Below are 230,686 nucleotides of genomic sequence, written 5' to 3'. Positions count from 1 at the left end.
CCTGCTTTCTTTGCCTGGCTCAATGACTTGGCCAAAATTTCATTTCCAGATCTGCCTTTAATCATATTGGCAGTCAAAAAGTCTTGGACTTTATTACCATCTTTTAATCCGTTCACTAAAAAGTCAGGCGCTGATGTTTCTTCTGGTTTTAATACATACGCCAATTCTTGACAATCAGTATTTAAACGCAGATATGTAATTCCGAAATCGCAGTGAACCAAGTCCCCTGGTAAAATCACTGTATCCTCTGGTCTACCTGAGAAAGAGTACAAGTGACTTACCAATTCCTCTTTACTTCGCTGTACATCTATGGTTGGGTGAAACCACGTTTCTAAACCTAAATCTGTCACTTTTTGGCGCATCCACCATTCAACGTCAGAAGTTGTTGTTATTCCCGGAGTTATTACTTTCTCTGAGAATGCTTCGGCTATGATATCATGTGTAATATCTACCAATTGATCATAAATAACCATTTCTCGTTCTGATCTCGTTTCGATCCAGCGAACTGCCAATTGCTCAGCAGAAGTTACTTTTGATATATACTTTTTAGGCAGGTTAGTCATGAATTCATCATAGTCGGTTTTATCCAAACCATCTGCAATGTTGTGGTCTTTTGAAAAATTAAGTCCGATTTTCTTCGGATTTCTTTCTGATATCAATTGCATTAACCGTGCCCATTGATTAGGTTCTTTTTCCTTATCCCAAGCAGAAATAATGTTTTTACCAACATTATAGCGGGCAACAGCTAACTTCTCTATCGTATTTTTTGCCTTGTCTCTATAAAACAATAGGATAGTTCTTCTACGGGCATTCAACCACGTAGCCGGAAGCATAGTCTTCATTACAGGATCTTCATTGTATTCTCTAGAAATGACCACCCACATATCTAAACCTGAAGCATCCATAAGCTCTGGTAGCAGATTATTAAAGCGATCATCTAAGATTTCATCGATTACCTGTGCTCTTTCTTTTTCGTTGAGGATTTGTTGGGCGTTCAACACATAGCCCTGAATACAAATAAATAGGATAACTAGTTGTTTGGTCATTAGATCTTGGTTTTTCTAATGATGAAAATAGCTGAATTATTTATGCCTTCAAAATTTGTTGAAGCGTTTTAGCACGCTGCACTTTTCCGCTTTCAGTACGCTGAAACTGTTTTATAATCAAAATAGCTTTCGGCTTCTCAAATTTTTTGAAATCGGTAATGGAATCCATTATTTCCTGAATTTTTTGTTTAGTCGTATTTTCTACGACAATTACTACTTTTTGACCTAATTCCTCATCTGGAACTCCCGTTACAAAGAAGGGTGTATCAATATACTTGGAAATTACTTTCTCTATATGCTCGGGATGTAATTTTACTCCACCAGAATTTATAACATTGTCAATTCTCCCTAGCCATTTAAACTCACTATTTGACACCAATTCAATAACATCATTGGTTCTAACGATTTCATCTGTAATTTTTGGTGCGTTAATTACCAAACAACCTCTATCATCTTTTGAAATTTCAATATCTGGCAAGGTAGAAAAAGGGAGGTCATTTTCAGCACCAACGGTTAAAGGTTTTACAGCAATGTGGGTTATAGTTTCCGTCATGCCATAGGTTTCAAAACTAGCATTGGGAACAGAAAGCAACTCTTTTCTCAACGTAGTAGAAATAGGCGCACCCCCTATTATCGATTTTTTAATCAGATGTAATTTAGGCAACGAGTGTGCAACTTGCATAGGCACCATTGCTCCAAAATCGAAAGATCTAGAGGTCTCTTCTAACGGACTGGAAGTTGGAGGCACAAAATATATATCTAAACCTAGCACCATGGCTCTTACCAACATCATCTTACCCGCAATATAGGTAGCCGGAAGGCACAATAAGACAGAAGATTTAGTAGTTAAATTAAAATAGCTACCTGTTGCCAGAGCACTATTAATCATGTGCTCTTTCTTTAAGGAAATAGTCTTTGGTTGACCCGTTGAACCAGAAGTTTTTACGAATAATGTTTGCGAATCATCGATCCAATCTAAAAGGAATTCACCTATATGTTTTTCAAATTCTTCACCTTCCTTAATTAGGCTATAACTTACTTCTGTTAAATCATCAAAAGAAATTGTTCTACCATGAATGGAAAAATCTTGGTGCAAAGAAAGTTTATTCATTACATTAATTATCTAGCTTCAAAAACTCTTCTTCAGATAATACTTTCCCCGTTAGTTTCTCTTTCCAATTGGTCCACCCATACTTTTTAGAAAAAACTAAAAGTAAGATAGGAAATACAACGAATACAGGAACAAGCATATCCCAACCAAGTACAGGTTCTGAAATATCTCTATATAGAGAATCTACACTAAACGCTGTCCAATCTGCAGTTACTAAAAGTGCTGCGGTTAAGTTGTTAGCGGCATGGAAACCTAACGCCAATTCTAAACCCTGGTCCATTAGTGTAATGATGCCCAAAAAGAGCCCTGTTCCTATGTAAAAAATTAATATGCCATAACCCAATTTATCCACTTCAGGGTTCATTATATGAAGTAAACCAAAAAGCAGCGATGTAAACACAAGCGGGAACCATCTATTCTTAGTAAGTATGCCCAACCCCTGCATCATATACCCCCTCATTAAATACTCTTCCATACTGGTTTGTAATGGAATCATAGCTATAGCAATGACTGCTAAAATTAAAAAAGGTACCAATTGAAAGTTATATTCATAATCTTCAGGCGCAAAATAAATATCAATAAAAATAAAAAGCACAGAAATTGACGCCCACAAGAAGAAAGAAAAAGTAACTCTTTTCCAATCTATTTTAGGTCTCGAAGTGGTCAAGGCCGTAAGCGATTGTTGATGTAAAAATTTAACCACCAGAAAAACAGCAATAAGTCCGAAAACAAAAGTTAAGAGCATAAAAAACAAAAAAGTATTAGACCCCAATACCTCAGACATTTTTCCTATGCTGCCACTCATCATTGCAGACATACCACCTTCTTTCAAAGCCAAGGCCGCCAACAAAGGAAATGACCCTAGAAATTGCCAAACACCCACAATTACCAATATTCCAATCAAGTATCTCCAATTATCAATTAGACCTTTATACGCCTGTTCTATATACATAAACTATCCATTAAATTTGAATTCCAATCTTTAGAGCTGTTATAAAACAAACCTCCATTTTGTACCTCTAAAGGGCTATCAATATTATTTGTAAACAAAGCCCCAGTTCCCAGACCTTGTGGCATTTTATTATTTAATGTTGCCGTCCATTGTGCTATAGCGTTCAAGCCGATATTGCTTTCCAATGCACTGGTAACCCACCACCCTATATGATTCTTTTCGGCAATTTCGATCCAGTCATTGCTTCCAGCAAAACCACCTACTAAACTTGGTTTCAAAATTATATATTGTGGTTGTATAGTTTGTAGCAACTCTTGCTTCTTTGTTACATCTACCACCCCAATTAATTCCTCGTCTAGCGCAATTGGCAATGGTGTAGCTTCACAGAGTTTATGCATCTCTTTCCATTGCCCCTGTTTTATAGGTTGTTCTATGGAATGTAAATCAAGTTTGGCTAAAATCTCCAATTTGGACAACGCTTCTTTTGGAGAAAAAGCACCATTAGCATCTACACGAAGTTCAATTTCTTCTTTAGAATATCGCTCCCTTATAGATTTAAGTAGCGCAATTTCAGTATCAAAATCTATAGCACCAATTTTCATTTTTATACACGAAAAGCCATCTTTTAACTTTTGCTCTATTTGCTGATGCATAAAATCTTTATCGCCCATCCAAACCAAACCGTTAATAGAAATTGGTTTTTGGGCGTCTAAAAAAGAAGAGTCAAAAAGTTGAAAGGGATTATTTGACCGAAGTGATAAAAAAGCCTGTTCTACCCCAAATTGAATACTAGGAAAATTTTGCAAATGTTTCAATAACTCCGTTTCTCCTAAATGAATGTTTTCTGTAACCCAACTACATTTTTCTTCGTATTCAGGTACATCATCAAAACTTAGTCCTCTAAATAGTCCGCACTCACCAATCCCCCATTTTCCATTTTCCTCTAAAATTAGAAACCAAGTCTCTTTTGTTCGCAGAATACCTCTAGAGGTTCCACTAGGATTTTTAAAATTGAGAATATACTTTTTAAAAGATGCTTTCATATAATCCTCCAAATTTAGCTATATTTTCACTTTAATACCGATGGATTTAAAAGAATGGAAAATAAGGTAATTTGGATTACAGGCGCATCTTCAGGAATTGGAGAAGCATTATCATATCAATTGAATGCGAAAGGTGCAAAAGTCATTATTTCGGCAAGACGTGAAGAAGCACTTTTAAGCGTAAAGAAAAACTGTAAATTACCAGAGAATGTAACCGTACTCCCGCTAGATTTAACCAATTTTGAATCCCTAGGAAACATCACCGAAAAAGCTTTTTCTTTATTCGGAAAAGTTGATGTTTTAATCAATAATGGCGGACTCAGCCAGCGTTCTTTGATCATTGAAACTAATTTTGACGTCTACCAACAAATGATTAATGTTAATTACTTGGGTACTGTTAAACTAACAAAACATGTACTACCGCACTTTATAGCTCAAAAAAGTGGTCATTTTGTAACTGTTACGAGTTTAATGGGTAAATTTTCCTCTCCGTATCGTTCAGGGTATTGCGGAGCAAAACATGCCTTACACGGTTTCTTTGACGCACTACGAATGGAACATGAAAAGGACAATATAGATGTATCTATTATTTGCCCAGGATTTATACAGACCAATGTTGCAAAAAATGCTTTAACCGGAAACGGAACAGCCTTACAACAAGAAGACAATGCCACAGAAAACGGAATGCCAGTTGAGAAATGTGCCCGTGAAATTATATCGGCAATTAGAAAAAAACGTTTTGAAACATACATAGGTGGAAAAGAAAAATTTGGAATTTATCTGAAACGATTTTTCCCAAAACTATTCCATAAGGTTGTATTGAAAAGTAAAGTGAGATAACTTATTTAAAATTAAACCAAAAACGAACTCCGTCTTGCGTCTTATCAGTATTTAAAGAAGTTTGAAGCTGATTAGCCAATCTATTCATTAAGCGAATACCCATAGATGAATTCGCTCGTTCTTCGGTATCCTCCGGCAAACCAATACCATTATCGGTATATTCAAAGAAACCTTCTTGACCTACCATTTTACGTAGATGAATATAAATTTTGCCATTACTATCATCATCTGGAAAAGCATACTTAAACGAGTTAGAAACCAACTCATTCAATATAAGTCCGAACGGAATAGCTCTGTCAATATCTAGCTCAACACCTTCGGCATCAATTGTAATATTAATATTATGACCACCTTTTTTATAGACCGACTGAATACTATTGATCAAGCTTTCAATATACCCCTGCATTTCAATTACAGACAAATCATCATTCTGATATAACTTCTGATGTATAAGAGCCATAGCCTTCACCCTACTCTTACCTTCTTCAAGGGCGGCAATTGCTGCCTTGCTCCTGGTGTTTTTAGTTTGTAGGCTCAACAAACTAGAAACCATTTGTAAGTTATTCTTAACCCTGTGGTGTATCTCTTTTAACAGCGAATCTTTCTCAACTAAAGAATTCTCAATTATAAATTTTTGCTCGGCTATTAGACGTTGATTTTTAATACTCTTTAGGTAAGCATATACCAAACCTGCAAAACCAATAAGTGTAAATATCAACGACACGAATACCAAACTAATTTTATCATCCCTAGCCTTAATATCTTTTCTTGATTCCTCTAATTGTGCCTTTTGCTGCTCCATGGTTTTTCTAGAATTTTCTAGATCTTGGGCAACGACTGAAGTCAATTGTTGGTTTTTGATATTGGATGCTAAAGCATCGATAGAATCTCTAATTCTTATATTCTTTTTAAGGTAAACCGTAGAATTTTTAAAATCGCCTGTTTTAAAATAATAATCGGCATAGATTCTATTTCGTTTCAGAATATTTTCCGATTTAATAGGGTTTATGTTATCGCTAAGATAATCGGTAGCTTTAGCGTAGTCATCTAATTTCAAATAACACTCTGCTAGTGCCAGCGTATTTTCAATAATATCGGATGAAAATTTACCCTTATTGTATTTTTTAATAATTTCTCTGCTCTCTTCTAAAAAAGGTATGGCTTTCTCATATTCGGCCATCTGTACATGACATTTACCAATATTACCAATAATAACCCCATTCAAAATTCTACCATCGGCAATTTCCTTATCGGAATGTTGATTGGTAACATCACTTAAAAAAACCTTAATAAGTCCTTCAGCCTTTTTAAAATAACTAAGTGCTGTAGGTGTTGACTTATCTAATCTTAAATAATTACCTATTGTATTATTGTAAATAGCCTGTCCATAATAGTCATTATCTTTAAGCACCTTTTTCTCCTCCGTCATATAATCTCGCATCGCCTTTCTATATTGACCAAGACTAGCATAGATATCATAAAAAGCAACGTTATCGGTCAAACCCAGTTCACGCTTTACCCTTCTAATTTCAATTTGCTTATCGTACAGTTCAAGCATTGCATAATTCTTATCCAGAATTTGGAGAATAGTTTGCTTTGATTCTACATCTAATTTTTGCAGATCATCATAAATAGATCTAGCAATTGCCAAACTCTTTTCATAGTTGCCCAAATCAAAATAAATTTGAGATTCTATGAGCTGATAATTTCTAATGGAAACAGAGTCTTTTGTTTTTTCAGAACTGTTTAAATACACTTTTACAGTATCTAACCAATCATAAGGCGAATTCTGATTGTAACGATTGGGAGTATTAAAAAAGAAGAAAGAACGTAATTCTCCGTTCTCTAAATCTTGAAACTGCCTGTAGTAATCTTCATTTTGAGCCGTTACACTATCTTGTGCATTTATGCCACACGTTAGCACACTAAAAAATATAGTGCATAATATTCTCAAAATAGAAGGTTTTTTCATATCTCAATCAAAGTGGAATCAAACATAAAACTAATACCTGATTCTACTAAATTTTTGTTGTGAGCCATTGTTAAATCATCATTAACTAACAATAGTCCCCAAAAAGCGTGTTCTACGTACTTTTATCTAAATCATTAAAAATTGCATGTAATACTTGTTGTTTAATCCAAATAGGTCCAAAACAATGTGCAATCATTAATAAATCAAAATTATGAATTAGCCCATACCGTATTGCATTATTTGTTGTGTAACCCCAAATATTTGTTGTGAAATGAATGTATGCCATCTAACAATGCATTTTATCGATCAAAACAGACACTTTACCGATGATAATACTACTTTTATCTGGGGTAATTCCAAAAAAAAACACCTTAAAAAAGGTGTTTGAAACTTTTTATTTACGGATTATGAGTTCATAGCAGAGATAATGAATTCTTTAAAATCTTTAGAAATTGGTATCAAGGTATTATTGATCATAATATCTTTAGAATTTATGGCGTCTATATGATCCACATTAACTATGTAAGATTTATGCGCTCTATAGAATTTATTCTGCGGAAGTTTCTCTAAATAATCTTTTAACGGAGATCTCACCAAAAACTTCTTATCAACGGTATTCACTTCTAAATATACATTATCCGCTTTTATAAACTGAATATCACCAAATTGAATTCTGTAATATAAATGTTGTTTCTTAACAAATATGGAGTCCTTTAAAATTGAATTGGACATTGCGACATCTTCAGTATTACCACCACCGTTTGATTGCGCTTCATTACTTGCATTCTGCTTACCATAAATGAAATTTGATAATGCAATTTCTATGGATGTATAAAGATCTTGTTGCTCAAATGGCTTTACCAAATAACCGTTAGGTTTTACCGTCTTAGCATTTTCAACCGTTGCACGATCAGAGTTAGATGTCACAAAAATGAATGGAATATCATAATTCTCCCTAATATGTTTACCTAGGTCTATACCGGTTTTATCTGAGGCTAAAATGATATCAATAAGAACTAAGTCTACCTGCTGGGTTTTCAATACCTCTACAGCTTGCTCGTAAACAATTACATTATCAACTATTTCATATCCTATTTCCTCTAACATTGATTGCATATCATCAGCGATGATTACATTATCCTCAACAATAAGAATTTTTATGGGTTGTTCCAAGACTTAAAATGGTTTGTGGGTTATACTCAAAATTACAAAAAATAATAATAACTAATAAAAAACAATATAGCTATAAAAAAGGTACTTAAGGCTAATTTCTTAAGCTCTGGATCAAGATCCGCAGCCTTATTTGTTAGTGCTACTTTTCTTAAATGAACCAGTACAGGTATATAGCCTACAAGACTTACATAACGTAGCTGTGACGCATTTGTTGTAAGAAGAAAACAAAACAAACACAAAAAAGAAAGTACAAGTATCGTATAATGATAATTTTTTGCACGAGACAATCCCATTTTTACAGCCAACGTATTCTTGCCAACAGCAGCATCTGATTTAATGTCTCTCATGTTATTGAGATTTAGCACCCCAACACTTAAAAGACCTATCGCGATAGACGGTAAAACCGAAATTAGGCTTATGAATTTTACATACAAAAACATAGAACCCAATACACTTACCAACCCAAAAAATATAAATACGAAAACATCACCTAGACCTTGATAACCATAAGCCGATTTACCTACGGTATATTTAATAGCCGCCCATATGGCGAAAGATCCCAACATTAAAAATAAGATAGGGTATAAAATTTCCTTTAAGCCAAAAGAGGTAATAATCAGTGAAACGATCAAAACAGCATTGATTATAATACTGATGTAAATACCTTTTTTTAATTCTGCCGCAGATAGCAGACCACTTTGCAAAGCACGCTTTGGTCCTATTCTATCATCACCGTCAGTACCTTTTACTCCGTCACCATAGTCGTTCGCAAAATTTGAAGTAACCTGTAAACCGATTGTAGTGCATAATGCCAAGGCAAAAATGGTTATATTGGTTACACCATAGTACGCAGCCAAAGCAGTACCTACTATTATACCCGAAATTGATAAAGGAAGCGTTCTAAGTCTTGCTGCGTTGAGCCAAGCTTTAACTTTAGTCACTAAAATGGATCTTCTATTTGTATTCTTTTTCCATCTTGATAAGAAGCCACAAATGCATCATTAAAACCAAGGTCAACCAACTGTTTTCTAAAAGATTGTGCCTCTTCCAATGTTTCAAAATTCCCTAATGAATAAGAATAAAAAGGATTGGTCTTTACAAATAGCGTATTGGTCAATGCTTCTGATGCCAAGGTAACATTATTGTCTACGAATGATTTTACTTGTACAGAATAGATTTTTTCTTTTTGCAAGAACTCTTTTGCTAGATAGAACTCTTTTACAAGACTTAACTCTTCATTTTGTTCTTTTAAGTTCTCTAAACGAGTTCTATAGGCATCAACACTATCGATTGAGGTTAGAACCAAATCGCTATTATTATTTCTATTAAAACCACCAGAACTAGAGATACCTGCAGTAAAAGAAGTGAAAGCAAGCCCCCCAATCAAGAAAAGACCGGTAATACCAGCCAAAATATTACGCTGAATCTTACTCTTTTTTAACTCTTTATTCTTAAATTTTATTTGATCCAATAATCGCTCATTAATAATTTGAGCTTTATCTACATCTTTATGTAATTCTAGTAAATCACTTTCTTCTATAAAAGGCATATACAAGGGAAATTTTATGCTTAAAACTTAAATGTAAGTTAAAAATTGTTAATAACTTTTCATTTACTACAAAAATAAAATTAAAAGTAAGTTATCACAATAAACTAGACCATTATTTAAGTTATTTCGTTGAAAATCAATTATCTAAGATTTTTCCTACATTTAAACAGTTAATCATCTGATAATGTGATACCGTCAGATTCAATTTTTATCTTCCTTTCTTTGTAAAGTGTACCGAGCCCTTTTTTAAAAGTCTTCTTGCTCATTTGAAAGACATCTCTAATTTCTTCTGGTGCAGATTTGTCATGCAAACCTAAAAATCCGCCATTTTCAACTAATACTTCATAGATTTTTTTGGCAGCTGGCTCTAAGACTTTTGCTCCAAGAGGCTGTAGCGAAATATCTAATTTATTATCCTTTCTGATCGTTTTTACACAACCCGGTATTACATCGCCAATATTAATGGGCTTAAAGACTTCATTAAAATAAACCAAACCTTTATGTCTTTCATTTACTATAACTTCCCAACCTAGGTCCGTTTGCCTTGTAACCACAAGATCTACCTGCTCCCATTCTTTTAAATCTATGGTATCATTACTAAGAAATTTATCAAGTTTATTTGATGCCACCAATCTACCTGAACGCTCATCTAAATAACAATGTACCACGTACCATTGACCTTCTTTCATTTTTACACGCTGCTCTCTAAAAGGGACCAATAGGTGTTTTTCCAATCCCCATTGCAAAAAAGCTCCAATTTCATTGACTTCCGCTACTTGCAACAGTCGAAACTCACCCAACATAATATCTGGTTCAAGGGTTGTTGCAACCGGTCTTTCATCATAATCCAAATAACAGAACACTTTTATTTTCTGCCCTATTTCGTACCCTGCAGGTACATATTTGTTCGGTAACAATACATCATTGCCCTCTTCATCTCCCAAAAAGAGACCTACACTTGTATCTCTTAAAATTTCAAGATTGTTAATACGTCCTAATTCTATCATGCTGCAAAATTACATTTTAAATATTTAAACACCGGACCAAAAAAAAGACCGTTACCAAAAAGATAACGGTCTCTAAATTATATAACATCTGACTATTTATCGTAAACAGATGCTTTATTGAAATGCTGACAAAGCTTGTAATAGATAACAGCTCTATGCTTATTTCTGTTAGAAGAACCGTATTTCTCCATAACTGTAGCGATAGCATCATCTAATTTAGAATCATCTGCAAGACCTAATTTTTTGATCAAATAGTTATTCTTAACAGTATCTAATTCTTTTTGGTCGCTACCAGATACTTTAGAAGCATCAATATTGTAAATAGAAGGTCCTAAACCTACAGTTACTTTTTTAAGCAAGTCCATATCTGCATCTTCACCAAATTTATCTTTGATATCCGCAGCGTACTTTTCAATTAAATCGTCTCTTTTACTCATGTTAATTGTGTTATAATTAATGGTTAATACTCCACTAAGATATGAAACGAAAATAATCAATCAAAATTTTATCGTTTATTAATGTAGGTGTAGTAATTTCCAGTAATTGAGGACGAACCGATTCATTAAAAAATCCGTTTATTTCTTCTTTAAGTTCTTGAGAAGATTTAGCCGTTCTATAATCAAAACCGAACATGTTACATAAGTGTTCTGCAGAAAGGGAATGACGAGTTTCAAAATAGGTTTCAAAAACATTAGAATCATCTTTACCCGGAAGAATTCTAAAAATACCACCACCGTTATTGTTCACTACTATTATTCTAAAATCATTTTTTACATAATTGTTCCACAAAGCATTACTATCATAGAAAAAACTAAGATCACCCGTAATTAGCAATGTTGGCGTACTATTAACCCAAGATGCGCCAACCGCTGTTGATGTACTGCCATCAATACCGCTTGTTCCTCTATTACAGAATACCTTTAGAGTAGAATTCACCTCAAATAGCTGTGTATATCTAATAGTAGAGCTATTTGCCAACTGTAGCATGTAATTATCCGGTATTGATTGAAGCAACTGATCAAAAGCTGAAAAATCAGAGAAAGGAATCTTGTTAAGGTATGCATCTCTTTTCAATACATACCCTTGTTTTACCTTATTCCAGTTTACAAAGTAATCGCTATTTACCTTATGGGGCGAAACATACATTGCATCAAAAAAGCGATTCACGGGCATTTTAAGATGCTCATTTAAGCAGAAAAAAGTATTGTTTGCCGTATGCCCACCAATATGCCAGTGATGGTTTGGTTTATGATTTCTTAAAAAAGCCTTTACTTTTTTAGAAACGATTAATCCGCCAAAAGTAATCAGCACATCGGGTTTTAATTTTTCAAATAATGCATCATTATCCAATTGCATTTCTATAGGAGCAATTAAGGAATCTATACTATTGAAAAAATTAGGGTGATGTATGTTAGAAGTTGTTTCCGTCAAAACCAAAACACTAGGGTCATTTGCCAAATACTCTAAAACCTTCTTATCTATAACATTCGGAGTATTTACACCTACCAATACCATTTTTTTGGTAGCTGTATTCCATATATTCCGGTGTTCTTCTAAATCAATACTGGTAACTACCTCAACAGGTATATCATTAATTTCTGGAGATATAGTTGGTTCAGACAGTGTTTCGTACAACGGTTCTTCAAAGGGAGCATTTATATGAACCGGACTGTTGGCTGTCAAAGCCATTTCAATAGCCCTATTTAATTCTTGATCATTATAAATCTGCACCTCATTTTGAACATCTTCTACGGATTTTTCAGAGATCCATTCTGGCTTATACTGTAAAACTTTAGAGGTCGCATGGCGAACATCTTGTTTTAGATTTGCCGAATAGCCAATATGATTTTGAAACACATTGCGTTGATCAATAGTTTGCCCATCCCCTATTCCCAATTTATACTCGGGTCTATCTGCAGAAATAACAATTAAGGGAATATTGCTATAAAAAGCCTCTGCTACAGCAGGGTAATAATTTAAAAGTGCACTCCCAGAGGTGCATAAAACTACTACAGGCTCTTGTAATTGTTGTGCCATACCAAGTGCAAAGAATGCGGCACTACGTTCATCTACAATACTAAAACACTTGAAAAACGGGTTCTCGGCAAACGCAATTGTTAACGGTGCATTTCTAGAGCCGGGTGATATTATTATATTGGAAATATTCTTTGCCTGGCAATGAAGAACAATAGATTGTGCGGTAGGTATAGCGGAGTATTTCATGTAGTTCAAAAATACGACCAATGCAGGTTATTACCCAATAGTTTGATCTCTATTTATCACCTAAAACCCTAAGCATTGTGTTGCTTTTCAAAGCGGTTTCCTGCCATTCACTTTCCGGACTTGATTCACCAGTAATTCCTCCGCCCACATAAATAGCAACTTTATCTTTAAGTAGCTGCATACAACGTAGATTTACAAAAAGCTCAGAAGTTTTCATGACACTTCGGTAAGCACTATTTTCTTGATTCTTCCTGTTTCTGTTTCTTGCTAATTCAGACTTAATATTAAGCTCTCCTAGAAAACCAGTATAGAAAGAACGATCATACATTTCATTGTTCAGAATAAAATCTTTTGCCTCGAGCAAAGGCGTACCACATACCGCAGGTGTTGGATGCAATGCCTTTAAAACCGATCCGAATTTATTGGGAGCAAAAGTCCCTTTCATTTCGGTGCGAAGGTGCCAAAGTTGACCTGCTCTTACCGATTCTCTTTGAGAACTTTTTATCGATACCACCTCATCTTTCAAAGCATCTAAAATATAATCGGTTACCAATTGCTGTTCATGCAATTCTTTTTCCGACCAATTGGGTTCCTCTAAATCGATAAAGCTTTTGGTACCTGCCAAAGACATTGTGGTAAACTGAGAACCATTAGTTTTTACAAGTATCTCGGGAGTTGCACCCATCCACGCCCCGACTTTTGGGTGATACCATAAATAACAGAACGCCTTTTGATATGCGTTCAATAATCTTTTATAAATTTCAAGATCATTCTCGTGGTTCGTTACTTCAATTTTACGGGATAGTACAACCTTATTAAAACGACCTTCATTGATTTGACCTATAGCCTTCGTGATTATATCGAGGTACCGAGGTTTATCGTGTGATTCATCAATTATTATACTATCCGTATTTACCCCTTCTCCATCGAAAGAATCAAAAGTCCCCTTCAAAACAGTGTCCATTTTCAATAAAATGGCATTGGAGTTTAAATCGAAAGGGGCAAAAACAAAGCCACTTTCGGTAAAATCTTGTACTATATGAACCTCATCTGTCTGTTGAAATACCCCAATAAGCTCCGTTGTATTTGGCTTTCTATATAACACAAAAGGCTGCTGCTCTTTCAAGCACATTGCAGCACGATCAAAAAGTTCTTGTGCCATACTAGCTCTTAGGTAATGCTATGGTTGTTAATTTACAAAGGGATATCAATTGATCTGCCTCATTAGTGATTTTAATCTCCCAAAGTTGTGTGGTTCGCCCTTTGTGTAAAATGGTAGCTTTGGCATACACAAAACCATCTTTAACGCTCTTTACATGGTTGGCTGAAATTTCCAACCCTCTAACAAAATATTTATTGCCGTCTAAAAAAATATAAGATGCAGCACTACCAACACTTTCTGCCAATGCTACAGAGGCACCACCATGCAAAACACCATCAGGCTGATGAACTTTAGGCGAAACAGGCATTTTAGCCAATAAAAAATCTTCCCCTACATCGATATATTCAATATCCAAGGTTTCCATTAAGGTATTCTTAGAAGTTTCGTTACAAATCTTTAGAATTTTTTCTTTGTAGTCGTTCATCCTTTTTTTTGTAAAATTAAGCATTACATTACCAACAGAAAAGCTGAATACAATTGTGCATCTTATGAACCAACAGATAAAAAAGGTCTCTTACGAAACTACCAATACCTACGAGACTTTAAATGAATTAAGTAGCAAAACGAAATATGTTTGGATAGTTTTTCATGGCATAGGTTTTTTAAGTCGGTTTTTTCTGAAATATTTTAACGAATTACCAAAGGATCAAAACTATATTATTGCCCCTCAAGCTCCTTCGAAATATTATTTAAAAAATGAATATAAACATGTAGGAGCCAGTTGGTTGACCAAAGAAAATACTGCTTTAGAAACATCAAATCTTTTCAATTACCTTGATGCCGTACTTGGAAACGAAAATTTACCATCTACTTGTAAAATTATTTTTTTTGGATTCTCTCAAGGAGTATCTGTAGCTACTAGATACTTGTCACACTCTAAAATACAATGTTCAAAATTGATTCTGTATGCGGGCGGTTTACCAAATGAATTGCAAAAAACAGATTTTAACTTTTTAAAGAGGGACACTGAAATCATTTCTATAATTGGAGATAAAGATGAATATCTTAGTCCAGAACGACTATTAAAAGAAAGCGAAAAACTTAATTCGTTATTCGAAGAAAATTTGCGTCACATTAGTTTTAACGGTGCACACGAAGTAAAAAAAGAAATAATAAACCAACTTGTATAATGAGCAGTCAAATAATTTTAGAAAATGAAAGGGTCAAATTAAGTCCGCTTACTTTGCAAAATTTCGAATCATTGATTCCTGTTGCATCACAAGAAAATCTAGTTCAATATTCTCCATCGGACATAGCTACACCAAACGGCTTAAAAAACTATGTTGAAATAGCCATACAGCAGGTAAAAGCTGGCACTAGCATTCCTTTTATTATATATGACAAACAAAATAAAGCGTTTGCAGGATGCACCCGTTATATGAATATGAACCACAGAAACAAAGTACTGCACATAGGCTCTACATGGATCGGTCGTGAGTTTCAAGGCACGGGACTAAACACTCAAATGAAAAATTTAATGCTAGACTATGCCTTTACGACCTTAGATTTTGAAAAAGTAGAATTTAGAGTAGATGAGCGAAATATCGCCTCTAGAAAGGCTGTAGAAAAATTAGGATGCACTTTAGAGGGCATTTTACGTAAAGATGTCTACTTATTAAATGGTTTTAAAAGAAATACGTGCTGTTATGGATTACTACGCGATGAATGGTTAAAGAATAGCGAATAACATTATTCTTCGTCAGTTTTTAATTGTGGTGGATAGTAAGATATTTTTCTTGTGGTATACGTATTATCTGGTGTCACTATTTGCTTTACCCAATTACCTACCTCAGAATTGTCATACTGATAAATGTATTCTTTTTTTATGATTCCGGCTCCCCTTTTAGCGGTTTCAGCAACCAACATGCCTTTTTGATCGTACTCATATGTAGTTCTAGTTGTTGGTACAAATTTCTTGGCAGACGTATCATATTCAAATTCCTGCTGAGCCATTAATTTTCCGTCTAAGCTATATACCTCTTCAAAAGCAAAATTTTCTTCGCCATTTAAATACTCCTTGGTCAAAACTACATTTTGTGCAGGTTTATTCTTTGGCTTTAGAGTAGAAGTACGAATAGATTTTATCGGTAGGTCGTTTAACAAATAGGTTACCGTATTTTCCCCTTTAAATTTTTTATGTTCGACTTGGGTAACATCGGTACCATCGTTATTGGTTCTTTTGATGCTAATGATATCACCAAACTCATCATAGTAATAGATATATTCATCGATAAACTGTTTGTCATATGAGAATATACGTTCTTGAATTTTTATATTATCCGTTGAGTCTATTTCATAAAAGTGTGCTATAGATGTACTGGCATCAAACGTGTTGTTTCTGTACGATTCAGAACGCTTTTCCAAAAGCTCTCCTTTACTATACTTATAATAAACCACATCATAATCTTGTTCATTATACCTGGTAACCGACTTTGTCAGCAAACCGTTTTTATTAAAGTCGTATTCTTCTTTACCATAGTCGGTACTCACCAAACATTTTTTTACATCGCCCATTAAATCAAAATCTTCAACGGTAAGAATTTGTATCTCCTGTCCTTGTATTGTTCCTAGAACCGAAATGAAAACAGTAAAAAATGTTTGAAAGTAATTTCTAATCATACTGTAAAATTAGTTTAATAATACTTGGTTCAAAATAAATTACCGTAAAAGTAAAAAGGGACGGTAAATACCGTCCCTTTTATATATCAAGTTAAAGTTATATTATTTAACCTCTTCGAAGTCTACGTCTTCAACATTATCACCTTCAGAAGCACCGCTGTCTGCAGTTGGCTCTCCTTGAGGAGCACCGGCACCTTGGGCATCAGCTTGCGCTTTGTACATTTCTTCAGATGCTACTTTCCAAGCTTCGTTGATCTTATCTAAAGCTGGTGTAATAACCGCTATGTCTTTCGTCTCGTAAGCAGCTTTCAATTCTGTTAAAGCCTCTTCAATTGGTTTTTTCTTATCATCAGATAATTTATCACCAAATTCCTCTAACTGCTTCTCGGTCTGGAAAATCATACCATCAGCTTCATTAAGCTTATCGGCAGTTTCTTTCGCTTTCTTATCAGACTCGGCATTTGCTTCAGCTTCAGCTTTCATCTTTTTGATTTCCTCTTCGGTTAAACCAGAAGAAGCTTCAATACGAATATCTTGAGATTTACCTGTAGCCTTATCAGTCGCAGATACCTTAATGATACCGTTAGCATCAATATCAAAAGTTACTTCAATTTGTGGAGTACCTCTTTTTGCTGGTGGAATACCGTCTAAATGGAATCTACCGATGGTCTTGTTATCATTCGCCATTGGTCTTTCACCTTGCAACACATGAATTTCAACCGATGGTTGGTTATCCGCTGCTGTAGAGAATACCTGAGACTTTTTAGTTGGTATCGTAGTATTTGCCTCTATCAACTTGGTCATTACACTACCCATAGTTTCAATACCTAATGAAAGTGGTGTAACATCCAATAACAATACATCTTTAACATCACCAGTTAAAACCCCACCTTGAATAGCTGCACCAATTGCAACAACCTCATCTGGGTTAACACCTTTAGAAGGTTTCTTCCCAAAGAATTTCTCAACTGCCTCTTGTACAGCTGGTATTCTTGTAGAACCACCAACTAAGATAATTTCATCAATATCGCTCTTAGAAAGTCCCGCTGCTTTCATTGCAGTTTCACATGGCTCAATAGTTCTCTTAACCAAATCAGCAATTAATTGCTCAAACTTAGATCTCGTTAAAGTTCTTACCAAGTGCTTTGGTCCAGAAGCTGTAGCCGTTACATATGGTAAATTAATTTCTGTCTGTGCAGATGATGACAACTCTATCTTAGCTTTTTCAGCTGCTTCACGCAAACGTTGTAAAGCCATTGAATCATCTCTTAAATCTAAGCTTTCCTCTGCTTTGAACTCTTCTGCCAACCAATCTATAATCTTCTGATCAACATCATCACCACCTAAGTGTGTATCACCATCGGTAGCCAAAACTTCAAATACACCGTCACCCAACTCTAAGATAGATACATCATGTGTACCACCACCAAAGTCAAAAACAACTATCTTCTGATCAGTATCTTTTTTATCCATACCATAAGCCAAAGATGCCGCGGTAGGTTCGTTAATGATACGCTCTACGGTTAAACCAGCAATTTCACCAGCTTCTTTAGTAGCTTGTCTCTGCGCATCGTTAAAATATGCAGGTACAGTAATTACCGCACGAGAAACATCTTGACCTAAATAGTCTTCTGCAGTTTTCTTCATTTTCTGAAGAATCATTGCAGATAATTCTTGTGGAGAATATAAACGACCATCAATATCTACTCTTGGTGTATCATTATCACCTTTTACTACTTTATAAGGTACTCTACCAGCTTCTTTACTAGACTCTGAATATTTATTACCCATAAACCTTTTAATAGAATAAATGGTTTTATGAGGGTTGGTTACCGCTTGTCTTTTTGCCGGATCACCAACTTTAATTTCACCTCCATCAACAAAAGCGATGACAGATGGTGTAGTTCTTTTTCCTTCTGCATTTGGAATTACCACTGGCTCATTACCTTCCATTACGGAAACACAGGAGTTGGTAGTACCCAAATCTATTCCTATAATCTTACTCATTTTATATGTTTTAAATTAAGTGCTTTATTTTACAATCGCTTAGTAAATGACAAACAATATGCCAAGCACAAAAAACTGACATGATGTCATTATTATGTTTCAACCTATAATAAATATGCCAATTTAGTATAGTAAAAAGGTTATCGAAACATTGTAACTTAGCCTACAAAAACCGATAAGATTTGGAGATAGAAAGCATTAGTGTCTTTGATATGTTAAAGATAGGCGTAGGGCCTTCAAGCTCACATACTCTTGGACCATGGCGCGCCGCAGAACGTTGGCTGGCACGTTTAAACTCTAAAAACAATCTTGAAAAAGTAGAAGAAGTAGAGGTTCATCTTTATGGCTCTCTTTCTTTAACAGGTAGAGGCCATGCCACAGATTATGCCGTAATGCTAGGCTTACTAGGTGCAGATCCCGAATTAGTACCTATAGAAACCATAGACCCGCTAATAAAGACCATCAAGAACGACCATGTGTTACTCTTAGATGGTAAATACAGCATCACCTTTGATCCAAGCAAGCATATTATATTCAATAAAAAGTTTTTACCCTTTCATGCTAACGGATTAAAATTTCAGGCAAAATTGATATCCGGTAAAAAAATATCCAAAACCTATTATTCCATTGGTGGCGGGTTTGTAGTTGGTGAAGACAGAAAAAATGCCAAGCGAAAAGTTGACATGTTCAAAAAGTTTCCTTTTCCTGTGCAAAAGGGCACTGAATTGCTCGAATTCTGTAAAAGTGAAGGTGTAAAGATATCTGACCTTGTTTTGCAAAACGAACTTTCTTTAAGGGATAAAGAAATTATAGATCATGAGCTCAATAGAATTTGGGCTACCATGCTTGAATGTATGTACACCGGATGCCATACCGAAGGAACTTTGCCCGGTGGATTAAATGTAAAGCGTAGGGCTTTTGAAATGCACAATAAATTAAAGAGTGACCTTCCCTACTCCTCCCCACAAGAATGGCTACAAAGTATTAGACAAACAGAAGTGAAGTTTAGGCAAATTTTACAATGGGTAAGCTGTTTTGCCTTAAGTGTAAATGAAGTAAATGCATCTCTAGGCCGTGTGGTAACCGCACCGACCAATGGCAGTGCGGGCATTATACCTGCCGTATTAATGTATTATATGGTCATTGAGAACCATGCAGGCAATTTCGAACATATAAAACAGTTCTTATTAGTTGCAGGAGAAATTGGTAGCATCTTTAAAAAAGGAGCTACAATCTCAGCCGCAATGGGTGGATGCCAAGCCGAGATAGGCGTATCATCTGCAATGGCAGCAGGTGCGCTGACCGAGTTACTGGGTGGCACGCCAGAACAAGTACTAATGGCGGCAGAAATAGCAATGGAACATCATTTGGGACTTACCTGTGACCCCATTGGCGGACTAGTACAGATACCATGTATAGAAAGGAATTCCATGGGTGCCATAAAAGCGATCAATGCTGCAGAACTAGCATTGGGTTCTGACCCTTCTGCAGCTAAAGTCCCACTAGATAAAGTGGTACAGACCATGTGGGAAACCGCTAAGGACATGAATTCAAAATATAAAGAAACCTCAGAAGGTGGCTTAGCAGTGGGTGTTTTCTTGAGTGATTGTTAAATGTTCCGGTTTTATCAGTAAATACAATCGTTAATAACATCTCCTTTTATATCAAGGATTATTCAGCTAACTTTAATTTATGAAAAATCTTATTTCTGAAAGGGTCGCGGATTTCATTAAAAACTATCCCCCGTTCAATGTACTTGACAACACATCTTTATTTCAGTTAGCCGAACAGGTTATCATTGTATATAAGGAGAAAAATAGTATCATTTTTACGGTAGATGAAAACCAACATTCACATTTCTATATGGTACATAAAGGTGCGGTAACATTGAACAACCCTGCAACTTCAAACATACTAGACTACTGTGACGAAGGCGATATATTTGGTCTAAGACCACTTTTTGCAAATGAAAATTACAAACTAGAAGCCAGAGCTCATGAGGAATCCATTATTTACGGAATTCCAATAGATCTTTTTAAACCTATCGCAAAACAGAACGAGCAGGTAACTATTTTTTTAATGGAGAGTTTTGCCTCTAATACCCGTAATCCGTATGCAAAAAGTCAAAAGGGACAGCTTTATGATATTGAAGATAATGAAGAGATCAATAAAGAAGTTGTTCTACCAGATTTGCAATTAGCAAGTTATTCTAAAAAACTGATTACTTGCTCAACTAGAACAAGCATACAAAAGGCTGCCGAGCTAATGACCAAAAAGCAAATTGGATCCATACTCGTGGTCAGCAAAGAATTACCTGTTGGCATTATTACAGATAAAGATTTTAGAAATAAAGTTATTACAGGAAAGCAGCCCATTACGGCATCGGTAAAAACAATAATGGCCTCCCCTGTAATTACCTATCCAAAAAACCTAACCATAACCCAAGCTCAAATGGCTATGATGAAGAGTAACATCAGTCATTTGGTCATTACGGAAGATGGCACACCGAATACAGCTGCATTAGGCATATTATCTAAACATGACTTAATGGTCTCCTTGGGTGACAACCCTGCTGTTTTAGTCAAAGCCATAAAGCGTGCTACTCGAACAAAAAAGATAAAGCAGCTTAGAAAGAGCATAATGGTACTTTTAGCGGGATACTTGGAGCAAAACATTCCTTTAGGAATAATTGCCAAAATCATATCTGAACTGAACGATACATGTATAAAACAAGTTGTAGAAATATCCATCAACAAAATGGGTTCTCCTCCACCCGTAAAGTTTGCATGGTTGGCTTTAGGAAGCCAAGGTAGAAGTGAACAACTTTTGCATACAGATCAAGATAATGCATTGGTATTTGAAGATGTACCAGAGGAAGATTTACCAAAGACTACCACTTATTTTTTAGAACTTTCAAAACACGTAACAAAGGCTTTAAATGTAATTGGTTACGAATATTGCCCTGCCGACATGATGGCTTCTAACCCCAAATGGTGCCTAAGCCTACAAGAATGGAAAAACAAATTATCTTACTGGATCAGTAACCCTGGACCCAATGAAGTATTGATGTCTTCCATATTTTTCGATTATAGCTTGGCCTATGGCGAACGAAGTTTGTTGGATAATATGTCCGATCACATTTTTAGAACCGTAGATAAGTATCCTATATTTTTAGTGCATTTAGCGAACGGAGCACTACAGAGTCCTTCGCCCACCGGATTTTTCAGACAGTTTCTGGTAGAACAAGATGGTCAACATAAAGATTTCTTCGATTTAAAAAGCAGAGCGTTAAGACCTTTGATCGATGCGGCAAGAGTGCTTATTTTGTCCCACTCAGTAAAAGCAATTAGCAATACTTGGGAACGCTATGAAAAATTAGCTGAATTAGAACCGAACAACAAAGAGCTTTATTTAGCTTGTTCGTACGCCACAAAGGCCTTATTAAAATTTAGGACCAAACAAGGTTTGTCACATCATGATTCTGGGAGGTTTATTGAGCTGGAACAGTTGACAAAACAAGAGAAAATGAAATTAAAGCGTACTTTCAAAGCCATCAAAGAAATACAAGAATTAATTACGCTACGTTTTAAAGTCACTAATATTTTAGGTTAATGGGACTATTTAAAAAAACGCCAAAGAATCTTCCGGATTTTTGGAAAAGCTATGAGAATCTATTCAAGGAAACTCAAAGTAAAAATTTTGATGACTTGGTTTTTGTTGTTCTTGACACTGAAACCACCGGTTTTAGCTTTGAAGAAGATCGTATATTATCTATTGGGGCCGTAAAAATCAAAAAAGAGATAATCTCTGTTCAAGATGTATTCGACATCTATTTAGAGCAAGAGAAATTCAATAAAGAGACAGTGCATGTACATGGCTTATTAAAAAACGGTCAAAGAGATTGTATAAGTGAAATTTCAGCAATGCAAAAATTCCTTGAATATGTTGGTAATGCAATTATTGTCGCCCACCATGCAGGGTTTGATATGGGTATGCTAAACACTGCTTTAGAGAGACATGGATTGCCTAAACTGAAAAATACGGTACTTGATACGGGTGTCATTTATAAAAAAACACTCATAAAATCTTATTTAGTACAACCAAAATCTAACTACTCATTAGACGAACTTGCAGAAAAATTTTCTATCTCCAGAAAAGATAGACATACCGCATTAGGCGACGCTTATATTACAGCAGTCGCCTTTTTAAAGATTATATCGCGTTTAAAAGAAAAGAAAAACTTTTCCCTTAAGTCTTTACTTAGATAGCTTTATAAGCTCTCTAAATAATTTAAAACATTTCTATTGATCCTATCGTGAATATGAGTAGTATCGGCTTTTACAAAAGGTTCGCCGGTTATATGTTCGTAAAGCTCAATATACCTTTCTGAAACAGATTCTATATACTCGTCTGACATTTCTGGAACGGTTTGCCCTTCCAATCCTTGGAAATCATTTGCAATCAACCACTGTCTTACAAACTCTTTTGAAAGTTGTTTTTGAGGCTCGTTTGCATCTTGTCTTTCTTGGTATCCTTCAGAATAAAAATATCGCGATGAATCGGGAGTATGGATTTCATCGATTAAAACAATTTCCCCGTCTTTGGTCTTTCCGAATTCATATTTGGTATCCACTAATATCAACCCTCTATCTGCGGCTATTTCAGTACCTCGTTGAAAGAGTGCATACGTATACTTTTCAAGAAGTGCATAATCTTCAGCAGAAACAATTCCTTTGCTTAAAATATCCTCCTTTGAAATATCTTCATCATGATCACCCATTTCAGCTTTGGTGGCAGGAGTAATAATCGGACTAGGAAATTTATCGTTTTCTTTCATACCATCGGGCATTGCAACCCCGCAAAGTATTCTTTTTCCTAATTTATATTCTCTTGCCGCATGACCGGATAAATAGCCACGAATTACCATTTCAATTTTAAAAGGTTCACAGGCAACACCTACGGCAACGTTGGGATCAGGAGTAGCCGTTAGCCAATTTGGAACAATATCTTCTGTAGATGCCATCATTTGGGTAGCAATCTGATTTAAGATCTGCCCTTTGTAAGGAATTCCTTTTGGCATCACCACATCAAATGCAGACAACCTATCTGTAGCGATCATAACCAACCTATCATTCTCTAAAGTATAGACCGATCTCACTTTGCCCTTATAGACATCCTTTTGTCCCGGAAAATTAAATTCTGTTTCGTAAATAGTATTATTTGCCATGAAATTTTTTAATTGTGATGTTCAATAGTCTTATATGCGTCAATTACCTTTTTAACCAATTTATGACGAATTACATCTTTATCATCTAGGTATATAACCTCAATACCCTCAACATTGTTTAAAATAAGTAAAGCCTCTTTTAACCCTGAAATTGTTCTACGCGGTAAATCTATCTGCCCAGGATCTCCCGTAATTAAAAATCTCGCGTTTCTACCCATTCTGGTCAAAAACATTTTCATTTGGGCATGAGTGGTATTTTGTGCCTCATCTAGAATAACAAAGGCATTATCTAAAGTTCTACCACGCATAAATGCCATAGGAGCGATCTGTATGGTACCGTTTTCAATATAATGTACCAATTTTTCGGCAGGGATCATATCTCTAAGGGCATCATACAAAGGCTGCATATAAGGGTCCAGCTTTTCCTTTAGGTCACCCGGCAAAAAACCAAGATTTTCCCCAGCTTCAACAGCTGGTCTTGTCAAAATAATTTTCTTGACCTGTTTTTCTTTTAACGCTTTTACTGCTAGCGCTACACCGGTATATGTTTTTCCTGTACCGGCCGGGCCAATAGCGAAAACCATATCGTTCTTTTTAGAGGCATCTACCAAACGACGTTGGTTGGCGGTCTGCGCTTTTATTAATCTGCCGCTGACACCGTGTACCAAAGTTTCTCCGCTATTTTTTGACGATTGTAGCTCTTGGTCATCTGAACTTGTGAGTACACGTTCAATGCTATTTTCGTCCAACTTATTGTACTTTATGAAATGCTGGGTAAGTAAATCGAACCGCCTTTCAAACTCTTCTAAAAGTTCTTCGTCTCCAAAGGCTTTGATTTTATTGCCACGGGCAACAATTTTCAACTTCGGAAAGTACTTTTTCAATAAATCAATATGCTCGTTTTGCTGCCCAAAAAATTCTCTTGGGCTAATTTCGGTAAGTTCTAGAATTATCTCGTTCAAACAGTCGTTTTTATAATGATTTATAGTTAGCGAATATTAATTTCTAATCGCTGTTTTTTTGTTTAGTTTTGTATATCAAATTTAAGCAAATTTTAAGTTTGACTAACCAAAAACATATCAACATTGCTGTATGGCAATAATCACCCTAACAACAGATTTCGGATTAAAAGATCACTTTGTAGCTGTTTTAAAAGGCTCCATATATACCGAATTGCCCGATGCGAAAATTGTTGATATTTCGCATGATATCATGCCGTTCAACATTCAAGAATGTGCATATATTTTATCTAATTCATACAACAGTTTCCCTAAAGGCACTATACATATTGTTGGTGTAGATTCTGAAGAAACTCCAGACAACAAGCACATTGTAGCTTTAGTCAACGGACATTACTTTATAAGCGCAAACACCGGTGTCATTGGGCTTATCACATCTGAAATGACTCCGGAAAAAGTATTTGAAATACACTTACCAGATTCAATCGCAAACTCATTCCCCGTTCTTAATGTCTTTATACAGGTTGCCTGTCATATAGCACGTGGTGGTACTTTAGAATTGGTAGGCAAGCCTTTTACAGATTTAAAGAATTTAAGGGAATTTGCGCCTAGAATCGTAGAAGATGGCAAGAAAATTATTGGCAGTGTCATTTATATTGATAACTATGGTAATGTAGTAACGAATATTAGAAAAAATCTATTCGATGCTTACAGAAAAGATAGAAATTACACCCTTTTGGCTCGTAATCATAAAATCAATACGATTCACAAAGCCTATAATGACTTTATAGACTATAGTGTAGAGAAGAATCATAGAAAAAGTGCGGGAGACCTATTGGCAATTTTTAATTCGTCAGAATACATAGAATTGGCTATATTTAAAAGCAACCTTACAACCGTTGGTGGAGCCTCTACCCTTTTAGGGTTAGATTATAGAGACACTATAATGGTAGATTTTGAATAGCCATTACAGTGTAGATTTATTGTGTAGGTTGATGTACTTTAGTACTAACACAAAACAGTAAAAGTTAATAACTAGTGTACTAATAAAAATTTAATGAGCATAATGCAGTAATAACTAGTAGTATACCGTACCTTGACCAACAACAAACTGTTAATAAGTTTGTTTCTTAAAAAAGGGCAATTAAAATATCTTTGCTGATATTGAAAACTGCCAACATTAAGGATTAAAACCTATTTTTCTTGATAATTTCAAGAACGATATCAATAAAATTTAAAGAATGAAATTTATAGTTTCAAGTACCTATTTGCTAAAACAACTCCAAATATTAGGAGGTGTAATCAACAACAGTAATACATTACCAATACTGGATAATTTCCTGTTCGACTTGCAAAAGGACAAACTAACTGTATCGGCGTCTGATCTAGAAACTACCATGAGTTCTGTGATCACTGTAGATTCTGATAACGAAGGCACAATTGCAGTACCGGCAAGATTACTATTAGAAACGCTTAAGACTTTTCCGGAACAGCCATTAACTTTCGTAGTTGAAGATAATAATACGGTAGAGATCAGCTCTAATCACGGTAAATATGCTTTAGCATATGCGGACGGAGCGGAATTTCCAAAAGCAGTTGAACTTACCAGCCCAAGTTCAACAACCTTGCTTGGTGATATTCTTGCTACTGCGATCAATAAAACCATTTTCGCTGCCGGTAACGATGATTTAAGACCTGTAATGAGCGGTGTTTTCTTTCAGTTCTCACCAGAGAATTTAACCTTTGTTGCAACAGATGCACATAAATTGGTGAAGTACCAACGTACAGATGTTAGGGCATCTCAAGTTGCAGAATTTATTATGCCTAAAAAACCTTTGACATTGTTAAAGGGAATTTTAGCAGGCAGTGAATCAGACGTCCTTATTGAGTATAATGAAAGTAATGCCAAGTTCAGTTTTGAAGATACAGAGCTTATCTGTAGATTAATAGATGGTAAATACCCCAATTACGAAGCGGTAATACCTAAAGAGAATCCTAATCAGCTTACAATAGCAAGAAACCAATTTTTAAGCTCTGTAAGAAGGGTTTCTATATTTTCCAATAAAACAACACACCAAATTCGTTTAAAGATCGCTGGTGCAGAATTAAATATATCTGCAGAGGATATCGATTATTCTAACAAGGCCGAAGAAAGATTGACTTGTGCTTACCAAGGTGACGACATGCAAATAGGGTTTAACTCAAGGTTCTTAACTGAAATGTTGAACAACTTAAGCTCAGATGAAGTTTCTTTAGAAATGAGCTTACCTAACCGTGCCGGTATACTTACCCCTTCCGATGGTTTAGATGAAGGCGAATATGTTACAATGTTGGTAATGCCGGTTATGCTGAATAGCTAACTATTCACCAAATATTCATAAATTAAAAAGGGTCAGTTTTTCAACTGACCCTTTTTTTGTTTTATTAATTCGTTTATGATATAAATCTAAAAGTTCCGAAATAACTGGGCGATTCTCCATTACTAGCTCTAATAGCATTGACAGCGGGCATCACTATAGATAAAATACCTGCAAAAATCAATAATAATATTCCCAGTCCAAACAATAATATTCCAGGTATACCAATAACTAAATACAAAATCAAGGTCAATTGAAAATTAATAACCGATTTACCATGCTCATCCATACCTATAACAGAATCTTTAGTCGTTAGCCAAATTACCAACGGTACAAGTAGTCCGCCAAAACCCGTTACAAAATCTAAATATTGAGATAAATGTGTTATGACCAATAGATTTCGGTCTTCACGTACTGCGATTGAATTTTTATTTACTAGTTCCATTTTTGATTGATTTAATGATGAATACTACAAATAAGACGCATAAATCGCATAAATGTTACAAAAAGAGCCTTTAAAGTTTTCTATTCAGCTTTTTAAGTTTTTCTTGCTCCTTCATTAATTTTATTTGGCTCTTAGCAATTTTATCTTCTTTTTTCTGAATATCTACAGGAGAAAGAGTACCCTTAACTTTACCTTTTTCTAGTTGGGCTTTTAACTTTTCAATTTGCTTTTTTTCGCTTGAAATAGATTTTTCTTTGTTCTTGATCTGCTTTTGTAATTTTTCGATCTTTTTTTGTTCCGCAGCCTCTTTCTTTTCTTTTTTAGCTTTCGCTTCTGCTTTTTCAACCTTTTTCTTTACCTCTACCATTTCCTTTTCTTGTTCCAAGGTTATTTCGCTAGAAGATTCGGTAGTGTCGTTTTGAGCAACTCCCGCAAAAGAAACAAACATAAATACTACTAAAACAAATACTTTTTTCATTTTCTGATTATAATTTATAACACGCAAAATTACTATATAATTGAATACAGAAAATATAATGCTTGAAAATTAAGAAAAGAACAACAGGTAATAATTGATTATTTTTGCACGATGATTAAAACAGATACTATAGTAGCATTAGCAACTCCCGCAGGCGCAGGAGCAATTGCAGTCATTAGACTTTCTGGTCCGGAAGCAATTACAATAGCATCAAAACATTTTAAATCGGCATCTGGCAAAATACTTGAAGACCAAAAAAGCCACACCATTCATTTAGGTTATATTATGGAAGGAAAAAACACCATGGATCAAGCCCTTGTTTCGGTTTTCAAAAATCCGCATTCATATACCGGTGAAAATGTCGTAGAAATATCTTGTCATGGTTCTCCCTATATCCAGCAACAAATTATACAGTTATTCCTAAGGAACGGATGCAGAACTGCTGATGCGGGAGAATTTACGCTAAGAGCGTTCTTAAATGGTAAGATGGATTTGAGCCAGGCAGAAGCTGTTGCTGACCTTATATCCAGTGATAATGCCGCTAGCCACCAAATTGCCATGCAACAAATGCGCGGTGGTTTTAGCAATGAAATAAAACAATTACGAACAGAACTTTTAAATTTTGCATCCCTAATTGAACTTGAGCTCGATTTCTCGGAAGAAGATGTAGAATTTGCCGACCGAACCGCGTTCAAAGACCTATTGGCTCGAATTCAAAAAGTATTACAAGGATTGATTGACTCTTTTGCTGTCGGCAATGTGATAAAAAATGGAATACCCGTTGCCATAGTAGGCGAGCCAAATGTGGGCAAGTCTACCCTTTTAAATGCATTTTTAAACGAAGACCGTGCGTTGGTATCAGATATTGCAGGAACAACCAGAGACACTATAGAAGATGAGATTTCAATTGGTGGAATAGGATTTCGATTTATTGATACCGCGGGTATTCGGGAAACCGAAGATGTTGTGGAAGGAATGGGCATTAAAAAAACCTTTGAAAAAATTGAACAGGCCCAGGTAGTATTGTTATTGGTTGATGGATCTAAACTTTTGGCAGATGATCAAAAGTTGAAAAATATTGTCATTGATTTTGAAAAAATAAAAAATCAGAATCCTTTAAAACCTTTAGTTCTATTGGTGAACAAAGCCGATACACTTTCGGAAACCGATAAAGAAAAAATAGCTACTTATTTAAATGAGGTCAAATATCTATCCGCAAAAACGGGAGAAGGTGTTGAGGAATTACAAAACAGCCTTTTAGAATTTGTAAATACAGGAGCACTCCGTAATAATGAGACTATTGTCACCAACACTCGTCATTACAACTCACTATTAAAAGCATTAGAAGAAATAGAAAAAGTGCAATTCGGTATGCAAGCAGAACTTTCTAGCGATTTAATGGCAATTGACGTACGTGAAGCACTTTATCATTTAGGTGAGATTACAGGACAAGTCACCAATGATGAATTATTGGGGAATATTTTCGCTAATTTTTGTATCGGGAAGTAATAAATTCTTTAATAAGCTTTTTTAACTTACCGCCATACAATGAGTCAATGTCCACCAAATACTGATTGTAGAAATAAAATTTATAATTTTAGTTTAAGAGTTAAGAATTAATTTGGTAAGAAGTCAGGATATTTGTGTGATTTAAAATTCCATGGGCTATCATAAATTTTAGGATTGACTGACTTTGAAGTATCCGCTTGAGGAAAAACTCCTATTTCTTTCAATCCGCAAAGAGAAAAATCATTAGGAACAAATATTTTATAATTTAGATTTGTGAACTATAATCTATCGTTTACACTAAATTAACCCCTTTATTCTTGTAAGGCTTTAAAATTTCTGCATCTGGATCAAGTTCGGTTACCAAATCGGTCAAGGTATTGATCTCACAAATTTTATATCTATTTACGGTATTCAATTTTTTACTGATGGTTAAAGCTATTAGTCTTTTAGAGGAATTGATCATTGCTTTTTTCATCTGTGCAATTTCCCAATCGGTTTCAGTTATGCCCTTTGCACTATCCAAGTAACCCGTTCCCAAAAAGCAAATATCTACGGTAATATCGGTCAAGCTATTTATCGATACTCCACCTGTTACCAACTGAGATTCTTTAGATAACTTCCCTCCTATTAAATACACCTCATGATGATGAGTTTTATTATTTAAAAGTTCAATGGCCATAGGTAAACTAGGAGTAAAAAATGTAAGGTCCATTTTTCTCGGAATTAATTTAGCAAGTTCTAAGTTGGTAGACCCGCCACTAATTAGAACAACATCGCCGTTTTTTAATAGAGCAATACCTTTTTTGGCAATTTTTACTTTACTGTCCTGTTCAAATATCTCTTTTGACCTATCCGAATAGGTATTGAAGCCATTCGAAATAGCTCCTCCGTGAACTTTACGCAATTTTTGTAATTCATCTAGCTCTTTTATATCCCTTCTTACGGTATCCATGGATACATTTAGAATATTGGCTAAATCTGTTAACAACACTCTGTTATGTAATTGAACTTCTTCTAGTATAACTTGATGTCTATCACTTTTTTGCAAAATATATTTTTTAAAAACTACTACAAGGATATCAAATTAATAATAAACAACTATCATTTGCAACAAAAAATAGCAAATGATGTATGTGATTTTAGAATACAATAAATTTTTCTTGATTTTATTGCTTTGTTGCAATAAAATATTGCAAAACATAAAATATTCTGCTAGGTTTGTTAGCACAACTACTTAAAACTAATATTATGAAGAAAACCTATCATGTTCTCTCGGTGCTCTTGCTGATGCTATTTTCCCTCAGCACTTATGCACAATCCTCAACGGTATCTGGTACTATTATTGCCCAAGATGGTCTACCCCTTCCTGGCGCTACTGTCTTATTAAAAGGAACTTCTACAGGAGCTTCTACCGATTTTGATGGTAACTTTAGTATACAGCTAACAAATGCTAGTAACAAAACCTTAGTTATTAGTTACATTGGTTATAAAACAGAAGAAATTGCTTTAACGGGCATGGATCAAATTGTCAATGTGACATTAATGGAAGATTCAAATGCTTTAGATGAAGTAGTTCTAGTGGGTTCATCGGTAACCCAATCTCGAAAAAAACTTGGTAACGCCATTACTACTGTAAAATCGGTTGAATTGGTAAAAGCTTCACCTGCAAATATTACAACTTCATTGCAAGGTAAAGTTCCTGGTGCACAAATAACACAAAATTCAGGTGATCCTGCCGGTGGTTTTTCCATTCGCTTAAGAGGTCCAAGTACAATTAAAGGATCATCTGAACCTTTATATGTAGTTGATGGAGTAATTACCAGTAACCTTACTACCAACGTCACCAATTTAAATGTTGATGCTGGCGATGCTGCCCCTGGTCAAAATAGAATGGTAGATATTAACCCTAATGACATTGAAAACGTAAATATTCTGAATGGTGCAGCCGCTGCAGCAATTTACGGTTCTCGAGCATCAAATGGTGTTGTTGTAATCACCACAAAAAAAGGTGGTAATTATGAAGACGGGCCAGAGTTCTATTTCAAATCTACATTTAGCGTAAATACCATTCGCAAAAAATTAGATTTAAATTTAATTGGTGAGGAATTTGAAACAGTACCCAATAGTGATCTTTCCGGTAGGTTATGGCCTATTTTCGGTTTTGATCCAAATGACAATAATGCGCTTACCACATATAGAAATTTGTCAACCGACAAATTTGAAACTACTAGATACGATTATCAAGATGAAATTTTCCAAACCGGATTTGGAAGTGACAATTACTTCTCAACCAAAGGAGGCAATGATAAAATGAGCTATATGGCTTCTATTGGTTACTTGACCAATGAGGGAATCATAAAGAATACTAAATTCGATAGATTCTCGGCAAGAGTGAACTTTAATCACAGAGTGACCGATTGGATGTCTTACGACTTAGGTTTATATTACGCTAATAGCAAATCTGATGAAAAACCAGATGGAAATGTCTTTTGGAGTCCTATCAACTCTATAAATATAACCAATAACACTTTCGATATAACTCAAAGGGACGCCAACGGCAATTTAATGGCTGTAGAAAACACCAGAGTAAACCCATTGACCATTATTGAAACCTTCGACATTACTCAAGATGTAAATCACTTCATTCCAAACTTGCACTTGAAAATTAAACCTACCGAAAAATTAAGCATTGATCAAATTATAGGTGTTGACACATATAATCAAAAAGGAAATATTTACATACCGGTATATCCTTATGAAAATGTAAATCCTGCATACTATGATGATGGTTACATTGGTAGTGCCGAGGCGAAGGTATTCAATTGGAACTATGACATTAACATGGCATACAACACCAATATTACAGACAAATTAAATTCGGTTACTACAGCTGGTTACAGCTTTCAAAGTAGTGAACTTTCTTTTGAAGGTACCCAAGGAAGAGGTTTAGATAGTAATAACGAACCAACTATTCCGCTACAAACCCAACCAATTGACACCAATTTGGATATTTACGGATTCTTTTTACAGGAAACATTATCATGGGACAACAAGCTCTTCTTTACATTAGCCGGTAGAATTGATGGTGCAACAAATTTTGATGTTGACGAAAGATCTAATTTCTATCCAAAAGTTTCTGGATCCTACGTTCTTTCAAATGAACCATTTTGGAATACCGAAAGTTTTTTGAATTCCGCAAGGTTAAGAGCATCATACGGTGAAGCCGGTAACTTAACAGCAATAAGTCCTTACGAAAGATATGGTAGCTATACCTCAAATGATTACTTAGGCTCCTCAACATTACAACAAAATACCAGATTGGGTAACGAAGGATTAAAGCCTGAGCGTACAAAAGAATTTGAAATAGGTACAGACTTAAGTTTCTTTAATAACAGAGCTTCATTATTATTCACCTATTACCGTCAAAACATTGAAGACTTAATTGTAAGTCGTGTATTGGCACCTTCATTAGGTGGTTCAACAAGAACAGAAAATGTTGGTACAATGCGTAATAACGGTATTGAGCTTTATGCAAAAATAACACCTATTAAAACTGACGATCTAACATGGGATCTTAATTTCAACTATAGTAGTAATAGAAACAAGGTGCTAAGCACTGTAGGTGGCGATATTACTATTGAAAGTGTTACCGGTGCTCCGCCAATTGTAAGAGAAGGTGAAGCTCTAGGCGTATTCTATGGTACTTACTATGCTACAGATGACAATGGCGAATTAATATTATCAGGTGAGTCTACAGATGGCAGCCCAGTTGGGGTTCCTCAACAAGAAAGAGGCGATTTAACAACCAATACACCGCAGCGTGATGCAGATGGGCAACCAACTGGAGATGTTTTAAGAAAAGTTATCGGTGACCCTAATCCAGATTACATCCTTGGAATTGGGACTGACCTTACATACAAGAATTTCAATTTCAGTATGCTTTGGGAAGCAGTTCAAGGTTTTGATGTTTTTGATGCCGATAAAAGAACAAGACAAGGTGTTGGTGTTGGTCAGTTGGCAGCACAAGAGTTGACAGGAGAGCTACCTAGAGGATATATTGCCGGTATATACCCTATAGAAGAATTTAGAATAGAAGATGGTTCTTTTGTTAAACTAAGAGAGGTTTCTTTAGGGTATGAATTCCCTTCTCTATTCAATTCTAGTTTAGAAAATGTAAGACTTTCATTAATCGGAAGAAACCTTATTTCTTTTGACAAATTCTTCAGCTATGACCCTGAGACCAATGCAGGAGGACAATCAAACTTATTGCGTTCAGTAAACTTTGGTAATGTACCGATCCCAATGACAATCTCATTATCATTAAGCGCTAACTTCTAAAAAGACAAATATGAAAAATATATTAAAAACTATAGCTATCACATTGCTCATTGCTACCACGTCTTGTGATACTGAATATTTGGACCCAAACTCTACATTAGAACCAGATGTAGTAAATAATACTGACAATTTGGTGCGCCTAATTAATGGTGTGCAACAAAGATGGAGTACCGAAAGAACCGGACTAATTTATACAAGCACACATATTTCTGGGTTAAATACCGATGAATTAAGATTACTGAACCCTGGTAACCTAGGAGAGAATGAAATTCTTTTAGGTGGTGATGATGTTAGCGGCAGTAATGAACTTTTAATTAATATGTGGACAAATGCATTATTGACCCGAAAGGAAGCAACTACAGTGATCGATGCAGCTGATGATGTTAGCGAAAGTACTTCCGTTTCGGGTTCTTTAAAAGCTTATGGTCTTTTCTACAGAGCTCTTGCCCATGGTACGCTTATTCAATATTTTGAAAGCATACCATTGGAAATTGTTGAGAATGCAGAATTTATAGAACGTTCAGCTGTTTTAGAAAATGTAATATCAGATTTAAACGAAGCCAAAAATTATATTGACGCTGGTTTAGATGCTTCTATAACTGCTGACATTTTTACTTCTGTAGATATAGAAAATTCAATAAACGCTTTACTCGCAAGATTTAATTTAATGGCTGGTAATTATGACGCAGCAATTACCGCTGCCAATAATGTTGACCTATCCGTAAAATCTACATGGGAGTATGATGCATCAATACCGAATCCATTGGCTTTTTGGTTTGGCTCACAAAATGTTACCCAAGCAAAAGATTTAACTTTTGGTCTACCTACGGAGTTGTTACCTGATGAAGATGATGAAAGAATTCCGTTCTATATTACCGCAGAAGATTTAGAAGCTGAAATACCAAACTACCAAGTAGTAGGCTTCTGGAGCGATAATACAGATGAAATCCCAGTTTATCTGCCTGGTGAAATATCACTAATAAAAGCAGAGGCATATGCAAGAAATAATGACCTTGCCAATGCGGTAGCCGAATTGAATACAGTATTAACCAAAACATCTACAACAGACATTTTCGGTTTAGGAGCAAATTTACCTGAATATGATGGTACGATGGAGCAATCTGCTATTCTAGATGAAATTTATAGAAACAGAAGAGTTGAGCTATACTTAACCGGACTTTCTTTAGAGGATAGTAGAAGGTTTGATAGACCAGGCGCAACCGAAACAGATGCGGAAAGAAACAGGGACTATTACCCTTATCCTAACTCTGAAAGAGACAACAATACCAACACCCCCGCAAACCCTTCTTCTTAGGAAGTTAAATTCAACAACCACTATCTAAATTGGGACAGTTTCTATACTGTCCCAATTTTTAAATGATAATACCTATTGAAACCAACAACGATCATTTTTATAATTGCTTTTTACTTTGGTCTACTTATGATCATATCATACTTCACATCAAGGAAAAATAGCGATGATACATTCTTTACTGGCGACAAAAAATCTCCATGGTATTTAGTCGCATTCGGCATGGTAGGCGCAGGCCTATCTGGAGTCACCTTTGTTTCTCTGCCCGGTATGGTAGCCAATAATAACTTTTACTTCTATCAATTTATACTTGGTAATATCGTAGGTTATTTTTTTATCGCCTTTGTATTAACTCCTTTATACTACAAACTTAAACTTGTTTCCATCTACACCTTTCTCAAAGTGAGGTTTGGAAATAACACGTATAAAACGGGATCACTATTCTTTCTGGTATCTCAATCTTTTGGTGCGGCATTACGATTAATGTTAGCCGCCAAAATTCTACAATATGCAGTTTTTGACTATTTCAATGTCCCATTTTATGTAACCATCATCATTATTCTAATACTGGTATGGCTATACACTAACAAATCCGGTATTAAAACCATTGTATGGACAGATACTATGCAAACCATATTTTTAATATTGGGAGCTTCAATTACTATATATACGATAATAAATACATTAGATTTAAGTATCAGCGAATCTTTTGAACGTATAACCACACATGAATATTTTAAAATATTCAATTGGGAACCTGAATCAGGAAATAATTTCTACAAACAGTTTATTGCCGGTATTTTGGTAGCAATTGCCATGATCGGTCTTGATCAAAATATGATGCAAAAAACCCTAACCTGTAAAAATGTTTGGGATGCTCAAAAAAACACCTTGACCTACAGTATCATTTTAGCAATGACACAGTTTCTATTTATGGGGCTTGGTGTGCTAATGTATATCTATGCAAGCGAAATGGGCATACTTTTACCCAAGGGCGAAAATGGATTGTTTTTAAATACCGACAACCTTTTTCCTAACCTTGCTCTAAATCATCTTGGTACTTTAGCGGGTATATTCTTTATTCTAGGGATTATAGCAGCTTCATTTTCTAGTGTTGATTCTGCGCTTACCGCTTTAACAACATCTTTCACTTACGATTTTTTAGATATTTCAAACAAATCGAGCAAAAGAAAAAAGCAATTAAAAAATTTAGTCATTGTTCTATTCTCCTGCATCATATTTGTCATCATACTATCTTTTTCAAATAGTAAAGGAGATGTAATCTCATTAATTTTTAAAGTTGCCGGTTATACCTACGGACCATTACTAGGACTATACCTTCTAGGCATGTTTTCCAAAATAAAATTAAAAGACAAATGGGTTCCTGTTGTTTGCTTATCCGCACCAATAATCACTTACCTATTGGGTCAATTTTCTATAAATACATTCAACTTCGATTTCGGATTTATAAACATAGCAGTCAATGCAAGCTTAACCGTAATAGGCTTATTGCTTATAAAAAAATAAAAATATGAATACACTTAAACCAACAACAGAACAATCATCAAATTATGACGACTTAGAAAAAATGACCGTTAACGAATTACTTGTTAGCATGAATCAAGAAGACAAGTCGGTTCCGTTAGCTATAGAAAGAGCCATTCCCTCCATTCAAAACTTTGTAGAACAAACATTAGTTAGAATGAAAAAAGGAGGTAGATTATTTTACATTGGTGCCGGTACAAGTGGTAGACTTGGAGTTTTAGACGCCTCTGAATGTCCACCAACATTTGGGGTTTCAGATGATTGGATTATTGGTTTAATCGCCGGCGGAGACAGGGCATTAAGAAAAGCTGTTGAAAATGCGGAGGATGATGAAACTATGGCTTGGAAAGATCTTGAAGTTTATAAGATTAATGAAAACGATGTATTACTAGGTATAGCGGCATCGGGCTCAACACCCTATGTGATTGGAGGATTAAAAGCTGCTAATGCCAATGGCGTACTTACAGGAAGCATATCATGCAACACAAATTCATTAGTTTCCAAAATAGCAAAATACCCTATGGAATTAATTGTAGGTCCAGAATTTGTAACAGGAAGTACAAGAATGAAAGCGGGTACGGCCCAAAAGTTAGTACTAAACATGATTTCCACATCTATCATGATCAATCTCGGTAGAGTTAAGGGAAACAAAATGGTAGACATGCAACTATCCAATAAAAAGCTAATCGATCGTGGCACAAAAATGATAATGGAAGAATTAGAAATAGATGAAAATCTTGCTAAATCTTTATTATTCGAACATGGTAGCGTAAGAAAATCGATTGAGTACTATAAACAATAAAATAAGCACACATAGAATTAAAATAGAACGTAGATTGCATACTTAGGTAAATTAAGGGTGATTACTTTACTATATCTCCTCCTGCGCCATATTTGCCGTTATTTCGTTATCATTAAATGACTACAAACATTTTTTTTAAAATTACATAATAGGTTAAATGTGTTTCTATAGTTACTTAAAGCACCATTTATTCTTTTAGAACGGTTATACAATAAAAATTTAATTATTTATTAAAAAGTACCTCAATATAATAATCTGGTAAATTGAATAAGCCTTATATTTTATATAGATAAAATAAAATTGATTGAAGCTAAAATTAAACCATATTACAGAGTAAATTCCCTATCTTTAAAAGTAATAGGAACTATATAAATATATGCTCTATGATACCTCAAACTATCCACAAAATTTCTTTGATTACCATTCTCAGTTTATTCTTTATTTCTATAAATATTTCTTGCAGTAGCAGTGATGATGATACCATATCGATCACTGACCCAGACCCAGAACCCGAACCTGAGGTAGTTGTAGATCCTACAAATTCAAATACCACTATTGAGGCCTCGTCACCTATTGAAAGTGAATCATATTTAACATCTATAATAACTGTACAACTAGCAAATAATGATGGTACGCTTGTTACAAGTGGCGGTAATCAAATAGTTCTGAATGTTACTGGCACGGCTACTATATCAGAAATTACCGATAATGGCGACGGCACATACTCCGCAAGTGTTTCTAGTGACATAGAAGAGTCTATTACAGTCTCAGGAACCGTTAACGGTGATGAAATAACAGATACTGCGATCATTAACTTTGAAGGAATTCAGGCTAATCCTGCGCAAGAAATAGAACAATCAACCGAACCTTTAGGACCAACCATTATCCGTATCAATAGCGGAGGTCCTGAAATTGCATATGGTGATGTCATTTTTCAAGCCGACCAATATTTTGAAGGTCCATCAGAAGCTTATACCAATCCATCTGTTACCGAAATTTCTGAAACTGATATGGACGAAATATTTTTGACGGAGCGTGTAACAGAAGACAACAACCCTACTAGTCCTTTTTCATACGCTATTCCACTAACAAACGGATCTTATACTGTAAAATTATATTTTGCTGAAATCTATTGGGGTGTAGAAAATCCTGAAATGCTCGAAGGAGGTGTTGGTAGTAGAGTTTTTGACATCATAATGGAAGATGCCCAAATATTCACATCTTACGATATATTTAAAGATGTTGGTGTAGCAACCGCAAGTTCTCGAATGTATGATATTGAAGTAATTGATGGAGAATTAAATATTCTTTTTGAGGCAACTGTTGACAGACCAAAAATTTCGGCTATAGAAATTTTTGGTAACGGAACAATTACCCCTTAACATCTAAATATCCATCTCTAAATAGAACTTTAGGTTATTGATATTTCATAATCTAAAACTCATTTGTTGGTGCAAAAGCAATTAAATTAATAATTAAACAAGCACATATATTAGAAAAATTGAACGTAGATTGCACGCCTAGGTAAATAAGATGTGATTACTTAATTTTACCATGTCTAAATGCAATTATGCTAATTTCCGTATACTTTACAATACATATTGTACCTCAATTCACTTGAGGTACAATATGTATTGAGATTATAATTCCTGTATCGGAAAATAATTAATATTTAATTTTAACCATGTTCAACTTTTTTTCCAAAAAACATTTTTTAATTGATCATCTTGAAGGTTTTGTTGATATACATAATCATATTTTACCAGGCATTGATGATGGTGCAAAAACTGTTGAAGATTCCATTGAACTAATAAAAGGTTTTAATGAATTTGGGATAAATGATTTTATTTGCACCCCACACATTATGGAGAATTATTATCCTAATAATCCGTCTACAATTCAAAGTTCCTTATCGTTACTGAAAAATGCTTTGAAGATGAATAATCTTGAGCACATCAACATAGACGCGGCTGCAGAACACATGATCGATTCAGGATTTGAATTAATCCTAAATGAAAACAATATTATGCCGCTTTCAAAAAGCTATCTATTAATTGAAATGTCTTATTTACAGGCTTCAATTAATTTTGACAGTGCAGTTCAAAAAATAAAAAGCTCTGGCTATTTCCCCATTCTAGCTCATCCAGAACGTTATATGTATTTGCATAATAAATTAGGTAAGTATAAAAACTTCAAGACAGATGCTGTGCTGCTACAAATGAATTTACTTTCATTAGGAGACTATTACGGTAGTGAAGTCCAGAAAGCTGCAATTTGGCTTTTAAAAAATAATCTAATTGACTTTGCCGCAAGCGACATTCATAAAACTTCCCAGCTAAATGCATTGAAAAAGATAAGACTTAAAGAAAAAACATGGACACTTTTAAAACCAGTTATAGAGAAAACGATTTATAATTTCAAATAATCCGTTTCTAGAATTGAAGGAAGTGAAATAAATGGAATAAAAAAGCGGAAAACCTAGATTGGATTTTCCGCTTTTTATTTATTTAATAATTACTAAATTAATTTCTCACAACTAATTTTTTGACTAAAGGAATATCTTCTCCTTGTACGTAAGCATAAACAGTATAGATTTCATTTCTCAAATCTCCAATATAAAGTTCATAGCTACCATTACCATTGAAAGACTCTAAGTACTCATATTTTTTAACTAACCTACCGCTAGTATCATATATATAAATACCTAACAATGGTGCCGGCACTTCCAAGTTAATAAACACTTCAGCATTTTCATTAGCTGGATTTGGCGAGATCACCATATTATCCATTGTAGCGTCGTAAGTTTCATTTTGGTTAATGCTCCATTCAAAGTTTACCGTACTCGATTCTGAAGGAGTTCCGTCATCAGTTACAGTTACAGTTACTGAATATGGGCTATTATCAGAAGCTCCGGCTGCTATCGTTCCACTTATGACTCCCGTTGACATATCTATAGTTAATCCATCAGGAAGATTATTTGCTGTAAAGGTCAAATTATCTTCATCAGTAGCAAGAATTTGGAATGAAATCTCTTCACCCTCCATTCCGGTTTGCGCTCCTGGATTTGTTACCATAGGCGCCTCGTTAACTACTACAACATCATCGGTTACATTCCAAACAAAAGATATAGTACTAGTTTCGGAAGGACTACCATCGTCCGTAACAGTAATCTCTACCGTGAAAGGACTATTGGCTGATGCCCCAACTTCAATTATACCACTAATCAATCCTGTTGACATATCTATTGTCAATCCATCAGGAAGATTATTTGCGGTAAATGTCATACCATCACCCTCACCATCGATTGCCTCAATTTGTAATGAAACTACATCTCCTTCTACTCCATTCTGTTCTCCAGGGTTGGTAACTACAGGTGCCAAATTCACGGCAACATCCGTTACGTTCCAAACAAAGGATATAGTACTCGCTTCTGAAGGACTACCATCGTCCGTAACAGTAATCTCTACCGTGAAAGGACTATTGGCTGATGCCCCAACTTCAATTATACCACTAATCAATCCTGTTGACATATCTATTGTCAATCCATCAGGAAGATTATTTGCGATAAATGTCATACCATCATCCTCTCCATCGATTGCTTCAATCTGCAATGAAACTTCATCTCCTTCTACTCCGTTCTGGTCACCAGGATTGGTAACTACCGGCGCCAAGTTCACGGCTACATCGGTTATGCTCCAATCAAAAGATACCGTACTTGATTCTGAAGGACTGCCATCATCCGTAACAGTAACATCTACTGTGAAAGGGCTATTAGCTGAAGCTCCGGCAGTAATAGTACCGCTAATTAATCCTGTAGTCGTATCTATCGTCAACCCATCTGGAAGATTGGTTGCAGCAAAGGTCATATTATCGTCTTCGGCATCTGTTGCTTCTATCTGTAATGAAACTACATTATCCTCTACTCCGTTCTGGTCACCAGGATTGGTAACTACCGGCGCCAAGTTCACGGCTACATCGGTTATGATCCAATCAAAAGATACCGTACTTGATTCTGAAGGACTACCATCGTCCGTAACAGTAACATCTACTGTGAAAGGACTGTTAGTTGAAGCTCCGGCAGTAATAGTACCGCTAATTAACCCTGTAGTCGTATCTATCGTCAACCCATCAGGAAGATTGGTTGCAGCAAAGGTCATATTATCGTCTTCGGCATCTGTTGCTTCTATCTGTAATGAAACTACATTATCCTCAACTCCGTTCTGATCTCCTGGGTTTGTAACTACCGGGGATGTATTTGTTGCAACCGCAGTTACGTTCCAATCAAAAGATACCGTACTTGATTCTGAAGGACTACCATCGTCCGTAACAGTAACATCTACTGTGAAAGGACTATTAGCTGAAGCACCAGTTGCTATTGTACCACTTATTAATCCTGTTGACAAATCAATATCTAATCCATCAGGTAGGTTCGTTGCCGAATAAGTCAACCCGTCTGTATCCGTAGTTATAATTTGTAGAGATACTATTTCACCTTCTACACTGTTCTGCTCTCCCGGGTTAGTAACCACTGGAGCTTCATTAGCAGGAGCATTAACTGTTATTGTTAAAGTTGCCGTATCAGTAAGAACACCGTCGCTTACCGTTAATTCCACTTCATATACACCAGGTGTTTCAAAATCATGGACAGTATTGGCAGTGGCATCTGTTGGAGAACCATCTTTAAAGTCCCATAAATATTCAACTATTCCCGTATCATCACTAGAATTATCACCAGTAAAATTAACTGTTAAAATAGCATCGCCTGAAATTACATCAGACTCTATTAATGCTACCGGTGTAGCATTACCCGCTTCCCCAACATTCCATACAAACTCAATTGTATTTGATTGAGAAGGACTACAATCATCAGTAACCGTCACCTCAACATTATAAGGACTATCTTCCGAAGCTCCGTTTGTACCACCAGCTTGCGTAGATTCTGGTGCCACAAGCAATTCCGAAGTCGTTAAATTTAAATTTACGTTATGTAAAGTGGCACGGTCAATCAAATGACCATTTGATCTAGATGAAACTTCCATCGTATAGGTACCAGCGTTATCAAATTGAACAAAAACTTTATGCGCATCATTATCACTTGTTTGTGTATTCCAATTCCACGCAATGGTATTGGTATATACTTTTAACCAACCATCTGAAGACGCTCCATTTACAACAGGTGTTTGACCAACTCCCCCTGGGTAAACTTTACTTCCTGTTCCATCATCATTTTTAGAACCATAAAAATCATCTGCATCACTAAAGCGTAACCATGCATCATTATGTTCTGTAGTAGGATCTTCAGGTCCTCCTCCAATAATACCAATTTTATTATACCATTGAAATCTATAGATACCCGGTGTTGTTATTTCCACCTGAGTTGTAATAGTTCCATTTCCAGGAGTACCAAAACTATCTACTGAATTCTCTAGGTATCCACTTCCTGTGTAACCAGATTCTGTAGTCTCTTCAGTCCAATTAGGACCGTAAGTTAAATTCTCCATTTCTATAACTACCAAGCCATTATTTTCTTGATAAGCTCCAGTACCTGCACCTCCATTAGAAACTGTACCGGTAATTTCACCAGTATCAGGATCTATTGACAAACCTGCAGGTAAACCAGTAGCACTATAGGTTTCATTAGTACAAGCTCCCGTTGCATCAATTTGCAACGAAACAACTTCCCCTTCATTACTATTCTGAGTACCAGGATCCGTAATTTCCGGAACATTTACAGCATTAGACAAGGTTATTTCTTTAGTGGTACCATTACCATATGTAATAGTCAATAATGCACTTCTATTATCTCCAGTTCCATTAAGTGTTATCTCAATAGGATGCGTACTATTAGCATTTAATAACTGATTGGTTAATTCACCTGAATCAATAGTAAAATCACTAGCGTTTGTACCAGAAATAACCATTGAAGTAATCATAACCCCAACATTTCCATTCTCAATATCCAAATCAATAGTTTCCGTTTCGCCATCTGCAATCAATAAACCATCTGCTATAGTAAAGTCACTAGCAACGCTAGGGCTACCAATAGGGGCATCTTCACCATAGTATTCCATATTTTTCTGATTATCTCCACCTTGTACTGGAGAACCTGCCAAAATAAATATTCCGTTTCCAGAAACAATAGCTTGAGTTCCATGTCTAGGATGATTCAACCCTGGCAAAGTTGCCCAAGTTTGAGATAAAGGATCATACTCTTCAACGGTTGTCAATGCAGGTCCTGCCGTCTCACTTTCTCCACCAATAACCATTAACTTATCATTGAAATTAACTGCAGAAGAACCACCTCTAGGCGTTGGTATATTTTGACCTGCAGGTAATGTAGACCAACTTTCGTTACTAAAATCATAAACATCTACTTCTGGAATGGTAGGAGCAAATACTCCTCCTGCCCCTCCAGACAGACGACCACCTGAAACATAAAGCTTGTCATCGATAACAACAGCAGCAAAGTGATCTCTTTCTCTTGGCGCATCGGTTAAAGGTGTCCATACACCGGTTGCTGGATCATATTCATCAAAATATGAAACATAGCCTCCATCATGCCCTTGCGTATTACCAGCTACGACATAAAACTTATTATTATACATTACCAATCCCGCAGAACCTCTTCTCCTATTAGCAGGTATCTCAGGTCCTTGAATCCACTCTTCATTTGCTGGATCAAATGCCCATACATATTCAGCAGGGGTCTCGGTTGGGTAAGCATTATCTTTAAAAGATCCTATAACCCATATCAACCCTTGGTATTCTGTTGCTTGGAAATGGTTAAATTCAAATGGAGCAGAATCTACTAATGAATTCCATGAATCAGATGTGTAATCATAAACATCAATAGTAGAAGCGTTCTCTCTACCACCCATTAGGTAAAACTTATCACCTGCTTGTACAAAAGAATTCTCATGTCTTGGCGTATAATTTTCATCTTCATCTTTATCAACCCAAGTTGAAGCTATGTTCCAGTTAAAAACCGTACTTGCCGGAGCAGATCCTGGTCTTGCTGCCGTAACTACAACTTCATGGGCTCCATTATTATTTGGACCACCATTAGAAGCTGTTGTTGCAATTGTACCTGTAATTTGACCTGTAGCAGCATTTATACTAATTCCGTCAGGTTGTCCTGAGATATAATAGATAAGCTCTTCGGCTGAGTTACCACCAGATGCTGATGCCGTAATATCAACTACTGCATCAATATCACTAGTTTGATTTGCAATAGTTGCAATAGATAAGGTAGGATTTGCCGCATCTATCTCGAAGATTTCTATGGCACTCAGAATTGGATTTTCAACACCATGTAAGAATTCTAAATTCAATTCACCATCATTAAGTGTTACAGGATAAGAAAGCATACCTGCTCTCAAATGACCAAACTCGGTTATGATATCCAAATCATTTTCCACCACAGTTCCTTCTAATGAAATATCGAATATTCTATCTCCAATTTCATTAGCTGGTTCATAGCTATTTCCTAAGTAAATATTTACCACATAATCGCCATTCTCTAAAGGAAAAATAAATTCCATTTCATCACCATCAGCATTATCATAACGCTCTCTTCCAAAAATTCCATCAAAAGTAGTGTTGTCAATATAAGCAGGAACAGTACTATGTTTTTTATTAAATTCTAAAAGTGCATTAATAGAAAAACCAGTATTTACGGAGTACATATTAGATGTATATGCTCCATTAGTATTGTTAAATTTCCAGTCTGTAGCTTCATCAGTAGCCGTTACTAGATTACCACCTACATTTACCCTATAACTGAATGCCTCAAAAATTATCCAATCAAAGGTAATGGTAACCGCATCGCTGCTCAAACCATCTTCGTCATCAACTGTTATAGTAACGGCATAAGGACTATTTAATTCAGCACCTGCTTCAACCGTACCTCCAATTTGACCATTAGTTGGTTCTATAACCAATCCTGGAGGAAGACCAACAGCTGTATAATTTTTATTATTTCCATCACCACCGAAAGCAATTACGGTTAAACTGCCGTCAAGTTGCTCACCAACCGGGGTTCTTTGCTCTTCTATATCTGCAACATATATAGGTGTATCTGAATCTGAAGCAACTAAAATTTCAATACCATTGATTATAGGGTTTTCTATTGCGCCATGAGCAAATACTATATCGATATTGCCATCGGTTACAGGAATTATATGACTAATCATTACTCCTTCTTCATGACCATACGTACCAGATAAATCAATATTATCCAGAGCTGGGTATGTAAGCCCTTCTATCTGAACATCGAATAATCTTTGCTCGGCTTCTGAAGTACCTTCCCAGCCATTTGCCAAATATAATCTTACTTCATAGTTACCACTCTGTGTGACAGGAAATGAATATGTCATATTAGGAGCACCGGGAGCACTATCTGCTCTTTCTGTTTTAAATATATCATTTGGTGTAGTATTGGGCACACTTGCACCAGCATTGGCATCAAAAGAAAAGTTTTGATTACTGCCCGCTGTGGTCAAGTAAGTTGAATTACTACTTTGCGTATCCTCATCCCAATCAATATCACCATCTATTGCCGCAATTTGTGGTCCACCGGCATTTACTCGATATAAAACAATAGGGGAATCTGTAACGTTTACTTCGAAAGACTGCTCTATAATATTAGATTCTGCATCCGTTGCTCGTATTGTAATATTTGTTATTTCAGCGGTTCCTGGGTAATTTATAGTTAACTCATTACCGTTTATTACTGCACCAACAGCAGTATTTGAATTATCCTCAAGAGAATAAATAAGATTGGAAACACCGTCATTATCATCAAAATAATTATCTAATTCAATTACGTCATCATTTGAATTGATATATCGAGTTAAATCTGGAAGTTGAGCCACAATTGAAGGAACATTAGTACTAACTTTGAGATATTCCCAGCTTCCTTCCAACTCTACACCAGTTGTATTTGATGTACCTATAAAACCAACAGCCAAATCAGTATTTGCATTTTGTATTGCCGCTAGAGTACTACCAGTTGCAGTTATAGTCCCTAATGTTTGTTTTATTCCATTCTCTATTTTATAATCAAATCGTAAATCACCAGTAACTGGGTTAACATCTATATAAAGAAACAAATTAGAACTTGGTCTGTCCACTTCTGCTAATGGTAAGAAAAGTGCATTTGCCGTATCAAGAACATCATTTACTTCTTGAATAGCCGATAATCCATCTTGTGTGATAACAAATTGAACAAAATTATCTTGAAAACCTGTACCTAGAAAAAGTCCTAATTCCCCTCCTACAGCACTAGTATTGCCATAAAGTTGCAAATTACTATCAAAATTCTTCATCCAAGTCTCAACAGTAAAATTACCCGTCGCGTTGCTAACCTGCACCCCCATCTGGTAAGCTTTTTCTTGATCATTTGAAGTTCCTTTTGCTGTACCCCAACGCATATGTGAAGTCATTATACCTGGAGCACCTCCAAGTACATCATTATCGTTAGGTTCATTGGGATCATAAGGATCCCCTTCTTCAGCACGTCTATCAATCCAATCCAACCAATTTGGTCCAGTATTACCATTATTCATAAGACCAGTCATACCCAAACCAAAAATACCTCCAATACCTTGTTGGTCATTAAGTAAATCGTTCTGTATTGGTAATGTGAAGGCATCGCTACCACCAGATTCTGGATCTCCCAACTGAAAAGGATCATCACTGTCTGCTATACCGTCATTATCATCATCAGAATCATTAAGGTTAGAAATAAAAGGAGCTCCTGCAGATTTATCAAAATCATCGGGTTGCGAACCTCCATTACATGGTTCAGTTCCATTATCCACCTCATCCTGATTTGTATATCCATCATTGTCATAATCAGCCAAAGGATCATAAAGAGGATCGGCAGGATCTATACAGTCTATAGCATCCGCAGGTTCTATAATAATTAAACTACCATTTAAAGTACCGGTCCAAATTGTACCTGGAAAAATATCCCCTTCACCTTGAGCTGTTAATCCCAATGCATTTCCTCCTATTCCTGTTATAAAGTTACTTGATAAAGTTTCAAGACTACCATCCGGCTCTAACTCAACTCTTCTTATAACTCCCGTATTTACTCCGGCCAACAAATCACCTTCCATAGCACCGTCAAAATTGCCAGAGGTGTACTCAACTATTGCATTTGTATTGGTTCCCCAACCTGTAATTATTGCATCAACAGGACCTTCTGGATTTGGCAATCCCGGCCCTCGCCAATCTCCTTCTACAGGGTTAGCTAAATTTACAGGAACCGGCGGCCAATCTGCAGGAAGTGCTTCTGCAGTATTTGCTGTGGTATTTGGATCAGAACCATCTGCATTAGGGTCATAAATTTTAGTTCTAAAAAAAGCATTTGTTCCATCATTAGTATATAATCCAGCACTTACAGGATTGGCTCTAATTGGATTGGGATGACCACCATAATAAGATCCAAATGTATAATTTTGAACATCACTTGTTATAAGCTCTAAATGATCAAGATTATTTATATACTCACCATCAGGAGCTGGACTACTAATACCCCCACCCCCAGTTTCATTTGAGTCATAATCATTATTTACAAAAGCTGTACCCTCGTTTACAGGAAATCCTCCCCAACCAACGTTAGCTCCGTTATCCGTAATATAGACTGCTCCAGATTGAGTAATTACTAAATCATATGCATTTCTATATCCTGGTGAAAAAATTTGAACGGGTCCTCCTTCAACTAATTTAGCTTGATTAAGACCGTCATTTCCACCGAATGGATCATTTATATCCACCCCATTATAAGCTAAATCGTTAGGGTCTTCAATTCCATTTGCATTAGGTCTGGTAGGATCATCAACCGTAGGTAAATCATATATATAATTTCTACCATCACCATCTGTTAAAATAGGTAAAGCATCCAAGGCAGTTAAATTAATAGACAATACAGCACCTGAAAGTGCATATTCCGTAATAAATGCAAAATTATTAGAAGGACCGCCTCCATTTGTATGCCCACCTTGGGCTACCAATAAATAATCAATTCCGCCAATAGTAATAAATTGTATACCGTTAGTAGCATGGTTTTCCTCTGACCTTGGTAAACCACGAACTATATCTACTGCTGTCCAAACTGAACCGGCTTTCGTTATTCGAGTTATAATTCCCGAATTGGTATCTAAATTAGTATCACCTATATTGGTATTTCCCCCGATACGGATATCACTGGAAGCAACATAAATAATAGGATTTTGAGCCGTACCAACTACTCTAATCCCTGTAGTCTCTCTTTCTGTTAAGCTACTATCGGTACCATCGTCATTATGGTTCTGAATATCAGTAATTGAATTTAAAATTTCCATATCTTGTACGATATAGCTATTTGCGGCTAACTTCTCTACTGTTAAAATTTTAATAGCCCCTGTATATTCAGCTACATAGAGCTTTCCGTCCGGACCAAATTCCAGTGCGGTAATACCAGAATCGAATGAATCAAATCCATTGACATCTAGTGTACTTTGATCAAAATTTACCTGTGCATTCATCTGGGCAAGCCCTATGACGAATAGCATAAAAACATTTAATAAAAGAGATTTGAAGTAATTATGTTTCATATTCTTAGAGAATAAAGTGATACTAATATGTAACCGATTAATACGGTGTTCTAATTTTAAAACAAATATAATTTAATAACACCTTAGTGTATTAATACCCTACTAATATTCGTTTAAACCTGAATGTTACTCGATAAAGTACAGGTATAAAAATCAACGTCAAGAGTAAGAAAAACACTATTATCTTTTGGGTAGCTATAACACAGACCAGTTGTTTCATAAATATCCTAAAAAAAAACTGACTATTTTTTTTGGCCTATTGTAATTCTTTTTTTAATGCTTTTCATTACTCTAACCTAATTGGCTCATAAGCAATGACATAATTAAAAAAGAAAAAAATGTTTATAAACAAAAAAAGGCGCAATTTTTAAAATTGCGCCTTTTTTTGTTTATAATTATACTTCTTAAAACTTCCACCATTTTTTGGAGTTCTTGCCATAACCATAACCGTATTTACCTCCATATCCTAAACTATCTAAACTAACATCATTAACAACAAAAGAAACACCTTTCAGTTTACCTTCCTCACGTAAATTCATAGGGAATTTAACAGCACTTTCGTCAGTAACCCCAGCTCTAGTCACATAAATAATATGATTGGCATATGGTGCAATTAACAACGTATCACTTACAACCATCATAGGTGCAGTATCTACAATTACATAGTCATATAATCCAGAAACCTCCTCTAATAAATCCTCTATTTTTGAGCTCATTAATAGCTCTGCAGGGTTTGGCGGAATTTTACCCGAATATATCACATCAATAGTGTTATGATGAACTAACATAGGTCTAATAATGTCCTTAACCTGTATTGAATCATCCAATAAAAACTCGGTAAGTCCTGCATCTTTATTTCTAGAAGGGGTCTTTAATTTATCAACTGAATCACCGGAAAAGAAGGAATATAATTTTGGATTTCTAATATCTGCACCAACTAAAAGAACTTTCTTTTCTGTACTGGCCAAAATCATCGATAAATTTGACGAAACAAATGTTTTACCCTCTCCAGGGGTACTGGAAGTAACATAAACCACATTATTTTTATTTCTATCACTTGCGTGCTTGGTCTTTATCAAGAAATCTAAATTGGCTCTAATTATCCTTAATGCTTCAGCTAGAACCGAACGATCGTCATTAATTATAATCTTACTATCTTTTTTATCAAGTCTAGGCAGCTCTCCCAATACAGGTATATCTTTGGTATACTTTTCTAAACTGTGCTTATTTTGAATTTTGGTATCCAACTGGTCTTTACCATATATCACCCCAAAAGGTAGCAACAACCCTAACATTAAAGCAGCTAAATAAGTAATAGCTTTTTTGGGTTTAACCGGAGTAGGACTAGAAACATACGCCCTATCTATTACATTTGATTTAGGTGAAGCTGAAGCAAAGGCAATCTGAGATTCTTCTCTTTTTTGTAATAAATAAAGATATAAGGATTCTGTAGTTTCTTGCTTTCTAGTAATATTTCTTAGTTCCCGTTGATTTTCTGGGGCTGAGTAAATAGTACCCTGAATTCTTCCCAATTGACTTTGCAAAGTACTAACGTTCATTCCAACATTTCGTTCTAAAGAATTTAAACTTGAACGCATAGTTGTTTTAATCCCATCTAACTGTTTATCTAGATTAACGATCATTGGGTTTTGTTCATTGGAACTTTGCAACAATCTTTTACGTTCAGCCACTAACGCGTTATATTGAACAGTTGCTTGACTTAAAGCTCCACTACCTACGTCTACAACGGGCATTTCGTCATAACCCGTTTCACCCTCAATATAATCTTTAAGTCCACTTACCATTTGCAATTGAACTCTAGCATTTTCTAAATTCTGTCTACTACCTGCACTTACCTGAACGGCAGCACCAACCTCTAAACCAGAACCCGTCATGCCCTTTTCAGTAAGTAATTCTTGGGCATCTTTATCTACGTCGGTCAAGGTACCTGATATCAATTGAATCCTGTTATTAATAAACTCTGATGTTGTATCAGCAATTCGTTTTTTCTCTTCAATTGCATTTCTATTGTAAACCTCGATCAGCTTATCAATAATATCCTTTGCTTTCTGAGGTATTGTGCTTGTCATGGAGACGTCTAAAATATTTGAAAATTCTGCACTTACAGAAATCTTAACCGCAGATTTGAATGACCTAGCTACTCTTTCAACAGGACTAAGGGAAACTTTATACTTCTTTCCCATTAGACTTTTAGGATCTTTTACGTTTGGTGTAATGACCATATCACCAATAGGTGTCTTTATACCATTCCCAAAAGAATATATTTTAGAAGGTTCATTTTCATTTACAGCAAACCCAAAGGTATTTGCCGAAGAAAATTCAATAAAAAAACTATAATTGGCATTATATACCGTTGAATCGGCCGCAATAAAATTCACCTTTATCGGTTGGTTTGTATACACTTCAGAATTAATAATATTCCCTAAAGCAATTACCTGGATGTTTGCATTTAACTCTTTAACAACCTCAATAAAATTAGACCTAGAACTTAGAATTTCAATCTCATCTTCCACTTGTTTTGATGACCCACCAAAAACACCTAAGTCTTGAAAAAGACTTACTTCACTACCCGCATTTTTCTCTTGAACAATTTGTATTTGAGACTTAACCTCATATTCAGGCGTAGTATACCGAATATTCACATAAGCAATAACTATTGCTAATAAACCGCACAGAACAAACCATTTCCAATGTTTTATGTAGGTGTATATAATACTCTTTAAATCTTCTTTTTTCTCTGAAAAAGTCATAGTAAATTATTGAAATGGGGATGAAAATTTTTATCTAACAAGAATAAGGGTAGTAGTAATTAGCAAAGAAGCTATAGAAATTGCTATACTTGCTCTGTTATCCAAAGAAGATGTTTTTATAGCAGAATTATTTGGTTCTACATATACCACATCATTCTGCGTCAAATAATAAACAGGTGAATTCAAGGCATCTTTACTGGTTAAATCAATCCTTGTATATACTTTGGTACCATTAAAATCACGTATCACCAACACATTTTTACGCAAACCCTTTATATTTAAATCATTAGCTAATCCAATAGCTTCTAAAACTGTAATCTGCTCTCCATTTACAAAATATGTCCCAGGCTTATTCACCTGTCCTAACACCGTTACCGTAAAATTCACTAATCTTATATTAATAATAGGATCTTTAAGGTAGGGCTGCAATTTCTCCTTTAACAAATTTTTAGTTTCTTCAGGGGTTAGACCTACTATATTTATTTCACCAAGTACAGGAAAATCTATATTTCCATTTTTATCGATAATATAGTCTAACTGTTCTGGTCTAGAGCCATTAGTCATTACTCCTTTAAACACATTAAATGGTAAGCTGGCTTCTTGATCCAAGGTAGAAACATTAATAGATATAACATCATCAACTTTGAAAGTGTTTTCATGAGAATTATCACTAATTATTGTCTCATACTCTTGAGCATCTTGAAAATAAACAACATCTTGTTTAGATGCACATGAGGTAATAATTACACTAATAATCAACAAGGCTAAATAGTGACTAATTTTTGAATTCAATGATTTCATTTTCTAAATAAATGTTAGTAATGGTTTATGTTTAATTTGTTAAGGCTGTACTATTTTTAAAGTCGTTTTACTTTGGGAATCAACTTCATTTCCAGTTTTATCCAACTCACAAAAATCGGAATTTTTAGATACGTATTCCGGAACAATTTCTTTCATCAATTTTACTGTATTACCGCTAAAGAACATATTGGTAATACAAAGTTCGTCAATTTTAGACCTAACTTTAGCATATTCCACATCGCGTACCTTGCTTATCTTAATTTTTTGATGATACGTTGGTAAGGTATTTTCCCCATTGGCCAATAACTCTTCATATAACTTTTCTCCTGGTCTCAACCCGGTAATCTTTATATCAATATCTTCTGGATATCTTAAACCAGAAAGCTTGATCATATTTTTGGCTAAATCGAAAATTTTAACCGACTCGCCCATATCAAATATAAATATTTCACCTCCATCTCCCATAGCCCCTGCTTCCAAAACCAATTGTGAAGCTTCTGGAATGGTCATAAAATAACGTGTAATATCTTTATGGGTTAAAGTTAGCGGCCCCCCTTTTTCTATTTGCTTTCTAAATAAAGGTATAACCGAACCATTTGAACCCAATACATTACCAAACCTAGTTGTTATAAACTTGGTTTTATTTTCTTTTTGCATACAACTAATATACATTTCTGCTATACGCTTTGTAGCCCCCATAACATTGGTTGGATTAACGGCTTTATCAGTGGAAACAAAAACAAATTTTTCTACTCCATGTATAACAGAAAGATCAGCTACATTTTTTGTTCCTCCAATATTAATTTTAATCGCTTCGTAAGAATTATATTCCATTAACGGAACATGTTTATATGCTGCTGCGTGAAAAACCACATTAGGTCTATGTTCGGTAAATAGAGCATTCATTCTATTCTTATCTCTAATATCGGTAACTATTGGAATAAAATTATGAAACCCATTTTGTTTTAACTCTTGCTGAAGATCATAAAGAGCAGACTCCGCAGAATCAAGAACAATTAAAGATTTGTATGAATAATTACAGATTTGCCGTACGATCTCACTTCCAATAGATCCCGCACCACCTGTCACCATTATGGATTTATTCATTAATTCCATGGCAATTTTACTATTCTTTATAGTAATAGGGGCACGATCAAGTAAATCTTCTATCTGTACTTGCTTTATTTGCGATACTTTTAATTCTCCATTGATCCAATCTTCGATTGGTGGAACAATTTTAACAATCAATGGTAAGTCTACTAAACCTTCAACAGTTTTACGTAATTTTCTAGAATCAATATTTTGTATTGAAAATATAATTTCAGAAATATTATTTTTTGCAATAAAAGCCTCTGTTAACGACTTTCTTCCAAATACAGGCACACCATTAATGTTCTTTCCTATTTTTTTAGCATCTCGATCTATATAACCTACTACTTTATACCTACTTTTAGAATGGCTGGTCATAGCCCCATGGGTTAGTACACCAGACTCTCCTGCACCATAAATCAATACATTTTTATTTGCCTTTAAACTCCCGTTCATTCTATTGTACATAGATTTAAATACAAATCTTGATGCGGTAAGCACAATAAAAGTGATTAAACTATTAATGATGATAATAGATAATGGAACCGTAAAGCTATTTATAAAATTAACTTGTCTATTACCGATTACTATAAAAATAAGTATGATACTGGATAAACAGACCGCATTAAAAATATTGTATACATCCCTTACACCGGTATGTCTAACGACCCCTTTATAAGAACCTACAATTAAAAACGACATCAAAGCTGTTAATACCACCAGTGGTAATTGTACCATTAAGCTTTTAACATCAAAATTAAAGGTAAGGTTGAATCTTATTAAATAAGACAGAACAAATGAAAACCCAACTGTAAAAAGGTCTATACATAGCACAAGCCATTTTGAGGCATACCGTTGCGATGTAGAAGTTAAATATTTAAATATCATAACCATTCTTTTTTAATACAATTTGTAACTCTGTATAAATCAGTTTGAGTAAGGTTGCTACCACTAGGTAAACAGAGCCCTCGTTCAAATAAAGCTTCTGAAGTTCCATCTATGAACTTCTGATATTCCGAAAAAATAGGTTGCATATGTAAAGGCTTCCATAATGGCCTTGATTCAATATTCTCTTCTAATAATGCTAGTCGAATATCTTCTCGTTTTTGAAAAGATGGTGTCAAAATACAACTTAACCATCTATTAGAATAAAAGCCATTTGGCTCTTCTAAAAACTCAATTTCCTTTATTGAAGACAACTCTTTTTTGTAAAACTCATAATTCTTTCTTCGAGCATCAACCCTATCCTGCAACACTTCTATTTGACCACGACCAATACCTGCTAAAACATTGCTCATTCTATAATTATATCCAACATTTGAGTGTTGGTAGTGCGGTGCATCATCTCTAGCCTGGGTTGCTAAAAATATAGCCCTATCGGTATATGCTTTGTTTTTGGATACTAAAGCCCCGCCACCTGAAGTTGTTATTATTTTATTTCCATTGAAAGAAAGTACACCAATATCTCCAAAAGTACCACAAGCTTTGTTCATATAAGAACTTCCTAATGCCTCTGCACTATCTTCTAAGATAGGAATTTTAAATTCTTTTGCAATAGCATGAATTTCTTCAACCTTATACGGCATCCCATATAAATGCACTACAATAATGGCTTTTGGAATTTTATTTTCCGAAATTCTAGTTTCAATCGCTTTCCTTAATAGGCTAGGCGACATATTCCAGGTATTTACCTCACTATCTACAAAGATAGGGGTAGCTCCTAAATACATAATAGGATTTGCAGAAGCAGAAAAGGTAAAACTTTGACAAAGTACTTCATCTCCTTTGGTTACACCTAAAAGTTTCAAACCTAAGTGAATGGCTGCAGTTCCTGAACTTAATGCGGCAACGCTTACACTACTTCCTAAAGTATTACCAATAGCATTTTCAAAAGCATTCACGTTGGGTCCTAAAGGAGCTATCCAATTTGTATCAAAGGCATCTTTAACGTATTCCTGTTCCGTTCCTCCCATATGAGGAGAGGACAGCCATATTTTTTCCTTTGTTTCTACCACGTTCAACTTTTAAATATTTTAGTAAATGTACAGTAAGTTATATCTAAACTTAAATTGTTGTATCATATTTCGTTTAATCTCAAAAATTCATCGTTCAATTACTTTTCACATTACAATCACAGTAAATTCTTACCTTTCACCGAACCATCTTCTTAAATTTGAACAATTACACATACCTAATTAAAGTATGCCTCATTAATTTTCGCTATAATAACGATACAACTTACACCTTATTATAGGTACTAAAATCTTTATGGTCTCTCTTGTATAAATCATCTGAAGGCAACGATTTAAAGTACTCATATGTTTTTCTCATACCTTCCTCTCTTAAAACCTTAGGCTCCCACCCTAATATTTCTTTAGCTTTAGAGATATCTGGTTGACGTTGCATAGGATCATCTTGCGGCAACGGTTTAAATACAATCTTTTGTTGTGTACCTGTAAGCTTAATTATTTCTTCCGCAAAATCTTTTATTGTTATTTCATGAGGGTTTCCTATATTAACTGGCTGATCATATTCGCTCAATAACAACCTATATATACCTTCAACTTCATCATCTACATAACAAAAAGATCTAGTTTGGTCTCCTTTTCCAAAAACCGTCAAATCTTCACCTCTTAATGCTTGCCCAATAAATGCAGGTATGACCCTACCGTCATTTAAACGCATTCTAGGACCATAAGTATTGAATATTCTTACTATTCTAGTTTCAACACCATGAAATCTATTATAGGCCATAGTTATAGACTCCATAAAACGTTTCGCCTCATCATAAACCCCTCTAGGTCCAATAGTATTTACATTACCATAATATTCTTCTGTCTGAGGGTGAACCAAAGGATCACCATAAATTTCAGATGTAGATGCAATTAAAATTCTAGCATTTTTTTCTTTTGCCAGTCCTAGTAAGTTATGAGTACCCAAGGCCCCTACCTTTAAAGTCTGTATAGGAATTTTTAAATAATCTATAGGACTTGCCGGAGATGCAAAATGTAAAATGTAGTCCAATTCTCCAGAAATGTGCACAAACTTTGTTACATCATGATGAAAAAATTCAAAATGTTCCAAATGAAACAAGTGCTCTAAATTCCTTATATCACCTGTAATAAGATTATCCATTGCTATTACATGGTAACCCTCCTTTATAAAGCGGTCGCAAAGATGTGAACCTAAAAATCCAGCACCTCCGGTAATCAAAACTTTTTTCAAAATATTTATATTTTAGATGTTACGAAGATAGATCAATGACCTTAATGACAAAAAAGGATTACAGAAAATACTTCGAAATTCAAAAATATCAGACGAAATCATACTAAACCAAAAAAAATGTTGTTCACTGATATGGGTGTTATATCATCCTTCTGTGAAATTCTCAACAGATTTATTCTAATTCGCAAAAGGACGCCGCAACATAAAATCTATTAAATACACTGTTTAACGACTAAATAATACATAATCATATATCTTTACAAATTTCGCAAAATATTCAATTTAAAAACATGAAGAAAATCAATAATATATGCTGTATTGGTGCTGGTTACGTTGGCGGGCCTACCATGTCGGTAATCGCAAGCCAATGTCCAGAAATTAAGGTAACCGTAGTTGACATTAATCAAGATAGGATTGACAACTGGAACGATGAAAATCTAGATAATCTACCTATATATGAGCCTGGATTAAAAGAAATTGTTGCTCAGGCCAGAAACAAAAACCTCTTTTTCTCAACTGAAGTAGACAAAGCTATAGATGAAGCTCAGATTATATTTATTTCAGTAAATACCCCTACTAAAACCTACGGTAAAGGTAAGGGTCAAGCCGCCGATTTAAAATTCGTAGAACTTTGCGCCAGAAATATTGCCAAAGTTGCTAAAGACGATAAAATTGTTGTTGAAAAATCAACATTACCGGTACGTACGGCAAGTGCTATAAAGAGTATTCTACAACATACAGGAAACAAAGTGAATTTTGAAATTTTGTCGAATCCAGAATTCTTAGCAGAAGGTACAGCCATCGAAGATCTTTTAAATGCTGACAGGGTGTTGATCGGTGGCGATGACACCCCGTCTGGTCAAGAAGCAAAAGATACCTTAAGTGCTGTTTATGAACATTGGTTACCCAAAGAACGTATTTTACAAACCAATGTATGGTCTTCAGAGCTTTCAAAATTGGTTGCCAACGCATTCTTGGCACAACGAGTATCATCAATAAACACTATTTCTGCACTTTGTGAAAAGACAGACGCAAACATTCAAGAAATTTCTAGAGCTATAGGTTACGACAGCCGAATTGGATCTAAATTCTTAAATGCATCTGTAGGCTTTGGTGGATCTTGTTTCCAAAAAGACATTTTAAATTTAGTTTACATAGCTCGTTCTTACGGACTAACAGAAGTTGCCGATTATTGGGAACAGGTAATTATTGCTAATGACTACCAAAAAAGTCGTTTTGCTGAACATATCATCTCTTCTTTATACAATACCATTTCAGGCAAAAAAATTGTCCTTTATGGTTGGGCATTTAAGAAAGACACCAATGATACAAGGGAATCTCCTGCAATTGCAGTTGCAGATGCCCTATTAGATGAGAATGCAGAAATTACAGTTTACGACCCAAAGGTTACTGCTGAAAGAATTTATGCAGATTTAGATTATTTAGGTACACGTTCTCCAGAAGATAACAGAAGACTATTAAAAGTCAGTAACGATCCTATAGATGCTACAAAAGAAGCACATGCTGTTGCCATATTAACAGAATGGGACGAGTTTAAAACCTATGATTGGAAAAGCATTTACGCACAAATGTTGAAACCAGCATTTGTTTTTGATGGAAGACGCTTATTAGATAATGAAGAAATGGCTTCAATAGGCTTTAATTATTATAAAATAGGTCAGTCATGAAAATTTTAGTTACCGGTGCTGCCGGATTCATTGGCTTTTTTGTTGCTAAATCTCTTTTAGAAAATGGGCATACCGTTGTTGGTTTAGATAATATCAACGATTATTATGATGTAAATTTAAAATACGACAGACTAAAAGAATTGGGCATTTCTAAAAGCGATGCTGAAGTTTTTAACAAAATTGCAACTAGCACTAGTAATTCACAATTTTCATTTATCAGATTAAATTTAGAGGATCGAGAACATCTACCTTTACTTTTTAAGGATCAAGCATTCGACAAGGTTTGCAATTTAGCCGCTCAAGCCGGCGTACGCTATAGTTTAGAAAATCCAGAGGCTTATGTAGACAGTAACGTAGTCGGTTTTTTAAATATTTTAGAATGTTGCCGGCATTATAAAATTAAACACTTGGTCTACGCAAGTAGCTCAAGTGTTTATGGTTTAAATGAAAAGATACCTTTTGAAACTAGCGATAATGTAGACCACCCTATTAGTTTATATGCCGCTACAAAAAAGAGCAATGAATTAATGGCGCATACCTATGCGCATTTATATGGTTTTAAAACCACAGGCTTACGATTCTTTACCGTTTATGGACCATGGGGCAGACCAGACATGGCCATGTTCTTGTTTACAGATGCCATTGTCAACAACAAACCTATTAAGGTCTTCAACAACGGTAAACTAGAACGCGATTTTACCTATATAGATGATATCACTGAAGGTGTTGTACGAATTATTCAAAAACCTGTTACAGAACAATTAGAAGGTGAAAGCTTATTCAAAATCTATAATATTGGGAATAGTAAATCTGTTAAGCTGATGGACTTTATTAGCGCTATTGAAGAGAGCTTAGGCAAACAAGCCAAAAAAGACATGTACCCCATGCAGCCAGGTGATGTTGAAAGAACTTGGGCCAATGTAGATGATTTAATAGTAGATTACAATTATAGCCCAAATACACCAATAAAAACTGGTGTTCAAAGTTTTGTAGATTGGTATAAAGAATATTACATAAATTAAAACAATATCAAGTAAATTCTTTTAAAAAAATGTCAAATCAATGCTTTTTAATTCATTAGAGTTTGCAATTTTTTTACCGGTAGTATTTACACTATACTGGTTTATTTTCAAAAAAAACTTAAGACTTCAAAATTTATTAATCGTTTGTGCTAGCTATCTATTTTATGGATGGTGGGACTGGAGATTTTTAACCTTAATTATATTTAGCACATTGGTTGATTTTACAATTGGTGTTCTCTTAAAAAAAGAAAAAAAATCTGTAAAAAGGAAAATATATCTTTGGACAAGTATTATTATTAACTTAGGCTTTTTAGGTTTTTTCAAATACTATAATTTTTTTATTGAAAGTTTTACCGATGCATTTTCCCTATTTGGCCATGAAATAAAACCAAACACTTTAAATATAATATTACCCGTTGGTATAAGTTTTTACACATTTCAAACGTTAAGCTATACCATTGATGTTTATAAAAAGAAACTAGAACCAACTTCCAACTTTATTGCCTTTGCTGCCTTTGTAAGCTTTTTTCCACAACTCGTTGCTGGTCCAATTGAAAGAGCCACTAACCTTTTACCTCAATTTTACAATAGTCGAAAATTTGATTATTCTCAAGCAGTTTTAGGACTTAGACAAATATTGTGGGGATTATTCAAAAAAGTAATCATTGCCGATAATTGTGCCAAATACGCAAATATAATTTTTAATGATTATTCAAATTATGACTCTGGAACTTTACTGATAGGTGCTTTATTTTTTACATTTCAAATTTACGGTGACTTCAGCGGTTATTCTGATATCGCAATTGGCACATCACGTTTATTTGGATTCAACCTAATGCAAAATTTTGCATTCCCATACTTTTCCAGAGACATGGCCGAGTTTTGGAGAAGATGGCACATTTCATTATCTACTTGGTTTAGAGATTACCTATATATACCACTCGGCGGTAGTAAAGGTGGTATGAAGATGAAAATTAGAAATACTTTTATAATTTTTCTTGTAAGTGGCTTTTGGCATGGCGCAAATTGGACATTCATCTTTTGGGGATTATTAAATGCCCTATATTTTCTACCATTACTCCTTCAAAACAAAAACCGTGTAAACACCAATATTGTGGCAGAAAATAGTTGGCTACCCAATTTAAAAGAAACCATGCAAATGTTAGTTACATTTTCACTAACCGTTTTAGCATGGATCTTTTTTCGAGCTGACTCCCTTACTCATGCTTTTGCATATATTTCGCATCTATTAAGTCATGAAACCAATACAGTTTCATTGTCAATACCAAAAGAAATACCCTATCTAATTATATTATTTCTTTTCATTGAATGGTTAGGAAGAAAATCAAAATTTGCCATAGAAAAATTACCGATTATACCTAAATATGTAAGATGGTTATTTTACTTAGGTCTTATTCTATTATTGTTTTTGTATGCGGGTCAAGAACAAGAATTTATTTACTTTCAATTCTAGAATCATGGGTTTATTCATTAAAAATATCATTTTATTTTGTATTGCAGGTCTTATTTTCGGAGAAGTAATTACCCGTATATTTTTTGCAACATCCGACATTCCAAGCAGGTCGATTGATGAGAACAGCATTCAAAAATATAATCCTAATCAGACAGGTTATTGGGTAGGTGGTACGCATACATGGCAAATTAATGAAGATGGATGGCCTGGTCCATTACCTGAATCAAACAACAATTTGATTACCATTATTGGAGATTCTTATGTGGAAAATTTTATGAACCCAGACTCTTGTCGACAATCAATTCTTCTAAAAAAGAAATTGCCAAATTATAATTTTTACGAAGCATCTAGATCAGGGGTTTCTTTCATTGAAGCAATGGAGATTGCAGCAAAATTAGACACATTAAAACCAATGCGTCAACTCATTTACGTTCATAATGCTGATTTTCTAGAAAGCTCTGCGATTTTACGAAAATCATCTAGCATAACTCAATATAATAGCAAGACGAATACGATAATACCTGGCAAATTAAATTCTCCAGGAATTAAAAAAATTCTTTACAACTGGAAGTTTATCTATTATCTTTATTTAAACCATTCATTAACAAAAAAAGCACCAAATTCAACAAATTCAACAAATTCAACAAATTCAACAAATTCAACAAATTCAACAAATTCAAAAGTTATAAAATCAAACAAAGGTGCTTTAAACGAAAAAGAAGTTAGTGAAATTTACAAGCTAATTTCATTTACTAGAGAAAATTATAATAAAGAAAATATCACATTCGTCTTTAGACCACAACCAAACAAAGAAATCATTTCAATTTTAAAAAAATTTAAGTTCAACGTATTCATTCTTAACGATAATAAAGAAAAAGAGTGGTCTTTTGACCATGACCCGCATTGGACTTGTGTTGGACATCAAGAAGCCGCCATTCAAATAACAAAAATTTTAAAATAAAATAAAATATTTATTATTTATTCGTGTTTTATAATTAATAATTTAATAGTCACATTTAACTTCAATCAAAATAAATGAATTTATACAATTTAAATTCCAACTACCATATTCTAGTTACCGGCGGTGCCGGTTTTATTGGCTCTAATTTATGTCATGCCTTATTAGCAAACGGAAACCAAGTTACCTGCTTAGATAATTTTGCTACCGGCAAACGTGAAAATGTAGCACCATTTACAGAAAATTCTAAATTTACTTTAATTGAAGGAGATATTAGAAATTTAAGCGATTGCCAAAAAGCATGCGACGGTGTAGATTACATATTACATCAAGCTGCATTAGGATCTGTACCAAGATCAATAAACGACCCTATTACCAGTAACGATGTAAACGTATCTGGTTTTTTAAATATGCTGGTAGCCGCAAGAGACGCAAAGGTTAAACGTTTTATATATGCAGCCAGCTCATCTACGTATGGCGATTCTACCAACATGCCAAAAGTGGAAGATATTATAGGTAAACCGCTCTCCCCCTACGCCATAACTAAATATGTAAATGAATTATATGCCGATGTTTTTAGTAAGACTTATGATATAGAAACCATTGGCTTACGTTATTTTAACGTTTTTGGAAGAAAGCAAGACCCTAACGGTGCCTACGCTGCAGTAATTCCTAAATTTGTCATGCAACTTATGAAACATGAATCTCCCATTATCAATGGCGATGGTTCTTTTTCTAGAGATTTCACTTACATAGACAATGTAATTCAAATGAATGTGCGTGCAATGGTCAGCGAAAACCAAAAAGCCTTAAATACCGTATATAATACGGCTTATGGTGAACGTACAGATTTAAATGAACTCACAGAACTATTAAAAGAATATTTAGGAGAATACGACCCTAAAATTAAAGATGTTAAAAACATTTACGGCCCAACAAGGGCAGGTGATGTACCACACTCTCTAGCGTCTGTAGATAAGGCAAAAGAATTACTAAATTACAACCCTCAATATGACATAAAAACCGGACTTAAAGAGGCGGTTAAATGGTATTGGGAACATTTGAAGTAAAATTTCAGGAGTAAGGAGTTAAAATAAATTTTAAATGGTTACTTATCGTAACTTACTAAATAAATTAAGGTTACTTATGGTAACCAAAGTATAATAATTATGAAAGATATTAAAATTGCTATTATAGGTTTAGGATATGTTGGCTTGCCGCTAGCACGATTGTTTGCTACAAAATATCCTGTTATTGGTTATGACATTAATGCCGGTCGTATTGAAGAACTTAGAAAAGGTCATGACAGCACCTTAGAAGTAGAAGATGATATTTTACAGAGTGTTCTTAAAGATGGACCAAAAATGGAAACCGGATTATTCTGTAGTAACCAGATAAATGACATCGCAGATTGCAACTATTATATTGTTACAGTACCCACACCAGTTGACAGTACAAATCGCCCAATCTTAACTCCCCTATACAAAGCTTCTGAAACCATAAGTAAAGTACTTAAAAAGGGAGATACCGTTATCTATGAATCTACGGTATACCCTGGTGTAACCGAAGATGAATGTATCCCTGTTCTGGAAAAAGAAACAGGTTTAGTATATAACCAAGACTTTTTCGCTGGTTACTCACCAGAACGTATTAATCCTGGCGATAAAGAACATACTGTAGAAAAAATTTTAAAAGTGACTTCTGGTTCTACACCAGAAGTAGGTAAGAAAGTTGATGCATTATACGCCTCGGTAATTACTGCTGGCACACATTTAGCACCAACCATTAAAGTAGCCGAAGCTGCCAAGGTTATTGAAAATTCGCAACGAGACATTAACATTGCCTTTGTAAATGAACTAGCCAAAATCTTTAACCTTATGGGCATAGACACCCATGATGTGTTGGAAGCAGCTGGTACCAAATGGAACTTTTTACCATTTAAGCCAGGTTTAGTTGGCGGGCATTGTATTGGTGTAGACCCTTATTATTTAGCACAAAAAGCTCAAGAATTTGGCTACCACCCAGAAATTATATTGGCAGGCAGAAGAATGAACGATACCATGGGTAAATATGTATCTTCAGAAGTGATAAAACTGATGGTTCAAAGAGATATAAAAATTAAAGGAAGTAACATTCTAGTATTAGGCATCACCTTTAAAGAAAATTGCCCAGATGTTAGAAATACTAAAGCTGTAGATGTTATAAGCAATCTAAAATCTTATGGTACCGATGTAACTATTTACGACCCATGGGCTTCTGTAAAAGAGGTGGCTCATGAATACAAAATGGAGGTAATTAAAGATGTTCCAACTAAAAAATTCGATGCTATTGTATTAACAGTAGCGCATAAAGAATTTTTGGAACTAGATTTAAAAAATCTCCTAAAACCAGAAGGTATACTTTATGATGTAAAAGGTATTTTAACTAATCACGTAGATGGCAGACTTTAATCAGTAAATAACAAATTAAACTTCCCATATAACAAATTCAAAGACAAACATTAAAGGATATTAAAAGCATTAGGTATTTATTGCTTATGATGTTTGAAAAGAATTTATTCAATAATAATAATGAAAAACACTTCATTACTTTCAGTAATAGTTCCTGTATATAATGTACAAGATTACCTTTCTAGATGTATTGAAAGTATTTTAACCCAAACATACACTAATTTTGAACTTATTTTAATTGATGATGGTTCTAAAGATTCTAGTTTAGAAATTTGTAACAACTACAAATTTAAAGATGATAGAATTGTAGTATTGAAACAATCAAATGCTGGATCTAGTGTTGCTCGAAATACTGGATTATCATATGCCAAAGGTGAATATATAGGTTATGTAGATAGCGATGATTGGATTTTACCTAATATGTTTGAAAAAATGATTGATGCATCAACAACTTACAATTTACAAGTTGTAGAATGTGGACTTTATAAAAGTAATGAGGTTATACCGTCAAACCAAACAGAAACCAATGTAAAAATTGAAAATCAAGAACAAGCTTTAAAGAGAATTATTAAAGCAGATAGTTTTGCTGTTTGGAGGAGAATTTACCATGCAAGCGTGATAAAGGGGATGAATTTTATACCTGGAAAAATACATCAGGATGTTTTTTACACATTAGATGTATTAAATAAATCTAACAAAATAGGTGTAATTAACAAAAACTATTATATCTATAATGTTGAAAATGAAAGTATAATTAGGAGCGCATATAATCTTAAAAAGTTAGATGCGATTGACGCTGTATACTATGTGAAGAAAATATGTTCAAACTATGGATTAGAGCTTCAAAAAATTGGGGATGTTTATGTAATGAAAGGTTTGATTAATCACTATATATCATTATTTCACCATAGCCATTTGGATTTAAATTTTCAGCATAGAAAAAAATTAAAGTTTGAAATAAAACAACATTACCAATTTATAAAAAAGGTAAAAAGCATAGAAAGAACAAGATCATTGATAGTAATCAAATCTACCTTTGGACTATATAAGTGGCTATTAATCGCCAATAAAAAACGAATAATGTTTAAGTTGAAATTGATTAAATTATTTAATGTCTAGACTTAAAAATACAATTCTAAATGCTAAAGTAGGTGTCTTATTTCACATCTTATTTCTAAGTGTACAATTTTTTTCAAGAAAAGTTTTCTTAGATAGATTAGGTGATGATTTTATTGGTACTACTTCCACTTTGCAAGCTTTTCTAGGTTTTTTAAATTTAGCAGAATTGGGAATAGGCACGGCAATAGGATTTGTCCTTTACAAACCAATATTCGAAAATAACCGTAAAGAAATTAATCAAATAATTCATTTCTTAGGTTTTATTTACAAAAGGATAGGTTTAGGTATAATTGCAGTTGCAATTGGGTTATCCGCATTCTTCCCATTAATTTTCAGCGACACAGCTGTTGACTTAGCACTGGTATATTACGCTTTTTTTGTTTTTTTATCTGGTTCATTATTTGGATATTTTTTTAATTACCACATATTTTTATTACAAGCTGATCAAAAGGATTTTGTTGTTACTAAGATTTTCCAAACAATTAGCATAACTAAAATTCTATTTCAAATTGTTGCTGTGTTACTTTTCGAGAGTTTTTTTCTGTATTTAACATTCGAATTGATATCCGGCATACTATCTTCTATTTTCATTCGGAGAAAATTAAAAAAAGAATATCCTTGGTTATCACTAACAAATCTAAAAAATACAATATTCAAGAATTTGAAAATTACCCTTATTTAGTTAAAAAAATAAAACAAATCAGTCTACATAAATTAGGAACTTTCATTTCTAGTGGCACCAATAATATTTTAATATTTTCTTTTATTAGTGCTCAAATGGTCACCTTTTTTGGAAATTATAACTTAATAATTAGTAATGCTGATTTACTTGTTACCAAACTTTTCTCAGGAACAAAAGCAAGTGTTGGAAATTTAGTTGCAGAGAATGATTCTGAAAAAAACAATCAAGTATTTTGGGAATTCATGTCTCTGCGCTTCTATATTGGGGGATTAGGTTTTATAGGTATAATCACCTTAATGGATCCATTTATTCAAGTATGGTTAGGAGAAAAATATGTACTAAGCATTAGCGTATCAATTGTATTCGCTATTAACTTTTTACTCGGTCAAATTCGACAGCCGGTTGATGTTTTCAAGCAAGGTTTTGGATTATACGCTGATACTTGGGCTCCTGTTACTCAAGGAACTATTAATTTAATTATTTCATTTGCTTTAGCAAAACCTTTGGGTCTAACTGGAATATTACTTGGTAATACTATAAGTTTACTTATAATTGTAATGATTTGGCGCCCCTATTATTTATATAAAAAAGGATTTAAAGTACAAATTGGCTCTTATATAATAGGTTTTTTTAAACATTTAACACTCTTATGCGTATTTTTATTTATCACAAATTTTATTATAAATTTATTTCCTTTTAAGGTTAAAAATTTTACAGATGTGGGCATTAAAGTAGTAATTGTGACCCCCCTATCCGCTACTATATATGGTTTAATTCTATACACAACAAACCAACACTTTAGAGATGTAATTAAACGCTTATATTCAGGTTTCGTCAATCGATAATTATAGATTATAACTTAGTTACATAATTTGATACATTATTAATTCTATTTCTAATAAATATGTGAAAACATACATTGTGTTAATCGTATTTAATCCTTGAAATGATAAATGCTTTCTACGTTCAAGCCGTAATTGGAACATATTTAATATCAAAAACTTTTATACTGAAGAGCAAACATGAAAGTGAACAATTAAGTAAATTTTAGGTCTATTTAAATAAAGATATTCAAAACTAAAATTATTATTTTTTGATGAAAATTGAAAAACCATACATCTATCCTATCTTACAATAAAATTATTTCTCATAAATAATCTTTAGGGTCAAACAATTAATTCATTGAATCAATTATTTTTAAAGCTTTCCTATAAAGATGTTAACAAAAGTGGTATTTAGTCGATTATTCGATAAAAATGATGTATTTCATCGATCAAAAACATCCAATAAACCGACTTTCAACGTAACACAAGGGTTGTAATTAAAAATCCAATCTATTGTTAAACTATTTACTTTTAATCGATTAACATGATTTTTAACAAATAAAAATTTTTTAAAAGCGTTAGACTACAAATACCCCAACAATCAACATGTAGTTCATCGAAAATAATGGTTATTTCATCGATACAAATAAATAATTAGATTATTATTGCAACCCAAATAGTAATTTTTTTAATTCTAAAACAAAGTACCTACTTATGTCAAAGTTTTTAAGTTTCACCTCAAAGTTGGCCCTGTTATCATTTGCCCTACTTTTAATGTTTTCTTGTAGTAAAGATGCCGATCTTTTATCTGAATATGTTATTAATGATAATGATGACGTACAAAGTTTAACAATTCTTACCAATGATAGTTTTTATATGGCCCCTGGTCAAAATACTATTTTAATGGATGTGTTAAACAATGATAATTTAGGTGCTAATTCTAACATCACAATCATTGAAACATCAACACCCATTAATGGTATTGTAACTATTAATGATGATAATACCCTAACTTATAGAGTTGGTGAAGTAACCACTACAACACCAGAGGAAACAACCGAACCGGACCAAACAACAGAACAAGAAGAAACAACCGAACCCGAGGAAACAACCGAACCAGAAGAAGATTCTTTCACTTACACCGCCGAAGTTGTTGACGAAGAAACTGGCAATGTGACTCAAGAAGAGGCTATAGTAACAATTTCTTCAAATGCCCCAACTGATTTAGATATGGGTGAACTTTTGGCCTTCCCAGGTGCAGAAGGGTTTGGAAGGAATACAACTGGAGGTAGAGGGGGAACAGTAATCCATGTTACGAACTTAAATGACGATGGTCCGGGTAGCCTAAGAGCTGCATTGAATGAAGAAGGTCCAAGAATAGTTGTTTTTGATGTTGGTGGAGAGATACATCTTGAAAGTCCTTTAAATATTGGAAACGGTAACAGCACAAATCCTAACTTTGAAAATATAACTGTAGCGGGTGAAACAGCTCCGTTCCCAGGCATATCCATACGAAATTATGGCATTGAAATCTACACATCGAATGTTATTTTAAGATATTTAACATCTAGGTTAGGTAACTACTCCTTAACCGATGGAACAGGAACTGAAAGAAAACCTTTAAGAATCAAAAATTGGGGAGTGAATGGTTATGTCCAAAAAAATATTATTATTGATCATTGTTCTTTAAGTTGGGCTACTGATGAAAATTTTTCTATTGGCGCAGCTTCAAGTGAAGCGAGGTTAGAAAATTTAACACTTCAAAATTCTATTATAGGTGAGCCATCAAACATAAGTGGTTACAACACAATAATCGGAGGTTACTGCTATAATATTAGTATTTACAATAATTACTTTTGTCATTCTCCATCAAGAACCCCCTTCCTTGGCTATGGATATGATAAAGAAAGTACTGAATTTATAAACAATGTTATTTATGGTTATAATGGTGCTGCAAATATTGCATTTGGCACATTGACCGATTTCATAGGTAATGTTTTTAAAGCTTACCCAAGTTTAACTCCAGATTACAGAGAAATAAATTACAACCCCAACAGCACTAATAATCCAAACGCTAACGAAAGTAATGGTGGCTTATTTATTCAAGATAACTTTCGCGTTTTTGAACAAGAGCTCTCTTTTTACAATGATAATGTTGAAACATACAAAAAATCAAACCGTTTACTTGAAAATAGTAAAATCAATAGCTGGGCAAATACTATGAATGGGATTGAAGATAAAATAATAAATAATAACATTGGTAATAGTTTATTTAGAGACAATGTTGATACAAGGTTTATCAATGATTACAAAAACGGAACAGGTGATTTCTTTAGGGGGTCCAACCCTTCCAGTTTAATTGGGGGCTGGCCAAATAAACAAAGTTCTTCCAGAGATAACTCTTATGATATTGATAATGACGGGATGTCCGATAACTGGGAATTAGAAGTCTTCGGAGATCTAACTAAAACTTCTCAAGGTGATGAAGATGGTGATGGATACACTAATATTGAATTATTCTTATTTTCTTTAACTCAATAATTAATTTAAAAACATTTAATAGGAAAAGACGTTCTTTTGAACGTCTTTTCCTATTTTTTCATAATATTCTAGCTAATTTGCATATTATTTTTGTAATCTTTTAAGTTGTGAAAAAAACATTTAAGTCATTATATCAAAATTCCTACATTGGTTTTAATATAATTAAACCTTTTGCCAAGATTTATCAATTCTTTCTTCATAAAAAATATTTATCAAGAGAATCATTTACCAAAAAGAAATTTAAAAAATCTTTTGGCTATGATTTAAATTTACAAAATCCTATATCTCTAAATGAGAAAATTAATTGGCTAAAGTTAAATTATAATCACCCATTGGCAACTCAATTTGCAGACAAATACGCTGTAAGAAGCTATATAAGAAAACAAATAGGAGAAAAATACCTAATACCGTTGTTATATTCTACAACTAACCCAGAGGACATAAAGCCCATAAACCTTCCTGACATACCATGCATCATTAAAAATAACCATGATAGCTCTGGTGGTATAATAATACGTGATAAAAATGAAAAAATTAATTGGAAAAGCATACAGAGTAGATTACGTGCGAATATGGCACACAATTTTTATTGGGATGGTCGTGAAAAGCCCTATAAAAATATAAAACCAATAATTGTTGTTGAAAAATTATTAACAACCAATAATGGAGAATTACCAGCTGACTACAAAGTTCATTGTTTTAATGGAAAAGTAAGAATGATCAATGTTGATATTGGAAGAGGCACTAAAAACCATTATAGAAACTGGTATAACAGAAAATGGGAAAGAGAAGAATACAGTTGGTCTTCTGACTTAGGTAACGGTAAATTTACTTATCCTAGCAATGAAGATGTCGAAAAACCAGCTTTATTAGACGAAATGATAACATTATCAGAAAAATTAGTAGATGACATTCCATACTTACGCGTAGATTGGTATATATTTCAAGACCAATTATTTTTTGGAGAATTAACATTTCATCACAATGGAGGGAACCGACCAATTGAACCAAAAAAATGGGATGTGTTATTAGGAAATGAATTAACATTAAATAAATAACAAAATTTTAATAGTTCAAATTATTTCTATCACACATTAAACTCTTGTAATTTCTAAACTTACCTTCAACCATGCTTATTAAAGCAATTCGATATATAACACTATTTCTAATATTCCTGAATTTCCCTGGATGGGTTTTAGATAACTTTAACCCCATTTTATCAAGCGCACTCAGTTATTTATCATTTGGTTTAACTCTACTCTATTTTATTCTAGCCAAAGAATGGAACTTCAATTCGTGGTTATTACTTTTAGGCTTGGTTTATTTCGGTATTTCAAGTTTATCAGGTCAAATTTACCTACCCGACTTAATAACTTATATGATTATTATAATCAAGTATTTCATATTAATAATTGGTGGGTATATCATGTTACGACATACAAGTAAAAAAGAAATATTTTATTTTTTATTAATAGGTGCGCTCTCTGTTTTTCTTCAAATGTTTGTATTTTACAATAAAGCCCAAGATTACGGACGTTATAGTGGATTTTATTTAAACCCAAACAGTTTAGCTTTCATTTGTATGATGGGCTATGGACTTACATACGGGCTAAAAACTAAATTACGTACTTGGGGGCAAATTATATTTACTTTTATTGGGTTTTTAACATTTTCTAGAACGTTTATAGTTGTTTGGCTATTGATGAATCTTATATCAATTCGTTTATCTCTTAAAAATATTCGTGTTTTAGCTATTGGTTTAGGTTTATTTATTGGTCTATTGACTTTTAACGCATTTTTACCTAAATCCAATCCTAGACTGGAGGCTATGGCAAATATTTTAGAAGGCAACAATACAAATACCAAAAAACTTGAGGAAGGTGGACGTTCGGATACTTGGGCTGCATATTATCCTGCACTTTTGGAAAAACCTTTTTTTGGTAATGGTTATGGTTCTTTTGCTGGTGGTGGTATTGCGGGTAGAGTTGGACCTCATAATGCATATTTAAAAGTTATAGGTGAGGCAGGTATAATTACCTTACTAATTATGATACTAATGTTTGGTAAAATGACATATCAGAGCGCTATTAACTTTTTGAAAAAACCATACCTGTTACTTATGATTGTTTCGTTAGATTTATTTTTATTGGCCAATCATAATTTTTTCGATTCTGGTTATGTTCTTTTTTTCATAATGTGGTTACAAATTCAACTTAACAAAAATGAGAACTCGACAATAAATAATAATAATAATAATAGATAGCTAAGTTATATTGTACCAATAATCGAAGTAAGGTGAAAATAACATTTATAATTTATGGTTTAGGTTCTGGTGGTGCCGAAAGAGCGGTCTCTGGATTAGCAAATTTTTGGGCAACTGAACATGAAATAAGTATCATTACTTTAGTCAAGTCGGATCCGTTCTACAAATTAGACCCAAATATTAAGCTTTATCACTGCTTAAATAGCGATAAAAAAACCACCTCTTCGTTATCAACAATTATTGATGGAGGCAAAAGGTTATACAAATTATATTTTTTATTAAGAAAAATTAGAAGCGAGGTAGTGATTAGCTTCATGACCAAAACTAATTACTATTCAATTTTAACCGCTAAGGCAATAGGGATACCTTGTATTATTAGCGAAAGAGCAAATCATGAATTAAATCGTTTACCGAAATCTCAAGAAAAATTAAGAAATTTTTTATACAAAAAAATTGATGCATTAGTAGTACAAACAACTGGTAATCTGAACTATTATTCTAAGACAATTTTAAAAAAACCAATTATAGTAATTCCCAATGCAGTTGCAACTGTATTTAAACGAAATACCCAGATTAAGGAGAATAATAAAATCATTTTAAATGTAGGTGCTTTTCGAAATGGAAAAGCACAACATATTTTACTTCATGCTTTTGCAAAACTTAAAACAACCGATTGGTCAATTATATTTTTAGGTCAAGGTCCAAATCTAAATAAAAATAAAGAGCTTGCTAAAAAATTAGGATTAGAAGAAAAGGTTATTTTTAAAGGTGCTCAGACTGACGTTGCCGCCTATTACAATAAAGCAAATATATTTGTTTTTACTTCAGAACACGAAGGTTATCCCAACGCTTTATTAGAAGCCTTATATTTTGGGATACCTAGTATCTCAACTAATTGTAAACATGGTCCCTCAGATATGATTACAAATGGTGAAAATGGGTTTTTAGTACCTGTTGGAGACATTGATGCTTTGGCTTCTAAAATGAAAATCATTATGAATAATAAAGAACTTCAAGAAAAATTTAGAAATGCATCTATTGCTTCTACTGAATATAATGAAATGGATAAAATAGCGACTAAATGGATGGATTTAATCAAGACTGTAACTAATTCCTATCTAATTAAATAAAAATTGAAAACTAATGCAATCCAATTTATGTTATATCGTTATACTTTAATAAATAATTTCGATTTAAGCAACTACTCCTTATAATATGTGCGGAATCTACGGAACAACAATAAAATATTCAAAAGAACAATTTTTTAAAAAACTAGAACGTACAGAGTTCAGAGGACCTGATAAAATGGGGCTTTCAACTTACAAAACCAATGAAGGTTCTATAACTTTTGGACATAACCGACTTAGTATTATCGATTTAGACCCCAGGTCTAATCAACCTTTCACTTATGCTAGTAAAATCCATTTAGCCTTTAACGGAGAAATTTATAATTTTAAAGAATTAAAAGAAATCCTATTTAAAAAAGGCTATTCATTTAATACAACCAGTGATACTGAAGTAATCTGTGCAGCATATTTAGAATATGGTATGGAGTGTGTAAATTATTTTAATGGCATGTTCGCGTTTGTTATTTATGATGAAGAAAAACAAATCTTATTTGGAGCTAAAGACCGTTTAGGGCAAAAACCTTTATATTATCAGCTAAGCAAAGAAGGTATTGAATTTGCAAGTCAAATCTCATCAATTCAGTTATTTAATAAACAGTTAACAATTAGTCAAAATAGCATTGAAAATTATTTGGCTTGGAATAATGTTCCGCATCCAGATTCTATTTTCAATGAGATAAAAAAAATAGAAGATGGTAATGTGTTTACTTTTAATCTCATATCTAAAAAATTTACAACATGGCCTTACTGGGATATTTCTAATAATTCATCTAATGGGTATAAAGGTAATTATGATAGAGCCCAAAACGATTTAGAAGGTTTACTAACTAACGCTGTTGGTATTAGGATGTTTGCCGATGTTCCCTTAGGCGTATTTCTTTCTGGTGGTGTAGACTCTTCCCTTATCGCCGCTTTGGCCAAAAAGAATTTTAACAAGGTGAAAACTTTCTCGGTGAAATTTGATGAGAAAGGTTTTGATGAAAGTCAATATGCTAAAAAAGTTGCTGATCATTTAGAAACGGATCATAACATAATTGAATGCAATTACAAAGAAGGTATTGAATTAATCCAAAATTTCAGTCATTATTATGATGAACCTTTTGCTGACGCTTCTGCAATTCCATCTATGCTCCTTGCCAAACACACTAAAAAACAAGTAACAGTCGCTCTATCAGGTGATGGAGCAGACGAAGCATTTTTAGGGTATCGTCGTTATCAAAAATTAGACAAAATCCAAAAAACTTTAAATGTACCCTATTTCATAAGAAAATTAGGCGGACCAATTCTAAATGTCTTTCAACCTAATAGATATAATGGAATCAAAAATATTTTAAATGCTAAATCTGTTGAGGAAGCCTATTTGCAAATGGTAGTTAATACAGCTTCTCCTTGGTTAAATATTAAAACGAATGTATCCCAAGTAAATGCACTCAAGTACTTATTTAACGACAACAAAAATTTCTATGAAAACGCCAGTGCTTTTGACTTAAAAACATATTTAAGTTGGGATATCAATACAAAAGTTGACAGAGCAACAATGGCATTTTCTTTGGAAGCTCGTTCACCATTTTTAGATTATAGAGTGGTTGAAATGGCCCAAAGTTTGCCTACCGAATTTAAATACCAACTCGGCAATCAAAAACGTATCCTAAAAGATATTTTATACAAACACATACCGGAGAGTTATTTCAATCGACCCAAATCTGGTTTTGGTATGCCATTAAACCTATGGTTTCGAAACGAATTAAAAGAAATGACACTTGACGAATTGTCATTAAAAAACCTTAAAGAAATACCTGGCATAAACCCTGGCATAACAAACAAAATGATTCAACAACACATGGATGGAAGTTGGGATCATTATTCAATGATTTGGAAATTACTGGTTTTAAAACAATGGATTAGTAAAAATGGAGCAGGAAATTCCATTGTATAATTTTTTAAAAAATTTAATTGAAAAATAAGAAATTAAAAATATTATATATTATTCCAACACTAACATTCGGTGGAGCTGAACGTGTTTTAATTTATTTATCTCAGAATATCAGTAAAATTCATTTTAATTCTGAATTAATTGTGATTGGAAATAATGTAAGTAATGGATTTGATGAATTAGGTCAAAATGTAACTTATCTCAACAGTAAAAGAGTAATCAAGTCTATTCCTAAATTAATTAAAACTATTAAGCAAGAAAAACCAGATATAGTTTTAGGAACATTATCTCATTTAAATGTTATTTTAGGGGTAATTTCAATATTATTTCCTAAAATAATTTTTATAGGTAGACAAACCTCTATAGCCAAAGTTTACAACAATATTGGTAAGAAAAAGAAATCTTATTGGCATTCCTATTTTTTTAATTTGTTTTTGAACAAATTAGATTACTTAATTTGCCAATCAAAAGATATGTCTAACGATTGTGTGGATTTATTTAATTTTAAACACAGTAAAATTAAAGTACTTCACAACCCAATAACAGACTCCTTTATAACTAAAACAAAATCACCTAAGACATCAGAAATTTTAAATTTAATTACAGTTGGAAGGCTTGTAGAAGTTAAAGGTCATTTAAGAATACTTAAAATACTTTCCGAGATAAAAGTTCCTTTTAGTTATACAATCATTGGTGATGGACCCCTAAGAGAGGAAATTTTATCAGAAGCTAAAAACTTAAATATTGACAAAAAAACAAATCACATTCCCTACACCAATAAAGTAGCCGATTATCTAAGTGAAAGCGATTGCTTCTTACAGGGTTCGCTCTCTGAAGGTTTTCCAAATGCACTATTGGAAAGTTGTGCGGTTGGTACGCCTGCAATAGCTTTTGATGTACCAGGAGGCACAAAAGAAATTGTTGAAAATGGCATAAATGGTTTTTTAGTCAAAACAGAAAATGAGTTTATAAATCATTTAAATAATTTACCTGATTTTGATCCTAAAACGGTATCAGACTCTGTTTATAAAAAATTTGATAAAAAAATTATATTGAATAACTACGAAGAATTTTTTAAAGAAATCGTAAAAAGAAAAGAAGTTGCAGAAAAACATTAAAATTTCCATATTCATTTATTCAATGTCAGGTGGTGGTGCCGAGCGTGTAATGTCTTACCTTCTACCCTATTTGCAAGCCAGAAATTATAATGTAATTTTAGTATTGATGAATACTAAAATAGTATACCCTAGTATAGAAAATATTCCAATTCACTATTTAGAAAAATCTGAAGCCTCAGAATCTGGATTATTTAAATTTTTAAAACTGCCGTGGTTAGCTTGGAAATATGCTCAATTTTTAAAGAAAGAAAATATTACCCATTCTTTTAGTTTGCTATCTAGACCTTGTTATATAAATATTATGGCACGTTGGTTTTCCTCGCACCCCTATAAGCTTATGGTCAGTGAAAGAAACTACCCGAGTTTGCAATACGGTTATGGGGATATGCAAAGTAAAATAAATAGTTACTTAGTTAAATGGTTGTACCCAAAAGCAGATTTAATCATTAGCAACGCCAAAGCAAGTACCCAAGATTTAATAGATAACTTTAATGTTTCACCAAAAAAAACTGGAGTAATCTACAATCCTATTGATTTGGAAAAGATAAATGCCATAGTCCCCAAAGCATCTTTCTTTGATGACAACTATACCAACCTAGTAAGTGTAGGAAGATTACAAATGGTGAAAAATCATAAACTTATGATTGAGGCAATAGCACCTTTTGAAAACACAAGATTATATATTTTTGGAGAGGGAGAGTTACGTGAAGATTTGCAAACACAAATCGAAAATTTAAAACTACAGGATAGGGTTTTTTTAATGGGTTTTGAAAGCAATCCTTTTCAATATTTAAAAGCTGCTGATATTTTCCTATTTAGTTCTAATCATGAAGGTTTCCCTAATGTAATAATGGAAGCAATGGCATGTGGGTTGCCTATTATAACGACGAATTGCAAATCTGGTCCAGATGAAATCATGGAACTTAAAGAAACTAAACTTGACGATATAATGATAACGGATTATGGTATACTCAGTCCTGTAGGTAACGCTCAACTACTTCAAAAAGGTATAGCTTATTGTATAGAAAATCCAGAATACCTAGCTAACTGTAAAATTAATGTAATAAAACGCATCAAAGATTTTGAAAGAGAACCTATTTTAGAACTGTACACTAATCATATCTTAGCATAATATATGTCTCTTGCCCATAAAAAAATATCTAACGAGAAAATAATTAGAACAGCAGCAGTTCCTGGTTCACTATATGGCTTATTAAAGGGGCAACTTCATTATTTAAATCAATATTACGAAATTATAGGTGTGGCATCTGAGGGTGCTGTGTTAAAACAAGTAGAAGACCGAGAGGGCATACGAACTAAAGGTATAAACATAGAACGGTCCATAAGTCCGTCTAAAGATTTAGTTTCATTATATAAGCTTTACAGGTATTTTAGTATTGAAAAACCTAAAATGGTACACTCCATAACCCCTAAGGCCGGGTTGCTTAGTATGGTAGCAGCTTATTTTGCAAGAGTACCTATTAGAGCACATACGTTTACAGGGTTAATTTTCCCCACACAAACTGGGTTTCTAAAAAAGTTATTATTACTATTTGATAAAATAATATGCAGATTTGCTACAAATGTATACCCTGAAGGAAATGGGGTTAAAGAAGACCTCTTGAAGTATAAGGTTACCACAAAACCTTTAAAAGTTATTGCAAATGGTAACGTAAACGGTAAAGACCTCTCCTATTTTGACCCCAATCTATACTCTGATGAATCTGTAAAAATAGAAAAGGAAAATCTAGGTATTACAGATAAAGATTTTGTTTTCATATTTATTGGTAGGTTGGTTAACGACAAAGGCATGAACGAATTGGTCAGCGCTTTCTGTAAACTTGTTGAAAAACACGCTGATGTAAAATTGATTCTTGTAGGTTCTCACAAAGGAGAAACAGATATTTTGCCGGAAAGTACCTGGACTAAGTTAAACGCAGAAAAACGCATTATCTGGGTTGGTAAAAAAGATGATATAAGACCTTATTTATCTGTAGCCGACTCGCTTGTTTTTCCAAGTTACCGAGAGGGTTTCCCGAACGTAGTTTTAGAGGCCGGTGCAATGGGTTTACCAGCAATAGTAACAGATATTAATGGAAGTAATGAAATCATAGAGCATGGCAAAAACGGACATATTATACCATCTAAAGACGAACAATCTTTATTAAAAGCCATGACCAATTTTGTAGAAGACCAACAACTTGTGCTACAAATGGCAAAAAATGCTAGAAAAGTAATTGCAGAGCGCTATGAACAGAGCTATGTTTGGCAATCAATATTAGAAGAGTACCAACGTATTATCGCTACTGCAAAATAAATTATTCATTAGTAATAAAGAGCTTTTGTCCATTAGCCCTATATTACCGCAATTGGTCTAATTACTACCCAATAGAATCTTTTAATATTTAATTTTGCAACCTAATCATAGTCTATAGCATGTATACTAGATTTTTTAAGAGAATATTTGATATTGTAATTGCCGCGCTTGTACTTTTAGTTTTTAGCCCAATATTTTTAATCATATGGGCATTACTTTCTATTGCCAATAATGGTAGTGCTTTTTTCTATCAACAAAGACCTGGTAAGCACCAAAAGGTTTTTAAAATCATCAAGTTCAAATCCATGAACGATAAAAAGGATAAAGAGGGTAATCTACTACCAGATTTTAAGCGCATGACGATTATTGGTAAATTCATAAGAAATACGTCTCTTGATGAATTGCCACAATTACTCAACGTTCTAAAAGGCGATATGAGCCTTGTAGGGCCTAGACCTTTGTTAGTCTCTTATTTACCATTGTATAGTGAAGAACAAAATAAAAGACATTTAGTTAAGCCAGGTATTACGGGTTGGGCACAAGTAAATGGTAGAAATACAATTTCTTGGGATAAAAAATTTGAATATGATGTATGGTATGTTAATCATATATCATTTATGCTAGATATGAAAATATACTTTATGACCTTTTTGAAAGTAGTTAAGAGATCAGACATCTCTGCTTCTGAAAATACTACCATGGAAAAATTTGTTGGAAGCAAATAACACTATCTATAGTTTTATCTCGTTCAACTAATAATAATAAGCATAATAGGCCGTTTTACTATCTGTAATTTAAATTGTGTTAATGAAAACTGTAATGATTTTAGGAGGTGCCAAAGGTGTGGGCAAAGAAATATTGAAGTCTTGTATCAAAAAAGGCTACAATGTTGCCTTCAGCGGTAGGCAAAAAGCTGCTGGTATCGCTTTAATAGAATCATTAAATGCAAAAGACAGACTTTATTTTCATGAACTAGATTTAAATAGCATTGATGGCATTGAAGATTTTTACAATGAAACGATCAAGCGTTTTAAAAAAATAGATTCTTTAGTATTATATGCCGGGATTACACCAATCGCATCAATTTTAGATGCTGAAGAGGATATTTACGATAGCGTTTTCAATGTTAATTTAAAAGCACCTTTTTTCTTGGTTAAACATGTTTTAAAATCTATGGTTAACCAAAATTCTGGATCTATCATTTTCTTTGGTTCGGCACATATGGATTATGGAGCAAAAGATAGGGCACCCTATGCCCTAACCAAAAATGCACTTAACACTTTATCTACCCATATTGCACATCACTATGCAAAGTATGGGGTTCGATCTAATTATATTGTAATGGGCTGGACAAATACAGAAGGGGAGCTAGAATTGAGATCAAAAGAAGGTATTAGTGAAAAAGATTTAAAAATAAAAGTATCTAATGTAGTACCAATGGGCAGAATGTTAAACACCATTGACCCGTTACCTGCCGTAATGCATTTAATATCCGATCAATCTATTATGACTACAGGTTCTGTAATTAGAATAACTGGAGGTGAGTATATTTAGCAACAATTTATGACCCAATCATTAATATTTCATGGGAATTCTGAGCTATTGGAAGGACCTATTTTTGACACAAAGAATAATTGCCTGTATTTTGTATCCATCTTTGACTATTTGGTTTACTTTTATAATCCACAAACAAAAGAGATACTTAGTATTAAACTTGACTCCCCCGTAAGTTGTATATATATACAAGAACACAAAAAAATAATAGTAGCAACTAAAAACGGATTTTTTGAAATTGATTTTAATACCTTAAAAAAGAAATCAGTTTTTAAAATTGACATTGATGATAATGTTCGATTTAATGATGGTATTAAAGACCCAAACGGGAGGTATATTATAGGAACAATGGGATACCCTGATGTAAAAAAAAATATTGGACAAGTATTTTCTTATGACATGGGTCAATATAAAACCATTATTGAAAATACAACTATTTCAAACGGACTAGCATTTTCTTTAGATAACAAATGGCTTTATTTCATTGATACACCAACTAAAAAAGTTGCTAAATATGCCTACGACCTAAATACAGGTGATGTGCAATTTGATTCTTATATAATCGAATTTCTAGGCGATGGAGTTCCTGATGGTATGTGTATAGATAATAACGGTATGTTATGGATTGCCGAATGGGGAGGTGCATGCGTTTCGCAATGGAACCCTGTTGATGGAAATAAAATTCAACAATTAGAATTACCGTGTACCAATGTTACATCTTGCTGTTTTGATAATGAGGCAAATTTATATGTTACTACAGCAATGTCAGCTTCTGCAAATGATATTTATGGAGGTGGTTTGTACTATCTTGAATTAAACAAAAAATAAACTTATGAAAACTGTAGCGGTTAGCGTAATAGTTCCTATTTATAGGATAGAAAAATATTTACCACAATGTATTGACAGTCTTTTAACTCAATCTTTTTTAGATTTTGAATTAATTCTGGTAGATGATGGAAGCCCAGACAACTGTCCTCAAATTTGTGATGAATATGCTAAAACCGACACTAGAGTTAAGGTGATTCATAAAAAAAATGGAGGTCTAGTTAGCGCTCGTAAAGAAGGTTTAAAAGAGGCTAAAGGTACATATATCACTTTCGTTGATGGTGATGATTGGGTAGATAAATTTTATCTAGATATCATGTTTAAACTTGCCAATGCCAATGATGCAGACCTAGTAGTTACAGGCCACTTTAGGGAGTTTGATGGTAAAATAGAAACTATTAAACCTAAAAATGTAGGTATATATAACGAAGTTGATATAAAAACAGAAATATTACCAAATGCAATTTACAACGGTGAATTCTGTGAGCATGGAGTATCTACCTATGTTTGGAACAAACTTTTCAAAAAAGAATTATTAGATCAAATTCTTTTTAATGTACCTGACGATGTTGTCATGGGCGAAGATGCCGCAATTACATTTTCTTATTTAACGAAATGTAAAAAAATAGTCATTAGTAGTACACCTCTTTACTATTATCGCCAACGTCATGATTCTATTGTAAAATCTGTTGAAAACCCAAAAACAGAATATTATAGATTAGGGTTATTGATGAATTACTTACAATCGAAGCTTAAACTGTCGATCGATGAAAAAAATTTAAAAGAACAAATAACTTATTATCTCTACTCTCAAATATTAGTAAGATCTGGCGGTTTAATATATAATGAAGATGGAAATCAGTTGTTCAACCCTTTTTTAGACGTTGAACGCAATTCTAAAGTTGTTGTCTACAGCTCTGGCTCTTTTGGTCAACATATTCTATCTACTAACCTTAAAAACAGTTTTTTTAATGTTGTTAATTGGATAGACATTGATTATCATGAATTAGAAATTGGCGGTAATAGCGTAAAACCCATTAGTTCTGCAAATAATTCGGATTATGATTATTTAATTGTTGCGACCATAAACCCATCCAATTACAAAAGCATCAAAAAAGAATTAAGTCTAGTTGGTGTTGACGAGAAAAAGATTGTGAGTATCAATACAGATTTCGACCAAGTGACCAATCTACTTGTTCTATTAGGGTTTGACAGTGAATTTAAATTTCAATACCCTTAATTTCTAGACATTGAATCAAGTCGTTATTTCTACGATTAAAAACAAATAAGGTTTTACTTATGAAAAAACTTATAATATTAGGAGGAAATCCTGAAACAGCAATTTTAGTTGACATAGCAATTTCAATGGACATTTACACCATTGTTATTGACCCAAACCCAGATGCCCCTGCTAAAAAGAATGCATCAGAAACTTATGATATAGATGGTTTTGAGGTTGACAAAATTGTACAATTAGCTAAAGACTTAAAAGTTGATGCTGTCTTAGTTGGCGTAGCTGATATTTTAGTGAAACCTTATGGTGAAATTTGCGCAAAATTAAATATGCCCACTTACGCAAATAAAGAGGCAATTGAAGCGTTTTGTAGTAAAGACGGATTTAAGAAATATTGCGAAAAATTCAATATACAAGACATTCCTGGCACTTATCTGGACACTGATTCAAGCATTGAAAAACCAGAAAATATTGATTATCCATTGATGATCAAACCTGTTGACAATGGTGGTGGTGTTGGTATGAAAATATGTAGAGATGACAAAGATTTTAAAGAATCGGTAAAAACCGCTTTAAAATTTTCCAAAAAAGGGGTCGTTCTAGTAGAAAAATACATGGAGTGTGATGATATGGCCGTCTACTACACTTTTAGAAAGGGTACACCGTATCTTTCTGCTACCTACGATAGAATTACTACCAAAATACAAGGAGATTTTAGCCCCGTTGGAATCGGAGCAATTTATCCTTCAAAAAACACAGCTTTATTTGTTGAAAAAATACACCCAAAACTTAGCGATTTTTTCAAAAAACTAAACATTCAAAATGGTGTACTTAATCTACAGTTCTTTGTAGAAAAAGGCATTTTTTATGCCTACGACCCAGGGTTTAGACTACAGGGTGAAGCCCCACATATTCATTTAGCACATATTAATGGTTTTGATCATAGAAAAATGCTCATCAATTTTGCCTTTACGGGCGTTCTAGGGGAAGATGATTTTCCTGAAAAGAACGATTTTATGTTTGGGGGCAAAAAAGCATGTACCATTTGGGTTCTTTTAAAAGAAGGAACAATTAATTCTATTGAAGGGTTATCTGAAATTAAAGATGATAAAAACGTGATTTTTGTTTTAGACAGATTCAAGGAAGGTGATAGCGTTAAAAAAGAATGGTTGGGCACCGAAAGACAAGTTTTTTCGCGCATGTATGTCGTAGCTGATTCTATTGAAGAGTTAAATTCAAAAATGTCTGAATTCAAAGATAAATTGGTAATCAAAGATACATCTGGCAATGACATGATATTAACTTGGCCAGATACAATAAATGCTGAAAATTACCTTTAGTACTAACATATAGAATTAACTATTGATATATAAGGATATGGAAAATAAAACAGCCGTTATTACTGGTGGCTCTAGAAATATAGGTTTGGCAATCGCGGAGAAATTTTACGCTATTGGTTATAATGTAGCCATTTTAAGTGTTTCGGAAAATAGCGCAAAGAAGGCAGCCAAAAATATTGACGATACGGGAAATAAGGTAATTGGTTATAGGTGTGATGTTACCAACGTATCATCAGTGGAAGAAACACTTGAAGATATTAATTCGCACTTCGGAAGTATAGATATTCTTGTAAATAGCGCCGGTATTTTAGATATGGCGAGCATAGAAGAAACCTCTATTGAAGAATGGGATAATGTAATGGCCGTTAATCTTAGAGGTACGTTTACCATGATTCAAAAATCAATTCAATATTTAGAAAAAAGTAAACATCCGAGAATTATAAACTTATCGTCCAATTCTGGCAGAATGGGAGGATTTGAAAATGGCATGGCCTATAGCGCATCTAAAGGTGGAATCATTGCATTGACTTATGGTTTAGCTAGAAGACTTGCCAAAAAAAGAATAACAGTAAACTGTATTGCACCAGGAACTATAGAATCGGATATGTCTGCTGCACGTAGCCCTGAAGTATTAAAAAAATTAAAAGAAAGATTTCCTTTAGAAAGGTTTGGAACACCTAAAGAAGTTGCAGCCGCAGCTTGCTATTTTGCAAGTGACGATGCTGGCTTTACAACAGGTTCTGTTCTAGATGTGAACGGAGGATTATTCATGGGATAAAATAAAAATTATGAAAACAAACATATTAGAATCATTTAGTTTAGCTGGAAAAAAAGCAATTGTAGTGGGTGGTGCCGGTGACCTTGGTAAAGCCATGGTTGAAGCCATTTCACAAGCAGGTGCTCAAACTGTAGTCATTGATTTTGACGAAAGAGTTTTTGACATGTGCCAAGATTTTAAAAAGGATGGTCTTATTGTAGATGCCATAAAAGCAGACATCAGTAAAATACCTGAAATTAAGGAATCTTATCAATCTGCATTAGAATTATTAGGAGGAAAAATAGATATTTTAATCAATTCAGCAGGTATACAAAGAAGATACCCTAGTGAAGATTTTCCTGATGAAGAATGGAGCAAGGTAATTGCCATTAATTTAGATGCTACTTTCTACTACTGTAAATATGTAGCAAAGAACATGTTAGAAAATGGTGGTGGAAAAATTATAAACATTGCTTCTTTGATGAGTTTCTTGGGTGGTATTACCATACCTGCTTACGCAGCATCAAAGGGAGGCGTAGGTCAATTGACAAAAGCACTTTCTAATGATTGGGCTGCAAAAGGTATCTGTGTTAATGCTATAGCACCTGGCTATATGGATACGCAACTTAATACAGCTTTGATAAACGATAAAAAAAGAACAGAAGAAGTTTTCATTAGAGTACCTATGAAAAGATGGGGTAACGGTGAAGATTTAAAAGGACTTACCGTTTTCTTATGCTCTCCTGCGAGTGACTACATTACGGGTACCGTTATACCGGTTGATGGAGGATACTTAGGGAGGTAATTGAAACTACAATTACAGAAGTTGTAAAAATATATTTACAAAAACTGAGTAATTAATCCGATTAAAATGTTACAAAACAATTTTATTAGGTAAAAAATAGGTTTTCCATAATTTTACATGACTATTCAATACAGTAAAAACTATAATAAACATATGTTTACTGTATTGAATGGTTATACCTAACCATATTTCACTTTGGTCATTTTTATTGACATTAAATAATAATATAAATAAGCAATGAAATTTAGCATAATTATTCCTCTTTATAACAAGGAAAAATATATTGAACGCTGCTTAGATAGTTTACTTGACCAAGGTTTAGAACCTAATGAATATGAAGTCATAATCGTAGATGACGGCTCTAAAGACACGGGAGCTTTAGTTGTTGAAAATTATGCAAAGAAAAATGAAGATGTTCGTATTGAGTTAATTGTTCAGAAAAACCAAGGACCTAGTGCGGCTAGAAATAACGGTTTAAACAAAGCAATTGGCGAGTACATTTATTATCTTGATGCAGATGATTACCTTGCACCTAATGCTTTAAAATGCCTTTTTGAATTAAGCAAACAATATAATCTTGAATTATTAGAATTTGATAGCGAGTATATTAACGAAGGTGAATTACCAAATTTTTCAAAATTAGAATCAAAAAACCTAACACTTCAAGTAACTAATGGGCTTGACTATATAGCAAATTTTGGCTTAAGAAATTCAGCTTGTTTCTACGTTATTAAAAGAAGTTTTTTAACAAGTACCGCAATCACCTTTTTAGAAGACATGCGAGCATATGAAGATATGATCTTTACCTCTAGTGTATTTTTAAGTGCCAATAAAGTTTCTAAGGCAAACCTTGATGCCCATAGATATGTTAAAGTTGCCGGATCAATTGTTACGAGTAAGGATTCTAAAAAAAACTTAGAATTTATTGAAGGTATGGTTAAAGCGGTTGAAAAATTTGATAGTTTAATCAAGAACTACAAAAGCTCTAAAAGTAGTAATCTAAAGGTTATAGATAGATTAAAGGACAAACAACAAGCGGTTGTTTTCGCATTAATCATTAGAGCTTATAAATACCGTCTTGACCCAAAGGTCTTTAATGCCATTTTAGACAAAATGAAAGCATTAGAAGCATATCCTATTACTTTAAAAATGGAAGGATCCAGTAATTATATTCGTCCTTTCATAAATAGTAAAAACAGTGTTCTTTTAGGCTTAAGAGTCATGAGAACAATGAAATTTTTATAAAAATAAATAAACCAAATAAGCAATAGTAAATACTACTAATGCTTAAATTTTAAAAAAATAAATATGATTTGCTTCCTTGTACCTGTAAAGAGTAAGAAACTTTCATCTGATTGGGATAAATTTAGTGAATTGGTAAAACGCAGTCTTAAGTCAATTAATGGGCAAAAAGATAGGGATTTTCAAATTGTGGTAGCTTGTCATGAATTACCGACCAAAAAATTTGAGCATCCACAAGTTCATTATGTTCAAGTAGATTTTGACGTACCTCAATTAAGTAATGAAGATTGGGAAAAAGATAGACAACTAAAAGAAGGTGATAAAGCCAACAAAATTCAATTTGCATATGAATATGCAATAGCCAACTTTAATGTTGACTATTTTATGGTTGTTGACTCTGATGACTGCATTCAAAATGGAATAAGCAAATATGTCAACTCTAGATTAAAGGAAAATATACCTGGATGGTACGTTAACAAAGGTTATTTTTATACAGAAGGAAGCAAATTTGCTTTTATGATTCGCAGTAATTTTAATGTAAGATGTGGTACCTGTATTATCATTAAAAAAGAATTATTTCCACAGATAATTCAAAAAGAGCCGTACCTATACTATTTTCATGAAACTATAAAACTAGAAAATAATCTTTCATTAGTACCATATCCAAAACCAGCAGCATTATATAGTATGGCCAATGGGGAAAATCATTACATGTCGAAATCTAAGGTTTCAAACCTCGTGAACCAGTCCAAATATTTTTCATTAGCTTATTTTCAAAGTATTTATTCAAAACTTACAAGATATAGACCTAGGTTTATAGGAAATGGTTTTAAGAAATCATTCAACTTTTATAACATAAACTAAACGAATTTTAATCATCTTAATGTATTTAAATTCGATTACAATTTTAAGAGCAATTGCAATAGTGTTAATTGTTGCATCACATTGCGATATTTTCTCTAATATTCACCCTACTAACTTTATTCACCGCCTTGTAATTAATATAACTGCTGGAGGAACAATTGTTTTTGTGTTTATATCAGGATTTTTATTTCATCATGTATTTTACCTCAAATCAAGAACTAATCTTTTTTTAAAAAAAAGAGTTAAACGATTACTTGTTCCTTACCTTATATTATCTATAATACCTATCTTTTATAAGATTCATTACCAACCAAATTTTTGGGTTAAATTCATTCAATCAGAAAAATCAGGGGTATATTATGATTACATTTACCCAGCCATACTTTTCTTATTCAGTGGTGAACATCTAGTAGCATATTGGTATATTCCCTTTGCTATGCTCTTGTTTTTGTGTTATCCTTTACATACTATCTTTATTAAAACCAACAATAAGATTCAAATAGTTATAATATTATTATCCTTAATTGTTGCACTAATAATTCAAAGACCACTACCCTTAAGCTTACAATTAATACAATCATTAATTTATTTTACACCGGCCTATCTGTTCGGAATCTATTGCTCAAAAAATAAAGATGAATTGTTTCGTTTTTTTAAAAACAAAGAATATTTACTTTTGATTCCTTTTCTTATTACATTGTTTGTACAGACTTATATGGGTGTTGAAGGTAATAGCGAAAAATCATTATTCTCTTATGAAGGGCTAGATTCTATTTTTCCACAAAAAATTTTTCTTTCTGTTTTTTTGTTGGTTTACCTACATCGTTTTGAAAATTACAGTAATAACTTTATATCATTATTGGCAAATACAAGTTTCGCTATTTATTTTCTTCACGGGTATATTTTGAGACTATTATATATTATAAAAGAACAATTAAAAATAGAACAGTTTTCATATCCTATTTCTACTTTTTTATTAAGTACCTCTACACTGATTATTATAAGTATTTTACTAGCATTATTAGCTAAACGAATTTTCAAAGATAATTCGGCCTACATTACTGGCTATTAATTCATCAGCTTATTTTATATAAATTAATCTGACATCTAAAAAACTTCCTCTTGTGTAATTATATTTATTTGTAATCATTTTCTTACATAAAAATCAAATGATATAGTCCACTTATGCATTTCAACGATCTTTTAATTTTATTCTGGTATTTAATCGACCAAAAAGATATTTTCGTCGTAAATAAATAACAGTTCGTCGTTTACGTTCTCTTCCCCCAAATAAAACGGACAACTAGTTTAGTCATTTTTTTCCATTGCAATTAAGAATTTATAACTATTTAATCATTAATAACTCCACTAAACATTAATTATGAAATTAAAAATTACTCTACTTTTATTATTACAAGCTTTTTGCTTTCAACAAATCTATTCGCAATGCAGCGGAGTAGATTTTGAAGAACAAAATGGCATTGCCATATTGGAAGCAGAATCCAAACTATCCGGTAGTTGGAGGAAAGAATCAATCTCCGGTGCTACCAGTGGTTCTGCAATTACCTATAGAGGTAGTAACCATTTTGGATCTCCAGGAAACTCAACAATTACTTATAAAGTTAGAATTAACTCTACAGGAACCTATAGATTTATTTGGCGTAACAAAATTAGTGTTATTGCCAGCAGTAATGCCAGTACCGAGCATAATGACTCTTGGTTAAAAATCAATGCTTCGAACTTTTATGGTCAAAAAGGTAGTAGTAGAATTTACCCGAATGGATCCGGAAAATCACCTAACCCTCAAGGAGCTAGTTCAGGTGGTTGGTTTAAAGTGTATACCAATACTATTGATTGGAGTTGGAGCACCTTTACAAGTGATTTTAACGGGCATGCCGTTTATGCAACATTCAATAGTCCAGGTGTTTATGACATTCAAGTTTCGGCTAGATCAAACGGTCATTCAATAGATAGATTAGTACTTTACAAAGAAGGAAGTTATTCCGCTGCACAAGCTGAAAGTCTGTCTAGGTCTGCAACAACATGCGACGGTGGTACAACCACACCTACACCTTCACCTACAAATGAAGCTCCTACTGTAAATATTACTAGCCCCAGTAACGGTCAAACTATTACTAGTGGCAGTTCAGTTACGGTACAATTATCTTCTAGCGATCCTGACGGGAATATATCTTCTCACGAACTGTTTGTGAACAACAGTTTAGTTGATACTGACGGTGTAAACTACAGCCCTTATACCATTTCTAATATTCAACCTGGAAGTTATGTTATAACTGCCGAGGTAACTGATAGCAATGGTGAATCTGATACTAGCACAGTGAACATCACTGTTTCAGGTAGTGGAACTACCGATCCAGATCCGGAACCTACCCCACCTGCATCAAATACAGCACCTGTGGTGAGCATCACCAACTTAAACGATGGACAAAATGTAACGGCCGGATCTAATGTATCTGTTGCTGTATCATCTAGTGATTCTGATGGATCTGTTATTCAACATCAAATTTATGTTAACAATGTACTTGTAGATACTGACGGAGCAAGTTACACACCTCATATCATTGATAATATTAGCAGTGGAAACTATACCATTACAGCCATAGTAACAGACAATTCAGGCGAAACCAGCTCTGATACTGTAGTAATTACCGCAGGTAGTTCGGGTGAGCCAACAGATCCAACGCCACCAACTTCAGGTTCTGATCCAGCGGTATCAATAACCAATTTAACAAATGGTCAAAGTTTTTCAGCTGGTTCTGATGTTTCAGTAAACTTAAGTGCTTCTGATGCTGATGGTACTATTGTAAAGTATCAAATATTCGTGAATGATGAGCTGGTTGACACAGATGGAACAAACTATACGCCTCATGTTATTGCCGATATCAGTAATGGAAACTATGAGATTAAAGCAACGGTAACCGATGATGACAATAATACAAATTCTGCCGTTGTCAATATTGTGGTAGGTACTACAACAACACCACCAACATCAGGAAATGCATCTCCAACCGTTCAAATCATTACATTAAACGAAGGCGAAGTTATTTCTGTTGGAGAGGTAGTTTTAGTTGGTTTAACAGCTAATGATACTGACGGCGATGTTGTAAAATACCAAGTATATGTCAATGGTGATTTGGTAGATACAGATGGTACTACCTACACTTCTCACCCTTTTCAAGAGACTAATGAAGGTAACTATAACATTGAAGTTGTGGTAACTGACAATGAAGGCGCTACAGGATCAGATTCTGTTAATATTGTTGTTGGTTCAGGGTCTACCACCAATCCACCTTCTACACCATCATTGACACTAAATTTAATAGATGCAATTTCTAACTTAAATATTGGAACATTGTCCAATGGAGCAAGTTTAAGTTCATCTAACAGTCAAAACATTAATATAAGAGCAAATGTTCCTTCTGAAGCGCAAAGTGTTCTTTTTCAATTATCCGGTACACAGATAGAAACAAGATATGAAAATGTAGCACCATATGCATTGTTTGGAGATATTGATGGAGACTATCTTGCAGCTAATTTCTCTAGCGGCTCATATAGTTTAAAAGTATCAGCGTATTCTGGAACAAATGGTAGTGGAGTTCTTGTAGCTTCTGAAACTTTCAACTTCTCCGTTGGTTCTATTACAAATAAGACAGCTTATGCTTTTCCTAACCCTGTACAGACAGATGGTAAAGTTTCTATTCATTTACCTGAAGGCAATGGCGGCAATTACGAATACAGTGTTTCAAATGCAATGGGCGTACTAATTGAGAACGGAACTTTCAATGCCGGACAAAGTGAAACAGATGTTGACCTTGAGCTGTCTAACGTTGGAAGACAAACTAAAGGTGTTTATTACCTTAGTATTTCAAAAGGAGGTTCAAATCAAATTATACCTCTTCTAAGACAATAAATTGATTCTTATTTTAATTAAAAAGTCGGTATATAAGATTTTATATACCGACTTTTTTTATATTCATTTATTTCGAAACTTCCAAAGTCAGCTATAAATACAATAATAATAGTTTACTTGAATTAGTTATTTTTACAAAAAATTAATATTAATTAATTCCGTTACAGTTCTTAACAAAAATGATTTTAATTAATCTTCATTGACATAATCCCTTCTTAAATAATAAATATCGGTAGTCTTAAAACTCTTATAAAATGAAAAATAGTTGGACTCTACTTTTAACTATGTTGGTTTGCCTGTCCTGTGGTATTGATTCAGATGTTTTAAATTACTCTAGTTCTACCCCTATTGATGAAGGACTGGATATACTATTGTTATATCCACTAAATAATACTGAAGTTAAAGATGGCACAAGTATTTCGGCAACTGAAAGCAGGTTGGTTTTTGAATGGACAAATAATGGTGAAAATGATTTTAGTCCTTATAATCTAGAATTAGTTAATCTATCTAACAATGACACAGTAATATATGAAAGTATTGAAACTATGTCCACCATAAATTTATTGCGAGATGTTAATTACTCATGGACTGTCACAGGTATTTCGGATAGTAAAAGTGAAACCTGGGTATTTTATAATATTGGTCCTGATTATGAATCTAGTTCTCCTTTTCCAGCGATAGCCATATCTCCGGTATCCGGTGCCTCTATTTCACAAACAAGTACTACAGTAAATCTAATTTGGAAAGCCGAAGATGAAGATAATGATATTCTAAAATTTGATCTTTATTTTGGCGAATCTGAAAATCCTGCCATACTGCACGAAGACATTAACGCATCGAGATACAATGGAATTCCTGTTGAAGCTGGTAAAACCTATTATTGGAAAATAGTTACTAAAGATAGTGTTGGTAATGAATCTACCTCTGAGGTGTTTAATTTTAGCGTAGGTTAATATATTACTAAAGTTAAACTGCCTTCAAATTAAAAAGCCGATAAAAAATATTATTATTTATCGGCTTTTTAATTGATATAGTTCTTTATTAAAATTCTAGAATTACGAATTCCGAACGCCTGTTAACGGCATGTTTATCTTCTGGGCAGTATGTATTATCATCACATTCATTTAATAACATAGTTTCACCATAGGCCTCTGTTACCAATTTATCATCCGCTATTCCCTTAGATAATAAATAAGCTTTGGTTTTATCAACCCTTCTTTGAGATAACCAATCATTATACTTTGATGTTCCCCTAGAATCTGTATGCGACGTAATTCTTAATTTTAAGGTTGGTATTTCTTCAAGCAAACTCGCCAAAGAATCTAATACTTTCTTAGAAGAAGGGTTCACCACAGAAGAATTTAAAGCAAAATAAACATTACCTAAGCTTTCTATTCTTAATTTAATTTCCGCTTTTTTCTTATTTAAAGCATCTTCTTTTGCTTTCTCGGCAGCAGCTAAAGCATCTGCCTCCTGTTGCTTTTTAAGTCTCTCCGCTAATAATGCTTCTTCTTTTAAACGATTTACCTCATTAATAGAATCTCTTTGACGCTCCTTTTCTTTTTCAATTGCAGCCAATAATTCGAGCTTTTCTTCACCTCGTTTAGAAAGACCTTTTTCTATTCCGAATTGATAAACCACCCCAGCTGCATGTTGAATATGATTTGTAGCGCCATCACCTTGGCTCATAGCCCACTTTCCTGTTGAGTTAAAATCTAATCCCCATCGATCTGAAAACCATGTTCTAAAACCTACCACGGCATTATAGGTTCCCCTCCCTTGGTTATTGGCGTCTGTATACCCTGCACCAATACCTACGTAAGGATCAAACCAACCGGTTTCACCAATAATTTTATTGATATCGTAAGTAATTCTACCATCAATACCAAAATAGCTAACATTTTCAGAAATTTCTACGGCATCTACGATATTACCTTCTTTATATTCATTGTATGTCCCTATTGCTTCTAAACCTAAGCCACTTTTAAAATACCTACCAATACTAACTCTTGAAGGAAATGGAACAATATTCCATTCTTTACCGACATTAAAAATGCCATCAAAGACATTACCTGAATCGTCAACTGCGTTGAAGCCCACGCCAAAAATCCATGAACTCTGTACTATACTATCTTTTGCCGTTATTTGAAGCTCATCTTGAGCAAAAATAACAGTCGGTAGCACCAGAAGAATTAGTAAACTAAAAAATTTAGCCGTTTTCATAATTATAAATTTGGGTTTAAAATGTAAAATTAACTTTACACACGCTGCCTTGCAAATTATTACCATATACAGCATTAAAAATCGATTGATAGTTGAATGTAGAATTATAATCGACTAATTACTGTTTGATTTTTATGCTTTTTGAACTGAGCGGTAACTTGTATACACTAAAAGGAGTTACTATCAATGAATTTACATCTTTAGCAACGTTAGATGTTTTCTTTTGAATTTCTATAAATGCATCCTTCTCCGTTACTTCCAATTTAGCATATTCGGAATCTGAATAATCCCCACACCAAACTAGAATCATTTCACTATCAAAGTCTACTTTTGGAGGGGTCAATCCTGGCTTTCTAGTTCTGTTGATTTTGCCGTAAAAAGCATTAAGATCTTTCTGGTTCTTGATAAGAATATAATTCTCTTGTTCAAATCCGCTATAGTTTTCATTCAAAATAAGCTCCATTTCCATGCTATTTGAATCTTGAAGATTACTTGGAACTACACTTTTACAAGAATATACTTGTGTAATCAACAATATAAAGAGAAAAAGAAAATTCTTAAACATCCTTAAATCTACTATTATAGGCTCTTTCATAAACCTCCTCATATAGAGGTACCACTTTCTGTATATCAAACCTTTGTGCTTCCTTAAGAGCGTTAAGTTTAAATCTTTCTAATACACTATCATTCTTTAAAATGGTAATTGCTTTAGATGCCATATCATTAATATCACCAACATCACTTAAAAACCCACTAACACCTTCAGTATTCACCTCAGGTATACCACCGGCGTTACTAGATATAACCGGCACTTTATTAATCATAGCCTCAAGTGCTGCTAGACCGAAACTCTCTGATTGTGATGGCAGAAGAAACAGGTCTGAAAAACATAGAATTTTATCAATTTCATTACTATTTCCTAAAAATATCACCTTATCGGCAATACCAAGTTCATCGCATAGGCGTTCCGCACCTGCCTTTTCTGGGCCTTCCCCTACCATGATCAGTTTGGCCGGAATTTCTAATTGAATTTTACTGAAAATCTTAATTACATCCGGTATTCGCTTTACCTTTCTAAAATTACTGATATGTGTAACAATACGTTCTTCTTCTGTAGCCATATTAGACCTTTGGCAATCGGTAAAAGAAGTACTATATTTTTTGGCATCAATAAAATTTGGAATAACCTCTATATCTCCATGGATATCAAAAGTCTCTAAAGTTCCTTGCTTTAAACTCTCGGATACCGATGTAACTACATCAGATTGGTTTATACTAAATGTTACCGCTGGTTTATAAAATGGATGTTTACCTACCAAGGTAATATCCGTACCATGTAGTGTCGTTATCATAGGCACATAAATACCTTCTTCCTCAAGCATTTTTTTAGCCATATAGCCGGCATATGCATGTGGTATGGCATAATGTACATGAAGAAGATCAATTTTATGAAGCTTTATGGTATCTACCAATTTACTTGACAATGCAAGCTCATAGGGTTGGTAATGAAACAATGGGTACTCGGGAACATGAACTTCATGAAAGAAAATCTTATTGCTCAACAACTCTAAACGAACAGGTTGCTTATACGTTATAAAATGAATTTCATGACCCCTATTAGCCAATGCGATTCCTAATTCTGTTGCCACTACACCACTACCTCCAAAGGTAGGGTAACATACTATTGCTATTTTCATTGCAACAAAATTACCTTTTTTAATTCAGAATTGAATCGTAAATGACTTGTTGAATTCTAGTTCTTAACCCAGATTTAACTAAAAGAGTATTGGAAGCAGATGGATATGTTCTGTTAGATAAAAATACATATACAATTTCTTCTTCTGGATCAGCCCAAGTATAGGTGCCGGTGAATCCACTATGCCCAAAGCTCTTTCGTGATACACAACCACAAGTAGGACCACTATGTTGTAACTGGGGCTTATCAAATCCTACCCCTCTACGTACATTATTATCACAGAAATAACAAGTATTAAATTTCTTCACCGTTCTAGAATCAAAAAACTTGGTTCCGCCATAATAACCATCTTGCAAATACATCTGCATTATTTTTGCAACATCGTTGGCATTACTAAAAAGTCCGGCATGCCCTCCTACTCCTGCTTGCATAGCTGCGCCCATATCATGAACATAACCTTGCACGGTACCATATCTATAATAATCATCTTCCTCTGAAGGTACGATCATATTTTTATCAAACTTTTCCAGTGGATTGTATGTGGTATGATTCGCGCCGATCCTTCGATATAAAAAATTACTGGTCAAATAGTCCAATCGTTGTTCATAACTGTCCTCTATTACCTTTTTCATTACGTAATAAGGAACGTCACTATAACGATATCTGTTCGATTTTAAATCTTGCCTGCCTATTCTGTTATAAATGGAGTCTTGATAAGCATCCGTCAAATACAAATTATCATACACCTTAGTTGAAAAACCTGGTAAAGGGGAATTCCTATAAAATTCGCTTGAAGGTTTTTTATTTTCATCTAATGTTCTAATATAAAATGGTATCCAAGCCGGTAATCTACCATAATGGGAAAGTGCTTTTAAAACCGTTACATTCTTAATTTCGGTATCGGAATAATTAGGAACCAATTCTTCGAAAGTATTGTTAAGTCCTATTCTACCTTCTTCCTCCATTTTCATTACCATTGGTAGGGTCGCCAATATTTTTGTCAGCGAAGCAAGATCATAGATATACTCATTGGTGATATTTTCTTGAGAATCATACGTTGGCTTTCCAAAACCTTTTTGATATATCACTTTTCCTTTTCTAGCTACTAGAACTTGTGCCCCGGGAAACATTAAACTATCGAGACCGTTATTCATTAGCTTATCGATCTCTTCAAGACCTTTTGAGCTCATACCTACACGTTCTGGTATACTATAGCCTAATCTGCTCAATGATTTAACCTCTACACCTGTATTAACAGGAAACTCTTTATGCGCGGTAACCGGTAATTTCCCAGTGGCGCTAACGGCACCAAATAATATTTCAGCCGTTTTCTCTTGTGCTATATCACTGTTTTGATAGGCCATTACCACAGCATCTATACTGCTAAATGATTCGATGTCCGATAAGGCATAAGGTTTAGCAAATACACAAAGTATTAAATTTGAAGTTCGTTCTTTAGCGATTTCTTGCAACCATGCCAATTCACTTTTGGAAAACTTATATGCTTTCCAGGGGCTATCATTACTCATATGATGCCCTATTATAATTAAATTAAAATCTTTTAATCTAGTTTTTAAAGTAGTGATATCATTAGCCTCAACAACGGTTACATTGGCATAATTTTTTAGCCCTTTAACAAATGTTTCATTATTGGCATTACCCATTTTTACATAGGCTATTCTTTTATTGTCCAAGTTTTTGATCGACAGAAGATCCAATTTGTTCTTGACTACCGTTATGGCATTCTCAATCGCTTGTTCATAAACAATATCATCTTCAAGACCATTAAGGTCATTGTGTAAATTCGCTAAATCAATAGGCTTATATTTATTTAACCCAGCCTTATATTTTGCCATTAAAATTTTCTTGACCGAGTAAGCCAAACGTTCTTCTGTTAATTTACCTTTTTCATAGGCCTTAGTCAATTTTTCTTTTGCACTGACAATATTTTCGGGCATTAAAAGCATATCATTACCTGCCATAAAAGCGGCGAGTTCTACACTACCGTCTTTACCAGTCATTGAAACACCTTTCATATTAAGGGCATCAGTAAAAATTAAACCTTTATACCCAAGTTCTTCTTTCAGTATTCCAGAAATGATCTGTTCTGATATCGAAGAAGGTAATTCCTTTTTCATTTCTAGCGCAGGAACCTCTAAATGCGCAACCATTATACTACTTAAACCAGAGGCAATCAGTTTTTTGAACGGATACAGTTCTAAACTATCTAACCTTTTCTTAGAAAAAGGGATAATAGGTAAATTGTGATGAGAATCTACTTCGGTATCACCATGGCCCGGAAAATGCTTTCCATTTGCCAATACACCAGCACGTTCCATTCCTTTTACAAAAGCAATTCCTTTTTGTACCACATTTTCTCTGTTCTCACCAAAGGATCGATTACCAATAATAGGATTTTTAGGATTGGTATTAATATCTAGATCGGGAGCAAAATTTATATGCACCCCAAGTCTTTTTGCATGTTTGCCAATCTGGTAACCTACTCTTTCAACTATTGAACTATCTTGAATTGCCCCTAAAGTCATATTCCAAGGAAAAGCGTAAGTAGAATCCAATCTCATGGAAAGTCCCCACTCGGCATCCATACCGATCAACAAAGGTATTTTAGAAACCGCTTGATAATTATTTGTAAGTTTAGCTTGGCGCACTGGTCCGCCTTTAGAAAAAATTACGCCGCCAAGGTTTTCTTGTACAATTAGATCCTTAATCTTATCGGTAGCTTGTTTGCTTTGATTAGAAGCAACACTTACCATAAATAATTGCCCCAGTTTTTGATCTAAGCTCAATTGAGCGTATTGACTGTCTACCCAACTTTGTTGTGCTAAACTGTCGCTGGTTACCAACGGATTTTGAGCTAAAATATTGGTACAGCACAATAACCCACAAATAAAAATAAAAATATGGCGCATAAAATAATATGTACAGTGATAACTAATAGGGATGAAAATTATTGCATTTCATCGATAAAACCCAATAAATTCTAATACTTAAGAAGAAATTATGTTAAAGAAAACGTGCATGCCAACTCTCTGAAGCGGGTACTTCCCAATGCTCTAAATACTCTCCTTTATTGGCAACCAGATTGTTGAATACAATAGTCTTCTTTGATATGGCCTTTTGTTTAGCCATAGTCTTAAAATCCAACAAGCTTTTATATGCTATAAATTCACCTTGTTTATAAGATACATTCATTTTATCCAAAAGCATAACATCGTACTTTTTTTCCAATTCTTGAATAAAATGTACAGATGCATCTATAGAACAACCTGTTGCACCTTGTGAGGTTTGATCAAGGGCTATAACAATAAAGCGTTTATACTTTATCTCATACCCAGCGTTTAAATCATTACCGTGTGCAGTCCAAGATGTAAGAAAAGCATCTAAATCTGACCTGATTTCTAACATTTCAGCATCAGAGAAAGAGCGATTACATTGATAAATCCACACTCTGGCAGTTTCCGGTAATGTTTTAAAGTCTACTAGCAATTTTTATATATTTAATATTATAAATCTTCTGCAGTTGCAATTAATTCAGCAATATCCATTACCGCAACAGCATCTTCCTTTTCCTTATTTTTAACTCCGTCTGTCATCATGGTGTTACAAAACGGACAACCTGCAGCAATAATTTCGGGTTTGGTTTCCAAAGCTTGCTCTGTACGTTCAATGTTGACATCCTTATTTCCATTCTCTGGTTCCTTGAACATTTGCGCACCTCCGGCACCGCAACATAAACCTCTTTGCTTACAGCTTTTCATCTCAATAAGCTCAGCATCCAATTTTCTAATAAGGTCTCTTGGAGCTTCGTAAACCCCATTGGCCCTTCCTAAATAACATGGGTCATGAAATGTTATACGCTTACCTTTAAACGAACCACCTTTCATAGAAATTCTTCCATCATTAAGCAAATCCTTAAGAAATTGGGTATGGTGTACTACTTCGTAATTACCTCCTAAACCAGGATACTCATTTTTAATCGTATTAAAGCAGTGCGGACAAGCCGTAACTATTTTCTTAATTTCATAGGCGTTGAGTACCTCTATATTCGTAACGGCCTGCATCTGAAATAAAAATTCATTACCAGCACGTTTTGCAGGATCACCAGTACAACTTTCTTCTGTACCAAGTACAGCAAAAGATACATTTGCCTTATTTAAAATCTTAACGAAGGCCTTCGTTATTTTCTTTGCTCTATCATCAAAACTACCGGCACAACCAACCCAAAATAAAACTTCGGGTACTGTTCCAGACGCAAAAAACTCTGCCATTGTAGGCACTTTCAATTCACTTGCCATAACTTTCTTTAAGATTCTTTACTCCAATTTAAACGGTCCATTTGGTTAAATGGCCAAGGCGCTCCATTATTCTCAATATTACCCATCATGTTATTCAAATCTGTAGGAGCTGCAGATTGTTCCATTACCAGGTACTGCCTCATATCCATAATTATGGATAAAGGATCAATACTTATTGGGCAAGCCTGTACACAGGCATTACATGACGTACATGCCCATAATTCTTCCGGTGTAATATAGTCGTTCAGTAATTGCTTGCCATCATCCTTAAATTCACCTTTATTCTCATCGATATTCTTACCAACTTCTTCAAGACGATCACGAGTATCCATCATAATTTTACGGGGCGATAATTTTTTCCCGGTCTGATTGGCAGGACATTCACTTGTACAACGACCACACTCAGTACATGTATAAGCGTTTAATAGTTGTACCCAGCTTAAATCTTGCACATCTGATGCTCCAAACTTATCTGGAACAGCTGCATCTTCTGCAGGTTCTGCGTACGGGTCCGCATCTGGATCCATCATCATACGAACTTCATCAGTTACAGATTGTAAGTTCTTAAACTGACCTTTAGGCGTTAGTTTGCCATAATACGTATTTGGAAAGGCAAGAAGAATATGCAAATGCTTTGAATAGTATAAATAATTCAAGAAAAACAATATACCGGCAATATGCAACCACCAAGCAGTACGTTCTATTATAACCAATGTTGGTATGGTCATATTCTCAAATAATGGCGCTAGAAAACTACTTATAGGAAAAGAACCTGCAGCGGCATAGTGATCAGCACCCATTTGCTGCAATTGATAATCTGCCCCATTCATGGTCAAAAACAAGACCATAAGTACCAATTCTATATAAAGAATCAAGTTACCGTCATTCTTTGGCCAACCCTCCATTTCTGGTTTGAAAAATCGTTTTAGTTTTATAATATTTCTTCTGATCCAAAATACTACTACCGCTACTATTACCAACAGCGCCAAAACTTCAAAAGAACCTATTAAAAAATCATATAGAGGACCTAAAACGGCAAACATTCTATGCGTACCAAAAATACCATCCAAGATAATCTCAAGAACTTCAATATTAATAATCACAAAACCAACATAAACAATGATGTGTAAAATACCGGCAATTGGCCTTACAACCATTTTAGTTTGCCCAAGGGCAATCTTTGCCATGTTTTTCCATCGTTGCAGTTTATTATCGGTTAAAGAAGCATCTTTACCTATAAAAATATTTCTTTTTAACTTGGAAATATTCTTTACAAAAAAACCGACACCTACAACAAGTAGGATTACAAAAATTACATTAGGGAGATATTGCATATAATTTAATATTCTTTAATTCTCAATAGAATTTGCAGCTGGATCATCTTCTGGCAGTTCATATTCTTTTTGTTTTTTACCAAAAACAGAAACGTTTACATACCTTTTTGGATTCAAACGAAAATCTTGTAATAACAGATCTAACTCTCTAGAAGCGTTATTTAAATTTGTATAAAGCTCCTTATCATTCATAAGTAAGCCTAAAGATCCGTCACCATTTTCAATTTTAGAAGTCACCTGATCCAAACTTGCCATTGTAGATTCTAAACTTTCCAAAGTACGACCAAGTCCGGCTGCATTTAATGAATCTGAAAGTTTTGCGAAGTTTGCTGTTAGTTTTTCAAAATTTTCGAATGAAGTATTCAACTTTTCCTCATTACCCGCCAGAACGGTGTTAAGTGTTGCGGCACTGCCGTTTAAACTATTGATCAATGTATTTAAACCACCAATAACTTCTTTCAATTCTTTTTTGGTGTTCTCATCTAAAACAGAATTTACGTTAACCAGAACAGAATCTGCTCCAGATATAGCTGACTCCACTTTACGTACCAAAGGATTAAGTTTTTGCTGTGCCAAGTCTGTAATACCAGGCCTTGTTTCTGTTTTCAATGTATCACCAGATTGAGCAGGTGCCCCATCGAAAATAGGTTTTATCTGTAAACCTTTTCCACCTATAATACCGGTATCATACAACTCTACGGTACTATTTTTAGAAAATTTAAAATCATTACCAACCGTAAAAGTCACCAATAAATTTCCTTTTTCATCTAAAAATCGAATATCATTGACCTTACCAACACTGAAACCGTTTATAGAAACAGTAGTACCAGATTGCAAGCCCCCAACATTAGGGTAAACGGCAAAAAATGTTTTGCTATTATCAAAAATTGGGGTGGACTTTAAATAGCTGAATCCCATGATGAACAGCAAGATGCCACCAATAACAATAATTCCTGTTTTTAATTCTCTAGATAGTTTCAAGCAGTTGAATTTTTATTACACTCAAAATTATGAATAATATTTACACTTTATGGATTAAATTGAGAAACCTCGTCAATGGCTTCTTGAATAGGAATTCTTTCCCCTAGTTTATAAGCAACAATATATGCGGAACCATACCCTTTATTTTGCGCTTGACTTTGCATCATTTTAGCTTCCCTATATGATCTTGTTTCTCCATACATATATCTATACAAGTTTTTATATGGTTCTTGTGAAAGATTTGAAAGACCTTTAAAATTACTAGGACTTAGAGGTACATTTTTACTACTTGCCATTAACTGAATTTTAAAGACAATAGATTTTGCCACCTCATTGGCATTTATTGCTTCCTTTACGGCTGCAGTTGTTTCCTCCGTTTCTTTTTTTACTTCCACAGATGGCACATTTACCGAATTAGGCTTTTTCGCATCTGCAACTTTTTCAGCGACTGCTTCTTTTACTACAACCTCCTTTTCATTAATTTTCTGAACTGCAAGTTCTTTTTGCTCTTCGGCTTTATCAACCACATCCTCTTTAATTGGCGGAGCCTTTGGTTGTGACACAGTAGCCTCTACGTTCTTTTCGGTTGGCTGAACACCTTCCTTATAATTTAAAATTGCTTTTGCAATGGCATCTCCCATTTCATTCTGCCCTTTGGCTGAGTTCAAATAAGCCCCTTCTTCTTTATTGGTCAGAAATCCGGTTTCAACCAGTACACTTGGCATGAAAGTTTGGTGCAAAACAATAAAACCAGCTTGCTTCACCTTTCTATCCGTTCTTTTAAGTTGTTTAGAAAACTTTTCTTGAATCATAGTAGCCAAGGCTACACTCTGATCTAGAAATTCCTCTTGCATTATTGTAAGCCCAATAACCGATTCTGGTGAATTAATATCATAGTCGGCATATCTATTCTCATAATTATCCTCTAAATAAATCACCGAGTTTTCTTTCTTTGCAATCTCAAAATTTTGTTTGTTGGCATGAAGTCCCAGTACAAAGGTACCCGCTCCATGTGCATCAGATGTATGGGAATCACAATGAACAGACACGAACAAATCTGCATTGGCTTTATTCGCAACTTCTCCCCTAACATACAAATCAATGAAAGTATCATCTTTACGGGTGTAAATTACTTTGATGTCTTTATTCTTTTCAAGAATTTCTCCTACTTTCAAAACAATATTTAAAGCAATCTTTTTCTCTAAATACCCATTACCAAGATTTCCAGGATCATGACCGCCATGGCCGGCATCCAAAACAACAATAAACGAGTCATCTGACTTAACCTCTTGTTTTTCAATAGAAAAAGACAATAAAAAAAAGGCTGTTACTAAAACCAGTGTAATGCTAAAGAATTTTATTTTCATACGTATTAGGGTTTATATCGCCCTTATTATGGTTAAATTTATGGTAAGACCCTACATATGGATTAAAAAATATATGTAAGTTTGACATCTTAAATAACGGCTCATTGGACCGCCAAACCTTTACAAAAATAGGATATATAGCCTTGCAATCAAACAAACAATACTTACTTTTCCTATTCATGGTTGTTGTCTGTGGTTTTTTTGCCATTGGTCAAGAAGGTAAAATTACTCCTCTGAATATCAAAGCAGATAGAGATTCAATAATCGCACCGTTATTTCCGCCATCCGCAATTAGAGACTCTATAGCAAATGATTCTTTAGCAGCAGATTCACTAAACCAAAAGCCACCACTGCTACTAGATAAAATTACCTATAAGGCTAAAGATTATGTGAAATTGAGCCAAAAAGAGAACAAAATCTATCTTTATAATGAAGCGGAAATCTATTATCAAGATACCGAATTAAAAGCTGGTATCATTATAATGGATTACATTAAAAATGAGGTCTATGCCGGTAGAATGGTAGATTCTTTAGGTAATTATACGCAGCTACCATATTTTAAGCAAGGCTCTAACATTGTTATACCAGATTCCATCCGATTTAATTTTGATACACAGAAAGCTCTTATTTGGAATTCTAGAACAGAACAACAAGCTGCAGCTGGTGCACTGGGTAGCGATGCCATGAAAGTGTATGCCGAAATCACCAAAAAGGAAAATGACTCGGTTTACTTTTTAAGCGAAGCTAAACTAACGACATCAACAGACACCATTAACCCAGATTACTATATTAGAGTAAGAAAGGCAAAATTTGTACCTAAGAAAAAAGTAATTGCAGGGTTCAGTAATTTATACATTGCAGATGTACCAACACCGATTGCAATGCCATTTGCCTATTTTCCATTAAGTGTTGGTAGATCTGCAGGGGTACTTATGCCCGCTTTTGGTAACGATCCAGATGCCGGATACTTTTTACAGGACATGGGATATTACGTACCATTGGGCGATTATGCCGATATTACCCTTACAGGAGATTTTTATACAAACGGAAGTTATGCGTTTAGAACAGCATCCATTTATACCAAAAGATATAAATATAGAGGTAATGTAAACCTAAGATTTGAAAATATAGTTAACAGTCAAAAGGGATTTAGTGATTACAGCCTTTCAAGAAACTACAATATTCAATTTTCACATACACAAGACACCAAGGCGAGTCCGAACTCCAGATTCTCTGCATCCGTAAACTTAGGTAGTAGTGATTATTATCAAAATTCATTACAACAACGAAATTTACCGAACACACAAAACAATACCTTATCATCATCAATATCATACTCTAAAACATTTCCAAATTATCCATCTGTGAATATGAGTATGACCGCTACCCATTCACAACTAACATCAGTTGCAACAGATGATGATGATGACGATAATATCAATATGACCTTACCTACATTTCAAGCAAGTGTAGAGCGTATTTATCCGTTTGTAAAGCGCGATGGCATAAAAAAGGGTATAATCGACAATATTAACTTTCAATACAGTGTCAATGCTCAGAATCGATTGACCACCAACGATGAAGATTTTTTTACTTCGAAAATGTTCGACAATGCCCGTGTAGGTGCCAGCCATAGTATACCAGTTGCAACCAACTTTAAAGTAGCCAAGTTTTTCAGTGTCAGCGTGGGCGGTAACTACGAAGATGTATGGACACTAGAAACGTACAACCAAAGTTATGATGAAGATCTTGACGAGGTCGTAAGGGACACCATAAGTGGGTTTGACCGCTATAACACCTATAATTTTAGCGCTAGTATTGGAACGACACTTTATGGAACTTTCAATTTTGGTGAAGACAAAAAAATACAAGCCATAAGACACACCATGAGACCATCACTTAGCTATGGTTACGCTCCTTCTTTTGAACAGTTTTATGACGAATATCTTGGTGAAGATGGCGTAGAAGTACAGTATAGCCGATTTACGGGCACAATAAATGGAGCACCGTCTTTAGGTAAATCAAACAGCTTAAGTTTCTCTTTGGCCAACACTTTAGAAGCAAAAGTAAAAGATAAAGATTCCACCAAGTTAGAACCTAAAAAGGTATCGCTTCTAAGCAATTTCAATATATCAACAGGTTATAATTTTGTATCGGATTCCCTCCGCTTAAACCCCTTAAGTATTAACGGAGGAACAAGTATTCTTGACAATAAGATGTCGATAAACTTCTCTGCCGGTTTAGATCCATACGCAATTGATAATAACGGTACTAGAATTGACACGTGGAATATTGACAATGGCGGAAGCCTTTTTAGACTGACAAGGGCAAACGCCAACGTATCTTACTCAATTAGCAGTGATATGTTCGGTAAGAAAGACGATAAAGGCAGAAAAGAAGATGAAGAAGAGTTAGATCCATTTGACTATGTTGCTCAAAGTGGCGGTAGAGACGATGATCTATTTGGTAGGGCCGATGATTTCAATTCAAACCCCATTAGAAAAGACGACAAAAACGCCGATGTAGAAAACCCCGTTTACGGTACCAAGATCCCTTGGAACGTAAGAGTTGCCTATTCTGCTAATTACAGTAATACCGCTAGGCAAAATGAATTTAGTAGCCACTCTTTAATGTTTTCTGGAGATATTGAACTAGCCCCAAGGTGGTCTGTAGGAGGTTCTTCGGGTTACGATTTTAAAAATCAAGGTTTTACTTTAACGCAATTACGTTTTCAACGAGATCTAAAGAGTTTTACCATGCGTTTTAACTGGACGCCTTTTGGCACATATAAAAGATGGTATTTCTTTATTGGTATAGATTCATCAATACTAAAAGATCTTAAGTGGGAAAACAGAAGCCAGAACTAACGTTTAAATACTAGCAACTATGAAAAAGATTATAAATACCGAGAATGCCCCAGCACCGATAGGACCATATAACCAAGCAATTTTAAGTAATGGCACCTTATATATTTCCGGTCAAATTCCAATCGACCCAAAAAGTGGAGAGCTAGTTTCTGGAGATATTAAATTGGAAACAAAACAGTCTATGGAAAATTTAAAGGCCATTTTAACCGAAGCTGAAATGACCTTTGAAAATGTTGTGAAGTCCTCTATTTTTCTTAGTGACATGAATCAGTTCACCGAAGTTAACGAGGTTTATGCTACCTATTTTAATGCCGACACAGCACCTGCGAGAGAAACGGTTGAAGTAGCAAATTTACCTAAGTTTGTAAATGTTGAAATTTCAATGATTGCAGTAAAATAAATTTCTACATATTAGATCTGTGAAACTCAACAAGTCCCTCAATAGGTCTTTGTCTAATAACACCAACTATCAAATCATTTCTAAGTAAAACAGATGTTAATTCATCTCTTAGATAATGGGCAATACTACCCACAAAATTGATTGGCACCTTGGTAGCCAATTCAAACTGCATTACATAGTTATTTATAAACTGCTGAAAACCTTTATCAATTACCCCTTTTGAGTACGGGTGATCTTTATTTTCAATTAAAAACCGAGCAAAAGTAGCTAAATACGTATTTGGGTTTGGCTGCTTGTACAAGTTCTCCTTAATCACATCAGCATCTAAATCATGTGATGCCGCAAACTTATGTGCTAGATCAGATGGCATTTTATGAAAGTAGTAGTCACGTATCAACTTACGGCCAAAGAAATTTCCACTACCATCATCCATAGGAATATAGCCCAATGAGGTTACTTTTTGAAATAATTGGTTACCATCATAATAACTACAATTAGACCCTGTTCCTAAAATACAAACGATACCTTGATGACCAACTTTGGTAGTAGCAAAAATTGCTGCATACGTATCTTCTTTTACATCTGCTTTTGCATTAGGAAAGAAGTCTTTAAAAATACCTTTTAAAAAGACTTTCATACGATCGGTACCACAACCGGCACCATAAAAGTACAAATGACTGACTTTCTCCCTGTTCTTAGAAAGTTCAAAATTATTCGCTAAGCGATCTTCTATGACATCTTTTGTCAACACTTCTGGGCTTAAACCCAATGTTTGCGTTAAAAAAAGCTGTTCGCCATTTTCATCTAAAGCAATCCAATCTGACTTGGTTGCGCCACTATCTACTATTAAAATCATATACCGAATGTCTTTAAAAAATAAACCTGAAAACAAGACGCAAAAGCCTCATTTTCAGGATATATTATTGTTATACTAAAATGATGCTTACAACGTGTTAACGTGCTGAATAAGGTCTACCATTTTATTGGAGAAACCAGCTTCGTTATCATACCAGCAGATTAACTTGAAGAATTTAGAATTCAACTCAATACCTGCACCTGCATCAAAAACACTTGTGTGAGACTCACCAACAAAATCTTGAGAAACGACAGATTCTTCAGTATATCCTAAAACACCTTTCAACTCACCTTCAGAGGCAGATTTGAATGCTTTTTTAATTTCTTCGTAAGAGGTTTCTTTTTCAAGACGTACAGTTAAATCAACTACAGATACATCGGCAGTAGGAACTCTAAATGCCATACCTGTAAGTTTACCTTCTAATGCAGGTATAACCTTGGTTACCGCTTTTGCTGCACCTGTAGAAGCAGGTATAATGTTCAACATTGCACTTCTACCACCTCTCCAGTCTTTCTTTGAAGGACCATCAACGGTCATTTGTGTAGCAGTAGTTGCGTGTACCGTAGTCATCAACGCTTCTTCAATACCAAAGCTATCATTCAATACTTTAGCCATTGGCGCTAGACAGTTTGTAGTACAAGATGCATTAGATACAATTGTATTATCAGCTGTAACCTCTGTATGGTTTACACCCATTACAAACATCGGAGCATCTTTAGAAGGCGCTGAAATAACCACTTTTTTAGCACCACCATCAATATGATATTGAGCAGTTTCTAAAGTTGTGAAAATACCAGTACACTCCGCAACGGTAGTAGCACCAACCTCATCCCACTTACAGTTTTTTGGATCTCTTTCTGCAGTAATACGCACAGTTTTACCGTTTACGATCAAATCACCATCTTTTACATCAACAGTACCATCGAATTTACCGTGAACAGAATCGTACTTCAACAAGTAAGCCAAGTGCTCAACATCTAATAAATCATTGATAGCAACCACATCAACATCACCACGTTTTACCGTTGTTCTGAAGACCAATCTACCTATTCTACCGAATCCGTTTATTCCTATTTTCAAATTTGACATTTTCTCTCTTTTTATTATTTAAAATTATGTAGTCATTATTTCTGAAACTCGTATAAGTTCCTTATCAATTTTCGTATGTCCTTTTATCGCCTTGTTAATTGGCGTTAGTGTAAGTTGGTTATCCTGTATACCCACCATAAGGTTTGTTTTACCTTCTAACAATGCCTCAACCGCCTTAACTCCCATTCTACTGGCAAGTACACGATCAAAACAAGATGGCGCACCACCTCTTTGCATATGCCCTAATACCGATACACGTACATCATATATAGGTAAATGCTCTTCAACATACTCTTTAAGTTCGAATACGTTTTTACCAGATTTATCTCCTTCGGCTACTATTACAATACTTGAAGACTTACCAGACTCTTTACTTCTCTTTAGAGATTCAAGCAATCTATCTAACCCTAAATTTTCTTCGGGAATCAAGATTTCTTCTGCACCGGCACCAACACCTGCATTCAATGCAATGTGCCCAACATCTCTTCCCATAACTTCAACGAAAAACAATCTGTTATGAGAACTTGCCGTATCGCGAATTTTATCAATACATTCTACCACTGTATTCAAAGCTGTGTCAAAGCCTAGTGTAAAGGTAGTACCAAAAATATCGTTATCAATGGTACCGGGAATACCTATTACAGGAAAATTATACTCCCTGTTAAATATCATGGCTCCGGTAAAACTACCGTCACCACCTATAACTACAAAAGCATCTATACCAGCTTTCAATAGTTGATCATGAGCTATTTTTCTTCCTTCCGGTGTTCTAAAATCGTTACATCTAGCAGATTTTAGAATAGTACCTCCTTTATTGATAATATTGTTTACGCTACGGGCATCCATTGGTTTAAAATCCCCTTCTATCATACCCTGATACCCTCTGTAGACTGCAACACAATCTACCTTCATATAGGCACATGTACGAACAACCGATCTAATTGCTGCATTCATGCCAGGAGAATCACCCCCTGAAGTCAGCACTGCTATTTTTTTAATTTGTGATATCATTGAAAAATTTAAGCCAACGAAATTAATGAATCTTAGTCAAAAACGGAATATTCTGCCATCGCATTTTAAGAAAAAATCAACGAAAAGGATTTCGTTGTAACATATTGATGGTTAATTTCTTAAAAAGCTTAAATACTTAACAATTAGATTGCATTTAGTTATCGATTTAATGATTTTGACTTATCGTAAAAACGAATAAGACTATCATTCCCCATAACTGAAGAAGGGCTTTCAATTTCTCTAACAGGCTCTTCTTTTTCCTTAGGCTTTGTTGCCAGTATTTTCTGAAAAAGCTCCCTAAAATTATTAAAATCAACCTCGTATGAGATACCTGCGCCTTGAGTGGACCCTTGAAGATCCGATAAATATGCCTGAATTTCACTTTGTCTACTAAAGAAATTTGCACTTAACGTACCTTCTTCGTTTAATAAAACTTGTATTTCAAAATCGCCGGCCACCAAAGTTTCACTTGACGCACCTACTGGAACCCCAACTTTACCATTGAATAAAATTCTATCTGATATTTGGGTAGAAACCGTAACACCAATACGATCATCTGTCTCTATATCGGCAGAACGATCCAAAATACCTTGCTCGTAAGATAAACCAAGATTAAACTTATCATTACCACCACTTAAAATGGAATTCAAAATACTTGATGCACTTTGCACTAAATTACCGGTAATCGCTTGTTGATTGATTCCACTCTGGGAATTCACAAAGGTACCTTGCGCCAATAAGAATATAGCATTCTTTTCTTCTACGGTAGGATCCTGCAAACGATATTCCAATTCTGATTTAACAACGGAATTGGTTCCAGGAAAATCGATACCGAAATCAATATCTGGCTTTTGCAACTGCCCCGTTAAGCTTATAATAACATCTGTAGGTATTCTACGGGTAAAACCTGCATCATCCAATAGCGGTGCCGGGTTAGCATTCAAAGAATATACAGCTTCCATATTCAGTATGGCTTCCAATGGTTTTTGGTCCCAATTAATAGTTCCACCAGGTTCAACAGAAAATTTCTTATCTATAATACCTCCAAACTTATAATTGAATTCACCGGTTACTACAACGTAATCACCATACATTTCAAATTTACCGTTTGTATTGATCTGTATTAAAATAATACCGACCCCGGTTCCTTTTAGTGAACTGCCCGTTTTTGTATCCGTAACAATTTCAACTTCGGCATCTGGTGTAACATCTAAGTTGAATTCAAGCTCCAAACCTTGATAGTCTTTTAACTGGCGTTGACTTTCAATTCTCTTTCTATCATTCTTTTCAATGAAATTTATAAAGGAATAATCACCTACACTAGCTACATCACTCAGCGGAATTTTTAAAGAAGTTCCTTTTGCTGTAGTACCGTCAACCGTAATATTCAAAGCGGTAGTTGGTCCATAAATACGCCCCGTACCATTTAAATAACCCGTACCATAATAAAGCTCACCTTCTTTAAATTCGGTATTTAATATTAAGAACCGTTCATTCTGTGTATCCACATTTAAATCTAACACCCAATCTTTAAAGAAACTATGTGTAATGGTACCATCTAAATTAGCAGTGGTACCTTTGGCTACATCTTTTAAGGCTATATTTTCAAAATCGAATGTTTGATTGCTTAAAACGACTCTAGAGCGTGGTGCAAATTCATAATCTACATTTAAATAAGGTACGGCTATACCAGCATTGTCCAAAGTTAGGAGTCCGTTAAAAATAGGATTATCCACATCTCCCTTAATACTGACCCTACCATCGACCTCTCCCCTAATATGATCAATAACCCCTTCACCCAAAGGACTAAAGGGCTCTAAATTAAAGTTATTAAGATTGGCAATTAAATTCGCCCTAGGAACATCTCCCCTATTCTCTACACTACCAACGACACTAAATTTTTCTAAACCATTATCAGACAACTGAGAATTTACCTGAAATTCGGTCAAATCTCTATTTCCAATAATACTTATAGCCAAATCGCCTAACGGAATGTCGTTAATGCCAAATTTATCGATATTTAAATTTGAGGAAGGCAAATAAATACCATCTTTCTGTAATACGTTTAGTGTTCCATTTACTTCCCCTTGCAATTTTAAACTATCAATAACAGGCGTAATCTTATCTAATGAAACAATTTTAAATTGCAGCTGCAGGTCTTTATAGGTAGAATCTGCCAATTGCCCTTTTAACCTTATTTGCTCCTTTTCCTCATTATTCATTACAATTTCTTGTATTGTAATACTGTCTAGAGCCCTATTTAAAATTACTTTATTCTTTGTATTACCTTCTTTATTTAATACCCACTTATTACCTTTAAAATTGACATCTGAGGTTTTAAGACCAATAACAGATTTATTATCCTTATTGAACGTATGATAAAAATTGAGGTTATAAGAATCATTGAACTCACTACCTCCCTTAAACTCAGATCTAAAGAACAAAGTATCTTTTAAGGTGGTGTTGATCAAGTTGAAATCTTTAAAATTGTAATAAGGCGTATCTAATTCCCCGACCGATACATAGGTATTGAACAGCGGATTTTTGTTATCGATACGAACTTCAATTTTATCTGCCGCTGTACCAAAGGCCTCTATACTTGGCGACTCAAAATTCAATTTAAAATCGCCTTCATCCGCTACTATATTACCTTTAATAAAAGTATTTGGATCAAAGCGAACTTCAGGAAAGAACACATCAACAATTTTATTGTAGATCTTAAAATTGAAAGAAAGGTTTTGACCATCTGATATTTGAAAAGGCCTATAATTTGTATAAATACTACCCAATGAGTTCTGCACAAGTTTACCTAACTCCCTCACCTTAAAATTACCTTTCATGAAACCGGTAATTATATCTGGAGAATTAATATTGATTGTACGTTCCTTTTCTTGATCAAAACTTGATGTGACCGCAAAATCTTCAAAATAATAGGTATCGTTTTTATTTTGATAACTTGTTTGAGTAAAATTAATATCACCAACAATATTATCTAACGTTGTACCTGTGATATCCATACTTACATTTCCTTTAAATACAGATACGCTATCGTTAATAATATTCAGTTTCTTTAAATCTGCATAATCTACCGAGGCGATAAAGTTGAAGTTGTTTCTGGTTTCGGCAACATTGGCAAGACCTTTAAAATCGAATTTAAAATTCTCATCGTTACTCACCAACGAACCATCGAACAGCTGATCTTTTATGATACCGGAAACACGAATATCTTGATAATTGTATTTATTAAACTCAATAGAATAAATTTGACCAATTACCTCGGTATTCAGTTTTTCCTTTACAAAACCTTTTCCTTCTACATTAAAATCTAAAGTAGTTTTGCCTAAGTTTTTGTTCTCGGCAAAATCGCCCAAATCAAAATCTATTAAAGAAATAAAACCTTTATAGGTGGCATTGTCAATATTATTGAAGTCACTAAGTACAATATCTGCATAACTACTGCCTACCGCAGTATTTAAATTCACCTTGGCATCTATGGAAGAATTGGTAATAAATGCATTACCACGAATGGTAAATTGCCCTAATTTACTAAATGATGAAGGCAGAGAGTTACCAATTAAATTAGGCAACAAAGCGTTTAATTGATAATAGCTACTTGTAACATTTCTCATTTCAGCATCTAAACTGAACGGTTTCTGCTTGTTAAAAAGGTTCTTAAAATTAAAGTTACCTCGTATACCGGTATCATCTGAAAACAAGAAGAGGTCATCTGTATTTAAATCGTTCAATACTCCGTTTACATTGGCATTGAATGTAACCTCTTTGCCTTTTCCAAATTCATCATAAAGTAAATTAACTTCATCAAATGCCACTTTAGATTCCTTAAACTCGGCAACTACATTCACCTTATTTAAAAAATCGGCAAAGTCTTCTCTGTTATAATTAAAAACCAAATTGCCATCCAATTCAGATAAAGGAGTTTTAATCTGTAAAGAATCAAAACGCATTTGTTGCTTGGTATATTTAAAGTTAGTTGCCAAACGATCTACTTTTAAACCCCTTTTACTATAGAAAGCCATTTCTTGAATATCGGCTGAAACTTCTGGTCCTAGAATCAAAAAATCACCGGCACTAATATTTAAACTATCAAAATTTAAAACTGTAGTATTTTGTAAATTTTCGTCTATATATTTAAACCTGCTCTTGGCGATATCGACTTTAGAAGAAGATAATTTAAATGGAGGTGTACCCTCTGCCCTTGGTTTACCATCATCCAATTTATCCACAAATACCTCTAGGTTTGTATTTCTTTCTCCAAAATAAGTTTTGAGCTTAAAATTTAGTTCATCAACAGAAATATCTCCAAACTCCAGATTACCTTGAGCCAAGTTTCCCAAACTTAAAATCGATGTCTTAAGCTCATTTACATAAAACAGCGTGTCTTGTTGATAGTCTTCTATGTATACTCCTTGCAAACCTGTATTCCAAGAAATCAACGACACTTTTAACCTATCAATATTGATATGGGTACCGTACTGATCGTTAATTTTTTTCGTAGCGAACTGTGCCAATAAGGTCTGAACCACTGGCAACGAAAAAATGATGGTACCTAAAACACATATCAGCAATAGCACTAATAATGTTCTAACCAATATTTTTCTCAGTTTTTTGATAGGTCTTTATGTTTTACCTTTGTTATTCAAAATTTATTCCAAATATGCTGGAGCACAAAACAATTTATATACTTGCTATTGAATCTTCTTGTGACGACACTTCTGCGGCAGTTTTAATGAACGATAAAGTGCTCAGTAATGTTGTGGCTACCCAAGCAATTCACAAAGAATATGGAGGGGTTGTACCAGAACTTGCTTCAAGAGCCCATCAACAAAATATTGTACCTGTAGTGCACCAAGCATTAGCCAAAGCAAATATCGATAAAAAACAATTATCAGCCATAGCATTTACACGCGGACCTGGACTAATGGGTTCTTTATTGGTAGGCACCTCTTTTGCCAAATCCTTATCACTTGGTTTACAGATTCCCTTGATCGAAGTCAACCATATGAAAGCCCACATTTTGGCTCATTTTATTAAAGAGGAAACCATGAAAGCACCTTCATTTCCTTTTTTAGCCTTGACAATAAGTGGCGGACATACCCAAATTGTACAAGTAAATGATTTTTTCGACATGAAAATCATTGGGCAAACACTTGACGATGCGGTAGGAGAAGCTTTCGACAAAAGTGCCAAAATATTAGGATTGCCCTACCCTGGCGGACCACTAATAGACAAGTATGCTGCAACAGGTGATCCTCATAAATTTGATTTCCCAATACCCAATGTAAAGGACCTGGATTTTAGTTTTAGCGGATTGAAAACAAATATTCTTTATTTTATACAAAGACAGACCAAAGCAGATCCTGATTTTATAAAAAATAATTTAGAGGATATATGCGCATCTATTCAATATACCATCATTACTATTCTGATGAAAAAATTAAAAAAAGCAGTAAAAGAAACGGGAATAAAAGAAATTGCTATAGGTGGCGGAGTGTCTGCAAACTCAGGAATACGCAATGTCTTGACCGAAGCGCAAACAAAATACGGATGGAAAACATACATACCTAAATTTGAGTTCTGCACAGATAATGCAGCAATGATTGGTATAGTAGGATACCTTAAATATAAAAATGAAATATTCTCGCATCAAGATGTAACGGCTAAAGCCAGATATGTTATCTCCTAACATTAAACATAAACCAAATGCAACTTTTCTACACACCCGACCTAGAACCTACCGCTAATTTTTTCACTTTTGACAGTAATGAAAGTAAGCATATTATTAAGGTGCTCAGAAAAAGAATTGGTGACCAATTATGGATCACCAATGGTAGCGGATATTTATTTGAAGCGAACATTATTGGCGATACTATTAAAAAATGCGAGGTAGAAATCATTTCATCTAAAAAAACACATGCAAAATCCCACAAACTGCATATGGTCGTAGCCCCTACAAAAATGAATGACCGGTATGAGTGGTTTTTAGAAAAAGCTACCGAAATTGGTGTCGATGAAATAACCCCAATTATTTGCGACCGTTCTGAACGTAAAGTTTTAAAATTGGAGCGTATGAATAGAGTGTTAGAATCAGCAATGAAACAATCTTTACAAACTTATTTGCCCGTACTTAACGACCCCATACCATTAAGCGAGTTTTTAGATAAGCCTGTAACAGGCTTACAGTTTATAGCACACTGTGAAGAAACGGAAAGACACGAACTTAAAAGAAGGGTCGCCGCCGATAAGGATATCACAATTCTAATTGGTCCGGAAGGTGATTTTTCACTTCAAGAAATTGCACGTGCATTACAAAAAGGTTACGCACCGGTAGCTATGGGTAAAACCAGATTAAGAACCGAGACCGCGGCAATAGTAGCCTGCACTATAGTCGCCTCTATTAATAATGGATAGTATTACAAGTGCGCTTTCGCAGCACCTGTAATATCTGCCTCTTGGTTTTCTATGAACAACATAAGTGTTATATTTTCACCTTCTTTAACGATACTTGGTATCTCTATAACACCTACACCACTTGTTTTTTTAAGGTCCATATATTCTTCGGCAACAACAATATTGCTGTTTTTTAAGGTTCTATGACGATTTTCGCCATTTTTGACTTTTGTAGTTCGCTCGTTAAGTAACAGAACAGCCCTGATCTCCTTATTTAAAACATCGCCATCTACCTTATATTCAAAAGACACCTTTTCTTTACTTCTACGTACACCAGAAATACTTAGAATATTCTGAAATTCTATAGTACTATATTTATCAATGGCCTCAATTACATTAGTTTTATTAGAACCCACCATATGCTCTGTTCCATTTACAATTAATTCTGGTGTATAATTTCCTCTGTATTTAAACTTGGTATTATACCTACTCTGTTTTACGGTATAATTCTTATCGCTAAAAGGGTCTTCCCAACCTATATAATTCCAATAATCTACATGATAGCTCAGAACAAAAACATTATCAGGGTAGGTATTTTTTATTGTCTCCAATAATGCATCGGCCGGCGGACAACTAGAACATCCTTGCGAGGTAAACAATTCAAGCACTACCATACCGTTCGATAATTTTTCTGATTGATCAGAAAACAAAGCAGCATCAACTTTATTATCTTTACTCGATTGAGACCAAATAGTTGTTAGCAATAGACCGACTACAGAAAATACGGAAACATAAAATTTTTTATCAAACATAATAGCATTATAATATTCTATTATTCGAAATAAAATGAAGAAACTTACTATCTACCTTGCTCTTATCATGTCTTTCACATGTTACACCTTATCCGCTCAAGAAATAGCCATATTAAAATATCAAGGTGGTGGCGATTGGTATGCCAACCCCACCGCTTTACCCAACCTTATAAAATTTTGCAACAACAATATAGGTACCACGTTAAAAAACAAACCTGAAACGGTAGAGGTTGGTAGCAGCTCTATTTTTCAATATCCATATTTACATATGACAGGACATGGTAATGTTGTATTTTCAAATGAGGAGATAGAAAATTTGCGTAACTACCTTCTCTCTGGCGGGTTTTTACATATTGATGACAACTATGGCATGAAGCCTTACATTACCAGAGAAATAAAAAAACTCTTCCCAAACAAAGAACTAGAGGAATTAGGAGCCGACCACCCAATTTTTAGCAACACATACTCTTTTCCAAAAGGATTACCCAAAATACATGAGCACGACGGACAACGACCACAAGCTTTTGCTATTTCAGAAAATAACCGAATAGTACTGCTGTTTACATCAGAATCTGATTTAGGTGACGGCTGGGAAGACCCAACTGTACATAATGACCCTGCAGAGGTTAGAAAAAAAGCGCTTGAAATGGGTGCCAATATTATTACTTACGCCTTTAAAAATTAAAATATGACATCAAAAACAATTTCACAGGGCATTTTAAGGGCTGTAGGCGTTTTGGTAGGTATTGTACTACTACTCTACTTTTTGTACACCATTCAATCGGTTCTGGCATATTTGGCTATTGCTGCAGTGGTTGCACTTATTGGCAGTCCACTAGTTCGTTTTTTTAGAAGATTAAAACTACCGAACATATTAGCGGTAATTATAACAATGCTGTTAATGGTAGGGATTTTAGCTGGCATAATAGCCCTGTTCATTCCGTTATTATCCGAGCAAGGTAAAAATTTATCTTTATTAGATATTGATGAACTTCAAGTTAGTTTAAACACGTTGTACCATCAAATAACCAACCACTTAGGTCTCTCTTCCCATATAGTTGAAGACGTTTTTGAAGACCCCGGTTTTGAAAGAAACATTTTACAAGGATTGGATATAGGGTTTATACCCAACTTTTTAAATTCATTTTTAAATGTACTGAGCTCAGCGAGTATCGGCTTATTTTCAGTGCTGTTTATTTCTTTTTTCTTTTTAAAGGACAGCAAACTATTTGAGCACGGATTATTAATATTCGTTCCAGTAGATAAAAAGAAAGGCACAACAAATTCCATTGGAAAAATAAATGGCTTGCTTTCTAGATATTTCGTTGGTCTATTACTTCAAATTTTCATTCTCTTTGTCATCTACACCATTGTTTTGCTAATAGTAGGTATAGAAAATGCGGTGGTTATCGCATTCTTATGCGCATTATTCAACATTATACCTTACATAGGTCCTATTATTGGCGGTGTAATTATGCTAACCTTAACAATGACCAGTAATTTAGGGTCAAATTTTAGTGAAGTTATATTACCAAAAACGGGGTATGTATTTTTAGGACTGCTCTTTGGGCAGCTAGTTGATAATTTTTTCTCGCAACCCTTTATATTTTCCAACAGCGTAAAATCTCATCCGTTAGAAATTTTCTTGGTAATCATCATTGCGGGCCTGTTGTTTGGAGTAGTAGGTATGATAGTTGCAGTACCGGGTTATACAGCCATCAAAGTTATTTTAAAGGAATTTTTGTCCGACAACCCCATAGTAAAATCACTTACCCATAACCTATAGGCATACGTGAACAAAGAAATACTACAACCTGAAGTTCAAAAATTCATTGACGACAACCTTAAAACCGATGTCCACCGCATACTTTTATCGAAACCTAAATTCAATAATGTTTCTCAAAAAGAACTGGTAGAACAAATAGAATCGAAATTAAAGGCGAAAACAAAACTACCCACTTGGTTTGAGGCTACAACTATATATTACCCAAATAAACTCAACCTATCTCAAACATCATCAGAAATAACCGCCAACTATAAAGCATCTTTAATGAGTGGTAAAGCGATAGTTGATGTAACAGGAGGTTTTGGAGTAGATTCATTCGCTTTTGCCCAAAAGTTTGAACACGTTACCCATATAGAAAGGAATAACGACCTTTCTTTAATAGCCCAACATAATTTTGAACAATTGGAAGCAGACAACATAAGCTGTATCGCTGATGACGGACTAGAATTTTTAAGAAACACTCCTAATAGTTTTGATTGGTTGTATATAGACCCATCTAGACGGGATAAAAACAATAAAAAGGTATATTACTTATCTGATTGTGAACCAAACATAGCTACCGAAACATCTTTTCTATTCACTAAAGCCAACAACCTACTGATTAAAACCGGTCCGCTTCTAGATTTAAAAATTGGATTAACAGAATTGAGCAATGTAAAAGAAATACATATTGTAGCTGTAAACAATGATGTAAAAGAAATTCTATGGTTGATGACAAAAAATTTCGAACAAGAACCAAGTATAAAAACGATCAATTTTAAAAATAGCCTAAAACAAGAATTCAATTTTAAACCAAGTGACGAAGTAAATGCAATGCCCACCTTCTCCATACCGCAAACATATTTATATGAACCAAATGCAGCTATCTTAAAATCGGGCTCTTTTCAATTTGTTGGAGAATACTTCAAACTAAAAAAATTACATGCAAACTCTCATCTCTATACCTCTAAAGAATTAATTACGTTTCCAGGTAGAGTATTCAAGATTGAAAACATATATGAATACTCTAAAAAATCCTTTAAAAAATCCGGTATCGAAAAAGCCAATATCACCACTAGAAATTTTCCAGATTCAGTGGCAGAAATCAGAAAAAAACTAGGGCTAAAAGAGGGTGGAAAAAATTACCTGTTTTGCACCAAGAATCTAGATGGAAATTTGATATTAATATCTTGTGTCAAACACTAAAAACTATATTTAAAGAGTAGACTCTTAAATCATCATTCTCTTTTTATCTCCATTTGCTGATCAACAAAATCTCCAAACTACAACGTTGTATATTACCAGAAAACGTAATTTTTTACTTACATAATGCAATTAAATTGTTAAAAATTTAACTTAACATTTTAAAGATTAATAGGACCCTAAATTATTGATATCCCAATATTTACGGCTATTAATACAGATTATTACAATAACAATATGTAATTATGCTTTTATGTCTATCATAATTTAACATTGATGAATTAAGCATAATTAAAGGAAAAGTGCTATTATTATACCGGATTTTGATTTTTTTAACATTTAATTCTGCAACTATTAAATTTTAGAAAGTCAAATTCCGCACAATTAATTTAAACTAACAAACAACAATTATGAGTCAAAAACGTGATTACACGTTGATGAGCTCCAGTAAAAGGTCTTCCTTTATTAAATCTGGGGTATTATCAATGCTTGTTTGCCTAGGCGCCCAATTTGCGCAGGCAAATGAAAACACAAGTACTTCAAACAACGTTGAAGTAGAAACACTTCAAACTACTGTTACCGGAACCGTTCTAGATGATACCGGCCAACCCTTACCAGGTGCCAATGTCGTCGAGAAAGGTACCACTAACGGTACGCAAACAGATTTTGATGGTAATTATAGCTTAAATGTATCTGCCGGTGCTACTTTGGTATTTAGCTATATAGGATTTAAAAGCACCGAAATTGCCGTTAACGGCCAGTCAAATGTAAATGCTACCCTTGCCGAGGATGCAGCTGCACTTGATGAAGTTATTGTACTTGGATACTCTCAACAAACAAGAGGTGATCTTACCGGGTCTGTAGCTTCGGTAGACGTATCTGAAGCAACGAAGGCACCAGTTGTAAATGCTGCATCGGCATTACAAGGTCGTGTTAGTGGTGTAACGGTTGTACAGAATGCTACACCGGGTAGTCCGCCAAAAATTAACATTCGTGGATTTGGTACCAGTAACAACACTAACCCATTATTTATTATTGACGGTTTGCAAACCGATGATCCGTTCGTTTTAAATAGTATCAACCCGAATGACATTGCCCAAATGAACGTATTAAAAGATGGTGCAGCGGCAATTTATGGTGCAAGAGCATCTAACGGGGTGGTAATTATTACTACAAAAGGCGGTGGTTATAATATGGAAAAGCCAGTGGTATCCATTGATACGTACACAGGTTTTTCATCTATAGCTAACACACCCGACTTTTTGAATGCACAACAATTAGGAGATGTTCTGTTTCAAAGCGCTGCTAACGATGGTACCGCATTTGACCACCCACAGTATGGAAGTGGATCTTCTGCTGTAGTTCCCTCTTCATTAAACGGATATACTAGAGTAGTATCTTACGACCCTATTGTTAGAGGTGATGCGTCTGCTACAGTTAACCCTAACGGTACAGATTGGTTAGATGCCATAACAAGAACTTCAGTAATACAAAGTGTTGCCTTTTCTGTTGCAAATGGTGAGGAAAATAGTAAATACTCTCTTTCAGCAAACTATTTAAACAACCCTAGTAACTTGATCGAAACCTTTTATAAAATTGGACAAGTACGTTTAAACTCCGAATTTAAGCTTGGTGATAAAGTTAGAGTTGGCGAGCACTTTAGTGCTGCATACTCTAATGGTAACCAAGGTGGTGCTGGAGCAAGATATGAAGAGGCTGTAAGAAGTAGCCCTTTGATTCCTCTATATGATGATGATGGCAACTTTGCAGGTACAGGCGCTCAAGGAACAGGTAACTCTAGAAGCCCGTTAGCACAATTATATAGACAAAGTGACAATTTTGGAAAAACAATAAGACTATTAGGAGACATCTATTTATCAGCAGAGTTAATGGATGGTCTTACTTTTAAAACTACACTAGGTGGAACAATAAATTCTTATAATACTCGTAGTTTCCAAGCTTTGGATCCAGAACACAGTGAGCCTTTAGGTACCAACACCCTAACAGAGCTTAATCAAGATGGTTATTCTTGGACCTTTACAAACACTCTGAACTATAAGAAAACCTTTGAAAATAGCAAAATAGATGCCTTAGTTGGTATAGAATCTGTAAAAGACGGTATTAAAGGAAAACAGGTAAGCCGTACAGGTTTCTTATTTGAAACGCCAGATTTCTATTTATTGAATAATGGTAGCGGAACACCAAATATTGACAGTGCTTATGATTCAGCGACATCTCTTTATTCTCTATTTGGATCAGCAACATATTCTTATGCTGACAAGTATTTTGTAACCGGTACATTACGTAATGATACCTCTTCGCGTTTTTCGGGCGATAACAAGAGTGACACTTTCCCATCTATTAGTGCAGGTTGGGTAGTAAGTAAAGAAGATTTTATTTCTTCCGATTCTGCTCTGAGCTGGTTCAAATTAAAAGGTTCTTGGGGTCAATTAGGTAATCAATCATTACCAGCGAGCAACCCAACGATCAATATTTCTACCCTTAGCGAAAGTTTAGGTAACTACGCTATTGATGGTAGCGCTATTGCTACTGGTGCAATACTTTCTTCTGTTGGTAATCCTAATTTGAGATGGGAAACTAGTGAAGCTATTAACGCCGGTGTGGAACTAGGCTTTTTCAATGACAAGTTCAATGTAGATTTTGAATGGTTTAAGATTACTACTAAAGATTTGATTACACAAGATAACAGCTTGATCAGTACCACGGCAATTGATGCTGCAGCACCTTATGTAAACGCAGGTAATGTTGAAAACACAGGTTTTGACATTAACCTTAGATATAAAGACGAAACTGAATCTGGATGGAAATATGGGTTTGATGTAAATTTCTCACACTACAAGAATGAAGTAACAGATTGGATCAGTGAGTTCCAAACAGGTGACGATAGTTTCCGTGGTGGTGCAGTTTCAAGAACACAAGTAGGTGAAGCAATTTCTTCTTTCTACGGTAGAGAGGTAATCGGTTTCACAGATGAAGGAAGATTCGAGTATCGAGATATAGATGGTAATGGCACTATAGATGATAGTGACAGAACATTTATTGGGTCTCCACACCCAGACTTTACATATGGTTTCAACTTTAACTTGGGCTATAAAGCTTTTGACCTATCATTGTTCTTACAAGGGTCTCAAGGTAACGATGTTTACAACTACGTTAAAATATTTACCGATTTCCCAACATTTGTAGATGGAAACAGAAGTGTAAGAGTATTAGACTCTTGGACACCAACGAATACAGATGCTACATTGCCAGCATTAAGCAATTCAATTCAAAACAGCGAAACGCAACCAAATTCTTATTTTGTAGAAGACGGATCTTACTTGCGTTTAAAGAATATACAATTAGGGTATGCTTTTCCTGAAAAAGTAACAAGTAAAATTGGTCTTGATATGTTAAGAGTTTACATACAAGGAACAAACTTGTTTACGGTGACAGGATATGATGGTTTTGACCCAGAAATTATATCATCTGTTACAGGCAATAACTTAACATTAGGTGTAGATAATCAGGTTGTTCCTCAATCTAGAATTCTAACACTTGGATTTAATTTAAAATTGTAAAAAAATGAAAAAGAAATTAATTTATTTATTCACTTTATTCGCCGCTATAAGTGCTTGTAGTGATGAATTTACAGAACAACCCGCAATAGGCGCACTTAGTGATGCCGCTGTGCAAAACGAAGATGGAGTTGAATTACTTTTAATCGGAGCTTACTCTACCTTAGACGGTATTAGAAATAACCTATCTGGTAACGGATTTGCTGCTAGTGGAGACAACTGGTGGTTCGATGTTATCGCAGATGACGCCCACAAAGGAAGTACAGATGGTGACCAAGCAGATCTTTTTGAAATGGAAGTTTATAACTGGACCACAGGTAACCCTTACGTTTTAGGTAAATGGTCGTCAATTTTTGCAGGTGTTAACAGAGCAAATGCCGTTATTTCGCTTATTTCAACAATTGAAGATGCCGATTTAACAGGTAAACTTGCCGAGGCCCGTTTTTTAAGAGGCCATTTTAATTTTGAGTTGCAAAGAATCTATGGAAATGTACCTTACATTTCTGAAGAAAATTATGCAAACACAGAATTCAATCAACCAAACCCAGGTCCAATTTGGGATGAGATTGAAGCCGATTTCCAATTTGCAATGGATAATTTACCTGCTACACAAGAGCAGTCAGGTAGACCAACATCTTGGGCTGCACAAACCTATTTAGGAAAAGTTCATTTGCAACAATCAGATTGGTCAGCCGCTTTTGACCTATTGGAAGATGTAATAAACAATGGTCCTTACAGTTTAAATACTGAGTTTTTGGACAACTTTATCAGCTCTGGCGAAAACAGTTCGGAGTCTGTATTTTCCATTCAATTTACAGCAGATACAGGTCAATCTTTAAATGGTAATATTGGTGGAGTATTAAATTTCCCTAATCCAGGTCCATTTGGTTCATGTTGTGGCTTTTACCAACCTTCTCAAGATTTGGTAAACGCTTTTCAAACAGATGCAGACGGACTTCCATTGTTAGACACCTTTAATGAAGCGGGTAATGACGTTACCAATGATTACGGTATTGAAGACGAGGAAGCCTTTACGCCTCACACAGGTCCGTTAGACCCAAGGTTGGATTATACAGTTGGCAGAAGAGGAATTGACTACAATGGTTACGGTACCTTCCCTGGTCATTCATGGATACGTGCAACATTTGCAGATATATCCGGACCATATTTACCTGCAAAAAACGTTTACCAAAACGGAGATGCTGACAATCAAGGTACAGGTTCTTGGGGACAGCAGCATTCTGGCATTAACTATAACATTATTCGTTTTGCAGATGTTCTTTTAATGGGTGCCGAAGCTGCGGTTGAAACCAATGATTTAGCATCAGCGTTAACTTGGGTAAACATGGTAAGAAACAGAGCTAAAAATATGTCTTATGTACAAAATGAGGCAGGTGATGCAGATGCTGCCAATTATGTTATTGAGCCTTACGCTAATTTTGCAGATCAAGATTTTGCTAGAAAGGCTGTTCGTCATGAGCGCCGTTTAGAACTTGGTATGGAAGGTCATAGACTTTTTGATATAAGAAGATGGGGCAACGGTGTTGAAATCATCAACGAATATATTGCAAACGAAAGTCGTACCATTGAAAACTTCGGTACAAAAGCTAACGCATATGAAGCTAAACATGATTTACTACCAATACCATTAAGTGCAATTGACTTAAGTGGTGGCATTTTAGAACAAAATCCTGGTTATTAAGATTAAACTTAATTTTTAATTAGCAGGACATCTATTGGATGTCCTGCTTTTTTTATATCAGAGTCTTGCCTTGCTATCGGTCTAGTTAAAATAACTACACAACAGTAATAAAGAAATAAGGTTTGAATATTTAAATAGTTAAACCTTAAAATGTAATGTAAATAGACCTCTAAATTTCGTAGTAAAACACTATTTTGCTATGATAAAACTTTAAAAAATTAATACCATTCATTATTAATAAAATCAACAAAATTTTATAAAATCGCCTTTAAACTAAACTACAACAAACAACAAAACTTAAATTAACGATATGCGTATTATTTCATACTCCTCAATAATACTGGCTGCCATATGTATCCTATCTTGTAATGAACAAAAACCAACTTTATTTCAAATTGTTCCGAGTAATGAATCTGGAATTACGTTCAATAATAAAATTGTTGAAACGGACAGCTTCAATATTTTAACTAGCGAATACATTTTTAATGGTGGCGGTGTTGCCGTTGGTGATTTTAACAACGACAACTTGCCCGATGTGTTTTTTAGTGGCAACCAGGTAAACAATAAATTATATTTAAATCAAGGTAATTTTAAATTTAAAGACGTTTCTAAAGAGGCCGGCATAGAAGCTACAAATCAATGGAATACAGGTGTAGCACTTGCCGACGTTAATAACGACGGTTTTTTAGACATGTACGTATGTTCTGCAATGTTAAATAGCGAAGAAGCCAAAAAAAACATACTATTTGTTCATCAAGGTCTAAATGAAAATGGCGTTCCTATTTTTAAAAATTTAGCAAAAGAATATGGTATAGAAGAATCAGGCAACAGTATGGGCGCTACCTTTTTTGACTACAATAAAGATGGCTTATTAGACCTGTATGTACTTAACAATGTGGATATTCATATTTTACCTACCAATTACAGAAAAAAAATTACAGATGGTACTGCATTAAGCAATGATAAATTGTACAAGAACAATGGCGATGGCACATTTACCAATGTTACCGAAGCCGCTGGAATTACCATAGAAGGTTTTGGACTAGGCCTTTCTATTTCAGATTTAAACTATGATGGCTGGCCTGATATTTACGTAAGTAATGATTACTTAACCAATGACCTGCTCTATATCAATAACCAGGACGGAACATTTACAAATCAAATTAAATCAAGAATTAAACACCAAAGTAAATTTTCAATGGGTAATGATATCTCCGACTTTAATAATGATGGTTATTTAGATATTATCACCTTGGACATGCTAGGGGAAACCAACAGAAGATTAAAAACAACCCTATCTGGGCATAAGTATACAGAGTATATCTTAAACGAACGTTTTGGATATGAATACCAACATACCAGAAACATGTTGCAAAAAGGTAATGGCAATGACATCCCATACAGTGAAATAGGTTTAATGGCAGGGGTTTCAAAAACAGATTGGAGCTGGTCACCACTTTTTGCTGATATGGACAATGATGGATACCAAGATTTACTAATTACAAATGGTTTTCCTAGAGATATTACCGATTTGGATTTTGGCGATTTTAAATTTAATGTTAGTAGATATCTTAGTCCTGCACAAATTTTAGATTCCATTCCAAAGATTAAAATTCCAAACTACGCCTACAAGAATGACCACAACAATGGTTTTACGGATGTAAGTGAAAAATGGGGAATTGGCATTCCATCTTTCTCAAATGGAGCCGCATTCGCAGATTTGGACAATGATGGTGATTTAGACTATATAGTAAACAACATAAATGACGACGCTTCAATATTTAAAAATAATACAGATTTAACCGATGAAAAACATAACTATTTGAGTGTAGCATTAAACAATACTTCACCGAATGTTTTAAAAGATGGTACCAAAATTGTTGTAAGATTAAATGATGGCACTTTTCAGTACAAGGAATATCATACGTATAGAGGTTACATGTCTACAGTTGAAGACATATTTCATTTTGGTCTTGGTTCAGCTAAAAAAGTTGAATCGGTCGAGATTTTATGGCCAGATAATAAATACCAAAAATTGACTGATATCGAAAGTAACCAACGTATAATTTTAGTTGATACAAATGCAACTACTGTAACCAAAAATAGTTTAAAGTTTCCATTGGTCCCTAAACAAGAAAAAAAGATTTTCAAGGAGGTTTCAAAAGAAATAGGAGCTACCTATTTACATGAAGAAAAAGACATTATCGACTATAATCTGCAACGTACGTTGCCGCATAAACTAACTCAAAACGGTCCGTTTGTTACTGGTGGGGATTTAAACGGAGATGGTTTTGAAGATTTTATAATAGCAAGTTCATCGGGCATGTCACCTCAAATATTCTTTCAAGATAAGAGCGGTAATTTTACCAAAAAATATTTGTTCACCGATGAGGAAAATAAAATGTTTGAAGAAGAAAGTATTGCCCTGTTCGATTTAGAAAATGATGGTGACCTAGATATCTATCTTGTTTCAGGAAGTAATGAATTTGAGCTGGAGAGCAACTTTTATAATGATCGATTATTAATAAACGACGGTAAAGGAAACTTTACCATTTCTACAGACAAAATGCCACTTATTAAAGCAAGTGGATCCACTGTAGTTACTTCTGATTTCGATAAAGACGGATACATGGATCTTTTTGTTGGCGGTAAAACACCATTTTCCAAATATCCAAATCCTGAGAAAAGTTACTTACTAAAAAATGAAAAAGGAATTTTAAAGGATGTTACAGATGAAATGGCACCCAATTTACGTACAACGGGTATGGTCACAGATGCCACTTGGGCAGATGTAGATTTAGACGGAAATGAAGATTTGATTATTGTCGGTGAATTTATGCCTATTACCATATTCAAAAATAACATTGATAATTTTTCAAAAATGGACAATACCGGTTTAGATAGCCTATCAGGTTGGTGGGAGAGTATTACTAAAGCTGATGTTGACAACGATGGTGATTTAGACTTCATCATAGGCAATTTAGGTATGAATAATTTTTATAAGCCCACGCTAGAAAAACCTGTTAATATTATCGCCAAAGATTTTGACAACAACGGTACTCTAGACCCGGTAATGTTTGCTTATTTTAAAGAAAGTTTTGAAAATCCTACCTACAAATCATTTCCCGTAAATTTCTGGGGAGATTTAAATGGACAAAGCCCAATATTTAGAGCTAAATACAACACTTTCAAATCATACTCCAGAGCAACAATCTCAAGTTTATTTACTGATGAAGAACTACAAGGTTCAACCAAGTTAGCTGCCAATTATGATAAAAGTATTGTACTAATTAATAAAGGCGATGGTTCTTTTACATTTGAACCACTACCAATTGATGCTCAAGTAGCACCCGTAAATGGTACAATTCCATTGGATTATAACAATGATGGTTACCTTGATTTTCTATTAATTGGAAACAATTACGGAAATGAAGTTTTTGTAGGTAGATATGATGCCTTTAATGGTCTTCTTCTTAAAAATGACGGAAAAGGCAATTTTAAAACCATCCCGACTACAGAAAGTGACTTTTTTATTCCAGGCGATGCGAAATGTATTACCGCTATTAAGAATAGTAAAGGCGGACAACCGTATTATGTAGTTACTCAAAATAGGGACTCAATCAGAGTTTTTCAGAAAAAATGAGAATATTTATTTAGTTACACCTTAAGATAAACCTGAAAATTAATTTTTTTCAAGAGTTTACAATTACCAATAATTAAGTTAAAACATTTAATTTCAATGGGGTTGATCAGTACGTAATATTAATGGACTGATCAACCCCTCTTTTTATTCCGATTTATAACAATTCGCATTAAATATCCTACAAAAATCGAAGACGAATAACGATCTACAATCGACCAACGACACCTATTAACCTACAAATACATTTTTAATAAATTTTAAGTATTTATATTGGTTATTTGATAAAATATTAACTAATATTATGATAATATTATAAATATCTTAACTCAAATTAAGATTAGATAATAAATCAACAATTAATCAAACAACAACTAATTATGAATCAAAAACTAGATTTTAAATCAGTAAAATCCAAAAAAAGACACGCAGTCTTAAGAACCGGATTCTTATTGGTCTTAGTCTCTTTATGCTTTAATGGTATAAGAGCTAATGAAAAACCAATTGAATCAATGAGCAATGAACCAACATTGGTTCAAACTACTGTTACCGGAACAGTATTAGATGATCTCGGCACCCCGTTACCAGGTGCCAGTATTATTGAAAAGGGCACTACAAATGGAACCCAAACCGATTTCGATGGTAATTTCACAATTAATGTAGCTTCATCAGCAACCTTAGTCATTAGTTATGTAGGTTTTAAAACCGTAGAAAAGACAGCGAGCTCCTCACCTATTTCTGTAACTTTAACTGAAGATGCAGCTGCCTTAGATGAGGTTGTAGTAACAGGTTATGGCTCACAATCTAAACGAGATGTTACAGGCTCAGTATCGACAGTAGATGTTGAAGAACTAAATGCCGTTCCTGCAACAACTTTTGCCCAACAACTTCAAGGTAGAGCTGCTGGTATAGGTATTGTGAACGATGCTACGCCAGGTGGTGAGGCTACCGTAAGAATTAGAGGGTTTGGTACCATTGGTAACAATGACCCTTTATACGTTATTGATGGGGTACCATCTCGATCACAGGCAAATCTTAACCCGAACGACATTGAATCCCTACAGGTTCTTAAAGATGCATCTGCTGCTTCAATTTACGGTTCAAGAGCTGCAAATGGGGTTATTATTATCACCACCAAAAAAGGTAAAATGGGCAAACCGGTAATTACCTATGACACCTATTATGGTCTACAATCCGGTCTAGGAGAAGTAGAAGCTTTAAATGCGGCGGAATTAGGTGAATACCTTTATTTAGCCGACCTATATGCAGGAAAAGATCCAAGTCACGGTCAATATTCTTTTGGTCCAAATGGAGAAATAGGAATACCTGACTATGTATTTCCAAGTGGCGCCATGGAAGGTGACCCAGAAACCGATCCAGATTTGTATGCACTAGAAGAAGGTAACATTTATGCCATTGTTCGTTCTGCAGATACAAACTGGTGGAAAGAAGTTACGAGAACCGCTCCAATTTTAAATCATCAAATTTCAGCATCAGGGGCAACTGAGAATGCAAGATATGCCTTTACACTAGGGTACTTTGCTCAAGATGCCATCACAAAGTTTGTGGGTTATAACAGAACATCTATCCGTGCAAATACCGAGTTTAAAGCACTCAATAAAAAATTGACCATTGGAGAAAATCTTTCGGTAAACTTTGATAACAGAAAAGGTGGTTTTGGAAACGATGAAGAACAAAACGCCGTATCGGGTTCATACAAGCATCACCCTTTATTACCTATATATGATATCGCCGGAAATTTTGCCGGTAGTAGAGGTGCTAATTTAGGTAACAACTTTAATCCGTATGCAACTTTATATAGAGAACAAGATAACAGAACATATCGTTTACGTGTATTCGGTAATGTATTTGCTTCGTATGACATCACAGATGACCTACAAGTAAAAACAAGTTTTGGTGTTGATGCTACGAGTGAAAGAGGTAGATATTTAAGAAGACAAAACCCAGAGTACGTTGAAGGAAACTTTATAAGTGGGTCTACCTCTACTAACAGTTATGAATATCAATGGCAATGGAATACGGTATTGACCTATGCCAAAACTTGGAACGAAGTTCACAATTTTGATGCATATATTGGGGTTGAAGGTATTGAGGCCTATGGTGAAGAGTTTGGTGCCAGTAGAAACGGTTATGCTTTTGAAACACTTGATATTCAGCGATATTTAGATTTAGGGGATGCAACCACCGCTAGCAATTACGGCTTTGCATTTAGGGATTACACTTTATTCTCTGAATTTGGAAAACTAAATTATAACTACGACGGTAAATATTTAGCACAGTTTATTCTAAGAAACGATGCTTCATCAAGATTTCAATCCGCATCTAGAAGCGCTATTTTTCCAGCATTCAGTTTAGGTTGGAGGGTTTCTGACGAAGCGTTTATGGAGAATCTCGAAAATGTAGATGAATTAAAACTTAGATATGGTTGGGGTAAAACAGGTAACCAAGAAATTGGTGATTACAACTCATATACTACATACCGATCAAATATTTTTAACGCAGGTTACCCAATTGACGGGGCTACCGGTGCACCCACGCTTGGTTTTGACGTTCAGAGTTATGGTAACCCCGATGCTAAATGGGAAACAACTACATCAAACAACATAGGTATAGATTTATCAATGTTTGACCGTAGATTCAATGTAGGTTTAGACTTATGGGACAGAATAACGACCGATATGCTGTTCAGAAGACAGATAACCTATACAGCAGGCGATGCACAAGCACCTTTCTTTAACGTTGGAGAAATGACCAACAAGGGTGTAGATCTTCAAATATCTTGGGATGATAAAAAAGGTGACTGGGGATATGGTGTAAGCTTTAACTTATCTGCCTACAAAAATGAAGTTGACAAGTTAAGTGAAACCGATGACGGAACAGTATTGTTCGGAGATGCTTCTAGAGTACCTTCATTGACCATAACCCAAGTAGGAGAACCTATATCTTCTTTCTATGGTTTTAAGACCGAAGGAATATTTCAATCTCAAGCAGAGGCAGATGCATGGCCAACCTATGGCAGCTACAATGCACCTGGTAAATTAAAGGTAACCGATGTAAACAATGACGGACAAATTGATGATGATGACAGAACAATCATTGGTAGTCCACACCCAGATTTCACGTATGGAGTAAATATAGATGTTAGTTACAAAAACCTAGCTTTGAACATATTTGGTAATGGCTCAGAAGGAAATGACATTTACAATTACGTAAGGTATTTTGCAGATTTCAACACCTTTCAAGGCAACAGATCAAAAAGAGCACTTTATGATGCTTGGCAACCTGCGAATCCTTCCGCACCTGTTAGTGAGTGGGTAGCGGCAAACCCCAATGCCACAGTTCCTATCATGGATGCAAACGATCAAATCAGTAGTAGACCTTCATCTTATTTCATTGAAGATGGTAGTTATTTTAGACTTAAGAATGTTCAGTTGACCTATTCATTTCCTTCTGATTTAATGGAAAAAATAGGAATATCAAGAGGGCAAATATATGTACAAGGCCAAAATTTGGCTACTTGGACAAAGTATACAGGTCTAAATCCAGAGATTCAAGCGGGTAACAGAGATGATGCTACTTTAGGTTTTGATGGTGGTTATATGCCAGTTTCTCGCACCTATACCTTGGGCCTAAGGTTAACGCTTAATTAAAAAATCGAGTTGCTTATACAAGCTATCATTTAATGAAACATTTAAAATTTTAATGATGAAAAGAAAAAACATAATATTAATAGCATTTATCTGTATGGCCATCTTTACCGTTGGTTGTAGCGATGAATTTTTAACACGAACTCCAGAGGGTCAATTCGGGACGAACAGTCTTGAAACGGAAGATGGTCTAGATGGTATATTATTAGGAGCATATGCAATGATCGACGGTGCAGGGTTAGACGATACTGCAGATTGGAACGTTACTGTAGAAAACTGGGCGTTCAACATTGCCTCTGATGATGCCTTAAAAGGTACCGATGCGGGTGATCAACCTGAACAATCATTTATTGAAGCCTACGATTTTCAATCTTTTAATGGTCATATCACAAACAGATGGCGATCATTGTTTAAAGGGGTTGCAAGAGCAAACAACGCAATTAATGCCGCCAACAGCCTAGAAGATATATCTGATGAAAAGAGAACACAAGTAATTGCCGAAGCTCGATTTTTAAGAGGTATATTTCATATGGAAGCCCGTAAAATGTGGAGAATGCCTCCCTACATTAGCGAAGAAGATTACATTTTAGATGATGTTGAAAGTACAAAAGTGCCTAACGATCGTGAAATTTGGCCATTTATAGAAGCTGATTTTGAAGCTGCAGCTGCAAGTTTACCAACCACACAATCTCAAGTAGGTAGACCTACTAGTTGGGCTGCAAAAGCTTTCTTGGCAAAATCGAAAATGTATCAAGGATGGGATGAAAACGGAACCGCAAATACCGCAAAACTTGGTGAAGCCAAAACATTGCTAGATGAAATAGTGAACTCAGGCGTTTTTAGCCTAGCCACTAAATTTGAAGATAACTTTTTGGTTGCCACTAGAAATAATCCTGAGTCAATCTTTGAAATTCAATATGCAGTTAGCAGTGCGGCAGACCAAGCTTCCAGTAGAGGAATGGGCCTTGCTCATCCATACACCGATCCATGGGGCTGTTGCGGATTTTATCAGGTATCTCAAAACTTGGTAAATGCGTATAGAACTGAAAATGGTTTGCCATTAATTGAAAATTTCGATGCAGAAGATATCACAATAGATACCAATGATGATGGTACAAGTGCAGAAACGGCCACTTTAGACCCTAGAATAGACCATACTTTAGGCAGACCAGGTATACTATACAAAGGTTTTAAAATATATCAAACAGATTTTGTACGGGATCTATCATATGCCGGTCCTTTCTTTTCTAAAAAACATGTAGCAGAGCCAGAAGGTTTTGGTGTAGGCGGCTGGGGCAATCTATCTGCCAACAACTACAGATATATGCGCTATGCCATGATCTTATTATGGTTGGCAGAAGCGGAAGTTGAAGTTGGTTCTTTAGAAAGAGCACGAGAGCTCGTAAATGAAATTAGAACAAGAGCCGCTAACCCAGACGGGTTCGTACCCCTTGCCACCCAAGGAACCGACAGAAATGACTTTAGCATTGTTGAAGGTGAAGCTGCAGCAAATTACGATATTGCAACTTATGACACACCTTGGACAGATAAGGCTGCCGCAAGAGATGCCGTTCGCTTTGAAACAAGACTAGAATTTGCGATGGAAGGTCACCGATATTGGGATTTGGTACGTTGGGGTATTGCTGCCGAAACTTTAAATAACTACTTAGCCAGCGAATCTCAACATAGAACATACTTGGTAGGAAAATCTTTTACGGAAGGAAAAAATGAGTACTTCCCTATACCAAGTCAGGCTATTGACAGATCAGCCGTAGATGGTCAACCAACACTGACTCAAGATCCAGCATATTAATTAAAATTATTGTTAATTGTTAGTTGCGTAAAGAGTGGTCAAATAGATTTTTGACCACTCTTTATTATTTCACTAATAGAAGATTATTTATAAATTCCAATAAGGTGAGTTCTAATATAAACAGGTATTGCATCAGATTCGTCGTCAAGCTTCAGCTGCATTACTTCAGACGGTACCAATGGCATATGACAAGAAATACAGTTTTGAGAATTGGCATGTTTGTTTATTTCAGCAGTTGTATTTATATCTTCAATATCATGACATGACAAGCACTTTGCGTTAAAATTGTTGTGCTTACCCCGTTCATTTTCATGAGGGCTATGGCAAGTAATACAATCCATTTTAGAAGAATTTACAAAACACTCACTTTCACTTAAAAGACCCATTTGATTACCATGAACATCTAATTTTAAATTTCTATTATAATTCTGATAGTTCTTAGAGTATTCAGATAATGTATCTCCTGCTAGAAATGAAAAAGGATTTCCCTTTACCTGTTGTGCCTGTAAACCAGAATGACAAACCGCACAGGCATCTAATCGCTGTTGCCTTGTGAAATTACTATAACGATCTACGTAAGCACCCTTCAATTCGTTTGGATTTTCCCTATGATGCACAACATGTTTTTCTAACGGACCATGACATCTTTGACAATCTATGCCTAGCAACAACTTATTCCTATTATATGCATTGCTATTTGCAGCTTCATTTTTATTTTCGGCAAAAGTGATATGACATTTTAAACAATTATCGTCTACAGGTCTACTGAAAGCATAATCAGGAAAGTTGGGACTGTTGACCCATGCATTTGTAGGTTCAAAGTATGACACTTGTATTTGACTAAGTCCGTTATTTTCCCAACTAAGGTAACTCTGTCCTTTAACCCCAGAACCAATTACGATATCCAATTTTGACTTCACTACTGCGGTATCTCCAAATTTGGATTTTGATAGTTGATAAAAATTATGATTATCTGCTATCATTTTTAAGCGAACTCCCTTAAGATTCAGCTCATTTGAGCCCTCTTCAAAAACACCTTTCACATGAACCTCATCGGCAATTGCCGAAGTATTAAAATGAGCGGTTTCTATGTGATTCTTGAATATGTCTGCATGACACTCTACACATGTATCTGCGGCAATATAGTTTTCACCATTGTAATGCGTTGCCACCACTTTAGGTTCTAAATATTCTGAAATTTCAATCGTATTCTTTAAATACCAAACACCCCAAACAGTTAACACCATAAAAATTAGCCCTATGACGTATTTGGTATATTTGTTATTCATCGCAGTGAATATATCTATTTTAATTCTTGATTCATAAACCAATCATAAAGGGCTTCGGTTTCATAGGCTTTTATCCACGCGCTATGACCTACGTTGGGGTATCTGGTAAATATAACTTCATATCCCATTTCCTTTAATTTTGCCACCATATTCTCAGATTCTGAGAATGGAACAGATTTATCTTTTTCTCCATGAAAGACCCATATGGGCATTTTTCTATTGATCCAAGATGCGTAGGGCAAGGGTGCCATACCACAAACTACTGCCATTGCGGCAAATGTATTTGGATATTGAACGGCCATTTCCCATGCAGCTCCTCCTCCCCTGCTCAATCCTGTTATATAGATTCTTTTTTTATCTATTCTATTAGTATCCACAATAGAATCTAACAACTGCTTAACAGCCCTTGTGTTCCACCATTTTTTAGCGTTTGGATTTTGAGGCGCCAATATTAAAAAAGGAAACTTCTTACCCTGAACAATTAATTTTGGAGGTCCATTTCTTTTCACTGTCACCAAACTATCGCCAGATTCGCCTCCGCCATGTAAGAATAGTAAAATAGGAAAATCCTTTTCCGGCTCGTCTTGGTAATCTTCAGGATAATATAAATAGTAAGAGAGGTTCTCTTTTACATTCGTTTCCATTTCTGAATCAATCAAAATAGGTTTAGATTGAGAAGCACAACTTTGAAAAATAACCAGTAAAATAATGTATATAACAGACCTCATCATCAAAATCAATATTTTCTATCAAATGTACCCTAAAAACAAGTTGCTTTAAAGTTAAAATCTCAATAGGTCATTTTAGATTTAAAATGTTAGACGAGAATACTGCCGAAGCTTATTTGATTTAATAAAAAAAGGAGACACAAAATTGTATCTCCTTTTCGGCAAATGTATATTTTCAAATACTACTTATCTATACAAGGTGAAATGACCAACATATTTAATGGCATCACTATTGGCGTTAACAACATACCAGTAATCACCGGTAGGTACTTCTTTGCCTTCATAAGTTCCGTCCCAACCACTTACCTCATCTAGCTCAGCTACTACTCTACCATAGCGATCATAAATTTTAACCACTACACCATCAAAAAGCTCTCTGTTGTTCGGAGACCAAATGTCGTTAAGGTTATCACCATCGGGTGTAAAGAAGTTTGGAAATTCAAGCATTCCGGTGAATTCAAAAGGCACATTAAGTTCTAACTCACAACCTCTGGCATCTCTTACACGCACATTAACTATTCCGCTTTCATTGGTGGTAAATACGGTCTCTTCTCCAAAAGACTGCCCATTGAAGAAAAACTCATATTCACCATAGCCACCAGCTGCCGCAGCTTGCACTTCATTAGGTCCGGTTTTATCAACCACCAAACTTAAAGGCTCATAACCATCAATACTGAACTCCACACTATTGGTACAGCCATTTTCATGATAAATATATACGATGTGATTACCAGCAGGTAAATCTCCCCAAACATACTGATCGGTAGCATTGGCCGTAATAGCATCTGTAGGATCTATGGGATCCAATGCAAACATTAATTGTGGCAATAAATTATCATTAGCCAACTGAACTGTAGTTGTACTTGTTGGGAATATACCATCACAACCATATTGAACCTGAGGTTCTGCCGTTAAATCTACCCCAATATCAATGGTAAACAATTCTGAAGCCGTACATAAGTTTACATCTTGTATATAGATTACATAAGATGCACCACCTTGTAGGTCTTCTATAATTTCACCATTGTAAGGAGCAAATGTTCCAGTACCGCTCTCATCGACAGGATCGACCATTTCTATCTTATACTCAAAATAAGGGGTAGGATTTACCAGAACATCATCAAAAGGAGTACCGCCGATTACATCGAATACCACTGTACCATTATTGGCTCCAATACAAAGTTCGGGAGTGGTTTCAATAGTTATAACCTCTATTTGATCAGGCTCTTCAACCGTTATAAAATCTTTTTCAAAACATCCATTATCATCTTTGATCAAAATTTCATAAGTACCTGCCGCCAATTCATCAAAAGTATAAGTGCCAGGGTTCTCGAAATCGCTAAAGAATTCATTAAAGTTTGGCGCAATTGCAAACTGTATCAATCCTTCACCACCAGCGCTAACCGATACGGTTATTGTACCATCTTCTTCACCATTACAAGTAACATTGGTCGGCACGGCATCGAATATAATCGGATCAGGTCTAATTATTTCGAACGGACCGGCAATATCCATACAAGTAGCACCACTTGTTACGGCAATATAATATTCGGATCCTTCAGCAAGCCCTTCAAATGTTCCGTTATCTTGAGGACCTCTAACCATGGTCGCCGTAACGGCCGGGTTAAAAGCATCAACCGGATCACCTTCATATAAATAGAACAAATCTTCACCTACACCACCATTTACAAATGATTCTATTCTACCATCCAATTCAGAAGCACATGAAATGTCATCTGGCAAGTTCGGTAATAATGTTATTCCAGTAGCATCGGTCATTGTAATACCGTTTGATCTAATTGCCGGGCAAGCACCTGCAGCGTTCACCTTTCTTACATCAAATTGATAGGTAATTCCTTGAACACCCGTAATGGTTACAGAATTGCCGGTCATAGGTTGATACGTACCAATAGTTACGCCATTTTCAACCCTTAAATATTCATATGTGAACAACGGATCAGGATTCTCAACGGTCATTCTCATTTCACCATCACCTCCACAGCCAGGTACTCTAGTCTGTACCAAAACCGGTTGTATCGGTGGTGGCGGATCTACGTAGTAAGCTTCGGTAACAAAAGAACACCCAAAACTAGACGAAACTTCTATGGCATACCAACCAGCACTAATATATCCTCCACTATCTCCAATAAAGGTTGGAGTATTCTGTAATCCACTTTCAGAAACAACAGCCGTATTATCATCACCACTTAAATACAATAATGTATAGTTATAACCAGCACCGGGGAAGCCTCCACTTGCCCCAGCGGTTGCGGTAAGCGCATCGCCAGATGTAACATCATAAGCCTCAAGAACAGCATTATTACCATTAGGACAATCTAAACTTTGTGGCTCTCTAATACCGGCAATAATTTGCGGTACTTCTTCCAATTCTATCTCAACTGTATTTGTACATCCTTCTACATCCCTAACTTCTATCTCATAGAAACCGAATGATAAGCCGGTAAATTCATTATTGTTTGAGAAAGCGGCAATTTCAGTGGTATAAGTAGCACCATTATCCGTACTCATCAACAATCTATACTCATAAGGTGTGGTATCCCAACCACCGGTTCCGGTAGCAACAATTTCTCCAGTATCATTGGTACAACTAACGTTTCCTATAGATTCTGCCGTTACTTGTAGCGGACCGTTAGGTGTTCTAATATTGGCAACATTACTGATACCTGCACAATACGGATTACCCACAGAAACTACATCAACTATTAAATTACCACCAGGTAAATTATCTATACGGGCTTCATCGCCATTAACATCAGGGAAATTATTGTTATCAAACGTTCCTGAAGCCAGTGGCGTTGTTCTTGCATCATCGGTAGCCTCATAAACAATGTAATCATAAACACCGCTATAATCACCAACTGTAATGAACAATGCTCCATCATTGCCGGGTACCGCACAACTAACGGGTTTAGCTTCGCTAATTAAAACCGTTGGCGCAATAGGTGTATTTACGGTATGAACTGGCATTGGGTAAGTACAACCCACAGTATTGTCCACAATTTCGAATAGATAATCTCCTACGGCCGGTAAGTACACATCAACATAATTATTACCAGCTGAATTTGTTACTGGAGCAACTGCTATTACAGAAACTGTATTTACAGTAAAGTCGGTTGTACCCGTAACTTCTATACGTACACGTTCATCATCTCTACAATTTAAAATATCAATATCTATGATTGTGGGTACAACATCTGTAGGAGGATTGATCGTAGGCACATCAAAGGTAGCTTGGCAACCATTACCATCTATTGCATAAACCGTAATATTCTGAGCAGAACCATTATCTATAATTTCAAACGTATTACCAGTTTGATAGTTCTCGAACCCTGTAATACTATATTGATAACCTGAACCTATGGTACCTGCATCAACTACATTCACCGTAATAATAGTAGAACTATATCTATTAGCACCTGGCTCACAAGAAAAATCGGCTGCACTTGCCGTTATGCTAAAATCATCGGGGTTATCAATAGTTTGTACTGTAGATAACACTTCGCAACCACGTGCTGTTAACACTTGTACTTGATAATCTCCTGCAGGCAATCCTGAAAAGGCTCCCGTATTATTTCTTGTAACCTCCGTTGTACCAGATGTAACATCATTTAGGATATAGGTTAACGGGGTATCTTGCGAAGTAAAAGGAACCATTGCATTTGCAGGACCAACTATTACTTCTATAAACCCATCGTTCTCATCTCTACAACTAATATCTATAGCTTCTTCTGAAATGATAACAGGTTGAGCCGCTTGATTGAGAATAATGTTAGACACCGTGGTTTCACAGAAACCAGTTCCATCATTAACAACTCGATCAGTTATAACAACTTGATAATTACCAGGTTCTAAACCGGTAAACACCGGATCGTTTGTCTGCAATACCGGACCAACGGCAGATGAATTATAATCTACACCTGTTAGTTCATAATCGAAATCTCCACTTCCACCATTGGTAGTTATTGTAATTTCACCATCAGCATCATTACAAGTACTATCGGTAGAAAAGTCGCCCGTTGCAGACAAGAAATCATATACCGTGGCAGTACCTTGACTTGTACATCCGTTGGCATCAACAACATCTACTACGTAATCTCCAGGACTACTTACGGTGTAAGTGTAAGTCCAATTTGTACCATCATCCGTAGGCAATTGTTCATCACCACCCAAAGTAAATCTCGGCGTATTCAAAGAATTTGGTACTGTAACGGTAATGTCAAAAGCCGTTGAGGTAGGATCACATTGATTTACCACCGTAAAATCTGGAGCTGGCAAATCTGGATCTAAAGATATAATCGTTGCAATATCAAAAGATGTACAACCACTTGCATCTCTTACATATACATCATAAGTGCCATCAGCTGCCGAAAAAGTAGTATCGGTTGTCCAACCTGTAGGAGGTACACCGGTATCCATAAAGGCAAATTCATATGGCCCTCCAGAACCACCTCTACCTTGTACGGTCACTTGCCCAAATGCATTACAATTTGCAGGTACTTCTTGTAAAATATCAATATCAGGTAAATTTTGAAGTATAGTAACCGAATCTGCATCTGTACAAGTATCGGTTAAATTTTCAACCAAAATTTGATAATCTCCAGGTAACTCTGGGTAGGTATCATTATAAGGTAAACCTGAAGTTGTTACCGAAGCCTGCAACTCAGTTTCCGATCCATCTTCATTATTAATCAATACTATTCTTAACTGATCACCAATAGTATAACCCGTAATTTCATAGGCTATTTCACCATTTCTATTGATATCACAGGCACCTGGTGTAGAAGATGCTGTCACATCTAATGTTGACGGACCTTCTACTGGAGGAATTTCTTGTTCGTAAGTACAACCTGTACCCACATCTAACACAACAACAGTATACGCTACACCATATTGAATACCGTCTGTAGCATTGCTAAAAGTATGGTCATTGACCCCTGGTGTATTATTTAAGTTAGAGAATGATGGTTGATCCAACAATCTTATTTGATAAGAACCTGAACCTCCACTAACATTAACAGCATAGGTGAAAGCGGTATCATCACAATCAACAGGTACTGGTGGCGGAAGTGGTGAAATTACCACTTCATTTGATGTAATCGTAACCGTATCTATATCTGTACAACCATTGGCATCAATCGTGATAATAGTGTAATCTCCAGTTACCAATGAAGGATTTAAAATTTGGATCGGAAAAGTACTTTGATCTTCAACACGAGTAATTTCTACACCTGTATTATCTTCTATAATAAAATCAAAATTAGGCGTACCATCGGCAACTGCATCAATACTTATACCTCCACTAACTGGACCACTACCAGAACATACTGCCTGAACTTCTGAAACCGTAGTTGCTGGTGGCGCAGTGTTATCTAAAATAATATCAAAAGTATCGGCAACGGTTTCACAACCTCTAGCATCTCTGACCAAGTAAGAGTAAGTACCAACAGTTAGGTTTGAAAAAACAGTTTCCGAGCCCCAACCATTTCCGTTAAAATTAACTTCATATGGTGGCACCCCACTTGTTGCATCGGGTGTTATGGTTACCGCCCCGTTATTGGTAGAGCTACAGCTCACTGGTCTAGTTGTTACATATGCTGCGGCTATATTTTGAGGTGGATTCAATGTAATAGAAACTGACTCTGCTACACAGCCACTGCTTGTTGTATTATTATCGGTAATTCTAAAAACATAATCTCCAGGTACATTTGTGTTATAATCGAAAGTATCAGAAGTTAGTGGAATTGCAGTACCAAAAGTAGCACCACCATCAGAACTAACCTCATACTGTTTAGCACCTACACCAGCAGTATAACCACCATTGACACTTACTCTAATAGTTCCGTCTGCTCCACCACATGGTATTTCGGCCGTAATGCTGGTATTTACCCTTAATTGGGGCTCAATGGTTATAGCTAAGCTATCTGAGCAATCATTACCATCAACCACCTCTATGGTATAGTTACCAGGAGATAGACCAGAGAAAGAAGCGCTCGCCTGTAAAGTACCACCATTAATTCTATATTGATGTGTACCGACTGCTGCAGTACCTGCAGTGGAGGTTACGGCAACCGTAGCTCCTACTCCGGCTACAAAACAAAAATCTGAAGACGGACCATCTAACGCAATAGTCGGTGCATCAATTGGGTTTAAGTCAAAGGTGAACGTATCTGTACAACCTTCAGCATCTTCTACAGATAATGTGTATGTTCCCGCTGAAGAAAGATTACTAAAGGTTCTTCCAGATTTGGGACCTATTTGTGGCCCTACAGGTGGAGTTAGGGTATATCTATATGTTCCCCAACCACCGGTTGCATTTGCTCTTACACTTCCTAAATTACCGTTGGCACAGCTCATAGCCGTAACCGTACTTGTAGAAAGATCTAATACTGGAGCTTCTTCAATCTCAAAAGATGTAACATCTGTACAACCGGTATCAGCATCGGTAACTGTAATGGTATATGTTCCGGCACCTGATAATGGAAGTGCTACTTCGTTATTACTTTGTGGTCCTCCAGAGAATAATCCGCCATTAATATCATAGGTATAATTGTTGGCAAAACCATCTACGATAAAGGATCCCGTACCATCGGTAGCACCGTTACAAACTCTTAGGTCGCCACCAGATTTTACTCGTACTCGAATAGAACTTATTTCAACTGGTCTAAAACCTTCGGTATATGAACATCCGTTAACATCGGTTATTTGAAAGATATATGCTTGTGAGGTCATTAAACCCGTAAACGTATCATTAGTACCATTGTCAACATACGCCGGACTAATTATTTCATATCTATTTATTGCAGCATTACTAGTAGGTGTTAACTGAACATCTGTAGTACCCGCGGCACAACTTGTATTACTTTGTGCAAAATCTAAATCTGTAGGAGGATCAACATCCAAAATATCAATAGCTGTCAATTCTAAACGACATCCGCCGGCATCACGAATAATTGGTGTGTATGTTCCCGCAGCCAAATCTGAGTACGATGTTACAGTAGAAAAGTTTACCCCATCGATACTAAATTCATAACCACTACCCGAGCCTCCTGAAAATGGACCAACAAAATCAATTTGTCCGCCATCATTACCAGAACTTGTACAAGTTACATCGGCAACCTTGGTAGCCGACCCCGTTAACGATCCTACAGTATCCACAGTTACCGACGGAAGACCCAAAGTACATTCAAACGCTCCTTGTTGGTATCTAACCTCTATATCATTATACGTTCCTGCTGCTACTGAAATCTGTGGAATACTTACCCAAGGATCGGAAGCACTTTCCCTATATGATATATTATAACCTCTACCGTTATTAATGGTAAATTCCAGTTTTGCCCCACCATTGCTACATGTACCATCTATACCGGCAACTGTTACATCTGGAGGCAATAAATCTTCAACATCTGAAGATGCATTTATGATACAGCCATTACTATCTGTTATAACAAAATCATAAGTTCCAGCTGATGTTACGGTATAGGTAGTTGTACCAGAATCGGTAGAAGCATCTCCAAAAGAAGGCTGTACCGGACCGCCATTAACAGTAAATGTGTAAGGTGCAGAACCACCTGACGTATTTAAGGTAATATCTACACTAGAAATATCTGAGCACCCAAAACTACTATTCACCTCGGTAGAAGCATCTAAAGCAGAAGCACCCGCACCAATGGTTAAAGGGTCTCCATTGACATCTACATTTTGCCTAGGCGGGTCAATTCCGTTTAACGGGTCACCCGTACATTGCTGGGTTTCTACCTGTACGGTATATGTCCCAAAACCTACAGCAGAAAAAGTGTAGGGATTGGTAGAAATAAATGCCGTAAACTCTTGGGCTACGCCACTAGAGTTCAATAAAGTATATTTATACGGACCAGGAACATTGGAAGCGGTAACGGTAATAGTACCGGTATCTCCACTACAGAGAGCATCTGTAAAAGTTGCCGAGATTTCAATTTCCTTTTCTTCAATAACAATTGGCTCGTACGGATATTCACACGTATTGGCTGTATTTCTTAATCTAGCCTTTACATTATATGTACCAGGTGCCAAATTAGAAAAAATTGCACCTTGCCAAGCCCCAAATCCGCTACCGCTATCAATAGCAAACTCATATGCACTTGAAAGATTTGTTATTTGTATTCTACCATCTACACCACATATAAAATCTTGTTTTACATACGTTTGGGTAATGGTACTTTTCTTTACCTTAAAGTAATAAGGTTGTCCGTCTACTAAAACCCTATATTCTGCTCCAGAAGTAGAGGGCACAGAGCTTGCATCTAAATTAAAGGTTTGTTGTCCAGTTACAACATTTGAATAACAAGATGCGTTGGTATTAGGGCATTCAGTATTAACATCAGTTGAACAAGAACCTCCCAATTCTTGCCATACTACGCTAGAATATGGACCACCGGACAAACTAATAATACGATCATCATAATCACCACATAAATTAAAACGGGCAATTGTAAATCCGTTATCATTACATGTGTCCGTGTCATCTGCACCAACAATTAATGTATTGAACATTGCAGGAGCTGCTAAGCTAGACTTACGTATAACTTTTTCCTTCTTTTCTAAAGTGGGTTGAATTTTGGTAGAAACCGAAACGGCTTTTTCGATTACATGAGCCACCTCTGCGTACAAAGTACTTACTTTGGAGTTGGCCAGAGCCGTAGTACCAATTACTGAAATAACAATCAGAAATAGTACATACAGCGTATACCGCTGTTGTTTTGGGAGCATAGGTTAAGTATCTTTTTTAAGAACAATTTCGATTTGGGATCTTTATAGTTCTTTGGTGTAATTTTTTACTTATATTTTATCTTTAGTTTATTCACGTGTTCATTAATATATTTCTAACGCCTTAATATGAAAAATAGTATTATCATCCCACTTTTATTCGTTGTAACGCTTAATTTTTCTTGCGCACAAAACCCTGAAAACAAAGTAACTACCCCAAAAGAAGTCTTTTTCACCACTGAGCTGTTCGTCGATGAGCTACAGATACCATGGGGCTTTACATTCCTTCCCGACAAAAGTTTATTAATCACCGAAAAAGAGGGAAAATTGATACATTTTTCCAATGGTAAAAAATCGATTATCGGTAATGTCCCTGAAGTTTACAATAGAGGCCAAGGCGGTCTGCTAGATATTGCCCTACACCCAAAGTATCAAGAAAACGGGTGGATATACCTTACCTACGCTTCTACAGAAGGAAAAGAAAAGGGAGGGCACACTGCAATAATGAGAGCAAAATTAAATAACAACGCATTGACCGAAAATCAGGTTTTGTACAAAGCCTCGCCCAATTCTACCAAGGGACAGCATTTTGGATCGAGAATTGCCTTTGATAAAAATGGTTATCTCTACTTTTCCATAGGTGAACGCGGTGATAGGGACACAAACCCGCAAGACATAAAAAGAGATGGAGGCAAAATATATAGATTACACGATGACGGTCGCATACCTTCAGACAATCCGTTTGTTGACCAAAAAGGTGCAAAGACTGCCATTTACAGTTACGGACACAGAAATCCGCAAGGTTTAATCATGCACCCCGTAACTGGAGAGATTTGGGACAATGAACATGGTCCAAGAGGAGGGGATGAAATTAATATCATTAAAAAAGGTGCTAATTATGGATGGCCGTTGGTAACATACGGAATAAATTATGGTGGAACACCAATTACCGACAAAACAGAAATGGCAGGCATGGAGCAACCAATTCATTATTGGGTTCCCTCTATTGCGCCTAGCGGTATGGCATATGTATCCACAGATAAATATAAAAATTGGGAAGGTAGCCTTATGGTAGGTTCCTTGGCTTTTCAGTACTTAGAGCGATTGGTCATGGACGGAAATAAAGTAACTGCACGTGAAAAATTAATGGACGGTCTGGGAAGAGTTAGAGCAGTACATGAAGGACCAGACGGATTAATATACGTAGCCGTTGAAGGCAAGGGAATTTATAAATTAGTTCCTAAAAATTAGAGCATAAAAAAGCCTGAATATAATTATAGTATTCAGGCTTTCTATTATTATAACTACCAAACCTATTGTTTGCCAGCTTCTATAGCCAGCTTAACAGATCCATGTTTTTTCAATAACTCGGCAGCCTCGGTATAGTCAATATCAAGACCTTCCATAATATATCGTGTACCGCGATCTACAAGTTTATCATTGCTTAATTGCATATTTACCATCTTATTCCCTTTCACCCTACCTATTTTAATCATAAGTGCAGTAGAAATCATATTCAATACTAATTTTTGAGAAGTACCACTTTTCATTCTGGTACTACCGGTCAAAAATTCCGGTCCTACATTAATTTCAATTGGAATATCGGCTATTCTAGCAATAGGAGCACCAGGATTATTGGTTATGGCCGCAGTTAAAATTCCGTTTTTCTTAGCATCTTCCAACCCACCAATCACATAAGGTGTACTGCCCGATGCAGCAATACCAACAACAACATCGGTACTGGTGATATCATGTTCTTTTAAATCTAACCATGCTTGTTGCGTAGCGTCTTCTGCATTTTCCACAGCTTTTCTGATCGCCGTATCCCCACCTGCGATCAAACCCACTACACGTTCGTGAGGCATGCCAAAGGTGGGCGGTATTTCAGAGGCGTCAAGAATACCCAAACGTCCACTGGTACCTGCCCCTATATAGAATAATCTACCACCGTTCTTAAAACGCTCTGCCAATGCATCTACAAGTTTTGTAACCTGCGGAATAGTTTGCTCTACAGCATATGCCACCTTCTTATCCTCCTCATTCATTTTTTGAAGAATAGTCTCGGTATTCATTAACTCCAGATCATTGTGGTTCGAAGGGGTTTCGGTTATTTTTTTATAATCCATTTAATTATATAATTTTTATATCGTGGTTTTTAAAAGCTTTGAGCAATAAATCGTTTGGGTTCAATTCGGTTATCATAGTATTAATAGAACTGATATCACAGGTTTTATAACGGTGTTGAGAATTCAGTTTTTCAGAAATCGATAATAATACCGTTTTCTTTGAAGCCTTTATTATTGCCTTTTTAATTTGAACAATATCCCAATCAAACTCCGTCAGTCCAAAGGTCGCATCAACATAACCGGTTCCAATAAAACTATAATCGAACCGTATTTCTGAAATATGATGAATTGCATTTGCCCCTATCGCAATTTGTGCCTCTTTTGAAATTTGCCCTCCAATAGAAATCACGTTAATATTGGCTTTATGGGAAAGTTCCATAGCAACGGGCAAACTTATGGTGAAACATGTAAGGTTCATGTTTTCGGGTATAATACGTGCCAGTTCCATACATGTTGTCCCCCCATCTAAAAAAATAACCGCGCCATCTCGCAGCATTGTAATGGCCTTTGTCGCTATGGCAACTTTATCATCTAATTTATAGATATTGGTATTTCTTGCACTATTGGTCATGTACCCCATAGAAATAGCACCACCGTGCACCTTTCTAAGCTTATTTTCGGCATCAAGCTCTTTTACATCTCTTCTTATAGTATCTATTGACACATCTAATGCCTCGGCTATATCGGTAATGAGAATTCTATTATGCAGATCTACTTCGTTTAGAATGGTCTGCTGACGTTCCTCTTTTAACATGTAATGGCAATTTTTCTAATGAATATGGCAAAGATAGCGATTTTTATCACATGCCGTTTTGTGACGTTAATATAATGTAAACACATATTAAAGATTAATTAACAGCAAAAAACGGCATAATTTATTGCAAAAAACCGCAAGTAATCAAAATAACGCATATATTTGCATGATTTAAAAATCCAAAAACCTATCATAATCATATGAAAAACGCCGTAAAAGATTCCAAAATCGATATCAGTTACAAACCAATTGGTCAGTTTGAAGAAACCAGGTTCGAAAAAATTCATAACGTAATCTTCCAAGATTCTAATGAGGCCTCTATTCAAGTTGCGCATGAAATAGCTGCACTGATCAAAAAGAGACAAGGGCAAAAAAGAAATTGTGTTTTGGGCTTAGCTACAGGTTCTTCGCCAATAAGGGTATATGAAGAGTTGGTTCGTTTGCACAAAGAAGAAGGTATAAGCTTTAAAAATGTGGTCACTTTTAACTTAGACGAATATCTCCCTATGGAGCCAAATAATATTCAAAGTTATTTCTACTTCATGCACGAGCATCTTTTTAATCATGTAGATATCCCAGAAAAGAATATTCATATTCCAGATGGTACGGTAAGTAATGAGGAAACAACAGCTTACTGCTTAAGTTATGAGCAAAAAATAAAAGAACATGGCGGACTGGATTTTCAACTTTTAGGTATTGGTAGAACGGGTCATATCGGTTTTAATGAACCTGGATCTCACTTTAATTCCGGCACACGAGTAATTACCCTTGATCACATTACCCGTGTTGATGCGGCCCCATCTTTTTTAGGCATAGACAATGTACCTAGAAAAGCCATTACCATGGGAATTTCTACGGTAAGAAAAGCAAAACGAATAGTATTATTAGGATGGGGACAGAACAAAGCCAACATCATCAAAAAAACTATTGAAGGTGAAATTTCCTCTCATGTTCCTGCAACCTATCTGCAGCAACATGACAATTGCACCTTTGTATTAGATACCGGTGCCGGAAGCGAGTTGACCAGAAACAAAACTCCTTGGTTGGTAGATGCCTGTGAATGGACAGAAGAATTGAAAGCAAAAGCAATTGTTTGGCTTTGTGAGACTACAGGAAAAACAATTTTAAGTTTGACCGACAAAGATTACAACGACAACGGCATGGCTGATCTTTTAGCGCTGAACGATGCTTATAACCTGAACATTGAAATGTTCAACAAACTACAGCATACCATTACCGGATGGCCTGGTGGTAAACCAAATGCCGATGACACTAACCGACCAGAACGTGCCAACCCGGCTAAAAAGAGAGTAATTATATTTAGCCCTCACCCAGATGATGACGTGATTTCTATGGGCGGAACTTTTGACAGACTGGTAGAACAAGGTCATGAAGTGCACATTGTTTATCAAACCTCTGGAAACATAGCGGTTTCAGATACCGATGCAAGAAAATATGCTGAAATAGCATTACATATAAATCCTTCTGACGAAGCCAATAAAATTATCAAATCGCTTTCTGAAAAGAACGAAACCCATATCGACTCGCCTGAAGTGCGAAATTTAAAGGGCAAAATAAGAAGAGGTGAATCTTATGCAGCAACCAGATACATGGGGTTACAAGATGAAAACGTTCACTTTTTAGATTTACCGTTCTACGAGACAGGTACTATAAAAAAGAAAAACTTATCTGATGAAGACATTACCATTGTTGCCAATATCATAAGTGAAATAAAACCTCATCAAATCTATGCTGCAGGTGATTTAGCAGACCCGCATGGCACACACAAAGTTTGTTTAGATGCGGTATTTGCAGCATGCGAAAAGCTAAAGTCTAAAGATTTCATGAATGATTGTTGGTTATGGTTATATAGAGGCGCTTGGCATGAGTGGGACATCAATGAAATTGAAATGGCAGTACCCATGAGTCCGGGTCAAGTTTTGAAAAAGCGAAATGCCATTTTCTGTCATCAATCTCAAAAAGATGGTGTAATGTTTCAAGGCGATGATTCTAGAGAATTCTGGATGCGCGCCGAAGAAAGAAATCGTGATACCGCTAATAAATATAAAGCAATGGGCCTATCTTCATACGCAGCAATGGAAGCCTTTGTAAGACATAAATTCAACTAACAACTAAATTGAATTAAAAGACCTATTTTTAGTTTAAAATGGGTCTTTTTTAAATTTATGGTAAAACAACTAACACTACTTGCCTTACTACTTCTTTTAAGTTCTTGCGGAATTTTTAAATCTTATGAAAAATACCCCAAAAGAGAGTTTAGAGGTGTTTGGATCGCTACAGTGGTCAATATAGATTGGCCAAAGAATGGAGCCGATTCTGCACAAAAACAAAAAGCAGACTACCTAAAGATTTTAAATTTCTACGAAAAGGAACATTACAATGCCGTTATAGTACAAGTACGTGCAGCTGGTGATGCCTTTTACGAATCTGAATATGCTCCTTGGTCAAGGTTTTTAACAGGTAAAGAAGGTACTCCACCTCAATGGAATACAGATGTTCTGGAATGGATGATTGCCGAAGCTCATGATCGTGGCTTGGAGTTTCATGCTTGGCTAAACCCATATAGAGCAACTTTTGATGAGAATTTTGAGGTTTTATCAGAAACACATGATTATTGTACACACCCAGAGTGGATAGTGCACTACGGAAAGAAAAATTATTACAATCCCGGTCTGCCCGAAGTTCGCAACCACTTTCAAAATATCATAGAAGAACTGGTCTCTAATTATGATGTAGACGCCATACATTTTGATGATTACTTTTATCCTTATAAGGTTACCGGTGAAGTCTTTAATGACTCGGTCGCCTACAAAACCTACGCACAGAACAATCAATCAATAGATGACTGGAGACGAAGTAACATTGACTCGTTGGTAAAGCAATCTCATGTAACCATAAAATCGTTAAAACCATGGGTTCAATTTGGTATTAGTCCGTTCGGAGTTTGGAAAAACAATTCTACCGACCCAAAAGGATCTGATACTAAAGCGGGGCAAACTACATTTGAAGATTTATATGCCGACCCATTGTTATGGATGAAAAAAGGATGGATAGATTATTTAGCCCCACAAGTATATTGGAGTATGGATCTACCCGTTGCATCACATAGAAAAATTGTTGATTGGTGGTCAAAAAATAATTACAACACCAACCTATATGTTGGTAACGGTCCTTATAAAATTAGAAACAACAGCGATAAAGCGTGGGACGATTATAAAGAACTACCAACACAAATAGAGTTAGCACGTAACACGCCTCAAATTCAAGGAAATGCTATGTTCAGTGCCAAATCATTAATGACGGAAAATGATGATGTGGTAGATTATATTTATAAAAAGTATTATAAAAAACCAGCATTAAACCCTGTTTCAACCTTAGCTAACAATCATATTGCAAAATCACCTAGATTAGTAAACTCAAGCAAAACAGACACTGAAGTCATTCTTGAATTCAATGATTTAAGTGCTATAAGATATGCCTTATGCTACTCATCTGGTATTAGGGTAAAAGAAACGTATGACATTAAGAAATTACTGTCCAAAATATATGTAGACAACACCTCTAAAACAGTGCGCATTCCCCTTGACCAACTGAGAAAAAAATATAATGCAATTAGTTTTATAGATGTTTACGGTAAAGAGACCACTCCAATAATTTTTAATTTAAAACAAGTGAGCAAGTAATATGGTACAAAAAGACAAAGGAGCTTGGGCATGGGTACCTGTGCTTTATTTCACGCAAGGATTACCCTATGTATTGGTAGTTACGGTTTCTGTAATCATGTATAAAAAATTAGGGGTAAGTAATGAGGACATTGGCTTATACACCAGTATTTTGTATTTACCATGGGTTCTTAAACCATTATGGAGTCCGTTCGTTGATTTAAAAAGCACCAAACGCAAATGGTTTTTAAGCATGCAACTTTTAATTGCCATTGCACTTTTAGGGGTTGGTTTATCATTACCTACCAATATGTTCTTCGTGACTTCATTGGCATGTTTCTGGATGGCCGCATTTGCTTCCGCCACTAATGACATTGCATCCGATGGGTATTATATGATTGGTTTAACGGAAAAAAAACAATCGTTCTTTGTAGGTATGAGAAGTACCTTTTATCGCCTAGCTATGGTTACCGGTGAAGGCTTAATAGTTGTACTTGCCGGGTTCTTGGAAAATAAATATGGCGACAATACTAAAGCTTGGAGCATAACCATGTCGGCCGCTGCATTTTTAATGTTGGTCATGACCGTGGCAAACTTCTTTGTAACACCTAAATATGAATCGGAACATATAGAGGAGAAAGAAAAGCCCGCAGGGTTTTTAGAAGTATTTTCTTCTTTCTTTCAGAAACCGGGCATAGGTATTGCCTTAGCATTTATTTTAAGCTACCGTTTGGGCGAATCACAATTGGTCAAAATGGCATCACCTTTCTTATTGGATTCACCGGACAAAGGTGGATTAGGGTATTCAACCGAACAACTAGGTACCATATTCGGTACTGCAGGAGTTATCTTTCTTTCCATTGGAGGAATTTTAGGAGGCATTCTTATTTCACGTGACGGATTAAAAAAATGGATGTTACCGATGGTACTTTCATTGAACCTTCCAAATATTCTTTATGCAGTATTGGCCATGACCAATACCACAAGTGTTTATGCGGTAACGGCTACGGTAATATTCGAAAAATTTGGTTACGGCTTCGGTTTTGCCGCCTTTTTAATGTACCTCATCTACATTGCCGAAGGTAAATCTAAAACATCGCATTATGCCATTGCTACAGGTTTTATGGCATTAGGTATGATGCTACCCGGTATGATTAGCGGTTACATGCAACAATGGTTGGGTTACGACGGATTTTTCGTTTGGGTAGTCATTGCTGCCCTACCGGCACTCTTACTTTTAAAATTTATTAAATACCCTGCAGATTTCGGAAAAAAAACAACAGTTCCCAATGAATAAAATAATACCTACAAACCAAGCAATGCAGCAACTAACCTTAAAACAGAAAGTGGGGCAGTTATTTATGCCCGCTGCTTTTATAAACGATACCGAAGAAGAAATACAACAACTTGAAAAACTGATTGCCGAACACCATATTGGCGGTATCTGTTTTTTTCATTCTAGAGCCAGTGCAGCAACAAATTTTGAGGGCAAAAAGAAAATAGTAGTTAATGAAGATAGTTTTGGCACTTTAAAAAACCTCATCAACAGATATCAAAAAGCAGCAACCTATCCCCTATTAATTTCTATTGACGCAGAATGGGGTTTGGCCATGCGCATTGAAAATACCCCGCAATACCCGTATGCAATTACGTTAGGTGCCAATAAAAATAATACCGACCTAGTATTTGAAGTAGGTCAAAACATTGCCAAAGATTGTAAGACCGCAGGAATACATTGGAATCTCTCTCCCGTTGTGGATGTCAACGTAAACCCTAACAACCCTGTAATTGGGTATAGATCGTTTGGTGATGACAAAGAACAAGTAATCTCATTGGCAAAAGCATTTGTAAAAGGAACCCAGTCCGAAGGGGTACTTACAAGCATTAAACACTTTCCTGGGCATGGAGACACGGCTACAGATTCACATTTGGGTTTACCGATTATTGATAAGACCAAAGAAGATTTAATAGCCAATGAGCTCTACCCTTTTCAAAAATTAATAGACGAAGGTGTAGATTCGGTTATGGTAGGTCACTTATCCGTACCGGCATTGACCACTAATGCAGAATTACCGTCAAGCATAAATAAAGATATAATCACTGGCGTTTTAAGAAACGAAATGGGGTTTGACGGAGTCGTAATTTCAGATGCATTGAACATGCATGCAGTATCTAAACATTATCCAACAAAGGGCGAATTGGAGTGGCTTGCTTTTAACGCAGGCAATGATGTATTATGCTTTGCCGAACATATTGAAGAAGGCATTGAGCATATTCTTAAAAATGCATCCGAAGCACAAATAAATAAAAGCATAGAACGTATTTGGAAGCTAAAAGAAAAAGCCATTATTCCCAAAAATATTCCCCAAGAACTAACCGACCCGAGTCCTTTAAATAAAAAAATAGCAGAACAGTCACTCACTTTGCATCACGGTTCTACTGAGAAAATCGAACATTTTAGAGCAACCAATTTCTGCACCTTGACGTTAAAAAGATTTGGTGCCGACCAAACGAACCAAGAAATTGTAGAAAATATTGCCGACATGCGCAAAGAGATAAAAAATGAAACCGAAATTCTATTACTGCTTACTCCCCCACAAATAAAACCGACGAACAACTTTGGATTCCTTCAAGAAGAAATAGATTTTGTAAATGAATTGATTGCCTCCAAAAAAGTGGTATTGTATCATTTTGGAAATCCATATGCTTTACAATTTTTTAAAACGGATAAAACAACGGCTACAGTAATTGCATATCAAAATTTTAAAGAGTTTCAAGATGTTGCCGCAGCACATTTTATGGGTACATTAGAGGCAAAAGGAAAATTACCTGTAAAACTAAATTAGAGTCTTATGAACCATAGTGGATGGGCTAGAGTAATTGCATTAATATTTCCATACGTAATAATAGTTGGTCTATTTCAAGTTGGCGGTGCTTTCGTTGCCGGTATTCCATTTGGAGATAACGATTTTCAAGCAAACTCGCTTCAGGAATTAATAATGACATTTTTTTCGTTTCTGGGAACGCTTCTTTTAGTCTGGATTTTTATGAAATATATGGACAAGCAAAATTTTATGGACGTTGGTCTTCAGATAAAAAACAGAAAAAACGATATTATAATAGGCACTCTACTTGGGTTGGTCATAATGGGATTAGCTTTTGTTAGTTTATGGGCAGCCGAAGAAATTATCTATACTGATTTTAACTTTGATGTATTAGAATTAATCTATACCACACTATTGTTCGTATTTGTAGCCATTTTAGAAGAAGTTCTTTTTAGAGGGTACATTCTAAAGAATCTTATGCTATCTTTTAACAAGTATATAGCACTAATAATTTCTTCTGCTTTGTTCGCAATAGCTCATGGTGCAAATCCAAATATTAGCCTATTCAGTTTAACAGGTCTTTTTTTAGCAGGAATAGCACTTGGCGCCTCATATATCTACACAAAGAATTTATGGTACCCTATAGCCTTCCATTTTAGCTGGAATCTATTTCAATCGTTATTTGGCTTCAACGTAAGCGGTCAAGATATCTATAGCATCATAGAATTCACAGTGCCAGAAAACAATATGGTTAACGGAGGGCAATTTGGCTTTGAAGGCTCTATTTTTTCGCTAATTATAGAAATGATACTGGTAGCATTGATTATATATTATTATCAAGTAAAAAAACCTCAACCTATTAGAAATGAAAATATATAAAATCATTGGTCTCATGTCGGGTACTTCATTAGATGGGCTTGACTTAGCTTATTGCCATATTTGGCAAAAAAAAGAGGCATGGCAATTTGAAATCAAAGAAACAAAAAGCATCAAATATTCATCTGATATGATGAATACATTGAAAAACGCCATTGATTTATCTGCGGAAAAACTTCTTGAACTTCATAATACCTACGGCACTTGGCTTGGCGAACAAGTACTAAATTTTGTCAATGAAAATTTATTACAAGTCGATTATATTGCCAGTCACGGTCATACCACTCACCATAGACCAGAAATGGGACTTACCTTTCAAGTAGGTTCTGGTCAACATTTGGCAAATGCTTGTGGTATAAAGGTAATATGCGATTTTAGAACAAACGATCTGGCATTAGGCGGTCAAGGCGCCCCTTTAGTGCCTATCGGAGATCGAATATTTTTTAGCCAGTATGAATTTTGCTTGAATTTAGGCGGAATCAGTAATGTCTCTTTCGAAGTAAAAGATAAAAGAATAGCCTATGATATTGGTTTGGCAAACATGATTCTCAACTACATTACTAGAAAGGTAGATTTGGAGTATGACGAAGATGGAAATTTGGCACGAAGAGGGCAACTAAACCACACCATGCTGGAAAAATTAAATAACTTAAAGTACTATTTACTACCACACCCAAAATCTATTGGTTATGAATGGTTTTTAGAAGAGGTTGTGCCCATAGTTGAAGAAACGGAAGACACCTTAGAAAACTTGCTTCACACAAGTGTACACCATATTTGTGATAAAGTGGCACAACAGATAGAGCTGAATTTCAAAACCAAAAATCAACAATTGTTGGTAACAGGCGGTGGTGCACTTAATTCTTTTTTGATTGAAACACTACAAGAGAAACTAGGTGAAACAACAAAGGTGGTGGTTCCCGAAAAAATTATAATAGAATTCAAAGAAGCATTGGTATTTGCTTTAATGGGGGTTTTAAGAATAGAGCAATTAACAAATGTACTTTCATCGGTAACCGGAGCAAAAAAAGATTCTTCGAGTGGAGTATTGTTCATACCGAATTAAACTTTTATGCCTAATTTACTCGATAATCGAGATTTAAATGACCAGAGGTTCTCCTCTGTTATTATATAAGTTTTATACGAATAGGCCTTAATACGACGTAAGCCTATTCATTCATTAAAATAGAATAGAACATGTCTGAAAAACAAAAGAAAGCAACCGCTTACTGGAAAGAAAATGTACGTTACCTATTCATTTTATTGACGATTTGGTTTATTGTTTCATTTGGAGCGGGCATTCTATTCAAAGAAGCATTGGATACTATTAAAATAGGCGGCTTCAAATTAGGATTCTGGTTTGCACAACAAGGGTCGATATACGTTTTCGTTATCCTGATCTTTGTATATGTAAGACTCATGAATAAGCTAGATAAGAAATACGGATACAACGATTAAACCAACCAACAAAAACCAACGAAATGAACGTACAAACCTGGACATATATTTTAGTAGGGCTCACATTTGCCCTGTATATCGGTATTGCAATATGGTCTAGAGCGGGATCTACAAAAGATTTCTACGTTGCCGGTGGCGGAGTTTCTCCATTAGCAAACGGTATGGCGACCGCAGCGGACTGGATGTCGGCAGCTTCTTTTATTTCCATGGCCGGTATCATCTCTTTTGCTGGTTATGATGGTTCCGTTTATTTAATGGGATGGACAGGTGGTTATGTTCTATTGGCATTATTACTGGCTCCATACCTACGAAAATTCGGGAAATTCACCGTACCGGATTTTATTGGCGACCGTTACTACTCGAAAACGGCTAGAATTGTCGCAGTGATTTGTGCATTGATTGTATCGTTCACGTATGTCGCAGGTCAAATGCGCGGTGTTGGTGTAGTATTCTCAAGATTTCTTCAGGTAGATATCAATACCGGTGTAATCATAGGTATGATTATTGTGCTCTTCTATGCAGTTTTAGGCGGAATGAAAGGTATTACCTATACCCAGGTAGCGCAATATTGTGTTTTAATCTTTGCCTTTATGGTTCCGGCAATATTCATATCCATACAAATGACCGGAAATCCAATTCCGCAATTAGGCATGGGATCCACTTTAAACGATGGCTCGGGCACTTTTTTGTTGGATAAACTTGACGGGCTTTCAACCGAACTCGGCTTCAATGAATATACAGACGGTTCTAAATCGGTGACCGATATTTTCGCAATTACCTTGGCTTTAATGGTGGGTACCGCAGGCTTACCTCACGTAATTGTTCGCTTTTTCACTGTGAAAAAAGTAAAAGACGCCCGTAAATCTGCAGGATTGGCACTATTGCTCATTGCCATTTTATATACTACTGCCCCAGCGGTTTCGGTATTCGCCAAAACCAATTTAATTAATACGGTAAGCAATGAAGAATATTCTAGCATGCCTGTATGGTTTAAAAATTGGGAAGAAACCGGACTCCTATCCTTTAACGATAAAAATGAAGATGGAAAAATTCAATATGTGGCGGATACCTCAAAAAATGAATTGACCATAGACAATGATATTATGGTGTTGGCAAATCCTGAAATAGCAGATTTACCTGCTTGGGTAATTGCCTTGGTCGCCGCTGGCGGACTGGCAGCAGCCTTATCCACTGCAGCAGGACTATTACTTGTGATTTCTGCTTCGGTATCTCATGATTTGGTAAAAAAAGTTTTTAAACCGAATATTTCCGATAAAGGAGAATTATGGGTAGCTAGGGGATCGGCAACCGTAGCTGTAATTATTGCAGGTTACTTTGGTATTAATCCGCCAGGTTTTGTTGCCGCAGTCGTTGCATTGGCATTTGGTTTGGCAGCGGCATCATTTTTTCCAGCAATTGTTCTAGGTATATTTTACAAAAAAATGAATAAAGAAGGTGCAATAAGCGGAATGGTAGTAGGTATTGTACTGATGCTATTTTATATGACAAAATTTAAATTTGGCTGGTTTGGCGGCGGAACCACAGCAGATTGGTGGTTTGGAATTTCGCCCGAAGGCTTTGGCAGTATTGCCATGATCGCTAACTTTATAGTAGCCATTATCGTATTACGATTTACCCCAGAACCACCATCGAACGTTCAAGAAATTGTAGAAAATATAAGAATACCTAGTGGAGCAGGTGAAGCCACGGGTCATTAAAAATAGTAATTCAACATTAAACAACAACCAAAGGCTTCAACAACCTTTGCATATTAATTAACGCATACCATGAGTAATTACCACATTAAACATCTTGAGGAGTATTATCAAGTTTATAGGAAATCGGTTCGTAATCCCGAAGCTTTTTGGGAAGAAATTGCCGAAGAACATTTCGTTTGGCGCAAACGCTGGGACAATGTATTGAGCTGGGATTTTAAAAAGCCTGAAATTAAATGGTTTGAAGGTGCCAAACTTAATATTACCGAAAATTGTTTAGACAGACATTTACCTACAAGAGGAGATAAAACTGCTATCATATTCGAACCTAACGACCCTAAAGAAGAAGCATTACATATTACCTACAGAGAGCTACATGAACGTGTATGTCGTATGGCAAATGTCTTATTGGACCACGGTGTAAAAAAAGGAGACCGTGTTTGCATTTACTTACCAATGATTCCTGAGCTATCAGTAGCACTTTTAGCTTGTGCGCGTATTGGAGCTATCCATTCCGTAGTATTTGCCGGGTTTTCTTCACATGCATTAGCGACCCGTATCAATGATTCAGATTGTAAAATTGTAATCACTTCCGATGGTTCTTTTCGTGGTAGCAAATCCATAGACCTAAAAGGTATTGTCGACAAGGCATTAGAAGGTTGCCCCGGTGTGGCAAATGTTTTAGTGGCAAAGCGCACAAACGCCAAAATTGATATGCTAAAAGGAAGGGACAAGTGGTTACAACCTTTATTGGATGAAGCTTATGCCGATTGCGTAGCCGAAATCATGGATGCAGAAGATCCATTGTTCATACTTTACACTTCTGGTTCTACCGGAACGCCCAAAGGAATGGTACACACCACTGCCGGTTACATGGTCTACAGTGCCTATACTTTTAAGAACGTATTTCAATATACTGAAAATGATGTATACTGGTGTACTGCAGATATTGGTTGGATAACGGGTCACTCATACATAGTGTACGGTCCCTTGGCAAATGGCGCAACTACTTTAATGTTTGAAGGGGTTCCCTCCTATCCAGATTATGGTCGTTTTTGGGACGTTGTAGAAAAGCATAAAGTAAATCAGTTTTATACGGCACCAACCGCCATTAGGGCATTGGCAAAAGAAAATTTGGACTATGTTGAAAAGCATGACTTATCTAGCCTAAAGGTACTAGGCTCAGTAGGCGAACCTATAAATGAGGAAGCATGGCATTGGTACAATAATAACGTTGGTAAAAAGAACAGCCCTATAGTGGATACTTGGTGGCAAACGGAAACGGGCGGAATTATGATTACACCGATACCTTATGTTACCCCAACTACACCAACCTACGCAACTTTACCATTTATTGGCATTCAACCTGCCCTAATGGATGAAAATGGACAAGAAATAAAAGGAAATCAAGTAGATGGTAGATTGTGTATTAAATTCCCATGGCCGTCAATTGCAAGAACGATATGGGGTAATCATGACAGATACAGAGACACCTATTTTTCTGCTTATGAAAACATGTATTTTACAGGTGATGGCGCGTTGAGAGATGCCGTTGGCTATTACAGAATTACAGGTCGTGTAGATGATGTAATTATTGTATCTGGTCATAATTTAGGTACTGCACCAATAGAAGATTCCATTAACGAGCACCCTGCGGTAGCAGAATCTGCAATTGTAGGATTTCCACATGATGTAAAAGGTAACGCACTCTATGGTTATGTTATCTTAAAGGAAACAGGAGAAAGTAGAGATCGTGAAAATTTAAGAAAAGAAATCAACCAGCAAATTACAGAACATGTTGGTCCAATTGCCAAGTTAGATAAAATTCAGTTCGTATCGGGATTACCAAAAACACGTAGTGGTAAAATAATGCGAAGAATTCTACGAAAAATTGCCAGTAACGACACTAGTAATTTAGGCGATACCAGTACACTATTAAATCCGGAAGTTGTTCAAGAAATTATGGACAATGCACTATAATTGGCAATAGCAACACATACTTTAATTGAACCAAGTTCGCCAAGCTCATTGAAAAAATATGTTTGGCGAATTTTATTTTACACGTGAGGTAGTCAAAACAATATCGGCATTTTCCCAACTTTGCTTTCTAAGTAGCTCAACCTCTTTAACCATATCCTGATTGTTTAAGTTTTCGTAAGCCAGTTTTAGACCGTGTAGCGCCCATCCATTTTTTGGCAATCTATCTAAATCTTCTTTATACGTTTTTACAGCATCATCGTAAAGACCAGCTTCTATTTGAATTGCTCCAAGGTGATGTCTTACTGAAAAAAACCAATCTGGCGGTTCATTATAATTTAAACCATCTTCAATTTTAACCGCTTCTAGTAACAATGCAATACTTTGAGAATACTTAGATTCCTTAGCCAAAATCTCTGCTTTTAAAACATTTCTGGCTATTTGAACCAAAACATCTACCGAGTTAATATCCCAAATTGATATTTCCTTCAAACTATCATCCTTCGCAAAAAACTCTAAAGATTGTAATTCCTTTTTTGCATTTTCAATTTCATCCAATCTTAAAAAAGCCATTCCACGGGCATAGTTTAAAATAGCTGATGGATATTTTAAAGAAGGAACATCATTTTTCATTTTCAATATTTCATCCCACTTACCGAACTTCACGTTAATGTAAAACGGTATCGTATAAAAATGCTGAAGCGTTCCCCAACCTGGCTCTGTCATTAACGTGGTACTTGAATGCCTTGCTACTTTGTTAGATGCGTCCAACGCCATTTCACTATTACCTTCTAATGAGGCAGTGGCTGCCAAAAAATGATAATTATGAGGAAAATAAGCAATAGGATATGCACCTTGGGCGTTGCACGCAGCCACATAACTACTATCAACGGCTACTGCCCGAACATTTGCCAATGTGCCTTTATGATAATCTCCAGTTCTAATATAAATATGGGAAGGCATGTGAACAAGGTGCCCGGCACCGGGCACTAGACCCTCATCAAAAATTGCAGCACTATCTAGAGCATCTTCCGGATGTACGGAGGCTTCAAGCATATGAATTTTAAAGTGATGCGCACCAGGATGTTTTGGATCTATTTCCAAAGCGCTGTTGACTACCTGAATAATTTCATTTGTTCTTTCTCTAGGATTTCCTTTTTCATCCCACAAATCAAACGGATACATATCCATTATTGACTCGGCATACAGCGCGGCAACATCAGCATCGTATGAATAATTATTATAAACTTCACGCAATGCATTTGAATATGCCAAATCAAGGTAGCCTCTATTCTCAACCGGAAACTGAACATACCTTTTCGACAGGGCATCAATGAGATCCTTTTCTTTTTGAGAAGCATTATTTTCTGCCAGTTCTTTTGCCTTTTGTACTGCATCGTACGCTCTTTGATAATTATCCGGTTCCATACCAGCATTATAATTAGGCCCTAAAACATAGGCAAATCCCCAATATGCCATTGCGCAATTAGGATCCAATTTTGTGGCATAATAAAAAGATCTTGCCGCCTCAGCATGGTTAAAACCGTATGCCAAGACCATACCTTGGTTTACATATTGTTGTGCTAGTCTATTATTGGTAGTTACGGGAAACTCCATCACATCTAACCCATCAATAAGAGGAGCAATATTATCAGATTGATACCATGCCATATCTGTTGTGATTGGAGCACAAGCTATAAAAGGTCTGTTTGAAATGTCGTGAGTATTCCCCCTATTCTTACATGCTACGAAAACAAAAAGTAGTATTAGAGAATAAAGAAATAATTTTTTCATAGCTGTAAATATTAATATTTATTAAAATATAATATTCACAATATAATTTCATGATTCTGAAAATCAATTATTTAACGTACAAACTGCATTGAATAACGTATAAATAACAAAAATTCAGAATACCTAAACTACAAGTACCAACAAGACTTATTTTTTAATATTATTTTGAAAAGGCATGATTATTTGCAAACAACGGTCTTGTCTTAAAGGTCATAAATAAAACAACAGAGATTAAACCGCATACACCTAAACCTGCAAATAATGCCCAAACGGAATCTTCAATAAAACTACCAACAAAAATGGAAATCGGAATAGACAAAATGGTTGATATAAAGCCTGTAATTGCAGCTCCAATACCAGCAATATGACCAATAGGTTCCATGGCAATCGACCTCATATTACCCCAAATAAATCCTAAACATAAAAATTGAAGAGACAGAAAAACCAATAATATGGCAATACTTGGGTTTTGAGAATTTAAGAACAACAAACTGTACGACAATGCAATTACCGTAAAAGCGACCAATGCCGTAAACGACAAATTTCGCATACCAAAACGAATTACCAACGTACCGTTCATTAAAGTGGAAAACCCTACAGAAAGTGCCAACCCGGCAAACACATATGGAAAAGTATCCGTTAGTCCGTATAGTTCCTCAAATACATGTTGGGCAGAACTCAAATAAACTAAGAAAGAACCGGTAATCAATCCGGATATCATGGTACATGAAACCGTTTCCTTATACCTAAGTATTTCTCTTGTACCCTTAACGAATACCTGAAAAGAAAAAGGAACCTTATATTCTGGTTTTAATGTTTCTTCCTGTCTTTTATAGAACCATATACCTACTACAAGTGCAAAGAACAATTGCATGTAAAATATACCCTGCCACCCGGTATAACCCATAACGGCTTTACCTATGGCGGGAGCCACAACAGGTACAAGAATAAAAAACGCGGTTACAAAAGACATTATTTTCGCCATATAATCTCCACGATAGGTATCGCGAATAATAGAAATACTAATAGTTCTTGGCGCCGATAAACCGATACCCTGTAATACGCGTCCTACCAGCATAATTTCAAGATTAGGCGCGAGCAGGCAAATAACACTTGCAATTAGAAATACAGTGAACCCCAAATAAACAATTGGCTTTCTACCAAGACTATCAGATAGCGGTCCAAAAAACAACTGACCAACACCTAATCCTAAAAAAATCATGGTAACCAGTAATTGGTTCTGGGTAGGATCTAAACTATTTATAGATACTCCAATATCTGCCATTGCCGGTAAAATGGCATCAATGGTAAGGGCAACTATCGACATTAAAGAAGCCATTAGGGCTACAAATTCAAAATTCGGCTTTACTTGTTCATTCTGCATTTTGCAAAAATACGGCTTAACAATTCAAGCAATGTTATTAAAAGTTGATTTTTAAGTTTAGGGCTTTTTGAAATTCAAATATGTATTTTTGCATTAAATTTAAATGTATGCTCGTTATAGGTATTGCTGGTGGAACCGGTTGTGGTAAAACCACGGTAGTAAATCAAATTATTAATGAATTACCCAATGAAGAAGTCGGTGTCATCTCACAAGATTCTTATTATAACGATTTATCACATTTATCATTAGAAGATAGACGCAAGACCAATTTTGACCACCCTAGCTCAATAGATTTCGCACTACTGGAACAACACTTAATTGCCTTAAAAAACGGAGAATCTATAGAACAACCGGTCTACTCTTTTTTAGAGTGTAACAGAACTGCAAAAACGGTACTTACCCACCCTACAAAAGTTATCATAGTAGAGGGTATCTTAATCATGACAAATTCTGCCATTCGTAAAATGTTCGATATTAAAATATTTGTACATGCTGATACCGATGAGCGGTTAATAAGAAGACTTAAGCGAGATGTAAACGAACGTGGTTGGAATTTAGATGAGACCCTCGAAAAATATCAAGCGGTAATTAAACCAATGCACGAGCAGTTTATTGAACCTACCAAAGAATATGCAGATATTATAATACCCAATAATAAATACAATACAGTTGCCGTTGAAATTGTAAAGAGTATCATCAACGAAAAAATAATGCAATCCTAATGGCATTTAAAGATTTAAAACAAAAAAAATGGTTTAAGATCATGACCAATATGTATGTATTGGTCTTGACCGTTTTTGTTGTTTGGATGCTTTTTTTCGACACCAACTCCTTATTAATTCATTTAGAATTACGGAAGGAAATCAAAAAACTTGAGAAGACCCAAGAATTCTTGAAAGAAGAAATTGCAAAGGACAAAAAGATTATAGAAAAATTATCTGACGAAGATGAGTTGGAACGTTTTGCCAGAGAAGAGTATTATCTTAAGAAAAAGAACGAGGAAATTTATCTAATTGAATACGAGGACAGTTTAAAACTTAGGGATAAAAAATAATTTTTCATATCATTTTAATAAGTTTTCTACTTTTAAAATACTATACTTAACCCCAAGTCTTAACCGTTTCATAATTAAAAGTTTAACGCATTATTAATGAAAAGTGGGTGCTTATTCACTTAGTGTTAACAAAAAGCTTTCATTAGCCTCATAAATAATTGTATTTTTACGACCTAACTTACTTTGAACATGGGCAAGATTATTGCTATAGCCAATCAAAAAGGAGGTGTAGGCAAAACTACTACCTCAGTAAATTTAGCTGCCTCGCTAGGTGTATTGGAAAAAAAGGTATTATTAATAGACGCTGACCCCCAGGCGAACGCTACTTCTGGGCTTGGTATAGATGTCGATGGGGTTGAACTTGGTTCTTACCAACTTTTGGAACATACCAAAAGTGCACGTGAGACGATCATACCTACCACATCGCCTAATGTAGACCTTATTCCTGCACACATAGACCTTGTTGCCATTGAAATTGAACTGGTAGATAAGGATGAGCGCGAATACATGATGAAAAAGGCCATTCTAGACCTTAAGAACGATTACGATTATATTTTAATTGATTGTGCCCCGTCTTTAGGACTTTTAACCTTGAATGCATTGACCGCGGCAGATTCTGTTATTATACCCATACAGTGCGAATATTTTGCACTAGAAGGATTGGGCAAACTGCTGAATACCATAAAGAGCGTGCAAAAATTGCATAATTCTGAATTGGATATAGAAGGTATGTTGTTGACCATGTACGACTCAAGATTACGATTATCTAACCAAGTGGTCGATGAAGTAAGAAAACATTTCGGAGATATGGTATTCGATACCGTAATTCAACGAAATGTTAGGTTAAGTGAAGCTCCTAGTTATGGAGAAAGTATTATTAAATATGATGCTGCCAGTAAAGGGGCAACAAATTATTTGAACATGGCTAATGAGATAGTCAAAAAAAATAAGCAGACGGTTTAAGTATGGCAAAAGCGACTAAAAAACAAGCTTTAGGTAGAGGACTTTCGGCTCTTTTAAAAGATCCGGAGAATGATATAAACACGGCATCTGATAAAAATGCGGATAAAGTTGTTGGTAATATAATTGAATTGGATCTAGATCATATTGAGGTAAATCCGTTTCAACCACGTTCCAATTTCAATGACGAACATATTAAGGAATTAGCCACTTCTATTCGTGAACTAGGTGTAATACAGCCCATTACGGTTAGAAAATTAGGTTTTAATGAATTTCAACTAGTTTCTGGTGAAAGAAGATTTCGTGCATCTAAATTATTAGGTTTAGAAACTATACCGGCATACATACGTATTGCCAATGACCAAGAGTCTTTAGAGATGGCTTTGGTAGAGAATATTCAAAGGCAAGATTTAGACCCTATAGAAATAGCGCTTTCATACCAACGTTTAATAGATGAAATAAATCTAACTCAAGAGAAATTGAGTGAGCGCGTAGGCAAAAAAAGATCTACGATTGCCAATTACTTACGTTTATTAAAGCTTGACCCCATTATCCAAACAGGCATGCGAGATGGCTTTCTAAGTATGGGGCATGGTAGAGCTTTGGTCAATATTGACAAAAAAGAAGATCAAATTTCGATTTACGAAAAAATTATATTTGACAATCTTTCGGTTAGAGATACCGAAAGTGCAGTAAAAGCCTATCATTCTAAAGCAGAAGCTCCTGCCGAGGTTAAAAAGCCGGTTAAGAATGACCCTGCTGTATTTGTTAGAAAAGGAATAAAAGAATTAACGGATGCTTTATCCGTGAAAGTAGATATTAAATCTACCGACAATGCCAAAGGAAAAATAACCATACCATTTAAGTCTCAAGAGGAATTTGACCGTATCAAAAAATTGATAACAGGTGCGTAACTATCTTTCATTAATTAGTACACTTTTACTATTTATAAATTTCACCTTCTCACAAGAAGAGCAAGATTCTATACCTAAAACCGAAATAGACAGTGTACAGGCAGACCTTGCCGAAAAAGGAGTGGTCATTAAAGACTCGGTAGCCTTAAAAAAAGTGGAAAGAGAGTTCAAACCCCTAGCTCCGAGTAAAGCTGCTTTTTATTCCGCAATCCTTCCTGGAATGGGGCAGATTTACAATAAACGTTATTGGAAAGTTCCCATTGTTTGGGGAGCCATTGGTGGTAGTGCTTATATGTACGCTTACAATAATGATTTATACAAAAGTTTTCGTACAGCTTTTAAACGAAGACAAGCCGGGTTTACGGATGATGAATATTACGACATTAAGGGAGATAATGCAGAAGGGGCAGACCCTGATTTGGACACCGATGATTTAGAATACCAACAAGAACGTTATCAAAATGATCGTGATCTATGGCTCGTAGCTGCAATAGGTCTTTATGCATTGAATATAGTTGACGCCAATGTAGATGCACATTTAAAACAATTTAACATTGATGATGATCTAAGCATAGATTTTGAACCCTACTTAGATTTCAACCAAGTGACCAATAGCCCCAACTACGGCATGGCATTAATAATAAAATTTTAAAAATGAGAATTGCACTTTTCGGATACGGAAAAATGGGTCAGATGATAGAGGAAATAGCTTTAAATCGTGGTCATGAAATAGTAGCCAAAATTGATGAAAGTACAGAAGATATAAACTTTAATACAATGGATGTTGCTATTGATTTTAGTATGCCCAGTGCTGCTTATGGCAATATAACCAAATGCATAAATAATAATGTACCTGTAATTTCTGGAACAACGGGGTGGTTAGATGATTACGAAAATGCAGTTAGCTTATGCAATGATAAAAAAGGAGCTTTTATTTATGCTTCAAATTTTAGTTTAGGCGTTAACATATTTTTTGAGCTGAATAACTATTTGGCAAAAATGATGCAAAATTTACCCGAGTACAAGGTTGAGCTAGAAGAGATTCATCATACTCAAAAATTAGACGCACCTAGTGGCACGGCAATAACTTTAGCTGAAGGCGTTATATCGAATTCTAACTACAAAGCATGGAAACTAGACCACTCTTCTGATGAAACATTAAAAATAACATCTAAAAGGATTGGTAAAGTACCAGGTACACACACAGTAGAATATGACAGTGTTGTTGATAGCATACAAATTAAACATACCGCCCATAATAGAGAAGGTTTTGCTTTAGGTGCCGTTACTGCTGCAGAGTGGATAATTGGAAAAACCGGTATATTCTCTATGCGAGATGTGTTAAACCTTGGTTAAAAGCGTAACAAAAATTAATCTTAAAGACTGATTGATTATTGATATCAAATGAACCGATATTAATATTCGTACTATATCAATAAAAAACAAAAAAGATGAACGGCACTCAATGGATTATATTTATACTCATTGTACAAGTAATCCACTTTTTAGGAACTTGGAAGTTATACGTTAAAGCCGGTAGAAAAGCTTGGGAAGCAGCAATACCAGTATATAACGCCATCGTATTGATGCAAATCATCAACAGACCAAAATGGTGGGTGATTTTATTATTCATACCTATTATCAATCTTTTAATGTTTCCTGTTATATGGGTAGAGACCATTAGAAGTTTTGGTAGAAACAGCAAGGCAGAAACTTGGATAGTTGTGCTTACTCTAGGTTTTTACATCTATTATGTAAATTATGCATTAGAAGTAACCTATATACAAGACAGATCGTTGCATCCTAAAACTGCAACGGGCGAATGGGTAAGTTCCATCTTATTCGCAGTTGTTGCCGCAACATTGGTACATACCTACTTCATTCAGCCTTATGTAATACCTACAGGTTCATTAGAGCGTACACTTAGAGTGGGCGATTTTCTTTTTGTAAGCAAGTTTCACTATGGTGCAAGAACCCCAATGACCACGGTTGCAGCCCCTATGGTTCATGATACACTTCCTGTATTGGGTGTTCCTTCATATTTAAAAAAACCACAACTACCCTACTTTAGACTACCAGGGTTTACGAAAGTTGATAGAAATGATATAGTAGTTTTTAGCTGGCCGGCCGATACTGTTCGCGTATTCTTTAAAAAGGAAAAAGGAGTCGACAAGCCAATTGATAAAAAATCAAACTATGTAAAACGTTGCGTAGGAATACCAGGGGATTCGTTGGAAGTACGTGATGGTTATGTATTCATAAACGGAAAACAATTAGAATTACCTAAAAGTGCAAAACCACAGTTTGACTATACCATTTATAGCTCTAAAGGTGTATCATCAAGAGCCTTGGATAATTTAGGCATAACAGATTTTACAAGAAAATACCTTTCAAACCCTCTAAACCAAGAACAAGTAAATGGTATAAGAAATTATATTTTAGGATTCAACCAAAATGACAATGGTCAAATTGAGCTATTTACAAAAGCAAGTGGTATACCTGCAAATGTAATATCCAAATATAGATTATCATTAAAAGAAATCACCGACCGTCAGCGTACAGTACCTTTAACCGCTGAAATGGTCAGTTCGCTTCGAAAGAATCCGAATATTGATTCTGTGGTGCAACAAATAACGGAGAAAGGTAGACGCGGCATCAATTTATTTCCCCAAAATCCAGACTACCCATGGAATTACAGCCAACTTGGACCTATTTATATCCCACAAAAAGGAGCTACTGTAGATTTGAATTTAAAAGTTCTTCCTCTTTACAAGAAAATAATACAAGAATACGAGAATAACGACATTTCGGTATCTGGAAATCAAATTAGCATTAATGGCAAACCGGTCACCAGTTATACATTCAAACAAGATTATTTTTGGATGATGGGTGATAATAGAGATCATTCTGAAGACAGTAGGGCCTGGGGTTATGTACCCGAAAACCATATTGTTGGAACCCCTATTTTCATTTGGATGAGTTTTGACAACTTTACTGAAGGCATTACCAATTGGAGACCTAGATGGGATCGTATTTTTACTACTGTGAATGGAGATGGAGAACCACAGTCATACTTTAAGTATTTCTTGCTGTTATTAGTGGCATACTTAGTAGGAAATTGGTTCTGGAAACGAAAAAAGGGTACTAAATAATTCAGATGAAACTAATTCATCCTTCATATTTCCCTAATATATTTGCGTTTAGCTATATACTCCACGAGCCGGTTTGTTGGGAGGTACATGATAATTACCAAAAGCAGACCTTTAGAAATAGAACATATATATCCAATGACCGTGGTAAGCACATATTAAGCATTCCTATAATTCATGTGGGTAAGGAAAATGGTAGACAAAAATATAAAGATGTTTTAATAGACAATTCTTACCCTTGGCAAAGACAACATTGGCGAACCCTGCAAACAGCATACAGAACATCTCCTTTCTTTGAATTTTATGAAGATGAGATCAAACCTTTATATGATAAACCCTTCGAGAAGCTTTTAGATTATAATTTAAAAACGATTGAAACCATTTTCGAGTGTTTGCAAATGGAAATGCCAAAAGATACCTCTACGGAGTTTGAAATTGAACCAAGCGAACATGAAGATTTCAGGTTTTTGATAAATGCTAAACTAAAGCACAAGCTCACTATTGAACCATATACACAAGTTTTTGGTGACCGCCACGGATTTATCCCTAATCTAAGCATATTAGACCTACTATTCAATTTAGGACCTAACGCCATTGAATACTTAAAAAAGGACTTTATATCACAGGATAATGCTTAGGTTCATAGCTCATTATGGTATTCATTTCATAGTACCCATCATTATCGCCATCTATTTTTACAGGGAAAAAAAATTTTGGGCAGCAGTTATACTTTTGTCCGGTATAGTTATCGATTTAGACCATTTACTAGCAACCCCAATGTTTGACGCAAATCGTTGTAGTATTAATTTTCATCCGTTACACACGTATTGGGCAATAGCTATTTACACAATGATGTTTGCCTACAAGAAAACAAGAATAATAGGACTAGCATTGCTAATACATATATTAGCGGATATCGTAGATTGTTTATTTATTGGTGAGGAATTTTAAAAGTAGCCATTATTGGTTCATGATCAGATATATTAATCTTGTAATTTTTATGTGATAACACCTCTATAGAAGGATCAGTTAATATCATATCAATTCTAAAAGGAAATTTCCAAAACTTAATTGTTTCACCATAACCACGACCAGCTTCTAGAAAAGTATCCTTTAGATTGCCTTTAATATTAAAGTATACTTTGGAAAATTGGGTATTATTGAAATCACCGCCGACAACAACTTTATAAGGACTATTGTTAATATGCTTTCTAACCAAAACAGATTGTCTTTCTTGCTTATCAAATGAATCCCTTAAGCGTACAAATAACTTATCTGACCTTTCTCTTTTAAAATAGTTAGGTCTTATACTTAACGATTCTAAGTGAAGATTATAAAAACGGATAGTATCCTTTTTAAAAACAATATCGGCATACACTCCTCCATTAAAAGTATTGGGGAATTTCAATTCCCCATGCTCAACGATTTCGTATTTCGAAAAAATGGCCAAATTTTTACTCGATTCCCCTTCCTTTACTTCAAACTTTTTTGCAGTAAATGGATAATTCTTAAGCATATCTCCTTTAACATAAATCGGTTGAAATTCTTGAAAATATATAATATCTGGATTTTCTCCTTCAACAAACTTTATTACTTCCGGACTAGTAATCTTATCCCATTCCAAATGATTTTTACTGTGAAAGCCAAGTGAATTATAACTTAATAAAGAAATCGTATCTGGAGTATTCCCTTCATTTTTACCATTAAATGCAATGAATGACCCTAGTGTAAAGTACCCATAAACAAGTACTGATAGTGAAAGTAAAAAATAACCATTTTTGCCTAGTAACCAATACAAGAAAAATAACATATTAAAAATAACCAACGCAGGCACGGTTAAACTAATAAAAGCCAAACTTGCTATGGATGTATATGGAACTATACATGCCAAAAACAAACAGAAAACTACAATCACGTTCAAGAACAACATGATTCTTTTAAAAAAAGACAACTTCTTCATTTTTAGTTCTCTTTACCCGCTTTAAACAAGAAGTCCTTCTCAGCCTTTGATAAACTTTCATAGCCAGACTTACTTATTTTATCCAAAATAGCATCTATCTTCTTTTGATGTGTTTTCTTATCATAGTCAGCAGCAGACGAAGTGCTATTAGACGTCCTTTTGTTCTTGTACACTGTTTTTAGCGGCGCTTTCTTCTCTTTTTTGAATAGATTGGCTATACTATCCATAAACTTTGAGAATCCGGATCCTATATCATTTCCTTTAGCCAATTGACTTGCATATAGATACCCTAAGAAAGCACCTCCTAAATGCGCCAGGTGTCCGCCAGAATTACTAATAGGTAATTGCACTAAATCGCTCAACACTACTAGGGCACCAACGACCCAAAGCTTTACATTAAAAAAAATGACTCTAACTTCTTGATTGGGCAAATAAGTACATACAAAAATCAACACGGCACTAGCCCCAGCCGAAGCACCTATCAAGTAAGCATTAGTATTAAAGAATGCCGGAAAAATATTATAGCCTAGAACAAAGAACAACCCTCCAAGAATTACACCTAAAATATAGACGTTAAGAAAGCGTTTCGCATCAAAAAGATTTAAAAAAATACGACCAACAAAATAGATCAACAACATATTCCAGAACAAATGACCAATGCCACCATGAAAAAAAGAATAGGTAACTATTGACCAGGGCTGAAAAGCGATACCAACAATATCATTAGGCAACTCGAACCACTGAACAATTACATTGCTTGACAACCCCAAAAGAAAAGGAACCAGCGCATTTACAATGAATACGACTACATTAATTGCAATTAACTTTTCGGCAATGTTTAGCCTGCTATACTGATATTTTAAATCGGGTTGAGCCATACTTTAGTTCCACCTATTATTATTAAACTGATTTTTTTTCCAATACCACATCATTAGAAAGCCAAATAATGCCCCACCAACATGCGCAAAGTGAGCTATACCTTGTCCAAATAAGCTATACCCCGTTACTCCGGAAAACAAATCTAATGCAATTAAAACCGGAATAAAAAACTTTGCTTTTATAGGTACGGGTAAAAAGATTAAAAACAATTCACTATTAGGAAAAGACATACCAAAGGCAACAAGTATACCGTAAATAGCCCCAGAAGCCCCTACTACAGGCGTATTGAACGCACTTAAAAAATTATCTATAGTTGAACGCCCTGCAATATTGTACCAATCTGTACTATATTGACCATTATTAATAATTTCAAGAATACTGCTTTCTGCTATACCAGCATCCATTAAAGCACTCATTCCGGCATTGTAGTAATAGTAATTTACGCCAATATGGATTAATGCCGCCCCCAGACCTGCCGAAATATAAAAAAACAAGAATTTATTTCTTCCCCACATTTGTTCCAAAGGCGACCCAAATGCCCAAAGCGCATACATATTAAAAAGAATATGCATAAAACCACCATGCATAAACATATGGGCAATGATTTGCCAAAGCTGAAAATGCTCATTCTTTGGGAAGTAAAGAGAGAACAACTCATACATTTGTTCTCCATACAACTGTGTAGCAACAAAGAACAGAACGTTAATAATCAATAAGTGCTTTATAGTTTCTGTTATTCTTCCCATTTATATAAATTTTCGTTCAATATCATTCTCCGTAATGGTTACGTATACTTTTTTATTAAAGGGACTCAATGTAGTTTCCTTACATGCAAACAAATCGTTGACCAACTTCACTTGCGAAAACTCATCTAAAGACTCTCCCGTTTTCACTGAAAGGGTTTTAGCCAATGTCTTGGCCAACATATCACTTTGGGAAAAACTATCGCCAGGAACTTCTTGCTGAAAATCTGACATCAACTGCTCCATGATCATCTGAACCTCACTCTCCACAACCAAAACCGGAACACCTTTTATCTCGACTCCATCATCATTTAACTCCCCAAAAACAAAGCCGACCGTACAAAGGCTATCTTTTATTTCTCTTAAAATATTAATCTCTCCGGGTGAAAAAGATAATGTTAGCGGAAATAGTAATTGCTGACTTACCGCCTCTTTTATGGTAATATTCTTTAAAAACTTCTCATAGAGCACACGTTGATGAGCCCTACTTTGGTTAATAACCACCATGCCCGATTTAATGGTCGTAATTATAAACTTTTTACGCAATTGAAAAGTAGTTGTTGATTGTTCAACAGTTTCTTTTTCATCATCAAAGATACTGCTATTGACCACCTCAGACTCAAACTCTAGGTGACTAACATTACTTTCAACCTTCGTTTCCAATCCTGCATACAAATTCTCCCAGCCTTCTACTTTAGGTTTTTTATAATTGCCTCCGCTTATATTTCCTTTTGACTGCTTTTCAGTGGTTTCAAAAGGGTTAAAAGAAGAATCTACAACAACCTGCGGAATACCAACTTGTTTGTTTTTATAGGAATACGGAGTATCTAAATTCTGATCTTGGTCAAAATCAAGTGCCGGTACAACATTAAACTGCCCTAAGCTATGTTTTACAGTAGATTTCAGCATTGCATATAAAGTATGCTCATCATCGAACTTAACTTCGGTTTTCGTGGGGTGAATATTTATATCGATCGTACCAGGGTCCACCTCGAGGTTTAAAAAATATCCGGGATGAGTACCCGGTCTAATTACACCTTCAAAAGCACCCAAAATGGCATGATGCAAATACGGACTTTTAATAAACCTATTATTGGCAAAGAAAAACTGTTCTCCCCTACTCTTTTTCGCAAACTCTGGCTTAAGAATGTAACCTGAAATTTTCACTACCTGTGTTTCTTCTTCAACAGGAACTAATTTTTCATCGGTCTTTCTTCCAAAAATATGCACAATACGCTTTCTAAAATCATTGGCAGGCAATTGAAAAACGTCACTACCATTATTATAAAAACTGAATGCTACCTGAGGATGTGCTAATGAAATTCTGTGAAATTCATCGGTAATATGTCTATACTCTACTTGATCTGATTTTAAAAAATTTCTTCTTGCCGGAATATTAAAAAACAAATTTTTCACCAACATAGAAGTGCCCTTAGGGGCAACAACTACTTCTTGCGAAACAATTTTACTACCCTCTATCTTAATTTTTGTACCAATGTCATCATCTTCGGTTTTGGTCAACATTTCTACATGGGCAATTGCTGCAATAGACGCAAGGGCTTCACCTCTAAAGCCTTTGGTATTTAAATTAAAAAGGTCTTCCGCTTTTTGAATTTTTGAAGTAGCATGGCGTTCAAAGCTTAAACGTGCATCTGTACCGCTCATACCCTTACCATTATCAACTACTTGTATAAGCGTTTTACCACCATCTTTTATAATCAGTTGAATATCTGTAGCGCCGGCATCAATGGCATTTTCCATCAATTCTTTCACCACAGAAGATGGGCGTTGTACCACTTCCCCAGCAGCAATTTGGTTTGCTACATGGTCTGGTAATAATCTAATAATATCGGCCATTATGAAGAAAAGAAAATTGAGAGGTCAAAATCAATGATATAAAGAAAAATAAATACCAAAACCGCTATAATGACGACCATCCTCATCTTTAAGTTTCGATCACCTTTTCTTTTGGCATCTTCAATTGCGCTATTGATTTTTCTTTTTAAACCTCGAGATGTATTCAGTGTACTACGAAATTGGTCAAATTTTGGCTCTATTTTATAAGGATTCCCTTTTCCTTTATCATCATAAAACCTAGGGTTATATTCGAACCGCCTATTCTTACGCAACCTTGTAATTTTACTCAACATCCCCATAGCTTCAAAGTTACTTAAAATAGAAAAACAGGGCATAATAGGAATGCCAAAATTTGTTAACAGTCAATATGTTCGACCGCTAATTCAAAAAAAGTTCGAAATAATAAAAAAACAAGAATGACTCTAGTTACCTAAAACAGCCATTTTTATAGCAGCAATTGCAGCTTCAGTACCTTTGTTACCGTGCTTACCACCGCTACGATCAATGGCTTGTTGCATGTTATTATCTGTTAAGACACAAAAAATAACAGGTACATCAGTGGTAATATTCAAATCTTTAATACCCTGTGCAGTAGCATCGCAAACAAAATCAAAATGTTTGGTTTCCCCTTGTATCACACTACCAATAGCTATTACGGCATCTACTTTTTGGGTCTGAATCATTTTCTTTGAACCAAAAGTAAGTTCAAAACTACCAGGCACGTTCCATCTTATGATATCAGAACTTTGAGCTCCACAATCAACAAGAGCATCTATTGCTCCATTGTAAAGTCCTTCTGTAATTTCAGAATTCCATTCTGAAACAACAATCCCAAACCGAAGTCCGTTCGCGTTTGGGATTGTTGCCTTATCGTAAGCCGATAAATTTTTATTTTCTGTTGCCATTATTCAGCACTTTTCGCCATACCAATAAACGCATCTATTGAATTGGCATTTTCCGATTTAGGAAAATCATTTTTAATTCTTTGAAAAAATTCCAAAGCTTTATCCTTATCTCCCATCTCCAAAGCGGTAATACCTGCCTTGTACAGAAATTTAGGAGCTGTATATTCATTACCGCTATGCTTTACAGCGGCCTCATAATACCCTAACGCATCAGAAGGTTGGTCTAACTGCATAAAAGCATCGCCCAAACCACCTTTAGCCAATGCACCTAAAACGGCATCATCTGAACTAAAGTCTTCTAAATACGTAATAGCCTCTTGATATTTGTTCATATTCAAATAAGACATACCAGCACCGTAATTTGCAAGGTTGGCAGCTTTTGTTCCACTATACTCCTCAATAATATCTAAAAAGCCATATTTACCTTCTGCACCTTCTAATGCCAAAGTAAACAAAGAATCTTTTTGACTGGTTGCTACCAAAGCTTGATCAAAATACTGCTGCGGGTAATACATTTCGTTTGCCGCATTTGATTCTTTTGGCTTTTCAACAAACTGATTGTATGCCAAATATGCCAAAACACTGATAGCTATTACTCCAATGACCCCTAATATATAGTTCTGATTCTTAGAAACCCATTCTTCTGACCTTGAAGCTCCTTCATCTAAAGAACTAAAAACCTCAGCTGTTGTGCTTTCCTGTTCGTCAAATTCTTGCTGTTCAGCCTTTGTTTCAGGTTTATATCCTCTTTTCTTATATGTTGCCATCTGTAAATTTATTGATCGCGCAAAAATAATGGTTTTATTGAAATCGCAAAGTGTATTTATTCGTTATTTTTGGATATTTTACGCTAGTTTACATCCTACCAAATCTAAAATCGGATATTTTTAATGCAGCTGAGACAATTATCACTGATCAATTATAAAAATTTTGAATCTAAAGAACTTGCTTTCGATGCTAAAATTAATTGTTTTGTTGGCGCAAACGGAATAGGAAAAACAAACATACTAGACGCCATTTACCATTTGTGTTTTGGCAAAAGTTATTTTAACCCCGTTTCATCTCAAAACATAAGGCATGGCTCTGACTTTTTTGTAATAGACGGTACTTTTGAAAAAGAAAACAGGGAAGAAAAAATTGTTTGCAGCCTTAAAAAGAACAATAAAAAAATTATAAAGCGAAACGGCAAAGCTTATGACCGCTTTGCTGATCACATAGGTCTCTTACCTTTGGTTATTATCTCTCCTGCAGATAGAGATCTAATTATTGAAGGAAGCGAAACACGAAGAAAGTTTATTGACGGGGTCATTTCACAATCAGACAAATCATATTTGCAAAACCTTATCAACTATAATAAGGTTGTCTCCCAAAGAAACGCCTTATTAAAGTATTTTGCCGCAAACAGAACTTTTAACAAAGACACTTTAGCTGTTTATGATGAGCAAATGCATACGTATGGTTCTGAAATTTTTAAAAAGAGGACAACGTTCTTAGAATCATTCATTCCTATATTTCAAGAACAATACAAAGCAATTACCGGAAATACCGAAAACGTATCACTTACTTATGAAAGTAAGCTAAAGAGCAATGATTTGTTGTCACTGCTGAGCAAAAGCCTTGATAAGGACCGTGCACTACAATACACCAGCGTTGGAGTTCATAAAGATGACCTTAGTTTTGAGATAAGCGAATATCCCATTAAAAAATTCGGCAGCCAAGGACAACAAAAATCATTTTTGATCGCCCTGAAATTTGCACAGTTTCATTTCATGAAATCTCAAAGCGGCACAACGCCCATCTTAATTCTTGATGATATATTCGACAAACTAGATGAAAACAGGGTTTCGCACATCATTACCTTAGTAAACAATGAAAATTTCGGACAAATCTTCATTAGCGATACACATGCAGATCGCACCGAAAGCATTGTTAAAAAAATTCATCAATCCTATAAAATATTTAAATTGTAATGATGAAAAAGCTTACCCTTATTTTCACACTATTAATAATTTCATGTAATTCAAAAGTCGACCAAAAAAAATTACATCTACTAAATGGTTATTGGGAGATAAAAGAAGTTACCTTCGTAGACGGAGCAAAAAAAGAATACTCAATTAACAGTACGGTAGATTATATTCAATTAGACTCCTTAGAAGGATTTAGAAAAAAGGTAGACCCAAAATTTAATGGCACTTTTGAAACATCTAACGACGCCGAGCCTTTTAAAATTAGAATTTCCAATGATTCTATTTTCATGAAATACACTAATGATTCCAATATTTGGGAAGAGGCGCTAATATCATTAGAAGAAGAAAGTTTTTCGGTAAAAAACAATGACGGTGTCACCTATAAATATAATCGATTTGAACCTATAAACATAACCCCATAATGGCAAGTAGAGGAAACGACAATACTTCAATGAAAGAGGCACTTTCTGCATTTATTCAAAAGAACAAACTCGAAAAAGGAATAGATAAAGTAGATGCAAGAGCCGCTTGGGCTAAATTAATGGGTAACGGGGTAAATAATTACACTACAGAAATAGAATTAAAATTCGATACTTTATACGTTTCTCTAAGTTCATCTGTATTACGCGAAGAACTTAGCTTGGGCAAATCGAAAATAGTACGCATGCTCAATGAAGAAATTGGAAAAGAGGTAGTGAAGAAATTAGTTCTTAGATAACCCCTACAATAATAATGCAAAAACAAAAAAGCCAGTTCTTTCGAACCGGCTTTTTTAATATTATAAAATTTGTCTTAGTAAATTTCTCTTCCCGAAAAATGAAACGCACCTTCAATAGCTGCATTCTCATCACTATCAGAACCATGTACTGCATTTTCACCAATACTAGTCGCGAACATTTTGCGAATAGTACCTTCAGCTGCATCTGCAGGGTTGGTAGCACCAATTAAAGCCCTAAAATCTTCAACAGCATTTTCTTTCTCCAAAATTGCAGAAACAATAGGACCTCTAGTCATAAACTCAACCAACTCACCAAAGAAAGGACGCTCTCTATGTACACCATAAAATTCTTGTGCATCCCTTAAGCTCAACTGTGTATATTTCATCGCTACGATCTTAAAACCAGCAGCAGTAATTTTTTCTAAAATAGCCCCAATATGTCCATTTTCAACGGCATCTGGTTTAATCATTGTAAACGTTCTATTCGTACTCATATCTTAATTTTTGCGCAAAAATACGTTTTTCCACATATCTCACAACTATTCATACACTTGTTCTATTCTTTGCAACACTATTCCGTTATCTCCAACTATTTTAAAATCAACGGTTCTCGTATTAAAATGAAATTCTAGAATTCCGAAACTTTCTGTAAAAACAACCTCTCCCACTCTATATTGATTTGGTTCACCTGAAAAGTCTCTATAAGCATGTGTTAATCCACTACTTGTAAAATCGATTAAAGGATAATCCACTCCATCTAAATTGGTTTTAGAAAACTCAGAAATATGACGATCACCAGATAACACTATTACACCTTCTGCTTTTGAGTCTGCAATCACTTTTGCCATTCTATCCACCTCGTGTGGAAAATTACCCCAAGCTTCAAAGCCGTGTTCTTTAGAAAGGTACTGTACGCTACTTACTATAATATTAAATTCGGCAGTTGTAGTTCTCAATTCATTCTCTAACCATTTCCACTGCACATCACCCAAAATTGTGCCTTCACCATATTTATTAGGCTTCAATCTCTTATCTGTTTCCGTATCAACAGTTAACCGTGTTCTAAAATACCTAGTATCTAAAAGTATAATATTGATACTGTGTCCGTCAATTTCATATATTTTGGAATTATAGACACCCTGTCGATTTCGCAACGGACTATCATCTGGTACGTTCATAAAATTCAAGAATTCTTGCTGACTGGCATCCTTAGCCGAAAATTCCACTCCGCCATCATTCAATCCGTAATCATGATCATCCCAAGTACCAATAATGTCCGTACTTTTTAAAAGCTGATTGTATCCCGGTTGTTCTTTTTGCTCATTGTACATAGCACGTAGTGCTACCATATCATCGGTATCTGCATAAATATTATCACCTCCCCACACCCAAACATCTGGGTTTGCTTTTAAGATATCGTCCCATAAAAGGTTAGGTAGATCAACCCTGTTACAAGATCCAAAAGCGAGCATAAAATCAGGCTCAGAAGCTATATTTTCTACTTGTTTTTTACTGGATGAACAAGAAACCAAAAAGAGCGAACAGATAATAAAGTATATAATTTTCATGTGAGATAGTTAAGTCTGGGTAAAATTAAGGCATTCCGTTTAAAGCCTATATTATTAAATTGTATCTTTGCCGCCATGAATTTAGAGCACCTAAACGCCCTTAAAAAGCTACTTTCCTCAACAAAGAAAATAGCGATTATTCCACATAAAAATCCCGATGGAGATGCCATTGGATCGACATTGGCACTATGGCACTATCTGATCAATAATGGCCATACAGCAAGCATTGTAGCACCCAACGACTTCCCTAAGTTTTTAAAATGGATGCCCGGTGCAGACCGAATTTTGAATTTTGAAAAAGAAAATTCTCAATCAAAAGCCTGTATTAACAATGCCGACATCATTTTTACTTTAGACTTCAACCATTTAGGTCGGGTAGGTCAAATGAGTGAGGTTCTTGAAGCCGCACAAGCCACTTTCGTTATGGTTGACCATCACCAAGAACCCGCTGACTATGCCAGTATCATGTATTCTGACGTAAGTATGAGTTCTACCTGTGAAATGGTTTATGTGCTTATTAACCAGTTGGGTGATGAAAACAGTATTACGCCAGAAATGGCAAACTGCATCTATACAGGAATAATGACAGATACGGGTTCTTTTAAATTTGCAGCTACCACCAGTAATACACATAGAGTTGTTGCAGACCTTATGGACAAGGGCGCCGAAGGAACAGAAATTCATCATCGAATTTATGACACCAATTCGCCAAGCAGATTGCACTTATTAGGTTGTGCGTTGAAGAATATGGTGATTTTAGAAGAATACTCTACAGCCTATATTACATTGAGCCAAGAAGAATTGGATACATTTAATTACCAAAAAGGTGATACCGAAGGTTTTGTAAATTACGGACTAACTTTGGACGGAATTAAATTTGCTGTCATATTCATTGAAAACAAAGAAGAGGGAATTTTTAAAATATCATTTAGATCAGTAGGTGATTTTTCTGTGAATGATTTTGCAAGAAAACATTTTAATGGTGGAGGGCATACAAATGCCGCTGGTGGCAGAAGTGAAGATTCTATTGCCGATACCATAGCAAAATTTACTGCGTTACTACCTTTGTACAAGAATCAATTACAATCATGAGAATACTAACAATTTTATTTTTAGCTATAATCATAAGCAGCTGTGATGGTCCTGAACCCAGAAAACCGGTACAAACCAAAAGTGGCAGCTTTTTTAAGGCATCCATAGAAAGAAGCCGAAAACTACTTGAAGCTGAAGAAAAAAAAATTCAGTCTATCATAAAATTAGATTCACTTAAACATTACGACCACAGCAAATCTGGCTCGTGGTACCATTATTTAACCGTAAATGAAGAAAGTGATTATACGCCCAAAACAGATGATTTGGTTGTTTTCACTTATGACATTCTCACTTTGGACAATGACACCATTTACTCTAAAGAAGATATTGGCGTTGTAAACTATAAGGTAGATAAGCAAGAATTATTTTTGGGTTTACGCGAAGCCATTAAAATGCTAAAGGAAAATGAACGAGCTACGTTTTTGTTTCCTTCCTCCATTGCTTATGGATATCATGGTGATGAAAATAAAATAGGCACCAATGTACCTATTAAATCAACTATCACAATTTTACAAATAGAAAAACAACAAGAAAATACAGTAAATTAAAATGACCATTATGATTAAAAAAATGTACTTGCTTGCAGTTCTAGGTTTACTAATAACCAGCTGTAAAACTAGCAAAAGAGCAGATTTAGGCGACGGTTTGTTCGCCGATATCAAAACCTCTAAAGGTGACATCATTGTTCGCTTAGAGCAAGAAAAAACTCCTGTTACCGTTGCCAATTTTGTTTCTTTGGCAGAGGGTACAAACACTTTCGTTAGCGAGGAATATAAAGATAAAAAGTACTATGACGGCTTAACCTTTCACAGGGTTATGAAAGATTTTATGATTCAAGGTGGTGACCCTTTAGGACAAGGTACGGGCAACCCTGGGTATAAGTTTATGGACGAGTTCAACGACTCTTTGGTACATGATAAAAAAGGAATTTTGTCTATGGCGAATTCCGGACCAACTACCAACGGTAGCCAATTCTTCATTACACATAAAGAAACACCATGGCTAAACAATAAACATACTGTTTTTGGTGAAGTAGTAGAAGGTTTGGATGTTGTTGATTCCATCGCCAACGTACCCGTTGGAGCCGGTAACAAACCTATAGAACCGGTTATTATGAATACAATAGAAATAATACGTAATGGTAAAGAGGCTCGTAAATTTGATGCTGTACAGATCATGACCGATTATTTCGACGGTGAAGAAGAAAGGTTGGCTGCCATTGAAAAAGAAAAAGCAGAAAAATTGGCTGCTGTTCAAAAGATTAAAGATGAATTTGCTGCATCTCTAGATAAACAAAAGGCAAAAGCAACCGAACTACCATCTGGACTTAAAGTTTTGACATTAGAAAATGGTAATGGCGAGAAGCCAAAAGTAGGTCAAAAAGTAAATGTAATGTATGCGGGTTACTTAGAGAACGGTACCTTATTTGACAGTAACTATCAAGAGATTGCCGAGAAATACGGTGTCTTTGATTGGAATAGAGAGCAAGGTGGTGGTTACATGCCCGTACCAATGGACTATTCTCCAGATTCTCGTTTAATTGCAGGTTTCAGAGAAGGACTATTAACTATGAAAGTTGGTGACAAAGTTCGTTTGTTCATTCCGTCTCATTTAGGATACGGCGAACAAGGTGGTGGCCCAATACCTCCAAATGCAGACCTTATTTTTGACCTTGAGATTACAGGTATAAATGAATAATAGTAATTGACACTACAATAAAAAAAGGCCTTCAGTAGATACTGAAGGCCTTTTTTTAATACAGTTAAATATTTTAATTCGTATTCTTTAAAACTTCCAAAAGTAAACTCCAGAACTTTTGTACAGATGATATACTAACTCGTTCATCTGGTGAATGAGCCCCTAAAATAGTAGGACCAAAACTCACCATATCCATTTCAGGATAATTCTGTCCTAAAATACCACATTCCAGACCAGCATGACAAGCAACTACTCTTGGTTCTTCTTTAAACAAGTTGACATAAGTATCTTTTACAACGGTAAGTATCTCTGAATTAGGATTAGGGTTCCACCCAGGGTAATCTCCACTTAACTCCACATCAAAGCCACTCAATTCAAAGGCTGACCGCAAAGAATTGGCCAAATCCAATTTAGCTGAATCTACCGAAGAACGGGTCAAACAACCAATTCTGATTTTACCATTTTCAACCTTTACCTTTGCTATATTATTAGATGTTTCTACCAAGTCATCTATAGCCCCACTCATAGCATATACGCCATTTTGTGCCGCATAAATAGCTTTAACCATTTTTTCTTGAGCACCAAGACCCATTACTTTTTTTGCGGGCTTTATATCCTCAATCTCAATTTTCAGATTAGGCTCTTGCTCCTTTAGCTCTTTAATTATGGTTTTGGAAAGCTGCTTTACCTTGCTTACAAAACTATCTGCTTGCTTTCGCACAATATTCAACTTACAAACACTTTCCCTAGGTATGGCATTTCTTAAACTACCTCCATTTAAAAAACTAACGCGAACATGGTGATCCAATCCTAGGTATAGTATTCTGTTCATAATTTTATTGGCATTTCCCCTCCCTCTATGAATATCCATACCACTATGGCCACCGGTTAAACCCTTAACGGTTATTTGAAATCCGGCATCGCCATGTGTACCTTCTTTTTCACTATACGTTCTAGTTGCGGTAACATCTATACCACCAGCACAACCAATATCTATTTCATCATCCTCTTCGGTATCCAAATTAAGAAGAATATCTCCTTTAAGCACACCTTCTTTTAAGGCAAAAGCTCCCGTCATACCAGTTTCCTCGTCAATAGTAAAGAGAGCCTCTAACGGTGGGTGTGGTATATAGTTACTTTCCAACAACGACATTATAGCAGCTACACCCATGCCATTATCAGCACCAAGTGTTGTACCTTTTGCCTTTACCCAATCACCATCAACGAACATTTCAATACCTTGTGTGTTAAAATCAAATTCGGTTTCCGCATTTTTTTGATGAACCATATCTAAATGGCTCTGCAGGGTAATCATTTTTTTACCCTCCATACCTTCGGTAGCCGGTTTTCTAATAATAACATTTCCAACTTCATCAGAAATAGTTTCCAATCCCAGTTTGTTTCCAAACTCTAACATAAACCCTATAACCCTTTCTTCTTTTTTAGAAGGTCTTGGAACTGCATTTAGCTTAGAAAAATTTTCCCAAACAGATGTGGGCTCTAATTTGTTAATATCCATTCTTCAATTTTCATGGTTAGATTCCACAAAAGTACTCATAGAAAAAGGATTTCGCTATTTTTGGGTCAATGAAGATATCCTTTAAAACTGCTATTGCCTTAACCTTGATACCTCAATTCATAATTGTGAAATGGCTGGCAACCCGTACAGATTTAGTTGAAAAATATTATAGCATGGGTATTTACCCTATCATTTCCAACTTTTTCAGGCTTTTATTTGGATGGATTCCATTTTCCGTAGGTGACCTTTTATATTTTTCGTTATCAGTTCTTGCCTTATTATATATCGTAAGAAAAAGAAAGCATATTTGGCGAAATAAACTCAAGTTTTTAGAAAACGTAGGTATGGTCTTAGCGGTAACCTACTTTACCTTTCATATCATGTGGGGCATGAACTACTATAGAGAGCCACTTGCGCATAAATTACAACTTACACCTAATAAGGAATATAAAGACCTTTTAAAATTTACAGAACGCCTAATCAAAAAAACGAACGAATCTCAATTACAAATTACCAAAGATTCTAGTTTGGCGGTAAAAATTCCATACTCCCAAAAAGAGATTTTCAACAAAACGATTGATGGTTACAAACACCTTAAAACAATACACCCATTTCTTGCATATAACACCCCTAGCCTAAAAAAATCGCTATTTAGCACTGGGCTTACTTATATGGGTTATGCCGGATATTTAAATCCATTTACCAATGAGGCCCAAGTGAATGATCTACTACCCAACTTTAGATTTCCATTTGTAGCTGGTCATGAAGTGGGGCATCAAATTGGATATTCTGCCGAAAATGAGACAAATTTTATTGGCTACCTGGTAACATCCAACAATAAAGACCCCTATTTTAAGTATGCTGCCTATGCCTACGCCCTTGGTTATTGCCTAAACGACGTTAGAAGAACCAATAAAGATGACTTTGAAAGGATCATGTTGAATTTAAACCATGGTGTAAAGATGAATTTTCAAGAAATGGCAATTTTCTGGAATTCTTATGAAAACCCAATGGAACCCGTTTTCAAATCTATATTCGATACTTTTTTAAAAGCCAACAATCAGACCGAAGGTATAAGAAGCTATAATGCCGTTGTACTCTTTTTAGTAGCCTATCATAAAAATCACCCTTTATAATATTTTAAGACTTCGTGATCTAATCGCCTCATTTCCATCCATACTTTAAAAAATTAAGAAAATAATAGCTATTCTCAATTTGCGTTTTTTCAACTGTTAAAGAAAAGTGAAATAAACCCATTTTACTGTAGAATCCCAGTATTTTTAAAACACTAATTCAAACTCAACGTAATGAAAAAATTATTTTTTGCACTATGCCTGCTTGGGTATGGTACATTTTTAAATGCCCAGGATTATTTTCCTGAGAACGCAGGCGTAAAGGTCAATAACAATAATTATACTGCCTTTACCAACGCTAAAATCTTTGTAACCCCTACACAGGTTATTGAAAATGGAACACTATTGATCCAACACGGTAAAGTAGTCAACGCTTCTAGTACAGTAAGCATACCTAAAAATGCCGTTGTTATTGATTTGCAAGGAAAATCAATCTACCCATCATTTATCGATGTTTACTCAAAATTTGGAGTGGAACAAGCTAAAAAGAAACCGGGTCGCGGTAGATCTGCTCAATATGAACCTTCTAGAGAAGGCTATTATTGGAATGACCATATTATGCCAGAGAATAAGGCAATCGAGAAATTTACATATGACGATAAGGAAGCCAAAAAATTACGAGAGGCTGGTTTTGGCGTTGTTAATTCACACATACATGATGGTATTGCTAGAGGCACAGGTGTTCTTATCGCTTTAAATGGAGAAGGAACCAATGCGAACAGAATACTGGATGATCGCTCTGCCCAATATTTTTCTTTGAGCCGAAGTATTGCCAAAGGGCAATCTTACCCAAGTTCACTAATGGGAACTCTAGCACTATTACGACAAATGTATAGTGACGCAGATTGGTATGCCAAAGGGAATGCCACGACCACAGATCTTTCTTTAGAAGCATTGAACGACAATAAAAATCTAGTTCAGATATTTGAGGCCAAAGACAAATCCCACGATCTACGTGTAGATAAAATTGGTGATGCCAATGGTATACAGTATACGATTTTAGGAGGCGGAAACGAATTTGAGCGAATAGAGGAAATAAAAGCTACGAATGCCAAATTTATTTTACCTATAAACTTCCCAGATGCTTATGATGTTTCGAACCCATACGCGGTGGACTATGTGTCTTTGCAAGATATGCGTTATTGGAACCAAGCACCATCTAACCCAAAAGTATTAGCAGATAATGGAATTAAATTTTCGCTTACAACATATGATTTAAAATCTCCTTCGAATTTTAAACAAAAATTAATGAAAGCCATTGAGTACGGACTTTCATCTACCAAAGCACTAGAAGCTTTGACTACGGTACCTGCAGAAATATTAGGAAAATCAAATGAAATAGGTTCTTTAAAAGCAGGGCACCTTGCTAATTTTCTAATTACATCCGGTGATGTTTTTGATAAGTCTACAACCTTATATGAAAACTGGGTACAAGGAACCAAAAGTGTAATCAACTCTATGGATGTTAAAGATATTAGAGGAGATTACAAATTAATGGTACAAGGAAAAACCTACGACGTAGCCATCTCGGGAGAAGTTACAAAACCTAAAATTGAGGTTAAGCAAGACACCGCTAAACTGAATTCTAAAATTAAATACGATGACAATTGGGTAACCATGTCTTTTGCAACAAAGAAAGACGATAAAACCTATAGAATGATAGGTGCCGTCACAGAATCCTCAGATAACTTATCCGGTCGTTTGGTTCTGCCCGATGGTACAGAATCTAAATTCACGGCAACGAAATCAAAATCATTTGCTAAAAAGGAATCAGAAAAGGAAAAAGCTACCGCTGCCAAAAATATAGTTCCTGTAAAATTCCCAAATGTTGGATATGGTTTTACTACTAAACCAAAAGCTGAAAACACACTATTTAAAAATGCCACGGTTTGGACAAGTGAAGATGCTGGAGTGCTAGAAAATACAGATGTACTTGTCAAAAACGGTAAAATCGTTAAAATAGGAAAAGATTTAAATGCAGGTGGCGCCAAGGTGATTGATGCAACCGGCAAACATTTAACTGCAGGTATTATTGATGAACACAGTCATATTGCTGCCCTATCAGTAAATGAGTCCGGTCAAAACAGTTCGGCAGAAGTAAAAATGGAAGATGTTGTAGATCCAGAACATATGGGTATCTATAGATCTCTTGCAGGTGGTGTTACTTCATTACAATTACTTCATGGTTCTGCTAACCCAATCGGCGGTAGGTCGGCTATTTTAAAATTAAAATGGGGAGAAGAAGCAGACGGCTTAATTTATGACAACTCTCCTAAGTTTATAAAATTCGCTCTTGGAGAAAATGTAAAGCAAAGTAACTGGGGCAGTTATTCCCGTTTTCCTCAAACACGAATGGGTGTTGAGCAGTTGTATATGAATTATTTCCAAAGAGCTAAGGAATACGACACCAAAAAGAAAAATGGCGAACCATACCGTTACGATGAAGAAATGGAAGTTCTTGCTGAAATTCTAAACGGAGAGCGTTTTATTTCTTGCCATTCTTATGTACAGAGCGAAATAAATATGATGATGAAAGTTGCTGAGCACTTTGGATTTAGGGTCAATACCTTCACCCACATTTTAGAAGGGTACAAAGTGGCAGATAAAATGGCTGAACATGGTGTAGGCGCTGGTACCTTTAGTGACTGGTGGGCCTATAAGTTTGAAGTAAACGATGCAATACCATACAACGCGGCAATTATGCAAAAACAAGGTGTTGTAACCGCTATTAATAGTGATGACCGTGAAATGATCAGAAGACTGAATCAAGAAGCGGCAAAAACAATTAAATATGGTGGCATGACAGAATTGGAAGCTTGGAAAATGGTTACCATCAACCCAGCTAAACTATTACACTTAGACGATCGTGTGGGTAGTATTAAAGTTGGAAAAGATGCTGATTTGGTATTGTGGTCCGGTAGTCCGTTATCCGTATATTCAAAAGCGGAAAAAACAATGATCGAAGGAGTTACCTATTTTGATTTGGAAACCGATAAAAAGAATCGTGAAGCCATTAAAAAAGAACGTAATGAGTTGGTAACAATGATGCTGAAAGAAAAGAGCAGCGGCAAAAAAACACAAAGCCCAAAGCAAAGTGTAAAAAGAGATTTCTCTTGCGAAAGCCTTTAATATAACACAAGTATTCAAAAAATATAAAACAGTAAAAATGAAAAGATTAATAACCTTGATTATAGCCCTTGGTTTGGCACTACCGGCCATAGCACAACAAACACCGGGCGATAAACAGACCGAAGCTATTACTATTGAAGGGGCCACGGCCCATTTAGGTAATGGAGAAATAATAGAGAGTTCGCTTATCATGTTCGAAGACGGTAAAATTACTTTTGTTGGTGATTCTAAAATGAGAATCGCAAGAAAAGGTAAGATCATAGATGCTACCGGCAAACATGTATACCCAGGTTTCATTGCACCGGCAAAGACTTTAGGTTTAGTAGAAATTGATGCCGTAAGAGCTTCTAAAGATGAAGATGAAATAGGAGATTTTATACCTCATGTAAGAAGTTTAATTGCATACAATGCAGAATCCAAAGTTGTAGAGAGCATGAGACCCAATGGAGTGTTAATTGGGCAAATTGCACCTTCTGGCGGATTAATTTCCGGTACTTCAAGTATCGTACAATTTGATGCCTGGAACTGGGAAGACGCCGCTATAAAAGTAGATGACGGTATTCACTTAAATTGGCCAAGTACTTTTAAACAAGGTCGCTGGTGGGCCGGTGAGGACCCTGGTTACCATCCAAACAAAGACTATGCTGAGCAAATAGATGCAATTGCTTCTTTTCTAAAAAATGCCCAAGCTTATGGCAAATCGACGCCAAAAGAGGTTAACCCAGCCTTTGCTGCCATGAAAGGTATTTTTGACGGAAGCCAGAAACTTTACGTTCATGCCGTTGATGAAAAGCAAATTATAGATGCCGTAAATACCTTAAAAACCAATGGTGCTAAAGAAATTGTATTGATAGGTGGTTATCATGCTTACAAAATTCCAGATTTTTTAAAGAGCAATAATGTTCCTGTTTTGGTACAGTTTACCCACAACCTTCCCGTTTTTGATGATGATGATTATGACTTACCATATAAGTTACCAAAGTTATTGGTAGATGCCGGATTGTTAGTAGGTATTCAAAATTCTGAAGCTGCAAATTTTCAGACAAGAAATTTACCTTTTTATGCAGGACAAGCTGCGCAAATGGGATTGGATAAAGAAAAAGCAGTTCAATTGATTACAGGAAACACTGCCAAAATATTGGGTATAGATGATCAATATGGAACTTTGGAGAACGGAAAAAGTGCCACTCTGTTCATTTCTGAAGGTGATGCTCTAGACATGGCCGGAAACCAATTAACCCATGTTTTCATTGACGGACGTACAGTTTCTTTAGAAACACACCAAACAGAACTTTGGAAACGCTACATGGGCAAGTACGAAGGAAAATAGCACATACTACTATTTGATGCAATTAAAAAGAGGCTGTCTTACGGAAAGACAGCCTCTTTTATTTTACAAAAAAACTGTTATTTCTTGGCGAGCAAATACCCTAAATATGCCATAGGCAAATAAGCCACTATAATATCTAAAGCAGTGAACCACATTGGCCCACCAAGCATGGCAATATTAACCGTGCCTCCAATTAGAAAAAACAAACCTATTAACAAAGCCATAAGCATTTTTCTAGTTGCCGCTATTTTAGCAGCTATAAAGGCACCCACCAAGGTACCTAAGGCATGAGCCAAAAAAGGAAAAATAAAATGCTTGGGTTCAAATAAATGAATGGTTGATTTTAAACCTTCCATAGTAGTAATATCTCCACCTTCCGGTGGCGGAATAATAGAACCGCTGATCATAACAATTCCCATATTCACCATACTACCAACAATAACTCCGGCTACGACAGCCAAAATGTTTTTTAATACTGGATTCATATCAAAAGATTTAATTGATTACTACCTGGTTTTTATAAAACGTACCACCTCTCCTACTTCATAAGCATTCTCTTTCGGCTCCAAACAAATAAAGCCGTCGGCTTTAGCCAAACTGGTTAAATCGCCCGATCCATTTTCAACCACCGGTGTTCCCCAAACAGCGCCTTCTTTAAACTCCGTTTTTACATGAACAAACCTGGTCAAAGGTGGCATTATTCGCATGGGCACGCTTAGCTTAATATACAAATTATCTAATTGAATGCCCCATGAGGTATGCAACCATGGTAAAAAGTAAAGATGATAATTGGCAAATGTGGACACAGGATTACCAGGAAATGAAAAAATAACTGTATTCAATTTTGCATGAACGCCAAACCAAAAGGGTTTACCAGGTCTTTGTGCTACTCTATGAAACACCTTTTCAACACCAAGGGATTCCATAACATCTGGAATAAAATCGAACTTACCCTTAGATACCCCACCGCTCAATAATAGAACGTCATTTTCAACTAAAGCTTTCTCCAGTTTTGTCCTAATAATTTCTTTATCGTCTAAAAGATGTAATGAGCTGGAAGCTATAGTACTGTTCAATAATGCAGCTTCAATGGTCAACATATTTGATTTTCTAATCTGATGTGGTTCTGGCAACTGGTCAACCTCAACCAATTCATTTCCCGTAGCTATGGTACAAATCTTTGGGTTTACTTTCACGTTGACTACAGATTTGCCCACAGAAGCCAAAACACCTATCTCAGCCGGAGTTATTTTTATTCCTTTTGAAAGAACAACCGCTCCAGCTTTTTCATCACTTCCTTTATAATGTATATTTTGACCTTTTGTTACTTTCTCATTAATGGTGACCTTATTATCTGCTATTGTAATATGTTCGTACATTACCACAGTATCACAATTTTGGGGAACTACCGCACCCGTCATAACCTCTAAACAATTACCAATATTAATTAACGACTGCTGTGTTACACCAGCTGCAGCTTCGCCTTCTATAATGAATGCATGTTCAGTTTCCAACAAACTTGAAAATTGAATTGCAATACCATCTTTAGTTGCACGATCAAAAGGAGGAAAATCACGATCGGCAAGAATATCTTCAGCTAAAATTCTATTTAAACTGTCCATAAGTTGAACCTCTTCTTCTCCAAAATTTAAGCGATGCTTTAAAACTTTCTGATAGGCTTCCTTAAATGTAATCATAGATTAAAGGTAATTTTTTTAAATGGATTCTCTTGAGTATAAGGCAAGACTAAAACCAGCCCAATCCATTAACCAATAACACTCTTATACCTACTACGAAAACAAGGAGTGCAGTAACTCTTTTAATGCCATGTGCAGATAATCTTTTTAGGCTGATTCTAATACCTAATTGACCACCAAGCAAAACGGCGAAAACCAAGCACATAGATTCTTTCCAAGGTAAGGAAAGAGAATTACTAGTAAGCAAACCGAATAGACCTGAAACAGAATTAACCAATATGAAGAAACTGGCCAAGGCTGCAATTTTTATTGCTTTGTTCCATCTTAAATGGTTTAGAATAGGTGCTAAAAAAATACCTCCTCCAATACCTACTAATCCGGATAAGAACCCAATTACGGCTCCCAAAACATAACTCATATAATTAGGATAGTCTTTTACTTCTTTCTTTGCAGTGTTCATCTCAAATGTTTGCATGGACAAAAACAAGGCTGAGAGAATAAGCGAACACCCAAGGATTATAAAAAACACGCTTTCTTTTAGTCGAAAAGTGGCTCCTAAATATGCTAAGGGAATACTTGCCAAAACAAATGGCAGAAAGTCTTTTAACTTTGCGTGACCATTTTTAAAATATAAGTAAGTACTACCCGAAACAACTACCAAATTACATACCAAGGCAATAGACCTTATGGCAAAAAAACTGGTCAAAAAAAGGGTTAACAGTGCCAAATAGCTAGAACCACCACCAAAACCGACCGAAGAATACAAGGTGGCTATAATAAAGAACCCAACACATAAAAGCATTAGTTGCTCAATAGGTATCAACATAATTTTTCATCTGGTTCATACCTCCAACAACATTTACAAAATCTTTACCTGGGTGTAATTCTTGCAACTTGGCAATCGCCTTTTTACTTCGCACTCCAGATTGGCAAATGACATACACCGTTTCCTCTAAATTCAACTCGCTACTTCTATTTGCCAAATCGTTTAATGGTATATGTCTAACTTGTTTAAGATGCTGTCTATGATATTCTTTTTCCGTTCTAACATCTAATAATTCAACAGATCCTTCTGTTATCAATTTTTTAAGGGTACTAGCATCAATAGATTTTAATGGCAGATCACAATTAAACTCATAACTTTTAGCCAAAACCTTAATTTCATTATTGCCCGGTTGTAATTTAAACTTTATGCGTTGTGCACGTTGAGTAAGTGTATCGTACAAAAGCAATACGCCTGATAAAACCTCGCCTAAACCAGCAATTATTTTCACCACTTCTAAGGCTTGTAAATTTCCTATAATACCAGGCAATATACCTAATACACCATTTTCATTACAATTAGGAACAGCATCGGCAGCTGGCATTGTAGGATACAAACAACGGTATGTTGGCCCATCTTTATAGTTAAACACACTTACTTGCCCTTCAAAAGCGTGCAAGGCTCCATAAACAAAAGGTTTATTTAAAATTACACAAGCATCGTTGATCAGGTATCTCGTGGGAAAATTATCGGTTGCATCGACCACGATATCATATGCCCCTATAATTTCAAGAGCATTTTCAATAGTTAAAAAAGTTTGATGTGTATGTATTTCTGTTGAAGAATTCTGAGCCGATAATTGACTCTTTATCGCTTCAACTTTAGGTTTCCCCACCATTGCTTCGGTATATAATACCTGACGATGAAGGTTAGATAAAGAAACTACATCTGCATCAACAATACCAAGGGTACCAACACCCATAGCGTTTAAATACGTTAACACAGGAATTCCTAGTCCGCCAGCACCAACCACCAAAATCTTGGCTTTATTTAGCTTCTGCTGTCCTTCAATTCCAAATTCCGTTAAGGTAATTTGTCTTTGGTAACGATCTTGGTTCATGATGCAATTTTTTGCAATGCTTCTTCGTATTCCACTTTAGAGTTTGCATTTAACAACACCTCTTTCTGCTGAGGAAACACCAAATGAACTTCTGCGTTTATCAAGAATTTTCTTGGGCAAGAACCGTTTCCGGCTTCCAAGTAGGCTACAGATTGTTTTAATGCTTCTGGTTCCCAAATTGCACAAAGAGGCTCTGGTAAAGGGTCTTCTTCATTTGCAAAGGCGCTTGCCAATTTCTCTGGGTTTCTGGCAGCAATTAGTTGTTGTAAAGCCTTTTTATCAATCAATGGTAAATCGCAAGCTAATACCAACCACGCTACATTCGGGTATACTTTATGTGCAGAAAGCAACCCGTTATACGGACCGCGAAATTCATTATTATCAACAATCGTATTAAAGGTATTTGATATATTATTCTCTTGATCTTTGCGAATACTTAGAAACGCATCGTCACAAACCTCATTCAGCAAGTGATATAAATGTTCACGCTGTGGAAGGACGTGATATTTTATCAACCCTTTATCCTCACCCATTCTAGTACTTTTTCCACCGGAAAGCACTAAACCATATAATTTATCTTTGGAAATCATTCTTCCCTCCCGTTTTTTGTTCTAATTGAATTGCACTTATTACAATATCTTGTGAAAGTGCCTTACACATATCGTAAATAGTCAACGCAGCAATGGACACTCCCGTTAAAGCTTCCATTTCAACACCAGTTTTCTCCGTACATTTTACGGTACATGTAATTTGAAATGCATCCGTTACAGGTTCTATTTCCACATTAATTTTGGACAGATTAATCTGATGGCACAAAGGAATTAATTCTGATGTTTTCTTTACACCTTGTATACCGGCAATAACCGCTGTTTGTACAATACTCCCTTTTTTGCCCACAAAATCTTGATCGGATAATGATTTAAAAACTGCTGTCGGAAATTTTATTAGTCCGCTTGCAATTGCGGTACGTACCGAAGCTAATTTTTGGGAAACATCGACCATTGTAGCATTTCCGGATTCATCTATATGCGATAATTTTTTCTGCATTACCCTCCTATTGAAGTCATTGAATTACTAAATACGTCTTTATATTTTTCTTGTGCCTCAAAACCGGTTTTAGCACGACTGCCGACAGCCTTTAAAATTTCTTTTTTGATATTTTCTTCCACATCATCGGCTCTCATTATGTCCCTTAAATTCGTACTTGCTTTAGCATATAAACAAGTGATAACATCACCGGTTGCAGAAATTCGCAGACGATTGCAACTGCCACAAAAAGTTCTACTAAAAGAAGGTATTACCCCAAAAGTCCCTTTATAACCAGGAATCTTATAATTTATAGACGTTGATGTCTTTGGAGATTCCAGTTTATAGTACTCAGGATGGGCATTTCTAATATGTTCCAGAATCGCTTTAAAATCCCATTTAATAGTTTGAAACTCTTTAGACCCACCGTTAAAAGGCATTTCTTCTAAAAAGCGAACCGAAACATTATAATGCTTGGTCAGTTCTAACATGGGTAGAATATCATCTGTATTCTGACCATCTAAAGCTATGAAATTAATACGCACATTAAACCCTTCGGTAATTAAGCGAATCATATTATTATACACCACATCATATTGATCCCGGCGTGTAATACGCTCAAAAGTCTCACGATTAATGGCATCCATACTCACATTAATATTTTTAATACCCAGTTCTTTCAACTCATCAATATACGGACCAATTAAAGTCGCATTTGTAGTAACGGATATATCATTAAGTCCCTCTAACTTTGATAAGCTTCTTAGCAATACCATTAAATCTTTACGTACAAAAGGCTCACCACCTGTAATACGTATTTTATCTATGCCTTGAGAAACGACAATTTCGCTTAGTTTGACCAGCTCGTCTATAGTAAACAACTTGTCGTTTTTCGCAAAGTTAATTCCCTCCTCTGGCATACAATAATTGCAACGCAGGTTGCAACGATCTGTCACCGCCAATCTTAGGTAATTAATTGCTCTATTATGGTTGTCTACTAACATACTTTTAAAAATACAAGTTCAAACTCAAAAATCAAGTTCAAGTTCAAATACAAACTCAATTTCCTCTATTATCTTTATTCTATTTTCTAGATCCTCTTCTCTATTTTCTCTCCTCTAACTTCTGTTTTCCAAAAATCACGGATGCGCCGATACCCATATCGTTTTATTCTTGAACTTCTCTTTTTTCCAAATAGGAACGGTTTCTTTTAAAGTATCGATAAGATATCTACAAGCTTCAAAACAAGCATCCCTATGTGCAGAAGACGCCCCAACTACAACAACTGGTTCTTCAACACCTTTCTCACCAACGGCATGTCTCATTACAACCTTGTTCAATGCCCATTTTTCAATCGCGCTATCTGCAATCTTTTCCATTTCCTTTAAAGCCATTTCTTTATACGTTTCAAACTCTAAAGCAACTACTTCTTCGTTGTTTGTAAACTCACGAACGGCTCCTACAAAAACACAGATTCCTCCGCTTTTGGGATCACTTAATTCCGCATAAACCTTTGCAGTATCAATAGTATCAACTATTTCTATAACTTTCTTCATTATCCTCCGCTTACAGGTGGTATTATTGCAATTTCCTCATTACCTGTCAACGCTAAAGTATCATCGGCATACTCACTATTTACGGCAACCGCCAATGAATTCAGCTTTGAAAATTCGGGGTAAGTGTCAATCAATTTTTTCTTTAACGAACCAACATTCGCTGGCTTTAATTCCTCATTAAAATTAATTTCTGAACTGCCCACTATATCTTTGGTAATACCAAAAAAAAGTACATTCATAACCGTCTAAAATTAGATAAATTCCAAGTTAGGCATAAAAAATAAGGTGCCATAAAAATGGCACCTATTTTAAAAAAATTATATGATTTTGAGAAAAGATCTATTCCACAATTACCCCATTCTCAGGTGCGGAATAAAACCCTGTAGGTTTAGCTTCAGTAGACAAACTAGCATTTTCAAAATTCACTGTTTTAGCCGGTTCTTTGACTTCACCTTCTTCAACATTATGCCATGTAATCGCTTTTGGTAGCAAGACCTCATCAACTTTGGTCCAGTCTGCATAATTGATCCAACTTACCTTGTTAGAAGGTTCTCCACTAAAGTAAGTCATGGTGTAACCTAACCATTTCATTTGATGTGTATCTGCATCATAATGTATAAAATATTCATCTGTGGATGATGCCCCAACACCGTCATTGTAAGAAATTTTATAACCAGGGTATGAAACACCGTCATAGACCAATGCTTCCGCTTCTTCATATTTTATTCCGTCATCAGACAATACGAATGGCATAGCATAGAAGTAAAACATTAAGTTATGGTAAAACTTAGGTTTTCCTTCGTAGTTCCCTGTATTATCTAATAGCCACACCTCACCACCATCATAACCTATAGTATAATCAGGTGTAGAAATTTTATCAAACCTCTTATGAAGATCAATAGTTTGAATTTCATTGAAACCTTCCTTTGGCATTTCAAAATTTAAGGTTTTATAGCTTTTCCATGCATTTAATCCGCCATGAGCTTCAAATACTTTGTTTAATTCTGATGGGTACCGATCTACATTCACCATTTCCTCAGCCTCTTCAACGGGTTCTGCAGGCATTTCTTTTTTAGGAGCCAGCTTACATGAAAATACGGCCATTGTTAAGACTAAAAGGTAAAGTTTGTTCATCATTTTAATTCAGTTTTTATGGTTTTAAAAATCCTTAGTCGAGAAAATATGACGGACTTACCAAATTGAACTATTTTTGTACTACATGCAGTCAACCAAACATATTAGCAGTGCTCAAAATCCTTTAATCAAAAAGGTTTTACAATTAAAGGACAAATCTAGGGAACGCAAAAAAACCGGTCTTTTTATTTTAGAAGGATTGCGAGAATTGCAGATTGCAAGCAAAGCATTGTATGATATAGAATCGATATTATACTGTGAAGATATACTTGAAAACACCCAAATTCTGCAATCTTTTAATTATGACCAGTCAATATCAGTAAGTGCCGATGTATATAAAAAATTGGCGTACCGAGACACTACCGAAGGTATTATAGCTATAGCCAAAAGTAAAGACCACCAATTATCATCTTTAGCGTTCGACACTGAAAATCCTTTAATATTAATTGCCGAAGCTCCCGAAAAACCAGGCAACATAGGTGCATTACTTAGAACGGCAGATGCTGCAAATCTTGATGCGGTTTTGATAGCCAACCCAAAAACAGATCTTTACAATCCCAATATTATACGATCAAGTGTAGGGTGTGTGTTCTCTAGAAACGTAAAAATGGGCACCACTACCGAGATAATTTCCTATCTAAAAAAAGAAGGGATTCAGGTTTTTTGTGCTGCCCTATCGGCATCTAAAGATTATACAACAGTAAGTTTTAAAGGACCTACTGCCCTAGTCGTTGGTACAGAACACTCTGGGCTGAGTAATGAATGGCTACAAAATAGCACTCAGAACATCATTATACCCATGGAAGGTGAAATAGATTCGATGAATGTTTCGGTATCTGCAGCAATACTTATCTTTGAGGCAAAACGACAACGCAAATTAAACTAGAAGTTCGCATACTTTATCTACTTATGCATTCGTTTTCAAATACACTATATGGACAAAACAATTGTATTTTATTGTATTCTTTTTATTCTGATCGGGGAATTCATACTTGCCACAGTAATGAATTATTTGAACGCCAAGCGTTTTAAAGATCCCATTCCGGCAGAAGTAGCCGATGTATTTAATGCAGAAGAATATAAAAAATCACAAGCCTATAAACTTACTAATTACAAGTTCGGTATTTTTACTTCGGTATTCTCTTTACTATTAATTCTTGCATTTTTACTTTTTGGCGGATTTGCCTGGGTAGATCATGTTGCCCAAAACCAAAGTGACAATACTATAATACAAGCATTAATTTTCTTTGGTATTATAATGATCGGTAGCGACATACTCAATCTCCCATTCTCTTATTATCAGACCTTCGTTATTGAAGAAAAATTCGGGTTCAACAAAACAACAACAACTACCTTTTTTATCGACAAGCTAAAACAATGGCTAATGACCATTATAGTAGGTGGATTAATACTTTCATTGGTAATATGGTTTTTTCAATGGGCAGGCACCAACTTTTGGCTCTATACTTGGGCAGTTGTGACTGTTTTCATCTTATTCATGAATTTATTTTACAGCAAGCTTATTGTACCCTTATTCAATAAACAACAACCATTGGAAGCCGGTAGCTTAAAGAGTAAAATTGAAAGCTATGCCGCAGAGGTAGGTTTTGACCTCAAAAATATTTTTGTAATCAATGGCTCTAAACGCTCTACCAAAGCAAATGCATACTTTTCTGGTTTTGGAAAAGAAAAACGTGTTACGCTTTATGACACCTTGATCAATGATTTAGAAGAAGAGGAAATAGTTGCCGTTTTAGCACATGAAATAGGACATTATAAACGAAAACATATCATTTATAACTTGGCAGCATCCGTCCTTTTGACAGGTGTAATGCTATTGATATTATCACTCTTTATAAATAACCCGGAAGTTTCTTTGGCAATAGGTGTTGACAGACCAAGTTTTCATGCCGCATTAATAGGGTTTGGAATATTATATAGTCCGATTTCCGAAATCACTGGGTTATTAATGAATCATTTTTCAAGAAAATTTGAATACGAGGCAGATGACTATGCCAAACATACCTATGCAGCCTTACCATTGGTCGCATCTTTAAAAAAGTTATCAAAAAACAGTCTTAGCAACTTAACGCCGCATCCTGCTTACGTATTTATGCATTATTCACATCCACCGTTAATCGATCGCATACGTAATTTAAAGGCATAATTTTTGTTGTGCATCATATAAGATTATCTTATTTTTAATCTAGTATGACACAGGCAGCGATAGAAGAGGAAAACAAGCTTATAGCTCAAGAGTATAAGGAGTTACTTCGAATTAGTTATCAAACTCTAACTGATGATGATAAAAAACTAATACGAAGCGCTTTTGAGGTGGCAGTTGATGCGCACAAAACCCAACGAAGAAAATCTGGTGAGGCTTATATATTTCACCCTATAGCGGTAGCAAAAATTGTAGCCTCAGAAATAGGTCTTGATGCAGTTTCCATTGCCTCTGCCCTGCTACATGATGTTGTAGAAGATACCGAATATACCTTAGACGATATTGACCGTATGTTCGGTGAAACTGTGGCGCGCATTGTAGACGGACTCACAAAAATATCACATTTAAAAAAAGACATGAACATCTCCCAGCAAGCGGAGAATTTCAGAAAAATGCTCTTGACCTTAAATGATGATGTACGAGTTATTATTATAAAGATTGCCGACCGTTACCACAACATGCTCACTATGGATTCTATGCCAGAGCACAAGCAGGTAAAAATAGCTTCGGAAACACTATACATTTATGCCCCACTCGCCCATAGAATAGGGCTTTACAATATTAAAACGGAGTTAGAAGATTTAAGTTTAAAATATACAGAACCAGAAGTATACAACTCCATTAAAGATAAAATAGAGGATAGCAAAGAAGATCAGCAAGCATACATAGATGCTTTTTCTGGAACTATTGACAATTCACTTAAAAAAGAAGGACTCAATTACATCATAAAAGGGAGGATGAAATCTATCTTCTCTATGCGTAAAAAGATGATTGCGCAAAATGTCACATTTGAGGAAATCTATGACAAATTTGCTATTAGAATTATTTATAAATCCGATTTACAAAACGAGAAGTTTCTCGCTTGGAAAATCTATTCCATAGTAACGGATCACTTTACCCCCAACCCTGTTAGATTACGTGATTGGATATCCTCGCCTAAATCCACCGGATACGAAGCTTTACACATCACCGTTATGGGACCAAAAGGTAAATGGGTAGAGGTTCAAATTAGAAGTGAAAGAATGCACGAAATTGCCGAAAAGGGTTATGCAGCGCATTTTAAATACAAGCACGGAGATCAAAAAGAACAAGGAATAGAAGTTTGGTTAAACAAACTTCAAGAAGCGCTTGAGAACGCAAATACAAATGCCGTAGATTTTGTTGAGGAATTTAAACTCAACCTATATTCAAAAGAAATATTCGTATTTACCCCTAAAGGAGAGTTAAAGTCATTACCAAAAGGAGCTACACCGTTAGATTTTTCATTCAACATTCATACAGAAGTTGGTATGCGCACCCGGGGAGCCAAGGTAAATGGTAAATTGGTTCCTTTAAACACCACACTTTCAAGTGGAGATCAAGTAGAGATCATAACATCTGACCAAGCAAAACCCAATCAAAACTGGTTAGATTATGCAACAACAGCTAGAGCACGTGCTAAAATTAAATCTGTTCTTAGAGAAGAGAAAAAAGCTGTTGCAGAAGATGGTAAAGAGATTTTACGCAGAAAACTAAAATCACAAAAAATTTCGCTCAACGAAGACTCCATCAACAAAATGGTGACTTTCTTTAAGCTAAAAACCAGTTTAGATTTATTTTACCGTGTAGGTATTGGCTCCATTGACAATGCCATGATCAAAGACTTTGCTTCCTCCTATAGCAATGCATTCATTAGTTTCTTTAAGAATAGAATGCGTAAAACACCAGCACCAGAGGATATCAACAAAGATGAGATTACCTCTAAATATGACATGTTGGTCTTTGGTAAAGAGGAAGAAAAGTTGGAGTACAAACTATCACAATGTTGTAATCCTATACCCGGTGATGATGTATTTGGTTTTGTAAGTGTATCTGAAGGTATAAAGGTTCATAAAAAAAATTGCCCCAATGCCATTTCATTACAATCTAATTATGCGTATAGAATTATAAGTGCTAAGTGGATAGATTCTTCTCAACAAGAATACCAAGCGGATATTGTAATGACAGGTATTGATAATTTAGGTCTTGTAAGTGATATTACCGAAGTTATTTCTGATATTATGCACGTTAATATGCGTAATTTAAATTTCAGTACCGATGGCGGCACCTTTAAAGGAAAGATTACCGTAGTGGTCAAAAATAAAGCAGTATTGAAAAAGTTGACCGATAATCTTATGAACATCAACGGTATTGATAAAGTTACTCGTATTTAGAAAAAGGAAATTAAAATTTAACTGTACCTTTGTGCATTAATGCAGTAAATATGTCTTCTGATAAAAATCAAGAAATTGTAAAAAACGTCTTCACTACCTTTTTAGAGGACAAAGGACATAGAAAAACACCCGAACGCTACGCTATTCTACAAGAAATTTACGAAAGTGACGAGCATTTTGATATAGAGTCTCTCTACATTAAAATGAAGAATAAAAACTATCGTGTTAGTAGGGCAACTCTCTATAACACCATTGAACTTCTATTGGATTGCAAATTGGTTCGCAAGCATCAATTCGGTAAAAACCAGGCGCAATATGAAAAATCATATTTTGATCGCCAACACGATCATGTGATTTTAACCGACACTGGTGAAGTAATGGAGTTTTGTGATCCTAGAATACAGTCTATCAAAAAAACAATTGAAGAAGTTTTTGATATTAAGATAAATACACATTCCCTATATTTTTATGGGACCAAAAATACTCCTGCTAAAGATGCAGGCAAAAAAGAAACAAAATAGAACTAACCAAGTATATAATATTTAGATGGCAGTAGATTTATTGTTAGGCCTGCAATGGGGTGACGAAGGAAAAGGTAAAATTGTTGATGTTTTAACCGAAAATTATGACATTATTGCTCGCTTTCAAGGCGGACCAAATGCCGGTCATACTTTAGAATTTGACGGAATTAAGCATGTTTTACACACCATTCCTTCAGGAATTTTTCATAAAAATGCGGTAAATGTTGTAGGTAACGGGGTGGTTATAGACCCGGTTATTTTCAAGAAAGAATTAGATGCATTGAAGAAATTCAATTTAGATGTAAAATCCAAGTTGTTCATTTCTAGAAAAGCGCATTTAATCTTACCTACCCACCGTTTACTTGATGCAGCCTCCGAAGCATCAAAGGGAAAGGCAAAAATAGGATCTACCTTAAAAGGTATTGGCCCTACTTACATGGACAAGACCGGAAGAAACGGTATGCGTGTAGGTGATTTAGAACTAAGTGATTGGAAAGAAAAATACCGTAGCCTAGCCAATAAGCACGAGGCTATGATCAATTTCTACGATGTAGATATTCAATATGACTTGGCAGAACTTGAAGCGGATTTTTTCAAAGCTGTTGAAGAACTCAAGACATTAACGTTCATTGATAGTGAAGAATATTTATTCCAAGCACAAAAAGCCGGTAAAAAAATATTGGCAGAAGGTGCTCAAGGTTCATTATTGGATATTGATTTTGGCACATACCCATTTGTAACCTCATCGAATACAACCGCCGCCGGCGCTTGTACAGGTTTAGGTGTAGCCCCAAATCAAATCGGAGAGGTAAAAGGTATATTCAAAGCATACACCACAAGAGTTGGTAGCGGTCCTTTCCCAACAGAGCTTTTTGATGAAGATGGCGAAACTATGGGTCGTGTAGGTAATGAGTTTGGAGCCACTACTGGTAGACCAAGACGTTGTGGTTGGTTAGATTTGGTAGCTTTGAAATATGCAGTTCGTGTAAACGGAGTTACTGAACTGATGATGATGAAAGGCGATGTTCTTAGCGGATTTGAAAAGCTAAAAGTTTGTACTGCTTACAACTATAAAGGAGAACAAATAGAGCATTTCCCTTATAATATTGAGGCGGAAAATGTTACTCCCGTTTACTCGGAAATGGATGGTTGGAAAGAAGATTTGACTAAAATGACTTCTGCCGATCAATTACCAAAAGCATTAAATGCATATATAGAATTTTTAGAGAAGGAATTAGAAGTGCCGATTAAAATTGTTTCTGTTGGTCCAGATAGAACACAGACAATCTTAAGATAGACATTAAGCGACCAGAATAGGTTGTTCAACTTTCAAGAATGGCGATATAGGGAAATACCTTTATCGCCATTCTTTTTTTTTGTATTTTCAAGCTTGTGCAAAATTTACATTTTACACATCAACAACAACTTAACGACAACTCAACAAATGAAAAAAACCACCTACTCAACCTTGTTTTTTTTTCTTGTATTGGCGACAGCTTGCAAAACAGAAAAAAAAGACAAAACTGACGAACAAACCGTTACCCAACAAGAAACCGAAAGCGAATGGATAACCCTTTTTGATGGTACAACTACAAAAGGCTGGCGCGCTTATAATGGCAAAGAACTACCGCCAGGTTGGATCGCAAAAGACGGAGAACTACAATTTGACACAGAATTAGGTAAGGAGCAAGATTACACCGGCGGCACAGATATTATTTATGGCGCAAAGGAGTTCGATAATTTTGAACTCTATGTAGAGTGGAAATTACCAAAAGGAGGCAATAGCGGTATTTTCTATCATTTAAAAGAAGGATACGATAGTCCACCAGAAGTTGCGCCAGAATACCAATTGATAGATGATGAAAACTATGCCAGCATCCACGATCTTACCGATTACAATTTAAGTTTAGGGTATACGGACAAACCCGAAGAGCTAAAACCTTTACAGCAGACTGCATCAGACTATGCCATGCATGCTGCAGATCCAGAGGGCAAAATATTGCATCCGGTGGGCGAATGGAACACTACTAGAATTATCTTCACTCCAGAACAGGTAGAACATTGGCTAAACGGAAAAAAAGTAGTTTCCTTTGTGCCGTGGGATGAAGCTTGGTACGAAAAAAAGAATTCCGATAAATGGAAGAACAGTGAAGATTATGGCAAGTATAAAACTGGCTATATCGGTTTTCAAGATCACTCTAGCCCTATCTGGTTCAGAAACATTAAAATAAAAAAACTTTAACCACCACACCAATGAATAAAAGAGACTTTTTAAAAAACGCTGCGGCATTGTCCACATTTGTAATATTACCATCTGGACTTTGGTCTTGCAAGAAAGAAGCGAAAAAATTAACCAGATTAAGAACTGCTCATATTGGTGTTGGCAACATGGGTGCCGAAGATTTAAAAGCGATTTCATCACATAGCAAAGTAGATGTTACCGCCCTTTGTGATGTTGATGCCAACAATTTGGCAGCAGCAAAAGAATTACATCCAAATGCAAAAACATATACCGACTACAGAGTTATGTTAAAAGAAATGGGCGATGATATCGATGCTGTAGTGGTTTCTACACCAGATCACACCCATGCACCCGCTTCAATGATGGCCATGGAAATGGACAAACCGGTATATTGCCAAAAACCATTGACCCATTATGTATCTGAAGCAAGGGCCATGAACAAACTTGCAGCGGAAAAAGGACTGGTAACCCAAATGGGAATACAGGTACATTCATTTTATGATTATAAGTTAGCTACCTTATTAATACAATCGGGTATAATTGGTAAAGTACATACCGTACGTGCCTGGTCTCCCAAAGACTGGGGATATGACGGACAGGAGCCTTCAGGTTCCGACCCAGTTCCAGAATCATTAGACTGGAATCTGTGGTTAGGCACCTCAGCAGAAAGACCGTATAAAGAAGGTTTTTACCACCCAGGAAATTGGAGAAAATTGGTAGACTATGGCTGTGGTACATTAGGTGATATGGGAGTTCATATTTTTGACACACCGTATAATGCTTTGGCGTTACAAGTTCCTAAAACCATTAAAAATGAATGTAGGGAACCAAACGGCTTTGGTTTTCCACAAAACAATGTAGTTACCTATGAATTTCCACAAACGGAATATACTACAGAAACATTAAAATGGGTTTGGTATGACGGACCCGGTGCACCAAAAGACCATGAAGATTTAATTTTACCAGGGTCAGATAAAGTAGCCTCAACAAAAGACAACTCTAAAGACAGCATGGAAGATAAAATGTCATTGGAGACTAAAACTGCCGACGAAGGAACATTACCAGACCAAGGTGCTATATTCATTGGTGAAAAAGGGAGATTGCTACTACCACATTTTATGCAGCTGCCTAAAAAAATAGTAGATGGCAAATATGTTGACATTTCAGCAGAAATAGAAGCAGTGGAAAAAGCGAACAACATGGGCAAACCTATTCGAGATTATGAATCTGAAGGTCCAAAGCACTACCATCAATTTGTAGATGCGTGCTTGGGCACAGATAAAACAACCGCTCCTTTTTCATATGCATCTAGACTTACAGAAACCATTTTGTTAGGTGTTATAGCCGGCAGATTTCCAAACCAAGTGTTACACTGGGATAGTGAAAATGCCAAATTTGCCGAAGAAGAAGCCAATGCTTTTTTAGAAGGTGATTATAGAAATTTCTAATTTCCACTTAAATATCACAAAAACCACTTTCGAGTGGTTTTTTTATATCTATTTTTAAAAGAACAGACCACAAACAACAAAATCAAAAATGTCAAAAAGCTTCACCATTGCTTTTAGATTCGCCCTCCTATCTATTGGCATTCTAATAGCGCAAAGCTGCTCAGATAGCAAAGAGCCAATAATTCAAATAAAGCCTCATAATTCGATTGTACTGATCGGAAACAATCTAGGGTCTAGATTGATGAATTATGGTAGTTTAGAAACAGAATTACATCTACGGTATCCAAAAGACTCCCTCTTTATACGAAATATGTCCGATGCCGGTGACACTCCCGGTTTTCGACCACATTCTGGTCGAGTATTTCCATGGGCTTTCCCGGGAGCAGAAAAATTTCAAACAGAACTTGCCCAAAATTCTGGTAGTGAAGGAGAATTTGAAACTCCAGATGAATGGTTAACTCGACTTAACGCCGATATAATTTTAGCTTTTTTCGGTTATAACGAATCATTTGAAGGTGCTGAGGGCTTAGAAAATTATAAGGAAGAACTAGATGCATTTATAAAGCACTCGGTTAAACAAAAATACAACGGCACCTCTACCCCACAACTCGTTCTTATTTCTCCCATTGCCTTTGAAGATTTATCCGATCATATAGATGTACCTAATGGAATTTCGGAAAACCAAAACCTGAAATTATATACCGATGCAATGAGCGAAGTTGCTGCCGCAAACAACATACCTTTTATTAATGTTTATAATCCGTCGAAAAAATGGTTTAAAAATACCGATGAAGACTACACCATAGACGGTTCGCAAATGAACAAATTAGGTTATGAGACTTTTGCTAAATTTTTAGCCGATGAGCTTACGGGAAACAAACCTATAGAACATGAAAACAAAAGAATTGCAATAAACGAAGCTGTACAAGAAAAAAATTTCTATTGGCACAACGATTATAAAATACCTAATGGTGTTCATGTATTTGGCAGAAGGCATGCTCCCTATGGTCCAGATAATTATCCGTATGAAATTAAAAAAACTAGGGAGCTAACGGCTATTAGAGATTCTGCCATATGGGCAACTGCACAGGGTATAGAATATGATATAGATTCTGCCGATGCGCTAACAAGCAAGCTACCACCTGTAGCTACCAATTATAATTTAGTAGAAGGCCATGGAGACTTAAAGTACAAATATGGTGAAGAAGCCTTAAAAACCTTAACCGTACCAGAAGGGTATAAAGTAGAATTGTTTGCCTCTGAAAAGGAATTCACCAATTTAGCCAACCCAGCGCAAATATCTTTTGACAATAAAGGTAGGTTATGGGTGGCCACATTACCCTCGTACCCGCATTACAAACCTGGTGACGCCAAACCAAATGATAAAATCATTATTCTGGAAGATACCGATAATGACGGTAAGGCAGATAAGGAAACCGTTTTTGCCGACAATTTACACCTACCAATTGGATTTGAGTTTGCTCCTGAAGGTGTGTATGTAAGTCAAGGTACTACTCTAAAATTATTTTCAGATACAGATGGTGATGACAAAGCCGATAAAATTGAAACTGTTTTAAGTGGTTTTGACGATCACGATACGCATCATGCCATTTCAGCTTTTTGTGCAGACCCTTCCGGTGCGTTTTATATGTCTGAAGGTTTATTTCTTCATACCAACGTCGAAACTTCATATGGAACCGTTCGTGCTACCAATGGTGGATTTTACAGATATAATCCGCAACGAAAACATTTAGAGCGCACCCTTCAAGTTTCCATTCCTAATCCTTGGGGTATTGCGGTCGATGATTGGGGGCAAGATTTCTTTTTACATACTTCTGGACCCAAGGTCAATTGGATGATGCCAAGTTCCTTAAAGCCCATCTACGGAATTTCATCGCCATTAACCGAAGAATTAATTGAAGAAGCGCACCGGGTTAGACCAACATCCGGTTTAGAGTTTATTTCAAGCAGCCACTTCCCCAGCGAGGTTCAAGGTGATATGCTGTTGGCAAATTCCATTGGTTTTCTCGGTTTAAAACAACATCAAATGTTGGAAAAAGGAACGGGTTACACCACTAAACATCGACAAGACTTAATTACTAGTACCGACCCAAATTTTAGACCTGTTGAACTTGAATTTGCACCAGACGGTTCTCTTTATCTTGTGGATTGGCACAATGTATTAATTGGTCATATGCAACATAATGCCCGCGATCCTTTACGCGATCACGCACATGGTAGAATTTACAGAATTACATATCCATCAAGGCCTTTGGTAGAGCCTGCAGAAATAGACGGCGCATCAATAGCTCAATTATTTGAGAATTTGAAGCTGCCAGAGTACAGAACCCGCTATAGAACAAGAAGGGAATTAAGAGGCAGAAATACCGACGAAGTTCTAGATTATTTAAACATTTGGATCACCGGTCTAGATGAAAACGACCCCAATTATGAACATCATAAATTAGAAGGTCTATGGGTTTCTTGGGGAATGAACAAGCTAGACAAACCATTGTTAGAAACATTGTTAACATCTAAAGACCATAGAGTTCGTGCTGCTGCCGTAAGAGTTGTACGGTATATGGGGCACCAACTGAACAACGCACAAGAATTACTGAAAAATGCGGCAAGCGACAAGCATGGCAGGGTAAGATTGGAAGCTATTACCACGGCATCATGGTTACCACAAGCAGAAGGGCTGGAAATTTTAAATGTAGCCAGAAATCACCCATTGGACGAATGGATGCTTGATGCATTTAATTTTGCAGAGACAAGATTAACGGGTAACTTTCTAGAGGAAGCAAAAGAAGAAATTTTAGCATCACACTTAAAGGGAGCTGATTTAGAAGTTTTTACCAAAGGAAAAAAGATTTATGAAACCGAAGGTTACTGTGTAACTTGTCACCAAGAAAGTGGTACAGGTTTACAAAAAGCAGGATACCCAACTTTAGTAGGTCAAGAATGGGTTTTAGGTGATGAAGAACGATTGATAAAGTTAGCCTTACATGGGCTTTACGGACCAATGAATATAATGGGCAACCATTATGAAGGTCAAGTACCCATGATGGCATTTAAGGGGTTGTTAAAAGATGATGAAATTGCTGCCGTACTTACTTATGTTAGAAATTCATTTGGTAATAAAGCATCGGTCATTGACCCAAACAAAGTAAAAGAAGTGCGGGAGGCGACCAAAGATCGTAACAGTTTTTATACGGCAGATGAATTACTAAAAGAACATCCGATAAAATAATCAACTTAAAAAAACAACTATGAAAATTAGATATCTATCTATATTATTTCTAATCATACTTACGGCTTGTGGTGAAAAGACAAAAGAAAAGAAAAAGCCAGTCTCTGAAGAACAAAAAGTTCCGCATATCGTTTTTGTCACAGGTGAAGAAGAATATAGATCAGAAGAATCTTTTCCCATGTTAGCGAAATTGGCAAAAAGAGAATTAGGGGCAAAAGTATCCATTGCCTACTCCATTGATAGTTTGGGCTATATAGACCCAAATAGATCTGACCACATCTCGGGTTTAGAAGCATTGGAAAGTGCAGATTTAATGGTCGTATTCATGCGTTTTAGAAATTTACCTAAAAAAGAACGTGATTATATTACCAATTACGTAGAATCGGGAAAACCAATCGTAGGTTTTAGAACGACCACCCATGCATTTAAATATGATAATGATTCCACACTTGCTGCATTTAATGAAGAATGGCCTGCAAAAGTTTTTGGTCAGCAATGGATTACCCACCATGGTCACTTTGATGACGGCAAGTATCCCGTTACAACTATTAGCATAAAAGACGGTAAGGAAGAAAACCCTATTTTAAATGGTTTTTCTGAATTTGAAGCATATTCGTGGTTATATCATGTAGATGGTGGCGATTGGCAACTACAGGGCGATAGCGAACCTATTTTAATGGGACATTCCACTAAATCTCAACACGAAATAAATGGTAAGCTAGACCAATTCTCTTTAGACAATCCTGTAGCTTGGACAAAAAGTTACACAGGAACATCGGGCAAGACCGGAAGAGTATTTTTTACCACCTTAGGGCACCCTTACGATTTTAAACTTCCTGTTATGCGAAAGATTGCCATGAATGGTATTTATTGGGCATTGGGCAAAGAAGATCGTATTCCGGAAGAAGGTGTAAACGTTACTCTAGAAACTCCTTTTTCACCCAACAACTCAGGTTTTGGGCAAAAATTTAAAAAGAAACAAAAACCAATAACTAATTTCTAAGCATGGCATTAACTCGAAAAAATTTCATCAAAACAAGTGGACTAGGTGTATTGGCATTAGGTACATCGTCTTTCAAGTCAGTTCAAAACATTACCAACGATGCAAATTTGAATGACCACAAGCTTAATATTGGCTTAGCTTCATATACTTTAAGAAAATATAGTTTAGATGAATTAATTGATATTACAGAGCGCTTAGGTTTAAAAGATGTAGCTTTTAAAAGTTTTCATTTACCATATGAGGCAAGCAAAAAAGAGCTCACCTATATTCATGAAAAAGTTACCGCTAGAGGTCTTAACCCATATGGTGGTGGCGTCATTTACATGAAGTCAGAACAAGATGTTGAAACCTATTTTACCTACGCACATAATGCAGGTTTACCTATGATTATTGGCGCACCAAAACATAATTTGTTGCCTTTGGTAGAGCAAAAGGTAAAAGAGACAAATGTTAAACTAGCTATACATAATCACGGTCCGGAAGACAAAATTTTTCCTTCCCCAAAAAGTGTTTACGACAATATAAAAGGATTAGATGATAGAATTGGTCTTTGTATAGATGTAGGCCACACCTTTAGATTAGGTCTAAATCCAGCAGCAGAACTTATAAAATACCAAGACAAATTATTTGATGTACATATTAAGGATATAGACGCTCCGGTAGCTGACGGAGAAAAAACGGTTTTGGGTCATGGTAAAATTGACATACCATCCATTTTAAGTGCCCTAAAGAAAATAAAATATGCCGGCATAGTTGCTATTGAGTATGAAAAAGATGCTAATCATGCTATTTATGGCCTTTCTGAATCTGTTGGGTATATAAGGGGCGTATTAAAAATGTAATCATAGCTAAAAAACGTTTTGTACTATCTTACTTCAAAAGAATATTTTAAATTAAAGACACTTTTAAGCAACCAAAATGTCAAAAGTATCTTAACCTTGGCAAGGCTCCTTTAAAATATCCTATTTTTGAAAAAATTTTTAGGTTGAAAAAGATTTATTTAGTTGTTCTTTTGTTCTTTGCATGTTCTCTTTTCGGTTTTGCCCAACAAGACAATAATGAAGAAGAACCCAAGCAAATCAATATTGTCTACGGTGCCAACTTCACAAAAAACGAAGCTGAATACCCAGGTGCCTCTATCTTTAGTAAAGATACCCGCCAAGTGCAATTTGAACATCAAGGTGCTGATCTATGGTGCGATGTTGCCATTTATTATCAATTAGAAAATCGATTAGAAGCAATTGGTAATGTCATTTTGAAACAGGGCGATTCTATAGAAATGACCAGTAAAAAAATCAACTATTTAGGTGATGTAAAACTGGCAAAGGCTTGGGGCAATGTTGTTCTCACCAATTCTGACATGACTTTAAGAACCGACACACTACGTTTAGATCGTGTAAAACAAGAAGCATTTTATCAAGATAATGGTACCGTAGTAGATTCTGCCAACACACTTACCAGCAAGATTGGCAAGTATTTTATGGAACTTAAAAAGTATCAGTTTTTAGATAGTGTACATGTTCAAAATCCTGAATATACGTTAGACTCAGAACAATTAGATTATTACACGAATTCTAAAAATGCCTACATGTACGGTCCGTCAACCATAAACGGAGAAACGTATAAAATTTATTGTGAAAGAGGTTTTTACGATACCAAGGTAGAAACCGGTTACGGCATTAAAAATACACGCATAGATTATAACAATCGAATTATCGAAGGTGACAGTGTGTATTTCAATAAAGCACAAGAATTTGCTTCGGCCACCAATAACATTACTGTTACCGATACTATTAACAAAGGTATTATCAGAGCCCATTACGCCGAAGTATTTAAAGCCAAAGATTCTGTCTTTGCAACTAGAAGAGCTGTTTCTATCTCTGTTCAAGAAAGAGATTCGCTCTATGTTCATGGAGATACGTTAATGGTCACCGGTAAACCCGAAGAGCGAATTCTAAGAGCATTTAGAAATGCCAAATTCTACAAAACAGATTTAAGCGGTAAATGTGACAGTATACATTCAGAACAAAAAACAGGTATTACCCAATTAATTAAAAACCCTATTATTTGGAACGGTGCCAATCAAATGACCGGTGATAGCATTCACTTAAAATCGAATTTGGAAACCGAAAAACTAGACTCGTTAAAAGTTCTAAAAAACGCCTTCATTATTTCTTTGGATAGTGTTAGCATGACCGGGTACAATCAAGCAAAGGGAATAAACTTGTTTGGCAAATTCATAGATAACGAGCTAAAACTGATAGACTTGGTTCAAAATACAGAGGTTATTTATTATATGTATAATGATGACGATGAACTTATTGGTATAGATAAAACGGTTTGTAGTAAGATCCGTATTACCATGGTTGATAATGATATTGAAGACCTTACGTTTTATACCGACCCAGATGGCGATATATTTCCTGAAAAAGACCTGCCGGAAAATAGCAGAAGATTAAAGGGCTTTGTTTGGCGGGGCGATGAGCGCATACTTACAAAAGAGGATATTTTTGATGAGGATGACAACAATTTAGAACTTGTAGTCATTAATGGTATAGATAACCCAATAGATATAGATGCCGAAGAGCAACAACGTAGCCAAAACGAATCTGACCCTATCAATAATATTTCTACCAATAATAAAGCTACAGACCCTAAGAAATCCATAACACCAAAAAAGGAGAATTAGAAGTTTAGATGAACAAAGACTTTCTAAAATACCAGGCACAAACTTCCCCTTGCCCTTTAGGTATGGAAGTATCTCATGCCAAAGGCAGTTATATTTATGATACCGATGGCAACCAACATTTAGATTTCGTTGCAGGTGTTTCGGCGTGTACCCTTGGTCACTGTCACCCACAGGTTATTGATGCCATAAAAACTCAGGTAGAAAAATACATGCACGTAATGGTATATGGTGAATACGCCCAATCACCAGCAACCGAGTATACAAAATTACTTGCCGATCAGCTACCCACTTCGTTAGAGGTCACCTACTTGGTCAATTCTGGCACCGAAGCTATTGAAGGGGCATTGAAGTTAGCAAGAAGATATACAGGAAGATCAGAAATTATTGCCGCAAAATCTGCCTATCACGGTAATACCATGGGCAGTTTAAGTTTAATGGATTTTGAAGAGCGCAAGAGTGTATTTAGACCATTATTACCAGATGTTTACCATATAAAATTCAATAACGAGGATGATTTAGAAAAAATTACGACTAAAACTGCCTGTGTAATACTGGAAACCATACAAGGTGGCGCCGGATTCATTCTTCCGGAAAATGGTTATTTAAAAAAAGTAAAAGAAAGGTGTTCAGAAGTTGGAGCGTTATTGATATTAGATGAAATTCAACCTGGTTTTGGCAGAACTGGTAAGCTTTTCGCCTTTGAACATTACAATTGTGTACCAGATATATTGGTAATCGGTAAAGGTATGGCATCGGGTTTGCCTGTAGGCGCTTTTACAGCAAGCAAAGAAATAATGCATACGCTTAGTGAAAACCCAAAAATGGGACATATTACCACATTTGGCGGCAACCCGGTTATTGCCGCTTCAAGTTTGGCAACATTAAATGTATTGCTTAATTCTTCGTTAATTGCCGACACTTTAAAAAAGGAACAGCTGTTTAAGAATCTTTTGAAACACCCCAAAATAAAGGAGGTTAGAGGTAAAGGGCTGATGTTGGCACTTATAATGGATTCGCCCGAAACGGCAAATGAATTGGTGCTAAGGGCAAAAGACAAACACCTTATATTATTTTGGTTGTTATTCGAAAATAGAGCCGTTCGTATATCACCTCCAATAACCATATCCGAATTAGAAATAAAAGAAGGTTGCGCCATAATTTTAGCCCTTCTTAACTCCATGTAAATCAATGTTGTTAACTAATTTGTTAATAATATAGATTGGCACAACGCCTGAAACACCTTACAAACACTTACTTTTAATATATCTTGTAAAACTAAATAGTGCCTATGGCGTTAGAATCTAACGAGAGACCGGATAAGCCAATTACAAAATTTGAATCGATGTTGAAGACAGATGATGTCTACTTCTTTGATGCCGAAGATTTTGAAGATATTGTGCACCACTACCTAAATCATGGTAAAATTTCCTTGGCAAAAAAAGGAATTAAAATTGGTCTACAACAACATCCAGGTTCAATTGAACTTAAATTGTTACAGGTAGAGGTTATGGTTTTTGAAAACCAAATGGAAAAAGCCGAAGCCCTTTTAGATGAATTACAACTTTTAGACAATCATAACGAGGAAATCTACATTCAACGGGCAAACATCCTATCTAAACTTGATAATCACGAAGGAGCAATAGAGCTTTTACAAAAAGCGCTAAGTATAACCAATAATAGTTTTGATGTTTATAGTCTTTTGGGCATGGAGTATTTGTTCATGGACAACTTCGATAGTGCCAAAGAGAGTTTTATGAAATGTGTTGAGTTCGATGAACAAGATTACTCATCACTATACAACGTAGTATATTGCTTTGAATTTTTAGAAGACTACGAAGGTGCCATTGTTTATTTAAATGGATATTTAGAGAAAAACCCGTATTGCGAGGTGGCATGGCATCAATTGGGCAAACAGTATTACTATAAAGAAATGTACACCGAAGCTTTAACAGCTTTTGATTTTGCCATTATCTCAGACGATTCATTTATAGGGGCTTATTTTGAAAAAGGTAAAGTTCTTGAAAAATTAGGTCGTTACAAGGAAGCTATTGAAAACTACGAAACTACCATATCTATTGAGGATCCTACTTCACATGCATTTTTAAGAATAGGTAAATGCTATGAAAAACTAAAGGATACCGATATGGCAAAATACTATTTCTACCAGACCGTACATGAAGATCCTTTACTGGATAAAGGTTGGTTGGCCATTACAAATCTTTATTATAATAAAAGGGATTTTGAAAAAGCGGTGTTCTACATTAATAAAGCTTTGAATATCGACGGAGAGAATCCACAGTATTGGAAAAAATGTGCAAAAATCCACATGGCTCTTGAAAACTATGATCAAGCCGACTTTGCATTTAAACAAGCTGTAGATTTAGGCAACTACGAACTTGATACCTGGCTAAAATGGGCAGAAGTAGTAAAGATCAATGGTGAAACAGATGCTGCCGTTCAGATTCTTGCACAAGGAAGGGAATTTTACCCTGAAAGCTTAAAATTGTTATATAAATCTGTAGGTTATCTACTGTTGTCAAATGACCCGATCAATGCTCGCATAATGTTGATGGATGCTTTAAAAATTGATAAAGAGCAAAAAAAATTGCACCTATTCACAGAAAATTTTCCTCAGTATGGTCAATCTGAATGGACTCAGGAAATTGTAAAAAAATACAATAAAACCAAGTAGAAAAGGTTCTACACCATATGGAAAATAGAAAACCTAAAGATTACACTATCATTTCTTTAAAAGGCATGGCAATGGGAATTGCTGAACTGGTACCCGGAGTATCGGGTGGCACAATTGCCTTTGTAACAGGGATTTACGAAGAATTTATCACTTCTATCAATAACGTCAATCTAAAAACTTTAAAAGTTTTAAAAGAAGATGGCTTTAAAATGTTCTGGAAAAAACTGAACGGTAATTTTCTGCTTGCACTGGTAATTGGTATGATGATCAGCATCTTCTCTTTATCGAAAATTATTGCTTGGCTTTTAGATGAGCACCCCATACCAACATGGTCTTTCTTTTTTGGTTTGGTATTGGCAAGTGTAATATTCGTTGCAAAATCAATCAAAAAATGGCATTTACTAGCTATAGTTCTCTTTATCATAGGTACGGTTAGTGCTTTTTATATAACGACTCTACCTCCATCGGCAAGCTCTGGCAGTTTACCTTTTATCTTTTTATCTGGTGCTATTGCTATCTGTGCAATGGTATTACCAGGTATTTCCGGTTCATTTATATTAGTGTTATTAGGATCTTACAAAACAGTATTAGAGGCAGTAAATGAAAAAGATTTCGGAATCATTATAACATTTGCATGTGGTGCCGCTTTCGGTATATTAAGTTTTGCCAGAATCTTAAAATGGATGTTTACCAATTATAAGGATGCCACATTAGCTGTCTTAACAGGATTCATCTTGGGGTCATTGAACAAAATATGGCCTTGGAAGAACATCATAGAAATCATTCAGATCGGAAAAAAAGAAATTATAATTGATGAAAATATTTCACCATTTGCTTTTCAAGGTGATAATCAATTAACTTTTGCCATTGTAGCCGCTATCATAGGTTTTTCCCTTATTTTTATATTGGAAAAATCCGCTTCAAAGAAGTAATGCGAAAACCTACATGAACACACCCCGTACCTTTACCGATAAATTTTTCTTGGTGGTTAAAGGGCTTTGTATGGGAGCCGCCAATAAGGTACCCGGAGTATCAGGCGGAATTGTAGCATTTGTAGGCGGTTTTTACGAAGAATTTATTTATTCTCTACAAAAGGTAAATGCTAAAGCGTTTAAGCTTCTGATCAATGGTAGGTTTAAAAGTTTCTATCGCTATATCAATGGTTCATTTTTAACACTTCTTATTTTTGGAATGCTAGTTAGTTATTTCAGCATTTCAAAAGTTTTGGACTATTTTTTAGTGAAAAGTGAACTCTACGTTTGGGCTACTTTTTTTGGTATGATACTAGGATCCATCTATTATATAGGCAAAGATTTTGATTACTGGAAAAAGAAAACATTTACCGCAGCCCTCATTGGTTTAGGCATTGGTGTGGCTATCAGCTTTCTTAGTCCCGCAAAAGAAAATGACAATCTTTTATTTATCTTTTTATGTGGCATGATCAGTGTATCTGGCATGACCCTACCTGGTTTATCGGGTTCATTCATTTTAATACTATTAGGTAATTATGTGTTACTGTTAGTAGACTCGGTCAATGCGCTGTACGATACATTTTCAGAATTATTGGTTGGCGATTTTAGTTTTACAAATAACACAGAGCGCTTACATACATTAAAAATATTAGCCGTTTTTACCTTAGGATCAGCAACAGGTCTTGTTACCTTGTCGCACTTGTTGACCTTTGTTCTAAAGCATTACAAACATGTTACCACTGCAACTATACTCGGTTTTATTACCGGTTCACTAGGCGTGGTATGGCCATGGAAAAAAACTATTTACAAAACAGACTTAGATGGAAATCTGGTTTTAGATTCCAATGGAAAACAGATCATAATGAATTATGAACGTTTTCTACCAGATTTGACCGTTGTAGAAAATTGGATGGCAATATTCTTTATAATAATAGGTATTAGTATTTTGCTAGTTTTAGATTGGTATGGAAAGAACAGAAGAACAGAAAGCTAATTATGGCTTAATAGGAAAAAATATATCCTATTCATTTTCAAGAGGATATTTTAAAAAGAAATTTGAGGCAATGGAACTTAAAAACCATGTCTATCAAAATTTTGATCTTTCCTCTATTTCAGAATTTCCTGCCATTTTTAAGAATACCAAAAATGTGAAAGGGTTAAACGTTACTATTCCTTATAAAGAAGAGGTAATGGAATTCTTGAACGACATTGATGATGCCGCTAAGAAAATAGGTGCCGTAAACACTATAAAAGTTGGTGAAGATGGATTAAAAGGTTTTAATACCGATGCATACGGTTTTAAAAAATCTCTTGAACCTAATTTAAAAAAACATCATCAAAAAGGACTAATACTAGGTACTGGCGGGGCATCAAAAGCAATAGCGTATGTGCTAGAAGAGTTGGGCATTACCTATACTTTTGTTTCAAGAAGTGGAAAAAACAACGGTTATACCTATAAGGATTTAACCAATGACATTATTAAAGAGCACACACTTATCGTTAATTGTTCACCCGTTGGAACATTCCCCGATATTGAACAAAAACCAGATATTCCTTATCAAGAGATCAATGAAGAACATTTGCTATTCGATCTTATATATAACCCCGAGGAAACCGCCTTTTTAAAGGCTGGAAAAGAAAATGGAGCGACTATATGTAATGGCTACAAAATGCTAGAATACCAAGCAGAAAAGTCTTGGAAAATCTGGAACCAAAAGTAATCTACTCCTTCACCTTGTCTTTAATAAGGTGTCATTAATTGAATTTTCCTATACTATTGGGTTTTGCAATAGATTTAAAAAGAGTAAGCAATTCTTTGCCAGTACTAGGGTTGTTACTATCTTGTAAGCATATAACATAGGATTATGTCTGAGGATAAACAACAAAAATTACAAGAGAATTCAACTGAAGAAAACACTACCGCACAAGCTACAGAAAGCAAGGTAGAAGAAACAGTTGAAGACAGTACAAATTCAACAGAGCAACCTGAAGATAACGCTTCTGAAGAAAATGAATCTACGGCAAATACTGATGTCATGAACGAAATTGACGATTCTAATGCCGAAGATGCAGAAGATACCGATACTGAAAAAAGACATGAAATTCCTATGCCAGACTACCATGAAATGAACATGGAAAATTTAGTTGGAGAATTACAGCGCTTGGTAAAGAATGAAAAAGTTCAGGCAATAAGAAAGCACGTAGACAATATCAAAGATGAATTCAATCAGAAATTTGATGAATTTATTGAAGAGAAAAAAGAAGAATTTATTTCTAACGGCGGTAACGAAATTGATTTTAGATATAATTCAGTAGACAAGCGACAGTTCAATGAAGTATATGCAGAATATAGAGAAAAGCGTAATCAATATTACAAGAGCCTAGAAAAAAGCCACAAAGAAAACCTAGTGTATCGACTAGATCTTATTGAGCAATTGAAAGGCTTGGTAAATGTTGAAGAAGATATAAACACAACCTATAATAATTTTAAGGATATACAGGCGAAATGGCGCCATGCCGGTCCTATTCCACGTGCAGATTACAACAATGTTTGGAAAACTTACCACCATCATATTGAAATTTTCTACGATTTTTTAAATATCAATAGAGATTTAAGAGATCTAGATTTTAAACATAATCTTGAAGAAAAAAGTAAGATTGTGGCCAGAGCCGAAGAGCTTGCCAAAGAACCAGATTTAAATAGGGCGTTTAGAGAATTACAAGTACTACACAAAATCTGGAAAGAAGATTTAGGTCCCGTAGGTAAAGAACATAGAGAAGAAATTTGGGATCGTTTTAGTGCCGCAACAAAAATTATACATGAAAGGCGTCAAGATTACTTTAAGAATCTAGACAAGATTAAAGAAGAGAACTTAGAGCGTAAGCATGCTATTATAAATGAAATTAATACACTTACGGAGAACGTATCTGACAACCACGGTAAGCTACAACAACAGATAAAAAAATTAGAAGAGCTAAGGGAAGCGTTTTTTACCGCCGGTCAAGTACCCCAAAAAGTAAATTCAAAAACTTGGAATAGCTTTAAGGCTGCGGTTAGAGAATTCAATCAGCATAAAAATGCATTTTACAAAAATCTAAAAAAAGAGCAACAGGAAAATTTAGATAAAAAAAGAGCATTGTTAGAAATAGCAGTTTCGCTAAAGGATAGTGAAGATTGGGATACTACTACTTCAGAAATGAAACGTATTCAAGGGCAGTGGAAAAAAATTGGCCACGTACCCAGAAAATACTCGGATAAATTATGGAAAGAGTTTAAAACTGCCTGCAATCATTACTTTGACAGACTAAATGCCCTTAAAAATGATGCTTTTAAAGAAGAGGAGGCTAATTTGAAGCTGAAAGAAGAATGCATGAACCGCCTTAAATCTTTTGAATTAAGTGGCGACAAAACAAAAGATTTAGAAACGATTAAAAAGTTTTCCGAAGAATGGAAAAACTATGGCAGGGTTCCTTTTAAAAAGAAAAGTATTAATCAAAAATTCGACAAAATTATTGATGCCCTTTATCAGAAGTGTGGCGTTAGCAAGCAAGAGTCTGAACTACTGAAATACGGAAACAAAATTCAACAGCTTACCAATAATGACAATCAAGAACGTGCCATACAAAATGAGCGCGCGTTTATTAGAAAGAAAATAGACGAAAGTAAAGATGAAATCAGGCAGCTTGAGAATAATTTACAGTTTTTCTCAAATGCCTCTGAAAGCAATCCATTAGTACAAGATGTCATAAAAAGAGTAAATCAGCATAAAGAATCTTTGGCTGCATGGAAGGCAAAACTTAAAAAACTAAATATTTTAAAGAATAATTTACTCAAGGAAGACGATGAAGGCGAATCTACAGAAGAGCCACAATCTGAGGAGTAAACATTCCATTTTTTATAAAGGGTATAATAATTAAGCTGCTTAATCGTTATATGTAAGAAAAAACCTACTTATTAAATTTAGGTACAATGTTATACCCAAAATATGGTAAAACCAGAAATACCAAAAAACGAACAACAACGACTAGAAGTTTTAAATAGTTTCAACGTATTAGATACATTAGAAGAAAAAGAATACGATGCCATAACCCGTATTGCAGCAGATATTTGCAACACCCCAATGGCACTAGTTTCCTTAGTTGATAAAGATAGACAGTGGTTTAAATCTCACCATGGTATAGATGCAACTGAAACACCACGAGAGCTTGCATTTTGTGCCCACGCCATAAATACCCCAGACTCTTTATTAATAGTTAACGACGCGAATAAAGACGAAAGGTTTTTTGACAACCCCTTAGTAACGGGCGGACCTGCTGTGCAATTCTATGCCGGAGCGCCACTGAACACCAAAGAAGGTACTTCTATTGGTACGCTATGTGTTATAGATACAAAACCCAGACAAAAATTTACTGAAAAGCAGCAAGCTTGCTTAAAAGACCTAGCCGATCAAGTTATAGCACAACTAGAACTGCGTAAACAGAACATGCAACAAAAACTGATCAATGAAGAATTAAGGGTAAAGAATGATCAGTTAAAACACCTATCATACCGTCTTGCCCATGATATGAAAACCCCATTATTAGGAGTTAATTCTATGGTTAGCTTTATCAAAGATGATTACAGTGATTTTATAAAGGATACAGAAATTCCTGTTTATCTAAAAATTATAGATAATAGAGTTGAATATATGGAAGCTCTTATCAATGGTATTATTAATTATAACTCCATTACCAATGCAGAAATCGTTGGTGAGGAATTTAATATTTCAAATGAACTAAAACAGGTACTTCACAAACATGCTGATATTAGCAATGTTGAATTACAATTGATGAATTGTGACATAAGCATATATCAATCATTAAACAGCTTCGATCAAATATTCAGGGATTTGATCTCTAACAGTTTAAAATTTGTGAACTCCCCTACCATTAAAATAAAGATAACCTTCACTGAAGACCAAGACTTTTATTTCTTTACCTATGAAGACAACGGACCTGGCATACCTGAAAAATACTGGGAAAAAGTTTTCGGATTATTTGAAAAACTTGGAATCGATGATGTCGAAAACACGGGCATTGGATTAACAACGATAAAAACACTCATAGAGAAATTAGGAGGCAAAATCACCATAGGCAAAAGCCCAAATAACGAAGAAGGTGTGTTTTTTAATTTTTCACTTGCGAAGCTTCCCTCATAACCAAACAATACGATTTGTATTGACCTATCAGAACTTATTTAAAGGTACCCATTAAAAAAGCCTCTATAAATAGAGGCTTTTAACATTATAATAGGTATTACTTTTACTTAGCAACATTTACGGCTCTTGTTTCACGAATAACCGTCACTTTTACCTGACCCGGATAGGTCATATCGGTTTGTATTTTTTGCGAAATCTCGAAAGACAATTGCGCAGCTCTGTCGTCATTTACTTTTTCGCTTTCAACGATTACACGAAGCTCTCTACCAGCTTGTATCGCATAAGCCTTTTGTACACCACTAAAACCAAATGCAATCTCTTCAAGGTCTTTTAAACGTTGAATATAAGAATCCAACACCTGTCTTCTTGCACCTGGTCGTGCACCGCTAATAGCATCACAAACTTGTACAATTGGTGCAATAAGCGTTTTCATTTCAATTTCGTCATGGTGGGCACCTATGGCATTACATACTTCAGGTTTTTCCCCAAACTTTTCTGCCCATTGCATACCTAAGATGGCGTGTGGCGTTTCCACTTCATTTTCAGTATTAGGAACTTTACCTATATCATGTAATAAACCTGCACGTTTAGCTATTTTAGGGTTTAATCCTAATTCAGATGCCATTACACCACAAAGCTTAGCAACTTCCCTAGAGTGCTGTAATAAGTTTTGACCATAAGAAGATCTATACTTCATTCTACCAACGGCACGAATTAGCTCTGGGTGAAGTCCATGAATACCCAAATCTATCACGGTACGCTTACCTATCTCTACAATTTCGGTTTCAATTTGCTTTTCGGTCTTTTTAACGATTTCCTCAATTCTAGCTGGGTGAATTCTACCATCTGTCACCAACTTATGAAGCGAAAGCCTTGCAACCTCTCTCCTTACTGAATCGAAGCAGGAAAGAATAATTGCTTCTGGTGTATCATCAACAATAATTTCTACTCCAGTAGCAGCTTCTAGCGCTCTAATATTTCTACCTTCTCTACCAATAATACGCCCTTTTACATCATCTGATTCTATGTTGAAAACCGACACACAGTTTTCTACAGCTTCTTCGGTACCTATTCTCTGAATAGTATTGATAATGATTTTACGGGCTTCTTGCTGTGCCGTAAGTTTAGACTCCTCAACCGTAGATTGTATAAATGCCATAGCATCTGTTCTAGCAGTCTCCTTTAGACTTTCTACTAGTTGATTTTTTGCTTCATCTGCAGATAGACCGGAAATTACTTCTAGCTGCTGAATTTGGCTCTTGTGCATTTTATCCAACTCTTCATGACGCTTGTCAAAAAGTTGTCTCTTTTGCTCTACTTCTTTTAATTTGTTGTCTAGCTGAGCATTCATGTTCTTGTTTTTAGCAAGCTCACTACTAACTTGAGATTCTTTGTCTCTAGTTCTTTTTTCAGCATCGTTTATTTTCTTATCCTTATTATTTATAACCTTTTCATGCTCGGCCTTTAATTCTAAGAACTTTTCCTTTGCTTGTAATATTTTTTCTTTTTTGACACTCTCGCCTTCGGCTTTAGCATCTTTTAAAATGCGTTCAGCATCTTTTTTAGCATTAATTATGGTTTTAGAGGCCTTCCCTTTTTCCAAAAATTTTGCAATCGCAAAACCTACTGCCAGCCCAACTATTGCGGCTATAACTATCATTGTACTATCCATAGTGTAATATATTAATAAAAAAAAGCCCACATTGGAGAAGTTTTGATCAAACTCCGGTAAACAGGTTTAGGGCTAACAGACTGATCAAGGATCCCTATACAAGTAGGGCCTGCTTTTACAATCTAAACTCACCCTTTTTAAAAAAAATAAATGTTGAGTTTGTCAAAAGGTATTACCAATGTGGGCAGTAACTTAATGTATTTATAAGAACGTTTTATTTAAAAGCCAATTTAGAATTCACCAAGTCCTCAAGCGCTTTTAAACGTTCTTCAGCTTCTTTGGTACCCTCTACTTGCTCTATGCCATTCTGTTCAATTTTAGACGCAAATTGTAAGGCACACATGGCCAATACATCTTGTTTGTCCCTAACTGCATAATTCTGCTCAAATTTTTTTGCCAACTGTTCTATGTTTTTAGCCGCTTTACGCAAGCCTTCTTCTTGAGAGGGGTCAATCGTTAATGGATATACCCTATCAGCAATAGAAAGTTTTATTTTGAGCTTATCTGACATATTATTATAAACATTATTCCGATAACTGGGCTATACAATGGTCCAACTCTCGTATTAATGTATTTATTTTAAGCTTAGCTTCTGTTTTATTGGTATTACTGCCAAGCATTGAATTTGCAAGTTTAAGCGAGTTGTATTTTTCTTCCCATTCAGAAACCGTTTTACTGGCGTTCTCTTGTGAAGATTTTATATCACGCAATTCTTTTTCCAATTCAATATTAGCATTGTTCAAAACCTCAAGTTTATGCAACAGCTTGCTAATTTTATTTTCTAAAGAATCAACGATTTTAATTAATTCGCTCATACATTACCGTCAATGCGATTTACACAAAGTTAACATACATATTATGACTTAGCAATAGTTTTGTGAAATATTCGTAGTTCATGAAATCTCAAATCTATTTTGTTTACACAAAGCCCTTTAGCTTTAAATAAATTTTAGCGCATTCTTCTTCATGGAATTGTCTATGATTATTTATTTTCGCAGTATTGCTATCTACCTATGAGAAATATAACCCTAAGTCTATTATTACTGTTTTGCTTTTCGCTTTTTGCACAAAAAGAATATCCTAAAGGAGTATTTGCTCCACCAATGGATATACCTATTATCTTGGCAGGTACTTTTGGTGAATTGCGATCAAATCATTTTCACTCTGGCATAGATATTAAAACACAACAGAGAGAAGGTATACCGATAAATTCCATTGGCGACGGTACAATAACAAGAATTAAGGTTTCTCTATGGGGCTATGGCAAAGTGCTATATATTGCACACCCAAATGGTTATACTTCTGTTTATGGGCATCTACAAAAATTTTCCCCATCAATTGAAGAATACATTAAAAAAATACAATACAACAAAAAGTCGTTTGAGGTAGAAGTTTTCCCCGATTATGGCGAACTAAAAGTGTCAAAAGGAGAACTCATTGCATATAGTGGAAACACAGGTGGTTCCGCTGGTCCACATTTACATTTTGAAATACGAAGTAGTATTTCTGAAAAACCTACCAATCCTCTATTATACGGAATGGATGTAGCCGATGCCACTAACCCCATTCTAGAAAAATTGTTTGTATATCCGCTAACCGACAAATCTCACGTTAACGGTAACTACAGTAGAACCCAGGTTAATTTTAAGAAACAGAGCGATGGTACATTTTTAGCCGACAATGTAACCGCACTAGGCGACATCGGTATTGGTTTTGTTGGTTTTGACAGACTAGATATGGCAGCAAATAAAAATGGTGTCTATAGTGTTGAACTCAGCGTAAATGGTAAAACCTATTCCCTTTACGATTTTGAATCTTTTTCTTTTGGGGAAACCAGATATATAAATACGTTGATAGATTACGACTACTACGGCAGAAATAGACAACGTATTCAAAAAAGTTTTAAATCTCCGGGCAACAACCTAAGTATTTATAAAGAGCTTTATAACAATGGTGAGATCCAGGTAAACGAAGGTCTTAGCTACAATGCAAAACTTTTAATCAAAGATTTTGCTGGCAATGATCTAGAAATGAATATACCAATTACTGGCAAAAAGAATTTGTTAGGCAACAAGAAGGAAAACTTTACAACAGAAAATTACATAACTGCAAAAAGACCCAATAACTTTGACTTAGGCGGTGCCAAGGTTTATTTTCCGACAAATACTTTTTACGAAGATTTCTACATCGATCTAAAAAAAGGGAAAGACACTGTTATGATACATACCAACACCGTGCCCGCACATAGAAATTTCACGATAACTTTTGATGTATCGAAATACACAAAAGAAGAACAAAAACAATTGTTCATTGCCCGTTTAGATTCTAAACTAAGACCAAGCCATGCAAATACCTATAAACGAGGAAATGAATTTACAACACGAACACGTTACTTAGGCACTTATACTTTGGCACGAGATACCGTTGCCCCTACAATTAGAACTAAAAACTTTAAAGAAAAGCAATGGTTGAACAACTATAAATATCTGAGTGTACAAATTGCCGATGATCTTAGTGGTATTGATACTTATTCCGCTACTTTGAACGGAGAATGGATTTTAATGGAATACGAACCAAAACGCAATACACTTACCTATAATTTTGACGATAAGATTGCAGACCAAACGCAATGCGTGCTTAAAGTTACCGTTACAGATAATGTAGGGAATGAAAATACCTTGACGACCTCGTTTTATAGAAAATAAATTATTTGAAACTTAGCAATGTTCCAAGCCTTATAATACTGCTGTGCAGCACCATTGGTTTTGCTCAGAACGCTACTATTTCGGGTATTGTATTTGATGAGGATAACAAGCCATTGCCCAATGCTAATATCACTACTCAAGATTTAGGCACAATTTCGAATGCCAACGGATTTTATATTCTTGAGATTATAGCTGATAAAGAAAATACCATATCTTTTTCTCACGTAGCCTATAAAGACGTTGTCATAGAAAAATTAATTCTAACGACTAACGAAACCTTTGAATTCAATCCGGTGCTAAAAAGCGATGTCACACAAATAGATGGTGTTACCGTAACTGCAACAGGAGAAAGATCAATTAACAATATACTGAACATTACTCCAGAAAAAATAAGAAAGATTCCTGGTGCAAATTCTGGAGTAGAAACCATATTAAAATTATTACCAGGTGTATCTTCAAACAATGAATTAAGTACACAATACGCAGTGCGCGGCGGAAACTTTGATGAAAACTTAGTCTATGTTAATGAAATTGAAGTCTATAGACCATTTTTGATTCGATCGGCACAGCAAGAAGGCTTAAGTTTTGTAAATAGTGATCTTGTTCAAAATGTCAAATTTTCTGCAGGTGGTTTTCAAGCTAAGTACGGAGATAAAATGTCTTCTGTTCTAGATATAAAGTACAAAACTCCTACACTTTTTTCTTTACGTGCAGATTTAAGTTTTTTAGGTGCTAGTGCAAGTTTAGAAACAATATCAAAAAACAAAAAATTCAGTTCTGTATCAGGTGTAAGGTATAGAAACAATTCTTTATTGGTAAATAGTCAACAAACACAGAGCAATTTTAATCCGTCATTTACAGATGTTCAAAGCTATTTAACCTACCATATTTCACCTAAATTCCATCTTAATTTTTTAGGAAATATAGCTATCAACGACTATAAGAACGAACCAATCAACAGACAAACGAATTTTGGCACCATAGATAATCCGCAGGCATTAGTGGTTTATTACGAAGGGCAAGAAATCAATCGATACAATACTGCTCTTGGGGCTTTAAAAGGTAGCTATCGATTAAACGAAAACACCACTTTAAAACTTATTTCATCCATATACCATACCACAGAAGAAGAATATTCAGATGTTATTGCGGCGTATGAATTAGGTGATATCGACAGTAATTTAAATAGTGACACTGCAGGTCAGGTTCTAACATCTAGGGGCGTAGGTTCGCAATTTAATAGAACAAGAAACGATTTAGATGCATTAATATTCAACCTAGAACACAAAGGCACACATACCAAAAACAACGAATTAATAGAATGGGGCATAAAATATACACATGAAGATATAAGAGATCAATTAAGAGAGTCTGAGTTTATCGATTCTGCCGGACATTCCATTAGACCACCGCAATCGGAGTTCATGAACAATCAACCTTCAGAGGCATTCGATGCACCCCTAGTTGCTTATAGCGGACTTAATGCATTAAATTTCGTAAAAACAAATAGATTCTCAGCCTATGTGCAACTAGGCACCCACAAAACTTGGAATAATACTGATATTTATTACAACGCAGGTTTACGTTCTCACCATTGGACAGTAAGCGGCACCGGTGTCGAAAAAGTATCTCAAACAGTAATTAGCCCTAGGGCTCAATTTGCTATAAAGCCAAACTGGAAAAAAGACATGCTGTTCAAAATAGCTACAGGAATATACCACCAGCCGCCCTTTTATAGAGAATTAAGAGATAATACAGGAACCATACAAGCCAAAGTTAAAGCACAAAAAGCATTTCATTTGGTGGCAAGTAATGAATATAGTTTTCAATTATGGGACCGACCTTTTACACTTATTAGCGAGGCATATTATAAAAAACTGAACAATATAAACCCGTACACACTAGAAGATGTTCGAATTAGATATGCCGCTACTAATGATACCGAAGCCTATGTGTATGGCGCCGAAGTTAGAATGAACGGTGCATTTGTGCCGGGTACGGAGTCTTGGGTAAGCATTGGCTACTTGAAAACGGAAGAAAATAGAAATAATAGAGGTTATATCGCTAGACCGACAGATCAACGTTTAAAATTTGGAATTCTCTTTCAAGATTATATACCCACAATTCCCGATTTAAAAATGTACTTAAATTTGGTGTACCAAACCGGTGTACCCGGCGGATCTCCAAGTTATGCCGATCCATATATTTTTCAGAATAGATTAAGAGATTATAAACGTGCAGATTTAGGAATTTCCTATATTTTTGCAAATAGTAACAAACAATATTCAAGTACACATTGGCTTCATAGTTTTAAAGAATTGAGTTTAGGTTTTGAAATTTTTAATCTCTTCAACAATCAAAATTCAATTACTAATACTTGGGTAAGGGATGCGGATAGTAAAAACGAATACGCCGTACCAAACTACCTTACCTCTAGAGTATTAAATTTAAGATTGGGAATTCGCCTATAAAAAATAAAAATGAAAAGACTACTTTTCTTAATAGCCCTAATTACTTCTATTACTACAGTCGCCCAAAAAAATATTTACGAAAGTCCAAATTTTGATCGTTTGAGCGAAGATCATAAGGTTTTGGCAATTATGCCTTTTCTTACCAATTTAGACCTTAATGAGAAAATTTCTAAATCGGAACAAAAGAGATTAGAAGAAAATGAGGGTCATGCGGTACAGAATGCTCTAGAAACCTATTTTTCTGAACGAAGTAAAAAGAAAAAATTACCGGTTACTTTCCAAAATATTGAAAACACAGCAGCCATATTAGCGAAAAAAAACATCAGTTATGAAAATATTGATGTGTATACCACCAAAGAACTAAGCGAAATATTAGGCGTAGATGGTATTATAAGCGGAACCTTAGATCTTAATATTTTATTATCAAACGGTATACCTACAGAATTTAGTTTTACCGATTACTTCTCTGGCGGCGCCAATTATGGCAGAATAGGTATTAAAATAAGTGATGGAGATACCGGAAAACTTCTTTGGAAATATGAAAAAGAAATTAACAAGAAGACAGGTAAGAACACTACAGATCTAATTGACCGTATGATGAAATTAGCTATTAGAAAATTTCCATACGAAAGAGAACGTAAACGCGATAGAAACAAAAATTAATTACGCTTCAATTATCTCTTTTAAAACATTGACCGTATAATCAATATCTTCTTTGGTATTGTATGTAGAGAATGAGAAACGCACAGATGGTTTCTTCATATCCTCATCAGTAAGAATTTGTGTAAGCACGTGCGAACCCATATCACTACCAGACTGGCAAGCACTACCTTTAGAACAGGCGATACCTTTCATATCTAAATTAAATAACAATAACATCGCTTTTTCTTCTTCAATTGGCAAGCATACATTCACTAATGTATATGTACTTTTATCTAAATCGCCAGAGTGTCCGTTAAATTTTGCATCTGGTATTACGGACTTCACTTGGTCAATGAAATAAGATTTTAGCCCTTCAACATACTGTTTTTCCTCATCTAAATTGTCGTAAGCATGTTTAAACGCTTCTTCCAACCCTACTATGTTATGAAAAGATTCGGTCCCTGCCCTAAGTCCTCTCTCTTGTGAACCACCTGAAATCATGGAGTTTAAACCAGAATTTTTACGTATAAATGCGAAACCAACCCCTTTTGGTCCATGAAACTTATGCGCAGCTGCAGCTAAGAAATCAATAGGAAAAGCTTTTACATCCCAATGGTAATGACCTAAAGACTGTACTGTATCTGAATGCACCAAGGCATCATACTTTTTACTTAAAAGTGTAATTTCCTTTAAGTCTATTTTATTTCCAATTTCATTATTTACATGCATTAAACTCACCAGTTTTTTAGAATCATCTTTCTGTAATAACGATTCTAAATGTGCTAAATCCGGATTACCATATGCATCTAAATCTACATACCATAACTGTATTAAGCCTTTTTGCTCCAACTCTTCCACCGTATGTAAAACCGCATGATGTTCAATTCTAGTGGTAATAATGGTTTTTACTCCTAAATCGCGTACTGCACATCTCAAGATCATATTATCCGCTTCGGTACCACCAGAAGTAAATATAATTTCAGATGGTTGGGCATTCATATATTTAGCAATAGTTTTACGCGCACTTTCTATAGCTGTTTTAGCTGTTCTACCAAAACTATGCGTAGAAGAAGGGTTACCGTAAACAGCCAAGGCCTCTTGCATTTTAGCTATAACATTTGGGTGTACTTGAGTAGTTGCTGCGTTATCTAAATATACATGTTTCATATATGCGTACTCTTAAATAAATAAAGGGCAAAAATAGTTAATTAACCCATAAATGACCGTAATGCAACAGACAGATTTCCAAATTTTAAATTAAATTTGATCTATGAAAAAATATCTTTTACTTGGAAGCTTATTTTTGTTGTTCGCTTGCGATGACGGCGATTTACAAATAGAAACCGTAGATTTTGATAGTATTGACGAAATAGAGTTTTGCGATGAAATTACGGCCAATGTAGAAAATGTTGTTTTCAAGATAAATGATGATGAAGCCTTAATATTAACGTTATCAAGCTCTTTAATTCAAAATGCAGTAACCACTACAGATAGAGAAAGCACCGTACCTAGTGGCTCACAGGTTACTTATAGAATTTTTTCCGAGACCGTAACCAGCAGTTAT

177 protein-coding genes and 1 other RNA gene (2 of these 178 cut by a window edge) are annotated in these 230,686 nt (G+C 35.3%); 106 read left to right on the top strand and 72 right to left on the bottom strand.

What is annotated here, in order from left to right; all coding sequences use genetic code 11:
• The 4 genes in view from EXIGUO8A_RS14265 to EXIGUO8A_RS14250 are tightly spaced (at most 40 nt apart) and all read right to left on the bottom strand, a layout consistent with a single transcriptional unit that may run on beyond the window.
• Positions 1-1,046, bottom strand: the 5' portion of a protein-coding gene (locus EXIGUO8A_RS14265) for a M24 family metallopeptidase (protein ID WP_159303657.1). It extends 304 nt beyond the left edge of the window; only the first 1,046 of its 1,350 coding nucleotides appear in the window; its start codon is at positions 1,044-1,046; the stop codon falls past the left edge of the window.
• A gap of 40 nt (positions 1,047-1,086) precedes the next feature.
• Positions 1,087-2,157, bottom strand: coding sequence for an AMP-binding protein (locus EXIGUO8A_RS14260; RefSeq protein WP_159303656.1), 1,071 nt, complete (start codon positions 2,155-2,157; stop codon positions 1,087-1,089).
• A 4-nt stretch (positions 2,158-2,161) separates the two neighbouring features.
• Positions 2,162-3,109, bottom strand: a complete 948-nt coding sequence (locus tag EXIGUO8A_RS14255; RefSeq protein WP_159303655.1) for a CPBP family intramembrane glutamic endopeptidase — start codon at positions 3,107-3,109, stop codon at positions 2,162-2,164.
• The gene (locus tag EXIGUO8A_RS14250; protein WP_159303654.1) at positions 3,100-4,152 is read right to left on the bottom strand and encodes an o-succinylbenzoate synthase; all 1,053 of its coding nucleotides are present in this window, start codon (positions 4,150-4,152) and stop codon (positions 3,100-3,102) included. The genes EXIGUO8A_RS14255 and EXIGUO8A_RS14250 overlap by 10 nt, the downstream gene beginning before the upstream one ends.
• Positions 4,153-4,206: 54 nt before the next feature.
• Here EXIGUO8A_RS14250 and EXIGUO8A_RS14245 point away from each other — a divergent pair, with 54 nt between their 5' ends.
• Complete coding sequence (locus tag EXIGUO8A_RS14245; protein ID WP_159303653.1) at positions 4,207-4,992, top strand: SDR family oxidoreductase; 786 nt, start codon at positions 4,207-4,209, stop codon at positions 4,990-4,992.
• A 1-nt stretch (position 4,993) separates the two neighbouring features.
• Here the strand turns inward: EXIGUO8A_RS14245 and EXIGUO8A_RS14240 are convergent, their stop codons facing one another.
• The 9 genes from EXIGUO8A_RS14240 to EXIGUO8A_RS14200 form a co-directional block, all read right to left on the bottom strand.
• Complete coding sequence (locus EXIGUO8A_RS14240; protein ID WP_236564496.1) at positions 4,994-6,946, bottom strand: histidine kinase dimerization/phosphoacceptor domain -containing protein; 1,953 nt, start codon at positions 6,944-6,946, stop codon at positions 4,994-4,996.
• Positions 6,947-7,369: 423 nt separating this feature from the next.
• Positions 7,370-8,137, bottom strand: a complete 768-nt coding sequence (locus tag EXIGUO8A_RS14235) for a LytR/AlgR family response regulator transcription factor (protein WP_116772204.1) — start codon at positions 8,135-8,137, stop codon at positions 7,370-7,372.
• Positions 8,138-8,169: 32 nt separating this feature from the next.
• A complete protein-coding gene (gene menA, locus EXIGUO8A_RS14230) occupies positions 8,170-9,078 on the bottom strand; it encodes a 1,4-dihydroxy-2-naphthoate octaprenyltransferase (protein ID WP_159303651.1) in 909 nt (302 codons plus the stop codon).
• On the bottom strand, positions 9,078-9,686 hold the full coding sequence (locus EXIGUO8A_RS14225) for an SPOR domain-containing protein (protein ID WP_159303650.1): 609 nt from the start codon (positions 9,684-9,686) through the stop codon (positions 9,078-9,080). The genes menA and EXIGUO8A_RS14225 overlap by 1 nt, the downstream gene beginning before the upstream one ends.
• Before the next feature lie 170 nt (positions 9,687-9,856).
• Positions 9,857-10,693 carry a CvfB family protein gene (locus EXIGUO8A_RS14220; protein WP_116772201.1) on the bottom strand — a complete coding sequence of 279 codons (837 nt, stop codon included), beginning with the start codon at positions 10,691-10,693 and terminating at the stop codon, positions 9,857-9,859.
• Positions 10,694-10,785: 92 nt separating this feature from the next.
• Positions 10,786-11,130, bottom strand: coding sequence for a DUF2853 family protein (locus EXIGUO8A_RS14215; protein WP_071341864.1), 345 nt, complete (start codon positions 11,128-11,130; stop codon positions 10,786-10,788).
• Between the two features lie 34 nt (positions 11,131-11,164).
• The gene (gene menD / locus EXIGUO8A_RS14210) at positions 11,165-12,916 is read right to left on the bottom strand and encodes a 2-succinyl-5-enolpyruvyl-6-hydroxy-3-cyclohexene-1-carboxylate synthase (RefSeq protein WP_159303649.1); all 1,752 of its coding nucleotides are present in this window, start codon (positions 12,914-12,916) and stop codon (positions 11,165-11,167) included.
• 49 nt (positions 12,917-12,965) lie between these two features.
• Entirely contained in the window at positions 12,966-14,078 is a 1,113-nt protein-coding gene (locus EXIGUO8A_RS14205) for a chorismate-binding protein (protein WP_159303648.1), read from the bottom strand.
• A 1-nt stretch (position 14,079) separates the two neighbouring features.
• Positions 14,080-14,502: a PaaI family thioesterase gene (locus tag EXIGUO8A_RS14200; RefSeq protein WP_159303647.1), complete on the bottom strand. Its 423-nt coding sequence runs from the start codon at positions 14,500-14,502 to the stop codon at positions 14,080-14,082.
• Positions 14,503-14,566: 64 nt separating this feature from the next.
• Between EXIGUO8A_RS14200 and EXIGUO8A_RS14195 the strand changes: the two genes are divergently transcribed.
• A complete protein-coding gene (locus tag EXIGUO8A_RS14195; protein ID WP_159303646.1) occupies positions 14,567-15,208 on the top strand; it encodes an alpha/beta hydrolase in 642 nt (213 codons plus the stop codon).
• On the top strand, positions 15,208-15,765 hold the full coding sequence (locus EXIGUO8A_RS14190; RefSeq protein ID WP_159303645.1) for a GNAT family N-acetyltransferase: 558 nt from the start codon (positions 15,208-15,210) through the stop codon (positions 15,763-15,765). The genes EXIGUO8A_RS14195 and EXIGUO8A_RS14190 overlap by 1 nt, the downstream gene beginning before the upstream one ends.
• Positions 15,766-15,767: 2 nt before the next feature.
• Here the strand turns inward: EXIGUO8A_RS14190 and EXIGUO8A_RS14185 are convergent, their stop codons facing one another.
• On the bottom strand, positions 15,768-16,697 hold the full coding sequence (locus tag EXIGUO8A_RS14185; protein ID WP_159303644.1) for a hypothetical protein: 930 nt from the start codon (positions 16,695-16,697) through the stop codon (positions 15,768-15,770).
• 102 nt (positions 16,698-16,799) lie between these two features.
• Positions 16,800-18,704 carry a molecular chaperone DnaK gene (dnaK, locus tag EXIGUO8A_RS14180; RefSeq protein ID WP_116772194.1) on the bottom strand — a complete coding sequence of 635 codons (1,905 nt, stop codon included), beginning with the start codon at positions 18,702-18,704 and terminating at the stop codon, positions 16,800-16,802.
• Positions 18,705-18,892: 188 nt separating this feature from the next.
• On the opposite strand from dnaK, the gene EXIGUO8A_RS14175 reads away from it, so the two are divergent.
• The 3 genes from EXIGUO8A_RS14175 (at position 18,893) to EXIGUO8A_RS14165 (ending at position 22,972) form a co-directional block, all read left to right on the top strand.
• A complete protein-coding gene (locus tag EXIGUO8A_RS14175; RefSeq protein WP_159304481.1) occupies positions 18,893-20,317 on the top strand; it encodes an L-serine ammonia-lyase in 1,425 nt (474 codons plus the stop codon).
• Positions 20,318-20,396: 79 nt separating this feature from the next.
• Complete coding sequence (locus tag EXIGUO8A_RS14170) at positions 20,397-22,316, top strand: DUF294 nucleotidyltransferase-like domain-containing protein (protein ID WP_159303643.1); 1,920 nt, start codon at positions 20,397-20,399, stop codon at positions 22,314-22,316.
• The gene (locus EXIGUO8A_RS14165) at positions 22,316-22,972 is read left to right on the top strand and encodes a 3'-5' exonuclease (RefSeq protein WP_159303642.1); all 657 of its coding nucleotides are present in this window, start codon (positions 22,316-22,318) and stop codon (positions 22,970-22,972) included. The genes EXIGUO8A_RS14170 and EXIGUO8A_RS14165 overlap by 1 nt, the downstream gene beginning before the upstream one ends.
• Before the next feature lie 2 nt (positions 22,973-22,974).
• Here EXIGUO8A_RS14165 and EXIGUO8A_RS14160 read toward each other — a convergent pair whose 3' ends face one another.
• Together EXIGUO8A_RS14160 and EXIGUO8A_RS14155 are read right to left on the bottom strand one after the other, a co-directional pair.
• Positions 22,975-23,931, bottom strand: a complete 957-nt coding sequence (locus EXIGUO8A_RS14160) for a phosphoribosylaminoimidazolesuccinocarboxamide synthase (RefSeq protein ID WP_159303641.1) — start codon at positions 23,929-23,931, stop codon at positions 22,975-22,977.
• Between the two features lie 8 nt (positions 23,932-23,939).
• The gene (locus EXIGUO8A_RS14155) at positions 23,940-24,893 is read right to left on the bottom strand and encodes a PhoH family protein (RefSeq protein WP_116772190.1); all 954 of its coding nucleotides are present in this window, start codon (positions 24,891-24,893) and stop codon (positions 23,940-23,942) included.
• 130 nt (positions 24,894-25,023) lie between these two features.
• Here EXIGUO8A_RS14155 and EXIGUO8A_RS14150 point away from each other — a divergent pair, with 130 nt between their 5' ends.
• A complete protein-coding gene (locus tag EXIGUO8A_RS14150; protein ID WP_159303640.1) occupies positions 25,024-25,854 on the top strand; it encodes an SAM hydrolase/SAM-dependent halogenase family protein in 831 nt (276 codons plus the stop codon).
• Positions 25,855-26,131: 277 nt separating this feature from the next.
• Positions 26,132-27,250 carry a DNA polymerase III subunit beta gene (gene dnaN, locus EXIGUO8A_RS14145; protein WP_159303639.1) on the top strand — a complete coding sequence of 373 codons (1,119 nt, stop codon included), beginning with the start codon at positions 26,132-26,134 and terminating at the stop codon, positions 27,248-27,250.
• A gap of 73 nt (positions 27,251-27,323) precedes the next feature.
• Here dnaN and EXIGUO8A_RS14140 read toward each other — a convergent pair whose 3' ends face one another.
• Together EXIGUO8A_RS14140 and EXIGUO8A_RS14135 are read right to left on the bottom strand one after the other, a co-directional pair.
• A complete protein-coding gene (locus tag EXIGUO8A_RS14140) occupies positions 27,324-27,692 on the bottom strand; it encodes a DUF4870 domain-containing protein (protein ID WP_116772187.1) in 369 nt (122 codons plus the stop codon).
• Positions 27,693-27,762: 70 nt separating this feature from the next.
• Entirely contained in the window at positions 27,763-28,170 is a 408-nt protein-coding gene (locus EXIGUO8A_RS14135; protein ID WP_159303638.1) for a hypothetical protein, read from the bottom strand.
• A 111-nt stretch (positions 28,171-28,281) separates the two neighbouring features.
• On the opposite strand from EXIGUO8A_RS14135, the gene mnmE reads away from it, so the two are divergent.
• Positions 28,282-29,679 (top strand): tRNA uridine-5-carboxymethylaminomethyl(34) synthesis GTPase MnmE, encoded by a 1,398-nt coding sequence (gene mnmE, locus EXIGUO8A_RS14130; protein WP_159303637.1) that lies wholly within the window; start codon positions 28,282-28,284, stop codon positions 29,677-29,679.
• A 292-nt stretch (positions 29,680-29,971) separates the two neighbouring features.
• Here the strand turns inward: mnmE and EXIGUO8A_RS14125 are convergent, their stop codons facing one another.
• Positions 29,972-30,727, bottom strand: coding sequence for a DeoR/GlpR family DNA-binding transcription regulator (locus EXIGUO8A_RS14125; RefSeq protein ID WP_159303636.1), 756 nt, complete (start codon positions 30,725-30,727; stop codon positions 29,972-29,974).
• Positions 30,728-30,927: 200 nt separating this feature from the next.
• Between EXIGUO8A_RS14125 and EXIGUO8A_RS14120 the strand changes: the two genes are divergently transcribed.
• The 6 genes from EXIGUO8A_RS14120 to EXIGUO8A_RS14095 all read left to right on the top strand — a co-directional run bounded on the left by EXIGUO8A_RS14120 (position 30,928) and on the right by EXIGUO8A_RS14095 (position 40,101).
• Complete coding sequence (locus EXIGUO8A_RS14120; RefSeq protein WP_159303635.1) at positions 30,928-34,017, top strand: SusC/RagA family TonB-linked outer membrane protein; 3,090 nt, start codon at positions 30,928-30,930, stop codon at positions 34,015-34,017.
• A gap of 10 nt (positions 34,018-34,027) precedes the next feature.
• On the top strand, positions 34,028-35,332 hold the full coding sequence (locus tag EXIGUO8A_RS14115) for a RagB/SusD family nutrient uptake outer membrane protein (RefSeq protein ID WP_159303634.1): 1,305 nt from the start codon (positions 34,028-34,030) through the stop codon (positions 35,330-35,332).
• A gap of 126 nt (positions 35,333-35,458) precedes the next feature.
• Positions 35,459-36,856, top strand: a complete 1,398-nt coding sequence (locus EXIGUO8A_RS14110) for a sodium:solute symporter (protein WP_201304122.1) — start codon at positions 35,459-35,461, stop codon at positions 36,854-36,856.
• A 4-nt stretch (positions 36,857-36,860) separates the two neighbouring features.
• Positions 36,861-37,676 carry an N-acetylmuramic acid 6-phosphate etherase gene (murQ, locus tag EXIGUO8A_RS14105; RefSeq protein WP_159303632.1) on the top strand — a complete coding sequence of 272 codons (816 nt, stop codon included), beginning with the start codon at positions 36,861-36,863 and terminating at the stop codon, positions 37,674-37,676.
• A 383-nt stretch (positions 37,677-38,059) separates the two neighbouring features.
• Positions 38,060-39,058 (top strand): malectin domain-containing carbohydrate-binding protein, encoded by a 999-nt coding sequence (locus EXIGUO8A_RS14100; RefSeq protein ID WP_159303631.1) that lies wholly within the window; start codon positions 38,060-38,062, stop codon positions 39,056-39,058.
• A 302-nt stretch (positions 39,059-39,360) separates the two neighbouring features.
• Entirely contained in the window at positions 39,361-40,101 is a 741-nt protein-coding gene (locus EXIGUO8A_RS14095; protein WP_159303630.1) for a tyrosine-protein phosphatase, read from the top strand.
• A 97-nt stretch (positions 40,102-40,198) separates the two neighbouring features.
• Here the strand turns inward: EXIGUO8A_RS14095 and EXIGUO8A_RS14090 are convergent, their stop codons facing one another.
• The 6 genes from EXIGUO8A_RS14090 to EXIGUO8A_RS14065 all read right to left on the bottom strand — a co-directional run bounded on the left by EXIGUO8A_RS14090 (position 40,199) and on the right by EXIGUO8A_RS14065 (position 57,162).
• Complete coding sequence (locus EXIGUO8A_RS14090; protein WP_159303629.1) at positions 40,199-49,276, bottom strand: putative Ig domain-containing protein; 9,078 nt, start codon at positions 49,274-49,276, stop codon at positions 40,199-40,201.
• 404 nt (positions 49,277-49,680) lie between these two features.
• Positions 49,681-52,047, bottom strand: coding sequence for a GumC family protein (locus tag EXIGUO8A_RS14085; protein ID WP_159303628.1), 2,367 nt, complete (start codon positions 52,045-52,047; stop codon positions 49,681-49,683).
• A 30-nt stretch (positions 52,048-52,077) separates the two neighbouring features.
• Positions 52,078-52,848, bottom strand: a complete 771-nt coding sequence (locus tag EXIGUO8A_RS14080) for a polysaccharide biosynthesis/export family protein (protein WP_159303627.1) — start codon at positions 52,846-52,848, stop codon at positions 52,078-52,080.
• A gap of 39 nt (positions 52,849-52,887) precedes the next feature.
• Complete coding sequence (locus EXIGUO8A_RS14075; protein ID WP_159303626.1) at positions 52,888-54,825, bottom strand: polysaccharide biosynthesis protein; 1,938 nt, start codon at positions 54,823-54,825, stop codon at positions 52,888-52,890.
• Positions 54,822-55,910 carry a DegT/DnrJ/EryC1/StrS family aminotransferase gene (locus tag EXIGUO8A_RS14070; protein ID WP_159304479.1) on the bottom strand — a complete coding sequence of 363 codons (1,089 nt, stop codon included), beginning with the start codon at positions 55,908-55,910 and terminating at the stop codon, positions 54,822-54,824. Before EXIGUO8A_RS14070 ends, EXIGUO8A_RS14075 begins: the two co-directional genes overlap by 4 nt.
• A 265-nt stretch (positions 55,911-56,175) precedes the next feature.
• Positions 56,176-57,162: a UDP-glucuronic acid decarboxylase family protein gene (locus tag EXIGUO8A_RS14065; RefSeq protein WP_159303625.1), complete on the bottom strand. Its 987-nt coding sequence runs from the start codon at positions 57,160-57,162 to the stop codon at positions 56,176-56,178.
• Between the two features lie 290 nt (positions 57,163-57,452).
• Here EXIGUO8A_RS14065 and EXIGUO8A_RS14060 point away from each other — a divergent pair, with 290 nt between their 5' ends.
• The 29 genes from EXIGUO8A_RS14060 to EXIGUO8A_RS13920 all read left to right on the top strand — a co-directional run bounded on the left by EXIGUO8A_RS14060 (position 57,453) and on the right by EXIGUO8A_RS13920 (position 92,183).
• Complete coding sequence (locus EXIGUO8A_RS14060) at positions 57,453-58,850, top strand: nucleotide sugar dehydrogenase (protein ID WP_159303624.1); 1,398 nt, start codon at positions 57,453-57,455, stop codon at positions 58,848-58,850.
• Complete coding sequence (locus EXIGUO8A_RS14055; protein ID WP_159303623.1) at positions 58,847-59,872, top strand: NAD-dependent epimerase; 1,026 nt, start codon at positions 58,847-58,849, stop codon at positions 59,870-59,872. Before EXIGUO8A_RS14060 ends, EXIGUO8A_RS14055 begins: the two co-directional genes overlap by 4 nt.
• A gap of 40 nt (positions 59,873-59,912) precedes the next feature.
• The gene (locus EXIGUO8A_RS14050) at positions 59,913-61,346 is read left to right on the top strand and encodes an MBOAT family O-acyltransferase (protein ID WP_159303622.1); all 1,434 of its coding nucleotides are present in this window, start codon (positions 59,913-59,915) and stop codon (positions 61,344-61,346) included.
• Positions 61,347-61,350: 4 nt separating this feature from the next.
• The gene (locus EXIGUO8A_RS14045; protein WP_201304121.1) at positions 61,351-62,307 is read left to right on the top strand and encodes a hypothetical protein; all 957 of its coding nucleotides are present in this window, start codon (positions 61,351-61,353) and stop codon (positions 62,305-62,307) included.
• A 74-nt stretch (positions 62,308-62,381) separates the two neighbouring features.
• Positions 62,382-63,374, top strand: coding sequence for an SDR family oxidoreductase (locus EXIGUO8A_RS14040; protein WP_159303621.1), 993 nt, complete (start codon positions 62,382-62,384; stop codon positions 63,372-63,374).
• Positions 63,375-63,473: 99 nt separating this feature from the next.
• Positions 63,474-64,754, top strand: a complete 1,281-nt coding sequence (locus EXIGUO8A_RS14035) for a nucleotide sugar dehydrogenase (protein WP_159303620.1) — start codon at positions 63,474-63,476, stop codon at positions 64,752-64,754.
• A gap of 120 nt (positions 64,755-64,874) precedes the next feature.
• A complete protein-coding gene (locus EXIGUO8A_RS14030; RefSeq protein WP_159303619.1) occupies positions 64,875-65,873 on the top strand; it encodes a glycosyltransferase in 999 nt (332 codons plus the stop codon).
• Positions 65,866-66,555, top strand: a complete 690-nt coding sequence (locus EXIGUO8A_RS14025) for a hypothetical protein (RefSeq protein WP_159303618.1) — start codon at positions 65,866-65,868, stop codon at positions 66,553-66,555. The genes EXIGUO8A_RS14030 and EXIGUO8A_RS14025 overlap by 8 nt, the downstream gene beginning before the upstream one ends.
• Positions 66,492-67,400, top strand: a complete 909-nt coding sequence (locus EXIGUO8A_RS14020) for a hypothetical protein (RefSeq protein WP_159303617.1) — start codon at positions 66,492-66,494, stop codon at positions 67,398-67,400. The genes EXIGUO8A_RS14025 and EXIGUO8A_RS14020 overlap by 64 nt, the downstream gene beginning before the upstream one ends.
• 693 nt (positions 67,401-68,093) lie before the next feature.
• Positions 68,094-69,920, top strand: a complete 1,827-nt coding sequence (locus tag EXIGUO8A_RS14015; protein WP_159303616.1) for a hypothetical protein — start codon at positions 68,094-68,096, stop codon at positions 69,918-69,920.
• A 107-nt stretch (positions 69,921-70,027) separates the two neighbouring features.
• Positions 70,028-70,978: an ATP-grasp fold amidoligase family protein gene (locus EXIGUO8A_RS14010; protein WP_159303615.1), complete on the top strand. Its 951-nt coding sequence runs from the start codon at positions 70,028-70,030 to the stop codon at positions 70,976-70,978.
• Between the two features lie 71 nt (positions 70,979-71,049).
• Positions 71,050-72,183 (top strand): O-antigen ligase family protein, encoded by a 1,134-nt coding sequence (locus tag EXIGUO8A_RS14005; protein ID WP_159303614.1) that lies wholly within the window; start codon positions 71,050-71,052, stop codon positions 72,181-72,183.
• Between the two features lie 32 nt (positions 72,184-72,215).
• Positions 72,216-73,313 carry a glycosyltransferase gene (locus tag EXIGUO8A_RS14000; RefSeq protein ID WP_159303613.1) on the top strand — a complete coding sequence of 366 codons (1,098 nt, stop codon included), beginning with the start codon at positions 72,216-72,218 and terminating at the stop codon, positions 73,311-73,313.
• Positions 73,314-73,398: 85 nt separating this feature from the next.
• Positions 73,399-75,246, top strand: coding sequence for an asparagine synthase (glutamine-hydrolyzing) (gene asnB / locus EXIGUO8A_RS13995; protein ID WP_159303612.1), 1,848 nt, complete (start codon positions 73,399-73,401; stop codon positions 75,244-75,246).
• Positions 75,247-75,263: 17 nt separating this feature from the next.
• Positions 75,264-76,361 carry a glycosyltransferase gene (locus tag EXIGUO8A_RS13990; RefSeq protein WP_159303611.1) on the top strand — a complete coding sequence of 366 codons (1,098 nt, stop codon included), beginning with the start codon at positions 75,264-75,266 and terminating at the stop codon, positions 76,359-76,361.
• Positions 76,345-77,493 (top strand): glycosyltransferase, encoded by a 1,149-nt coding sequence (locus tag EXIGUO8A_RS13985; protein ID WP_236564495.1) that lies wholly within the window; start codon positions 76,345-76,347, stop codon positions 77,491-77,493. Before EXIGUO8A_RS13990 ends, EXIGUO8A_RS13985 begins: the two co-directional genes overlap by 17 nt.
• 3 nt (positions 77,494-77,496) lie before the next feature.
• Entirely contained in the window at positions 77,497-78,678 is a 1,182-nt protein-coding gene (locus EXIGUO8A_RS13980) for a glycosyltransferase family 4 protein (RefSeq protein WP_159303610.1), read from the top strand.
• A gap of 119 nt (positions 78,679-78,797) precedes the next feature.
• Positions 78,798-79,403, top strand: a complete 606-nt coding sequence (locus tag EXIGUO8A_RS13975; RefSeq protein ID WP_159303609.1) for a sugar transferase — start codon at positions 78,798-78,800, stop codon at positions 79,401-79,403.
• A gap of 82 nt (positions 79,404-79,485) precedes the next feature.
• Positions 79,486-80,232: an SDR family NAD(P)-dependent oxidoreductase gene (locus EXIGUO8A_RS13970; protein WP_159303608.1), complete on the top strand. Its 747-nt coding sequence runs from the start codon at positions 79,486-79,488 to the stop codon at positions 80,230-80,232.
• Between the two features lie 9 nt (positions 80,233-80,241).
• Positions 80,242-81,060, top strand: coding sequence for an SMP-30/gluconolactonase/LRE family protein (locus EXIGUO8A_RS13965; RefSeq protein ID WP_159303607.1), 819 nt, complete (start codon positions 80,242-80,244; stop codon positions 81,058-81,060).
• A gap of 4 nt (positions 81,061-81,064) precedes the next feature.
• Positions 81,065-82,297, top strand: a complete 1,233-nt coding sequence (locus EXIGUO8A_RS13960) for a glycosyltransferase family 2 protein (protein WP_159303606.1) — start codon at positions 81,065-81,067, stop codon at positions 82,295-82,297.
• 59 nt (positions 82,298-82,356) lie between these two features.
• Entirely contained in the window at positions 82,357-83,631 is a 1,275-nt protein-coding gene (locus EXIGUO8A_RS13955) for an ATP-grasp domain-containing protein (RefSeq protein ID WP_159303605.1), read from the top strand.
• 37 nt (positions 83,632-83,668) lie between these two features.
• Positions 83,669-84,409 carry an SDR family NAD(P)-dependent oxidoreductase gene (locus EXIGUO8A_RS13950; RefSeq protein WP_159303604.1) on the top strand — a complete coding sequence of 247 codons (741 nt, stop codon included), beginning with the start codon at positions 83,669-83,671 and terminating at the stop codon, positions 84,407-84,409.
• 10 nt (positions 84,410-84,419) lie between these two features.
• Positions 84,420-85,193 carry an SDR family oxidoreductase gene (locus EXIGUO8A_RS13945; protein ID WP_159303603.1) on the top strand — a complete coding sequence of 258 codons (774 nt, stop codon included), beginning with the start codon at positions 84,420-84,422 and terminating at the stop codon, positions 85,191-85,193.
• A gap of 237 nt (positions 85,194-85,430) precedes the next feature.
• Positions 85,431-86,438 (top strand): glycosyltransferase family 2 protein, encoded by a 1,008-nt coding sequence (locus tag EXIGUO8A_RS13940; RefSeq protein ID WP_159303602.1) that lies wholly within the window; start codon positions 85,431-85,433, stop codon positions 86,436-86,438.
• A 63-nt stretch (positions 86,439-86,501) separates the two neighbouring features.
• On the top strand, positions 86,502-87,299 hold the full coding sequence (locus EXIGUO8A_RS13935; RefSeq protein WP_159303601.1) for a hypothetical protein: 798 nt from the start codon (positions 86,502-86,504) through the stop codon (positions 87,297-87,299).
• 19 nt (positions 87,300-87,318) lie between these two features.
• Positions 87,319-88,371, top strand: a complete 1,053-nt coding sequence (locus EXIGUO8A_RS13930) for an acyltransferase family protein (RefSeq protein ID WP_159303600.1) — start codon at positions 87,319-87,321, stop codon at positions 88,369-88,371.
• Between the two features lie 309 nt (positions 88,372-88,680).
• Entirely contained in the window at positions 88,681-91,230 is a 2,550-nt protein-coding gene (locus EXIGUO8A_RS13925; protein WP_159303599.1) for a beta strand repeat-containing protein, read from the top strand.
• Between the two features lie 254 nt (positions 91,231-91,484).
• Positions 91,485-92,183 carry a hypothetical protein gene (locus EXIGUO8A_RS13920; RefSeq protein WP_159303598.1) on the top strand — a complete coding sequence of 233 codons (699 nt, stop codon included), beginning with the start codon at positions 91,485-91,487 and terminating at the stop codon, positions 92,181-92,183.
• Positions 92,184-92,271: 88 nt separating this feature from the next.
• Here the strand turns inward: EXIGUO8A_RS13920 and EXIGUO8A_RS13915 are convergent, their stop codons facing one another.
• From EXIGUO8A_RS13915 to EXIGUO8A_RS13875, 9 genes are all read right to left on the bottom strand, one after another.
• Positions 92,272-93,453, bottom strand: coding sequence for an OmpA family protein (locus EXIGUO8A_RS13915; protein ID WP_159303597.1), 1,182 nt, complete (start codon positions 93,451-93,453; stop codon positions 92,272-92,274).
• A gap of 118 nt (positions 93,454-93,571) precedes the next feature.
• On the bottom strand, positions 93,572-93,916 hold the full coding sequence (locus EXIGUO8A_RS13910) for a hypothetical protein (RefSeq protein ID WP_159303596.1): 345 nt from the start codon (positions 93,914-93,916) through the stop codon (positions 93,572-93,574).
• Positions 93,917-94,010: 94 nt separating this feature from the next.
• Complete coding sequence (gene bshA, locus EXIGUO8A_RS13905) at positions 94,011-95,150, bottom strand: N-acetyl-alpha-D-glucosaminyl L-malate synthase BshA (RefSeq protein ID WP_159303595.1); 1,140 nt, start codon at positions 95,148-95,150, stop codon at positions 94,011-94,013.
• A 19-nt stretch (positions 95,151-95,169) separates the two neighbouring features.
• Entirely contained in the window at positions 95,170-98,079 is a 2,910-nt protein-coding gene (locus EXIGUO8A_RS13900; protein ID WP_159303594.1) for a glycoside hydrolase family 3 N-terminal domain-containing protein, read from the bottom strand.
• A 94-nt stretch (positions 98,080-98,173) separates the two neighbouring features.
• Entirely contained in the window at positions 98,174-98,656 is a 483-nt protein-coding gene (locus EXIGUO8A_RS13895) for an ABC transporter ATPase (protein WP_116772089.1), read from the bottom strand.
• A 17-nt stretch (positions 98,657-98,673) separates the two neighbouring features.
• A complete protein-coding gene (locus EXIGUO8A_RS13890) occupies positions 98,674-99,465 on the bottom strand; it encodes a (Fe-S)-binding protein (RefSeq protein WP_159303593.1) in 792 nt (263 codons plus the stop codon).
• Between the two features lie 8 nt (positions 99,466-99,473).
• Entirely contained in the window at positions 99,474-100,799 is a 1,326-nt protein-coding gene (locus EXIGUO8A_RS13885) for a (Fe-S)-binding protein (protein ID WP_159303592.1), read from the bottom strand.
• A gap of 15 nt (positions 100,800-100,814) precedes the next feature.
• A complete protein-coding gene (locus EXIGUO8A_RS13880) occupies positions 100,815-101,780 on the bottom strand; it encodes an MlaD family protein (RefSeq protein WP_116772086.1) in 966 nt (321 codons plus the stop codon).
• 47 nt (positions 101,781-101,827) lie between these two features.
• The gene (locus tag EXIGUO8A_RS13875) at positions 101,828-103,147 is read right to left on the bottom strand and encodes an N-acetylmuramoyl-L-alanine amidase family protein (RefSeq protein WP_159303591.1); all 1,320 of its coding nucleotides are present in this window, start codon (positions 103,145-103,147) and stop codon (positions 101,828-101,830) included.
• A 179-nt stretch (positions 103,148-103,326) separates the two neighbouring features.
• Between EXIGUO8A_RS13875 and EXIGUO8A_RS13870 the strand changes: the two genes are divergently transcribed.
• Positions 103,327-106,014: a putative LPS assembly protein LptD gene (locus EXIGUO8A_RS13870; RefSeq protein WP_159303590.1), complete on the top strand. Its 2,688-nt coding sequence runs from the start codon at positions 103,327-103,329 to the stop codon at positions 106,012-106,014.
• 19 nt (positions 106,015-106,033) lie between these two features.
• Positions 106,034-106,414 (top strand): RidA family protein, encoded by a 381-nt coding sequence (locus tag EXIGUO8A_RS13865; protein ID WP_116772082.1) that lies wholly within the window; start codon positions 106,034-106,036, stop codon positions 106,412-106,414.
• Positions 106,415-106,418: 4 nt separating this feature from the next.
• On the opposite strand, the gene EXIGUO8A_RS13860 is transcribed toward EXIGUO8A_RS13865, so the two are convergent.
• The 4 genes from EXIGUO8A_RS13860 to EXIGUO8A_RS13845 form a co-directional block, all read right to left on the bottom strand.
• On the bottom strand, positions 106,419-107,270 hold the full coding sequence (locus tag EXIGUO8A_RS13860) for an N-acetylglucosamine kinase (RefSeq protein WP_058103289.1): 852 nt from the start codon (positions 107,268-107,270) through the stop codon (positions 106,419-106,421).
• Positions 107,271-107,357: 87 nt separating this feature from the next.
• Positions 107,358-108,359, bottom strand: a complete 1,002-nt coding sequence (gap, locus tag EXIGUO8A_RS13855; RefSeq protein WP_116772081.1) for a type I glyceraldehyde-3-phosphate dehydrogenase — start codon at positions 108,357-108,359, stop codon at positions 107,358-107,360.
• Positions 108,360-108,383: 24 nt separating this feature from the next.
• Complete coding sequence (pfkA, locus tag EXIGUO8A_RS13850; protein ID WP_116772080.1) at positions 108,384-109,370, bottom strand: 6-phosphofructokinase; 987 nt, start codon at positions 109,368-109,370, stop codon at positions 108,384-108,386.
• A 158-nt stretch (positions 109,371-109,528) separates the two neighbouring features.
• Complete coding sequence (locus EXIGUO8A_RS13845) at positions 109,529-113,980, bottom strand: translocation/assembly module TamB domain-containing protein (RefSeq protein ID WP_236564494.1); 4,452 nt, start codon at positions 113,978-113,980, stop codon at positions 109,529-109,531.
• Between the two features lie 65 nt (positions 113,981-114,045).
• On the opposite strand from EXIGUO8A_RS13845, the gene tsaD reads away from it, so the two are divergent.
• The gene (gene tsaD, locus EXIGUO8A_RS13840; RefSeq protein WP_201304120.1) at positions 114,046-115,074 is read left to right on the top strand and encodes a tRNA (adenosine(37)-N6)-threonylcarbamoyltransferase complex transferase subunit TsaD; all 1,029 of its coding nucleotides are present in this window, start codon (positions 114,046-114,048) and stop codon (positions 115,072-115,074) included.
• Positions 115,075-115,091: 17 nt separating this feature from the next.
• Positions 115,092-115,799 (top strand): 16S rRNA (uracil(1498)-N(3))-methyltransferase, encoded by a 708-nt coding sequence (locus EXIGUO8A_RS13835; RefSeq protein ID WP_159303588.1) that lies wholly within the window; start codon positions 115,092-115,094, stop codon positions 115,797-115,799.
• A 2-nt stretch (positions 115,800-115,801) separates the two neighbouring features.
• Here the strand turns inward: EXIGUO8A_RS13835 and EXIGUO8A_RS13830 are convergent, their stop codons facing one another.
• The gene (locus EXIGUO8A_RS13830) at positions 115,802-116,590 is read right to left on the bottom strand and encodes a DUF1223 domain-containing protein (RefSeq protein ID WP_159303587.1); all 789 of its coding nucleotides are present in this window, start codon (positions 116,588-116,590) and stop codon (positions 115,802-115,804) included.
• Positions 116,591-116,624: 34 nt separating this feature from the next.
• On the opposite strand from EXIGUO8A_RS13830, the gene EXIGUO8A_RS13825 reads away from it, so the two are divergent.
• The 8 genes from EXIGUO8A_RS13825 (at position 116,625) to EXIGUO8A_RS13790 (ending at position 133,959) form a co-directional block, all read left to right on the top strand.
• The gene (locus tag EXIGUO8A_RS13825; protein ID WP_159303586.1) at positions 116,625-117,275 is read left to right on the top strand and encodes a DUF4159 domain-containing protein; all 651 of its coding nucleotides are present in this window, start codon (positions 116,625-116,627) and stop codon (positions 117,273-117,275) included.
• A gap of 3 nt (positions 117,276-117,278) precedes the next feature.
• The gene (locus EXIGUO8A_RS13820; protein ID WP_159303585.1) at positions 117,279-118,376 is read left to right on the top strand and encodes an AI-2E family transporter; all 1,098 of its coding nucleotides are present in this window, start codon (positions 117,279-117,281) and stop codon (positions 118,374-118,376) included.
• A 6-nt stretch (positions 118,377-118,382) separates the two neighbouring features.
• Complete coding sequence (locus EXIGUO8A_RS13815) at positions 118,383-119,561, top strand: class I SAM-dependent methyltransferase (protein WP_159303584.1); 1,179 nt, start codon at positions 118,383-118,385, stop codon at positions 119,559-119,561.
• A 407-nt stretch (positions 119,562-119,968) separates the two neighbouring features.
• On the top strand, positions 119,969-123,139 hold the full coding sequence (locus tag EXIGUO8A_RS13810) for a SusC/RagA family TonB-linked outer membrane protein (RefSeq protein WP_236564493.1): 3,171 nt from the start codon (positions 119,969-119,971) through the stop codon (positions 123,137-123,139).
• 4 nt (positions 123,140-123,143) lie between these two features.
• Entirely contained in the window at positions 123,144-124,838 is a 1,695-nt protein-coding gene (locus tag EXIGUO8A_RS13805; RefSeq protein WP_159303583.1) for a RagB/SusD family nutrient uptake outer membrane protein, read from the top strand.
• A 310-nt stretch (positions 124,839-125,148) separates the two neighbouring features.
• Positions 125,149-128,481 (top strand): VCBS repeat-containing protein, encoded by a 3,333-nt coding sequence (locus EXIGUO8A_RS13800; RefSeq protein ID WP_159303582.1) that lies wholly within the window; start codon positions 125,149-125,151, stop codon positions 128,479-128,481.
• A 377-nt stretch (positions 128,482-128,858) separates the two neighbouring features.
• Positions 128,859-132,149 carry a SusC/RagA family TonB-linked outer membrane protein gene (locus EXIGUO8A_RS13795; RefSeq protein WP_236564492.1) on the top strand — a complete coding sequence of 1,097 codons (3,291 nt, stop codon included), beginning with the start codon at positions 128,859-128,861 and terminating at the stop codon, positions 132,147-132,149.
• 55 nt (positions 132,150-132,204) lie between these two features.
• Positions 132,205-133,959: a RagB/SusD family nutrient uptake outer membrane protein gene (locus EXIGUO8A_RS13790; RefSeq protein ID WP_201304119.1), complete on the top strand. Its 1,755-nt coding sequence runs from the start codon at positions 132,205-132,207 to the stop codon at positions 133,957-133,959.
• A gap of 83 nt (positions 133,960-134,042) precedes the next feature.
• On the opposite strand, the gene EXIGUO8A_RS13785 is transcribed toward EXIGUO8A_RS13790, so the two are convergent.
• The 3 genes from EXIGUO8A_RS13785 to EXIGUO8A_RS13775 all read right to left on the bottom strand — a co-directional run bounded on the left by EXIGUO8A_RS13785 (position 134,043) and on the right by EXIGUO8A_RS13775 (position 144,742).
• A complete protein-coding gene (locus EXIGUO8A_RS13785; protein WP_159303580.1) occupies positions 134,043-135,248 on the bottom strand; it encodes a multiheme c-type cytochrome in 1,206 nt (401 codons plus the stop codon).
• Positions 135,249-135,262: 14 nt separating this feature from the next.
• Positions 135,263-135,907: a carboxylesterase family protein gene (locus EXIGUO8A_RS13780; RefSeq protein ID WP_317164607.1), complete on the bottom strand. Its 645-nt coding sequence runs from the start codon at positions 135,905-135,907 to the stop codon at positions 135,263-135,265.
• Positions 135,908-136,162: 255 nt separating this feature from the next.
• Complete coding sequence (locus EXIGUO8A_RS13775) at positions 136,163-144,742, bottom strand: T9SS type B sorting domain-containing protein (RefSeq protein WP_159303579.1); 8,580 nt, start codon at positions 144,740-144,742, stop codon at positions 136,163-136,165.
• A gap of 126 nt (positions 144,743-144,868) precedes the next feature.
• Between EXIGUO8A_RS13775 and EXIGUO8A_RS13770 the strand changes: the two genes are divergently transcribed.
• Positions 144,869-145,990, top strand: coding sequence for a PQQ-dependent sugar dehydrogenase (locus EXIGUO8A_RS13770; RefSeq protein ID WP_159303578.1), 1,122 nt, complete (start codon positions 144,869-144,871; stop codon positions 145,988-145,990).
• A gap of 62 nt (positions 145,991-146,052) precedes the next feature.
• On the opposite strand, the gene murQ (EXIGUO8A_RS13765) is transcribed toward EXIGUO8A_RS13770, so the two are convergent.
• Both murQ (EXIGUO8A_RS13765) and EXIGUO8A_RS13760 read right to left on the bottom strand, forming a co-directional pair.
• Entirely contained in the window at positions 146,053-146,865 is an 813-nt protein-coding gene (murQ, locus tag EXIGUO8A_RS13765) for an N-acetylmuramic acid 6-phosphate etherase (RefSeq protein WP_159303577.1), read from the bottom strand.
• A 4-nt stretch (positions 146,866-146,869) separates the two neighbouring features.
• Positions 146,870-147,619, bottom strand: coding sequence for a DeoR/GlpR family DNA-binding transcription regulator (locus EXIGUO8A_RS13760; protein ID WP_159303576.1), 750 nt, complete (start codon positions 147,617-147,619; stop codon positions 146,870-146,872).
• Positions 147,620-147,819: 200 nt separating this feature from the next.
• On the opposite strand from EXIGUO8A_RS13760, the gene nagB reads away from it, so the two are divergent.
• From nagB to acs, 9 genes are all read left to right on the top strand, one after another.
• Positions 147,820-149,748, top strand: coding sequence for a glucosamine-6-phosphate deaminase (gene nagB, locus EXIGUO8A_RS13755; protein ID WP_159303575.1), 1,929 nt, complete (start codon positions 147,820-147,822; stop codon positions 149,746-149,748).
• 57 nt (positions 149,749-149,805) lie between these two features.
• Positions 149,806-151,323, top strand: a complete 1,518-nt coding sequence (locus EXIGUO8A_RS13750; RefSeq protein WP_159303574.1) for a glycoside hydrolase family 10 protein — start codon at positions 149,806-149,808, stop codon at positions 151,321-151,323.
• A gap of 1 nt (position 151,324) precedes the next feature.
• On the top strand, positions 151,325-152,599 hold the full coding sequence (locus EXIGUO8A_RS13745; protein ID WP_159303573.1) for an MFS transporter: 1,275 nt from the start codon (positions 151,325-151,327) through the stop codon (positions 152,597-152,599).
• Positions 152,592-154,148: a glycoside hydrolase family 3 protein gene (locus tag EXIGUO8A_RS13740; protein ID WP_159303572.1), complete on the top strand. Its 1,557-nt coding sequence runs from the start codon at positions 152,592-152,594 to the stop codon at positions 154,146-154,148. The genes EXIGUO8A_RS13745 and EXIGUO8A_RS13740 overlap by 8 nt, the downstream gene beginning before the upstream one ends.
• 6 nt (positions 154,149-154,154) lie before the next feature.
• The gene (locus EXIGUO8A_RS13735) at positions 154,155-155,006 is read left to right on the top strand and encodes a CPBP family intramembrane glutamic endopeptidase (protein ID WP_159303571.1); all 852 of its coding nucleotides are present in this window, start codon (positions 154,155-154,157) and stop codon (positions 155,004-155,006) included.
• Positions 154,993-156,069 (top strand): anhydro-N-acetylmuramic acid kinase, encoded by a 1,077-nt coding sequence (locus tag EXIGUO8A_RS13730; RefSeq protein WP_159303570.1) that lies wholly within the window; start codon positions 154,993-154,995, stop codon positions 156,067-156,069. Before EXIGUO8A_RS13735 ends, EXIGUO8A_RS13730 begins: the two co-directional genes overlap by 14 nt.
• A 131-nt stretch (positions 156,070-156,200) precedes the next feature.
• Positions 156,201-156,461: a DUF4212 domain-containing protein gene (locus EXIGUO8A_RS13725; RefSeq protein WP_159303569.1), complete on the top strand. Its 261-nt coding sequence runs from the start codon at positions 156,201-156,203 to the stop codon at positions 156,459-156,461.
• Positions 156,462-156,484: 23 nt separating this feature from the next.
• Positions 156,485-158,179 carry a sodium:solute symporter family protein gene (locus EXIGUO8A_RS13720; protein WP_159303568.1) on the top strand — a complete coding sequence of 565 codons (1,695 nt, stop codon included), beginning with the start codon at positions 156,485-156,487 and terminating at the stop codon, positions 158,177-158,179.
• 69 nt (positions 158,180-158,248) lie between these two features.
• Positions 158,249-160,156, top strand: coding sequence for an acetate--CoA ligase (acs, locus tag EXIGUO8A_RS13715; RefSeq protein ID WP_159303567.1), 1,908 nt, complete (start codon positions 158,249-158,251; stop codon positions 160,154-160,156).
• Positions 160,157-160,228: 72 nt separating this feature from the next.
• Here the strand turns inward: acs and EXIGUO8A_RS13710 are convergent, their stop codons facing one another.
• Together EXIGUO8A_RS13710 and EXIGUO8A_RS13705 are read right to left on the bottom strand one after the other, a co-directional pair.
• The gene (locus tag EXIGUO8A_RS13710; RefSeq protein ID WP_159303566.1) at positions 160,229-161,947 is read right to left on the bottom strand and encodes a tetratricopeptide repeat protein; all 1,719 of its coding nucleotides are present in this window, start codon (positions 161,945-161,947) and stop codon (positions 160,229-160,231) included.
• 160 nt (positions 161,948-162,107) lie between these two features.
• Complete coding sequence (locus tag EXIGUO8A_RS13705; protein WP_159303565.1) at positions 162,108-163,331, bottom strand: multidrug effflux MFS transporter; 1,224 nt, start codon at positions 163,329-163,331, stop codon at positions 162,108-162,110.
• 107 nt (positions 163,332-163,438) lie between these two features.
• Here EXIGUO8A_RS13705 and udk point away from each other — a divergent pair, with 107 nt between their 5' ends.
• The 9 genes from udk (at position 163,439) to EXIGUO8A_RS18815 (ending at position 170,359) form a co-directional block, all read left to right on the top strand.
• Positions 163,439-164,053 carry a uridine kinase gene (udk, locus tag EXIGUO8A_RS13700; protein WP_116772052.1) on the top strand — a complete coding sequence of 205 codons (615 nt, stop codon included), beginning with the start codon at positions 163,439-163,441 and terminating at the stop codon, positions 164,051-164,053.
• Positions 164,053-164,385, top strand: coding sequence for an FtsB family cell division protein (locus tag EXIGUO8A_RS13695; protein ID WP_116772051.1), 333 nt, complete (start codon positions 164,053-164,055; stop codon positions 164,383-164,385). Before udk ends, EXIGUO8A_RS13695 begins: the two co-directional genes overlap by 1 nt.
• Before the next feature lie 189 nt (positions 164,386-164,574).
• Positions 164,575-165,348: a ParA family protein gene (locus EXIGUO8A_RS13690; protein ID WP_116772050.1), complete on the top strand. Its 774-nt coding sequence runs from the start codon at positions 164,575-164,577 to the stop codon at positions 165,346-165,348.
• 2 nt (positions 165,349-165,350) lie between these two features.
• On the top strand, positions 165,351-166,259 hold the full coding sequence (locus tag EXIGUO8A_RS13685; protein ID WP_159303564.1) for a ParB/RepB/Spo0J family partition protein: 909 nt from the start codon (positions 165,351-165,353) through the stop codon (positions 166,257-166,259).
• Positions 166,252-166,911, top strand: coding sequence for a DUF5683 domain-containing protein (locus EXIGUO8A_RS13680; RefSeq protein ID WP_236564491.1), 660 nt, complete (start codon positions 166,252-166,254; stop codon positions 166,909-166,911). The genes EXIGUO8A_RS13685 and EXIGUO8A_RS13680 overlap by 8 nt, the downstream gene beginning before the upstream one ends.
• Before the next feature lie 2 nt (positions 166,912-166,913).
• Positions 166,914-167,615, top strand: coding sequence for a 4-hydroxy-tetrahydrodipicolinate reductase (gene dapB, locus EXIGUO8A_RS13675; protein ID WP_159303563.1), 702 nt, complete (start codon positions 166,914-166,916; stop codon positions 167,613-167,615).
• Positions 167,616-167,710: 95 nt separating this feature from the next.
• A complete protein-coding gene (gene lepB / locus EXIGUO8A_RS13670) occupies positions 167,711-169,411 on the top strand; it encodes a signal peptidase I (protein ID WP_159303562.1) in 1,701 nt (566 codons plus the stop codon).
• 5 nt (positions 169,412-169,416) lie between these two features.
• Positions 169,417-170,046: a WbqC family protein gene (locus EXIGUO8A_RS13665; RefSeq protein WP_201304118.1), complete on the top strand. Its 630-nt coding sequence runs from the start codon at positions 169,417-169,419 to the stop codon at positions 170,044-170,046.
• Entirely contained in the window at positions 170,039-170,359 is a 321-nt protein-coding gene (locus tag EXIGUO8A_RS18815; protein WP_236564490.1) for a DUF6122 family protein, read from the top strand. Before EXIGUO8A_RS13665 ends, EXIGUO8A_RS18815 begins: the two co-directional genes overlap by 8 nt.
• Here EXIGUO8A_RS18815 and EXIGUO8A_RS13660 read toward each other — a convergent pair.
• The 7 genes from EXIGUO8A_RS13660 to EXIGUO8A_RS13630 all read right to left on the bottom strand — a co-directional run bounded on the left by EXIGUO8A_RS13660 (position 170,340) and on the right by EXIGUO8A_RS13630 (position 176,519).
• Positions 170,340-171,368: an endonuclease/exonuclease/phosphatase family protein gene (locus EXIGUO8A_RS13660; RefSeq protein WP_159303561.1), complete on the bottom strand. Its 1,029-nt coding sequence runs from the start codon at positions 171,366-171,368 to the stop codon at positions 170,340-170,342. The genes EXIGUO8A_RS18815 and EXIGUO8A_RS13660 overlap by 20 nt on opposite strands.
• Before the next feature lie 2 nt (positions 171,369-171,370).
• Positions 171,371-172,246 (bottom strand): rhomboid family intramembrane serine protease, encoded by an 876-nt coding sequence (locus tag EXIGUO8A_RS13655; RefSeq protein ID WP_159303560.1) that lies wholly within the window; start codon positions 172,244-172,246, stop codon positions 171,371-171,373.
• A 3-nt stretch (positions 172,247-172,249) separates the two neighbouring features.
• Positions 172,250-172,993 (bottom strand): rhomboid family intramembrane serine protease, encoded by a 744-nt coding sequence (locus EXIGUO8A_RS13650; protein ID WP_159303559.1) that lies wholly within the window; start codon positions 172,991-172,993, stop codon positions 172,250-172,252.
• Complete coding sequence (gene mutL, locus EXIGUO8A_RS13645; protein ID WP_159303558.1) at positions 172,994-174,847, bottom strand: DNA mismatch repair endonuclease MutL; 1,854 nt, start codon at positions 174,845-174,847, stop codon at positions 172,994-172,996.
• Positions 174,847-175,182, bottom strand: a complete 336-nt coding sequence (locus tag EXIGUO8A_RS13640) for a riboflavin synthase subunit beta (RefSeq protein ID WP_236564489.1) — start codon at positions 175,180-175,182, stop codon at positions 174,847-174,849. Before EXIGUO8A_RS13640 ends, mutL begins: the two co-directional genes overlap by 1 nt.
• An 87-nt stretch (positions 175,183-175,269) precedes the next feature.
• A complete protein-coding gene (gene ribH / locus EXIGUO8A_RS13635; protein WP_159303557.1) occupies positions 175,270-175,752 on the bottom strand; it encodes a 6,7-dimethyl-8-ribityllumazine synthase in 483 nt (160 codons plus the stop codon).
• Positions 175,752-176,519, bottom strand: coding sequence for a tetratricopeptide repeat protein (locus tag EXIGUO8A_RS13630; protein WP_159303556.1), 768 nt, complete (start codon positions 176,517-176,519; stop codon positions 175,752-175,754). Before EXIGUO8A_RS13630 ends, ribH begins: the two co-directional genes overlap by 1 nt.
• A 123-nt stretch (positions 176,520-176,642) precedes the next feature.
• Between EXIGUO8A_RS13630 and recF the strand changes: the two genes are divergently transcribed.
• Genes recF through EXIGUO8A_RS13615 form a run of 3 tightly spaced genes read left to right on the top strand, consistent with a single transcriptional unit; the run spans position 176,643 to position 178,437 of the window.
• The gene (recF, locus tag EXIGUO8A_RS13625) at positions 176,643-177,722 is read left to right on the top strand and encodes a DNA replication/repair protein RecF (protein ID WP_159303555.1); all 1,080 of its coding nucleotides are present in this window, start codon (positions 176,643-176,645) and stop codon (positions 177,720-177,722) included.
• Between the two features lie 2 nt (positions 177,723-177,724).
• Positions 177,725-178,141, top strand: a complete 417-nt coding sequence (locus EXIGUO8A_RS13620) for a lipocalin family protein (RefSeq protein WP_236564488.1) — start codon at positions 177,725-177,727, stop codon at positions 178,139-178,141.
• Positions 178,141-178,437, top strand: a complete 297-nt coding sequence (locus EXIGUO8A_RS13615) for a DUF721 domain-containing protein (protein WP_116772036.1) — start codon at positions 178,141-178,143, stop codon at positions 178,435-178,437. Before EXIGUO8A_RS13620 ends, EXIGUO8A_RS13615 begins: the two co-directional genes overlap by 1 nt.
• A 74-nt stretch (positions 178,438-178,511) precedes the next feature.
• Here EXIGUO8A_RS13615 and EXIGUO8A_RS13610 read toward each other — a convergent pair whose 3' ends face one another.
• Positions 178,512-178,931 (bottom strand): nucleoside-diphosphate kinase, encoded by a 420-nt coding sequence (locus tag EXIGUO8A_RS13610; RefSeq protein WP_116772035.1) that lies wholly within the window; start codon positions 178,929-178,931, stop codon positions 178,512-178,514.
• Between the two features lie 45 nt (positions 178,932-178,976).
• Positions 178,977-180,005 (bottom strand): alkaline phosphatase D family protein, encoded by a 1,029-nt coding sequence (locus EXIGUO8A_RS13605; RefSeq protein WP_159303553.1) that lies wholly within the window; start codon positions 180,003-180,005, stop codon positions 178,977-178,979.
• Positions 180,006-180,080: 75 nt separating this feature from the next.
• On the opposite strand from EXIGUO8A_RS13605, the gene EXIGUO8A_RS13600 reads away from it, so the two are divergent.
• The 3 genes from EXIGUO8A_RS13600 to EXIGUO8A_RS13590 are packed head-to-tail and all read left to right on the top strand — an operon-like array spanning position 180,081 to position 182,795.
• On the top strand, positions 180,081-181,097 hold the full coding sequence (locus EXIGUO8A_RS13600; protein ID WP_159303552.1) for a DHH family phosphoesterase: 1,017 nt from the start codon (positions 180,081-180,083) through the stop codon (positions 181,095-181,097).
• Complete coding sequence (gldI, locus tag EXIGUO8A_RS13595) at positions 181,094-181,645, top strand: gliding motility-associated peptidyl-prolyl isomerase GldI (protein WP_116772032.1); 552 nt, start codon at positions 181,094-181,096, stop codon at positions 181,643-181,645. The genes EXIGUO8A_RS13600 and gldI overlap by 4 nt, the downstream gene beginning before the upstream one ends.
• Positions 181,646-181,658: 13 nt before the next feature.
• A complete protein-coding gene (locus EXIGUO8A_RS13590) occupies positions 181,659-182,795 on the top strand; it encodes a peptidylprolyl isomerase (protein WP_201304160.1) in 1,137 nt (378 codons plus the stop codon).
• 73 nt (positions 182,796-182,868) lie between these two features.
• On the opposite strand, the gene EXIGUO8A_RS13585 is transcribed toward EXIGUO8A_RS13590, so the two are convergent.
• On the bottom strand, positions 182,869-184,314 hold the full coding sequence (locus tag EXIGUO8A_RS13585) for an aminoacyl-histidine dipeptidase (protein ID WP_159303551.1): 1,446 nt from the start codon (positions 184,312-184,314) through the stop codon (positions 182,869-182,871).
• Positions 184,315-184,382: 68 nt separating this feature from the next.
• Here EXIGUO8A_RS13585 and EXIGUO8A_RS13580 point away from each other — a divergent pair, with 68 nt between their 5' ends.
• The 3 genes from EXIGUO8A_RS13580 (at position 184,383) to EXIGUO8A_RS13570 (ending at position 189,906) form a co-directional block, all read left to right on the top strand.
• A complete protein-coding gene (locus EXIGUO8A_RS13580) occupies positions 184,383-185,450 on the top strand; it encodes a DUF3810 domain-containing protein (RefSeq protein WP_159303550.1) in 1,068 nt (355 codons plus the stop codon).
• Positions 185,451-185,621: 171 nt separating this feature from the next.
• The gene (locus EXIGUO8A_RS13575; protein ID WP_159303549.1) at positions 185,622-188,576 is read left to right on the top strand and encodes an amidohydrolase family protein; all 2,955 of its coding nucleotides are present in this window, start codon (positions 185,622-185,624) and stop codon (positions 188,574-188,576) included.
• 37 nt (positions 188,577-188,613) lie between these two features.
• Positions 188,614-189,906 (top strand): amidohydrolase family protein, encoded by a 1,293-nt coding sequence (locus EXIGUO8A_RS13570; protein WP_159303548.1) that lies wholly within the window; start codon positions 188,614-188,616, stop codon positions 189,904-189,906.
• Between the two features lie 77 nt (positions 189,907-189,983).
• On the opposite strand, the gene EXIGUO8A_RS13565 is transcribed toward EXIGUO8A_RS13570, so the two are convergent.
• From EXIGUO8A_RS13565 to EXIGUO8A_RS13520, 10 genes are all read right to left on the bottom strand, one after another.
• Entirely contained in the window at positions 189,984-190,391 is a 408-nt protein-coding gene (locus tag EXIGUO8A_RS13565; RefSeq protein WP_159303547.1) for a hypothetical protein, read from the bottom strand.
• 21 nt (positions 190,392-190,412) lie between these two features.
• A complete protein-coding gene (locus EXIGUO8A_RS13560) occupies positions 190,413-191,603 on the bottom strand; it encodes a molybdopterin molybdotransferase MoeA (protein ID WP_159303546.1) in 1,191 nt (396 codons plus the stop codon).
• A 49-nt stretch (positions 191,604-191,652) separates the two neighbouring features.
• Positions 191,653-192,429, bottom strand: a complete 777-nt coding sequence (locus EXIGUO8A_RS13555) for a sulfite exporter TauE/SafE family protein (protein WP_159303545.1) — start codon at positions 192,427-192,429, stop codon at positions 191,653-191,655.
• Complete coding sequence (gene moeB / locus EXIGUO8A_RS13550) at positions 192,413-193,486, bottom strand: HesA/MoeB/ThiF family protein (protein WP_159303544.1); 1,074 nt, start codon at positions 193,484-193,486, stop codon at positions 192,413-192,415. Before moeB ends, EXIGUO8A_RS13555 begins: the two co-directional genes overlap by 17 nt.
• Positions 193,483-194,076 carry an NTP transferase domain-containing protein gene (locus EXIGUO8A_RS13545; RefSeq protein ID WP_159303543.1) on the bottom strand — a complete coding sequence of 198 codons (594 nt, stop codon included), beginning with the start codon at positions 194,074-194,076 and terminating at the stop codon, positions 193,483-193,485. The genes moeB and EXIGUO8A_RS13545 overlap by 4 nt, the downstream gene beginning before the upstream one ends.
• Positions 194,060-194,533, bottom strand: a complete 474-nt coding sequence (gene moaC, locus EXIGUO8A_RS13540) for a cyclic pyranopterin monophosphate synthase MoaC (RefSeq protein ID WP_116772022.1) — start codon at positions 194,531-194,533, stop codon at positions 194,060-194,062. Before moaC ends, EXIGUO8A_RS13545 begins: the two co-directional genes overlap by 17 nt.
• Positions 194,533-195,516, bottom strand: coding sequence for a GTP 3',8-cyclase MoaA (gene moaA / locus EXIGUO8A_RS13535; RefSeq protein ID WP_159303542.1), 984 nt, complete (start codon positions 195,514-195,516; stop codon positions 194,533-194,535). The genes moaC and moaA overlap by 1 nt, the downstream gene beginning before the upstream one ends.
• A 135-nt stretch (positions 195,517-195,651) precedes the next feature.
• Positions 195,652-196,068 carry a molybdenum cofactor biosynthesis protein MoaE gene (locus tag EXIGUO8A_RS13530; RefSeq protein ID WP_201304117.1) on the bottom strand — a complete coding sequence of 139 codons (417 nt, stop codon included), beginning with the start codon at positions 196,066-196,068 and terminating at the stop codon, positions 195,652-195,654.
• Positions 196,068-196,307 (bottom strand): MoaD/ThiS family protein, encoded by a 240-nt coding sequence (locus EXIGUO8A_RS13525; RefSeq protein ID WP_159303541.1) that lies wholly within the window; start codon positions 196,305-196,307, stop codon positions 196,068-196,070. Before EXIGUO8A_RS13525 ends, EXIGUO8A_RS13530 begins: the two co-directional genes overlap by 1 nt.
• Before the next feature lie 100 nt (positions 196,308-196,407).
• On the bottom strand, positions 196,408-197,205 hold the full coding sequence (locus EXIGUO8A_RS13520) for a hypothetical protein (RefSeq protein WP_236564487.1): 798 nt from the start codon (positions 197,203-197,205) through the stop codon (positions 196,408-196,410).
• An 82-nt stretch (positions 197,206-197,287) separates the two neighbouring features.
• Between EXIGUO8A_RS13520 and EXIGUO8A_RS13515 the strand changes: the two genes are divergently transcribed.
• The 18 genes from EXIGUO8A_RS13515 (at position 197,288) to EXIGUO8A_RS13430 (ending at position 221,632) form a co-directional block, all read left to right on the top strand.
• Positions 197,288-198,088, top strand: a complete 801-nt coding sequence (locus EXIGUO8A_RS13515; RefSeq protein ID WP_159303540.1) for a TrmH family RNA methyltransferase — start codon at positions 197,288-197,290, stop codon at positions 198,086-198,088.
• Positions 198,089-198,136: 48 nt separating this feature from the next.
• Positions 198,137-199,369, top strand: coding sequence for a M48 family metallopeptidase (locus tag EXIGUO8A_RS13510; RefSeq protein ID WP_159303539.1), 1,233 nt, complete (start codon positions 198,137-198,139; stop codon positions 199,367-199,369).
• A 44-nt stretch (positions 199,370-199,413) separates the two neighbouring features.
• Complete coding sequence (locus EXIGUO8A_RS13505; RefSeq protein ID WP_116772016.1) at positions 199,414-201,618, top strand: RelA/SpoT family protein; 2,205 nt, start codon at positions 199,414-199,416, stop codon at positions 201,616-201,618.
• A 50-nt stretch (positions 201,619-201,668) separates the two neighbouring features.
• The gene (locus EXIGUO8A_RS13500) at positions 201,669-202,139 is read left to right on the top strand and encodes a Fur family transcriptional regulator (protein WP_116772015.1); all 471 of its coding nucleotides are present in this window, start codon (positions 201,669-201,671) and stop codon (positions 202,137-202,139) included.
• A gap of 25 nt (positions 202,140-202,164) precedes the next feature.
• Positions 202,165-203,436, top strand: a complete 1,272-nt coding sequence (locus EXIGUO8A_RS13495; RefSeq protein WP_159303538.1) for an adenylosuccinate synthase — start codon at positions 202,165-202,167, stop codon at positions 203,434-203,436.
• Positions 203,437-203,583: 147 nt separating this feature from the next.
• A complete protein-coding gene (locus tag EXIGUO8A_RS13490; RefSeq protein ID WP_159303537.1) occupies positions 203,584-204,381 on the top strand; it encodes a 3-keto-disaccharide hydrolase in 798 nt (265 codons plus the stop codon).
• A gap of 146 nt (positions 204,382-204,527) precedes the next feature.
• Positions 204,528-205,829, top strand: coding sequence for a Gfo/Idh/MocA family protein (locus EXIGUO8A_RS13485; RefSeq protein WP_407658232.1), 1,302 nt, complete (start codon positions 204,528-204,530; stop codon positions 205,827-205,829).
• A gap of 88 nt (positions 205,830-205,917) precedes the next feature.
• A complete protein-coding gene (locus EXIGUO8A_RS13480; RefSeq protein WP_159303535.1) occupies positions 205,918-209,079 on the top strand; it encodes a PVC-type heme-binding CxxCH protein in 3,162 nt (1,053 codons plus the stop codon).
• A 19-nt stretch (positions 209,080-209,098) separates the two neighbouring features.
• Positions 209,099-210,082, top strand: a complete 984-nt coding sequence (locus EXIGUO8A_RS13475) for a ThuA domain-containing protein (protein WP_159303534.1) — start codon at positions 209,099-209,101, stop codon at positions 210,080-210,082.
• Between the two features lie 2 nt (positions 210,083-210,084).
• Entirely contained in the window at positions 210,085-210,924 is an 840-nt protein-coding gene (locus tag EXIGUO8A_RS13470; protein WP_159303533.1) for a sugar phosphate isomerase/epimerase family protein, read from the top strand.
• Between the two features lie 143 nt (positions 210,925-211,067).
• On the top strand, positions 211,068-212,771 hold the full coding sequence (locus EXIGUO8A_RS13465; RefSeq protein ID WP_407658205.1) for an OstA-like protein: 1,704 nt from the start codon (positions 211,068-211,070) through the stop codon (positions 212,769-212,771).
• Between the two features lie 8 nt (positions 212,772-212,779).
• Positions 212,780-213,955 (top strand): aspartate aminotransferase family protein, encoded by a 1,176-nt coding sequence (locus EXIGUO8A_RS13460; RefSeq protein ID WP_159303532.1) that lies wholly within the window; start codon positions 212,780-212,782, stop codon positions 213,953-213,955.
• Between the two features lie 104 nt (positions 213,956-214,059).
• Positions 214,060-215,463 carry a tetratricopeptide repeat protein gene (locus tag EXIGUO8A_RS13455; RefSeq protein WP_159303531.1) on the top strand — a complete coding sequence of 468 codons (1,404 nt, stop codon included), beginning with the start codon at positions 214,060-214,062 and terminating at the stop codon, positions 215,461-215,463.
• A gap of 17 nt (positions 215,464-215,480) precedes the next feature.
• Complete coding sequence (locus EXIGUO8A_RS13450; protein ID WP_159303530.1) at positions 215,481-216,395, top strand: DUF368 domain-containing protein; 915 nt, start codon at positions 215,481-215,483, stop codon at positions 216,393-216,395.
• A 13-nt stretch (positions 216,396-216,408) separates the two neighbouring features.
• On the top strand, positions 216,409-217,428 hold the full coding sequence (locus EXIGUO8A_RS13445) for a DUF368 domain-containing protein (RefSeq protein WP_159303529.1): 1,020 nt from the start codon (positions 216,409-216,411) through the stop codon (positions 217,426-217,428).
• Positions 217,400-218,155: a shikimate dehydrogenase family protein gene (locus tag EXIGUO8A_RS13440; protein WP_159303528.1), complete on the top strand. Its 756-nt coding sequence runs from the start codon at positions 217,400-217,402 to the stop codon at positions 218,153-218,155. The genes EXIGUO8A_RS13445 and EXIGUO8A_RS13440 overlap by 29 nt, the downstream gene beginning before the upstream one ends.
• A gap of 144 nt (positions 218,156-218,299) precedes the next feature.
• Positions 218,300-220,318, top strand: coding sequence for a DUF349 domain-containing protein (locus EXIGUO8A_RS13435; protein ID WP_159303527.1), 2,019 nt, complete (start codon positions 218,300-218,302; stop codon positions 220,316-220,318).
• A 102-nt stretch (positions 220,319-220,420) separates the two neighbouring features.
• Complete coding sequence (locus tag EXIGUO8A_RS13430; RefSeq protein ID WP_159303526.1) at positions 220,421-221,632, top strand: sensor histidine kinase; 1,212 nt, start codon at positions 220,421-220,423, stop codon at positions 221,630-221,632.
• 103 nt (positions 221,633-221,735) lie between these two features.
• Here the strand turns inward: EXIGUO8A_RS13430 and rny are convergent, their stop codons facing one another.
• The 4 genes from rny to EXIGUO8A_RS13410 all read right to left on the bottom strand — a co-directional run bounded on the left by rny (position 221,736) and on the right by EXIGUO8A_RS13410 (position 224,119).
• On the bottom strand, positions 221,736-223,304 hold the full coding sequence (gene rny / locus EXIGUO8A_RS13425) for a ribonuclease Y (protein ID WP_116772001.1): 1,569 nt from the start codon (positions 223,302-223,304) through the stop codon (positions 221,736-221,738).
• A gap of 48 nt (positions 223,305-223,352) precedes the next feature.
• A non-coding RNA gene (gene ssrS / locus EXIGUO8A_RS13420) (6S RNA) lies at positions 223,353-223,463 on the bottom strand.
• Between the two features lie 55 nt (positions 223,464-223,518).
• Positions 223,519-223,815, bottom strand: a complete 297-nt coding sequence (locus EXIGUO8A_RS13415; protein WP_058103369.1) for a cell division protein ZapA — start codon at positions 223,813-223,815, stop codon at positions 223,519-223,521.
• 13 nt (positions 223,816-223,828) lie between these two features.
• Positions 223,829-224,119, bottom strand: coding sequence for a hypothetical protein (locus tag EXIGUO8A_RS13410; protein WP_159303525.1), 291 nt, complete (start codon positions 224,117-224,119; stop codon positions 223,829-223,831).
• Positions 224,120-224,317: 198 nt separating this feature from the next.
• Here EXIGUO8A_RS13410 and EXIGUO8A_RS13405 point away from each other — a divergent pair, with 198 nt between their 5' ends.
• From EXIGUO8A_RS13405 to EXIGUO8A_RS13395, 3 genes are read left to right on the top strand one after another with little or no spacing between them, the layout of a single operon-like run.
• Positions 224,318-226,009 (top strand): M23 family metallopeptidase, encoded by a 1,692-nt coding sequence (locus EXIGUO8A_RS13405; RefSeq protein WP_159303524.1) that lies wholly within the window; start codon positions 224,318-224,320, stop codon positions 226,007-226,009.
• A gap of 5 nt (positions 226,010-226,014) precedes the next feature.
• Positions 226,015-228,480: a TonB-dependent receptor gene (locus EXIGUO8A_RS13400; RefSeq protein WP_159303523.1), complete on the top strand. Its 2,466-nt coding sequence runs from the start codon at positions 226,015-226,017 to the stop codon at positions 228,478-228,480.
• Between the two features lie 9 nt (positions 228,481-228,489).
• On the top strand, positions 228,490-229,143 hold the full coding sequence (locus tag EXIGUO8A_RS13395; protein ID WP_116771998.1) for a hypothetical protein: 654 nt from the start codon (positions 228,490-228,492) through the stop codon (positions 229,141-229,143).
• Here EXIGUO8A_RS13395 and EXIGUO8A_RS13390 read toward each other — a convergent pair whose 3' ends face one another.
• Complete coding sequence (locus EXIGUO8A_RS13390) at positions 229,144-230,289, bottom strand: cysteine desulfurase family protein (RefSeq protein WP_159303522.1); 1,146 nt, start codon at positions 230,287-230,289, stop codon at positions 229,144-229,146.
• 103 nt (positions 230,290-230,392) lie between these two features.
• On the opposite strand from EXIGUO8A_RS13390, the gene EXIGUO8A_RS13385 reads away from it, so the two are divergent.
• A protein-coding gene (locus tag EXIGUO8A_RS13385; RefSeq protein WP_116771996.1) for a hypothetical protein crosses the window boundary here: on the top strand, positions 230,393-230,686 show its 5' portion. It continues 213 nt past the right edge of the window; 294 of the gene's 507 nt are visible here — the first part of the coding sequence; the start codon lies at positions 230,393-230,395; its stop codon lies beyond the right edge, outside the window.

Origin of the sequence: Maribacter litoralis, assembly GCF_902506355.1 — a bacterium.
Lineage (GTDB): Bacteria > Bacteroidota > Bacteroidia > Flavobacteriales > Flavobacteriaceae > Maribacter > Maribacter litoralis.
This window is presented reverse-complemented; position numbering and strand designations above follow the sequence as displayed.

Excerpts from the sequence above, each read along its gene's own strand:
- EXIGUO8A_RS13615 (WP_116772036.1), top strand. The coding sequence starts at position 178,141 with ATGGCAAGTAGAGGAAACGACAATACTTCAATGAAAGAGGCACTTTCT.
- EXIGUO8A_RS13695 (WP_116772051.1), top strand. The coding sequence starts at position 164,053 with ATGGCATTTAAAGATTTAAAACAAAAAAAATGGTTTAAGATCATGACC.
- EXIGUO8A_RS13805 (WP_159303583.1), top strand. The coding sequence starts at position 123,144 with ATGAAAAAGAAATTAATTTATTTATTCACTTTATTCGCCGCTATAAGT.
- EXIGUO8A_RS14035 (WP_159303620.1), top strand. The coding sequence starts at position 63,474 with ATGAAAGATATTAAAATTGCTATTATAGGTTTAGGATATGTTGGCTTG.
- EXIGUO8A_RS13865 (WP_116772082.1), top strand. The coding sequence starts at position 106,034 with ATGAAAAAGATTATAAATACCGAGAATGCCCCAGCACCGATAGGACCA.
- moaA (WP_159303542.1), bottom strand. The coding sequence starts at position 195,516 with ATGTTAGTAGACAACCATAATAGAGCAATTAATTACCTAAGATTGGCG.
- EXIGUO8A_RS18815 (WP_236564490.1), top strand. The coding sequence starts at position 170,039 with ATGCTTAGGTTCATAGCTCATTATGGTATTCATTTCATAGTACCCATC.
- EXIGUO8A_RS13500 (WP_116772015.1), top strand. The coding sequence starts at position 201,669 with ATGTCTTCTGATAAAAATCAAGAAATTGTAAAAAACGTCTTCACTACC.
- pfkA (WP_116772080.1), bottom strand. The coding sequence starts at position 109,370 with ATGATATCACAAATTAAAAAAATAGCAGTGCTGACTTCAGGGGGTGAT.
- EXIGUO8A_RS13925 (WP_159303599.1), top strand. The coding sequence starts at position 88,681 with ATGAAATTAAAAATTACTCTACTTTTATTATTACAAGCTTTTTGCTTT.
- EXIGUO8A_RS13480 (WP_159303535.1), top strand. The coding sequence starts at position 205,918 with ATGTCAAAAAGCTTCACCATTGCTTTTAGATTCGCCCTCCTATCTATT.
- EXIGUO8A_RS13885 (WP_159303592.1), bottom strand. The coding sequence starts at position 100,799 with ATGCAATATCTCCCTAATGTAATTTTTGTAATCCTACTTGTTGTAGGT.
- tsaD (WP_201304120.1), top strand. The coding sequence starts at position 114,046 with ATGCTGGAGCACAAAACAATTTATATACTTGCTATTGAATCTTCTTGT.
- EXIGUO8A_RS13530 (WP_201304117.1), bottom strand. The coding sequence starts at position 196,068 with ATGAAGAAAGTTATAGAAATAGTTGATACTATTGATACTGCAAAGGTT.
- EXIGUO8A_RS14225 (WP_159303650.1), bottom strand. The coding sequence starts at position 9,686 with ATGCCTTTTATAGAAGAAAGTGATTTACTAGAATTACATAAAGATGTA.
- EXIGUO8A_RS14190 (WP_159303645.1), top strand. The coding sequence starts at position 15,208 with ATGAGCAGTCAAATAATTTTAGAAAATGAAAGGGTCAAATTAAGTCCG.
- EXIGUO8A_RS13630 (WP_159303556.1), bottom strand. The coding sequence starts at position 176,519 with ATGGCAACATATAAGAAAAGAGGATATAAACCTGAAACAAAGGCTGAA.
- EXIGUO8A_RS13785 (WP_159303580.1), bottom strand. The coding sequence starts at position 135,248 with ATGAATAACAAATATACCAAATACGTCATAGGGCTAATTTTTATGGTG.
- dapB (WP_159303563.1), top strand. The coding sequence starts at position 166,914 with ATGAGAATTGCACTTTTCGGATACGGAAAAATGGGTCAGATGATAGAG.
- EXIGUO8A_RS13605 (WP_159303553.1), bottom strand. The coding sequence starts at position 180,005 with ATGAAAATTATATACTTTATTATCTGTTCGCTCTTTTTGGTTTCTTGT.
- EXIGUO8A_RS13620 (WP_236564488.1), top strand. The coding sequence starts at position 177,725 with ATGAAAAAGCTTACCCTTATTTTCACACTATTAATAATTTCATGTAAT.
- EXIGUO8A_RS13470 (WP_159303533.1), top strand. The coding sequence starts at position 210,085 with ATGGCATTAACTCGAAAAAATTTCATCAAAACAAGTGGACTAGGTGTA.
- EXIGUO8A_RS13490 (WP_159303537.1), top strand. The coding sequence starts at position 203,584 with ATGAAAAAAACCACCTACTCAACCTTGTTTTTTTTTCTTGTATTGGCG.
- rny (WP_116772001.1), bottom strand. The coding sequence starts at position 223,304 with ATGGATAGTACAATGATAGTTATAGCCGCAATAGTTGGGCTGGCAGTA.
- EXIGUO8A_RS13395 (WP_116771998.1), top strand. The coding sequence starts at position 228,490 with ATGAAAAGACTACTTTTCTTAATAGCCCTAATTACTTCTATTACTACA.
- EXIGUO8A_RS13460 (WP_159303532.1), top strand. The coding sequence starts at position 212,780 with ATGAACAAAGACTTTCTAAAATACCAGGCACAAACTTCCCCTTGCCCT.
- EXIGUO8A_RS13800 (WP_159303582.1), top strand. The coding sequence starts at position 125,149 with ATGCGTATTATTTCATACTCCTCAATAATACTGGCTGCCATATGTATC.
- EXIGUO8A_RS13405 (WP_159303524.1), top strand. The coding sequence starts at position 224,318 with ATGAGAAATATAACCCTAAGTCTATTATTACTGTTTTGCTTTTCGCTT.
- EXIGUO8A_RS13555 (WP_159303545.1), bottom strand. The coding sequence starts at position 192,429 with ATGTTGATACCTATTGAGCAACTAATGCTTTTATGTGTTGGGTTCTTT.
- EXIGUO8A_RS14075 (WP_159303626.1), bottom strand. The coding sequence starts at position 54,825 with ATGATATTTAAATATTTAACTTCTACATCGCAACGGTATGCCTCAAAA.
- EXIGUO8A_RS14150 (WP_159303640.1), top strand. The coding sequence starts at position 25,024 with ATGGCAATAATCACCCTAACAACAGATTTCGGATTAAAAGATCACTTT.
- acs (WP_159303567.1), top strand. The coding sequence starts at position 158,249 with ATGAGTAATTACCACATTAAACATCTTGAGGAGTATTATCAAGTTTAT.
- EXIGUO8A_RS13965 (WP_159303607.1), top strand. The coding sequence starts at position 80,242 with ATGACCCAATCATTAATATTTCATGGGAATTCTGAGCTATTGGAAGGA.
- EXIGUO8A_RS13835 (WP_159303588.1), top strand. The coding sequence starts at position 115,092 with ATGCAACTTTTCTACACACCCGACCTAGAACCTACCGCTAATTTTTTC.
- nagB (WP_159303575.1), top strand. The coding sequence starts at position 147,820 with ATGAAAAACGCCGTAAAAGATTCCAAAATCGATATCAGTTACAAACCA.
- EXIGUO8A_RS14195 (WP_159303646.1), top strand. The coding sequence starts at position 14,567 with ATGAACCAACAGATAAAAAAGGTCTCTTACGAAACTACCAATACCTAC.
- moeB (WP_159303544.1), bottom strand. The coding sequence starts at position 193,486 with ATGAACCAAGATCGTTACCAAAGACAAATTACCTTAACGGAATTTGGA.
- EXIGUO8A_RS14070 (WP_159304479.1), bottom strand. The coding sequence starts at position 55,910 with ATGGGAGGAACGGAACAGGAATACGTTAAAGATGCCTTTGATACAAAT.
- EXIGUO8A_RS14100 (WP_159303631.1), top strand. The coding sequence starts at position 38,060 with ATGATACCTCAAACTATCCACAAAATTTCTTTGATTACCATTCTCAGT.
- EXIGUO8A_RS13575 (WP_159303549.1), top strand. The coding sequence starts at position 185,622 with ATGAAAAAATTATTTTTTGCACTATGCCTGCTTGGGTATGGTACATTT.
- EXIGUO8A_RS13685 (WP_159303564.1), top strand. The coding sequence starts at position 165,351 with ATGGCAAAAGCGACTAAAAAACAAGCTTTAGGTAGAGGACTTTCGGCT.
- EXIGUO8A_RS13445 (WP_159303529.1), top strand. The coding sequence starts at position 216,409 with ATGAACACACCCCGTACCTTTACCGATAAATTTTTCTTGGTGGTTAAA.
- EXIGUO8A_RS13980 (WP_159303610.1), top strand. The coding sequence starts at position 77,497 with ATGTCTCTTGCCCATAAAAAAATATCTAACGAGAAAATAATTAGAACA.
- asnB (WP_159303612.1), top strand. The coding sequence starts at position 73,399 with ATGTGCGGAATCTACGGAACAACAATAAAATATTCAAAAGAACAATTT.
- murQ (WP_159303577.1), bottom strand. The coding sequence starts at position 146,865 with ATGGATTATAAAAAAATAACCGAAACCCCTTCGAACCACAATGATCTG.
- EXIGUO8A_RS13820 (WP_159303585.1), top strand. The coding sequence starts at position 117,279 with ATGACATCAAAAACAATTTCACAGGGCATTTTAAGGGCTGTAGGCGTT.
- EXIGUO8A_RS14205 (WP_159303648.1), bottom strand. The coding sequence starts at position 14,078 with ATGGCACAAGAACTTTTTGATCGTGCTGCAATGTGCTTGAAAGAGCAG.
- EXIGUO8A_RS13565 (WP_159303547.1), bottom strand. The coding sequence starts at position 190,391 with ATGAATCCAGTATTAAAAAACATTTTGGCTGTCGTAGCCGGAGTTATT.
- EXIGUO8A_RS13640 (WP_236564489.1), bottom strand. The coding sequence starts at position 175,182 with ATGCCCTGTTTTTCTATTTTAAGTAACTTTGAAGCTATGGGGATGTTG.
- EXIGUO8A_RS13745 (WP_159303573.1), top strand. The coding sequence starts at position 151,325 with ATGGTACAAAAAGACAAAGGAGCTTGGGCATGGGTACCTGTGCTTTAT.
- EXIGUO8A_RS13970 (WP_159303608.1), top strand. The coding sequence starts at position 79,486 with ATGAAAACTGTAATGATTTTAGGAGGTGCCAAAGGTGTGGGCAAAGAA.
- EXIGUO8A_RS13410 (WP_159303525.1), bottom strand. The coding sequence starts at position 224,119 with ATGAGCGAATTAATTAAAATCGTTGATTCTTTAGAAAATAAAATTAGC.
- EXIGUO8A_RS13450 (WP_159303530.1), top strand. The coding sequence starts at position 215,481 with ATGGAAAATAGAAAACCTAAAGATTACACTATCATTTCTTTAAAAGGC.
- EXIGUO8A_RS14120 (WP_159303635.1), top strand. The coding sequence starts at position 30,928 with ATGAAGAAAACCTATCATGTTCTCTCGGTGCTCTTGCTGATGCTATTT.
- EXIGUO8A_RS13950 (WP_159303604.1), top strand. The coding sequence starts at position 83,669 with ATGGAAAATAAAACAGCCGTTATTACTGGTGGCTCTAGAAATATAGGT.
- EXIGUO8A_RS13810 (WP_236564493.1), top strand. The coding sequence starts at position 119,969 with ATGAGTCAAAAACGTGATTACACGTTGATGAGCTCCAGTAAAAGGTCT.
- EXIGUO8A_RS13735 (WP_159303571.1), top strand. The coding sequence starts at position 154,155 with ATGAACCATAGTGGATGGGCTAGAGTAATTGCATTAATATTTCCATAC.
- EXIGUO8A_RS13505 (WP_116772016.1), top strand. The coding sequence starts at position 199,414 with ATGACACAGGCAGCGATAGAAGAGGAAAACAAGCTTATAGCTCAAGAG.
- EXIGUO8A_RS14090 (WP_159303629.1), bottom strand. The coding sequence starts at position 49,276 with ATGAAACATAATTACTTCAAATCTCTTTTATTAAATGTTTTTATGCTA.
- EXIGUO8A_RS13775 (WP_159303579.1), bottom strand. The coding sequence starts at position 144,742 with ATGCTCCCAAAACAACAGCGGTATACGCTGTATGTACTATTTCTGATT.
- EXIGUO8A_RS14005 (WP_159303614.1), top strand. The coding sequence starts at position 71,050 with ATGCTTATTAAAGCAATTCGATATATAACACTATTTCTAATATTCCTG.
- EXIGUO8A_RS13770 (WP_159303578.1), top strand. The coding sequence starts at position 144,869 with ATGAAAAATAGTATTATCATCCCACTTTTATTCGTTGTAACGCTTAAT.
- EXIGUO8A_RS13415 (WP_058103369.1), bottom strand. The coding sequence starts at position 223,815 with ATGTCAGATAAGCTCAAAATAAAACTTTCTATTGCTGATAGGGTATAT.
- EXIGUO8A_RS14085 (WP_159303628.1), bottom strand. The coding sequence starts at position 52,047 with ATGACTTTTTCAGAGAAAAAAGAAGATTTAAAGAGTATTATATACACC.
- gldI (WP_116772032.1), top strand. The coding sequence starts at position 181,094 with ATGAGAATACTAACAATTTTATTTTTAGCTATAATCATAAGCAGCTGT.
- EXIGUO8A_RS13520 (WP_236564487.1), bottom strand. The coding sequence starts at position 197,205 with ATGATGAACAAACTTTACCTTTTAGTCTTAACAATGGCCGTATTTTCA.
- EXIGUO8A_RS13725 (WP_159303569.1), top strand. The coding sequence starts at position 156,201 with ATGTCTGAAAAACAAAAGAAAGCAACCGCTTACTGGAAAGAAAATGTA.
- EXIGUO8A_RS14140 (WP_116772187.1), bottom strand. The coding sequence starts at position 27,692 with ATGGAACTAGTAAATAAAAATTCAATCGCAGTACGTGAAGACCGAAAT.
- EXIGUO8A_RS14165 (WP_159303642.1), top strand. The coding sequence starts at position 22,316 with ATGGGACTATTTAAAAAAACGCCAAAGAATCTTCCGGATTTTTGGAAA.
- EXIGUO8A_RS14160 (WP_159303641.1), bottom strand. The coding sequence starts at position 23,931 with ATGGCAAATAATACTATTTACGAAACAGAATTTAATTTTCCGGGACAA.
- EXIGUO8A_RS13930 (WP_159303600.1), top strand. The coding sequence starts at position 87,319 with ATGTATTTAAATTCGATTACAATTTTAAGAGCAATTGCAATAGTGTTA.
- EXIGUO8A_RS13940 (WP_159303602.1), top strand. The coding sequence starts at position 85,431 with ATGAAATTTAGCATAATTATTCCTCTTTATAACAAGGAAAAATATATT.
- EXIGUO8A_RS14245 (WP_159303653.1), top strand. The coding sequence starts at position 4,207 with ATGGAAAATAAGGTAATTTGGATTACAGGCGCATCTTCAGGAATTGGA.
- EXIGUO8A_RS13890 (WP_159303593.1), bottom strand. The coding sequence starts at position 99,465 with ATGGCAAGTGAATTGAAAGTGCCTACAATGGCAGAGTTTTTTGCGTCT.
- EXIGUO8A_RS13570 (WP_159303548.1), top strand. The coding sequence starts at position 188,614 with ATGAAAAGATTAATAACCTTGATTATAGCCCTTGGTTTGGCACTACCG.
- EXIGUO8A_RS14185 (WP_159303644.1), bottom strand. The coding sequence starts at position 16,697 with ATGATTAGAAATTACTTTCAAACATTTTTTACTGTTTTCATTTCGGTT.
- EXIGUO8A_RS13830 (WP_159303587.1), bottom strand. The coding sequence starts at position 116,590 with ATGTTTGATAAAAAATTTTATGTTTCCGTATTTTCTGTAGTCGGTCTA.
- EXIGUO8A_RS13525 (WP_159303541.1), bottom strand. The coding sequence starts at position 196,307 with ATGAATGTACTTTTTTTTGGTATTACCAAAGATATAGTGGGCAGTTCA.
- EXIGUO8A_RS13390 (WP_159303522.1), bottom strand. The coding sequence starts at position 230,289 with ATGAAACATGTATATTTAGATAACGCAGCAACTACTCAAGTACACCCA.
- EXIGUO8A_RS14170 (WP_159303643.1), top strand. The coding sequence starts at position 20,397 with ATGAAAAATCTTATTTCTGAAAGGGTCGCGGATTTCATTAAAAACTAT.
- dnaN (WP_159303639.1), top strand. The coding sequence starts at position 26,132 with ATGAAATTTATAGTTTCAAGTACCTATTTGCTAAAACAACTCCAAATA.
- EXIGUO8A_RS14030 (WP_159303619.1), top strand. The coding sequence starts at position 64,875 with ATGAAAAACACTTCATTACTTTCAGTAATAGTTCCTGTATATAATGTA.
- EXIGUO8A_RS14025 (WP_159303618.1), top strand. The coding sequence starts at position 65,866 with ATGTCTAGACTTAAAAATACAATTCTAAATGCTAAAGTAGGTGTCTTA.
- EXIGUO8A_RS13860 (WP_058103289.1), bottom strand. The coding sequence starts at position 107,270 with ATGATTTTAATAGTAGATAGTGGCGCAACCAAGTCAGATTGGATTGCT.
- EXIGUO8A_RS13560 (WP_159303546.1), bottom strand. The coding sequence starts at position 191,603 with ATGATTACATTTAAGGAAGCCTATCAGAAAGTTTTAAAGCATCGCTTA.
- EXIGUO8A_RS13610 (WP_116772035.1), bottom strand. The coding sequence starts at position 178,931 with ATGAGTACGAATAGAACGTTTACAATGATTAAACCAGATGCCGTTGAA.
- bshA (WP_159303595.1), bottom strand. The coding sequence starts at position 95,150 with ATGAAAATAGCAATAGTATGTTACCCTACCTTTGGAGGTAGTGGTGTA.
- EXIGUO8A_RS13740 (WP_159303572.1), top strand. The coding sequence starts at position 152,592 with ATGAATAAAATAATACCTACAAACCAAGCAATGCAGCAACTAACCTTA.
- EXIGUO8A_RS13870 (WP_159303590.1), top strand. The coding sequence starts at position 103,327 with ATGGTTGTTGTCTGTGGTTTTTTTGCCATTGGTCAAGAAGGTAAAATT.
- EXIGUO8A_RS13455 (WP_159303531.1), top strand. The coding sequence starts at position 214,060 with ATGGCGTTAGAATCTAACGAGAGACCGGATAAGCCAATTACAAAATTT.
- menD (WP_159303649.1), bottom strand. The coding sequence starts at position 12,916 with ATGAAATACTCCGCTATACCTACCGCACAATCTATTGTTCTTCATTGC.
- EXIGUO8A_RS14040 (WP_159303621.1), top strand. The coding sequence starts at position 62,382 with ATGAATTTATACAATTTAAATTCCAACTACCATATTCTAGTTACCGGC.
- EXIGUO8A_RS13585 (WP_159303551.1), bottom strand. The coding sequence starts at position 184,314 with ATGGATATTAACAAATTAGAGCCCACATCTGTTTGGGAAAATTTTTCT.
- EXIGUO8A_RS14255 (WP_159303655.1), bottom strand. The coding sequence starts at position 3,109 with ATGTATATAGAACAGGCGTATAAAGGTCTAATTGATAATTGGAGATAC.
- EXIGUO8A_RS13660 (WP_159303561.1), bottom strand. The coding sequence starts at position 171,368 with ATGAAGAAGTTGTCTTTTTTTAAAAGAATCATGTTGTTCTTGAACGTG.
- EXIGUO8A_RS13910 (WP_159303596.1), bottom strand. The coding sequence starts at position 93,916 with ATGGAGCTTATTTTGAATGAAAACTATAGCGGATTTGAACAAGAGAAT.
- EXIGUO8A_RS13600 (WP_159303552.1), top strand. The coding sequence starts at position 180,081 with ATGAATTTAGAGCACCTAAACGCCCTTAAAAAGCTACTTTCCTCAACA.
- EXIGUO8A_RS13760 (WP_159303576.1), bottom strand. The coding sequence starts at position 147,619 with ATGTTAAAAGAGGAACGTCAGCAGACCATTCTAAACGAAGTAGATCTG.
- EXIGUO8A_RS13975 (WP_159303609.1), top strand. The coding sequence starts at position 78,798 with ATGTATACTAGATTTTTTAAGAGAATATTTGATATTGTAATTGCCGCG.
- EXIGUO8A_RS13920 (WP_159303598.1), top strand. The coding sequence starts at position 91,485 with ATGAAAAATAGTTGGACTCTACTTTTAACTATGTTGGTTTGCCTGTCC.
- EXIGUO8A_RS13545 (WP_159303543.1), bottom strand. The coding sequence starts at position 194,076 with ATGATTTCCAAAGATAAATTATATGGTTTAGTGCTTTCCGGTGGAAAA.
- EXIGUO8A_RS14060 (WP_159303624.1), top strand. The coding sequence starts at position 57,453 with ATGAAGAAAATCAATAATATATGCTGTATTGGTGCTGGTTACGTTGGC.
- EXIGUO8A_RS14045 (WP_201304121.1), top strand. The coding sequence starts at position 61,351 with ATGGGTTTATTCATTAAAAATATCATTTTATTTTGTATTGCAGGTCTT.
- mutL (WP_159303558.1), bottom strand. The coding sequence starts at position 174,847 with ATGGCCGATATTATTAGATTATTACCAGACCATGTAGCAAACCAAATT.
- EXIGUO8A_RS14110 (WP_201304122.1), top strand. The coding sequence starts at position 35,459 with ATGATCATATCATACTTCACATCAAGGAAAAATAGCGATGATACATTC.
- EXIGUO8A_RS14220 (WP_116772201.1), bottom strand. The coding sequence starts at position 10,693 with ATGATAGAATTAGGACGTATTAACAATCTTGAAATTTTAAGAGATACA.
- EXIGUO8A_RS13650 (WP_159303559.1), bottom strand. The coding sequence starts at position 172,993 with ATGGGAAGAATAACAGAAACTATAAAGCACTTATTGATTATTAACGTT.
- EXIGUO8A_RS14215 (WP_071341864.1), bottom strand. The coding sequence starts at position 11,130 with ATGAGTAAAAGAGACGATTTAATTGAAAAGTACGCTGCGGATATCAAA.
- murQ (WP_159303632.1), top strand. The coding sequence starts at position 36,861 with ATGAATACACTTAAACCAACAACAGAACAATCATCAAATTATGACGAC.
- EXIGUO8A_RS13655 (WP_159303560.1), bottom strand. The coding sequence starts at position 172,246 with ATGGCTCAACCCGATTTAAAATATCAGTATAGCAGGCTAAACATTGCC.
- EXIGUO8A_RS13790 (WP_201304119.1), top strand. The coding sequence starts at position 132,205 with ATGAAAAGAAAAAACATAATATTAATAGCATTTATCTGTATGGCCATC.
- EXIGUO8A_RS14115 (WP_159303634.1), top strand. The coding sequence starts at position 34,028 with ATGAAAAATATATTAAAAACTATAGCTATCACATTGCTCATTGCTACC.
- ribH (WP_159303557.1), bottom strand. The coding sequence starts at position 175,752 with ATGGCAACAGAAAATAAAAATTTATCGGCTTACGATAAGGCAACAATC.
- EXIGUO8A_RS14135 (WP_159303638.1), bottom strand. The coding sequence starts at position 28,170 with ATGAAAAAAGTATTTGTTTTAGTAGTATTTATGTTTGTTTCTTTTGCG.
- EXIGUO8A_RS13915 (WP_159303597.1), bottom strand. The coding sequence starts at position 93,453 with ATGAAAACGGCTAAATTTTTTAGTTTACTAATTCTTCTGGTGCTACCG.
- EXIGUO8A_RS13875 (WP_159303591.1), bottom strand. The coding sequence starts at position 103,147 with ATGAAAATAAAATTCTTTAGCATTACACTGGTTTTAGTAACAGCCTTT.
- EXIGUO8A_RS13720 (WP_159303568.1), top strand. The coding sequence starts at position 156,485 with ATGAACGTACAAACCTGGACATATATTTTAGTAGGGCTCACATTTGCC.
- EXIGUO8A_RS14055 (WP_159303623.1), top strand. The coding sequence starts at position 58,847 with ATGAAAATTTTAGTTACCGGTGCTGCCGGATTCATTGGCTTTTTTGTT.
- EXIGUO8A_RS14050 (WP_159303622.1), top strand. The coding sequence starts at position 59,913 with ATGCTTTTTAATTCATTAGAGTTTGCAATTTTTTTACCGGTAGTATTT.
- EXIGUO8A_RS13900 (WP_159303594.1), bottom strand. The coding sequence starts at position 98,079 with ATGCGCCATATTTTTATTTTTATTTGTGGGTTATTGTGCTGTACCAAT.
- EXIGUO8A_RS13730 (WP_159303570.1), top strand. The coding sequence starts at position 154,993 with ATGAAAATATATAAAATCATTGGTCTCATGTCGGGTACTTCATTAGAT.
- EXIGUO8A_RS13825 (WP_159303586.1), top strand. The coding sequence starts at position 116,625 with ATGAAGAAACTTACTATCTACCTTGCTCTTATCATGTCTTTCACATGT.
- gap (WP_116772081.1), bottom strand. The coding sequence starts at position 108,359 with ATGTCAAATTTGAAAATAGGAATAAACGGATTCGGTAGAATAGGTAGA.
- mnmE (WP_159303637.1), top strand. The coding sequence starts at position 28,282 with ATGATTAAAACAGATACTATAGTAGCATTAGCAACTCCCGCAGGCGCA.
- EXIGUO8A_RS13515 (WP_159303540.1), top strand. The coding sequence starts at position 197,288 with ATGCAGTCAACCAAACATATTAGCAGTGCTCAAAATCCTTTAATCAAA.
- dnaK (WP_116772194.1), bottom strand. The coding sequence starts at position 18,704 with ATGAGTAAGATTATAGGAATAGATTTGGGTACTACCAACTCCTGTGTT.
- EXIGUO8A_RS13665 (WP_201304118.1), top strand. The coding sequence starts at position 169,417 with ATGAAACTAATTCATCCTTCATATTTCCCTAATATATTTGCGTTTAGC.
- moaC (WP_116772022.1), bottom strand. The coding sequence starts at position 194,533 with ATGCAGAAAAAATTATCGCATATAGATGAATCCGGAAATGCTACAATG.
- EXIGUO8A_RS13690 (WP_116772050.1), top strand. The coding sequence starts at position 164,575 with ATGGGCAAGATTATTGCTATAGCCAATCAAAAAGGAGGTGTAGGCAAA.
- EXIGUO8A_RS13430 (WP_159303526.1), top strand. The coding sequence starts at position 220,421 with ATGGTAAAACCAGAAATACCAAAAAACGAACAACAACGACTAGAAGTT.
- EXIGUO8A_RS13510 (WP_159303539.1), top strand. The coding sequence starts at position 198,137 with ATGGACAAAACAATTGTATTTTATTGTATTCTTTTTATTCTGATCGGG.
- EXIGUO8A_RS13475 (WP_159303534.1), top strand. The coding sequence starts at position 209,099 with ATGAAAATTAGATATCTATCTATATTATTTCTAATCATACTTACGGCT.
- EXIGUO8A_RS13435 (WP_159303527.1), top strand. The coding sequence starts at position 218,300 with ATGTCTGAGGATAAACAACAAAAATTACAAGAGAATTCAACTGAAGAA.
- EXIGUO8A_RS13485 (WP_407658232.1), top strand. The coding sequence starts at position 204,528 with ATGGGTGCCGAAGATTTAAAAGCGATTTCATCACATAGCAAAGTAGAT.
- lepB (WP_159303562.1), top strand. The coding sequence starts at position 167,711 with ATGAACGGCACTCAATGGATTATATTTATACTCATTGTACAAGTAATC.
- EXIGUO8A_RS13955 (WP_159303605.1), top strand. The coding sequence starts at position 82,357 with ATGAAAAAACTTATAATATTAGGAGGAAATCCTGAAACAGCAATTTTA.
- EXIGUO8A_RS13710 (WP_159303566.1), bottom strand. The coding sequence starts at position 161,947 with ATGAAAAAATTATTTCTTTATTCTCTAATACTACTTTTTGTTTTCGTA.
- EXIGUO8A_RS14200 (WP_159303647.1), bottom strand. The coding sequence starts at position 14,502 with ATGAACGACTACAAAGAAAAAATTCTAAAGATTTGTAACGAAACTTCT.
- EXIGUO8A_RS13495 (WP_159303538.1), top strand. The coding sequence starts at position 202,165 with ATGGCAGTAGATTTATTGTTAGGCCTGCAATGGGGTGACGAAGGAAAA.
- EXIGUO8A_RS13935 (WP_159303601.1), top strand. The coding sequence starts at position 86,502 with ATGATTTGCTTCCTTGTACCTGTAAAGAGTAAGAAACTTTCATCTGAT.
- EXIGUO8A_RS13945 (WP_159303603.1), top strand. The coding sequence starts at position 84,420 with ATGAAAACAAACATATTAGAATCATTTAGTTTAGCTGGAAAAAAAGCA.
- EXIGUO8A_RS13440 (WP_159303528.1), top strand. The coding sequence starts at position 217,400 with ATGGAAAGAACAGAAGAACAGAAAGCTAATTATGGCTTAATAGGAAAA.
- EXIGUO8A_RS13705 (WP_159303565.1), bottom strand. The coding sequence starts at position 163,331 with ATGCAGAATGAACAAGTAAAGCCGAATTTTGAATTTGTAGCCCTAATG.
- EXIGUO8A_RS13795 (WP_236564492.1), top strand. The coding sequence starts at position 128,859 with ATGAATCAAAAACTAGATTTTAAATCAGTAAAATCCAAAAAAAGACAC.
- EXIGUO8A_RS14250 (WP_159303654.1), bottom strand. The coding sequence starts at position 4,152 with ATGAAAGCATCTTTTAAAAAGTATATTCTCAATTTTAAAAATCCTAGT.
- EXIGUO8A_RS13580 (WP_159303550.1), top strand. The coding sequence starts at position 184,383 with ATGAAGATATCCTTTAAAACTGCTATTGCCTTAACCTTGATACCTCAA.
- udk (WP_116772052.1), top strand. The coding sequence starts at position 163,439 with ATGCTCGTTATAGGTATTGCTGGTGGAACCGGTTGTGGTAAAACCACG.
- EXIGUO8A_RS14260 (WP_159303656.1), bottom strand. The coding sequence starts at position 2,157 with ATGAATAAACTTTCTTTGCACCAAGATTTTTCCATTCATGGTAGAACA.
- recF (WP_159303555.1), top strand. The coding sequence starts at position 176,643 with ATGCAGCTGAGACAATTATCACTGATCAATTATAAAAATTTTGAATCT.
- EXIGUO8A_RS14080 (WP_159303627.1), bottom strand. The coding sequence starts at position 52,848 with ATGAAATCATTGAATTCAAAAATTAGTCACTATTTAGCCTTGTTGATT.
- EXIGUO8A_RS14095 (WP_159303630.1), top strand. The coding sequence starts at position 39,361 with ATGTTCAACTTTTTTTCCAAAAAACATTTTTTAATTGATCATCTTGAA.
- EXIGUO8A_RS14015 (WP_159303616.1), top strand. The coding sequence starts at position 68,094 with ATGTCAAAGTTTTTAAGTTTCACCTCAAAGTTGGCCCTGTTATCATTT.
- EXIGUO8A_RS13750 (WP_159303574.1), top strand. The coding sequence starts at position 149,806 with ATGGTAAAACAACTAACACTACTTGCCTTACTACTTCTTTTAAGTTCT.
- EXIGUO8A_RS13960 (WP_159303606.1), top strand. The coding sequence starts at position 81,065 with ATGAAAACTGTAGCGGTTAGCGTAATAGTTCCTATTTATAGGATAGAA.